Source organism: Streptomyces sp. NBC_01410 (genome assembly GCF_045040195.1).
Lineage (GTDB): Bacteria > Actinomycetota > Actinomycetes > Streptomycetales > Streptomycetaceae > Streptomyces.
In genome coordinates this window covers 7504686-7735371 of record NZ_CP109530.1, presented here as the reverse complement: position 1 = coordinate 7735371, position 230686 = coordinate 7504686, and the positions used below count along the sequence as shown (strand labels likewise).

At 70.6% G+C, this 230686-nt stretch carries 167 protein-coding genes and 4 pseudogenes (1 of these 171 running past the window's edge); 87 read left to right on the top strand and 84 right to left on the bottom strand.

Annotated elements, in window-relative coordinates:
• Nucleotides 1-37: 37 nt before the first annotated feature.
• On the bottom strand, nt 38-1639 hold the full coding sequence (locus OG741_RS35180; protein WP_405604461.1) for a hypothetical protein: 1602 nt from the start codon (nt 1637-1639) through the stop codon (nt 38-40).
• On the opposite strand from OG741_RS35180, the pseudogene OG741_RS35175 reads away from it, so the two are divergent.
• Nucleotides 1626-2033, top strand: a pseudogene (locus OG741_RS35175) (2OG-Fe(II) oxygenase family protein); the annotation flags it as partial. The gene OG741_RS35180 and the pseudogene OG741_RS35175 sit on opposite strands and share 14 nt — an antisense overlap.
• A gap of 93 nt (nt 2034-2126) precedes the next feature.
• On the opposite strand, the gene OG741_RS35170 reads toward OG741_RS35175, so the two are convergent.
• Nucleotides 2127-2945 carry a methyltransferase domain-containing protein gene (locus tag OG741_RS35170; protein ID WP_405604459.1) on the bottom strand — a complete coding sequence of 273 codons (819 nt, stop codon included), beginning with the start codon at nt 2943-2945 and terminating at the stop codon, nt 2127-2129.
• A gap of 181 nt (nt 2946-3126) precedes the next feature.
• On the opposite strand from OG741_RS35170, the gene OG741_RS35165 reads away from it, so the two are divergent.
• The 4 genes from OG741_RS35165 (at nt 3127) to OG741_RS35150 (ending at nt 5474) form a co-directional block, all read left to right on the top strand.
• Nucleotides 3127-3936 (top strand): NPP1 family protein, encoded by an 810-nt coding sequence (locus OG741_RS35165; protein ID WP_405604457.1) that lies wholly within the window; start codon nt 3127-3129, stop codon nt 3934-3936.
• Between the two features lie 114 nt (nt 3937-4050).
• Nucleotides 4051-4371, top strand: coding sequence for an antibiotic biosynthesis monooxygenase family protein (locus tag OG741_RS35160; RefSeq protein ID WP_405604455.1), 321 nt, complete (start codon nt 4051-4053; stop codon nt 4369-4371).
• A 226-nt stretch (nt 4372-4597) separates the two neighbouring features.
• Nucleotides 4598-4939 carry a hypothetical protein gene (locus OG741_RS35155; RefSeq protein WP_405604453.1) on the top strand — a complete coding sequence of 114 codons (342 nt, stop codon included), beginning with the start codon at nt 4598-4600 and terminating at the stop codon, nt 4937-4939.
• 196 nt (nt 4940-5135) lie between these two features.
• Nucleotides 5136-5474: an ArsR/SmtB family transcription factor gene (locus tag OG741_RS35150; RefSeq protein WP_405604451.1), complete on the top strand. Its 339-nt coding sequence runs from the start codon at nt 5136-5138 to the stop codon at nt 5472-5474.
• Nucleotides 5475-5632: 158 nt separating this feature from the next.
• On the opposite strand, the gene OG741_RS35145 is transcribed toward OG741_RS35150, so the two are convergent.
• Nucleotides 5633-5977 carry a hypothetical protein gene (locus tag OG741_RS35145; protein ID WP_405604449.1) on the bottom strand — a complete coding sequence of 115 codons (345 nt, stop codon included), beginning with the start codon at nt 5975-5977 and terminating at the stop codon, nt 5633-5635.
• Nucleotides 5977-6600, bottom strand: a complete 624-nt coding sequence (locus OG741_RS35140) for a hypothetical protein (RefSeq protein WP_405604448.1) — start codon at nt 6598-6600, stop codon at nt 5977-5979. The genes OG741_RS35145 and OG741_RS35140 overlap by 1 nt, the downstream gene beginning before the upstream one ends.
• A gap of 240 nt (nt 6601-6840) precedes the next feature.
• Here OG741_RS35140 and OG741_RS35135 point away from each other — a divergent pair, with 240 nt between their 5' ends.
• The 6 genes from OG741_RS35135 (at nt 6841) to OG741_RS35110 (ending at nt 14123) form a co-directional block, all read left to right on the top strand.
• On the top strand, nt 6841-8451 hold the full coding sequence (locus tag OG741_RS35135; RefSeq protein ID WP_405604446.1) for a serine/threonine-protein kinase: 1611 nt from the start codon (nt 6841-6843) through the stop codon (nt 8449-8451).
• Entirely contained in the window at nt 8448-9272 is an 825-nt protein-coding gene (locus OG741_RS35130; protein WP_405604444.1) for a hypothetical protein, read from the top strand. Before OG741_RS35135 ends, OG741_RS35130 begins: the two co-directional genes overlap by 4 nt.
• Before the next feature lie 116 nt (nt 9273-9388).
• Entirely contained in the window at nt 9389-10123 is a 735-nt protein-coding gene (locus tag OG741_RS35125) for a hypothetical protein (RefSeq protein ID WP_405604442.1), read from the top strand.
• Complete coding sequence (gene cseB, locus OG741_RS35120) at nt 10123-10869, top strand: two-component system response regulator CseB (protein WP_405604440.1); 747 nt, start codon at nt 10123-10125, stop codon at nt 10867-10869. Before OG741_RS35125 ends, cseB begins: the two co-directional genes overlap by 1 nt.
• A gap of 2 nt (nt 10870-10871) precedes the next feature.
• Nucleotides 10872-12107: a sensor histidine kinase gene (locus OG741_RS35115; protein ID WP_405604438.1), complete on the top strand. Its 1236-nt coding sequence runs from the start codon at nt 10872-10874 to the stop codon at nt 12105-12107.
• A gap of 69 nt (nt 12108-12176) precedes the next feature.
• The gene (locus OG741_RS35110; protein ID WP_405604436.1) at nt 12177-14123 is read left to right on the top strand and encodes a transglycosylase domain-containing protein; all 1947 of its coding nucleotides are present in this window, start codon (nt 12177-12179) and stop codon (nt 14121-14123) included.
• Between the two features lie 28 nt (nt 14124-14151).
• On the opposite strand, the gene OG741_RS35105 is transcribed toward OG741_RS35110, so the two are convergent.
• The gene (locus OG741_RS35105; protein ID WP_405604434.1) at nt 14152-15366 is read right to left on the bottom strand and encodes an MFS transporter; all 1215 of its coding nucleotides are present in this window, start codon (nt 15364-15366) and stop codon (nt 14152-14154) included.
• Between the two features lie 244 nt (nt 15367-15610).
• Between OG741_RS35105 and OG741_RS35100 the strand changes: the two genes are divergently transcribed.
• The 5 genes from OG741_RS35100 (at nt 15611) to OG741_RS35080 (ending at nt 22045) form a co-directional block, all read left to right on the top strand.
• Entirely contained in the window at nt 15611-16879 is a 1269-nt protein-coding gene (locus tag OG741_RS35100; RefSeq protein ID WP_405604432.1) for a ricin-type beta-trefoil lectin domain protein, read from the top strand.
• 129 nt (nt 16880-17008) lie between these two features.
• Entirely contained in the window at nt 17009-19204 is a 2196-nt protein-coding gene (locus OG741_RS35095) for an RICIN domain-containing protein (protein ID WP_405605954.1), read from the top strand.
• A 252-nt stretch (nt 19205-19456) separates the two neighbouring features.
• Nucleotides 19457-19876 (top strand): DUF485 domain-containing protein, encoded by a 420-nt coding sequence (locus OG741_RS35090; protein WP_405604430.1) that lies wholly within the window; start codon nt 19457-19459, stop codon nt 19874-19876.
• Nucleotides 19873-21489: a cation acetate symporter gene (locus tag OG741_RS35085; RefSeq protein WP_405604428.1), complete on the top strand. Its 1617-nt coding sequence runs from the start codon at nt 19873-19875 to the stop codon at nt 21487-21489. The genes OG741_RS35090 and OG741_RS35085 overlap by 4 nt, the downstream gene beginning before the upstream one ends.
• Nucleotides 21490-21535: 46 nt before the next feature.
• Nucleotides 21536-22045 carry an SRPBCC family protein gene (locus OG741_RS35080; RefSeq protein ID WP_405604426.1) on the top strand — a complete coding sequence of 170 codons (510 nt, stop codon included), beginning with the start codon at nt 21536-21538 and terminating at the stop codon, nt 22043-22045.
• Nucleotides 22046-22065: 20 nt separating this feature from the next.
• Here the strand turns inward: OG741_RS35080 and OG741_RS35075 are convergent, their stop codons facing one another.
• From OG741_RS35075 to OG741_RS35045, 7 genes are all read right to left on the bottom strand, one after another.
• Nucleotides 22066-22980 carry a LysR family transcriptional regulator gene (locus tag OG741_RS35075; protein WP_405605952.1) on the bottom strand — a complete coding sequence of 305 codons (915 nt, stop codon included), beginning with the start codon at nt 22978-22980 and terminating at the stop codon, nt 22066-22068.
• Nucleotides 22981-23003: 23 nt separating this feature from the next.
• Nucleotides 23004-24185 (bottom strand): glycine C-acetyltransferase, encoded by a 1182-nt coding sequence (locus tag OG741_RS35070; protein WP_405604424.1) that lies wholly within the window; start codon nt 24183-24185, stop codon nt 23004-23006.
• Between the two features lie 83 nt (nt 24186-24268).
• Nucleotides 24269-25297: an L-threonine 3-dehydrogenase gene (gene tdh, locus OG741_RS35065; RefSeq protein WP_405604422.1), complete on the bottom strand. Its 1029-nt coding sequence runs from the start codon at nt 25295-25297 to the stop codon at nt 24269-24271.
• A gap of 325 nt (nt 25298-25622) precedes the next feature.
• Entirely contained in the window at nt 25623-26129 is a 507-nt protein-coding gene (locus tag OG741_RS35060) for a two-component system response regulator (RefSeq protein ID WP_405604420.1), read from the bottom strand.
• Between the two features lie 238 nt (nt 26130-26367).
• A complete protein-coding gene (locus OG741_RS35055; RefSeq protein WP_405604418.1) occupies nt 26368-27321 on the bottom strand; it encodes a DUF6397 family protein in 954 nt (317 codons plus the stop codon).
• Between the two features lie 108 nt (nt 27322-27429).
• A complete protein-coding gene (locus OG741_RS35050) occupies nt 27430-27834 on the bottom strand; it encodes a roadblock/LC7 domain-containing protein (protein WP_142212421.1) in 405 nt (134 codons plus the stop codon).
• 84 nt (nt 27835-27918) lie between these two features.
• Nucleotides 27919-28524, bottom strand: a complete 606-nt coding sequence (locus tag OG741_RS35045; protein ID WP_405604416.1) for a GTP-binding protein — start codon at nt 28522-28524, stop codon at nt 27919-27921.
• Nucleotides 28525-28588: 64 nt separating this feature from the next.
• Between OG741_RS35045 and OG741_RS35040 the strand changes: the two genes are divergently transcribed.
• Nucleotides 28589-29170, top strand: a complete 582-nt coding sequence (locus OG741_RS35040; RefSeq protein ID WP_405604414.1) for a GNAT family N-acetyltransferase — start codon at nt 28589-28591, stop codon at nt 29168-29170.
• On the opposite strand, the gene OG741_RS35035 is transcribed toward OG741_RS35040, so the two are convergent.
• From OG741_RS35035 to OG741_RS35020, 4 genes are read right to left on the bottom strand one after another with little or no spacing between them, the layout of a single operon-like run.
• Nucleotides 29167-29601: a DUF742 domain-containing protein gene (locus tag OG741_RS35035; RefSeq protein WP_405605950.1), complete on the bottom strand. Its 435-nt coding sequence runs from the start codon at nt 29599-29601 to the stop codon at nt 29167-29169. The two genes, OG741_RS35040 and OG741_RS35035, sit on opposite strands and share 4 nt — an antisense overlap.
• A gap of 35 nt (nt 29602-29636) precedes the next feature.
• Nucleotides 29637-30059, bottom strand: coding sequence for a roadblock/LC7 domain-containing protein (locus tag OG741_RS35030; RefSeq protein ID WP_405604412.1), 423 nt, complete (start codon nt 30057-30059; stop codon nt 29637-29639).
• On the bottom strand, nt 30056-32542 hold the full coding sequence (locus tag OG741_RS35025) for a nitrate- and nitrite sensing domain-containing protein (RefSeq protein ID WP_405604410.1): 2487 nt from the start codon (nt 32540-32542) through the stop codon (nt 30056-30058). Before OG741_RS35025 ends, OG741_RS35030 begins: the two co-directional genes overlap by 4 nt.
• Nucleotides 32543-32591: 49 nt before the next feature.
• The gene (locus OG741_RS35020; protein ID WP_405604408.1) at nt 32592-33488 is read right to left on the bottom strand and encodes an MHYT domain-containing protein; all 897 of its coding nucleotides are present in this window, start codon (nt 33486-33488) and stop codon (nt 32592-32594) included.
• Between the two features lie 151 nt (nt 33489-33639).
• Here OG741_RS35020 and OG741_RS35015 point away from each other — a divergent pair, with 151 nt between their 5' ends.
• The 4 genes and pseudogenes from OG741_RS35015 to OG741_RS35000 form a co-directional block, all read left to right on the top strand.
• Nucleotides 33640-34239 carry a class I SAM-dependent methyltransferase gene (locus tag OG741_RS35015; protein ID WP_405604406.1) on the top strand — a complete coding sequence of 200 codons (600 nt, stop codon included), beginning with the start codon at nt 33640-33642 and terminating at the stop codon, nt 34237-34239.
• Nucleotides 34240-34349: 110 nt separating this feature from the next.
• Nucleotides 34350-34646 carry a hypothetical protein gene (locus OG741_RS35010; RefSeq protein WP_405604404.1) on the top strand — a complete coding sequence of 99 codons (297 nt, stop codon included), beginning with the start codon at nt 34350-34352 and terminating at the stop codon, nt 34644-34646.
• A 114-nt stretch (nt 34647-34760) separates the two neighbouring features.
• On the top strand, nt 34761-35561 hold the full coding sequence (locus tag OG741_RS35005) for a hypothetical protein (protein WP_405604402.1): 801 nt from the start codon (nt 34761-34763) through the stop codon (nt 35559-35561).
• Nucleotides 35560-35685 (top strand): annotated as a pseudogene (locus OG741_RS35000) (tRNA (N6-threonylcarbamoyladenosine(37)-N6)-methyltransferase TrmO); the annotation flags it as partial. The gene OG741_RS35005 and the pseudogene OG741_RS35000, both read left to right, overlap by 2 nt.
• Before the next feature lie 63 nt (nt 35686-35748).
• On the opposite strand, the gene OG741_RS34995 reads toward OG741_RS35000, so the two are convergent.
• From OG741_RS34995 to OG741_RS34985, 3 genes are all read right to left on the bottom strand, one after another.
• Nucleotides 35749-36291 carry an MOSC domain-containing protein gene (locus tag OG741_RS34995; protein WP_405604400.1) on the bottom strand — a complete coding sequence of 181 codons (543 nt, stop codon included), beginning with the start codon at nt 36289-36291 and terminating at the stop codon, nt 35749-35751.
• 68 nt (nt 36292-36359) lie between these two features.
• Nucleotides 36360-36542 (bottom strand): hypothetical protein, encoded by a 183-nt coding sequence (locus OG741_RS34990; protein WP_324977797.1) that lies wholly within the window; start codon nt 36540-36542, stop codon nt 36360-36362.
• Between the two features lie 69 nt (nt 36543-36611).
• The gene (locus tag OG741_RS34985) at nt 36612-37694 is read right to left on the bottom strand and encodes a fatty acid desaturase family protein (protein ID WP_405604398.1); all 1083 of its coding nucleotides are present in this window, start codon (nt 37692-37694) and stop codon (nt 36612-36614) included.
• A gap of 263 nt (nt 37695-37957) precedes the next feature.
• Between OG741_RS34985 and OG741_RS34980 the strand changes: the two genes are divergently transcribed.
• Nucleotides 37958-40858: a DEAD/DEAH box helicase gene (locus OG741_RS34980; protein WP_405604396.1), complete on the top strand. Its 2901-nt coding sequence runs from the start codon at nt 37958-37960 to the stop codon at nt 40856-40858.
• Nucleotides 40855-42144, top strand: a complete 1290-nt coding sequence (locus tag OG741_RS34975) for an SWF or SNF family helicase (protein ID WP_405604394.1) — start codon at nt 40855-40857, stop codon at nt 42142-42144. The genes OG741_RS34980 and OG741_RS34975 overlap by 4 nt, the downstream gene beginning before the upstream one ends.
• Before the next feature lie 3 nt (nt 42145-42147).
• Here the strand turns inward: OG741_RS34975 and OG741_RS34970 are convergent, their stop codons facing one another.
• A complete protein-coding gene (locus tag OG741_RS34970) occupies nt 42148-42780 on the bottom strand; it encodes a hypothetical protein (protein WP_405604392.1) in 633 nt (210 codons plus the stop codon).
• Between the two features lie 200 nt (nt 42781-42980).
• Here OG741_RS34970 and OG741_RS34965 point away from each other — a divergent pair, with 200 nt between their 5' ends.
• From OG741_RS34965 to OG741_RS34940, 6 genes are all read left to right on the top strand, one after another.
• Nucleotides 42981-44327: an esterase-like activity of phytase family protein gene (locus tag OG741_RS34965; RefSeq protein WP_405604390.1), complete on the top strand. Its 1347-nt coding sequence runs from the start codon at nt 42981-42983 to the stop codon at nt 44325-44327.
• 162 nt (nt 44328-44489) lie between these two features.
• Nucleotides 44490-45743, top strand: a complete 1254-nt coding sequence (locus OG741_RS34960) for a GAF domain-containing protein (protein WP_405604388.1) — start codon at nt 44490-44492, stop codon at nt 45741-45743.
• A gap of 187 nt (nt 45744-45930) precedes the next feature.
• Entirely contained in the window at nt 45931-47400 is a 1470-nt protein-coding gene (locus OG741_RS34955; RefSeq protein WP_405604386.1) for an aldehyde dehydrogenase family protein, read from the top strand.
• Nucleotides 47397-48986, top strand: a complete 1590-nt coding sequence (locus OG741_RS34950) for an APC family permease (RefSeq protein WP_405604384.1) — start codon at nt 47397-47399, stop codon at nt 48984-48986. Before OG741_RS34955 ends, OG741_RS34950 begins: the two co-directional genes overlap by 4 nt.
• Nucleotides 48987-49034: 48 nt before the next feature.
• Complete coding sequence (locus OG741_RS34945) at nt 49035-50597, top strand: GMC family oxidoreductase (RefSeq protein ID WP_405604382.1); 1563 nt, start codon at nt 49035-49037, stop codon at nt 50595-50597.
• An 88-nt stretch (nt 50598-50685) separates the two neighbouring features.
• A complete protein-coding gene (locus OG741_RS34940; RefSeq protein ID WP_405604380.1) occupies nt 50686-52209 on the top strand; it encodes an aldehyde dehydrogenase family protein in 1524 nt (507 codons plus the stop codon).
• A 534-nt stretch (nt 52210-52743) separates the two neighbouring features.
• Here the strand turns inward: OG741_RS34940 and OG741_RS34935 are convergent.
• From OG741_RS34935 to OG741_RS34925, 3 genes are all read right to left on the bottom strand, one after another.
• Nucleotides 52744-53622 (bottom strand): universal stress protein, encoded by an 879-nt coding sequence (locus OG741_RS34935; protein WP_405604378.1) that lies wholly within the window; start codon nt 53620-53622, stop codon nt 52744-52746.
• Between the two features lie 448 nt (nt 53623-54070).
• Nucleotides 54071-54274 (bottom strand): hypothetical protein, encoded by a 204-nt coding sequence (locus OG741_RS34930; RefSeq protein WP_405604376.1) that lies wholly within the window; start codon nt 54272-54274, stop codon nt 54071-54073.
• Between the two features lie 124 nt (nt 54275-54398).
• On the bottom strand, nt 54399-55268 hold the full coding sequence (locus OG741_RS34925; protein ID WP_405604374.1) for a universal stress protein: 870 nt from the start codon (nt 55266-55268) through the stop codon (nt 54399-54401).
• Nucleotides 55269-55902: 634 nt separating this feature from the next.
• On the opposite strand from OG741_RS34925, the gene OG741_RS34920 reads away from it, so the two are divergent.
• From OG741_RS34920 to OG741_RS34905, 4 genes and pseudogenes are all read left to right on the top strand, one after another.
• Complete coding sequence (locus OG741_RS34920) at nt 55903-56526, top strand: hypothetical protein (RefSeq protein WP_405604372.1); 624 nt, start codon at nt 55903-55905, stop codon at nt 56524-56526.
• An 84-nt stretch (nt 56527-56610) separates the two neighbouring features.
• Nucleotides 56611-56802 (top strand): annotated as a pseudogene (locus OG741_RS34915) (glyceraldehyde 3-phosphate dehydrogenase NAD-binding domain-containing protein); the annotation flags it as partial.
• Nucleotides 56802-57605 (top strand): HAD family hydrolase, encoded by an 804-nt coding sequence (locus tag OG741_RS34910; RefSeq protein ID WP_405604370.1) that lies wholly within the window; start codon nt 56802-56804, stop codon nt 57603-57605. The pseudogene OG741_RS34915 and the gene OG741_RS34910, both read left to right, overlap by 1 nt.
• A 2-nt stretch (nt 57606-57607) precedes the next feature.
• Nucleotides 57608-60013, top strand: a complete 2406-nt coding sequence (locus tag OG741_RS34905; protein ID WP_405604368.1) for a glycoside hydrolase family 65 protein — start codon at nt 57608-57610, stop codon at nt 60011-60013.
• Nucleotides 60014-60025: 12 nt separating this feature from the next.
• Here the strand turns inward: OG741_RS34905 and OG741_RS34900 are convergent, their stop codons facing one another.
• Nucleotides 60026-60439, bottom strand: a complete 414-nt coding sequence (locus OG741_RS34900) for a universal stress protein (protein ID WP_405604366.1) — start codon at nt 60437-60439, stop codon at nt 60026-60028.
• A gap of 488 nt (nt 60440-60927) precedes the next feature.
• On the opposite strand from OG741_RS34900, the pseudogene OG741_RS34895 reads away from it, so the two are divergent.
• The 3 genes and pseudogenes from OG741_RS34895 to OG741_RS34885 form a co-directional block, all read left to right on the top strand.
• Nucleotides 60928-61323: pseudogene (locus OG741_RS34895) on the top strand (universal stress protein); the annotation flags it as partial.
• An 87-nt stretch (nt 61324-61410) separates the two neighbouring features.
• Complete coding sequence (locus tag OG741_RS34890) at nt 61411-61827, top strand: universal stress protein (protein WP_405605948.1); 417 nt, start codon at nt 61411-61413, stop codon at nt 61825-61827.
• Nucleotides 61828-61978: 151 nt separating this feature from the next.
• Nucleotides 61979-62677 (top strand): response regulator, encoded by a 699-nt coding sequence (locus OG741_RS34885; RefSeq protein ID WP_405604364.1) that lies wholly within the window; start codon nt 61979-61981, stop codon nt 62675-62677.
• A gap of 195 nt (nt 62678-62872) precedes the next feature.
• Here the strand turns inward: OG741_RS34885 and OG741_RS34880 are convergent, their stop codons facing one another.
• On the bottom strand, nt 62873-64600 hold the full coding sequence (locus OG741_RS34880) for a GAF domain-containing protein (RefSeq protein WP_405604362.1): 1728 nt from the start codon (nt 64598-64600) through the stop codon (nt 62873-62875).
• Between the two features lie 690 nt (nt 64601-65290).
• Here OG741_RS34880 and mgtA point away from each other — a divergent pair.
• The 5 genes from mgtA to OG741_RS34855 all read left to right on the top strand — a co-directional run bounded on the left by mgtA (nt 65291) and on the right by OG741_RS34855 (nt 75355).
• Nucleotides 65291-67954, top strand: coding sequence for a magnesium-translocating P-type ATPase (mgtA, locus tag OG741_RS34875; protein WP_405604360.1), 2664 nt, complete (start codon nt 65291-65293; stop codon nt 67952-67954).
• Nucleotides 67955-68040: 86 nt separating this feature from the next.
• Nucleotides 68041-70425 carry a phosphoketolase gene (locus tag OG741_RS34870; protein ID WP_405604358.1) on the top strand — a complete coding sequence of 795 codons (2385 nt, stop codon included), beginning with the start codon at nt 68041-68043 and terminating at the stop codon, nt 70423-70425.
• 137 nt (nt 70426-70562) lie between these two features.
• On the top strand, nt 70563-73178 hold the full coding sequence (locus tag OG741_RS34865) for a cation-translocating P-type ATPase (protein WP_405604356.1): 2616 nt from the start codon (nt 70563-70565) through the stop codon (nt 73176-73178).
• A 916-nt stretch (nt 73179-74094) separates the two neighbouring features.
• Nucleotides 74095-74673, top strand: coding sequence for a KUP/HAK/KT family potassium transporter (locus OG741_RS34860; RefSeq protein WP_405604354.1), 579 nt, complete (start codon nt 74095-74097; stop codon nt 74671-74673).
• A gap of 313 nt (nt 74674-74986) precedes the next feature.
• On the top strand, nt 74987-75355 hold the full coding sequence (locus tag OG741_RS34855) for a hypothetical protein (RefSeq protein WP_405604352.1): 369 nt from the start codon (nt 74987-74989) through the stop codon (nt 75353-75355).
• A gap of 348 nt (nt 75356-75703) precedes the next feature.
• On the opposite strand, the gene OG741_RS34850 is transcribed toward OG741_RS34855, so the two are convergent.
• From OG741_RS34850 to eccD, 9 genes are all read right to left on the bottom strand, one after another.
• A complete protein-coding gene (locus OG741_RS34850; RefSeq protein ID WP_405604350.1) occupies nt 75704-97408 on the bottom strand; it encodes a hypothetical protein in 21705 nt (7234 codons plus the stop codon).
• Between the two features lie 81 nt (nt 97409-97489).
• Entirely contained in the window at nt 97490-97861 is a 372-nt protein-coding gene (locus OG741_RS34845; RefSeq protein ID WP_381202754.1) for a hypothetical protein, read from the bottom strand.
• Between the two features lie 2 nt (nt 97862-97863).
• Entirely contained in the window at nt 97864-98319 is a 456-nt protein-coding gene (locus OG741_RS34840) for a YbaB/EbfC family nucleoid-associated protein (RefSeq protein ID WP_405604348.1), read from the bottom strand.
• Between the two features lie 142 nt (nt 98320-98461).
• Nucleotides 98462-101752 carry an AAWKG family protein gene (locus tag OG741_RS34835; RefSeq protein ID WP_405604346.1) on the bottom strand — a complete coding sequence of 1097 codons (3291 nt, stop codon included), beginning with the start codon at nt 101750-101752 and terminating at the stop codon, nt 98462-98464.
• Nucleotides 101753-101880: 128 nt separating this feature from the next.
• The gene (locus tag OG741_RS34830) at nt 101881-102348 is read right to left on the bottom strand and encodes a type VII secretion system-associated protein (RefSeq protein WP_405604344.1); all 468 of its coding nucleotides are present in this window, start codon (nt 102346-102348) and stop codon (nt 101881-101883) included.
• Between the two features lie 328 nt (nt 102349-102676).
• On the bottom strand, nt 102677-102985 hold the full coding sequence (locus OG741_RS34825; protein WP_108153175.1) for a WXG100 family type VII secretion target: 309 nt from the start codon (nt 102983-102985) through the stop codon (nt 102677-102679).
• Between the two features lie 85 nt (nt 102986-103070).
• Complete coding sequence (locus tag OG741_RS34820; RefSeq protein ID WP_215089266.1) at nt 103071-103406, bottom strand: hypothetical protein; 336 nt, start codon at nt 103404-103406, stop codon at nt 103071-103073.
• Between the two features lie 492 nt (nt 103407-103898).
• Complete coding sequence (eccB, locus tag OG741_RS34815) at nt 103899-105479, bottom strand: type VII secretion protein EccB (protein WP_405604342.1); 1581 nt, start codon at nt 105477-105479, stop codon at nt 103899-103901.
• 45 nt (nt 105480-105524) lie between these two features.
• Nucleotides 105525-106931, bottom strand: coding sequence for a type VII secretion integral membrane protein EccD (eccD, locus tag OG741_RS34810; protein ID WP_405604340.1), 1407 nt, complete (start codon nt 106929-106931; stop codon nt 105525-105527).
• A 455-nt stretch (nt 106932-107386) separates the two neighbouring features.
• Between eccD and eccCa the strand changes: the two genes are divergently transcribed.
• A complete protein-coding gene (eccCa, locus tag OG741_RS34805; RefSeq protein ID WP_405604338.1) occupies nt 107387-111424 on the top strand; it encodes a type VII secretion protein EccCa in 4038 nt (1345 codons plus the stop codon).
• A 256-nt stretch (nt 111425-111680) separates the two neighbouring features.
• Here the strand turns inward: eccCa and OG741_RS34800 are convergent, their stop codons facing one another.
• The 4 genes from OG741_RS34800 to OG741_RS34785 all read right to left on the bottom strand — a co-directional run bounded on the left by OG741_RS34800 (nt 111681) and on the right by OG741_RS34785 (nt 118420).
• Nucleotides 111681-112925 carry a S8 family serine peptidase gene (locus OG741_RS34800; protein ID WP_405604336.1) on the bottom strand — a complete coding sequence of 415 codons (1245 nt, stop codon included), beginning with the start codon at nt 112923-112925 and terminating at the stop codon, nt 111681-111683.
• Nucleotides 112922-116239 (bottom strand): right-handed parallel beta-helix repeat-containing protein, encoded by a 3318-nt coding sequence (locus OG741_RS34795; RefSeq protein WP_405604334.1) that lies wholly within the window; start codon nt 116237-116239, stop codon nt 112922-112924. Before OG741_RS34795 ends, OG741_RS34800 begins: the two co-directional genes overlap by 4 nt.
• A 145-nt stretch (nt 116240-116384) precedes the next feature.
• Nucleotides 116385-117602, bottom strand: coding sequence for a ricin-type beta-trefoil lectin domain protein (locus OG741_RS34790; RefSeq protein ID WP_405604332.1), 1218 nt, complete (start codon nt 117600-117602; stop codon nt 116385-116387).
• Entirely contained in the window at nt 117599-118420 is an 822-nt protein-coding gene (locus OG741_RS34785; protein ID WP_405605946.1) for a type VII secretion system-associated protein, read from the bottom strand. Before OG741_RS34785 ends, OG741_RS34790 begins: the two co-directional genes overlap by 4 nt.
• A 559-nt stretch (nt 118421-118979) precedes the next feature.
• Here OG741_RS34785 and OG741_RS34780 point away from each other — a divergent pair.
• The 8 genes from OG741_RS34780 to OG741_RS34745 all read left to right on the top strand — a co-directional run bounded on the left by OG741_RS34780 (nt 118980) and on the right by OG741_RS34745 (nt 133522).
• Nucleotides 118980-119933 carry a mannose-binding protein gene (locus tag OG741_RS34780; RefSeq protein ID WP_405605944.1) on the top strand — a complete coding sequence of 318 codons (954 nt, stop codon included), beginning with the start codon at nt 118980-118982 and terminating at the stop codon, nt 119931-119933.
• A gap of 167 nt (nt 119934-120100) precedes the next feature.
• On the top strand, nt 120101-120325 hold the full coding sequence (locus OG741_RS34775) for a hypothetical protein (RefSeq protein WP_405604330.1): 225 nt from the start codon (nt 120101-120103) through the stop codon (nt 120323-120325).
• Nucleotides 120326-120630: 305 nt separating this feature from the next.
• A complete protein-coding gene (locus OG741_RS34770) occupies nt 120631-121947 on the top strand; it encodes an MFS transporter (protein WP_405604328.1) in 1317 nt (438 codons plus the stop codon).
• A 121-nt stretch (nt 121948-122068) separates the two neighbouring features.
• A complete protein-coding gene (locus OG741_RS34765; protein ID WP_405604326.1) occupies nt 122069-123403 on the top strand; it encodes a non-ribosomal peptide synthetase in 1335 nt (444 codons plus the stop codon).
• Nucleotides 123404-123624: 221 nt separating this feature from the next.
• On the top strand, nt 123625-126831 hold the full coding sequence (locus tag OG741_RS34760; protein ID WP_405604324.1) for a non-ribosomal peptide synthetase: 3207 nt from the start codon (nt 123625-123627) through the stop codon (nt 126829-126831).
• Nucleotides 126831-128804, top strand: coding sequence for a non-ribosomal peptide synthetase (locus OG741_RS34755; RefSeq protein ID WP_405604322.1), 1974 nt, complete (start codon nt 126831-126833; stop codon nt 128802-128804). Before OG741_RS34760 ends, OG741_RS34755 begins: the two co-directional genes overlap by 1 nt.
• 49 nt (nt 128805-128853) lie before the next feature.
• A complete protein-coding gene (locus tag OG741_RS34750) occupies nt 128854-130665 on the top strand; it encodes an amino acid adenylation domain-containing protein (RefSeq protein ID WP_405604320.1) in 1812 nt (603 codons plus the stop codon).
• Nucleotides 130655-133522, top strand: coding sequence for a condensation domain-containing protein (locus OG741_RS34745; protein WP_405604318.1), 2868 nt, complete (start codon nt 130655-130657; stop codon nt 133520-133522). The genes OG741_RS34750 and OG741_RS34745 overlap by 11 nt, the downstream gene beginning before the upstream one ends.
• 60 nt (nt 133523-133582) lie before the next feature.
• Here OG741_RS34745 and OG741_RS34740 read toward each other — a convergent pair whose 3' ends face one another.
• The 3 genes from OG741_RS34740 to OG741_RS34730 all read right to left on the bottom strand — a co-directional run bounded on the left by OG741_RS34740 (nt 133583) and on the right by OG741_RS34730 (nt 139454).
• Entirely contained in the window at nt 133583-136516 is a 2934-nt protein-coding gene (locus OG741_RS34740; protein WP_405604316.1) for a hypothetical protein, read from the bottom strand.
• 2 nt (nt 136517-136518) lie between these two features.
• Nucleotides 136519-138366 carry an HSP90 family protein gene (locus OG741_RS34735; protein WP_405604314.1) on the bottom strand — a complete coding sequence of 616 codons (1848 nt, stop codon included), beginning with the start codon at nt 138364-138366 and terminating at the stop codon, nt 136519-136521.
• Between the two features lie 101 nt (nt 138367-138467).
• The gene (locus tag OG741_RS34730; protein WP_405604312.1) at nt 138468-139454 is read right to left on the bottom strand and encodes a hypothetical protein; all 987 of its coding nucleotides are present in this window, start codon (nt 139452-139454) and stop codon (nt 138468-138470) included.
• Between the two features lie 250 nt (nt 139455-139704).
• Between OG741_RS34730 and OG741_RS34725 the strand changes: the two genes are divergently transcribed.
• Complete coding sequence (locus OG741_RS34725) at nt 139705-141723, top strand: DUF4157 domain-containing protein (RefSeq protein ID WP_405604310.1); 2019 nt, start codon at nt 139705-139707, stop codon at nt 141721-141723.
• A gap of 50 nt (nt 141724-141773) precedes the next feature.
• On the opposite strand, the gene OG741_RS34720 is transcribed toward OG741_RS34725, so the two are convergent.
• From OG741_RS34720 to OG741_RS34680, 9 genes are all read right to left on the bottom strand, one after another.
• Nucleotides 141774-143318, bottom strand: a complete 1545-nt coding sequence (locus OG741_RS34720; protein ID WP_405604308.1) for a hypothetical protein — start codon at nt 143316-143318, stop codon at nt 141774-141776.
• Nucleotides 143319-143603: 285 nt separating this feature from the next.
• Nucleotides 143604-145073: an NADase-type glycan-binding domain-containing protein gene (locus tag OG741_RS34715; protein WP_405604306.1), complete on the bottom strand. Its 1470-nt coding sequence runs from the start codon at nt 145071-145073 to the stop codon at nt 143604-143606.
• On the bottom strand, nt 145070-145627 hold the full coding sequence (locus OG741_RS34710; protein WP_405605942.1) for a phage tail protein: 558 nt from the start codon (nt 145625-145627) through the stop codon (nt 145070-145072). The genes OG741_RS34715 and OG741_RS34710 overlap by 4 nt, the downstream gene beginning before the upstream one ends.
• Nucleotides 145628-145629: 2 nt before the next feature.
• Nucleotides 145630-147588, bottom strand: a complete 1959-nt coding sequence (locus tag OG741_RS34705; protein WP_405604304.1) for a putative baseplate assembly protein — start codon at nt 147586-147588, stop codon at nt 145630-145632.
• Nucleotides 147588-148028 (bottom strand): GPW/gp25 family protein, encoded by a 441-nt coding sequence (locus tag OG741_RS34700; RefSeq protein WP_405604302.1) that lies wholly within the window; start codon nt 148026-148028, stop codon nt 147588-147590. Before OG741_RS34700 ends, OG741_RS34705 begins: the two co-directional genes overlap by 1 nt.
• Nucleotides 148029-148101: 73 nt before the next feature.
• Nucleotides 148102-150006 carry a VgrG-related protein gene (locus tag OG741_RS34695; RefSeq protein WP_405604300.1) on the bottom strand — a complete coding sequence of 635 codons (1905 nt, stop codon included), beginning with the start codon at nt 150004-150006 and terminating at the stop codon, nt 148102-148104.
• The gene (locus tag OG741_RS34690) at nt 150006-150755 is read right to left on the bottom strand and encodes a LysM peptidoglycan-binding domain-containing protein (protein ID WP_405604298.1); all 750 of its coding nucleotides are present in this window, start codon (nt 150753-150755) and stop codon (nt 150006-150008) included. The genes OG741_RS34695 and OG741_RS34690 overlap by 1 nt, the downstream gene beginning before the upstream one ends.
• Before the next feature lie 13 nt (nt 150756-150768).
• Nucleotides 150769-151194, bottom strand: coding sequence for a phage tail protein (locus tag OG741_RS34685; protein WP_405604296.1), 426 nt, complete (start codon nt 151192-151194; stop codon nt 150769-150771).
• A 56-nt stretch (nt 151195-151250) separates the two neighbouring features.
• Nucleotides 151251-151415, bottom strand: a complete 165-nt coding sequence (locus OG741_RS34680) for a hypothetical protein (RefSeq protein WP_405604294.1) — start codon at nt 151413-151415, stop codon at nt 151251-151253.
• Nucleotides 151416-152394: 979 nt separating this feature from the next.
• Between OG741_RS34680 and OG741_RS34675 the strand changes: the two genes are divergently transcribed.
• Nucleotides 152395-152559: a hypothetical protein gene (locus OG741_RS34675; RefSeq protein ID WP_405604292.1), complete on the top strand. Its 165-nt coding sequence runs from the start codon at nt 152395-152397 to the stop codon at nt 152557-152559.
• Nucleotides 152560-154158: 1599 nt separating this feature from the next.
• On the opposite strand, the gene OG741_RS34670 is transcribed toward OG741_RS34675, so the two are convergent.
• From OG741_RS34670 to OG741_RS34655, 4 genes are all read right to left on the bottom strand, one after another.
• The gene (locus OG741_RS34670; RefSeq protein ID WP_405604290.1) at nt 154159-154317 is read right to left on the bottom strand and encodes a DUF6760 family protein; all 159 of its coding nucleotides are present in this window, start codon (nt 154315-154317) and stop codon (nt 154159-154161) included.
• Nucleotides 154314-154808, bottom strand: coding sequence for a hypothetical protein (locus OG741_RS34665; RefSeq protein WP_405604288.1), 495 nt, complete (start codon nt 154806-154808; stop codon nt 154314-154316). Before OG741_RS34665 ends, OG741_RS34670 begins: the two co-directional genes overlap by 4 nt.
• Nucleotides 154808-155251 carry a phage tail protein gene (locus tag OG741_RS34660; RefSeq protein WP_405604286.1) on the bottom strand — a complete coding sequence of 148 codons (444 nt, stop codon included), beginning with the start codon at nt 155249-155251 and terminating at the stop codon, nt 154808-154810. Before OG741_RS34660 ends, OG741_RS34665 begins: the two co-directional genes overlap by 1 nt.
• A gap of 62 nt (nt 155252-155313) precedes the next feature.
• The gene (locus OG741_RS34655; RefSeq protein ID WP_405604284.1) at nt 155314-156897 is read right to left on the bottom strand and encodes a phage tail sheath subtilisin-like domain-containing protein; all 1584 of its coding nucleotides are present in this window, start codon (nt 156895-156897) and stop codon (nt 155314-155316) included.
• Between the two features lie 224 nt (nt 156898-157121).
• On the opposite strand from OG741_RS34655, the gene OG741_RS34650 reads away from it, so the two are divergent.
• Nucleotides 157122-158555, top strand: a complete 1434-nt coding sequence (locus OG741_RS34650; protein ID WP_405604282.1) for an RICIN domain-containing protein — start codon at nt 157122-157124, stop codon at nt 158553-158555.
• Between the two features lie 107 nt (nt 158556-158662).
• Here OG741_RS34650 and OG741_RS34645 read toward each other — a convergent pair whose 3' ends face one another.
• The 3 genes from OG741_RS34645 to OG741_RS34635 form a co-directional block, all read right to left on the bottom strand.
• Entirely contained in the window at nt 158663-160753 is a 2091-nt protein-coding gene (locus OG741_RS34645; protein WP_405604280.1) for an ATP-binding protein, read from the bottom strand.
• A complete protein-coding gene (locus OG741_RS34640) occupies nt 160750-161409 on the bottom strand; it encodes a DUF4255 domain-containing protein (RefSeq protein ID WP_405604278.1) in 660 nt (219 codons plus the stop codon). The genes OG741_RS34645 and OG741_RS34640 overlap by 4 nt, the downstream gene beginning before the upstream one ends.
• 206 nt (nt 161410-161615) lie before the next feature.
• Complete coding sequence (locus OG741_RS34635; RefSeq protein ID WP_405605940.1) at nt 161616-162272, bottom strand: response regulator transcription factor; 657 nt, start codon at nt 162270-162272, stop codon at nt 161616-161618.
• Between the two features lie 392 nt (nt 162273-162664).
• On the opposite strand from OG741_RS34635, the gene OG741_RS34630 reads away from it, so the two are divergent.
• The 4 genes from OG741_RS34630 to OG741_RS34615 all read left to right on the top strand — a co-directional run bounded on the left by OG741_RS34630 (nt 162665) and on the right by OG741_RS34615 (nt 166948).
• A complete protein-coding gene (locus tag OG741_RS34630; RefSeq protein ID WP_405604276.1) occupies nt 162665-163336 on the top strand; it encodes an RNA polymerase sigma factor in 672 nt (223 codons plus the stop codon).
• Entirely contained in the window at nt 163333-163563 is a 231-nt protein-coding gene (locus OG741_RS34625; protein ID WP_266484368.1) for an anti-sigma factor, read from the top strand. Before OG741_RS34630 ends, OG741_RS34625 begins: the two co-directional genes overlap by 4 nt.
• 414 nt (nt 163564-163977) lie before the next feature.
• The gene (locus tag OG741_RS34620) at nt 163978-165612 is read left to right on the top strand and encodes an NAD(P)/FAD-dependent oxidoreductase (RefSeq protein WP_405604274.1); all 1635 of its coding nucleotides are present in this window, start codon (nt 163978-163980) and stop codon (nt 165610-165612) included.
• Nucleotides 165605-166948 (top strand): hypothetical protein, encoded by a 1344-nt coding sequence (locus tag OG741_RS34615; protein WP_405604272.1) that lies wholly within the window; start codon nt 165605-165607, stop codon nt 166946-166948. Before OG741_RS34620 ends, OG741_RS34615 begins: the two co-directional genes overlap by 8 nt.
• Before the next feature lie 82 nt (nt 166949-167030).
• Here OG741_RS34615 and OG741_RS34610 read toward each other — a convergent pair whose 3' ends face one another.
• A complete protein-coding gene (locus OG741_RS34610; RefSeq protein ID WP_405604270.1) occupies nt 167031-167537 on the bottom strand; it encodes a DM13 domain-containing protein in 507 nt (168 codons plus the stop codon).
• Nucleotides 167538-168110: 573 nt separating this feature from the next.
• Here OG741_RS34610 and OG741_RS34605 point away from each other — a divergent pair.
• Nucleotides 168111-168668, top strand: a complete 558-nt coding sequence (locus tag OG741_RS34605) for a hypothetical protein (protein WP_405604268.1) — start codon at nt 168111-168113, stop codon at nt 168666-168668.
• Between the two features lie 177 nt (nt 168669-168845).
• Nucleotides 168846-170342: a PepSY-associated TM helix domain-containing protein gene (locus OG741_RS34600; protein ID WP_405604266.1), complete on the top strand. Its 1497-nt coding sequence runs from the start codon at nt 168846-168848 to the stop codon at nt 170340-170342.
• A gap of 95 nt (nt 170343-170437) precedes the next feature.
• Here the strand turns inward: OG741_RS34600 and OG741_RS34595 are convergent, their stop codons facing one another.
• From OG741_RS34595 to OG741_RS34575, 5 genes are all read right to left on the bottom strand, one after another.
• A complete protein-coding gene (locus OG741_RS34595) occupies nt 170438-171319 on the bottom strand; it encodes a geranyl diphosphate 2-C-methyltransferase (RefSeq protein WP_405604264.1) in 882 nt (293 codons plus the stop codon).
• Between the two features lie 15 nt (nt 171320-171334).
• Nucleotides 171335-172639 carry a family 2 encapsulin nanocompartment cargo protein terpene cyclase gene (locus OG741_RS34590; RefSeq protein ID WP_405604262.1) on the bottom strand — a complete coding sequence of 435 codons (1305 nt, stop codon included), beginning with the start codon at nt 172637-172639 and terminating at the stop codon, nt 171335-171337.
• A 97-nt stretch (nt 172640-172736) separates the two neighbouring features.
• Nucleotides 172737-174149 carry a family 2B encapsulin nanocompartment shell protein gene (locus tag OG741_RS34585; RefSeq protein WP_405604260.1) on the bottom strand — a complete coding sequence of 471 codons (1413 nt, stop codon included), beginning with the start codon at nt 174147-174149 and terminating at the stop codon, nt 172737-172739.
• 490 nt (nt 174150-174639) lie between these two features.
• Nucleotides 174640-175785 (bottom strand): RNA polymerase sigma factor, encoded by a 1146-nt coding sequence (locus tag OG741_RS34580; RefSeq protein WP_405605938.1) that lies wholly within the window; start codon nt 175783-175785, stop codon nt 174640-174642.
• Between the two features lie 8 nt (nt 175786-175793).
• Nucleotides 175794-176201, bottom strand: a complete 408-nt coding sequence (locus tag OG741_RS34575; RefSeq protein WP_405605936.1) for a YciI family protein — start codon at nt 176199-176201, stop codon at nt 175794-175796.
• A gap of 156 nt (nt 176202-176357) precedes the next feature.
• Here OG741_RS34575 and OG741_RS34570 point away from each other — a divergent pair, with 156 nt between their 5' ends.
• On the top strand, nt 176358-176936 hold the full coding sequence (locus OG741_RS34570) for a TetR/AcrR family transcriptional regulator (protein WP_405604258.1): 579 nt from the start codon (nt 176358-176360) through the stop codon (nt 176934-176936).
• A 141-nt stretch (nt 176937-177077) separates the two neighbouring features.
• Nucleotides 177078-177947 carry an SDR family NAD(P)-dependent oxidoreductase gene (locus tag OG741_RS34565; RefSeq protein ID WP_405604256.1) on the top strand — a complete coding sequence of 290 codons (870 nt, stop codon included), beginning with the start codon at nt 177078-177080 and terminating at the stop codon, nt 177945-177947.
• Between the two features lie 23 nt (nt 177948-177970).
• Here OG741_RS34565 and OG741_RS34560 read toward each other — a convergent pair whose 3' ends face one another.
• Entirely contained in the window at nt 177971-178699 is a 729-nt protein-coding gene (locus tag OG741_RS34560) for a GntR family transcriptional regulator (protein WP_405604254.1), read from the bottom strand.
• A gap of 199 nt (nt 178700-178898) precedes the next feature.
• Here OG741_RS34560 and OG741_RS34555 point away from each other — a divergent pair, with 199 nt between their 5' ends.
• The 5 genes from OG741_RS34555 (at nt 178899) to OG741_RS34535 (ending at nt 183933) form a co-directional block, all read left to right on the top strand.
• Nucleotides 178899-179969, top strand: a complete 1071-nt coding sequence (locus OG741_RS34555; RefSeq protein ID WP_405605934.1) for a zinc-binding dehydrogenase — start codon at nt 178899-178901, stop codon at nt 179967-179969.
• Between the two features lie 220 nt (nt 179970-180189).
• Nucleotides 180190-181104, top strand: a complete 915-nt coding sequence (locus OG741_RS34550) for a phosphate/phosphite/phosphonate ABC transporter substrate-binding protein (protein ID WP_405604252.1) — start codon at nt 180190-180192, stop codon at nt 181102-181104.
• Nucleotides 181104-181817: a phosphonate ABC transporter ATP-binding protein gene (locus tag OG741_RS34545; RefSeq protein WP_405604250.1), complete on the top strand. Its 714-nt coding sequence runs from the start codon at nt 181104-181106 to the stop codon at nt 181815-181817. Before OG741_RS34550 ends, OG741_RS34545 begins: the two co-directional genes overlap by 1 nt.
• Entirely contained in the window at nt 181814-182635 is an 822-nt protein-coding gene (phnE, locus tag OG741_RS34540; protein WP_405604248.1) for a phosphonate ABC transporter, permease protein PhnE, read from the top strand. The genes OG741_RS34545 and phnE overlap by 4 nt, the downstream gene beginning before the upstream one ends.
• A 305-nt stretch (nt 182636-182940) precedes the next feature.
• Nucleotides 182941-183933, top strand: coding sequence for a PI-PLC domain-containing protein (locus tag OG741_RS34535; protein ID WP_405604246.1), 993 nt, complete (start codon nt 182941-182943; stop codon nt 183931-183933).
• Nucleotides 183934-183976: 43 nt separating this feature from the next.
• Here OG741_RS34535 and OG741_RS34530 read toward each other — a convergent pair whose 3' ends face one another.
• Nucleotides 183977-185563: an MFS transporter gene (locus OG741_RS34530; RefSeq protein ID WP_405604244.1), complete on the bottom strand. Its 1587-nt coding sequence runs from the start codon at nt 185561-185563 to the stop codon at nt 183977-183979.
• 91 nt (nt 185564-185654) lie between these two features.
• Here OG741_RS34530 and OG741_RS34525 point away from each other — a divergent pair, with 91 nt between their 5' ends.
• Nucleotides 185655-186215: an isochorismatase family protein gene (locus OG741_RS34525; protein WP_405604242.1), complete on the top strand. Its 561-nt coding sequence runs from the start codon at nt 185655-185657 to the stop codon at nt 186213-186215.
• 39 nt (nt 186216-186254) lie between these two features.
• Here the strand turns inward: OG741_RS34525 and OG741_RS34520 are convergent, their stop codons facing one another.
• A complete protein-coding gene (locus OG741_RS34520) occupies nt 186255-186815 on the bottom strand; it encodes a GNAT family N-acetyltransferase (protein ID WP_405604240.1) in 561 nt (186 codons plus the stop codon).
• Between the two features lie 288 nt (nt 186816-187103).
• Here OG741_RS34520 and OG741_RS34515 point away from each other — a divergent pair, with 288 nt between their 5' ends.
• Together OG741_RS34515 and OG741_RS34510 are read left to right on the top strand one after the other, a co-directional pair.
• Nucleotides 187104-189167 carry a discoidin domain-containing protein gene (locus OG741_RS34515; protein WP_405604238.1) on the top strand — a complete coding sequence of 688 codons (2064 nt, stop codon included), beginning with the start codon at nt 187104-187106 and terminating at the stop codon, nt 189165-189167.
• A 106-nt stretch (nt 189168-189273) separates the two neighbouring features.
• A complete protein-coding gene (locus OG741_RS34510) occupies nt 189274-189891 on the top strand; it encodes a TetR/AcrR family transcriptional regulator (protein WP_405604236.1) in 618 nt (205 codons plus the stop codon).
• Between the two features lie 40 nt (nt 189892-189931).
• Here the strand turns inward: OG741_RS34510 and OG741_RS34505 are convergent, their stop codons facing one another.
• The 3 genes from OG741_RS34505 to OG741_RS34495 form a co-directional block, all read right to left on the bottom strand.
• Nucleotides 189932-191437, bottom strand: a complete 1506-nt coding sequence (locus OG741_RS34505) for a nucleobase:cation symporter-2 family protein (protein WP_405604234.1) — start codon at nt 191435-191437, stop codon at nt 189932-189934.
• A 329-nt stretch (nt 191438-191766) separates the two neighbouring features.
• Nucleotides 191767-193152: a sensor histidine kinase gene (locus OG741_RS34500; RefSeq protein WP_405604232.1), complete on the bottom strand. Its 1386-nt coding sequence runs from the start codon at nt 193150-193152 to the stop codon at nt 191767-191769.
• The gene (locus OG741_RS34495; RefSeq protein ID WP_405604230.1) at nt 193149-193820 is read right to left on the bottom strand and encodes a response regulator transcription factor; all 672 of its coding nucleotides are present in this window, start codon (nt 193818-193820) and stop codon (nt 193149-193151) included. Before OG741_RS34495 ends, OG741_RS34500 begins: the two co-directional genes overlap by 4 nt.
• A gap of 397 nt (nt 193821-194217) precedes the next feature.
• Between OG741_RS34495 and OG741_RS34490 the strand changes: the two genes are divergently transcribed.
• The 4 genes from OG741_RS34490 to OG741_RS34475 all read left to right on the top strand — a co-directional run bounded on the left by OG741_RS34490 (nt 194218) and on the right by OG741_RS34475 (nt 199769).
• Nucleotides 194218-196146, top strand: a complete 1929-nt coding sequence (locus OG741_RS34490; protein ID WP_405604228.1) for a glycoside hydrolase — start codon at nt 194218-194220, stop codon at nt 196144-196146.
• 168 nt (nt 196147-196314) lie between these two features.
• Complete coding sequence (locus tag OG741_RS34485) at nt 196315-196992, top strand: response regulator transcription factor (protein WP_324976122.1); 678 nt, start codon at nt 196315-196317, stop codon at nt 196990-196992.
• A 25-nt stretch (nt 196993-197017) separates the two neighbouring features.
• Nucleotides 197018-198340 carry a sensor histidine kinase gene (locus OG741_RS34480; protein WP_405604226.1) on the top strand — a complete coding sequence of 441 codons (1323 nt, stop codon included), beginning with the start codon at nt 197018-197020 and terminating at the stop codon, nt 198338-198340.
• Between the two features lie 76 nt (nt 198341-198416).
• Nucleotides 198417-199769 (top strand): hypothetical protein, encoded by a 1353-nt coding sequence (locus OG741_RS34475; protein ID WP_405604224.1) that lies wholly within the window; start codon nt 198417-198419, stop codon nt 199767-199769.
• A 21-nt stretch (nt 199770-199790) separates the two neighbouring features.
• On the opposite strand, the gene OG741_RS34470 is transcribed toward OG741_RS34475, so the two are convergent.
• Together OG741_RS34470 and OG741_RS34465 are read right to left on the bottom strand one after the other, a co-directional pair.
• A complete protein-coding gene (locus OG741_RS34470; RefSeq protein ID WP_405604222.1) occupies nt 199791-200237 on the bottom strand; it encodes a nitroreductase family deazaflavin-dependent oxidoreductase in 447 nt (148 codons plus the stop codon).
• A 66-nt stretch (nt 200238-200303) separates the two neighbouring features.
• Nucleotides 200304-200870, bottom strand: coding sequence for a dihydrofolate reductase family protein (locus OG741_RS34465; RefSeq protein ID WP_405604220.1), 567 nt, complete (start codon nt 200868-200870; stop codon nt 200304-200306).
• Nucleotides 200871-201017: 147 nt separating this feature from the next.
• On the opposite strand from OG741_RS34465, the gene OG741_RS34460 reads away from it, so the two are divergent.
• Entirely contained in the window at nt 201018-201377 is a 360-nt protein-coding gene (locus tag OG741_RS34460; protein ID WP_405604218.1) for a DUF779 domain-containing protein, read from the top strand.
• Between the two features lie 19 nt (nt 201378-201396).
• Here OG741_RS34460 and OG741_RS34455 read toward each other — a convergent pair whose 3' ends face one another.
• From OG741_RS34455 to OG741_RS34415, 9 genes are all read right to left on the bottom strand, one after another.
• Entirely contained in the window at nt 201397-201591 is a 195-nt protein-coding gene (locus OG741_RS34455) for a hypothetical protein (RefSeq protein ID WP_142212453.1), read from the bottom strand.
• Nucleotides 201592-201710: 119 nt separating this feature from the next.
• Nucleotides 201711-202577, bottom strand: coding sequence for a phosphatidylinositol-specific phospholipase C/glycerophosphodiester phosphodiesterase family protein (locus OG741_RS34450; protein WP_405605932.1), 867 nt, complete (start codon nt 202575-202577; stop codon nt 201711-201713).
• Nucleotides 202578-202791: 214 nt separating this feature from the next.
• Nucleotides 202792-203871, bottom strand: coding sequence for an acyl-CoA dehydrogenase family protein (locus OG741_RS34445; RefSeq protein ID WP_405604216.1), 1080 nt, complete (start codon nt 203869-203871; stop codon nt 202792-202794).
• On the bottom strand, nt 203868-205049 hold the full coding sequence (locus OG741_RS34440; protein ID WP_405604214.1) for an acyl-CoA dehydrogenase family protein: 1182 nt from the start codon (nt 205047-205049) through the stop codon (nt 203868-203870). Before OG741_RS34440 ends, OG741_RS34445 begins: the two co-directional genes overlap by 4 nt.
• On the bottom strand, nt 205046-206014 hold the full coding sequence (locus OG741_RS34435) for an NADPH:quinone oxidoreductase family protein (RefSeq protein ID WP_405604212.1): 969 nt from the start codon (nt 206012-206014) through the stop codon (nt 205046-205048). The genes OG741_RS34440 and OG741_RS34435 overlap by 4 nt, the downstream gene beginning before the upstream one ends.
• A 78-nt stretch (nt 206015-206092) precedes the next feature.
• Nucleotides 206093-206680, bottom strand: coding sequence for a helix-turn-helix domain-containing protein (locus tag OG741_RS34430; RefSeq protein ID WP_405604210.1), 588 nt, complete (start codon nt 206678-206680; stop codon nt 206093-206095).
• A 99-nt stretch (nt 206681-206779) separates the two neighbouring features.
• Nucleotides 206780-207526, bottom strand: coding sequence for a PIG-L deacetylase family protein (locus tag OG741_RS34425; protein WP_405604208.1), 747 nt, complete (start codon nt 207524-207526; stop codon nt 206780-206782).
• 28 nt (nt 207527-207554) lie between these two features.
• Nucleotides 207555-208853 carry an alpha/beta fold hydrolase gene (locus OG741_RS34420; protein WP_405604206.1) on the bottom strand — a complete coding sequence of 433 codons (1299 nt, stop codon included), beginning with the start codon at nt 208851-208853 and terminating at the stop codon, nt 207555-207557.
• Between the two features lie 73 nt (nt 208854-208926).
• A complete protein-coding gene (locus OG741_RS34415) occupies nt 208927-210387 on the bottom strand; it encodes a cellulase family glycosylhydrolase (protein ID WP_405604204.1) in 1461 nt (486 codons plus the stop codon).
• A 157-nt stretch (nt 210388-210544) separates the two neighbouring features.
• On the opposite strand from OG741_RS34415, the gene OG741_RS34410 reads away from it, so the two are divergent.
• Complete coding sequence (locus tag OG741_RS34410) at nt 210545-211678, top strand: hypothetical protein (RefSeq protein ID WP_405605930.1); 1134 nt, start codon at nt 210545-210547, stop codon at nt 211676-211678.
• 19 nt (nt 211679-211697) lie between these two features.
• Here OG741_RS34410 and OG741_RS34405 read toward each other — a convergent pair whose 3' ends face one another.
• On the bottom strand, nt 211698-212654 hold the full coding sequence (locus OG741_RS34405; RefSeq protein WP_405605928.1) for an ABC transporter substrate-binding protein: 957 nt from the start codon (nt 212652-212654) through the stop codon (nt 211698-211700).
• A 210-nt stretch (nt 212655-212864) separates the two neighbouring features.
• Here OG741_RS34405 and OG741_RS34400 point away from each other — a divergent pair, with 210 nt between their 5' ends.
• The 5 genes from OG741_RS34400 (at nt 212865) to OG741_RS34380 (ending at nt 216835) form a co-directional block, all read left to right on the top strand.
• Nucleotides 212865-213164: a hypothetical protein gene (locus tag OG741_RS34400; RefSeq protein WP_266484248.1), complete on the top strand. Its 300-nt coding sequence runs from the start codon at nt 212865-212867 to the stop codon at nt 213162-213164.
• Nucleotides 213165-213253: 89 nt separating this feature from the next.
• A complete protein-coding gene (locus OG741_RS34395; RefSeq protein ID WP_266484246.1) occupies nt 213254-213712 on the top strand; it encodes a CBS domain-containing protein in 459 nt (152 codons plus the stop codon).
• A gap of 249 nt (nt 213713-213961) precedes the next feature.
• On the top strand, nt 213962-214813 hold the full coding sequence (locus OG741_RS34390) for an SAM-dependent methyltransferase (protein ID WP_405604201.1): 852 nt from the start codon (nt 213962-213964) through the stop codon (nt 214811-214813).
• 244 nt (nt 214814-215057) lie between these two features.
• Nucleotides 215058-215972: a RimK family alpha-L-glutamate ligase gene (locus OG741_RS34385; RefSeq protein WP_405604199.1), complete on the top strand. Its 915-nt coding sequence runs from the start codon at nt 215058-215060 to the stop codon at nt 215970-215972.
• A complete protein-coding gene (locus OG741_RS34380; RefSeq protein ID WP_405604197.1) occupies nt 215969-216835 on the top strand; it encodes a RimK family alpha-L-glutamate ligase in 867 nt (288 codons plus the stop codon). The genes OG741_RS34385 and OG741_RS34380 overlap by 4 nt, the downstream gene beginning before the upstream one ends.
• Here the strand turns inward: OG741_RS34380 and OG741_RS34375 are convergent.
• Nucleotides 216770-218122: a M64 family metallopeptidase gene (locus OG741_RS34375; RefSeq protein ID WP_405604195.1), complete on the bottom strand. Its 1353-nt coding sequence runs from the start codon at nt 218120-218122 to the stop codon at nt 216770-216772. The genes OG741_RS34380 and OG741_RS34375 overlap by 66 nt on opposite strands.
• A 138-nt stretch (nt 218123-218260) precedes the next feature.
• On the opposite strand from OG741_RS34375, the gene OG741_RS34370 reads away from it, so the two are divergent.
• Complete coding sequence (locus OG741_RS34370; protein WP_405604193.1) at nt 218261-219592, top strand: helix-turn-helix domain-containing protein; 1332 nt, start codon at nt 218261-218263, stop codon at nt 219590-219592.
• 10 nt (nt 219593-219602) lie between these two features.
• Here OG741_RS34370 and OG741_RS34365 read toward each other — a convergent pair whose 3' ends face one another.
• Nucleotides 219603-220841 carry a PucR family transcriptional regulator gene (locus OG741_RS34365; protein ID WP_405604191.1) on the bottom strand — a complete coding sequence of 413 codons (1239 nt, stop codon included), beginning with the start codon at nt 220839-220841 and terminating at the stop codon, nt 219603-219605.
• 30 nt (nt 220842-220871) lie between these two features.
• On the bottom strand, nt 220872-221036 hold the full coding sequence (locus tag OG741_RS34360) for a hypothetical protein (protein ID WP_324976191.1): 165 nt from the start codon (nt 221034-221036) through the stop codon (nt 220872-220874).
• A 167-nt stretch (nt 221037-221203) separates the two neighbouring features.
• Between OG741_RS34360 and OG741_RS34355 the strand changes: the two genes are divergently transcribed.
• The 6 genes from OG741_RS34355 to OG741_RS34330 form a co-directional block, all read left to right on the top strand.
• Entirely contained in the window at nt 221204-222154 is a 951-nt protein-coding gene (locus OG741_RS34355) for a DUF3068 domain-containing protein (RefSeq protein WP_405604189.1), read from the top strand.
• Between the two features lie 172 nt (nt 222155-222326).
• Nucleotides 222327-223484 (top strand): glycosyltransferase family 4 protein, encoded by a 1158-nt coding sequence (locus OG741_RS34350; RefSeq protein WP_405604187.1) that lies wholly within the window; start codon nt 222327-222329, stop codon nt 223482-223484.
• 7 nt (nt 223485-223491) lie between these two features.
• The gene (locus OG741_RS34345) at nt 223492-224262 is read left to right on the top strand and encodes a class I SAM-dependent methyltransferase (protein WP_405604185.1); all 771 of its coding nucleotides are present in this window, start codon (nt 223492-223494) and stop codon (nt 224260-224262) included.
• Entirely contained in the window at nt 224255-228700 is a 4446-nt protein-coding gene (locus OG741_RS34340; RefSeq protein ID WP_405604183.1) for an alpha-(1->3)-arabinofuranosyltransferase family protein, read from the top strand. The genes OG741_RS34345 and OG741_RS34340 overlap by 8 nt, the downstream gene beginning before the upstream one ends.
• Nucleotides 228697-230043 (top strand): condensation protein, encoded by a 1347-nt coding sequence (locus OG741_RS34335; protein ID WP_405604181.1) that lies wholly within the window; start codon nt 228697-228699, stop codon nt 230041-230043. The genes OG741_RS34340 and OG741_RS34335 overlap by 4 nt, the downstream gene beginning before the upstream one ends.
• Nucleotides 230040-230686 carry the 5' portion of a class I SAM-dependent methyltransferase gene (locus tag OG741_RS34330; RefSeq protein WP_405604179.1) on the top strand. It continues 73 nt past the right edge of the window, so 647 of the gene's 720 nt are visible here — the first part of the coding sequence; it begins with the start codon at nt 230040-230042; its stop codon lies off the right edge, out of view. The genes OG741_RS34335 and OG741_RS34330 overlap by 4 nt, the downstream gene beginning before the upstream one ends.

Genomic DNA, 230686 nt, shown 5'->3' with positions numbered 1-230686 from the left:
TGTATCCCGCCGGGTCGACATCGACGTAACTCAGTGATCACCGGACGCCGCCCGAGCAGACTCGTGCCGTGCCGAGGAGTTTGCGGCGGAGGGCGGTGACTGGAAAGCGCTCGTGCAGGTAGACGTACTCGTTGCGGCACTCGACCGAGGCGAGGAGCTCTCTCAGTGTCGTCCGGGCGTCGTCCTTGCGTCCGGCGTGGTGCTGAGCCTCCGCCAGGAACCCCAGATGCAGGGGAAGCCGGATACGGGTGCGGGAGACGCGGAGTTCGGTGAGCGCCGAACGGATCTGGGTGATCCCGCGCTCCTCGTGGCCGGAGTGCGCGGCGGACCATCCCTGGCAGACTTCGAGCATCGCCCGCCAATAGCGCAGCCCGTAACGGCCCGCCACCTCCACCCCCAGTGTGCTGGAACGCTCCGCGGTGGCCACGTCCCCTTCGAGTGCTGCCAGCACGGCATCCACGTACAGCGCGAACGCCCGGTCCGATGGCCTGCTGTCGTGGTCGGTCAGGGCGAGCAGTTCGGCGCGGCGCTGGGTCGCCTGCTCGACCGAACCCATCAGCCAGTGGGTGAAGGCGTCGTAGGAACGGCACGAGACCCGCGGATCGTGCTGGAAGACCCGGGCGAGCCGGCTGCCTTCGCGATCGGTGAAGTGGTCCGCCAGCGAGACCGCCTTCTCCAGTTCGGCCAGTGCCTGAGGCAGTTGGCCGCGCGTGTGCCGGACGATGCCCCGTCCGTAGTGGGAGCCCAGAAAGGCCACGGGGTCCTGGGTCTCCTCGGCCAGGTCCCCCAACCGGTCGGAGAACTGGAGGGAGCCTTCGTAGCGTCCCGAGACCATATGAGCGGTGCACAGCGCCCACAGCACCGAGGGGCGGTCCGCCGCGCCGGTGAGGGGGTTGAGCGCGCGGCTGCGGGTGAGAGCGGCTTCGGCGTCGGCGTCCCCGTATCCGCGGGTCAGTGCGAGCAACTGGCCGAGCTGGGTCTGCAGATGCTGTTCGCGAGCGGGTGCGGAGGGGTCTCCCGGAGGCAGCGACCGGACCAGGTCCGTCGCGCGGCGCAGCCACAGCTCGGCCTGTTCGTAGGCGAGACGCAGTTCGGCCTTTTCGGCGGCTCGCACCAGTTGGGGCAGCACCTCGTCGTCGGTCAATTCCCGGGCGCCTTCCCAGGCATGGTGGGCGATCCGCTCGATGTCCTGCGGCAGGTCCGCGGCCCGGGTCATCAGGATGCGAGCCACCTGGGCATGGAGCCGCGCGCGCTGAGCCCGGCCCAGCTCGCCGTAGAGGGTCTCCCGCACCAGGGCATGGCTGAAGTGCAGCAGGTAGGGATGGTGCGCGTCCTCGTACAGCAGGGACGCGTGTACGGCCGACTCGAGGAATACCGTGGTGGCTGGGCTCTGTCCGGCAATCTCCTCCAGCAGCCGCACATCGACGGTGGCGCCGAGTACGGCGCAGATCCGCAGGATCTCCTCGGCCCCTTCGGGCAGCGTGGCGAACCGCTGGCGCAGGACCTCGCGCACTCCGGAGGGGATTGCGGTGAGTTTCCGGCGTACCGCCGACGGGTCGTGCAGTTGCTCGGTGTCGCCGAACAGGGAGAGCAACTGGGAGACGAAGTAGGGATTTCCGCCGCTGCACGGGCTGCTCACCCTGCTGCTCCAGGACGAGCACGGCGGACTCCAGGTGTCCGTCAACGACGGCGTATTCGCCGACGTTCCCGTGATCCCTGGAGCCTTCGTCGTGAACCTGGGCGAGCTCCTGGAGGTCGCCACCCGCGGCTACCTGCGAGCCACCACGCACCGGGTCGTCAGCCCGGCCTCCGGTGTGAACCGCTACTCTGCGCCCTTCTTCTTCAACCCGCGTCTCGAGGCGACGATGCAGCCACTCCCCACCCGCTTCGTCCGCGAGGCGGCGGGCGTGGTGCACGACCCCGCCAACCCGCTGTCGTCGAGCTACGGCAACAACACCATGCGCGGCATGCTGCGCGCCTTCCCCGAGGTCATCGCCCGGCACCACCCCGAGCTCCTCCAGCGGCAGGCCTGACCGGCTCCCCCGGTAAGTGGGGCGGCGTGAGACGTGACGTCCGGCTCCCGCCGCCCCGCGCAGGCGGAGTCACCGGCCCTTGACGAGCCGAGGTCAGGCCGGACGGCGCGCGATGACGCCGAACATGGTCACGGACATGTGCAGAGCGCCCTGTTCGGCGGCGGCGCTGAGATCGGCGTACAGCGTGTCGCGCTGTTCCTCGGTGATCAGCTCGCCCCGCAGGGCCGTCTCGGCAAGCAGCTTGACGAGCGGCCAGGTGACCTTCCGCGGGTCCTGGACGAGTGCCTGCGAGCCGAGGTCGTCGATCTCGAGTCCCACCGCGGCCAACTGGCCCGCCAGCTTGCGCCCGGCGTACGGGTTGGCGGCGGCCGCGAGCGCACCGTCGGTCAGTGCCGCCACCACCTCCGGGTCGCCGGGGTGCAGGATCGTGGTGGCCCAGTCGGTGTCCAGCAGCGCCACTCTGCCGCCCGGGCGCAGGATTCGCGCGATCTCGGCGGCCGCCTTGTCCGGCTCGGCAAGGTGCTGGAAGACCCGCTCGCACCAGACCACATCAGCGTCCAGGTCGGCGATCGGCAGCGCCAGCGCGTCGCCGTCGACGAATCGGGCCGGGCTGCCCGCATCGGCCGCGCGCTGCTCGGCCACCGTGCGCAGACCGGGGTTCGGCTCGACTCCGATCGCCTCACCGTCCGGCGCCACCGCCGCGGCCAGCACCCGGGTCACCGCGCCGGTACCGGAGCCGATGTCCACGGCCCGCTCGCCGGGCCGCGCGCCCACACCGAGCTGCGCCCAGTCGCGCAGCCGCCGTACGCCGGCGCTCGCCGCCTGCATGTCCAGCACCCGGACCAGGGTGTCCGTGGCCGAGGCGGTGATGTTGTCCGAGTGAAATGCCGAGGTCGGCCGCGATTCCCGCATGCCGGTCAGCTTAGGGCCGCTTGAGGGGGCCGCGACCGCCAACTCGCCCTGCCCAGGCCGAAAACCGGCAAGGAGGCGTTCCGAAATCCGATCTGGTTCCGCCGCTTCGACCTCCCTACTCTGGTGCGGCACGTCGCTGGAACACCCTGTCTCTCCCCTGTCCTGAGCACGAGGAGAATGAATGTCCCACCGACCCCGCCGCCTTCGGACCGGTTCCGTCGCCGCCGTGTCCCTGATCGCGGGCCTGCTCCTCGTGACCACGCCGGGAGCCTCGGCGAACGAACCGCTTCCCGAGGGGCCTGCCACCCTTCATGACTTCGTCGCCAAGTCCGTACCGCAGTGGAATTTCGCCCGCGCCAATCGCAACGATCCGTGCTGGCCCGAGTCGGCCTTCGACGGCAACGGCAATCCGGCGGACGGCGGCAACGTACAGAACTGGCCCAACAGCGACGGCGATTGCGCGCCGAACGGTGCGCCGTTCCCCACGTACTACACGGTCCAGAAGTGCAACGCCGACGAAATCCGCGTCGCGTTCACCATCTATCAGGCCACCAGCGGCTTCCGGCCCTCGGGCCATCGGCATGACTTCGAACATGTCGAGGTGGTCTGGCGGAAGAACGGGAACGCCTGGACCCGCGACCGGCTGCTGCTCAGCGCGCACGGCGGCCATCGGGTGGTGGCCTGGGCCAACGCGGAGAGCTGGAATCACGACCGCGGACACGCGGCAAAGGGCCTGGAGCACCCGCGGATCTTCGTCGGATACGGCAGCCACTCGATGTACAACAACCAGGGCGGCCTGAAGGACGTCATATCCGCGTACACCAATGAGTACCGCCACGCCGACTACCCGGTGTGGGCGGATCAGGGCGGCGGCCTCGTGGAGGTCGCCAAGGACAGTCCGTTGCAGCAGAAGTTCGAGGCGAACGCGGCCGCGTGGGGAAGCGCCAACGGCAATCCCGGCAAGGTGGCGCGGGAGTCCTGCTCTCACTGATCGTCGGTGCCAGGGAGTCGTACTCACGGCGCTTGGGCTGCGGGCGTAAGTTACTGCTCGCACGATGTCGATGTCAGGGCCTCGGCCAGGGGCCCGTTTGTTGAGAGGTGTCATGTGCCCAGCGTTGTAAAAATCAACGTCCTGACGGTTCCCGCTGAGCAGCGGGAGACCCTGGAGAAGCGGTTCGCGTCCCGCGCGCATGCCGTCGAGAACTCGGACGGCTTCGAATGGTTCGAACTCCTGCGCCCGGTCGAAGGGACAGACAACTACCTCGTCTACACGCGGTGGCGCGACGAGGAGTCCTTCCAGGCTTGGTTGGAAGGTCCCATGAAGGCAGCACACCAGGGGGGCGGCGACCAACCCAAGCCCGCGGCATCCGGTTCCACACTCTGGTCCTTCGAGGTCGTGCAGCAAGCGGCGCCAAAGAGCGATTAGTCGATTGCTGGGCGGCCGTCGGCGCACTCGGTGAGGAAGCGCATCCTAGGGGCTGATCACCGCTTGCGTCGTGGTTCCGGCATGTCCGTCGGCATCCTGCATACGACCAGTAGCGTCATCGTCGCAATCCGTCGGCAGTCGCAGGTACGAGCTGCCGTCCACTTACGGAGTCTGACGAGGAGTGAGCGCTGACGTGGTGAGTTTGGAGACCTCTCTCAAGGAAGCCATGACATCGATCGAGGGCAGTCTCGGAGTCGCCCTCGTGGATTACACCAGCGGGATGGCGCTGGGTACTCTCGGGGGTGGGAAGGACCTCGATCTGGCCGTCGCGGCGGCCGGCAACACCGATGTGATCCGGGCGAAGACGCGCACCATGGAACAACTCGGCCTCAAGGACGAGATCGAGGACGTACTGATCACCCTGGGCGACCAGTACCACCTCATCCGCCTGCTCAAGGGTCGTTCCGGGAACGGTCTCTTCCTCTACCTCGTGCTCGACAAGGCCAAGTCGAACCTGGCCATGGCCCGTCACCGGCTCAAGCGCATCGAGGCAGAGCTCGAGATCTAGGCACCTTCGATCTCCCCGCCTTCGCCTGCCCATGACTTGAAGATTTCTTCAAGTAGCCACATCCCGATGCGTTGAACCCCCTGGGAGTGCGGCACCAGGAGGCGGGAGGATCGGACCCTGCACTGCATCGCCTCGCGGCGGCAGCAGCGGAGGCCTCAGCACACGGCAGGCCGTCGAACACAGCAGGAGCGTTCACATGCAGGTACCGCTGTACCAGGCCAAGGCGGAGTTCTTCCGCATGCTCGGACACCCAGTCCGTATTCGCGTGCTGGAGTTGCTGCAGAACGGCCCTGTGCCCGTGCGAGACCTGCTTGCCGAGATCGAGATCGAGCCGTCGAACCTGTCCCAGCAGCTCGCGGTGCTGCGCCGTTCCGGCATTGTCGTGTCCATCCGCGACGGCTCCAACGTCAGTTACGCCCTGGCCGGTGGCGATGTCGCCGAGCTGCTCCGCGCGGCCCGCCGTATCCTCACCGAACTCATCGTCGGTCAGGGCGAATTGCTGGCCGAGCTGCGACAGGCTGACGTGAGCCGATGAACGGGCATGGCATCGCGAGGGCCGGTGGCGGGCCGACGGCGGAGAAGGCGGCGGCGAGCGTCCCAAGCCCGCCGCCGCCGGGTCCGCGCCGTGGTCGTTGGAGGGGGTCCAGCAAGCCTCGCCGAAGTCCCCGGACTGAGCCCTGGCTCCGGGGGCGTTCAGATGTGCAACAGCCGTTCCGTCACATCGCGGTAGGCCTGCAGGGCGGCACGCAGCTGCTCGGTGTCCGCCTCCACCGTGCGGCCCTCTTTCTCGGCGAGCCAGTTGGCTCGAAGGGAGTGGCGCCGTTCGGTGAGGGCGGCCGCGATGCCGTCGGCGGCCTCTTCGAACACGGCGGCCGCCTCCTCGACTGCGTGTCGCGGAGCGTCGACGAAGCCGCCCAGGGACTGCTGCAGTCGCAGGGCCAGTGTGTCGCGTTCGTCCTGCGGGATCAGCTCGGGCCGCGCGGGCGACTCGACCGGCTCGGGCGACTCGGACTCAGTGCGCTCGGTTTCGTACGTCATCAGGCGCCGCTTCCCTTCGGATGGAGCAGGTGTCGGGGTCCACGCCGGGTGTGCCTGTCCGGGCCCGCGTGGTGCTTCCGGGTGTCCTCGGGACGGGCGGCCAGCAGGACGTCGAAGAGCGCTCGCGCGGCGACCATGGCCTCGCGCAGTTCCTCCGTACTCGCCTGTCCGTTCGCCGCGCCGTGCACCCGGCGGTAGCCGTCGACCTGTTCTCCGTGGTGTACGGACAGCGCGGACAGCTGCTCCTCGTACCGTGTGGCTTCCGGGTAGCCGCGGTCGGCGGCGAGCCGGGCCAGCAACTGGTCCGCCTCTGCGGCAGACCGTCCCGGGGAGTCGACGAAGTGCTTCTGGAGCGCGTCCCACTGGGCGACGTACTGCTCACGCGCCTCGTTGGGCAGCGTCTTCGGCTTCAGACCGCGGTGGCGCTCCACGCGCTCCTTCAGTTCGCGTTCGGCTGCCCGGCGGTCGCCGCCGTGGCGGGCGACGGCCAGATCGTATTCGGGGCCGAAGCGCCGCTCGAGCCCCTGACCTCGAACCCCCCTGCCGCGCCCGGCGTAGAACACAGCGGCTGCGAGGATCGCGACAACCGCGACGAGACCGACAATGATCAGGACTGTGGACATGGCTGCCTTCCCGGTTCGCCTTGGGTCTACTCGTGCAGGGCGGGTTGCCGGGAAGTCGTCGGTCAAACACTCAGGCGGTCGCGCGGCCGTACCCGGGACGCGCCGAGTGGTCGACGCCGTGGGCGGCCCGCCGCGCCCCCGGGAACCGCTCGTGACGAAATTGTGTCTGCCATGGGGAGAGCGGGTGAGCTATCGTGCGGCGGCCGCGCATGAGCGACCGCGGCACATAGGGGGAAGGCAATGAACGCATGGTCGGTCCCCGGGTACACCGAGACCCGGGAACTGGGCTCCGGCGGCAGCGGGCGCGTCGTCCTGGCTGTCCATGACGCCACCGGCGTGCCGGTGGCCGTCAAATACCTGAGCGAGCGGCTGCGTACCGATGCGGCCTTCGTACAGGGCTTCCGGGCGGAGGCACGTCTGCTCGGCGGTCTCGATTCGCCGTACGTCGTGGGGCTGTACGAGTACGTCGAGGCTCCGCAGGGCGCCGCCATCGTGATGGAACTGGTCGACGGCATCGCCCTGCGCGCACTGCTCCAGCGGGAAGGAGCCACCGGTCCCGAGGCGGCGCTGGTGGTCCTGAAGGGATCGCTGCTGGGCCTGGCGGCCGCGCACCGGGCGGGTGTCGTGCACCGCGACTACAAGCCTGAGAACGTCCTGGTCGCGGCCGACGGCTCGTCCAAGCTGGTCGACTTCGGCATCGCCGCGGGGCGCGGCAGCACGCCGGGTGTCGCGGGCACTCCCGCGTACATGGCGCCGGAGCAGTGGAACGGGGAGCCCGCCTCCCCGGCGGCCGACGTCTATGCGGCGACCGCGACCTTCTACGAGTGCCTGACCGGCCGCAAGCCGTTCACGGGCGAGAACTTCGCCGAGCTCGCGCTGCAGCACATCGACGCGCCGGTTCCCGACGAGGACGCGCCGGAGCCGGTACGCCCGCTCATCCGGCGCGGGATGGCGAAGGAGCCCCGGAAGCGGCCCGAGAACGCGGAGGCGTTCGTCACCGAGCTGGAAGAGATCGCCGGCGCGGCGTACGGACCGGACTGGGAGGAGAAGGGCCAGCGCAAGCTCGCCGCTCTCGCCGCACTACTGCCGCTGCTCTTCCCGTCCGCCGCGGGCCAGGCGGCGGGAACCACCGCGTTCGCCACAACCGCTGTGTCCAGCGGCTGGCGCCGCATCTTCAAGCCCAGCCTGCGGGGAGTGCTGACCGGTGCCGCGGCCGTGCTGCTGGCCATCGCGGTCGCCGTCGCAGCTCGTGCGGGCGGGGACGGCCCCACGCGGACGACCGCCGAGGCCGTCGCCACCACGAGCGCGCGGCCGGGCGCGAGCGGCGCTCCGCCCGTCTGGCCTTCCGCCTCCCCGAGCCCGTCCGCGAGTGCCGGCGCCTCGGCCTCCGACTCGCCTTCCGCCAGTGCGAGTACGACGCCCACGACGCCGTCACCCGTGGTGTCATCGCCTCCCACCACCGCGCCGTCACCGTCGGTCTCCGCTCCGACCACGGAGCCCAGCCCGTCCACTCCCAGCACGCCGCCCGTGGCCGTGAAGTCGGTGTCGGTCACGAGCCTGCGGCAGGTTGGTTCCACGAGTGGCACCGCCTCGATCGACGTCACCACGGACGGGACCGGCCCGGTGACCGTCGTTATCTCGTGGTTCACCAGCGACGTGAGTGGCGACCTGGGCACGCCGGACGGCTCGCAGACCTTCGTGCGGAGCGGAGCGACGCAGTACACGATCGCTCTTGACCACACCTTCCAGGGGCAGGGCTGCTACTGGGGTGTGCGGGCGACGACGAACCCGGCTGCCGCGAACGGCAGTTCTTCGCAGCAGATCTGGATCCGGCGGTGCATAATCTCATGAACGATCCTCGCGTCCCCTACGGCCCGCACGACCAGGTACCGGAAGTGGACAAGGCCGTCGAGGCCTCCGAGAGCGACGGGTACAGCGCGACCGCGCTGGGCAGCCACTGGTTCGAACGGCCCGAGACGCAGCCCGCGTCCGACACGGCCACCCTGGTCCAGCCCGCGCCCGACACAGCCACCACGGTCCAGGACGAGCCCGACTCAACAACCACGGTCCAGGACGGGCCCGACACAACCACTCTCATCCAGGACGAGCCTCCGGCGAGCGTGGCCCCCGACCGGGTCGAGGGCGAGGTCCTCCGCTTCGGCCCGGGAGTCACCGCCGCGGTGCTCCACCGCAATGGCGGCGGCAACACCACCGCCGAGATCTGGCACGGCACACTGGCCGGACAACCCGCCGGCCCGGCGCAGCCCCCCGGGCGCCGCCGTTCAGGACTGCGCCGCTACGCCCTGGCGGGCACGGTGCTGCTGGCCGTACTGGCCTTTCTGGCCTGGCAGCGCTACGGGCCCGCCCTGGCCGTGAAGAGCGTGACGGTCCAGACCACGGCACAGGCTCTCGGCTGCGACAGCACGGCCGACATCGTGGGCGTCCTGTCGACCAACGGACGGCCCGGCACCGTGAGGTACCGCTGGGAACGCAGTGACGGCACCACCTCGGGCGTGCTCCGGGAGAAGCTGACACGTGGCCAGAAGCAGGCGCGTCTGCATCTGCTGTGGACCTTCCAGGGGAAGGGCGAGTACCAGGCGGCCGCGGTCCTGCGGATCGTCTCGCCCACCGGGGACACCGCCGCGACGCATTTCACCTACCGCTGCGCCTGAGGGCATCGCCGGGCCGGACAGTCATCGGGCGGCCGGGACCATGACTTCTTCGCGGGCGCGGACTGGCGGGACCCCCGTCCGCCCCCTCCCGGCCCCGCCGGTACGCTGATACGCCTATGCCCCACACCCCCCGCACCGGCCCCCACGACCGCGGACGGCTCCGCGCGGCCGCCGTCGCCGCATCCGTGGCCGCCGTGGGCCTCGCCGGCTGTGCCGCGGAGACGGGCGCGCGGGACGGGGGCGTCGCGCCGCCGCTGTCACCGCCGACCAGTGCCTCGCCGCTGTGGCCGCAGTACTCCCCTCCGGTCACGCCCACCAGCGAGCCCACCGGTCCCGACCGCCGGTACCTGAGCATCGAGGACGTCGAGGTGCCCGCGGCCGGGCTGAAGCGGATCCCGGTCAAAGAACTGCTGGAGAAGGACCCCAATGTGGCCAAGCTCGTACGGGACGAGCTGCAGGCCTGTCCCGGTACGGAGTGCGGTCTGCGCAAACCCGTCTACCGGGACCTCACGGGCGACGGTCAGGACGAACTCGTCGTGGGGCTCGACGCGCCCGCGGCCGGGCTGACGCTGGTCCAGGTCTACCGGGCCTTCGGTACCGCGGTACGGCCCGTGCTGATCAGCTGGGGTCCCCTCGGACTCACCGGTGAGACCTTCGGCCACGATCTCGTACTCGTCTCGACCGGGAACGACGGCCGCTTCACCACCCGCTACCGGTGGGACGGCAATGTCCTCTCGGCAGCCGCCCCGCAGGACCAGACGGGCGACTCGGACCGGAAGAGCGCCGCACCGATCCCACCGCCGACCGAACCGGCCCCGGTCCCGACGCCGGCCCCGACCAGGACAGAGTGATGGCCAGTCCCCCCGCCACGCCCGCCAGTGCCACCGAGGCACATCTGCTGCTCGTCGAGGACGACGAGGTCATCCGCAACACCGTCCGCATGCTCCTCGAACGCTACGGCTTCACCGTCTCCACCGCGGCCGACGGCATGTCCGGTCTCGAGATGTTCCGCGAGCGACGCCCCGACCTGCTGCTGCTCGACGTCATGCTGCCCGAACTGGACGGCATCGGACTGTGCCGCCGGATCCGCGAACTGAGCCTGGCCCCCATCCTCATGATGTCCGCGCGCGGCGACGCTCTCGACGTGGTGTCCGGCCTTGAGGCGGGTGCGGACGACTATGTCGTCAAGCCCGTCGAGAGCGCCGTACTCGTCGCGCGTATCCGCTCGCTGCTGCGCCGCGCGTCCTTCACCCCCGCCCACTCCCGCGCGGGCGCGAGCGGCGCCGGTGCCGGGCCCGGTGCAGGCGACACGACCACGCTGACCTTCGGGGATCTGACCATCGACACCCGGGGCATGGAAGTGCACCGCGCGGGACAGCCGCTCGCTCTCACGCCCACCGAACTGCGGATGCTGCTCGAATTCGCCGCGTCGCCCGGTGTCGTGCTGGAGCGCCGGACCCTGCTCAGCCGTGTGTGGGACCACGCCTGGCACGGCGACACGCGCGTTGTCGATCTGCATGTGCAGCGGCTGCGGGCGAAGATCGGCGCCGAACGGATCGAAACGGTCCGCGGTTTCGGCTACAAGCTGCGGCGCTGACCATGCCACTGAGATGGCGCATCGCCGCCCTCGTCGCCGCGGCCATCTGCGCCGTCGCTGCAGCCGTCGGCGTGATCGTCCACCAGGCCTCGCGCGACCGGGAGTTGAACCAGGCCCGCGAGGCCGCCCGGACCACCCTCGACCGGGCCGCCGCCGCCTACACCCGGAGCGGTACCGTCCAGGGCACCGGCGCCGTCCTCAACGCGCCCGGTCTGCCCGCCGGGCTGCGAAGCCTGGCCGCCAAGGGCCGCCAGGGCACGGAGTACGACGCCGGACCGACCGGCCCCGCGATGTGGGCGGCCCGCCCCGCGGGTGAGCAAGTGCTGTCCGTACGCGTCGACATGACCACCGCCCTGGGTGACATCAGCGCTCTCGACACGAGCATCGCCTGGGCCGGAGTGCTCACCACGGCGGTCGTGCTGCCGCTCGGAGTGCTCAGCGCCGGCCGGATGAGCCGCCGGCTGCGCAGCGCCGCGGGCACTGCGCGGCGTATCGCCGAGGGTGACCTCGACGCCCGTATCGAGGCCGGGCCCAGGCCGCGCGACGAGATCGCCGAGATCTCCACCGCCGTCGACACCATGGCCGCGGCCCTGCAGCAACGGCTGCGCAGCGAACAGCGCTTCACCGCCGACGTGGCGCATGAACTGCGCACTCCGCTCATGGGCCTGGTCACCTCCGCCGAGCTGCTCCCGGACGGAGAGGCGGCCGGATACGTCCGTGACCGGGTGCGCGTCCTGGCCGCGCTCGTCGAGGACCTGCTGGAGATCTCCCGGCTGGACGCCGGCGGGGAACAGGCCGACCTCTCGCCCTGCCCCCTCGGCTTCCTGGTCGAGGACATCACCATGCGTACCGGCCTGTCCGTACGCCTCGTCGTCGAGGACGGAGCGAGCGAGGCGACGGTGTGGACGGATCCCCGGCGCCTGGAACGCATTGTGACCAACCTGATCGTCAACGCCCACCGGCACGGCCGCGCGCCGGTCACCGTCACCGTGGCGGCTGACGGCAGGACCGTGACGGTACGCGATCACGGTGACGGATACCCGGACTCCTTGCTCGAGGACGGACCGCAGCGGTTCCGCACGGGGGCCCGCGAGCGCGGTACCGGTACCGGTCTGGGGCTGACCATCGCCCTCGGACAGGCGGATGTCATCGGCGCGAAGCTGGAGTTCACCAACGCCCCCGGCGGCGGCGCGCGTGCGACGCTCCAACTCCCGCAGTCCGGGCCGATACACGACTGATACACCTCCGAGGCACAGCCGACGTCCCGCTTTGGGTTGACGAAGATCTTCGGCGCCGAGGATGGCGCCATGCGTACCAGGTGGAGTCCGGACCAGAAGGTGAGTTGGCTGGCGCCGAGCGGCATCAGCGGCGAGACCGACGAGGCCGGTGCTCCCGAAGAGACCAGAGGTCCGCAGCGCGAGGGCCGGTTCCGGCGGCGTCGACCGCGCAACTCCGGCAGGCGCAGGGGGAAGAGTGCCGACCGGAGGACCGGGATCCGGCGGTTGATCACCTGGCGCAAGGCACTCGCCTTCGTCATCTCCCTGGTCGCCCTGCTGATCGGCGGCTTCACCGTTCTCTACGTCGCCATCGACATCCCCCAGGCCAATAAACTGGCCCAGGCCCAGAGCAACGTCTATCTCTTCAGCGACGGCACCCGCCTCGCCCGCACGGGCGAGATCAACCGCGAGACCGTTCCGCTCAGCAAGGTGCCCGAGGATGTGCAGCGCGCGTTCGTCGCGGCGGAGAACAAGGACTTCTACAGCGACTCCGGCGTGTCCCTGTCCGGAACCGCCCGCGGCATTCTGAGCACCGTGACGGGCAAGGGCAAACAGGGTGGGTCGACCATCACCCAGCAGTACGTCAAGAACTACTACCTCAGCCAGGAACAGACGGTCACCCGCAAGGTCAAGGAGCTGGTCATCTCCCTCAAGGTCGACCAGCAGAACTCCAAGGACGACATCCTCGCGGGGTATCTGAACAGCAGTTACTACGGCAGGCTCGCCTACGGCGTCCAGGCCGCGTCCCGCATGTACTACCGCACAGAGGTCCAGAACCTGAGCGTCGAACAGGGCGCCTATCTCGCGGCGTTGCTGCAGGCTCCCAGCCAGTACGACTGGGCCATCGCCAGCCCCGAGGGCAAGCAACTGGTCACACAGCGCTGGAACTACGTACTCGACAACATGGTGGAGCAGGGCTGGCTGGACAAGGGGAAGCGGCAGCAGATGAAGTTCCCCGTGCCGGTGGCTCCCCAGCAGGCTTCGGGTCTCTCGGGCCAGACCGGCTACCTCGTGGACGCCGCACGGCGTGAGCTGATGGCCTCGGGCGTGAGCGAGCAGGAACTCGCGGGCGGCGGCTGGCGCATCACCCTCAACATCGACCCGGCCAAACAGCGCTCCCTGGAGCAGGCCGTCACCACGGGCCTCGGCGGCGGGGTGGAAGCGGCGGCGGACAATGCGGTCGCGGACGCCAACCGTCAGGCGGGGGCGGTCTCGGTGGACCCGGAGTCCGGCAGCATCGTGGCCCTTTACGGCGGCCGCGACTCCACCCGCCACTACGTCAGCAATGCCACGCGCGCCGACTACCAGGCAGGGCCCACTTTCGAGCCGATCGCCATGGCGGCATCCATGGAGGCGAAGACCGACGCCGACGATGTGTCCGGCACCGAACACATCAGGAAGACCGCCACCGCTCTGGGAATGGCCGTGGAAACGCGTGACTTCGCCTCGTCCCAGGCGACAACGCTCGGCCTGATGGGAGCCAGCCCGCTGGAACTGGCAGGTGTCTACTCCTCCTTCCGCCACGACGGCCGGAAGGTCACCCCCTCGATCGTGAAGTCCGCGGAGCGGGACGGCGAACAGACGAGTCTGCGAGGGGCGATCGGCGGCCAGGCGATCGATCCCCGGACGGCGGACACGGTCACCTCGTATCTCCGCGGCGACCTGAGCCCGGGTGAGTCTGACGATCTCCGGTACGCGGACGACCGCGAGGGGACGATGACCACGACCCAGGGCCGCACCGACGACAGGAAGGCCGAGTGGTTCATCGGCTCCACCGACGAGCTCGTCACCGTGGTCGGCCTCTTCGGCGAGGACGCCACCACCCAGAAACAGGTCACCCTCAAGAACATCGGCAATGGTGCCCCCGCGATCATCTGGTCCGGCTACGCCAAGCGGGCCGTGTCCGCTCTGCCGCTGCCGGCGACCGAGTCCAAGGCTCCCTACGCCCCCGTGAGTACCGACGCTCCATCGCGCTGACACGAATGCGGCTGCCGGTTGCGGCGGCTCAGTGACGGGCCGCCGGGACAGCGGCCGCCTCTGAGGTGACGCCGGCAACGACCCGGCTGTGGGTGGTGGCCGAGCGGCGTTCGAGCAGCCGGGACAGGACGGCCAGGGCGAGCGCGGAGGCGGCGAGGACCGCGCCGACCCAGTTGGGTGCCGTGTAGCCGAAGCCCGCGGCGATGACCATGCCGCCGAGCCAGGCCGCGAGCGCGTTGCCCAGGTTGAACGCGCCGATGTTGACGGCCGAGGCCAACGTGGGCGCATCCGCGGCCTGGTCGAGGACCCGCTTCTGGAGCGGCGGTACGGTCGCGAAGCCCAGCGCGCCGATCAGGACGATGGTGATCGCCGCCGTCACCGTGTTGTGGGCGGTGAGAGTGAACAGCGCCAGTACGAGGGAGAGGGCGCCCAGCGAGACGTACAGCAGCGGCATCAGTGCGCGGTCCGCGAACCTCCCGCCGATCAGGTTCCCGCCGACCATGCCGAGGCCGAACAGGACCAGCAGCCAGGTGACGGACGAGTCGGCGAAGCCCGCGACTTCGGTCATCATCGGCGTGATGTAGGTGATCGCGGCGAAGACCCCGCCGAAGCCGAGGACCGTCATCGCCATGGCAAGGAGCACCTGGACGTTGCGGAACGCGGCCAGTTCGTCGCGCAGCCTCACTCCCTCGGGCCTGGGCTGCTCGGGCACGAGCTTCGCGACGCCGAGGAGTCCGAGCACGCCGAGTGCGGCGACGATAAAGAAGGTGACACGCCAGCCCGCGCTCTGGCCGACGTATGTGCCGAGCGGGACACCGACGACATTGGCGACGGTCAGGCCGGTGAACATCATGGCGATCGCGCCGGCCTTCTTCTGCGGGGCTACGAGACCGGCGGCGACGACCGAGCCGATGCCGAAGAAGGCGCCGTGGGCGAGGGAGGCGACCACTCGTCCGGCCAGCATCACGCCGAAGACGGGCGCGACGGCGGACAGGACGTTTCCTGCGATGAACAGGCCCATCAGCAGCATCAGCATCCGCTTGCGGGACACCTTCGTGCCGAGGACGGTCATCAGCGGGGCGCCGAGCACCACGCCCAGGGCGTAGCCGGTGACCAGGAATCCGGCCGTCGGGATCGACACACCGAAGTCCGCGGCGACCTCGGGCAGCAACCCCATGATCACGAACTCTGTGGTGCCGATGCCGAACGCCCCGATGGCGAGGGCGAGGAGCGCGAGTGGCATGGGGAGAACCTTCCAGGACGATTGCACCTGCACCTTACGAGCGTCGACAATAATTGCAGACGGCATTACTTGCAAGCGCGCTCCATCTGCCGCCTTCGGGAGTAGTGGTCCATACCAAGACCTTGACAGCCCCTTAGTTCACTTCTTAAATCACGTAGTGAACTAAGCGCCCTCCCCCTACCACCCCCCACTGTGTTCGGATATCTGGTCTGTCATATGCATGCCAGGCCGGGAAGGGAGAGTCATGGACTCCCCGCGCTCACGGCGTTTACTGCTGTCTGTTCTGTCCGTCCTGACGTTCGCGACGGTCACCACCGGACTCGCACAGGGCAACCCCGCACCCGCCTCGATGACCACCACGGCCGCCGCGCCTGCCGCCGTGACCTTCGCCGATGAATTCGACGGTCCCGCGGGCTCCGCCGTCGACGGCGGCAAGTGGCAGATCGAGACGGGCGACAACGTCAACAACCACGAGCGGCAGTACTACACCGCGGGCAACCGCAACGCCGCTCTCGACGGCCAGGGTCATCTCGTCATCACCGCCCGCCGCGAGAACCCGGGCAACTACCAGTGCTGGTACGGACGATGCGAGTACACCTCCGCCCGGCTGAACACCGCGGGCAGGTTCACGCAGACCTACGGGCATGTCGAGGCCAGGCTGAAGGTGCCGCGCGGCCAGGGCATGTGGCCCGCCTTCTGGATGCTGGGCAACGACATCGGGCAGGTCGGCTGGCCGAACTCGGGCGAGATCGACGTCATGGAGAACGTCGGTTTCGAGCCCTCCACCATCCACGGCACGCTGCACGGCCCCGGCTACTCCGGCTCCGGCGGCATCGGCGCCGCGTACACACTGCCCGGCGGCCAGGCGTTCGCGGACGCCTTCCACACCTTCGCCGTCGACTGGGCGCCCGACTCGATCACCTGGTCCGTGGACGGCAACGTGTACCAGCGCCGCACGCCCGCCGATCTCGGCGGCAGGCAATGGGTGTTCAACAAGCCGTTCTTCCTGATCCTCAATCTCGCGGTCGGCGGATACTGGCCGGGCGACCCCGATGGCAGCACCGTGTTTCCCCAGCAGCTCGTCGTCGACCATGTGCGCGTCAGCACGAGCGACAGCGGGCCGGGGACAGGCAGGGCCATCACGGGCCTGGGCGGCAAGTGCGTGGACATCGCCGGAGCGAACAGCGCCAACGGCACACCCGTACAGCTCTACGACTGCAACGGCACCGCCGCCCAGCAGTGGAGCGTCGGCGGCGACGGCACGATCCGGGCCCTTGGCAAGTGCCTTGACGTCACGTCAGGGGGTACCGCCGACGGCTCCCTGGTCCAGTTGTGGGACTGCAACGGAACGGGCGCGCAACGCTGGAGCGTCACCGGCGCCCACGACATCGTCAACCCGCAGGCCGACAAGTGCCTCGACGCCACCGGCAACAGCTCGGCCAACGGCACCCGCCTGCAGATCTGGACGTGCACCGGGGGCGCCAAACAGAAGTGGACGGTGACTGCCGGCTGACCGGGCAGCTCCCCCGCGCACACCCCCCACCAGCTCACCCTCAGCACAGGAGAGAACGTGCTTCGAACGCAGCGCACGCCCGGAGCGGGCCGCCACTCCTTCCGACGCGCCCCTCGCACCACGTCACTTGTGGCCGGCATCGCCGTGCTGGCTTCGGCCGCTTCCGTCCTGGTCGCCGTCTCCACCTCCGAGGCGGCCACGCGCCAGGCGGCCATACCCGAAGCGGTCGCGGGTGCGGCCGCGCTGCCGACGAGTTGGGCCACCGTGGTGAACAGCGGAAGCGGCAAGTGTCTGGACGCGCGCTCGGCCGCGACCGCGAACGGCACCGCCGTCCAGCAGTACAGCTGCAACAACTCCACGGCCCAGCAGTGGAGTTTCACCGCCACCAGCGGCGGCTTCGTACGGATCAACAACCGCAATGACGCCAACCAGGTGGCGGATGTGAGTGATGTGTCCACCGCCGACAACGCCGCCGTGCATCTGTGGACGTACGGCGGCGGCGCCAACCAGCAGTGGCAGGCCGTGGACGAGGGCGGCGGCGCCTATCACTTCGTCAACCGCAACAGCGGCAAGTGCCTGGACGTCCCCTCCGCGTCGACAGCGGACAGCGTTCAGCTGGTCCAGTACAGCTGCAACGGGACAGCGGCCCAGCGCTTCCAGGTCGCGCCCGTGAGCACCGCGCCCGGGGATGTCGATCTCGGTCCGAACGTGGTTGTCTTCGATCCGTCGATGTCGTCCTCGACCATCCAGAACCGGCTCGACTCGATCTTCCAGCAACAGGAGACCAACCAGTTCGGCTCCCAGCGCTACGCGGTCATGTTCAAGCCGGGCACCTACAGCAATGACGTCAATGTCGGCTTCTACACTCAGGTCCTCGGACTCGGCCAGTCCCCGGACTCGGTGACGATCAACGGCGCGGTGCATGTCGAGGCCGACTGGTTCCCGCCGCAGAACGCCACCCAGAACTTCTGGCGCGGCGCCGAGAACCTCTCGGTGAACCCGTCCGGCGGCACGGACCGGTGGGCGGTGTCGCAGGCCGCTCCGTACCGGCGTATGCATGTGCGCGGCAACCTGGCGCTGGACGACGGCGGTTGGGCAAGCGGCGGCTTCATGGCCGACAGCAAGATCGACGGTCAGGTCCGCTCCGGTTCGCAGCAGCAGTGGGTTACGCGTAACTCCCAGCTCGGCAGCTGGACCGGCTCCAACTGGAACATGGTCTTCGTCGGCAGCCAGGGCGTTCCGGCAACCAGCTTCCCCAACCCGCCGTACACGACGGTGAACCAGACGCCCACGGTCCGCGAGAAGCCCTTCCTGTACGTGGACGGCGCGGGCGCCTACAAGGTGTTCGTGCCGTCCCTGCGGGCCAACTCCTCGGCCACGACCTGGGCGGGCGGCAGCGCCGCCGGGACCTCGCTGGGCATGGACCAGTTCTTTGTCGTGAAGGCCGGAGCGACTGCCGCGCAGATCAACGCCGCGCTTGCCGAGGGCAAGAACCTGCTGGTCACCCCCGGGGTCTACCACCTCAACCAGACCCTGCGGGTGACCCGTCCCGACACGGTCGTCCTCGGGCTCGGACTGGCCACGTTCATCCCCGACAACGGTGTCACCGCGATGACGGTCGCGGACGTCGACGGCGTCAAGGTCGCGGGCATCCTCTTCGACGCCGGTACGACCAACTCGCAGACGCTGATGGAGGTCGGCCCGTCCGGCTCGTCCGCCTCCCACGCTGCCGACCCGACGTCCCTGCACGATGTGTACTTCCGCGTCGGCGGCGCCGCCGTGGGCAAGGCGACGACCAGCCTGGTGGTCAACAGCGACAACGTCATCGGTGACCATATGTGGATCTGGCGCGGTGACCACGGCACCGGCATCGGCTGGACCAGCAACACGGCGGACACCGGACTCGTGGTCAACGGTGACGACGTGACGATGTACGGGCTGTTCGTGGAGCACTACCAGAAGCATCAGACGATCTGGAACGGCAACGGCGGGCGGACGTACTTCTACCAGAACGAGATGCCGTACGACCCGCCGAATCAGGCGGCGTGGATGAACGGTTCGACCCAGGGCTATGCCGCCTACAAGGTCGGCAGTCAGGTGACCAGCCATGAGGCGTTCGGGCTCGGCAGCTACTGCTTCTTCAACGCCAATCCGTCCGTGACCGCGGAGCGTGCCATCGAAGCCCCGAACAACCCGAACGTGCGGTTCCGCAGCATGGTGACCGTATCGCTCGGCGGCACAGGGACCATCCGCCATGTCATCAACGACCGGGGCGGTCCGTCGAACTCGTCCACCAACGTGGCCAACCTCGTGAGCCACCCGTGAGGCGGCTCGCGTCACGGCTCCCGATTCCGACGTCCTGAGTCTTCTCCACCGGCCTGGCCCGGGCACCCGCTCCGCGGATGCCCGGGCCTCCTGTGTGTGGTCAAGGGGCCCCGTTCCCAGGTCACGAACAGGCAACTGACCGACTGGACAGTTCATGCAACAATGCACCGGCTGCGCTACCCACGGGTAACGTAGCCGCTCCGCCAGCCTGCCCTGCCCCTGCCCCCGCACAGGCATACGAGGACCAACGCGATGTCGCACTACCCCCCACCGCGCTCCTATCCCGAGTTTCCCGAGTACCCCCAGCAGCCGCGAAACCCGCTCCACTACTGGCAGGAGCCCACTCCCCCGGCCCCGCCCCGGCAGCCGTCCGACCCCCACCGCGACGTGCGCGCCCTGAGCTCCGCCTACCGACGGCTGCGCCGGGTGGCGACCCTGACGGCCCTCGGCTACTTCGTGCTGTTCCTCCTCCTCTCCGCGTACGCGCCGGACCTGATGACGAGCAAGATCACCGGCGGTCTCAACATCGCCCTCCTGCTCGGCCTGATCCAGCTTCCGGTGTCCCTCATAGCCGTGGCCGCGTACGAGAGGTCCGCCCGCCGCCGGGTCGATCCGCTGGCCGATGCCGTACGTCGTCAGGCCGCACCGACCACCCAGGGAGCACGCCGATGAGCGGATTCGGCTCCGAAGCCCAGACCATGTCGTTCGTCGCCTTCATCGCGGTGACCACGGTGACCCTGCTGCTGTGCGTGATGACCGGTCCCGACCGCGACGACCTGGACGAGTTCTACACCGGCTTCCGCTCGCTGTCCCCCATGCAGAGCGGCCTCGCCATCGCGGGCGACTACATCTCCGCCTCCAGCGTGCTCGGCACCATCGGCGTCATCTCGCTGCTCGGCCAGGACGGTCTCGTACTCGCTCTCAGTACGGTGCTCTCGCTGGTGCTGCTGATGTTCCTGCTGGCCGAACCGCTGCGGAACGCGGGCCGGTTCACCATGGGCGACGTCCTCACCCGCCGCGAGCCCAGTTCCGCCGTACGCATCACCGCGTGCATCGTGTCGCTCATCGCCCTGTTCCCGCTGCTGATCTTCCAGCTGGCGGGCGCGGGCGATCTGCTGGCCTTCGTCCTCGGCATCGACGCCGCGGGCTTCAAGACCGGCTCCATCGTGCTGCTCGGCCTGCTGATGATCATCTACGCGGCCATCGGCGGCATGAAGGGCACCGCCTTCATCCAGATCGTGAAGACGGTGGTGCTGCTCGCCGCGTCCCTTGCCATCGCCTCGCTCATCCTGAACCGCTTCGACTTCAGCATCCCCTCGCTGCTGGACGCGGCGGCACGCGGGAGCGGTGCGGGTGACGCGTACCTGGCGCCCGGGCTCCAGTTCGCCGGCGACGGCCTGGACATGATCAGCGCCCAGCTGACCGTCGTCCTGGGTGCGGCCTGCCTTCCGCACATCACGATGCGTATGTTCAGCTCCCGCAGCGCGGCCGCCGCGCGGCGCTCCATGTCCTGGGCCGTGTCGACGGTTGTCGTGATGTGTGTGCTGAGCGCCGTCATCGGCTTCGGCGCCGCGGCGATCGTGGGCCATCAGCAGATCACCCTCGCCGATCCGCAGGGCAAGACCTCGATCCTGCTGGTCAGCCAGGCGATCATGGGCTCGGAGGTGTCCACCTTCGAGACGCTGCTGTTCACGGCCATGGCCACCGCGATCTTCCTGACACTGCTGGCCTCGGTCGCCGGCATCACACTCGCCTGCGCCAACACCCTCGCCCACGACCTCATCACGCACGGTCTGGGCCGCAAGCGGGCCCAGCGCGACAGGACCGAGATGATGGTGGCGCGGGGCACGGCGGCCGCCGTCGGACTCTGCGCGATCTTCCTCGCGGCGGCGTCGCGGCATGTGAACCTGCAGGCGATGGTCACCCTGTCGTTCTGCCTGGGTGCCTCCGCGGTCGCACCCGCGCTGACCTACAGCCTCTTCTGGCGCCAGTACAACCGGACCGGGCTGCTGAGCACGCTGATCGGCGGCACGCTGACCGTCCTGATCCTCATCACCGGGACCAACCTCGTCTCGGGTTCCCCCAGGGCGATCTTCCCCGACGCCGACTTCACCTGGTTCCCGTACACCACCACAGGCCTGGTCTCCGTCCCGGTCGGATTCCTCGCCGGCTGGCTCGGCACCGTCCTCAGCCGCCGCAACGCCGGAGCTCCACTGCGGCACAGCGACGAATACGACGATGTCGACGCTTCCATCCTGGCCGACGCGGTACAGCCACGGGGATGATCACCGACGGCGCTGTCCGCCCGAACTCACGATCGGAGTCGTACCCATGGCACGAACCTTCTCGGTGTCGGACAGCGTCGTCATCGACGCCGACCCCTCGACGATCTACGCCCAGATCAGCAACCCGGCCCTGATGGGGCGCTGGAGTCCGGAGAACCGGGGTGCGACGGTACGCGGCGGCGCTCAACAGGCATGCGTGGGCATGGTCTTCGACGGCCACAACAAGCGCGGGCCGCTGCGCTGGACCACGCGGTGCGCGGTGATCGCGGCGGATCCCGGTGAGCGGTTCGCCTTCCGGGTACGCGCCATAGGCCGGCGCCGCCCCGTGCTGCCCGGCCGGATCGCGACCTGGGAGTACCGCTTCGAGGCCGTCGACGGCGGGACACGGGTGACCGAGACCTGGACCGACGACCGTCGGAGCTGGCCCGATGCCGTGGCCAACGCCTTCGACCGGATGGCGACCCGGGGGCACACGTTCGCCGACTTCCAGCGCCGCAATATCCGCAGCACGCTGGACAACCTGAAGAAGGCGATGGAGGCGACGCCGGCCGGCTGACCGGCCGGTCCGGGGCCCGCTCAGTCGGAGGTGAGTCCGGCCGCCGACTTGGCCAGTGCGTCGAGCACAGGGTGGATCAGCGGGTGGGACTCCGCGCCCCGTCGCACGGCGGCGAAGACCCGGCGGGTCGCGGCGGGGCCCGCCACGGGCCGTACGACAACGTCCGTGAGCTCCATCCCGCGCAGCGCCGAGCGCGGCACCAGTGCCACTCCGGCCGCCGCTCCCGCGAGGGCGACCACGGCGCGGAAGTCGTCCGAGGAGTGCATGAGGCGGGGCTGGAATCCGGCGAGTTCGCAGGCGAGCAGCACCATGTCGTGACAGGGGTTGCCGGGGTAGGGGCCGATCCAGTCGCTGTCGGCGAGCTCGGCCAGCTCGACGCGTTCACCCGCGCCTAGGGGATGACCCGCGTGCAGTACGGCGTCGAACGGCTCGGCGTACAGCGGCACCCGGGACAGCCGGCGGTCGTCCTCGCGGGGCGCCCCCCGGTACTCGACCGCCACCGCCAGATCGGCCTCGCCGTCGAGCACCAGCGGAAGGCTCTCGTCGCCCTCGGCGTCCCGTACGCGCACCCGGATGTCCGGATGGCCGGCGGCGAGGTGCACGATCGCCGGGGCGACGACCTCGGCGATGCCGGTGGCGAAGGCGGCGACCGTGACCTCGCCTGCTGCGCCGCCCGCGTAGGCCGCGAGTTCCGCCTCGGCCCGCTCCAGCTGGGCGAGCACGGTGTGGGTGTGGGCCAGCAGGATCTCCCCCGCGGCCGTCAGCCGCACCCCCTTGCCGCTGCGGATCAGCAAGGCGTGGCCGGTCTCCTGCTCCAGCGCGTTGAGCTGCTGGGAGACGGCCGAGGGGGTGAGGTACAGCGCGGCGGCCGCGGCGGTCACCGTACGGTGGTCCGCCACGGCACGCAGGATGCGCAGCCGCCGGGGGTCGATCACCCGGTCCATCTTGCCAGGTGAAATCAGCCCTTCAGCGCCTCGCGCACGTCGATGAACGCGGCGACGGCCCGCTCCACGTCCTCGGTGGAGTGCGCGGCGGAGAGCTGGACCCGGATCCTCGCCTGGCCCATCGGGACGACCGGGTAGGAGAAGCCGATCACGTAGACGCCGCGCTCCAGCAGGAGTTCGGCCATCCGGCCGGCCTCGGCGGCGTCGCCGATCATGACGGGGGCGATGGCGTGGTCGCCGGGAAGGATCTCGAAGCCCGCCTCGGTCATCTTCGTACGGAAGAGCGCGGTGTTCGCGTTCAGCCGCTCGCGCAGGTCACCGGCGGACTCCAGCAGGTCCAGGACCTTGAGGGAGGCGGCGGCGATCACGGGGGCGAGGGAGTTGGAGAAGAGATACGGGCGCGAGCGCTGGCGCAGCAGGTCGACGATCTCGGCGCGGGCCGCGACATAGCCGCCGGACGCGCCGCCGAGCGCCTTGCCGAGGGTGCCGGTGATGATGTCGACGCGGTCCATGACGCCGTGCAGCTCAGGGGTGCCGCGGCCGCCGGGGCCGACGAAGCCGACGGCGTGCGAGTCGTCGACCATGACCATCGCGTCGTACCGGTCGGCGAGGTCGCAGATCTCGGCGAGGGGGGCGACATAGCCGTCCATGGAGAAGACGCCGTCGGTGACGACGAGACGGCGGCGGGCGTCCTGGGTCTCCTTGAGCTGCTGCTCCAGGTCGGCGAGGTCGCGGTTGGCGTAGCGGTGGCGGCGGGCCTTGGACAGGCGGATGCCGTCGATGATGCTCGCGTGGTTCAGCGCATCGGAGATCACCGCGTCCTCGGGGCCGAGGAGCGTCTCGAAGACGCCGCCGTTGGCGTCGAAGCAGGAGGAGTAGAGGATCGTGTCCTCCTGGCCGAGGAACGCGGAAAGGCGCGCCTCGAGCTCCTTGTGGACGTCCTGGGTGCCGCAGATGAAGCGAACGGAGGCCATTCCGTAGCCCCAGCGGTCCAGCGCCTCCTTGGCGGCGGCTACGACCTCGGGGTGGTCGGCGAGGCCGAGGTAGTTGTTGGCGCAGAAGTTGAGGACCTCGCCCGAGGCGACGGAGACGGAGGCGCTCTGCGGGGTGCCGATGACCCGCTCGGGCTTGTAGAGACCGGCGGCGCGGATCTCGTCGAGGGTGGTACGGAGGTCGTCGCGGACGGACGCGTACATGGTGGGGCTCCTTACGAAGGCTGCGGAGGCTCGGAAGGGACGAGGGGGCCAGGTCGAGCCCGGCAAGATCGGCCGGACAGGACCTAGACGGTCCAGTCGAGGATGATCTTGCCGCTGCGGGCGGTGGCGGCCTCGTCGAAGGCGGCGTCGAAGTCCTGGTACCCGTAGCTGCCGGTGATCACGGGGCTGAGGTCGAGTCCGCCTTCGAGCAGCACGGTCATCGCGTACCAGGTCTCGAACATCTCACGGCCGTAGATGCCCTTAATGGTGATCATCGAGGTGACGATTTTCGACCAGTCGACCGCGAACTCCTGCGCGGGCAGTCCCAGCATGGCGATACGGCCACCGTGGGTCATGTTGTCGACCATGTCGCGCATGGCCTCGGGACGGCCGGACATCTCCAGGCCGATGTCGAAGCCCTCCTTCAGCCCAAGCTGCCGCTGCGCCTCGGCGATGTCGTGCTGGGCGACGTTCAGGGCGAGGGTGGCGCCCGCCTTGCGGGCGATGGCGAGGCGGGACTCGCTGACATCGGTGATCACCACGCTGCGGGCGCCCGCGTGCCGGGCGACGGCCGCGGCCATGATGCCGATCGGGCCCGCGCCGGTGATCAGTACGTCCTCCCCGACCAGCGGGAAGGAGAGCGCGGTGTGCACGGCGTTCCCGAACGGGTCGAAGATCGCGGCGATGTCCAGGTCCACCTCCGTACGGTGCACCCACACGTTGGACGCGGGGAGCGCGACATACTCGGCGAACGCGCCGTCCCTGCCGACGCCGAGTCCGATGGTGCTGCGGCACAAGTGGCGGCGCCCGGCGAGACAGTTGCGGCACTTGCCGCAGACCAGGTGGCCCTCGCCGCTCACCACATCGCCCACCGCGATGTCCTCGACGTCCGCGCCGACCGCCGCGACCTCGCCGACGAACTCGTGCCCCAGTACGCGCGGCGTGCTGACGGCCTGCTGGGCCCAGCCGTCCCAGGATCTGATGTGCAGGTCGGTGCCGCAGATGCCGGTGCGCAGCACCTTGATCAGCACATCGCCCGGGCCCGTCTCCGGCTCCGGCACGTCCATGAGCCACAGGCCGGGCTCGGCATGCTGCTTGACAAGTGCCTTCATCAGGGCGGCTCCAGGCATGGTGACGGGATCGGGGGTGGACCTGGACCAATCTGCCCAGCCGTGACTTCGTAGTCCATCGAGGATTTCTTAAGCGGGCCAACAGCCCAGCTTCACGTTGCACGGCGAACGGGGACCGCGCAATGCGAGGCTTCACCGAACTCCGGCCCGGACCACTCGATCAGGTGCGTGTCCCGGTTACGCCGCATGCGGGACCGATCGCCGATGCCCTCAGGTCCGGTCCTGCCCGGTCCGGTCCCGCGGACCGGTACGGCGGTCCCGGTCCCGTCGGCCATGTCCAGTCCTGCCCGTCGGCAGGGCGCGGCGGTCAGTCGGTTCCCTGGATGCTCCGGGCACGGCCCTTCGCGCCGCCGCTCTGGCGCGGAAGGCGTGACTCCAGGAGGTCGGGCAGGTCGGCCGCGGAGCCGTCGGTCCGCCGGCCGGTCAGGGCGCTGAGCTGGCCGCGCAGGCTCTGGTTCTCCGTGTACAGATCGGCGAGCGCCCTGACTTTCGTACGCACCACCCAGGGGTCCACCGGCTTGACCAGGAAGTCGGAGACTCCGAGGTCATACGCACGGGCTGCCAGGTCGTCGTCCCTGCCCAGGCCGGTCATCAGCACCACGGGCAGATTGCGGGTGTGGTCCAGTCGCTTGAGATAGGCGAGCACCTCCAGGCCGTCCATCTGCGGCATCACCACATCGAGGATCACCACGGCTATGCCGCCGCGCAGCACGGTCTTCAGTGCTTCGTCCCCGCTGCGTGCCCGTACCACCGGACGCCCCACAGGGCGTAACAGGCTCTCTATCGCGAAGAGGTTGTCCTCGCGGTCGTCCACCACCAGGATTTTCAAGGCACAACCCGCGTCTCCATTTGTGCCTCCCTCGACAGTCGGCCACATCAGCGTATGCCGCGCGCTACGGCTAAAGCAGCCCCGTCCCTGTCCTCCGGCTCCCGCGGGGCTTCGGGCGTAGAGGCAGTATGAAGCCTCGCGCGGCTTCGAGCACCAGGCGGTAACGCGCCCCCTTCGTCCGGAAACGCGAACCGATCAGTCCGTAACCCCATCTGCCGCACCATCAGCCCCGCCCGTCCCGCCCCACCTGCCCCGCATCGCGTCGCTTCTTCCGCAGGCGCAGCCGCGCGAGCAGTCCGCGCCCGTGCGGACTGCGGCCACTGTGGTGCGCCACCGGCACCGGCCGCGAGCGCACGAAGACCTCGCGACGCACCGGCCGCGCTTCGTCCCTCGCGCCCGGCCGTGGCGCCGGACGCAGTTCGCGCGCCTCCCGCAAGGCGTGGGCCAGGCTCACCCGGTGCCAGAGGATCTCGTCGGGGTGGTCCGCCAGGAGCAGCCGCTCGACCACCTCCCTCGCCGCCGGTGTATCCGGGCGGCCCGGGACGAGTTCGGGCCGGAGCACGCGCAGATGCGAGCGTTCGTAGGGATCGGTCACCACCTCGGCCACCGTCGCCGCATCGAGCACCGAGGCGATCGCCGCCGCCTGCTGCCAGGGGTCCTCGGTCGCGCGCAGGAGCAGTCCCAGCCGCCTGCCCCGCCAATTGCGTGCGCGCCGGTCCTCACCGGCTGCGAGCAGGGCCCGCAGCGCCGGTGGGGTCCTGCCGCTGAGGAGTGCGTGGTGGGCGAGGGCGAACTCGCGCAGTTCTTCGGCCAGATAGAGCCAGACGACCGCGCGGTAGCGGTTGAGATAGAACCGGACCGGCGTGAAATGGCCCGTGCGGGCGAGCCGGGTGAAACGCGCGGGGCTGATCGAGACGAGCTCCGCCCCCTCCATCGTGCCCACGGTCCGCACCCGCTCCCGCAGGGCGTCCGGGAATCCACCGGCCCCGCGCAGCCGGTCGACCTCCTGCCGGTCGATCCTGGGCGGGCCGCCGCTCGCGCCCGGTGTGGTGCGGACATGGCCCAGCTGAACCGCGAGATCCAGCTCTCCCCGCTTGAGGCCCAGCTCCTGCGCCGCTCGCCCCAGCGCCAGACTGCGCACGGCCCCGCCGGACGTCGCTGCTTCCTTCACCGTCATGTCGGTCTCCCCGTGAGGTGTGAATACTCTCGGTGACGACCGTAGCTGGACACAGTCACATCGCGCCCGGCCTGTGGATAACCCCGCAGCGATCCGAATTCCCCCAGGTCAGAGGGAAGTTCCGCCCGGCTGCCTGGCCTCGACTCCCAGATGCTCGCCGACCCGGTTCACCATCAGCGTCATCTCGTACGCCACCTGACCGACGTCGGCCTCGGCCGCGCTCAGTACGCAGAGGCAGCTTCCCTCGCCGGCGGCCGTGACGAAGAGCAGCGCTTCGTCGAACTCGACCATGGTCTGCCGCGCCTTGCCCGCGCGGAAATGACGTCCGGACCCGCGAGCGAGGGAGTGCAGACCGGAGGAGACCGCGGCGAGATGTTCCGCGTCCTCCCGGGCAAGTCCCGTGCTCGCGCCCGTCACCAGACCGTCATTGGACAGCACCAAAGCGTGCCGTATGTGCTCGATTCTCTTCGTCAGGTCGTCCAGCAGCCAGTCAAGTCCCTTGTCCAGCGCCATGGTCGGTCCTCCCCGCTCATACGTTCCCCGTGGCCCCGCGTTGCCGTAAGCCTTTCGTACACACGACGACTCGGCAAGGTGCGCCTAGCCGACCGAATCGAGCAGCCGGGCGGTGTGCATTCGACCGGCATATTCGACCAGGCGTACGAGCACCTCTTTTCCGGAGTCGCGGTCTCTCGCGTCGCACAGCACCACCGGTGTCCCACGTTCGAGATCGAGGGCGCGCGAGACTTCGTGCGCCCCGTAGGTGCGGGCGCCGGCGAAACAGTTGACGGCGACGACGAAGGGAATCCTGCGGTGCTCGAAGTAGTCGACAGCGGGAAAGCAGTCCACAAGGCGCCGGGTGTCGGCGAGGACCACCGCGCCCAGGGCACCCTGCGACAGCTCGTCCCACAGAAACCAGAAGCGGTCCTGGCCGGGGGTCCCGAAGAGATAGAGGGACAGGCCCGAACGGATCGTGATGCGTCCGAAGTCCATGGCGACGGTCGTCGTGGTCTTCTGGTCGACTCCCCCGGTGTCGTCGACCGTACTGCCCGCCTGACTGAGCTGTTCCTCAGTACGCAGGGGCCGGATTTCACTGACCGCGCCGACCAGCGTGGTCTTGCCGACGCCGAATCCGCCGGCGACGAGGATTTTCAGCGCGAGGGCGGTGGTATCCCCACCGGTGCTGTGAGAGCTCTCGGAGGCCATCGGTAACTTCTCTCGGGAGTGATATTCGCTGGCGGGTGGTGCGGGATGTGTCGAGGATCGGGGCATGCCCTACTTCCTGGAGACCGGCCGTCTGGCGCTTCGCCCTCTCGGCGAGGCCGATGTGGACCGTCTGCTCGACCTCGACAACGACCCCGAGGTCATGCGTTTCATCAACGGAGGCCTGCCGACCACCCGGGAGGCGGTGCTGGCCGAGTCGCTGCCGCGCTTTCTCCATGACTATCCGTGCCTCGGCAATCGGGGCTTCTGGGCGGCAGAAGAGCAGTCCACCCATGAATTTCTGGGCTGGTTCGAACTGAAGCCGCTGGACGACCACAGCGCTGCGGAGGCCGAACTGGGATACCGCCTGAACCGGGCCGCGTGGGGCCGCGGCTATGCGACGGAGGGCGCGATCGCGCTGGTCCGCAAGGGGTTCACGGAGCTCGGCGTGGAGCGGGTGACCGCGAACACCATGACGGTCAACGCCCGTTCGCGGCGGGTGATGGAAAAGGCGGGGCTGAGCTATGTCCGGACCTTCTTCGAGGAATGGCCGGAGCCCATCGAAGGCTCCGAGCTCGGCGATGTCGAATACGCCCTGACCAGGGCCGACTGGGAACGGAGTCCCGGGGGCTGGAGACACCGGGGCTAGAGAGCCCTCAGCCCCTCGATCACCTCCCTGAGGATCCGCTCGTCGGGCAGTTGAGCCGGTGGTACGGGACGACTGACCCGCACGAATCCCGCTTCGAGCAGATCGCCGAGAAGGACCCGTACGACACCGACGGGCAGATCGGCGTCGGCGGCGAGTTCCGCGACGGACTGGGTCTCGCAGCGGCACAGGGTGAGCAGCGCCCGGTGTTCGGGACCGAGGAGGGACTCCTCGGCCGGGCCGGGCGCGTCAGCGGCGATGTCGACGAGCGCGATGAGGTCGAACCGCACATTGCTGGGGCCCGGTTGGGTCCGCCCGCCCGTCATCGCGTACGGACGCACGAGCGGCCCGGCGTCGTCGTCGTACCACTGGCCGACAGCGCTGTCGGCCGTCGCCTGCGCGTCGGCGGGGCACCATGCATCGGCCGCGCCCATCGCGTCGCCTCTGCCTCTCGCCTCTGTCATGGCGCTCACGTCGTGGTGATCCGCGGCGGGGTCCGCAGATGTTCGCCGACACGTTTGACCAGGCGGGCCATCTCGTAGGCGATCAGGCCGATGTCGGCGACGACGAAGGTGAGGACGGCGAGGCAGCTCCCGTCACCCGCGGCCGCCACGAAGAGGAAGCCGTCGTCCATTTCGACCATCGTCTGGCGCACGCCGCCGGCGTGGAAGTGGCGCCCCGCTCCCTTGGCGAGGCTGTGGAATCCGGAGGCGACGGCCGCCAGGTGCTCGGCGTCCTCCCGGGTCAGCGCGGTCGACGCGCCCACCGGCAGGCCGTCGTTGGACAGCACGACCGCGTGGCGGACTTCACGGACGCGCAGGACAAGGTCGTCCAGCAGCCAGTCGAGGTCTCCGGTGGTGGGGCGGGCTACGGCCGACTCGTACTCGGTCATGCTCTGTCTCCTTCGCTGCCGGGGGCTGCCGTGCCTGGTGCGGCACCGCCGCCCCGGGTCCAGCCGTTGCGGTACGCCGTCATGCGGTCCCGTACCTGTTCGGGGGTGCGTTCCGGGGTGTCCTCGGTGCTTGCCCCGAGCTCCTCCGGCTCGTCGGCCTTGAGCTCTTCGCGCAGCTGCGGGACGAGGTGCGCCTGGCGGATCCGGCGCGGGAGTTCGCCGTCGTCGGACTGCTGCGGGGCTGCGCGCAGGCGCAGGGCGGTGACGCCGGGCGGCGGGGTCGGGATCTCGGCCTGGGAGGCGAGCGCGGGACGGGGGGCCGGCGTCGGGACGGGGGCGCTACGCGGTTGCCGCCCGGACCGCGCGGCCGGGGCGTCGTCGTCCCGCTCCGGGGCACGGCGGGAGCCGAGCGGGGCGGACAGCGCACTCTGCAGCAGCACGGTGGGCAGCAGCACGACGGCCGTCGTGCCGCCGTAGGGCGAGGGGCGCAGATGGACCCTGATCTCGCGGCGCGACGCGAGCCGGCTGACGACGAAGTGGCCGAGCCGGTCGCTGTCGAAGAGGTCGAGTGCTTCGGACTCCTCCAGTCTGCGGTTGGCTTCGGCGAGCGCGTCCTTGCCCATGCCCAGGCCGCGGTCCTCGATCTCCAGGACGTAGCCGTTGCCCACGGGTTCGCCGCTGACGCGCACCTTGGTGTGCGGCGGGGAGAACTGGGCCGCGTTCTCGACCAGTTCGGCCAGCAGATGCGTGACGTCCGCGACGGCGGCGCCCACGACGGCGGTCTCTGGGAGCTGGCGCACCTCCACGCGCGCGTAGTCCTCGATTTCCGAGACGGCGGCCCGAACGACGCTGGTCAGCGAGACGGGCATGCGCCAGGCACGTCCGGGCGCCGAACCCGACAGAATGATCAGGCTTTCGGCATGCCGCCGCATACGGGTGGTGAGGTGGTCGAGCCGGAACAGGTCGCCGAGTTCGTTCGGGTCGTCGGCGCGACGCTCCATGGTGTCCAGCAGGGTGAGCTGGCGGTGGACCAGGATCTGGCTGCGGCGGGCGAGGTTGACGAAGACTCCGGAGATGCTTCCGGCGAGTTCGGCACGTTCGACGGCGGCGCTCAGTGCGGCGCGATGGACGGTTCCTAGCGCCTCGCCGACCTGGCCGATCTCGTCCTCGGCGGGCGGTCCCGGCGGTGCCTCGGACTGGATGTCGATCTCCCCGCCGGTCCGCAGCCTGCGCATGGCCTGCGGCAGCCGGTGCCGGGCGATCTTGAGTGCGCTGTTGCGGAGGCTGATCAGTTCGACCACGAGGCCGCGTCCGATACGTACGGAGATGACCAACGAGGCGGCGACGGCGGCGAGTCCGAGGAGCACGGCCGCGCCGGCCGGGGTCAGAAGGCCGCTCGCGACGGGATCGGCCCGGTCGGCGGCGCTGCTGCGGGCGCCGTCCTCGATGGCGCGCATACCGTCGCCGACGGCGGCCCGGGCCTTGTCCCACGCTTCGGCCGGGACGATCTGTGCGGCCTGGCGGCCTGCGGGGGCTACCAGGACCCTGTCCTCGGCCGCTTCCAGCTGCTGGTAGGAACTCTGTGCGGCGAGGTCTCGCCAGGCGGTGCCCTCGGGGCCGCGCAGATCGGCCACGGTCGCTTCGGTGAGGCTTCTACGGGTCGAGACGGCGCCGGTGAACAGCCGCAGGCGCTCCGCGGCAAGGGACTTGCTGAGCTGCGCCGAGCCCAGCAGCGCGTCCTCACGCGCGAGCATTTCGCCCGCCCGGGCGAACTCCAGCAGGACACGGGCATCGGATCCGGGCCTCGCGTCCTGGATGCCGGTGAGTGCTCCGGTGACGCCGAAGGCGGAGCTGACGGCCGCGGTGTACTGCTCGTAGGTGGCGTCCCAGGTGGCTTTGCGGACGAGTACGGCGCTGCGCAGCGTGCGCAGCTTCTCGGCACGCGCGACGAACTGGTCGAGCCGTCCCGCCGCTCTGGCGGGGACACCGCCGCCCGCCGCGACAGTCGTCGTGTCGTCGATACGCAGCCTGCGTACGGCGTCGTCGGTGCGCCGGGCCTCCTGCTGGAGTGCGGCGGCACGCTCGTCGGAGGGGGCTGCGATCTGCCGTACGGCCGCCCGCCGTTCGGCCTGCAGAGCGGCGACGGCGGCGGTGACCGGCTCGCGGACCTGGGTGTCGACGCGCTGCAACTGGCGCAGCCGCGAGACCTCCTGGGCGGTGCTGACCGTGGCGAGTCCCCACAGGGCAAGCAGCGACACGACGGGCACCATCAGCAGGGAGATGATCTTCGCGCGTACGGTTCTGGGGCGCGGCAGCAGTCCTCCGCGCGCGACTCGCGGGGGCACCGGTCTGTCCTGCGGCTCCTGTCCGGTGTGTTCGACTGCGGGCGGCCCTGCGTGCGCCCGTCGTCCGCGGGCGGCCGACGCCAGTGGCAGCGGGGGCGACGGCGGGCCGTCGCCCGGGGTCCTCGGGGGTGTGCGCATGGCCTCCTCGTTCCGGTTTACGGGGCTGGGGGTGCGGCGGGCGGGCCGGCTAGACGGTCGCGGTGGTGGTGTTCGCGGCCCCGGGCACGGCGGAGCCCGAGCCGGACCCGGAACCCGAACCGGACCCGGAGCCCGAGCCGGACCCGGTGGCGGACCGGGCGGCCTCGCCGTCATCGGCCTGCGCGGCTCCGGTCGGCCGCTCGGCCGAGGTGTAGGCGGCGCGCTCGCGTGCCGTCGGTGAGAGGGCGACGAACGCCGAGGTGACGAAGAGGTACGACCCGAGGCCGACGGCGAGGGGGAAGATGAACTGCATCGCCGTGGCCCCGGGCAGTTCGCCGCCGGAAGGCACGACCCGCACGCCGACCGCGAGCATTCCGGTGTAGTGCATGCTGCTGACCGCCGCGCCCATGACGAGCGAGGCGACAGCGACGGCGACCGGGGACTTGATGTTGAGCGCCGCCCACAGTGCCGCGGTCGCGGCGACCACGGCGATGACCACGGAGAGCACGACGAGCAGCGGGTCGTAGTGCACCGAGCCGTGCAGCCGCAGGGCCGCCATGCCGAGATAGTGCATGCTGGCCACGCCGAGCCCGGTGGTGAGCCCGCCGGCCAGCAGCGCGCGGACCCGGTCACGGCCGAAGCCGACGCAGAACACTCCGGCGCCGACGACGAGCATCGCGACGAGCAGGCTGAGGATGGTCAGCGGCACGTTGTAGCGGATGTCGGTGCCGCGCACGGCGAAACCGAGCATCGCGACGAAGTGCATCGTCCAGATGCCGGTGCCGATCGACGACGCGGCGGTGATCAGCCAGTTGCGGCGGGAGCGGCCGCTCGCGTCGAGCGCGCGCACGGTGCAGCGCAGCCCGAGGGCGGCGCCGATGACGGCCATCGCGTACGACAGCACGGGGGTCAGCAGGCCGAAGGCGGCGTGGTCCAGGTGTCCCATGGCTCAGGGACGCTAGACCCGCGGGGGGCGTGCGCTGGGGGCGCGTTTCGAAAGCTGATGGAATATGACAGAGAGACGTTTCAGAACGATCGTGCCGCGCTCGAACGTGCGCACCGAACGGTCGTCCGAGGCTGTGGGGGATCATGTCCTCATGGCCGACGACCACACACATGTGCAGGAATTCTTCGGCGCCCGGGCCGCGGACTGGGACGCTCGCTTCCCCGACGACGGCCCGGCCTACGCCGCCGCCGTCGCCGAGCTCGGTCTGCGCCCCGGCGACGCCGTGCTCGACGCGGGCTGCGGCACGGGGCGCGCCCTGCCGCCCCTGCGCTCCGCCGTGGGACCGCGGGGGACGGTGATCGGTGCGGACCTGACGCCCGCGATGCTGGACGCGGCCCTGCGGGCCGGGCGCGGGAGCAGCGGGCAGCTGCTGCTCGCCGATGTCACCCGGCTGCCGCTGCGCACCGAGTCCCTCGACGCGGTGTTCGCCGCGGGCCTGATCGCCCATCTGCCTCAACCGGAATTGAATCTACGGGAGTTGGCGCGGGTGGTCCGGCCGGGCGGAAAGCTGGCGCTCTTCCATCCGATCGGCCGCGCGGCCCTCGCTGCGCGCCAGGGCAGGCAGATCACCGAGGACGATCTGCGCGCCGAGCCCAATCTCCGCCCCCTGCTGGCCGGTTCGGGCTGGCGGTTGATCTCCTACGTCGACGAGGACGCCCGCTTCCTCGCTCTGGCGGTCCGCCAGGACTGAATGCGGGACATTCGTGCCCCCTGTCGGCCGACGCCCCAGTTCCAACTCCGCACAAGGATGCGAAACTTGGAAGATCGGCGGCAGCCGCCGCCCTGGGGAAGGTGGTCCGGGTGTTCGACAGACTCCGCAGGCTCCGCAAGTTCCTCGCGGCCCGCCCCGAGGAGATGCCGGGAGCCCGGCCCCCGGCGCGGCAGCACAACATCTTCGAGGCCGCGGCCGTCTATGTGTCGGGATGCGCGGAGGACGATCAGGACCAGATGGACGAGGCGGTGACCTGGGTGTCCCCCGAGGCGCTGTCCTTCGGGGTCAGCGAGCTGGCCTGCCGGGCGGTCATCGCCCTGGCCCGCGAGCGGGACGAGTCTCCGCAGACGGTGGCCCGCAGTCTGCTTGGCCTGCCCGCCGCGTGAGGCGGGCCGGGACCGCTCACGAACGGGCCGGGCCACTTTCCGTATGCCAGCCCTCGACGGCCGGGTTACCCACTGGTTAAGGTGCGCCGACGAACGATCGCTGGGGAGGGTGACGTGGCCGGGACGGACGACGCCGTCGACGAGGACGCGCTGTATGTGCTGACCGCGCTGCTTCTGACGCCTGCGCAGTACCCGAGCGTGCTCGGCGACGACTTCCCCGCCGCGTGCGCGGCGCTGGGCCTCGAGCCGTACGCCGAGGGGTACGGGCTGGTGCTGGGCCAGGACTCCGGCGGCGCCCGGTGGACGGTCGTGGTCGACGACGTCTCGCTCGTCGCCGTCGCGATCGCTTCCTGGGACTGCGGCATGGAGTACGACCTGTCCCCCGGCGAGCGCTCGGTGGTCTCGGCGCTGCCCGGCTGGCCGCTGGCCGTCGCGGTCGCCGCGCCCGGCGTGCCCGAGCCGCACGATCCCGAGCCCGAAGAGGGCGATCCGGCGCCGCTGACACCGCCCGACAGCAATGCGTGGGGGCCCGCTCAGCGCCGGCTCGGGGCGGACGAGATCGCGCTCCAGTGGACGGAGTGGCGCCAGCAGATCGACGACGCGGACCTGTCGTCGCCGGACACGCCCAAGGACGCGCCTAAGGAGCGGCACGAGGGCGTGCAGCGGGCGCTGAAAGAGGCCCACGGCTATGTGGAATCCGCCCCGCCGGTCGGGCGGGTCCGCTCCAGCTTCGCGCCCGGCGGGGCGCGCACGCTGCGCGCCGACGGTCCCGGCTGGTCCATGGTCGCCAGAACCGACGACATGGCGTTCGTCCTGCTGGACGAGGAGCCGTGCGAGGTGATTCCGGTGGGGCGCGGGGCCAGGCTGCCCGAGCTGCTGGAGGCGCTCGACAAGATGGCAGTACGCCCGGCCTGAGGGGCTCGACGCGGTGGACGGCACGCCGGTCCTCGATATCAAGCGGTATATGGCGGAGTTCGGTCCGATCGGCGAAACGCTTCAGCCGAGCTGGTCGGTCGAGCGGATGCGTGATTACTGCTGACGTCGCCGTAGGTGACAGCGCACGATCCTCGGACCGTGCGCGCCCCGAGCCCGACGGTCCGTTCTAGACCCGTTCGAGCGGCGTGTGCGGCCCGTCCGGCAGTTCGATGGCTATCGGATCGCCGGGCCTGATGACCCCGCTAGTCCTGACGATGCTCATGATTCCGGCCTTGCGGACGATGTTGCCCTCGTCGTCCCTGCCGACGACCTGCTTGAGCAGTCCGTCCTGGAAGGCGTCGATCTGCAGGCACGGGTTGCGCAGTCCGGTGATCTCCACTTCCGCTTCCTCGCCCAGTCGCAGCACGGTGCCGGTGGGCAGCGCGAGCAGGTCGATTCCGGTCGTGGTGATGTTCTCGCCGAGATCGCCCGGCGCGACATCGAAACCGGCTTCCGCCACCTCCCGGAAGAGCTCCTCATGGATGAGGTGGACCTGGCGGAGATTCGGCTGGGTCGGATCCTGCGCGATCCGGAAGCGGTGCTTCACGGTCACCCCCGCGTGGACGTCGCCCTCCACGCCGAGTCCGGCGAGCAGCGTGATGCTCTCGCGGTTCGGCTTCGTGAAGGAGTACTCCCCATTGCTGCTGACCGTCGTGACTGTTCCGCCCATCGCGCGGAGTCCCCTCTCCCGTGCCGGTGATCGTCTTCGACCCTACCGGCACGGTCGAGAAGCCCGCCTCAGCGGCCGATCTCCTTGCGGGAGACCCGGCGCAGCCTGCGGCGCTGGCTGGGGTCGAGCATGAAATACGCCACCGCGGGGACTCCGATCACCACGAGCAGCGACAGCCAGAATCCGATCAGCGGCATCAGGAGCAGGCCTACGGCCACTCCCCCTATGACGAGCTTTGTACGTGTCGACATCTCGACGCCTCCATTCGCGGCCTCGGCCGCTCCTGCTGTGAGAACGTGCGCGCACGTCCCACGGTTCCACTATGCGTCGGCGCGCAGCGGTTCGCCGACCTCGTGCATATGGGTCAGTGCCTGCCGGTACGACTCGACGAGCCCCGTTTCGGTGTAGCTGACACCGAGCGAGCGGCAGTGGGCGCGCACCAGCGGCTGTGCCAGCCTCAGGGACGGGCGCGGCATGCTCGGGAAGAGATGGTGCTCGATCTGATAGTTGAGCCCGCCCAGGAACCAGTCGGTGACCGGGTTGCCGCGGATGTTCCTGGAGGTCAGGACCTGGCGGCGCAGATGGCCCCAGCGCTCGCCGCTCTCCTCGTCGGGCACCTCCATGCCCTTGTGGTTGGGCGCGAAGGCCAGGCCCAGGTGGAGGCCGAGCAGCATCTGATGGAGGACCGCGAAGACCACCGCGTGGCCGAGCGGCATGGTGGTGAGGAGCAGGGTTGCGTACGCGGTGACGTGGGCGAGGAGCAGCAGGCCCTCGACGGCGCGCTCACGCCCGGACTGGCGGGCGCCCGCCTCCTTGGAGAAGACGGCCCGGAATCCGTAGATCTTCAGGGCGATGCCTTCGAGGGTGGTCAGCGGGAAGAACAGCCAGGCCTGGTGGCGGGTGAGCCAGCCGAGGAACCCGGCGCGGCTCCTGGCCTCCTGCTGCGTGAAGACCAGGACGTCGGCGGCGACGTCCGGGTCCTTGTCCATGTGATTGGGATTGGCGTGGTGGCGGTTGTGCTTGTCGTTCCACCATTCCTGGCTCATGCCGAGCAGCAGATTGGCGTGGACGAGCTGGATGATCCGGCTCCTGCCGCGATCGCCGGTTATCTGTGCGTGTCCCGCGTCGTGGCCGAAGAAGCCGGTACGGGACGACAGGACGGCGAGCGGCGCCGCGAGCTGCAGGACCCACCAGGATCCGCCGATGAGCGCCATGCCGATGATCACGGCGGCGAGGCCGAGCAGATTCAGGGTGATGCCGCGGGCGTACCAACCGGTGCGGCGGTCCAGCAGGCCCGCCTCCTTGACGGTCCTCAGGAGTGGCGCGAATTCGCTCCCGCCACCCCGCCGCGCTCCCTCGACGGGGGCAGGCGGCGGCGCGAGGGTGGCGGTGGCTTGGGGCATGTGCGGTCTCCGGTCTGTAGGCCATGAGCTGATGCGCTTCGTGGCCGGCCTGACCAAACGTACGTTCCCGGGAGACTTCGCGACGATGACGTCACCACCCGGACCGGCCTGGGGCCAGCCCCTGACCTGGGGTGGGGCTGACTACACCCCGACGGGTCGACGTGAGTTGTGTCACGGCCCAACCCCCTCCGTCCGGACGCGGCGTGGAGTACCCTCGGCGGCTCCGGTCCGCAGTAGTCAAATTTGAGGAATGCGTCATAGCTGTGCACAAGCCCGTTGCGGCAACGCCCTCCCCGGTCACCGAACCCCGACGTGCCCCCTCCGATCTCACCGAACTCGTCCGCTGCTCCACGGTCTTCGTGCCCGGGGACCCGGCCCGCACCGGACGCGTCGCTTTCTTCCGCCCCGCCGGCGACACCCCCCTCGACGTCGGCGAACTCCCCGCCACGCCGGGCACTGTCATGCCGCTGACCGTGGTCGGTGACGACGTCCGCCCGGGGCCCGTACGGGCGTTGCTGCTGCCCGTACGAGAAGCACTGCCGGTCCTCACCAGGGCGCGGGCCGACGCGGACGCCTCCGCGGCGGCCGCCTTCTGGGGTGCGGCGACGATCCTCGCGCTGCAACTCGCCGCGCGGGGACTGCTGTTGCCCGGGCTGACCGCCACCGATCACGACGCGTGGCGGGTCGGGCCGCTGAGCCCCCAGGATCTTGACCGGGTGCGTACGCTCGCGGCTTCCATGCCGCCCGCCGCGCACGCCGTGCCGCTCGATGCCGCGGCCGATCCCCTGCTGCTGCCCGAACCCGAGCGCCTGCTGCGCGCGTTCCTCGACGCGGTCGCCGACGGGCTGCCCCGCACCCCCGCGGCCCCGATCGCCGCCGGGGGCCCGGCCTTCGCCGCGCACAAGCCGCGGCGGCTGCCCGACCTGCGCGCCTGGGCGGCGGACGTCGCGGCCGGCCATGACGCCGGTGTACGGCTCTCCCTGCGTATCGAACTGCCGGGCCTGGAAGAGGCCGAGGGCGAAGGACCGGCCTTCCGTGCCGTCCTTCAGATGCACAGCGTCAGCGACCCGTCGCTCGTCGCGGATGCCGCCGAGGTGTGGGCGGGCCGGTCCGGCAGCGCCTTCGGGCAGCGCGCCCGTATGGACGCCCTGCTGGCGCTGCGCCGCGCCGCCCACGCCTGGGCACCGCTCACGCCGCTGCTCCATGCCGCCGTGCCGGACGCGATCGAGCTCGCCGACGAGGAGGTCGCCGAGCTGCTGGGCGAGGCGGCCAGGGCGCTGGCGACGACGGGCGTCCAGGTGCACTGGCCCAAGGAGATGGCGCGCAAGCTGACCGCGCGGGCCGTGATCGGCCCTGCCGACGAGGAGGATTCCGAGGGCTCGGGGAAGGACGAGTCGGGGCTGCCTTCCTTCCTGTCCGCCGACGCCCTGCTCGCTTTCAACTGGCGGTTCGCGCTGGGCGATCAGAGGCTCACGCGCGCCGAGCTCGACCAGCTGGCCGAAGCCGGCCGCCCCCTCGTACGACTTCGTGACCAGTGGGTACTCATCGACCCGGAGGAAGCCAGGCGCGCCCGCGAGAGCCGGGATCGCAAGCTGACTCCCGTCGACGCGCTCGGCGCCGTACTGACCGGATCCACCGAGGTCGACGGCCGCCGCGTCGACGTCCAGGCCTCGGGGTGGCTGGAGCAACTGCGCGACCGGCTCGCCGACCCCGAGGGCGGACCGCAGGAGATCGGCCCGCCCGAGGCACTCGCGGCGACGCTGCGCGACTACCAGCTGCGCGGGCTCAACTGGCTGAACCGGATGACATCACTCGGCCTCGGCGCCTGTCTCGCCGACGACATGGGCCTGGGCAAGACCATCACGCTCATCGCACTCCATCTGCACCGCCAGAGCGACGCATCGGCCGCCGGCCCCACCCTGGTCGTCTGCCCGACATCCCTGATGGGCAACTGGCAGCGCGAGATCGAGAGGTTCGCGCCCGGCACCCCCGTGCGCCGCTTCCACAGCTCCACGCGCGCTCTCGACTCCCTCGCCGACGGCGAGTTCGTCCTCACGACCTACGGCACGATGCGGCTGGACGCGGCGAAGCTGAGCCAGGTCGCCTGGGGCATGGTCGTCGCCGACGAGGCGCAGCACGTCAAGAACCCGTACTCCACAACCGCCGGAGAGCTGCGCACCATCGGCGCGAAGGCGCGGGTCGCGCTCAGCGGCACGCCCGTGGAGAACAACCTCTCCGAGCTGTGGGCGATCCTCGACTGGACCACACCCGGGCTGCTCGGCCGGCTCGGCAACTTCCGCACGCGCTACGCCCGAGCCGTGGAAGGCGGCAACGATCCGGCCGCGGCCCGCCGACTGGCGGCGCTGGTCGGGCCGTTCCTGCTGCGCAGACGCAAGTCCGACCCGGGCATCGCACCCGAGCTGCCACCCAAGACCGAGACCGACCGGGCGGTGTCGCTCACCAAGGAGCAGACCGGCCTGTACGAGGCGGTGGTGCGGGAGACGCTCGCCGCGATTTCGGAGGCGGGCGGCATGGAGCGGCGCGGTCTGGTGATGAAGCTGCTCACCGCGCTCAAGCAGATCTGCAACCATCCGGCGCAGTATCTGAAGGAGGAGCGACCACGTATCCCGGACCGCTCGGGAAAGCTGGAGCTGCTCGACGAGCTGCTCGACACGATCCTGGCCGAGGACGCGAGCGTGCTGGTCTTCACGCAGTACGTGCAGATGGCGCGGCTGCTCGAACAGCATCTGGCGGCACGCGGTGTGCGCACCCAGTTCCTGCACGGCGGCACGCCGATCGCCGAACGTGAGGCAATGGTCAGTCGCTTCCAGGACGGTGAAGTCCCGGTCTTCCTACTGTCGTTGAAGGCGGCGGGCACCGGGCTGAATCTGACGCGGGCCGAGCATGTCGTGCACTACGACCGCTGGTGGAATCCGGCGGTCGAGGCGCAGGCCACCGACCGGGCGTACCGCATCGGCCAGGACCGTCCCGTCCAGGTCCACCGCCTGATCGCCGAGGGAACCATCGAGGACCGGATTGCGGACATGCTGGCGCGCAAACGAGAACTGGCGGACGCGGTACTCGGCTCGGGCGAGGGGGCGCTGACGGAACTGACCGACGCCGAGCTGGCGGATCTGGTGGAGCTGCGAGGGAGCGGACGATGAGCGGGACCGACGAGAGCGAGCGGACCTTCGCGGCGCTGCCGCCCGCGCACGGCCGTGGTTTCGCCACGAGCTGGTGGGGTCAGGCCTGGCTGAAGGCGCTGGAGGACACGGCCCTTGACGGCCAGCAGCTGAAGAAGGGCCGCAGGCATGCGCGCGAGGGTGCGGTCGGGGCGGTGTCAGTGCGTCCCGGGCGGATCACCGCCGTCGTACGGGACGGCGACGGCACCGCGCAGCGCAGCGATGTGCTGCTCCAGGAGCTCACCGGGGCCGAATGGGACGGCTTCCTGGACATGGCGGTCGACCGTGCGGGGCATATCGCGGCGCTGCTGGACCGGGAGATGCCGCCGCATCTGGTGGAGGACGCGGCGGCGGCCGGGGTCGAACTCCTGCCGGGGATCGGCGATCTGGAGCCCGAGTGCACCTGCGGAGCCTGGGACCACTGCCCGCACACGGCGGCCCTGTGCTACCAGATGGCGCGGCTGCTCGACCAGGATCCGTTCGTGCTGCTGCTGATGCGGGGGCGCGGGGAGCGCCGTCTGCTCGACGAGTTGCAGATACGCAGTGCGGCGCGGGCGTCCGCGGCGGCGCCGGAGCGGGAGGCCGAGCGGCGACCGGCGGGGGTGCGAGCCGACGAGGCGTTCGCGGCGCGGGACATCGTGCCTGCGCTGCCCGCTCCCCCGCCGCTGCCGGAGGAGCCCGGGCTGCCGCCCGCCCTGGACACCGAGACCCCTCCGGGGCCTGGCCTCGACGTCGCGGCGCTGGAGTTCCTGGCTGCGGACGCGGCTGTGCGGGCGCTCCGGATGCTCACGGACGCGCTGTCGGCAGGGCACCAGCAGCAGCCTGTCGAGCCCGAGTTGGCTCCGGACCAGGATGCGGTGCGGCTGGCGGCCGGGGCGCCCGGACCGGTGATCGCGGGTCGCCTCGCCGCGGGCACGGACCGTCAGCGCGCCGAGCTGGAACTGGCCGTGCGTGCCTGGCACTTCGGCGGCGCCTCCGCGCTCGCGGTGCTCGAAGAGGAGTGGACACCGCAGCCCGATGTACTCGCCCGGGCGCGGACGGCGCTCGACGAGGCCTGGGAGGGGGCCGACCGGCCGCAGCTGCGGGGAACGGGCCCGGGCCGCTGGACGATGGTGGGCGCCGATGCGCAGCTGCGCCTGGGGCGGGACGGCCGCTGGTGGCCCTACCGCAAGGAGCGCGGCCGCTGGGCCCCGGCCGGATCGGCGGACCACGATCCGGCGGCGGCGCTTGCGGTGCTCACCAACGAGAGCGAGGGCAACGCGGCCTGAAAGTCAGCCGCGTGCCTGGCCCGCGAGCGCCTTCGCGATCTCTCCTGCCCGGTCCGCGCCCAGGCTGTTCCTGCCCTCACCGAAGCTGACGATCAGAGCGATGTCGCCGCCGCCCGCCACCGGGAGCCGGACGGTGGCGACATTGCCGCCCGGCGTCACGACCGGTTCGCCCTCGGCGGCCTTGTCCGCCTTCTCCACGAAGGCGGACAGTGCGCTCACGTCCATCCCCGCGTCGCGCTGGATCTTCGGGGCCATCACACTCACGGCGAAGCCCTTCGCGGAACCGCTGGTGAAGACGTGCACGTCCTCGGAGTTGACGCGGTACGCGCAGTCGAGCACCGCGCCGTCCGCCTTCCCCAGCACCGAATCGGGACCGTCCGCGGTCTCGCCCCATGCGCGGGGCCCGTTGCCGGGCACGCCCGCCCGGCCCGTGAGGCCTGACGCCCTGGCCGCGGCGACGATGTCGTACGACACCGGGCAGGCGTCGGCTCCCGCGCCCGCCTCGGCGGCCTGCTTCTTGACACCTGCGACGCTCAGGGGCTTGGCGTCCTCGCCGCCGAGCCACTGCGAGCAGCCCGTCGGCAGCAGTACGGCCCCGACGGCCGCTGCCAGTACGGCACGGTTCCGGATCTTCATCTCCCCACCCCGCTCCACGAGTTCGACCGCCTACGCGTTCAACTGCGTGATCCTATGCGCGGCCTGCGGAGACAGGACCGCGCCGCCCGCCATTCACCCCACGGATTCCGGGAGTTCGCGGGGATCTCGCAGTCTTACCCGCAGTCGCCGGGGCAGCCGCCCCGGCTGCCGTACGAACGCTCGCCCCCTTGGGAGGACTCATGTCCCGTCGTGCCATCAGGCGCACCACCGTCGTGGCCGCGGTGCCGCTCGCCGCCCTGACCGCGTTCGCGGTGGCCGGCACCGCCACCGGCGCGCAGGACGGGACCCGGCCGGCGACGGTCCGCGTCACCGGGACGGCGGTCCTCGCGGACATCCCGCTGGGCGACTTCAGCAACGCCCTGCTGCCCGGTTCGGTCGCCGACGACCGCGGGGTCGACCTCGGTGGGATCGGCAGCGACATCTTCCCGGCCGGCCGCAAGGGCGAGTTCTGGACGGTGACCGACCGTGGTCCCAACGGGCAGATCAAGGTGGACGGCAAGAAGCGCCGCACCTTCCCCGTCCCCGGCTTCGACCCGGCGATCGTCAAGATCCGCGTGTCCGGCGACCGCGTGCGGATGCTCAGGGCGATCCCGATCACGACCCGCTCCGGCAAGCCGGTCACCGGGCTGCCGAACCAGGCGTCGCGCGACGAGGCCCCGTACACGTACGACGCGAGGACCCCGCTCTCGTACGACCCGAACGGTCTGGACACCGAGGGCATCGTGCGCTCGGCGGACGGCACCTTCTGGCTGGCCGACGAGTACGGCCCCTCGCTCGTCCATGTCTCCGCGCGCGGCAAGGTCCTCGCCCGCCATGTGCCCGAGGGGCTGAAGCTCACAGGCGCCGACTATCCGGTCGTGGAGTCGCTGCCGGGCATTCTGCTCAAGCGCAAGACCAACCGCGGCTTCGAGGGCCTGACCCAGCTGCCGGGCGGCGACCTGGTGCTCGCCGTGCAGAGCCCGCTGTCCCTGCCGGACACGGCCGCCGGCGACAAGTCCCGCAATGCGCGACTGCTGCGCTTCTCACCCAGGAAGTGCGCCGTGACGGCGGAGTACGCCTATCGCTTCGACGCGGTGGACGTCGTCGACCCGGGCGAGGACGACCCTTCGGAGCTCAAGATCTCCTCGGTCGTGGCGATCGGCCGCGACACCCTGCTGGTGCAGGAGCGCACCGACAGGACGTCCCGGCTGCACCGGGTCACCCTGCCGCAGGGCGCGGGCATCCTGGGCGGCGCCTGGGACGACCCCGCCACCTCTCCCTCGTACGAGCAGATCGAGGACCCGTCGGCGGCGGGCGTCCCGGTGCTCCGCAAGAGCCTCGTGGCCGACTTCACCAAGGTCGCGGGCGTGCCCGGCAAGGTCGAAGGCGTCGCGCTGGTGGGCCGGGAGACTCTCGTGCTCGTCAACGACAACGACTTCGGCATGACCGACGGCCCGGAGGCCTTCGACGCACAGGGGCGCCTGGTGGACAGCGACATCGAGACGACGGTGACGTACGTACGGCTGCCGAAGCCCCTGCACGGCTGAGTAACAGGTCGCCCATATCAACTGTCGCTCAGGCAACGGCAGTTGATATGAGTCGCTCGCGCGGGGGAGGCACCGCCGCCGGTGGGCAGCTGCCGGGAGCACACCTGCGGGTACGCTTGTCGGCTCCCGGCGCCTGGGCCACGATGGGCGCGGGAGGCCGAGTTGAGCGACGCATGGGTGGCCCTTGAGTCCGGCGCGGATCCGGCGGAGCGGATCGGCGTCCTGCGGCGGGCCTACGACGCGTATGTGACGGCGGGGCGGGTCGAGCGCCCGGTGCGTTCCGTGGTGGCCGACTCCTGGCACCGCTCGGCGCGAGCCCATGTCAGCCCGGACGGCACGGCGGGCGTCGAGCTGGACGCCGACGCGCTGACCGCGTACCGCGAAGGCCATCCGCTGGCCCGGGTGATGCCCGTGGTCAGGGAGCTGACGGGCGCCTACGCGCAGGACGGCGAGCATCTGGTCGCCGTCTGCGACGCGCACGGACGCCTGCTGTGGGTCGAAGGGCCGCCCGCCACCCGCGGCAAGGCCGGCCTGATGAACTTCGTGCCGGGTGCCCGCTGGGCCGAGGCGGTCGCCGGGACGAACGCCCCCGGCACCGCGATCACCGTCGACCGGCCCGTGCAGATCTTCGCCGCCGAGCACTTCCGGCGGCCCGTCCAGGCCTGGACCTGCGCGGCCGCCCCGATCCACGATCCGGGCACCGGACGGCTGCTCGGCGCCGTGGACATCACCGGCGGGGACCGGCTGGCGCATCCGCACAGCCTCGCCTTCGTGGGCGCCGTGGCGCGGGCCGCCGAGTCACAGCTCGCGCTGCTCGCCCCGGCGCCGACCGCCGAGCGTGTGCAGCTCTCCGCGCTGGGACGGGACGAGGCGCTGCTCGTGGTCGGCGGGCGCAAGCTGCGCCTCAGCCGCCGGCACAGCGAGATCCTGGTGCTGCTGGCCCACCGCCCCGAGGGCATCGGCGGCGACGAGCTGCTGGTGGAGCTGTACGAGGACGAGTCGGTCACCCCGGTCACGCTGCGGGCCGAGCTCTCCCGGCTGCGCGGTCTGCTCGGCCCCGAACTGCTGCGCTCGCGCCCCTACCGGCTCGCGGTCCGCGTCGACGCCGACTTCGGCACGGTGACGCGGCGTCTCGCGTCCGGCGCGGTGACCGGGGCGCTGAGCGCGTACGCGGGTCCGCTGCTGCCCGCCTCGCAGGCGCCCGCGGTGGCGCGGCTGCGCCGGCGTCTGGAGGACCAGCTGCGGGCGGCGCTCGTCGCACGCGGTGATGCGGGGCTGCTGGCGGACTGGGCCTACAGCCCGTGGGGCGAGGAGGATCTCGTGGTGTGGCGGGCCCTCGCCGGCGCGCTCCCCCTGCCGCAGCGCCCCTCCGCGCTCGCGCGCGTGCGTGAACTGGACGCCTGGCAGGGGTCGTGACCGCCGACGTCCGGCGTGCCACAGCCTTCATTCGAACATCTGGACAGCGTTCTTTCGTCACCGGATGACGGTTCCCGCACTGCGAACACGGGCCGATCTCCTTACTGTCAATGGATGGAGCACCACAGGGCATGTCCCGGCCGGGCCCGTGCCGGGTGCCCGCCCTTGCGAACCCGGAGGAGTCCCCATGCCGGAGCTGTTCATCGGCGGTAAGTGGACCGCCGCGGCGGACGGGCGCGTACGTGAGATCCGCTGCCCCGCGGACGGCACCCTGGTCGCGACCGTGGACGAGGCCGGGCCGAAGGATGCCGCCGCGGCGATCGCGGCCGCCCGTGACGCCTTCGACCGCGGCCCGTGGCCGGCCACCCCGGCCGCAGAGCGAGGCAGGCTGCTGCTGCGCGTCGCCGACCTGCTGGAACGCGACAAGGACGCACTCGCCCGCGCCGAATCCCTGGACACCGGGAAGCGGCTGGTGGAGAGCGAGTACGACATGGACGACATCGCGCGCTGCTTCCGCTACTTCGGCAGCCTGACGGCCTCGGGCGGCAGCGACCGGATCGTCGACACGGGCAATCCCGACGCGGACAGCCGGGTGGTGCACGAGCCGGTCGGCGTGTGCGCGCTGATCACTCCGTGGAACTATCCGCTGCTGCAGACCGCGTGGAAGGTCGCCCCGGCGCTCGGCGCCGGCAACACCTTCGTTCTCAAGCCCAGCGAGCTGACCCCGCACACCGCCATCATCCTGATGCGCCTGCTGTCCGAGGCCGGGCTGCCGGACGGGGCAGCCAATCTGGTACTCGGCGCGGGTCCCACCGCGGGCGCGCCGATGACCGAGGATCCGCGGGTCGATCTGGTGTCGTTCACCGGCGGTCTGCTGACGGGACGGCGCATCATGGCGGCCGCCGCGCCGACCGTGAAGAAGGTCGCCCTGGAGCTCGGCGGCAAGAACCCCAACATCGTCTTCGCGGACGCCGACTTCGACGCGGCGGTCGACTACGCCCTGATGGCGGTGTTCCTGCACTCCGGCCAGGTCTGCTCGGCCGGTGCCCGGCTGCTGGTCCAGGAGGAGTTGCACGACATGTTCGTCGACGCGGTGGTGGCGCAGGCGAGGCAGATCCGGCTCGGCGGCCCGTTCGACGAGAACGCCCGCACCGGGCCGCTGATCTCGGCCGCTCACCGGGACAAGGTCGAGGCCTATGTCGCCGCCGGGCTCGCCGAGGGCGCGGTGCTGCGCTGCGGCGGCGCACAGCCCGACGACCCGGCGCTGCGCGACGGCTTCTACTACCTGCCGACCGTGCTGGACGAGTGCACGCCCGGCATGTCGGTGGTGCGTGACGAGTCGTTCGGTCCGGTCCTCACAGTCGAGACGTTCCGCGACGAGGAGGAGGCGGTCGCACTCGCCAACGACACCGTCTACGGGCTGGCCGGGGCAGTCTGGTCGCAGGACGTCGGCCGGGCGCACCGGGTGGCGTCCCGGATCCGCGCCGGAACCGTATGGATCAACGACTTCCATCCGTACGTCCCGCAGGCCGAGTGGGGCGGCATGAAACAGTCCGGCTTCGGCCGTGAACTGGGCCCCGCGGGACTCGCGGAGTACCAGGAGGCCAAACACGTCTGGCGCAATCTCGCACCGCGCCCCCAGAGGTGGTTCGCATGAGTGGCAGCACCGGCGGCGGGCAGGACCCGTCAAGTCCCCATGACGTCCGTCTCGCCCAGGGCAAGCACGACGACGACGCGCTCGGCGAGCTCGGCTACAGGCCCGAACTCAAGCGCACCCTGGGCAACTTCCACACCTTCGCCGCCGGGATCAGCTACATCTCGATCCTGACCGGCACCTTCCAGCTGTTCTATTTCGGCGTCGCCTTCGGCGGCCCCGCCTACTGGTGGTCCTGGCCGATGGTCTTCGTCGGCCAGCTGATGGTGGCGCTCTGCTTCTGCGAGCTCGCCGCCCGCTACCCGGTGGCCGGGTCCGTCTACAACTGGTCCAAGACCATGGGCGGCCCGCACGTCGGCTGGCTCGGCGGCTGGATGATGATGACGGCCACCATGGTGACGCTCTCCGCCGTGGCCCTCGCCTACCAGATCACGCTGCCGCAGATCGACGACTGGTTCCAGTTCGTCGGTGACGGCACGGGCAAGACCGACGCCGCCGCCAACGCCGTACTGCTGGGCACGGTGCTCATCCTCTTCTCCACCGTCGTGAACGCCTTCGGCGTCAAACTCATGGCCACCATCAACTCCACGGGCGTCTTCATCGAGCTGATCGCCGCCGTGGCCCTGATCATCTTTCTCGCGGCGCACATCACCCGCGGCCCCAGCACCGTCCTGACCGACACCTACGGGCTCGGGAGCGGCGACACCCTCGGCTATTTCGGCGCGTTCCTCACCGCGTCACTGGCATCGGCGTATGTGATGTACGGCTTCGACACGGCGTCCTCGCTCGGCGAAGAGTCCCACGACCCGAGCCGCAACGCGCCGCGCGCCATCCTGCGCGCCCTGATCGCGTCCTTCATCATCGGCGGGCTGATCCTACTCTTCGCGCTCATGGCCGTGCCCAATCTCGCCGCGGAGCAGCTGGGTACGGAAGGACTGCAGTACGTGGTCCTGGAGACCCTCGGCTCGACGATCGGCGAGATCTTCCTGTGGTGCGTGGTCGTTGCGATCACCGTATGCGTGCTGGCCGTACAAGCCGCGGGCATCCGGCTGATGTTCGCCATGGCACGCGACAACAATCTGCCGGCGGGTTCGCTGCTCGCACGGGTCAGCCCGCGCTTCAAGACGCCTGTCGTGCCCGCCGTGGTGATCGGCGTGGTCGGGGTGGTCATCCTGGTCATCAACATCAACCAGCCGCAGATCTTCTCGGTGATCACGAGCATCGCGGTCATCATGATCTATCTGGCCTATCTGATGGTCACGCTCCCCATGCTGATGCGGCGGCTGCGGGGCCAGTGGCACCCCGCCGAGGGGAAGTTCTCGCTCGGCCGGTTCGGGCTGCCCGTCAACATCCTGGCCGTGGTCTGGGGCCTGGGGATGTCCATCAACCTCGCCTGGCCGCGCGCCGATGTCTACAACGCCACCGGTCCCCAGCACTGGTATCTGCGCTGGGGCGCGTTCCTGTTCATCGGTGTGGTCGCGCTCGGCGGCTTCGCCTACTACTGGTTCGTGCAGCGCCACCGTACGGGCGTACTCGCCGAGCACCGAGCCGTCGCGGCGGAGGAGCCGCCGGCCACCGCCACCCCCTGACGTCCCGATCGGACGTCCCGACCCTGGCCTGCCGATACTGGAGCTGCGATGTCCGCACAGAGCCCCGCCCACGAGTTCGACTACGTGGTGGTCGGCGGCGGCACGGCCGGAGCCGTGGTCGCCGCGCGGCTGAGCGAAGACCCGGGGTCGAGCGTCTGCGTGATCGAGGCCGGGCCCACCGACGTCGGCGACGACAACATCCTCAGACTCGACCGGTGGATGACCCTGCTGGAGTCGGGATACGACTGGGACTATCCGGTGGAGCCGCAGGAGAACGGCAACAGCTTCCTGCGGCACGCCCGCGCCAGGGTGCTCGGCGGCTGCTCCTCGCACAACTCCTGCATCGCCTTCTGGGCTCCGGCGGAGGACCTGGACGAGTGGGGCGCGATGGGGTGCACGGGCTGGAGCGCCAAGGACTGTTTTCCGCTCTACCAGCGTCTGGAGTCCAATGACGCGCCCGGCGAGCACCACGGCCGGACGGGCCCGGTCGCCATCCGCACCGTACCGCCGAACGACCCGTGCGGGAGAGCGCTGCTCGCGGCCTGCGAGGCGGCGGGCATCCCCACGACGCCGTTCAACACCGGCACCACGGTGGTACGCGGCGCGAACTGGTTCCAGATCAACGCACGCCCCGACGGCACCCGTTCGTCCGCGTCGGTGTCCTATCTCCACCCCGTTCTCGGCAAGCGGCCGAACCTCGAAGTACGCACCGGGCTCCAGGCCAGGCGGCTGCTCTTCGGCGACCAGGGACGCTGCACCGGCGTCGAGTACCTGGAACCCGACACCATCCACAGCGGGTCGGTCACGGCCCGCCGCGAGGTCATCGTCTCCTGCGGGGCCATCGACTCGCCCAAGCTGCTGATGCTGTCGGGCATCGGACCCGCCGGGCATCTGCGCGACTGCGGCGTGGACGTACGGGTCGACTCCCCCGGCGTCGGTTCCCATCTCCAGGACCACCCCGAGGGCGTGATCATGTGGGAGGCGAAGCAGCCCATGGTCACCTCGTCGACGCAGTGGTGGGAGATCGGCATCCTCGCCGACACCGAGCCCGGCCTGGACCGGCCGGACCTGATGCTGCACTACGGCTCGGTGCCGTTCGACATGAACACCTACCGGCGCGGCTATCCGACCTCCGACAACGCCTTCTGCCTCACACCGAATGTCACCCGCGCCCGGTCCACAGGTACGGTCCGGCTGCGCACCCGCGACTTCCGGGACAAGCCGAAGGTCGACCCGCGCTACTTCACGCACGAGCACGACATCCGGGTGATGACCTACGGCCTGCGGCTCGCCCGCGAGATCGCCGCCCAGGCCCCGCTGGCCGAGTGGGCGGGCACGGAACTCGCGCCGGGGCCGTCGCGGGTGAGCGACGACGAGTTGTTCTCGTACATCCGCGAGACCCACAACACGGTCTACCATCCGGCGGGCACCGTGCGGATGGGCGCCGCGGACGACGCGGACTCGCCGCTCGATCCTCAGCTGCGGGTCAAGGGAGTCACCGGGCTGCGCGTGGCCGACGCGTCGGTGATGCCGTTCCTGCCCGCGGTCAATCCGTGCATCACGACCATGATGATCGGCGAGAAATGCGCAGACATGATCAAGTCGGGCTGAGTGCAACGTCGTCGCAACCTCCCGATCCCTAGCCTCGCGGCGAGCGCCGTCCAAAGGCGGGCGGCACCCTCACCGGGAGGCCTTGGAGATGACCCGATACGCAGCGCCGGGCAGCGACGGCGCGATCGTCTCGTACCAGTCCCGCTACGACCACTGGATCGGCGGCGAGTACGTCGCACCGGCCCGCGGCCAGTACTTCGAGAACCCGAGCCCGGTCAACGGCCGCCCCTTCACCGAGATTGCGCGCGGCACCGCCGAGGACATCGAACGCGCCCTGGACGCGGCGCACGCGGCGGCCCCCGCCTGGGGCCGCACATCGGCGGGCGACCGCTCCGCGCTCCTGCTGAAGATCGCCGACCGGATGGAGGCTCATCTGGAGGAACTGGCGGTCGCCGAAAGCTGGGAGAACGGCAAGCCGGTCCGCGAGACCCTGGCCGCCGACATCCCGCTCGCCATCGACCACTTCCGCTATTTCGCGGGCGCGCTCCGAGCCCAGGAAGGCTCGCTCAGCGAGGTCGACGACGACACGATCGCGTACCACTTCCACGAGCCGCTGGGCGTGGTCGGCCAGATCATTCCCTGGAACTTCCCGATCCTGATGGCGGTGTGGAAGCTGGCGCCCGCGCTGGCGGCGGGCAACGCTGTGGTGCTCAAACCCGCCGAACAGACCCCGGCCTCCATCCACTTCTGGCTGAGCCTGGTGGCCGACCTGCTGCCGCCGGGCGTCGTCAACATCGTCAACGGCTTCGGCGTGGAGGCGGGCAAGCCGCTCGCCTCCAGCCCGCGCGTCGCGAAAATCGCGTTCACCGGAGAAACCACGACGGGGCGGCTGATCATGCAGTACGCCTCCGAGAACATCAGGCCGGTCACCCTGGAGCTCGGCGGCAAGTCGCCGAACATCTTCTTCGACGACGTCTGGGCGGCCGACGACGACTTCCGCGACAAGGCACTCGAAGGCTTCACCATGTTCGCCCTCAACCAGGGCGAGGTGTGCACATGCCCCTCGCGGGCGCTGATCCAGCGGGGCCACTACAGCGAATTCCTGGAGGCGGGCATCGCCCGCACCGAGAAGATCGCGCCGGGCCACCCCCTGGACACCGACACGATGATCGGCGCGCAGGCGTCCAACGACCAGCTCCAGAAGATCCTTTCCTATCTGGACATCGGCCAGCAGGAGGGCGCGAAGATCCTGACGGGTGGTCAGCGCATCGAGTACGAAGGCGAGTTGGCCGGGGGCTATTACGTCCAGCCCACGATCTTCGAGGGCGACAACCGTATGCGGGTCTTCCAGGAGGAGATCTTCGGCCCGGTCGTCGCCGTCACCTCCTTCTCGGACTTCGACGACGCGATCAAAACGGCGAACGACACGCTGTACGGACTCGGCGCGGGCGTATGGACGCGTGACATCAACACCGCCTACCGAGCGGGCCGCGCCATCCAGGCGGGCCGGGTCTGGACGAACTGCTACCACGCGTATCCGGCGCATGCGGCGTTCGGCGGCTACAAGCAGTCGGGGATCGGCCGCGAGAACCACAAGATGATGCTGGAGCACTACCAGCAGACGAAGAACCTGCTGGTGTCGTACTCCCCGAAGAAGCTGGGCTTCTTCTAGGGCCAAGAAGAGGGCGCCTGAACTGGGCTGCTGCCCGTCAGGCGCCCTCTGCGCTATCCGATTACAAAGCAGCCCGGATTGCGTCGACTATCCCAACTCCTCCCACCGGCCCCCACCCCTGACCAGCAGGTGCGGACCAGTCGCGGACCAGATCCGGCACTCAGCCCTGGGGAACTTGGCGTGGTGCCGGAAGAGGACTCAATGCTCTGCCCGGCTCGGCGCGCGCATTCGGCCGGGGTCCACGTCAGAGTGCAGCCAGAAGGAGATCCCGGCGTGCCGAAGGTCGTAAGGCCTCGTGGCAGCCGGCCGTCCGGCGCCACGCCGAACCGGTCGAAGTGTGATCTCAGCGTGCTCACGAAGGAGGGCGGGATCGGCACGGGCCGCGTGGCCTTGGCCGTGCGTCGTTTTGGGGAGTGCACTTCATAGACCTCACCGTCGTCGGTCCACTCCTTGCCGGAGGTTACGACCCCGCCCCGTCAGATTGAGCATGCCTCACCCGGCCTCCGGGAGATGCCCCCAGTCGCCGTAGGACGTTCAGTATGCGGCTATGCCTTCCCGCGGCGGTACCACGATCAGAGGGCAGGTCGCTTGATGGAGGAGCACATGGCTCACCGAGCCGAGCAGCATGCCGCGAAAGCCGCCGAGCCCGCGGGACCCGACCACCAGGCACCGCGCATTTGCGGCCGTGTGGGCCAAGGCCCGCGCCGGGTGGCCATACCTCACCCGATAGTCAACCTCAACCTCCGGGTACTTCTCCCGCCAGCCCGCTGTCGCTTCCGACAGCTCGGTCCTGGAGCGATTCTCGACATCGGCCCGCTCGCCGCCTACCGCGCGCTCGCGATGCACGTAGCGCACCATGACCGCCCGCAGTCGAGCCCCGGACACCGCGGCCTCTTCGAAGGCGAACGCCATGGCATCGCGGGAATTGGCGGACCCGTCGACCCCCACGACGACCAGGGGCGGCTCGCCGACGGCGTGCTCGGGTTCGCGGGCCACCACTACCGGGCACCCGGCATGGGCGGTGAGGGTGACCCCAAGGGGGGAGACGGTGAACAGTTGCTCCGCCACGTTCAGCCGCTTCGCACCCACCACCAACAGAGCGGCCTCTGCACCCTGTTCCACCAGCACCCGGGCTCGCGGACCGTCAGCGGAACGCGCCTCGACTTCCAAGCCCGGATGGCGTGCGTAGACGAACTCCACAGCCGCACGCAGCACCGCCTCTCCGCCGGACCGGAAATGGGCGCTCCAGGTGCGCTCCGGGTGGGGGACGTGGGGGTCGGGGTCTGCTCCCGGCGGCCATTCCAGCGCGTGTACCAGCCGCAGCGGCAGTTGCCGCAGCGCGGCTTCGTCCGAGGCCCAGGCAAGGCCTGTTCTGCTTGCGTCGGATTGGCTTACTCCGGCGACTACGGGCATACGCCCGTGGGCATGGGGGGCGGGGGCCGTAGGCATCTTGGCTCTCTCCTTCACTGTGACAGCGCCGGCATACCGGCCCCATCAGCCTCGCCGCACCGCCCGCCACACGCGAGGTCCATCAGGTGCCCGCCGGGGGACCACTGGTCCCGGCTTGAGGCGCACCCCAGATGTCGCGGCCGTGCCCAGCCCCCCCGGACGTGACTTGGTGGGACCGCCATTCCCCCACCAGCCGACAGAACGACAGCCGGACACCCCGGGAGCGGGCCCGGCGAACCGACGGGCCGCCATATCGCCGGGTCTTTCCCCGGCCTCAGCGAGCCAAAGGTGAGCATGCGGACGTGTCGCAGGAAGAGTTCACGTCTCGCTCGTGACGCATCTCCGCCTCGGCCTTCACCTACCTGCCCGTGTTCGATCCCGGACTGCAGGACAACATCAGTGCCCAGGTGGCTCAGGCGCACTGCGACATGCTGCTGCCGTGGCGGCAGAAGTTCCACACGGTGGACGTGGTCGAGGAGCCGGTCCCGGGTTCTGCTACGCGGCAGCTGTCGGCGGCCGCCGAGGGCGCCGATCTGGTGGTGGTCGGCCGGTCGCATCCGGCGCGGTCCGCTGCGGCCCGCACATCGGCCATGTCGCCCATGCCGTCATCGAACACGCCGCGTCGCCCGTCGCCGTGGTGGCCCACGACTGGCCGGCCGCGGCCCAAACCGAACCGCCCTGGACGGACCCGTCCAGGGCGGTTGCGGTGTAGCAGGGCGCGTGGTCCCATGCCCGCGGTGTCAGGGGTGCGGTACGACCGCGACCGCACCGGGCGCGTGGTGGAGAACAGCATGGGTAACTGAGCCAAGACGGCGCAGGCCCGTGTCGTGGGTGCGGCGTCCGACGACCACGAGGCTCGCGCGGCCGCTGTTGGACAGCAGAACCTCCGAGGCTGCGCCGATCTCGACATGCTCGATGACATCCACATCGGGGTACTTCTGGCGCCAGGGCCCCAGGGCGTCGGCCAGGATCTCCTTGTGCAGCGGCTCCAAGCCACCCGCCTGATCGGCCAGCCACATCGATCCCGGACTCCAGGACAGGACCGACGGGATGCTCCAGGCGCGTACAGCTCGAAGCGTCGCTCCGCGTTCGGCGGCGGCCGCGAAGGCGAACTCGAGGACTGGTCCGCCGGCTTCCTCTGCTCCCTGGACGCCGACGACGACCTCGTCGAAGCGCTGTTGCACTGTGGTATGCCTCGGCCCGCGCACCATGACGACCGGCCCGGTCGCCTTGCGCAGCACCTGCAGAGACACAGAACCGACCAGATAGCCGGTCAGCGTGCCGTAGCCGCGAGAGCCCAGCACCAGCATCTCGGCCCGCGCGGCTTCGGCGACGAGCGTCGGTACGGGGTCATCGACCAGCAGCTCGGTAGTGACGTTCAGGTCCGGGTACACCTTGGCCACGCGGGCTTCCGCCTCGTTCAGCACGTTGCGCACCCACCGCTCCTCCATAGCACGGTCCCCGATGTACACCGTGTCGGTGCCGCGCCACACCCAGGCGTGCACCAGGCGCAGGTCCATCCCCCGGCGCGCCGCCTCGTGCGCCGCCCAGTCCGCGGCGGCGAGGGCGTGGTCTGTTCCGTCCAGTCCAACGGTGATGGTGCCAGGCATGGTCGCCTCCCGGTGGTGCCGCCGCGGTCAGTATTCGCAACGGACTTGCTGACTTCGTGAGGTAGACGATTACAGAGGAGAGACCGGCGGTGCCTGGGCCGATCGTCCCTGGCCCGGGTCCTCTCGGCCCTGTTCCACGCTGTACCGACCACCGCCGAGCCGGGAACGATCCCTGCACCGCGCTCGGGCCCCTACGCAGTCGGGGCTACGCCCGGCGTCTCCCCTCGTCGGGCAAACGTCGCCCGCACGTGGGGGGGAGCGCCACCAGCTCGCGGGCGATGGCCTGCGCCCAGGAGCGGATCCGCTCACGGTCACGGAAATCCCCTCGCCCGGTCGGCCGCTTCTCCCGAGTCGCGGTCGCATGCAAGTGATCGCGCAAGTCCGCCCAAACCGGCCGTGACTGGCCCCCGCGCCCGCCGCCCGATACAGATTTCGCGACGCATCTCAGGCGTCCTGCCCGGAGCTGACAGCCGGGACCGCAACGGCCGAGCCGGATCGCCCCAACAGGTCTGCCGCCACGGTGCCGTTCGGCCGTGCGGCAGGGCCGTTCGGCCGCAGCGTACTCACCGGCCCCAGCGGGACATTGAGCACGCACACCGCTCATCGCGCTCACTCGTGAAAGGTACTGCCAGGCATGGTCGTTCACCTTCCTCCGCGTCGGCACACCGGTATCCGTATTCCGTCGTGGCATCGAGCCGGGACGACCCGAGCCGGCGACGGCGCGCAGCCCCGGTCCGTGACCGGCGCCCTTGCCCGCGCTGCCGCCGCCGCCCGCGTTCTGATCGGTTTCGTGTTCCTCTGGGCGTTCTTCGACAAGGCCTTCGGATGGGGCTACGCCACACCCTCCGCCCGAGCCTGGATCAACGGCGGCTCGCCGACGAAGGGATTCCTCGGCGGCGTCGGCGTCGGACCGCTGGAGTCGACCTTCCATTCCTGGGCCGGCGACACCTGGGCCAACTGGCTGTTCATGCTGGGTCTGCTGGGCATCGGGGCCGCTCTCGTGTCCGGCATCGCACTACGGCTCGCCGCTGCCGCAGGCACCGTGATGATGGCGCTGATGTGGGCGGCGGAATGGCCGCCGGCCAAGCGCCTCTCCGACGGAGCCCCCAGCATGTCGTCGAACCCGGTCATCGACTACCACGTCATGTACGCGGTGATCCTTATCGTTCTCGCCGTTGCCGCCGCGGGCCGTACCTGGGGGCTCGGCAAGGTCTGGCAGGAACTCCCGTTCGTACGCCGCAACTGCTGGCTGCTCTGACCGTCGACCGGGGTAGCGCGACGCGCTACCCCGGGTGTCCGCGCCGTCGGGACTCGCTCCACGGCTGAAGAGAGTGGATCGCACATGACCGTACGCATAGGAATCAACGGGTTAGGCCAGGTCGGCCGCACCTATCTGCGCGCCGCGCCGGACAAGGCCGACTCCGACGCCTCACCGATCGAGGTCGTTGCCATCAACGACCTCGCATCACCCGCAACACTGGCTCATCTGCTCGCAAATGACTCCACGCACGGGCGCCTGGGCGCTGAACGACTGTGACCGCGTCCGCCCGGCGCCACGGAACCGCCCGCAGCGGCCTTGTGCTCGAGCTGCGGGCCATCGAGGCCGTGGTCCTCGACACCGACGGGGTGATCACCGACTCAGCCCAGGTCCACGCGGCCGCCTGGAAGACAGCCTTCGACGCCTGTCTGCGTGACCACCCGCCCGAAGACGGTCGACAACGCGTGCCGTTCGACCTCCAGCGGGACTATCTGCGCTATGTCGACGGCAAGTCCCGGCTGGACGGCGCCAAGTCCTTCTTGATGAACCGCGGGGTGCCGGTGCCGACGGGCACCCCCGGGGACCCGCCGGGGACCGGCACGGTCGTCGCAGTGGCGGCCCTGAAAGAACAGCTCTACAGCGAACGGCTGCGCGGCCCTGGCATCGACGCCTACCCGGGGTCCGTGCGTCTGCTGCACGCCCTGCACAACGAGGGCATACCGCTCGCGGCGGCCTCCGCGTCCCACCACGCCCGTGAGGTTCTCACTCGCGCCGGGGTCCTGGGCCTCTTCGCCGAGCTCGTGGACGGCGAAGAGGCCGCTCGCCTGCGCCTGCCCGGCAAACCGGACCCGGCTCTGTTCGTGGAGGCCGCCCGCAGGCTGAACGTCCCGGTCGCCCGCACCGCGGTCGTCGAGGACGCCTTGGCAGGCGTCCAGGCAGGCCGACGTGGCGGATTCGGCCTGGTCATCGGGGTAGACCGCGCCGCCGGACCCGACACCGCGGCTGACCTGCTGCGGCACGGCGCGGACTTGGTGGTGCGCGACCTCGCCGAACTGCTCTCGCCCGGAACCGAGGACTGACCATGCGGGACTGGACCTGGGAGTACGACGGCTACGACCCCGCCGAGGAACGCCTCAGAGAGTCGCTCTGCGCTCTCGGCAACGGCTACTTCGCCACCCGCGGCGCCACTCCGGAATGCCCGGCGGACACCGCGCACTACCCAGGCACCTACGCCGCGGGCTGCTACAACCGGCTGACATCAACGGTGGCCGGACGGCAGATCGAGAACGAGGACATGGTCAACCTGCCCAACTGGCTGCCCCTGCGATTCCGCATCCGCGACGACGGTGACGACAGCGCCGCTACGAATGGCTGGTTCACCCCGGACAGCACCGCGCTGGTGGACCATCATCAAACGCTCGACCTGCGCACCGGCACGCTGGCACGCACCGCGACGTACGAAGATCCGCGGGGGCGTCGGCTCTCCGTACGCCAGCTGCGTTTTGTTCATATGGCAGACCCCCATCTGGCAGCCCTGCGAACGGAGTTCACCGCGCAGGGGTGGACCGGTGAGATCGAGGTCGAGTCCGCTATAGACGGGACGGTCACCAACAACGGTGTCGCCCGCTACCGGCAATTGGACGGCCACCATCTGTCCGGCATCAGCCGGGGCAACTCCGGCGCCGACACCGTGTGGCTGGCCTGCCGAACCAGCACCTCGGACATCCGTATCGCGATGGCGGCCCGCATCACCGTCGAAGGGCCTATGCGCCCCGTGCCCACCGACCACGAGCCGGCGCGTGCCGCACAGATACTCCGCCTGACGCTCACGGCCGATCGCACAGTGACGGCCGACAAGACGGTTGCCCTGCACACGTCGCGGGATCCGGCGATCAGCGACCCGCTGGGGGCCGCAGTCGACCGGGTGAATACCGCGCCCCGTTTCCATGAGCTGCTGCTCTCGCATCAAGCGGCATGGCAGCAGCTGTGGCAGAGGGCCGACATTCAGGTACCCGGTGAGGCCGGCCGCATTCTGCGGCTCCATCTCTTCCACGTGCTGCAGACGCTCTCGCCGCACACTGCAGACCTTGATGTGGGTGTCCCGGCCCGAGGCCTGCACGGCGAGGCCTACCGGGGCCATGTCTTCTGGGACGAACTGTTCGTCCTCCCTTACCTGAACCTGCACTTCCCCGAGGTGTCCCGGGCCCTGCTCACCTACCGCCACCGGCGACTCGACCAGGCCTGCCACGGGGCTCGCGAGGCGGGACGAGCAGGCGCCATGTATCCCTGGCAGAGCGGCAGCGACGGCCGTGAGGAGACCCAGGAACTGCACCTCAACCCCCGCTCCGGGCGCTGGCTGCCCGATCATTCGCGGCTCCAGCACCATGTCGGATCCGCCATCGCATACAACGTGTGGCAGTACTGCAGGGCGAGCGGTGACACCCAGTTCCTGCACACCAAGGGAGCCGAGATGCTGCTGCAGATCTCACGTTTCTGGTCGGATGCCGCCACCTACGATGCGGCCCTTGGCCGCTACCGGATCCGCGCAGTGGTGGGACCCGACGAGTACCACGACGCCTATCCCGGCGCTGCCACACCGGGCCTGGACGACAACGCCTACACCAATGTCACCGCCGCCTGGGTACTCGCCCGCACCCTCGACGTCCTGGAGTCGCTGCCGGAACCGCGCCGTCGCGAGCTGTCCGAGCGCACCGGTCTGGAGGCCCGGGAGCTTGACCGCTGGGAGGACATCTCCCGCCTACTCCACGTGCCCTTCCACGACGGTGTCATCAGCCAGTTCCAGGGGTACGGCAACCTCAAGGAACTCGCCTGGGACGCCTACCGGGTCCGCTACGGGGATATCCGCCGGCTCGACCGGATCCTGGAGGCCGAAGGCGACACGGTCAACGGATACCGGGCATCCAAACAGGCCGACGTGCTCATGCTCGGCTACCTCTTCCCGCCGGGCGAACTCCGCTCCCTCTTCAGCCGGCTGGGACACGACATGGACGACGCCCTGTGGCAGCGCACCGTCGACTACTACTTGCGCCGTACCAGCCACGGCTCCACCCTGAGCGGGCTCGTCCACGGATGGGTCCTGGCCCGGGGCCGACCCGAGCAGGCCTGGGCGTACTGCAAGGAAGCCCTCGAAGGAGACATCGCCGACCTCCAGGGCGGAACCACGGGCGAAGGAATCCACCTCGGAGCCATGGCCGGTACCCTCGACCTGGTGCAACGCGGCCTGTCCGGACTGCAGACACTCGACGACGCGCTTGGGCTGGACCCCGTCCCCCTGCCGGAACTCTCCACCTACGGCTTCACCCTCCGTTACCGAGGGCACCTGGGCGTGCACTTCCGGATGCGCCCCGGCCAGCTCGAGATCACGGTCCCTGACTCGGACCTGTCGCCGATCGACATCGAACTCACCGACCGTTCGATCTCGGTGAAGCCCGGAGAGACGTACCTTCTGCCTCTCCCGGGACACTGACTTTGGACACCGCTATGAGGGCACGACAGCGAAGGGACACCTTCCGTGGCGCACAACATCGACGACCGGGCCGAGTGCCGGGCTCCGCCGACCCACCACGAGCAGTTCCGTCCGCATCGACTCCCGAACCAAGGCAGCAGCCGTGAACCGCAGCACGTCCTTCAGGACCGGTATTTGCGGGTACTTCTCCCGCCACGGGCGCAGGACGTCGGACAGCATCTGCACCTGCTCGTCCTCCCAGGTCGCCCGGTCCGCTTCCGGGACCGCGAACGGCATCCAGCCGTCGGCCGGACAGGGCAGCTCCCAGGCGTGCACCGCACGCACGCGGGCCGACCGGCGCCGAGCCGCTTCGAACGCGAAACAGCCCGCCACATCCGCCGGGTCGCGAGCATCGACGCCCCAGTGCAACCTCGTCGGGGCGGACATCGGCGCCTCGATATTGCCGCGAACCACAGGGACCAGTCTCCGCGGTCAGCTCCGGAACGGAACAGCCTGTCAGCCGTACGGCCTCGACCCGCAGTCGGGGACACCGGCAGGTGATCGCGGCGGCGGGACACCCGGGCAGCGCCTCGGGGCGATACGGCCAGAGGTCCGCAAGGTCGGCCCTGGACCACGGGGAAACATGGACGACCCGCTACGGCAGCCGCGAAGAGTAGCTTCCCGAGCCGTCCAGTCCGCGGCCCAGCGCTGCATGACGATCCGTCAACTCCAACAACCACACTGCGCGCCATGACGGTCCACCTTCCGTCGGCCGGAGAGCAGGGCCTCCACCCGATTCCGCCTTCGGTCGCGAGCGTGCCCCTCGGGAGGGGCCTTTCGGACCGCAGAGGGGGCCTGGCGGCCCCTGCCCCATTTGCTCGGCGCGGGTGAAGCTGCTGTCAGGAACACAACAGACCAAGCAGGAGGTACTACTCATGGCTCGTGCCGTGATTGTCGGGATCGACGGCTCTCCCGAGAGCCTGGCTGCCGCGCGCTGGGCAGCCACAGAGTCCGTGCTCCGCAGCGTTCCGCTCCATCTCGTACACGCCTGGGAATGGTCTCCCGCCCCCTCGGCTTCCGTCCCGACCAGTGAGACTCAGCGTCATTGGGCCGGTCGTATCCTGCGTACGGCCGTGGAACAGCTCCGTAGCAGCCACTCTGGGCTTCGGACGACCCACGAGCAGATATCGGACTCGCCCGTCGCCGCGCTCCTGGCAGCGGCCGAGAACGCCGAGGTACTCGTCCTCGGCTCCCGCGGCCTGAGCGGAATGGCCGGATTCGTGACCGGCTCCGTAGCACTCAGAGTGGTCGCCCATGCTCCGCGGCCGGTCGTACTCGTACGATCCGACAGGCATACCGGGGCACACTCATCTCCCGACGTACTCCGGCCGACCGACGCTCCCCACAGCTCCGACGTTGTGGCCGGCATCGACCTCACCCATTCCTGCGACGAGGTGATCGAATTCGCCTTCGAAGCGGCCCTCGTGCGCGGCGTGGGCCTGCACGTCGTACACGGCTACACCTTGCCGTCGTCGTACGCGATCGCCGCCGGTGGGGGCACGCTCATCGACGATTCCGGGCTGGTCAGGGAACGTGAGTACGCGCTGAGCACGGTCCTGGAGCCGTGGCGCGAAAAGAGCCCTGACGTTGCCGTCCGTGCCAGCAGCGTTTCGGGGCAGGCCGTCGCCCACCTGGTCGAAGCGGCTGCCGATGCGCCGATGCTGGTCATCGGCCGACGCGAGCGAACATCCCCCCTTGGAATGCATCTGGGGTCTGTGGCTCACGGCGTGATTCATCACGCTGCCTGCCCGGTGGCCGTAGTGCCCCACGCCTGAGACCAAGCCCCGGTCCAGGTGACCGCCCGTCGGGTGCGGCTCCCGTGGCGAGATACGCGGGGGCCCATTTCCGGCCCTGGCGCGGCCCATGGCGACGGACTAAGGATGGAACCACAGGGCAAGGTGCTCGTGACAGTGTGGAGGACAAACAATGACCGAGGACCTGGAAACTTCACCGCGGAAGCCGATTCGCGTATTCCTGCTCGACGACCACGAGGTCGTGCGGCGCGGGGTGAGCGACCTGCTCGACGCGGAGCCCGATATCGAAGTCGTCGGTGAGGCGGGGACAACAGAACAGGCTCTTGCCAGAGGTCCGGCGCTGCGTCCTGACGTCGCCGTGCTGGATGTGCGGCTGCCGGACGGCGACGGGATCACGGTCTGCCGAGAACTGCGGTCGAGGATGCCGGACCTGGCATGTCTGATGCTGACCTCTTTCGACGACGACGACGCACTCCTCGACGCGATCATGGCGGGGGCCGCAGGCTATGTGCTGAAGGAGATCAAAGGGTCTGCGCTTGTTGTCGCGGTCCGCACCGTCTCCTCCGGCCAGTCGATGCTCGACCCAGCGACCACGACCCGTCTGATGAGTAGCCTCCGCGGCGACGACTCTCCGCAGAACACCGAAGCAGGCGCACTGTCCGGGCTCTCCGCCCGCGAACGGGAGATCCTCGATCTCATCGGCGAGGGAATGACCAACTCCCAGATCGGCAAACGGCTTTACCTCGCGGAGAAGACCGTCAAGAACAACGTCTCCCGCCTGCTCGCCAAGCTGGGCGTCGAGCGGCGCATCCAGGCTGCGGTCATGGTCACGCAGGCCGTTCCGCAGGCCCCCGTTCGGCGGGACCGTTGAAGCGGAGGAAGGCACTCGTCAGTCCGGGAGAGAGCCTTCACCCAGGGACGCCCGGTATCTGCCACGTCAGGCGCGTGCCGCCGTGCGGGGAGGTGTCGACGGTCCATCGGGCGCCGAGCCCGGCCTACGACGGGCGGAGACTGAGCGCTCACGGGGTACCGTGCACTTCTTCGCGCCGCGCTGTCCGGGGCGGGGTCACTCGTCGGCCGAAAGGGGAACGCTCCAGTCCACGACACTGCCAGTGGGCTGATTGGGCGCAAGGACCAGAGCTCCTCCGAGTTCCTCGGCGCGGGTGTGGAGGTTGGCCAGGCCGCTGCGGTGGGCGCGCGCGGGGGCAGTACCCCGGCCGTTGTCGGTCACCCGCAGCGTAAGGCGCGCCGAGGTTACCAGGGCGGTGATCTCCACCTCGGTGGCATCGGCGTGCCGGGCGGCGTTTGCGAGGGCTTCGCGGAGCACTGCAAGTAGGTGGTCTGCCATGGCTTGTGGGACCAGGGTGTCCAGCAGCCCGGTCATGCGCAGCGCAGGTGCGAATCCCAACGCCTCGGATGCCCGGTTCGATTCGGCCACCAGGCGGGAGCGCAGCCCGGTGTCCTCGGGGCGACCGCGCTGTTGCAATCCGTAAATGGTGGAGCGGATGACCTTGATGGTGTCGTCGAGGTCATCCACGACTCGTGCAATGCGCTCGGCGACCCGCGGCCGGTCGGCAACCTGGGCGAGGGTGGACTGCAGGCTCAGACCGCTGGCGAACAGGCGCTGAATGGCCAGGTCGTGCAGATCGCGGGCGATGCGGTCACGGTCGGTCAGAACGAGGAGGCGTTCGGCGTCGTGCCGATGTCCGGCGATCTCCAGGGCAAGAGCGGCATGGTTGGCGAATCCGGCGATCATGGCCACGGCCGCGTCGGAGAACGCGGGACGGCCGCAGTGGCGGGCGACTTGCAGGACACCGCGCACATGTTCGGGCCTACCGAGGGGGACCAGGAAGACCGGTCCCAGGGTCGTGGAAGCGGTGTCCCGTTCGGCGCGGGGGTCGGCGTTCCAGTCCTGGGTGGTGATCGTCTCGCCTGAGCTGTAGACCTTCCCGGCCAAGGTGGTGTGCGACAACACCAGTCCAAGGGCACGATTCGCGTCCGTTCCGGCGGCGGCCTCGATCACCAGATTGCCGGTGCGAGGAACGGGCACGGCGAGGGTGACCACGTCGGCGTCGGCCATCTCGAGGACGGTGGCGGTGAAGTTCCTCAGTACCTCCGCGGGTTCAACGCCGGACAGCAGGGCACGGGTCAGTTCGCCGCTGGCCATCAGCCAGCGCTCCCGACGCTGGACGGCGTCGTACAACCGAGCATTGTCGATTGCCACCCCGGCTGCCACGGCCAGGGTGACCAGCACCGCTTCGTCATCGGCGCCGAACTCGGCCCCGCCCCGCTTCTCGGTCAGGTACAGGTTGCCGAACACCTTCTCACGCACCCGGACGGGGGCACCGAGGAAGGTCCGCATCGGTGGATGGCCGGCCGGGAAGCCGGATGCATCGGGCTGCTCGCCCAGGTCGACCAGCCGCAGCGAGTGCGGTTCACGGATCAGGAGCCCCAGGATGCCCCGGCCCTGCGGATAGGGCCCGATCTGCTCGATGGTCTCGTCGTCCATGCCGACCGTGATGAACTGGCTGAGCCCATTTTCCTCACCAATCACGCCCAGGGCCCCGTACCGAGCATCAACCAGGTCGGCTGCGGACTGCACTATCTGCTGCAGTACAACACCAAGGTCCAGGTCGCTGCCGACGGCCAGAACCGCCTCCAGCAGCGGATCTACGCGATCCCGGGGCGAGCACGCAAGGACTGCCTGCGACTGCGGGTCGTTCAGCAGCTCGTCCAGCCGCAGCTGCGATGCCGCCGCCCCGGAATCCCCCTCGGCATCCGTGTCCTCGCCCACTTCGGCTCCCTAAGGCCGCCGGCACATTGCCTTTGGCTCCTCCAGCCTGCCCCGGACGGATCGGTCTGCACGCATCCACGCGTACCAAGATGAATCCATGCCGTCAAAGAACCCGCGTTCACGAAGCCGTCCAGCATGCTGCGGGGCACGAACCCATCAGCCCTGCGACGCTCGATGACGCCATCGAGTCGCTCTGACAGGGCCGGTGGGCCCCTTGGAGAGGCCGTTCGGCCCTCGCCCCTGAACTCGAATACGGCACAGGCTGAGATGGCGGGCACCACGCCCGTGAGCCCTCACCCACTGAAGTGATGGCGCATGGCGACTGCCGAGGATCAACACCATAGGGCGGGAGTTCGTGTCCATGATCGTCACGCTGTACGGGCGGCAAGCGGCCCGGTGCGCGCCTTGTCACCGAGTTCTCCACACCGGTCCGTGCGGGCATTGCCCGCACCACACAGGGTCGGTACTCGCCTGTAGGCTGCATAGTGAGGCCCCAGCCCCCGGCAGCAGATCAGTCACTCTGCACCGAGGAGGCGGAGTGATGCGTGAAGGGGCCGGCGGTACAGGCGAAGCTGTCCAACGGGCGGACGCAGCCCGTGCATTCTGCGTCACACGCCGATCGCTTCTCCTCGGCATCAACCCCTTACGCGCCTATTGCGTGACCGGGAAAAATGCCGACAGTGGTCGATTGTGGTGAGCTCCTTCCCCGCAACGACGCAGACTACCGGCGTCCACGACATCAGCTCGTCGGCTTGCCTGCCGGTCCACGAGGTCCTGCGCGAGCTGGTGTCGACCAGGGAAGGCCTCTCGGCGGAAGCAGCTGCTGACCGGTTGCGGCAATGGGGACCGAATGCGGTCGCGTCACACAAGGCCCGGGTACTGCCCGTGCTGTGGCGGCAGATGCGATCACCGCTGCTGGGACTCCTGTTCGCTGCCGCGACCATCTCGTATGTCGTCGGCCGCCACAGCGATGCGGTGATCATCGGTGTGATCTTGACACTGTCGGTCGGGCTCGGCTTCGTGAACGAGTACCGCGCGGAGAAAGCCGCCGAAGCCCTCCACGGACAGATCAGCCATCAGGCCGTGGTGATACGCGGCGGACGCGTTACCGCGGTGGACGTCACGGCCCTGGTGCCTGGCGACGTGGTGGAACTCAGGCTGGGCGACATCGTGCCTGCCGATCTGCGTCTGCTGGAGGTAACCGGTCTGGAATGCGGTGAGTCAGTACTGACCGGCGAGTCACTGCCCGTCCCCAAGGACACCGCTGCCGTCTCTGTCGGCGTGGCATTGGCCGAGCTCTCCTGCTGCGCGCTGATGGGCACGGTGGTGCACGCAGGAAGCGCCCGGGCTGTAGTGGTCGCCACCGGTACGGCGACCGAGTTCGGGAAGATCGCGGCCGGACTGAGCGGTCATCAGTTGGAGACCGAGTTCCAACGGGGGCTGCGCCGGTTCTCCATGCTGCTCGTGTACGTGGCCGGCACGCTGACCACGTCGATCTTCGTGATCAACGTAGTGCTGCACAAGCCGCTCATCGACTCACTGCTGTTCTCGCTGGCCATCGCTGTCGGAATCACTCCCCAGCTACTGCCTGCGGTGGTCTCCTCCAGTCTGGCCGCCGGCTCGCGGCGGATGAGCCGCCAGAAAGTGCTGGTCAAGCGACTGGTGTGCATCGAGGATCTGGGCGATGTCGATGTGCTGTTCACCGACAAGACCGGCACGCTGACGCAGGGCCGCATCGAATTCAAGAGGGCCCTGCCCGCGGGCCGCCAGAGCCCGGGGCAGGTGCTGAAGTGGGGACTGCTGTGCACCGACGTCGATGCTGACGGCAGCCAGATCCTGGGCGGCAATCCGCTGGACACGGCACTGTGGGAGGCCGCCACCGCGCAGCCGGAAGACGCGGACGCGAACGTGTACCAGCGAGTCGGCATGCTGCCGTTCGATCACGAGCGGCGCATGTTCTCCACCGTGGTCCGCGACGCGATGGGTGGGACTGTCCTGGTCACCAAGGGGGCTCCGGAGAGCGTCCTGGAACGGTGCGAGAACGTACCCGAGCAGGCTCGCACGCTGCTGGCTACGGAGTTCGCCGCCGGCAACCGTGTGGTCGCTGTGGCCACCCGATCCGCCCCAGGACTGGTCCGGCCCGCCGCTGCCGACGAACACGGCCTGGAACTGGCCGGGCTGCTGGTCTTCCTCGATCCGCCCAAACCCGACGCCGCAGCGGCGCTGCTCCGGTTGGCCGGGCTCGGTGTCACAGTCAAAATCGTCACCGGAGACAACCCGGCCGTCGCCGTCAGGGTCTGCCATGACCTCGGTCTCACCAGTTCTGGCACGATTACCGGTACCGACCTCGACGCCATGGACGATGCCCGGCTCAGAGCGGCGATCGCACACACCACGGTATTCGCCCGCGTCAGTCCGCAACACAAGGCCCGCATCGTGCGTGTCCAGCGCACCACCGGTCACGACGTCGCTTTCCTCGGCGACGGTGTCAACGACGCGCTCGCACTGCACGCAGCTGACGTGGGTATTTCCGTCGACTCGGCCACCGACGTCGCCAAAGGCGCGGCTGACGTCATCCTGCTCGAAAAGGATCTTGATGTCCTCGCGGACGGAGTCGTCGGCGGCCGTCGGATCTTCGCCAACACCATCAAGTACGTGCTCATGGGAACGTCCAGCAACTTCGGCAACATGTTCAGCGCCGCCGGCGCCTCGCTGTTCCTCGGCTTCCTGCCGATGCTGCCGTCGCAGATCCTGCTCAACAACCTGCTCTATGACACCAGCCAGCTCGCCATTCCCACCGACCGTGTCGACGAGGCGCAATTGCGCCGTCCTTCGCATTGGGACATCAGGTTCATCCGCCGTTTCATGATCTTCTTCGGTCCGCTCAGTTCGGTGTTCGACTTCGCGACATTCGGCGTCATGCTGTGGGTCTTCCATTCCGGACCCGCCCAGTTCCGGACCGGGTGGTTCGTCGAGTCTCTCGCCACCCAGACCCTGGTGATCTTCGCCATCCGCACCCGCCGTATCCCGTTCTGGCGAAGTCACCCCAGCCTCCCGTTGACCCTGGCCGCCCTCGGAGTTGTCAGCGTAGGAGTCCTTCTGCCCGCTACACCGCTGGCCGCCAGGCTCGGGTTCCAACCGCTTCCGCTTGGCTTCTTCGTCGCGCTTGTCGCCATGGTGATCTGCTACCTCGCCCTGATCGAGGTAGGTAAGCGGATCTTCTACCGCTGGCGGCCGACGCCAATTGCCGAGCCGCGGGGCGCGGTAGGCCACAGCCGTCTCCTGCGTCGTCGTGCTGCCCGGTTCAGCACTGCTCTCCGCCCTGACCACCGACCCCGCCACGTTGGGAGATGAGCCGAGCACATCGGGCCCAACGGCCGCCTGCCGGTACCGACGGACCGTGCCGAAATCTCCGCTCGACCCCCGTAGAGGAGCACGAAATGCCCGACATTCACCAGGGATCAGCCAACTACCTCGATGAAGCAGAGCTGGCGGCGTTGGACGCGCATTGGAGGGCCGCAAACTACCTGGCCGTCGGGCAGATCTACCTGATGGCCAATCCTCTGCTCCGTGAGCCATTGAAGCCGGAGCACATCAAGCCTCGGCTGCTGGGCCACTGGGGCACCTCGCCCGGTCTGAATCTCGTGTACACGCACCTCAACCGGGTGGCCAGGGACCATGGGAAGGACACCATCTGTGTCTGGGGCCCCGGCCATGGAGGACCGGCCGTCCTGGCCAACTCCTGGCTGGAGGGCACGTATTCCGAGACCTACCCGGACGTGAGCCGGGACGCGGAGGGTATGGCGCGCCTGTTCCGTCAGTTCTCCTTCCCGGGCGGGGTGCCCAGCCATGTGGCCCCGGAGACTCCGGGATCGATCCACGAGGGGGGTGAATTGGGGTACTCGCTCTCTCATGCCTACGGCGCCGCCCTGGACAACCCCGGTCTGCTGGTCGCCTCTGTTATCGGCGACGGCGAGGCGGAGACCGGTCCGCTGGCCGCGTCCTGGCACTCCAACAAGTTCCTCGACCCGGTCCACGACGGAGCGGTCCTGCCAATCCTGCACTTGAACGGGTACAAGATCGCCAACCCGACCGTGCTTGCGCGACTGCCCAGGGACGAACTCGACGACTTTCTCCGGGGCCTGGGCCATGACCCGCTGCATGTCGAAGGTGATGATGCACTTCAGGTGCACAGCGCCATGGCACGCGCCATGGACACGGCACTCGATCGCATCAGCGCCATCCAGCACGGCGCCCGCGAACAGGGCGTCACCGAACGCATGCGCTGGCCGATGATCCTGCTGCGCACGCCCAAGGGATGGACCGGGCCGGCCGAGGTCGACGGCGTACAGGTGGAAGGCACATGGCGCGCGCATCAGGTGCCGCTGTCCTCCGTACGCGAGAACCCGGACCACCTCAGGCAGTTGGAGGAGTGGCTGCACTCCTACCGGCCGGCGGAACTCTTCGACGATCGCGGCCGCCCGCGCGAGCGGGTGCTGGAGTGTGTGCCCGCCGGCCCTCGCCGTCTCGGGGCCAGCGTGCACGCCAACGGCGGCCTGCTCGTACAGGACCTGCCGATCCCGCCGCTGGAACGGTACGCCGTTCCGGTCGACAAGCCCGGTACGACCCTGCACGAGCCCACCCGGGTCCTGGGCGACCTGTTGGAGGGGGTCATGGAGAACACCGCAGAGCGTCGGGACTTCCGTCTGGTGGGGCCGGACGAGACGGCCTCGAATCGTCTGCAGGCCGTGTACGGAGCGACGGGCAAGGCATGGCAGGCGCGGACCCTGGAGGTCGACGAACACCTGGACCGCCACGGTCGGGTGATGGAGATCCTTTCCGAACACACCTGCCAGGGCTGGCTGGAGGGCTATCTCCTCACCGGCCGCCACGGGCTGTTCTCCTGCTACGAGGCGTTCGTCCACATCGTCGACTCCATGGTCAACCAGCACATCAAGTGGCTGCGCACCTCAAGGCGCTTGCCCTGGCGCCGCCCCATCCCCTCACTGAACTACCTGCTCACCTCGCACGTATGGCGGCAGGACAGCAACGGCTTCTCCCACCAGGACCCCGGCTTCATCGACCACGTCCTCAACAAGTCACCCGAGGTCGTGCGGGTCTACCTGCCACCGGACGCCAACACCCTGCTGTCGGTGGCCGATCATGTGCTGCGCTCCCGCGACTACGTCAATGTCGTCGTCGCCGGAAAGCAGCCCTGCTTCGACTGGCTGACCCTTGAGCAGGCCCGCGGACACTGTGCCCGCGGTGCCGGAATCTGGGACTGGGCAGGCGCAGAGAATGAGAGCGGGGAGCCCGATGTCGTCCTCGGCTGCGCGGGCGACGTCCCCACCCTGGAAATCCTGGCCGCCGCTCAGTTGCTCCGCCGGCACCTGCCCCACCTGGCCGTACGCGTCGTCAACGTCGTGGACCTGGCTCGGCTGCTCCCCAAGGAGGAGCACCCGCACGGCATGCCGGACGCGGAGTTCGACGCGCTGTTCACCTCCGACAAGCCCGTCATCTTCGCGTACCACGGATACCCGTGGCTGATCCACCGCCTGGCCTACCGGCGCACCGGGCACGCCAACCTGCATGTGCGCGGCTACAAGGAGGAAGGCACTACCACCACGCCCTTCGACATGGTCGTGCGCAACGACCTCGACCGGTACCGGCTCGTCATGGATGTCATCGACCGCGTCCCCGGGCTGGCGGTACGCGCCGCCACAGTCCGACAAGAGATGGCGGACATCCGTCTGCGCCACCACGCCTGGATTCGTGAGCACGGCACCGATCTTCCCGAAGTCAGCGAATGGAACTGGAACAGCTGAGCGCCCCGGCGTTGGTCCGTGATGTCGGAGACATGACGCCGATGCACCCCAGCTCCCAACTGACGCGGCCAACGCACCCAGCGCCCACTGAGCCAGGCCCGTAAGACCATGAGCACCTTGAAGCAACCGGAGTCACCATGCCCCTTACGTCCGCACCCCTTTCGGGGGCCGCCCGGGCGACAGGTCTCAGTCAGGAGCAGGCATCCCAGCTGCTGGCGGAGTGCGGTCCCAACGAGCTCAGCGAACAGCGCAGGATATCGCTTCGGTCCCGAATCTTCGCTCAGCTTCGTGACCCGCTGATCATCGTGCTGCTGGCGGCCGTGGCACTGACCGTGGCGACCGGGGACTACGCCGACGCAGTCGTCATCTGTGTGGTCGTGCTCTTCAACACCACCGTCGGGGTGGTGCAGGAGGTGCGCGCCGACAATGCGGTCGCTGCCCTCTCCGCCATGACCGCGCCTGCCGCACGAGTACTGCGCGGCGGGACGGAACAGGAGGTGACCTCGTCAGCCGTCGTCCCGGGCGACGTGCTGGTACTCGGTGAGGGCGACATCGTCCCCGCTGACGCCGTGCTCACGCAGGCCGCTGCCCTTCTGATCGACGAGTCGGCGCTGACCGGCGAATCCGTACCGGTCGACAAGGACGTCCACGGAACGGATCCACACACGGGACAACTACAGGCGGGAACCGTCGTACTGCGTGGCCGCGCTGTCGCCACCGTCACCGCCACCGGGCCGCGCAGCGCCCTCGGCATGATCGCCGCCTCGCTGCACCCCCGACAGCAACAGACCCCGCTCCAAAAGCGCCTGGCCGGACTCGGCCGGGTACTGGCCCTGGTCACTGTAGGGCTGTGCCTCCTCGTGCTCGTCCTGGGACTGGTGCGCGGCCAGTCCTGGGAGACGATGGCGGTAACGGCCATCAGCCTCGTCGTGGCAGCCGTCCCGGAGTCACTACCGGCCGTCGTCACCCTCGGCCTGGCGCTGGGCGCGCGGCGGATGGCCGCTCGCAACGCCGTGGTTCGCCGCCTGTCCGCAGTGGAGACCCTGGGATCGGTCACCGTACTGGCCACGGACAAGACAGGCACCCTCACCGAAGGCCGCATGGTCGTCGAACGAGTATGGACCGCCGCCCACGGCACGGTGACCCTGACGGGCGCGGGATACGAACCCGTTGGTGAAATTCTCACGACCGGCCGACATCCAGAACCCGCCACCAGGGATGCCGTACGAGAAGTGCTCATCGCAGCGGCGTTGTGCAACGACGCGTCGCTGATTCCGCCCGGGGAAGCAGACGCGCAATGGACCCCGCTGGGTGATCCAACCGAGGCCGCCCTGCTGACCGCCGCCGCCAAAGTGGGCTGCACACCCGACGAGTTGGTGCGAACTCATCCCCGCGTCGACGAGGTGCCGTTCGACAGCCTCCGCAAACGTATGACCACCATCCACCGCACGCCCTCGGGAACGATCGAGATCTACCTCAAGGGCGCACCTGAAATGGTGCTGGACGCCGCGCTTGTGAACGAAAGTCCCGCGTCACTGGAGCATGCGCGTATGGAGGCCGCCGCCCTGTCCGCCGAGGGCTACCGCGTCCTGGCCATAGCGTCAGGTTCGTCCGCCCGTATTCCTGTCCCGATCGAGGAGTCGGAAAGCGGCTTGCGACTGCTGGGACTGACAGCCATCAGCGACCCGCCCAAAGAAGCAGCCACGGCGACCGTGCAAGCCTGCCGCCGTGCCGGGATCACTCCGGTTCTCATCACTGGAGACCACCCAGCGACAGCCCGTGCGATCGCGGAAAGGGTCGGTATCCTCACGGGAGCTGACGCCACCATGCCGAGCCGCGTGGCCACCGGCAAAGAGCTGGCCGCAGGACAGATCCCGGACCCCACCCAGGTCAGGGTTTTCGCTCGTACCACGCCTCAACAGAAACTGGACATCGTCCAAGCGTGGCGCGCTCGCGGAGAGGTCACCGCGATGACCGGCGACGGCGTCAACGACGGCCCCGCCCTGCGGCAGGCCGACATCGGCGTGGCGATGGGCCGCCGGGGAACCGAAGTTGCCCGCCAAGCTGCCGATCTGGTCCTCGCCGACGATGAACTGACCTCTGTGATCTCGGCCGTGGAAGAGGGCCGCCGTGTCTACGCCAACATCCGCCGGTTCCTGGTCTATGCGCTGGCCGGCGGTGCCGCGGAAATCCTCGTTATGCTCATTGGCCCGATGCTCGGACTCGCATTGCCTCTGCGAGCAGGTCAGATTCTGTGGATCAACCTGCTCACTCATGGTCTGACAGGGGTCGCCATGGGCGCCGAACCGGTCTCACCCCACGCCATGCGACGCGCGCCGCGCCCGCCGCAGCAGCACGTACTCGGCGACGGGCTCTGGCAGCGGGTACTGCGGCTGTCGGTCCTGGTCACTGCAGCCAGCCTCGCTGCCAGCCTCTGGGTCCGGCACTCCGGCGACCCGTGGCAGACCGTCCTGTTCATCGCCCTGCTGGCCGCCCAGCTCGGCGTCGCTCTGGGGCTGCGGGAGCGACTGTTCACGCGCCAAAATCTGTTTCTGCCCGCAGCTGTGCTGACTGCGGCGGGGCTGGGCGCTGCCGCACTCTACGTACCCTTCCTGGCAGACCTGTTGGACACCTCATCGCCATCGTGGACCGGTATCGCACTCGCCGCGGCTGCCGGCCTCATCAGCTTCGGCGCAGCGCGCACCGAGAGCTGGTTGGCGAGGACTGCCGACCAGACACCTGCCGCACCGTGAGACAGAACGCCGGTGGACGTCCCGGGTCTCGAATACTTCGACCGCTGGACCGACGTGGCCCGCTTCATCACCCTTCTCCTTGGCGGCGTCCGGGTGGCTCCGTCGCAATAGAAGCCGTCTCCACACCCCGGTGGCCTCGGGCCGTACGTAAGGTCCGAGGCCACGGGATCTCGTACGACTGGACGACTATCACCGACAGGACACGCACTGGTACACGAACTCCACGTCCGGGCACTCCACCGCGCAACACACAACAACGTCGCGATCCTCGTTGAGAGCGCCGGGGTCGAGCGGCGCTCGCTGGACCTGCCCGGCCGAGGCCTCATCGACGCACCGGTCAGCCGGGACCTCCGAGTAGACCAAGATCCGGGCCAATTCCGGGCCATCATCCCCTCGTTCGAGACAGATTCGTTTGTTTCTGCTGGTCAGGTGAGGTGTAAGGCATGTACCACCAGGAGACGAAGAACCTGCTGGTGAGCTATTCGCCGAAGAAGCTGGGGTTCTTCTAGACGCACGAGAATGGCGTCTGACCTGGCCTCATGCCCGTCAGACGCCCTTCGTGTAACTCACTCACGCTGCAGGGAGATTTACGTACTCCCTCCCGATATCTCCCACCGGTTTCCCACCTCTGACCAGGCTGTTCCGGGGACGCCACCGAGCGAGCCGTAGCGACGAAGCCGCGTGGGGCCGGCCGCGGTGACGCCGCTCGAACGAATCGGCGCGTACCTACGGACAGTTACGCAGGGGGATCGGTATCGTCCGCCCTAATGCATCTGGCCTGCAGCGCAGCAGCCGTGCCGAGGAGGATCACCATGGCCGATCGCCGGCACGGGACCGCATCGGGCGGTGGAGCCGCATCGCGGCCGCCGGAGGCTCGTGGTCCGAGCGGGCAGGACACGGTGCGCGTCTCGCGCTGGTGATCGGTGCTCTCGGCGTGGTCTTCGGCGACATCGGGACCAGCCCGATCTACACCCTCCAGACCGTGTTCAACCCGAGCGACCCGCACCCCGTCCCGGTCACCACGGAAAACGTCTACGGGGTGGTGTCGCTCGTGTTCTGGTCGGTGGTAATCATCGTCCTGGTCACCTATGTGCTGCTGGCGATGCGCGCCGACAACGACGGCGAGGGCGGCAGCATGGCGCTGATCACGCTGCTGCGGCGGTGGAGCTCACAGCGGGGCCGCCGAGCCGCCGCCGTGCTGGTCGCGTTGGGCATCTTCGGCGCTTCGCTGTTCTTCGGTGACAGCATGATCACCCCGGTGCGGATGATCTCACTGGCCGGCGCGGGCGGGGATCTCGCCGCAACCCTGGGTGCTTCCGCGGTCAACGCGGGCATCGCCTCCGGCGCCGTCGTGGGCGGTTGGGCGGTGGCCGCGTTCGGCCTGGACCAGGTGCCACTGGCTGCCCTGATCATCTGCCTCGCCGCACTCCCTGCCACCTCGGCCACCCGCTGGCTCAAGGCCCCCACCGACGATGGGTGCGGCGACACAAGGTGAACCTCGGCGCGGGCGTCCACGGCGCTGTTGAGGTGGACGGTGCCCGATGTGCCGTGCGAGGCGACCCGAACAGGGCGCGGTCTTGCAGGGTTTGAGGCAGTTGCTGGTAGCGCGTCAGGTCAAGTGCCGCACCCCCAACTCGTCCGGTACTGACCGACGGACCAAGCCGCCTGAATGGTTGAGCGATATAACGCCACAAGAGTTTCTCCGGCTCGCTTGCCACCTACCCCAGGTGTAACGTGGAACACAGGTCAGCAGGCTCGATAGAACGATTTCGTTTGAGCAGACCAACTCAAGTTCGGAGGATGTCGCGATGGATCTCATCAATCCAACAGTGACCGCGTCGCGAGACGCGCAAAACCGCTGGACGTTGACCGTAAAGGCCATTGAGACGTTCACGCCTGAAGAGATCCGCTCGGGCTTCGAGTTCGAGGACTGGGCGCAATGGTGGGAGTGGGACGACTCTGATCACGACCACCTCGCGAATCATGGAGTGATTCGCTGGAGGCCAGCTTCGGTTCGAGAGGCTATGGAATGGACTTGGTCCAACATCCCGGGGGATGACTTGGACACAGAGCTTGGAGGCGAGGAAATTCGCGCCAAATTGTTCATTCGCAATTTCACGACGAGTTCGGCGCCCATTGAGAGACTCTCTCCGATTCTGGAAATAGCTCCCGACTGACGGCGTCTGTTCCGCTCACGGATCCAGTCAACCGCTCCGAGCATCGCCCGTGGCTGGAGGGAACCCTGGCTTCCTGCCGGGTCGAGTCCCTGTTGCACGCGGCGGATCCCGAACTGCCGCTGGTGCACGGCCTGGTGGACGGTCAGCGGCCGTCGCCTACTGAGAGGCCGTGGAACGTGCCGGGGTGACGGCGAGCCCGCTGCACCTGCTGGGCCACAACGTCGGGCCGGATGAGCTGGCGGGAGCGCCGACCGTTTCCTGAGGCGTGGTGGTGCGGGGCGGACTGTGTGTCGGTGCGCCCCGCCCCGAACGTGCGCCAGGAGGCGCGTGCGTCAGGAGGCGCGTGCGTCAGGTCGTACCGGCCTGCTGGATGCTGTCGCCGCTGTTGCCGATGGCGACGTGGTTGGCGATGCGCCGGAAGTCGTTCATCACGCCGAACATGCTCTTGTTGGACGGCAGGAGGGCCTGAAGGACCTGGAGCGCAGTGGCTCCCGCCAACTGGGCCTGGAACAAGTCTTTGTAGGCGTTGTAGACCCGCGCCGTGTAGTTGGGCTCCTTCGCCGCGTTCGTCCGGTGGTCGTTGGTGAGGGCGATTGAGGCCAGGTCCATCAGATAGCAGTCGATCAGGTCGGTGACGTCCTGGGCCTTGGCACCCTCCTCGCCGGTCTGCGCGTCCTCCGCCAGGATCTTGGCCATTCCCATGACGATGTCGCGGTAGATCCGGTGCCTTGTGCTGCTGGGGAAGGCGGCCATGATGTGGTCGGCCTGACCAGCGCCCTCGGTGTTCATGGTGCGCGGTGTGCTGAGGTCGGCCAGCCCCGGCACGGTCAGCGGGACTCCCTGGAACATCTCCTCCTCGTCAGGGATGTTCGTGTTGCGGGAGGCGAGCGGGTGCAGGCCGATCTCGTGGGCCAGCATGCCCATGATGTAGCCGATGTCGTACTTCTCGAAGTAATAGCTGGCGAGGTTGATGTCCACGCCGTCATCGTCACGGTCCCTCACGTCGGCCGGGGGCTCCGTCGTCCGCAGGTGCAGGGTGATGCGGCAGGGGCGGGTGCCGATGTACTCCCTGATGGTGTCGTGCTTCCGCAGCAGATCGATGATGCGGATCGCCTTGTCGCGGTACCTCTCGTTCGTGTGCGCCAGGTTCGTGAACTCGAAGTTCCCCGACGAGAACGGCACGTAGGCCCTTGCTGGCGCGGTGGGGGTCGCGTTCGGGTCCTGCGGCATACGGGCCGGGACCTCGGTGACTTCGGTGACTGCCGCGCCGCTGTCGGACGGTCGGGGCAGGGAGACCGGGTCCACCCACACGGACTCGCGGAGGACCGGGTCGGTGCCGGTGCGTACCGCGTCCCAGGTCTGCTCGGTGTCCTCCTCCGCGCTTCCCTCCGGCTGCGGGGTTACGTCCCCGATCAGCGCACCCAGCAGAGCCAGGTGCCGGCCACGCAGACCTGCGACGGCGAGTGAGGAGTCCTCGGGGTCCGCGTTGAGGTCGCCGAGGAGACTGCCCGGGACGTGGGATCGGTGCGGGGAGTCGGCGTCGCGGTACTCGTCGCGCAGGCCGAGCTGGTGGGTCAGCTCGTGCACCATCTGCACCGGATCGGCGTCCGGCCACCAGGTGTTCTGGTCCATGGTTCGGTCCCGGCCCGCCAGGTCCACGGTCAGGTGTGGGGAGTCCGAGGGATCGACGTGCTCGACGGTCACGTGCAGCAGGTCACCGTTGGGCAGCCGGTAGCCGGGCATGTTAAGGAACTCGCTGACGCCCGCGTTGAGTTGGCCGAACACGCGTGAGGCCTGCCCGTCCGTGCCGCGTATCGCGATGCGGACGGTCAGGTCGGTGACCGGATCGCCGTCGTAGGTGAACCGCCGCGCGTCGAACCCGGAACGCACGACGAACCGGGGCCGGTTGTCACGCGGCCCCCTTGGCTGCGGTGCGCCGGGTGTCTGAGTCTGGGGCGCCGTGTCGGTGCTCCTCTGCGGAAGCCGGGGACGGGCTTCACCGGTGTCGCTGCCGGCCTGTGCCGGCGTACTGGTCTGGATGCTGTCGCCCTGGTTGTTGAACGCGACGCTGCTACCCAGGCCCAGGAAGTTGCTCGTGACGTTGTACCAGCTCTTGTCAGCCGGCAGCAGGCTCCGTACGGGGCTGTCCTGCGCCAACTGCGCTGCGAACTGCGCCTTGTAGGCGTTGTAGACCTTCGCCGTATAACGCGGTTCCCACGCCGCGTCCTTCCGCTTGTCATTGGTCAGCGCGATCGTGGCCAGGTCCATGAGGTAGGTGTCGATCAGGTCCGTGACGTCCTTGGACTTGGCGCCCTCCTCCCCCGTTCGCGCATCCTCCGCCAGGACCTTGGCCATTTCCAGGACGATGTCGCGATAGATCCGATGCCTGGTACTGCTCGGGAACGCGGCCATGATGTGGTCGGCCTGACCCGCACCCTCGGTGCTCATCATCCGCGGCGTCGTCAGATGCGTCAGCCCCGGAACGGTCAACGGCATCCCCGCGATCATGTCCTCCTCGTCGTGAATGCCCGCGTCCCGCGAGGCCAGGGGGTGCAGACCAATCTCGTGGGCCAGCATCCCCATGATGTAGCCCATGTCGTACTTCTCGAAGTAGTAACTGGCAAGGTTGATGTCCACGCCGGCGTCACCGCGGTCGGTCACATCGGCCGGAGTCTCGGTCGTGCGCACGTGCAGGGTGATCCGGACAGGGCGGCCGCCGATGTAGTCACGGATCGTGTCGTGCTTCCGGAGCAGCTCGATGATGCGGACCGCCTTGTCGCGGTACCCCTCGTTCGTGTGCTTCAGGTTGGTGAACTCGAAGTTGTCCATCGTGAAGGGGACGAGGGTGGGTTCGGTGGCCGTGGCTGGTGTCACGTTCAGGTCCTGCAGCATGCGCGCCGGGACTTCGGTGGACGCGGTGTTGTCGGTGGGGCGGGGCAGGGAGACCGGATCCACCCAGATCGCCTCGCGAAGGACCGGCTCGGTAGCGGTGCGGGCGGCGTCCCAGGTCTGCTCGGTGTCCTCCTCCGCGCTTCCCTCCGGCTGCGGGGTTACGTCCCCGATCAGCGCACCCAGCAGAGCCAGGTGCCGACCACGCAGACCGGCGACGGCGACGGCGAGCGAAGAGTCCTCGGGGCCCGCGTTCAGGTCGCCAAGGAGACTGCCCGGGATGTGCGGGCGGTGCGGGGAGTCGGCGTCACGGTATTCGTCCCGCAGACCGAGCTGGTGGGTCAACTCATGGACCATCTGCACCGGATCGGCATCCGCCCACCACGTGCTTTGATCCATCGCGCGGTCCCGGCCCACCAGGTCCACAGTCAGGTGCGGAGAGTCCGAGGGAGCGACGTGCTCGACGGTGACGTGGAGGCGGTCGCCGTTCGGCAACCGGTAAGCAGGGTTGTTGAGGAACTCCCGCACACCTGAGTCGAGTTGATCAGCCACGAGCGTGGTCTGACCCTCCGGGCCCCGTATCGCGAGCCGGACGGTGAGGTCCGTGACCTGCTCGCCCTGGTAGGAGAAGCGCCGCGCGTCGAAGCCCGACCGCACCACGAAGCGGGGTCGGCTGTCGCGCGGACCCCTCAACTGCGGTGTTGCGGGCGGGGCTTGTTGAATGCTCTCCTCGGTCTGCTGACTGTTGTCGGTTCCTTGCGGGAGTCGGGGGCGGGCCTCGTCCGTCGGCATGGGTTGCTGAATGCTGTCGCCGCGGTTGTTGGTGGCGACGCTTGCGGCCAGTGTGGTGAAGTCCCGCACCACGCCGAACATCCCCTTGTCGGCGGGCAGCAGAGCACGGATGGGGCTGTCCTCGGCCATACGCGCAGCAAACAGCGCCTTGTAGGCGTTGTAGACCTTCGCGGTGTTACCAGGCTCCTTGGCCGCGTTCACCCGGTAGTCGCTGGTGATCGCGATAGACGCGAGGTCCATCAGATAGCAGTCGATCAGGTCCGTGACGTCCTGGAGCTTGGCTCCCGGCACATGCGCCTGCGCGAATTCGGCCAGCATCTCCGCCATCTTCAGCACGATGTCGCGGTAGATCCCGTGCCTCGTACTGCTGGGGAATGCGGCCATGATGTGGTCGGCCTGACCCGCGTTGTCGGTGTTCATCGTGCGCGGCGTCTTCAGGTCGGCCAGCCCCGGAACCGGCAGCGGAATACCCTGGAACATCTCCTCCTCGTCGGGGATGTCCCGGTTCCGGGAGGCAAGCGGGTGCAGGCCGATCTCGTGGGCCAGCATCCCCATGATGTAGCCGATGCCGTACTTCTCGAAGTAGTAGCTGGCGAGGTTGATCTGGACCCCGTCTTCGCCCAGGTCACGCACGTCGGCCGGCGTCTCGGTCGTGCGCACATGCAGAGTGATCCGGACAGGGCGGCCGCCCACGTACGCCTTGATCGTCGGGTGATCCATGAGCACGTCGACGATCCGCACCGCCTTCGCGCGGTACCGCTCATTCGAACGCTTCAGATTCGTGAACTCGAAGTTCTCCATCACGAAGGGACCCGAATCGGGCTCCGCAGCGGTGGCAGGTGTCGCGTTCGGACCCTGCGGCATACGGGCCGGGACCTCGGTGACTGCCGTGCCGTCGGTGGACTGTCGGGGCAGGGAGACCGGATCCACCCAGATCGCCTCGCGAAGGACCGGGTCGGTGCCGGTGCGTACCGCGTCCCAGGCCTGCTCGCCGTCCTCCTTCGCGCTTTGCTGCGGCTGAGGAGTCACGTCCCCGATCAGCGCACTGAGCAGCGCCAGGTGCCGGCCACGCAGACCTCCGACGGCGAGCGAAGAGTCTTTGGGTTCCGCGTTCAGGTCACCGAGCAGGCTCCCCGGAATGTGCGGACGGTGCGGGGAGTTGGCATCCCGGTACTCGTCCCGCAACCCGAGCTGGTGTGTCAGCTCATGCACCATCTGCACCGGATCGGCATCCGCCCACCAGGTGTTCTGATCCATGGTCTGATCCCGGTTGGCCAGGTCCACGGTCAGGTGAGGCGAGCCCGAAGGCGTAACCAGCTCGACGGTCACGTGCAGCAGGTCACCGTTCGGCAGCCGGTAACCGGGAACGTTGAGGAATTCGCTGACACCTGCCTTGAGCTGGTCGATCACGCGCGAGGCCTGCCCGTCCGTGCCCCGTATCGCGATGCGGACGGTCAGGTCGGTGACCGGATCGCCGTCGTAGGTGAACCGCCGCGCGTCGAAGCCCGACCGGACCACGAAGCGGGGGCGGCTGTCACGTGGCCCCCTCGGCCGCGATGTGTCGGACGGCCCGCTCTGAAGCCCGGTGTCGGTGCTGCCCTGCGGAAGCCGCGGGCGGGCCTCGCCTGTGTCGCTGCCGCTCGACGCCGGCGTACTGGTCTGGATGCTGTCGCCCTGGTTGTTGAACGCGACGCTGCTGCCCAAACCGAAGAAATTGCTCGTGACGTTGTACCAACTCTTGTCAGCCGGCAGCAGGCTCCGTACGGGGCTGTCCTGCGCCAACTGCGCTGCGAACATTTCCTTGTAGGCGTTGTAGACCTTGGCCGTGTACCGCGGTTCCCACGCCGCGTCCTTACGCCGGTCGTTGGTGAGCGCGATCGTGGCCAGGTCCATGAGGTAGGTGTCGATCAGGTCCGTGACGTCCTTGGACTTGGCGCCCTCCTCCCCCGTTCGCGCATCCTCCGCCAGGACACCGGCCATTTTCAGCACGATGTCGCGGTAGATCCGGTGCCTGGTGCTGCTGGGGAAGGCGGCCATGATGTGGTCGGCCTGACCGGCACCCTCGGTGTTCATCGTGCGCGGGGTCTTCAGGTCCGTCAGCCCCGGAACCGTCAGCGGAACCCCCGCGAACATCCCCTCCTCGTCAGGGATGTTCGTGTCCCGCGAGGCCAAGGGGTGCAGGCCGATCTCATGGGCCAGCATCCCCATGATGTAACCGATGTCGTACTTCTCGAAGTAGTAACTGGCAAGGTTGATGTCCACGCCGGCATCACCACGGTCCGTCACATCGGCCGGAGTCTCCGTCGTACGGAGGTGCAGGGTGATCCGGACAGGGCGGTCGCCGATGTAGTCACGGATCGTGTCGTGCTTCCGGAGCAGCTCGATGATGCGGACCGCCTTGTCGCGGTACCCCTCGTTCGTGTGCTTCAGGTTGGTGAACTCGAAGTTCCCGGACTTGAAGGGGATGAGGACCGGCTCCGGTGCTGCGGGCGTCGTGTTCGGGTTCTGCGGCATACGGGCCGGGACGCCGGTGGTCGGCGTGCGGTCGGTGTCGGTGTGGGTGTCGGTCTGGGGCAGTCTGGGGCGTGCCTCGCCGGTGTTGCCGCCGGTCCGGTCCGGAGCAACGGGTTGCTGGATGCTGTCGCCGCGGTTGTTGGTTCCGACGCTGGTGGCGAGCTGGGCGAAGTCTCCGAGGACGCCGAACCTTCCCTTGTCGGCGGGCAGCAAGGGGCGGACGGGACTGTCCTGGGCGATGTGCTCGGCCAGCTGGGCTTTGTAGGTGTTGTAGACCCTTGCCGTGTAGTTGGGGTCCCTGATCGCCCTCGCCCGGTGGTCGTTGGTGACCGCGATGGAGGCGAGGTCCATCAGGTAGGTGTCGATCAGGTCGGTGACGTCCTTTGCCTTGGCGCTCGTCACGCCGACCCGTGCGTGCTGCGCGAGCACCCCGGCCATTTCCAGGACGATGTCGCGGTAGATTCCGTGCCGGATGGTGTGGGGGAAGGCGGCCATGACGTGGTCTTCCTGGCCCGCGCCTTCGGTGTTCATGAAGCGCGGCGTCTTCAGGGTCTCCAGTCCCGGTACCAGCAGCGGCATGCCCCGGTACAGCTCCTCCTCCTCGGGGATCTTCGTGTTGCGCGAGGCGAGGGGGTGCAGGCCAATCTCGTGGGCCAGCATCCCCATGACGTAGCCGATGTCGTACTTCTCGAAGTAATAGCTGGCGAGGTTGATCTGGACGCCGTCGTCGCCCAGGTCACGCACGTCGGCCGGGGTCTCGGTCGTGCGCACATGCAGGGTGATCCGGACAGGGCGGCCGCCGACGTAGTTCTTGATGGTGCTGTGCTCGTCGAGCAGCTCGACGATCCGGACCGCCTTGTCGACGTACCTCTCCGTCTGGTTCAGGTTGGTGAACTCGAAGTTCCCCAACTTGAAGGGACGGAGGACCGGCTCCGGTACGGCGGTGGCCATGTCCGAGTCCTGCTGCATGTGAGCCGGAACCTCGGCGACTGCCGGGCCGTCGGCGGGTCGGGGCAGGGAGACCGGGTCGACCCAGATGGACTCGCGGGTTTCCGCGGCGGCGGCGCTCCGGGCCGCCGCCCAGCTCTGGTCGGCCTGATCGCCGTTCTGCTGAGGCGCTGGGGTCACGTCGCCGATGAGCGCTCCGAGCAGGGCCATGTGCCGGTCGCGCAGGCCGGCGGGGGCGAGGGAGGCGTCTTCGGTAGCTCCGTCGAGGTCGCCCAGCAGGCTGCCGAGGATGTGCGGGCGGTGCGGCGAGTCGGCGTCCCGGTACTCGTCGCGCAGGCCGAGCTGGTGAGTGAGCTCGTGCACCATCTGCACCGGGGCGGCGTCGGACCACCAGGTGGTCTGGTTCATCGCCTGGTCCCGGCCCGCCAGGTTCACGGTCAGGTGCGGCTCATCGGTGGGATCGACGTGCTCAACGGTCACGTGCAGCCGGTCGCCGTTGGGCAGGCGGTGGTCCGGGTCGTTCAGGAACTCGCTCACGCCCGCGTTGAGCTGGTCGAACACGCGCGAGGCCTGTCCGTCCGTGCCCCGTATCGCAATCCGGACGGTGAGGTCGGTGACCGGCTTGCCCTGGTACGAGAACCGCCGCGCGTCGAAGCCTGAACGCACCACGAACCGGGGACGGCTGTCGCGCGGGCCGCGCGTCGGCGAGGTGGCGGACGGCGCGGTCTGCGGCGCGGGGCCGGTGCCCGCCTCGGGAAGTCTGGGGCGTGCCTCGCCGGTGTTGCCTCCGGCCTGGTCCGGAGCAACGGGCTGTTGGATGCTGTCGCCGCGGTTGTTGGTCGCGATACTGGTGGCGAGCTGGGTGAAGGACCGTGCGACGCCGAACAGGCTCTTGTTCGACGGCAGGAGGTCCCGAAGAGCGGTGTTCTCTGCCAACTGGGCGCGGAGCATCTCCTTGTAGGCGTTGTAGGCCCTTGCCGTGTAGTTGGGCTCCTTGACCGCGTTCATCCGGTAGTCGCTGGTGACCGCGATGGAGGCGAGGTCCATCAGGTAGGTGTCGAAGAGGTCGGTGACGTCCTGGGACTTGGCGCCCGTCACGCCGACCCGCGCGTGCTGCGCGAGCACCTTGGCCATCTCTATGACGATGTCGCGGTAGATGCCGTGCCGGATGGTACGGGGGTAGGCGGCCATGATGTGGTCGGCCTGGCCCGCCCCCTCGGTGTTCATGAAGCGCGGCGTCTTCAGGTCCGTCAGTCCCGGCACCGGCAGGGGCATACCCCGGTACGCCTCCTCCTGCTCCGGAATCTCCGTGTTGCGCGAGGCGAGGGGGTGAAGGCCGATCTCGTGGGCCAGCATCCCCATGACGTAGCCGATGTCGTACTTCTCGAAGTAATAGCTGGCGAGGTTGATCTGGACGCCGTCGTCGCCCAGGTCACGCACGTCGGCCGGGGTCTCGGTCGTGCGCACATGCAGGGTGATCCGGACAGGGCGGCCGCCGACGTAGTTCTTGATGGTGCTGTGCTCGTCGAGCAGCTCGACGATCCGGACCGCCTTGTCGACGTACCTCTCCGTCTGGTTCAGGTTGGTGAACTCGAAGTTCCCCAACTTGAAGGGACGGAGGACCGGCTCCGGTACGGCGGTGGCCATGTCCGAGTCCGTGGGGGCGTCGGAGCCCGCGTCGGTGCCGGACAGCGTGCTCAGCTCGTATGCCTCCTCCTCCAGGAGACCCGGGAGGTCGCTGCCCGTCGGTGACGGGGGCAGCGGAAGGGTGGCCGCGTCCTGAAGGAGCGCGTCCTGCGGGGTCGGGTCTTGCAGGGTCGAGTCCTGCGAGACCGGGTCCTGCAAAGCCGCGTCCTGGAGGACCGCGTTCTGCAGAGCCGGGTCCTGTGAGGCCGGATCCGGCACGGGCGGGACCGGCGTAGCAGTGTCGACGGACGTCGTGACCTGTGCCTCGGGCCCCTTCAGCTCGGGCCCCTTCAGCTCGGAGCCCTCCAGCACCGGGGCCTTCTGCTCCGGCGCCTTCAAGCCTTTCGGTTCCGGTGCCTTCGACTCCGTGTCCTTGGGCGCGGGAGCCTTCGGCGCGGGTGCAGGCGTGTGCAGGCTCAAGGTGACGAAGTCCCCACCCCGGCGGCGGAGCCGAAGGTGCGGACCGCTGTCGCCGGACGGGCCGGGGTAGGTGTGGGCGGTTCCGTTCTCCTCGATCAGGGTGACGGTGGTGCCGGTCGCGGCGGCGGCCCACCGGGCCACCGCACGGTCGGCCCCGGGACCCCACGGTGCCTCGGCGAGGTGGCGGCGCAGATGCCCCTCGCGGGCGTACTGGCTCGGCGCGGGCTCGCCGGGGTGGGTCCGCAGGGGTGGGGGTGTGAAGAGCGAGTCGCGTTCCGCCGAGTCGGCGGGCAGACCGTTCAGACGCATCAGCTGGGCGGGCGACGCCCCGGCGCGCATGCGCAGCCGTGCCGCCTCCTGGCGGTCCAGTCCGGGCTGCTCCGCTGCCTGTCGCAAGGCCGTGGAGAGCGCGCCGAAAAAGCCGTTGCCGCGGCCGGCGGGGGCGACCTGGGTGTAGGTGGCGCCGTCGGGTGCGGTGAGGACGCCGTCGCGGTCGAGGCGGTAGCGCGGGCCGCTGCTGTCGGCGGGCGGCAGCCAGGGCGGGGTGGCGTGGCTGCGGTGCGCGGGCGGCTGCGCGGACCGCTGCTCCGACCCGGGGCTCGTCGTGGTGTCGGTACCCGAGGTCCCCACGGCCGATGTCCCGGTGTTCGCACCGGTACCGGTCGCGGTCGTCGCAGTTGCCGCGGTCGTCGCCGTCGCCGGGGCCGGCAACGGGGTGGCGACCGGCGGCGAGGTCCCGGGCGGAAGCGCGGCGTGGAAGAAGCCGTCGGTGGTGAAGAGGACCGGATCGGTGGCCGGGTCGACGGCGGCCGGATCGGTGCCGTGCGGGAGGAAGAGCTGGTCGCGGCCCTCACCGGTCACCACGGTGAGCGGGGTGCCCAGGACGCGGGCGGCGAGGACGGGCAGCAGGTCGGCTCCGCCGTGATCCCCGGCGCGGCGCTCGGGCCGGGCCGGTTCGCCGTCCGGGCGCTCCGTGCCGCCGTCCTGCAGCGGCTCGCTCGCGAACGGGCGGGACAGGGCCGCGGTGGCCAGCGCCACCCGCTGCGCGGGGGTCGGCCAGTAGGTCTGCGGGAGTCGGCCGAAGGCATCGAACTCGGTCTGCTGCGCCGGGGTCAACTGCACACCCGCGGCGTCGAGTTCGTCCTGCGTGAAGGTGTCCTCGGCGTCCAGGGCGAGGGCGTCGAGCAGGTCCTCGTTGCCGTCCTCGCCCAGCTCCCAGGCGAGGCGGTCGCGGGCGGTGCCGATGGCCTCCGCGGTGACCGCCGGGTCGCCGGAGGCGCCCGTGAACCGGTCGGCGAGGTCGGTGCCGAGCAGGTGGGGCAGGCGGCCTCGGGCCTCGGCGGCAGCGAGCAGCGCGTGGAAGAACGAGGCGCCGTCGTGCGGCATGTCGTGCACCTCGCGCACCGTGGCGCCGTCCGGCGAGGTGAGGGTGCGTGGGGCGGAGTCCGTCCCGTCGGTGACGACGTACGGCTCGGGTGCCTCGGAGCGCCAGCCCGGCTCGGCGTACTCCTGCGGCCGGTCCGGCACCGGGACGGAGGCCGAACCCTGGTGGTGCGCGGTGAGGCGGGAGGCGGCCAGGTGCAGCCGGTGGTGGTCCCGGGCGGCGGCGTCGGTGTGCTGCTCCCACCGGTGGACCTCCTGGCGGGCGGCCTGCCAGGCGACGACGGCTGGGGACCAGACCATGTCCTGCGGCAGATCGGTCGGCGGACCGGAGTTGTCGTCGCCGAGCGCGGCCTGTTCCGCCGGGCCCAGGTCGAGCCACGTCTCCCGGGCCCGCGCCCGTGCGTCGTAGTAACCCTTCTCGGCCGCGGCGAGGTCGCCCGCCGCCTTGGACAGGTCGTCCCAGGCCGCGAGGACCTCGTCGGGGAACGTGGTGTCGTCCAGGAGGCCGTAGTCGCGGGCGATGTCCTCGCGCAGCCAGACCAGGGCGGTGGTCTCGGCCTCGGCGGCGCGCGGCCCGCGCTTGGCCTTGCCGAGCGCGTGCAGCGGGCGGCTGTCGGTGATGCGGTGGTCCGCCTCGGCCACGGACAGCCAGCTCACCGGCAGCGCGAAGAGCATGCTCCGGTCGGTGACAACCTTGAGGTGGGTGCCGAGGGTGGTGTCCGCGGTGCCCTTGAGCACCGTGCCGTCGTTCGAGCCACCGATCGGGACCGTGGCGCCCGGGTTGGTCACACCCGCGTTGCTGTTGCCCGCCATCGGCGCGGTGCCCACGGCGCCCTCGACGTTGTCGGTGATGCCGGCCTCCAGCGCGTCGGAGGTCTTCGCCCGTTGCATGGCCTCCATGCGCGGCTTGTTCTCCACAGCGAGCAGGCGGGCGCCGCGGCGGTGCATCTTCGCGTAGAGGCGGGAGTCCGCGGTGTGGTACTGCCCGAAGAGGCGCGCGGAGGCCTGGGCGGGCAGCGGTGAGCCGTTCGCGCCTAGCGCCTCGCGGAAACCGGCGGTCAGACCGCCCTGCGCGGTGGCCTCCTGCTGGGACTGGGCGGGGGCGGTGCCGAGGCCGGTGAGCGGGGTCCGGCGGGCCATGCGCACGCGTGAGTCGAGGACCTTGCCTGTGTGCCGTTTGCCGAGGTCGCTGTCGCCCAGGCCGTCGGCGCGCGCGGTGGCGAGGGTCAGGGCGTCCTGCACGTTGGCGGCGCCGCGGATGTCCACGGCGAGGATGCCGGTACCGATCCGGTCGTCGAAGGGCAGGATGTCCGGGTCGGCGCCACCGGTGCCGTTCCCGGCGGCGGAGGTGCGCCAGGCGGCGATGCCCTCCGGGCGGGCCTGGGCGGCGGTCAGCATCTTCACCGCGCGTTCGGGTTCCGGCACGTCCTGCTCGGTGAGCGCGCCGTCGGCGCCGTCGCCGTCCGGGGTCAGCAGGTTCGCCGGGAGGATCTCATTGAGGCTTCCGACCGGGGTGTTGACGCCCGGGGTGAGCGGATCACCGGTCGCGTCCGTCATGGTGACGGTCAGGACGTAGCTGGTGACGATCTCGGCGTGCGCCTGGGTGGTGGCGATGTTCGGCATCGCGGTGGTGCCGGCGGTCCGGGTCCGGGTGCTCGACCGCTGCTTGGCCGCGGTTCCCTGGAGCGAGGGGTTGGCGACGAGAATGCCGCTCTCCGCCGCGCGCTGACCGGCGCTGAGCGTCACGTCGGCGCCGCGGTCCTGGGAGGTGCCGTCGGCGTCGTCGCGGGCGATGGTGCGGTAGTCCTCCAGCTCGTAGCCGGTACGCAGCCTGTCCACGGTGGTGGTGACCGGAGTCAGCTTGAATTGGACCTGTCCGGGGCTGCCGCCGACCGGCAGGTGGTGCGGGCTGGACCAGGCGCGGTAGCGGACCGGCAGGTTCATCCCGTCGGTCGTCAGCTCGTGCAGGTGGCCGCGGAGGAAGTCCGGGGAGAGCCGCTGGAGGACCTGCTCCCGGTCGTGCGAGGGCACCCCGATCTTCTCCAGCTGCCCCATCAGCTGCTGTGCCGCAGGGCCGGCGTCGAGTTGGCCGCTGGGGTGGGTGGGGAAGCGGCGGTTGCGCAGGTAGGGGGGCACCCGGTAGCCGCCGCCGAGGTTGTGCGGGGTGGTGTTGCCCAGGCCGTCCCGCGCGAGCCCGGCCTCGATGACGTCCTGCATCGGGAGGTGGAACATCACCGCGTCACGGATGCGCTGGAGCGCGGCGGCGGCCCGGCGTGGGGCGAGACTGTCGCCGAGGCGCTCCGAGAGCCGACCGGCCGCGGAGCTGATACGGGCGCCGGCGCGGGTGCCCACCGTGCCCATCGCGGCCGTCCAGCGGTCCCGTACCGCGACGGTCTCGGCGGCGTCGGCGACCACCAGGTACATGCGCCCGGCGAAGGTGAGGGTGGTGTTGCGTCCCCGGGTGAGGGTCTGCGAGACGCTGCGGCCCTTGCCCCAGGCGTACTGCAGGGCGGTCGAGTAGGAGCCGACCACCGCCGACTGGCCCGGGGCCTGCTGCAGCGGCATGTCGGCACCCTGGAGGCCGACGGTGGTACGGGAGACGGTGCTCGTGCTGCCGGCGACGCGGTGCTCGTTGCCGATGGTGGCCTCGAGGCTGGCCGGCTTCGGGTCGCTCTTGACCCGGAAGTTGCCCAGTTCGCCGCGGACCGCCGCCTTGAGGTAATGGGCACGGAACGGTCCGGCGCCGTTGAGTCCGGCGACGCGGGAACCGAACGGGCCCAGATACTGGCCGAGTTGCCCGGCCACGCTGAGGTTGGCCATCGCCCGGCGCAGCGCGGTGCGCACCGGGGCGCCGGGTGCGCTGACGTGCCAGGTGGTGCCCGAGGCACGGTCGGCGGTGTCCTGCATGAGCTGCTGGCGCTGCGGGCCGCCCTCGGCGCTCAGCACCACGTGCGGAGCTCTCAGCAGTTTCTTGGTGAGCTGCCGGTCGGGCGAGTCCGTCCTGGGCAGCGGGCGGGTGCCGTCGAGGAGTTGGTCCGCCTCGGTGGAGGAGAGCTGCTGCGGTACGGCCGCGGTCGCCGGTGCCGGCCCGGTGGGCGGCGGGTAGGCGGGGGCGTGGCGGTCGGAGCCGTGCGCGGCGGGCACGGCCAGCTCCACCCGGCCCACGGTCTCGTTGCCCCGGGTGAACAGTGGCCGTTCCTCGACCTTGCTGACGAAGACGCCCGCGCCGAGCAGGCCGACCGAGGCGAGCCGGGCCCAGCCGCGCGGGCGGCGGTGGCCCTCGAAGGAGGCACCCAGCTCCACCTGGTAGCTGTAGAGGTCGGCGCCGGTCTGGAACGTCAGCTGGTCGTGGACCACCGCGACCGTGTTCCTGGTGGCCTTCTGGTCGGTCTTGGCGTGACGGACCCCGACTGTCACGTTGCCGGCCTGACGGGGCAGCCCGACGTCGGGCACCTTGTTGTGGTCGCGGGGCGAGACTCCCAGCTCGACACCTCCGGAGAGGGTGAGGGACGCCTGCTGCCCCTGGCCCGAGACCTCGGTGCCGATCACCGCGTTGCGCAGCGAGCGCTCGCTCATAGTGGTCTCGAACTGCCGGTCGGTGAGGCGTGCCCGGAGGATGAGCGTGTGGTGGCCGCGGCGCACCTTACCGTCCTCGGTGAGGGTGACCGGCACCCCGGTGGTGGTCAGGTCGTCCAGGCTCTGCGCCAGGCTGGGCCGGTTCAGCGCCTCACGCACCTGGCGGTCGTTGTGCAGCGCAGTCCGCATCCGCCCGTCGCCGTACCAGAACTTGGCGAGCCGCGGGTGCCGCAGCATCAGCGGCGGGACGAACAGCGACGGGTAGGAGCGGTGCAGCGTGTCCAGGACGGCGTCCGCGAAGGCCCGCATGGGGTCCTGGGGGACGGGCTGCTGAGCCGGCGGCTGCTGCTGACTCTGGCTTTGCCCCTGCGGCCGGCTCTGAGTCTGGGTCTGGGTCTGTACCTGAGATTGGGTCTGGGGCTGGGTCTGCCCCAGGGGCTGCGGCTGTACCTGGACCTGTGTCTGCACCTGGGTCTGCGGGCGGACGGGGCGGAAGCCCTCGGCGCGGATCTGACCGCTCAGGTGGACCGGGTCCTCTCGGGTGAGGTACCACGGCACCGGCGGCTCGGCGTCCGGGTTGGGGCCCGCCTGGCCGGGCGTGCGGCTGTCCCAGCCCGCGAGGCGTCGGGCGTCCTGGGTGGAGATCCAGTCCAGGCTGACCACCCGGACCGGGCGGGCGGCCGACGGCGGTTCGCCGGGCTTGCGCACCATCAGGGTGCGCTCCACCCGGTACAGGGCGATCGGGTGGTTGCGGACCCGGCCGGTGGTCTTCCGGGCCGCGTCGACGCCGAGGTAGTGGCCGCGTCCGGCGCTGAGGTCCGCGCGGACCAACGGGCCGCCCTGGAGCCGCACATCGGTCTCCGCGCCGACGAGGGTGTAGTTCGGCCCGGCGGTGACCTGGATGCCCAGGCGGGTGTCACGGACGTGGCCGCGCTCGTTCTGGTAAGTGGTCTGGGTGAGGTCGCGCAGCTCCGCCTTGACCGACTCGGTGACCAGCGTGGCCCGGTGCGGCACCGAGCGCTCCACGATCAGGTGCCCCAGCGGGTGCTGTCCGCTGCCCCGGGTCAGCTCGGGCCCGGTGACCGGCCCGGAGAACCGGCCGAACAGGGCGAGCAGCCGCCCCGGACGAACGTACGAGACCAGGGTGCTGTGCGCCGAACTCCCTGGCCGCGCCCCGGAGATGGCCAGTGCCATGTCCTCCGGCGGATCCGTCAGGTGCAGCCCGGTGGTGTCGGTGATCCGCGGCTCGACCCCGTCCGGGAAGGTGAGCGTCTTCGGTGCGCGCTGCGGTCCCTTGTAGGGCACGGTGAGGTCGTCCGGCAGCCGCCAGCTCAGCCCGTCGCGCATCGCGAACTCCGCGGAGTGCACTTGCGTACGCTGCCAATGGGGTTTCGGCAGCGGCGAGTTGGGCTGGTTGCCCGGGGTACTGCCCCGGCCGGACGAATTGTCGGGGCCGGTGGTCTTCGGTGCCTCGGTGACGCGGTCCACCCGCACCCGGTAGTGGACGTCGTCCAGGTGCAGGTGCGAGCCCTCGTGGGCGCGCCACTCGGACTGGTTGTACGCCTGGGTGCCCTGGGCGTAGTCGGTCCTGCGGGTCCAGCCCAGCGAAACACCGATCTTCAGCAGCCAGTTGAGCGGCGGGCCCATGCTCAGCCCTCCGGCGATCCGGCGCCCGAAGCCGACGCTGCGCCCGCCGCCCGTACCGGCCTGGCCGCGTCGCATGGTGTCCAGCCGGACGGTGCCGCCGTTCACATCGGAGAAGCGCTCCCAGCGGTGGTACGGGATGGCCTCGACCGTCATCTCGTGGCCGACGCCGGACTTCTCCCGGCCCACGAAGCGCGCGCCGCGCGGGGCGGTGAAGGCGCCGGGCTCCTCGGTCAGCAGGCGCAGCAGCTCCGCCTCGTCGAACTGGGCGCGCAGCTTCTTCGGCAGCTTGCTCAGGATCTCCTCGGCCACCTGCTCGGGCGAGCGCAGGGTCGTCTTGCCGGGGCCGGTGAAGAGTCCGGTGGGGCGACCGCGCGGGGTGCCGTCCGGCCGACCGGCCGGGGTGCCGTCACCCGGGTCGGCGTCCGGATGGATCAGAATCGTGGGCAGCCGGCTGCCGTCCTCGAAGGTGACGGTGGTCGGTACCGGGCCCGGCGGCCGGGCGTCCTGGCCGGTCAGCAGCCGGGCCGGGCGATGCCGTTCGAGCTGGGTCTCCAGCGGTACCGGGTCACCCCGGTCGGGGGCCTCGGTGTCGGGCCCGTCGAGGTCGGTGACCCCGCCCATGCTGCGCAGCCACTCCCCGAAGGGGTCGGAGCCGTCCGGGTCCGGGGCGGCCGGGTCAGGAATGGCCGGGTCCTGAGTGGTGGCCGGACCCTGTGTGGTGATCGTGTTCGGGTCCGGGGTGGTGTTCGGGTCGGGTACGGGGGTGAGCGGCGCCGAGGCCGGGACCAGGGCGTCGTAGTGGTCGGTGCCGTTGTAGGCCAGGTGCAGGGCGCCGCCCTGGCCGCCCGGGTTGAGGGTGTTGACGAAGGTGCTCCCCGGCGACCGCGGGTCGGGCTGGACGAGCCGCAGGTCGAGGTCGAGGGTGTGTGCCAGTGCTTCCGGGAGCTGGTCGGCGAAGGGAGAAGCCCACAGTGCCGGGAGCTCGGCCGCCGCGCCGACGAGTTCCTTGGCGCCGAGCCGCCACGCGTCGGCGGGGGTGGGCGCCACGTCTGCGAGGTGCGGGTAGTCGCTCTCCCTGAGGATCCGCTGCCATTCGTCGGCGTCGCCGTCGGTGACGACATCCTGCGCGATCCGGTTCCAGAGCTGGGTGATCCGGCTCCGCTCGGCCGGGTCCTGCGCCCCGGCGACGGCACGCATCCGCAGGTCGTCCACCACGGAGAACACCGGGTCCGGGATCGCCAGGGCCACGGCGTCGCCCAGTTCGGACTCGGTGATCCGGTCGCTCAGCAGACGGCGCAGGCCGGCGACGTTCCGTGCGGCCCACGCGGGTGGTACGGCCTGGCTGCGCGCACTGTCGAGCGCCGCCCGGAAGAGGCAGTTTCCGCCGCCCGGGGTGTCCAGGCGCCGGAAGGACAGGCCGTCCGCGTTCACGGTGTCCGCCGTGCCGGGCGTGGCCTTGCTGAGGAGGGTCATGTCCTCGGCGAGGCTCTCCGGGCGGCTCGACGCGGGCGCCAGGTCGGGCCTGCGGCGGGCGAGTTCGGCGGTGTCCTCGGAGCTCAGGCCCAGTTCGGACAGTGGCAGCGGGGTGCTGGAGAGCGACCAGGTGATCTGCGCGGAGGGCGCGTAGGAGAGACCGCGCACGTCCTCCGGCGACACGAGGGTGGTGGGCGGGAGCGCGGGCGGCGGCGGGGGCAGCAGGGCGTCGAGCGTGGTGTCGGGCCTTGCGGTGGAACGCAACTCGGCTGCGGCGCGCAGGAATTCGGTGTACTGCTCGAGCGTGGGATCGGCGCCCGGATCGGTGGTGGTGCCGCTCTTCGCACCGCCCCGGTCGACGACCATCCGGCGCAGCAGGTCCGGGGTCATCCGGCCGTCGCCGTAGCGGGCCGCGGTGTCCGGGCTGAGCCAGCGCAGGTTGTCCACGAAGGCGAGTCCGGCGAGCAACTCCCTGTTCTCCGGGCGCTGTTCGGCATCCGGGCCGAGGGCCTCGCGCAGCGTGCGGATCTGCTGGAGGGTACGGGCCCGGGCGAAGGCGTCGGCCGGTTCGGGGCCCGTGTGCAGGCCGGCGTCGCGCGCCAGATCGTCCAGGTCGACACCGCTGGGCTCAGGGGTGAAGAGCCGCCACCCTCCCGGCCCGTCCGAGCCCTCGGTGAGCACCGCGCGTACGGTGCCGTCCCTGTCCCGGGCGGTGCCCACCTCGGTGGTCGGCGCGTACACCTGCCGCCCGGTCCGGTTCGCCACGTGCTGTGCCACCGGCAGGCCCGCCACCTGCGGCTGCCGCCCGGTCTCGCAGGAGAACAGCACCAGTGGCCGGTCCAGATCGCCGTCCTGCGCCCAGGACTTGAGCACCTCGCCTAGCTGTACGCCGCTGACCTTCACGGTGGGTCGCGCCGCGTCCTCGGTACCGAGAGTGACGGTACGGGAGGTGCCGTGCCCCGCGAAGTAGTCGGCGCCGCGCTCGGTGCCCGACCCGGGGAGCGCGGTCGGCGGGCCGGTGAACACGGTGCGGCGGGCGGGCGGGTCCGCGACGGTCCCCGGGGCCGGTGGAGCGGAAGTGGTGCGCACGCCGCGGAAGGTGTCCTGGCCCAGCAGCGCGCGACGCCCCGCGCTGTGCGCCGTACCGTCCTCGGCCGGGCCCTGCGAGATGGTCAACGTCTGTACGGCGCGCCCGGGTTCAGGCTTGGCGGTCGCGTTCGGCACCCAGCGCCGCAGCTGCGCGACGGGCACCGTGTGGCCGTTCAGGGTGGTGACGAGCGGCTCGCCCGAGGGCCGGGCAGGACCGTTTCCGTTGTCGGCGGTAGCGCCGCTGTTCGCGGGCCGCACGACGATCCGCCCCGTGGGCGGGGGCGCCACGGGGAGCGCCACAGAGGGTGGCGCCGGGGAGTTGTCCGACGTGGTGGGCGGCGGCGGGGGCGGGGTGCCGCCGTTCCCGGGCCCGCGACCGCCGCCGGGGCCGTGTCCGCCGACTCCGTTGTTGTTGCTGTCGCCGTTGCTGTTGCTGTTGCCCGACTCCAGGTACAGGTCGGTGGCCGTGTCGGTCCAAGGCCGGGACAGGGTGGCCAGCTTGGCCGCGGCGGGCAGGCTGGTGGCCGTGGAGTCCGGGCCGGCTCCATTGCCATCCACGAAAGACGTCGCGCCCGAGACCACCTTCGGGCGCGTAGCCGGGGCGATGACCGGGTCGCTGTCGGTGGTCGCGGTGCTCTGCGTGGCGGGGCCGGATGTGGTGGCAGGGGCCGGTCCGAGGGCGTCGGCGAGCGGCAGCAGCACGTCCGCGCCGGGGAACGCGGCGTCCGAGGTGTCGGGAGTGCCGTCCGCCATCACGGCAGTCGGGGGGCCGGTGAGCGGGCGGACCCGGACCGGGGCACCCGGGCCCTCGCGGGTCAGCTCGACGGCGGCGCGTACCGGGCGCCCCGCTCCGTCCGGCGTGACCGACGGCCCGAGCACGACGGCCCGGTCGACCCCGGCCCCGTCCAACAGCTCGGCCGCTTCCGGCGTCCCCTCCCCCGGCGGCGGCACCTCCGAGACGACGATCGTCAACGGCGGTGACTGGCTGGGCGAGAGGCCCCCGGCCGGGGCAGGACCGGCCTTCACGTCGCTCAGGCCGCCGACGTCACGTGCATCGCCGACATCGCGTACGTCGCCCGTGTCGGCGTACGAGCCGGTGGTGCCCACCTTCGGCGGGGCGGTGGTGATGTCGGGGGCCGGGGTGGGGTCGCTTTCGGTGGAGCCCGAAGTGCTGTTGCTCTCGCCCGAGTTGACGGCCTCCGGCGAGGATGTGGTCGCCGGTGGCGGGCTGATCTCCGGCAGCGGGCTGATCTCCGAAGGAGAAGAGGTCTCCGAGGAGGAGGTCTCCGAAGAAGTACCAGTCTCCGGCGACGGCGAGATCTGCGAGGCGTCGTCGGGCGTGGTCCGGGAGCCGTCCGCCGGGGCCGTGCCGTCCGGGTCACGGGTGCCCTGCGTGCTTTGGGGCTGCGCGGCGGAGGGGGTCTGGGTGCCTCCGGCGGCCGGTACGCCACCCGGTCGGGCGCCCGTGCCTGAGCCGGTGCTCGTGCCCGTGCCGGTGCTCGTGCCCGTGCCCGTGCCCGGCGCGGCGGAGGTGGTGGGGCTGTTGGAGGCGACGGGACCGCCCCCCTGCCCCGGCACCGGAGCCGTACGGTCGTCCTGCGAGACCACCTCGTCCGGAGAGTTCTGGACGGTGCTCTCCGGGGAACCCACGACCGAGTTGTCCGGCGATGCCTCGGACGCGACACCGTCCCGGTCGCCGGTGACGACGGTGTTGTCGGCGCTGTTGGTGTTGTCGACCTGCACGTCCGTGTCGAGGTCCACCACCGGGTCGGCGTTGTTCCCGGCCGGGCCGGGAGCGGAGTTGCCCGTGGAGCCGTTGCCGAACGTGCCCGTGGTGATCGGGGAGTCCACCGTGACCGGCGTGCCGAAGCTGTCGAGGGCGCGGCGGATCTCGTCAGAGTCGACCTGCGCGGCGGGGCTGTTCCCGGCGGGCACGACCCGGACCTCGGGCACCTGTGACAGGTTGCTGTGCAGGCTGTCGCGGACGCCGATCTCGGTGCTTCCGGGCGGCTGGGAGGCGCGTAGGGCGGCGAGGTCGCGCAGCGCCTGCTCGCGGACCTCGGCGGGACCGTTGTGGACCTGCTGCCACAGCTCGTTCTCGGCGGCGGTCACGGGCAGCGGGCCCGGGGAGTACGGCGGCGGGTCCAGGGTGGTGTACGGCGGCGCGGCCTCGGTGGAGTTGGGCGGAGGCGACTGGCTGCCGGTGAAGTCCCCCTGGCCGGTGTTCTGTTGCGTGACGCGCGGAGGCGAGTTGCGCGTGGAGCCGGCGCCGCCCGAGGAGTCCGTACGCGGGGGACCGTCGGCACCGCCGGTACGGTCGGAGCCGTCGCCGTCGCGAGAACGCGTGGACCCGTCGGAGTCCCGCGTGTCGGAGTCGCTGTTGCCTCCGGAGACGGTGGGCGGCGGCTGCATGCGCAACTTGTCGATGGCGTGGCGCAGTTCGGCGCCGCTATTCAGGGCGGTGTCGGTGAGCGTGGCCTCCACCTGGCTGCTGATGCCCGCGCCGACGAAGGTGGACCAGCTGGTGGACCAGTCGCCGTCGAAGGCACCCTTGATCAGGATTTCGGCGAGCGCCTCGCCGGAGCCGGCGGCGAGGAAGTCGGCCGTCCCCTTGAGCCCATAGTGCCCGGCCAGCGCGCCCGGCCGGTCGGCGTTGTTGCGCAGGATCTGGTTGTTGCGCCACAGGTTGGTGTTGTTCCGGAAGGAGAGCGGGTTGTTCCGGAAGGTGGTCGGCGTGTTGTTCGTGAGGTTGGGGCCGTTCCCGTACGGGCTGGGGTCCGGGCGGTCCTTCGGGGTGTTGTCGCGGGGGTTCGGGGTGGGGTCGGGGTTGGGCTTGGGGTTCGGGCCGTTGTTCTTGAAGTCGAGGTTCGGGGGGTTCTTGAGGTTGGGGTTGTTCTTGAAGTTGAGGTCCGGGCCGTTCTTGAGGAAGTTGTTGTCGTAGCTCTTGACGATGTTCTTCGCGAAGTCGTCGAAAATGCTGGTGAGGAAGCCTGCGGCGGCGCCGAACGCGGCCGACTTGAGGATGTCGTTCCAGTCGAAGCCGTCGGGGCGGCGGCCGTTGGGGGCGAAGTTCATCATCGCCAGCCGCACCGCGAAGGTGGTGAACGCCTCGGCGAACGCCTCGGTCAGCGAGGGCGCGATGTGCAGCCGCTGGAGCAGGTGGCTGAGGGTGGTGAGGATCATGAACCGGCTGCGCAGCTTGGCCATCATGATCTGGCTGGCCGAGGCGCCACCGGTGAAGAAGGACATCGCCAGGTAGATGGCGATCTCGATGAGCAGCCGGATGACCTCGGCGATGACCTGCCACTTGGACTCCATGATGTCCATGGAGGTCTTGCGCCGGCCTTCGGCGATCTTGTCGAGTTGCTCGGCGAAATCGCGCAGGTAGTTCTTGCCGCCGTCGTCGATGAGCATGCCCATCGCCTTGGCGTACGACTTGGAGAGGTCGTCGGGCATGACCTCGGCGATGTCGTGGATGGACTTCTCGATCAGCGACGACATCCTGTCGAGCTTGCGGCCCAGACCGGAGTACGGCCGGCGGCTCTCGTAGGCGAGGTCCTCGTCCGCGTCGATGAGCTTCTCCCCGGTGAGGATGAAGATCATCGCGTTGACCTCGGGCGATGCCATCATGCTCATCGAGGGCCGCCCCGCAGGCGGCTCGGGCAGGACGGAGCGGCCGCTCCCCGCATGGTGCGGGAGCGGCCGACGGCGCGGAGGTCAGCGGCGGCCATGCCCGCCCGGGCCGCCGTCGAGCCCATGGGTGTCGATCTCTCTGTTGTTCTGCTCGATGTCCTCGATGTTGGCGTCACGGGTGTTCTTCATCAGCCGGACCTGGCTGACCGTGGCATCGGTGATCCCCACCAATGCGTCACGGATGGACATCATGGTGTCCTTGGTGGTCTGCCGCTCCTTCTGCTCCTGCGGCTTGGCCTTCTCGGCGAATTCGCCCTCCGTACCGGGCCATCTGACCGTCGGAGCCAGCTCGTCGAGGAACTCCTCGGTCATGCTTCTGGCCAGGGTGCCGATCTCTTCCAGCTGTCCCGCCAGAGCCTCGATGCGCTGCGGGTCGGCGTAGTACCGCTGTCCCATCGTCAGTCCTCCCCGTCCTCGCCGAGCGCGTCCCGCCAGGCGGGGGCGGCCTGGCCGCCGCGCTCCTTGTCCTCGTCGTCGTCGCGCAGGACCTCGGGGCCGAAGATCCGCTCCCAGTCCAGCTCGAAGCCCTTCAGCTCCGGCACGTTGCTGCTGGGCTCGGTGAAGGGCGCCATCGCCTTCATCACATGCCGGTTCATCTTCACGCGTGCCGCGTTCGCCGCCTCCAGGACGCTGGCGGCCAGCTCCTGGGGGGACATGTCGCGGTACTTGTTCTCCAGGAACTCGATCCCGGTCAGCTCACCCTGCGGGCCCACGCTGGCGCGGACCGCGCGGTCGGAGGAGAGCACCGCGAAAGACGCCTGACGCAGCTCGCGCTCGGTGCGCGCGACCGCCTCCTGGGCCGCCTGGAGTTCGGCCATCGCCTTCTCCAGACGCTTCTCCAGCGGTTCCGTCACGCCCGCTCCGCCCTTCTCCGTCGGTCTTTCCGTAGGTCCGTCAACTTCCCCGCTGATCTTGCCTGGTGAGGGCTCGGTTGGGGAAGCCGGGGCCGGGTGGGGTTCGTCTCTCCCCGGTGGTCACGCCGGACCAGCACCCTGGTCACCGCCCGATGACGGCCGGGGTGCCGCCCTCCTCGGTGCCCCACACGTCCTCGTCCTCCTCCAGATAGTCGGCGGAACTGGTGGAGCTGCGGCCCGGCTGCGCCTCCTCCTCGGGGGAGTCGCCGCCACCGGTGGTCGTCACCCGGGCGGCCGGGGTCAGGAAGGTGTCACTGTCCTCCTGACGGTTCCATGGACTGCGCCGACGGCGGTTGCGGCGCTCGCTCTCCTCCGCCGCGTCGACGAGGACGGCACGCACCCGCTCGCCGTTGCCCTTGTCGCCGCCCGCGCCCATGCCGCCCATGCCGCCGCCCATCGGCATGCCGGGGCTGCCGGGCATTCCGGGGGCGCCAGGGGTGCCGGCCGCGGCGGCCGTGGTGGCGGCCGGACTGAGCGGGGTGGCCGTGCTGTCCGAGAGGGGTGCGACTCCCGCCGCGCTGAAACCCTCCGAGGACGACAGGGAGTCCGCCCCGGAGAGTCCGCCGGAGGCCCCGTTACTCACGCCGCCGCTGAGGCCCAGTTCGGAAAGGGGCACGTCGCGGGAGGTGGTGCCGTCGCCGCCGCCGATCCCGTTGAGGTCCCCGAGGCCGTCGAGGGTGTTCGAACTGTCGTTGCCACCCGACGAGTTGAGGTCGTGCAGGTCGACCGTCTCGGTGTTGCCCTGCGCGTCGGTGATGGTGGCGATACCGGTGTCCGGGTCGATGACCTGGGTGCTGCCGTCCGGGAAGGTGGTAGTCAACTGGCCGTTGTCCAGGATGGTGCTGGAGCCGTCCGAGTTGGTCACCTTCGCCCCGTGGGTGAGGTCGGTGGTCGTGGTCGTGCCGTCCGCGTCGGTTGTGGTGAGCAACCCGCTGTCCGGGTCGAACGTGGATTTGCTGCCGTCCGCGAACGTGGTGGTGAAGTCGCCGCTGTCGTCGAGCTCGGTGCTCCCGCCGGTTGGGGTCTCCAGGCCGGAACGGTCGCCGTTGAGGTCGCCCAGGTCGCCGATCGTCTCGGTGGTGATGTCGGAGTTGATGTCGCCCAGATCACCCAGATCGTTCAGGTCGTTCAGGTCACCGAGCCTGTTCTGGCCGTTGAGATTGCCCAGGTCGCCAAGGTTCTCGGTGGTGGTGGTGCCGTCCGGATTGGTAGTGATCGCCTGGCCGGTCGCGGGGTCGACGGTCTGGGTGGTGCCGTCCGGGAAGGTGGTGGTCAGCTTGCCGTCGTCACCGAGGGACGTCACCGAGCCGTCCGGGTTCGTCACCTTGAGGCCGTTGCCCAGGTCCTGCGTGGTGACGGTGCCGTCCGGGGAGGTCGTGGTGAGCAGCCCGCTGTCCGGATCGAAGGACGTGCTGCTGCCGTCCGGGAAGTCGGTGGTGAGCTTGCCGCCGTCGGCCTGGGTTGTCCCGCCGGTCGGGGTCTTGAGCGGGCCGCCGCCCCCGGCGTTCAACCCGCCGAGGCTGCCAAGGGGCGTGGTGATCGGCGTGTCGGTCTGGACCCCCTGGCCGTCACCGAGCCGGCTGTTCACGTCGCCGATGTCGCCCGGGCTCTCGGTGACCGGGTTGTTCTGGTTCAGCAGGTCGTCGAGGCTGCCGAGGTTCTGTGTAGTGACCGCGTTGGGATCGTTGAGGCCGCCGAGGCTCTCCTGCACGGCCTTGGCCTGCTCCTCGGCCTCACGCTTGGCCTCCTCCTGCTCGCGCTTCTGCTCCTCGCGCAGTTCGTCCTGGTACTTCTTGTCCTCGTCGCGCTGCTGGTTCTGCTCGTTCCGCAGGTCGTCCTGGAGGCGCTTGGCCTCCTCCTGCTCCTTCTCCTGCTCCGCGCGCAGTTCGTCCTGGTACTTCTTGTCCTCCTCGCGCTGCCGGTTCTGCTCCTCGCGCAACTCGTCCTGATACTTCTTGTCCTCCTCCCGCTGCCGGTTCTGCTCCTCGCGGAGTTCCTCCTGGTACTTGCGGTCCTCCTCGCGCTGCCGCTCCTGCTCCGCGCGGAGTTCATCCTGGTACTTGCGGTTCTCCTCGTTCTGCCTGTTGATCTCCTCCTGCTCCTCCTTCAGCTTCTTCTCCTCGTACTCCTCCGAGGCCGTGCTGGTGGACTTCGGCTTGGGTACGTTCTCCGAGAAGTCCTTGCCGAGGTCGATGAAGTGGTTGTTCAGGTCCGACTGCAGCTGGGCGGCGGGCTTGCCCAGGTATTCGTCGACGCCCTGGCTCCAGATCTTGGCGGCCTTGTCGCCGACCTTCGCCCAGTTGGCGATGTCGGTCAGGTCGCCGTACTCCGGGTGCACCTGCGAGAAGCCGCCCTGCGGGCTGTGCCTGACGGTCGTGGTGTAGCGGTTGGTGGTCGACGTGATGTCCGTCTTGGCGACGTTGTTCGAGTCCACCCACTGGGCGAGGTCGTCCAGAACGTAGCGCAGCACCTGGTGCGGGTCGTAGTACGAGGACTTCGCCCAGGTCAGCCACGCGTCGAGCAGCTTCGTGGCGGAGTCCTCCAGGTACTTGCGGCCCAGCGAGAGGGCGCGTGAGTACACCGTGTTGCCGGTGCCCGTCTCGTCGCCGGTGCCGACCGAGGAGTCGAAGGTCTCGACGTAGTTGTCGTAGTTCTCGCGGATCTTCTTGATCAGGCTGCGGAAGACCTCCGCCGCTTCGCCCTTCCAGCTCGCGTCGTCCCGGCCGAAACGGTCCTCCCAGTCCTTCAGCACCGTCGCGTGGTCCCTGAAGAACTTGGCGGCGAAGTCGAAGGAGTCCCCGGTGGTGTTGAAGGAGTTCAGGTCCACCGCGTCGCCCCCGGCCACGCCCAGGTTGCTGAACCGGGCGTCCTGGCTGCTGCCTCGCAGCAGGGCGAGGAGCGCCGCCCGCGGCCCGTTCATGTACCGGGCGAGCGGGATGGTGCTCATCTTGTCCTTGTTGTAGTCCGTGAACTCGTTGCCCTCACGGACCTGGGCGTCGTGGACGTTGTCGGAACCCGGGCCGTCGAAGATGATCTCCTCGCCGGCCTTCACGCGGCCCTCGAAGACGATCCGGGCCTGCATGATCGACCGCTTCTTGCCGCTGTCGAAGAACCAGATGTCGTAGTCCTCGCCCTTGTTCGTCAGGAAGCCGGAGTCCTTGACGAGCAGGCTGAGGCTGCGCTCCTTGATGTCCATCCGGAAGAGCTTGCCGCCGTGATCGGATCGGAGCGTGTCGAAGACGGTGTTCCGGTCCGGCACCGGATAGCCGGTGATGTGGGTGACCAGGGTGGCCCAGGTGTCGCTCGACGGGTCGCCGGCGTTGTCGAACTTGTCGAGATTGGCGACGGAGTTGGGATCGTACCGATCGGCCACCGGGCGCCCTTTCTGGTCGGTTGTCGTCCGTGCCGGCGCACCGCGTCTTCGTACGGATGGGCAGGCGTGTGTCTCTCACAGGGGCGCGCCGAGCGGCCGTGGCCTCTGCCGGCGCGCGAGGCTCTGACTCAGTCGTCTTCCGGTTCGCCGGTGGTGCCGGCGGTGAGCGTGTCGACCTCTTCGAAGGTCTGCAGCAGCGTCTGCGCGTCGATCGCCCCGAGGTTCTTGTCCTTGGTCCTGTTCGCCTCCTCGATGGTGTCCGTGAGCGCCTCCTTCAGTTCCTTGAAGAGCTCCATCTGGTCACCGAGCAGCTTGTCGATGGACTCGGCCGCGGCGCGCACGCCCTCGATCAGCTTCGGTCCCGAGACCAGGGGCTCGGTGACCATCTTGCCGATGCGCAGGAGCTGTTTGTCCTGGTCGAGGTTCTCCGCGGTGGTGTGCCCGTCGACGAGCTGGCCGAGCGGGCGGATGGTGGACCCGTCGCCGTCCTCGCGGTGCTTCTTCGCGGCGGTGTAGACCGGCTGTACCTCGTTGTCCCGGAAGTTCTCCATCTGCTTGAGGTCGAAATGCTTGACGTCGGCCTTCTCACCGGCCATGGGACGATCTCCTGCTGCTTGGTTGCCGGACGGGGATACGGGATGACCCGGTGGGCATGTGGCGTACGGACGAGGGACGGATCGGCGGGCCTGCGTGCGGGGTCGGCCCACCGGGTATCTGTCAGGAAACTCTCGCCTGCTCTGCGGCGTCCGGCACGTTCTTCCCGGAGTCCTGGAGCAAAGGCGCGGCCTGTTGCCTCAACTTGCCGCAACCGTCCGCATGGGGCTGCCATGCGGACGGTGCGGCGCCTTCGACCCCACGCACGCGACGCCCGGTCCCGCCCCTAGGCCGTGGGGAAAGCCCCGGCCGGGCCCGGGGGCCCAGGCTCTAACGGGCCCGCACATTGCCCCAGTTGTCGGCGCTCTTGCGCTCGTCACGGGAGTGGTTGTCGTGGATGGTCCGGATCAGCTCGCCGTTGTCGCCGAGCAGTCGCGCCATGTTCTTGGTGGCGTTGTCCCACTCCGCCTGGACCTCACGGTACTTCTCCTGGTCCGCACCCTCCCAGGAGGTGACGAGCGGCTTCAGCTCGTCCTCCAGGTTGTTGAGGGTCGTGATGATCCCCTGGGTCTGTTCCATCAACTCCTCGATGGCCTGCTGAACCTTGGGGTATTGCACGTCGATGATGCCGTCGGCCATGACGTCTCCTCTCGAAGGCCGGGCGCCTGGCCCGGGAAGCTCACGAAGTCCGGCCCTGTCGAAGAGGGCCGGTACCGCGGGTGGTTCAGCGCAGTGCTTCGAAGACGCCCTGGCTGGTCTTGCTGTTGAGGACCTCGGTCAGGTCCTGGTTCTCCTTCGCCAGGCGGTTGGCGGAGGTCACGTTCTCCTGGAGCGCGTCGATCATCGTGCTGATCTGGACGACGACCTTCTGTGCCTCGGTGTTCCAGCTCCGGAAGAGCTTCAGCAGGGCCTGGCCCTCGTCGCCACCGACGCCCGAACGCGCGGCAATCTGGGCAACGTTGTCCTGGATCTTCTCGACCTGGTTCCGGGCCGACTCCAGAGAGGAGACGCCCCCCAAGCCCTTGGCATAATCCGCTTTCCTCGCGGCACTGTCCGCCATGTCACGCTCCCTTCGTTCAGGCGCGTCTCGTCGCACCGTTGCCCGCTGAGGCTAAAGAGAAAACAGGGTTCCGCGCAACGCGTTCAGGGAAGATGTGAGCAACGGCCGGTTCGGAGGAATTCGCCTGTATGGCAACGGAGTTGTGCGAACGTTGCAGCAGGATGAACGGGTACGCCCGAACGACGGGCACGCGGGACATGACCGTCCGCAGGTCGACCCCCGAACGGGCGAGATACGGGCACACGAAGAGACCAAACGGTCATCGGGAAGGACCACACCCGGCAATGCGCGCGTACCCGCGGAGTTCCCCGGGTACCGCCGGGCGGAATTACTTGAGCTTCTCCTGAGGTTTCACCTTCGTATGCGGCACCGCGACAACTCGACAACTCCTCCGACTCGGCGACTTCGCGCCATCTGCGCCGAGTTCGGCCAGACGTTTCCCTCCGCGCGTCCTTTTCTTTTCTTTTCCCTAGCCGGAATCGGTGCGTGGTGTCAGCTCTGTGAAGCGGCGCCCGCTGCGTCCGCCTTGTCCGCTTCTTCGGTCTTCCCGGGCTGCTCCGACCGATCGGCGGCGCCGCACTCGGGAGCCGTCACCTTGGGTTCGGTGGCGCCGGCCGCGGCGGTCGCGTCGAGGTCCGCGCCGGTGGGGAAGGCCGCCAGCAGCGGTGCCGGGACCGAGCCGATGTCCGCGGCCTCGTACCCGAGTGCTGCCAGCGATTCCTTGGCGGAGAGGCGGTACTTCACGCCGTTCTCCGCCACCAGATAGGTGGTTCCGGCGTGCGCGGCACCGCTCGCGTTCAGGGCACGGACCAGAGCGCCGTGCCCCGGCCGTACCACCGTGGCGTCCGTCGGGACACAGGCCGGCTTCAGCGGCTGGGCCGTGCCCTCCGACACCGCGACCGGGGCGAGCTGGGTCAGCGGGACCAGCACCGACCTGATCCGCACGCCGCCGTTGTCGCCGTCCACCTGCGCGCAGAGGGCGGTGCCGCGCTCCGCGGACTGCGGGAGCGGCGGCGAGTCGGGCAGCTCCGCGGATCCGGCGGAGCCCGCATCCTTCGCCCGGTGCTCGCGCAGCGCGTCCGCGCCGACCGTGCGCACCTCGGGCGACTGCCCCTGGTAGGCGTCCTTCTGGGTGGCCGGGTCGCCCAGCACCAGGGCGGCGCCGAGCCGGGTCAGCGGCACCAGGCCGTCCTTGCGCAGCAGGTGGTAGGTACTGCCGCCGCCGGGCACGCTGACCTTGAACAGCTGGCCGATCCGGCTGGCCTCACCACCGAGTTCGGGGCCCTTCTCGCCGCGCCCCGCCACCGCGGGCGGCTTCAGGGCGGGGCCGGGCGCCAGCGCGTCGAGGAAGGCCGCCGAGACCCGCATCGGCTGCTGGGAGCCGTAACCGAGGGCGTTGCGGGCGTCGGAGGCACGGTCCAGCGGCAGCCTACTGCCCCGCCACACCAGGTACTCGGTGTCGTCCGGGCCGCGTACCAGCACACCGCGGTCGCGGCCGATGCCGCGGGAGTCCAGGGGCATCCCGGCCGCCACGGTGGTGGCGCCCGGCTTGTCCACCCCGCTGGTCGTCACGACGCCGGAGGTGTTGAGCAGCGCCCCGTCAGGACCGGTGACGCACATGTGCCAGGCGCCGTCGTCGAGTTGGCCGGCCCCGGGCACGACGTCCGGGGCGCCGGGGATACCGACCGGGGCGCCCACCGGGACGCCCTGCAGCGAGGGCGTACGGACGTCCGCGGTCGCCAGGTCGGCGCCGCCGATCAGCTTCGCCGAGGCGTAGTTGCGCACGGGGTGCAGTACGCCGTCGGTGCCGGTCCACAGATATCGGGCGCCGGTGTCACGGTTGACCACCAGGTGCTTGCCGTCGCGCCAGGCGTCGTTCCCGCCAGGTCGCAGCAGGCCGTAGACGGTGGCGCCCGCGCCGATCAGGACGGTGACCAGTACGCCGAAGACCACACCCCGGGTGGTGCGCCCGAGCGGGCTCTCCGGGGCGTCCGGGTCGGCCATCAGCAGGCTCGAGCTGAGCCTGCCCATCATGAACGTGTGGGCGTGTACCTGGTCTCGTTTGGACTGCACGGCCTCTCCTCAACTCCTTCTCCATGCCGCGGCGTAGGGGTGTGCTCAGCCGAACAGGCCGCGCAGCCAGCCGAAGAGCCCCGCCGCCCAGAGGGCGAGCGGCAGCAGCGCCACCGCGAAGCCGGTGTGCGCCAGTTCCGCCGCGCGGCCCCAGTACGGCAGCACCCGGCGGCCGGGCACCGTCCAGGCGGCGATCACGAGTGCGGCCGCGGCGGCAAGCAGCACCGCGAAGACCAGTACGCGTCCGTCGCCGTGGTCGTCCACCGCCCAGGAGCGGGCGAGCAGCAGCAGCCCCCAGACGCCGGGTAGGGCCAGGGTCAGCCGCTGCCCGATGTGCACCAGGCCGCGGCAGTGCAGGAGCAGCAGCAGGCTCAGCCCGACGGAGGTCAGCACCTCGGGCAGGTTCGGGTGGTCGGTGAGGACGACCAGGGCGGCCGCGGCGATGATGCCGGTGGCGGCGAAGAGCGCGGTGACCCAGCGCCCGGCCAGTTCGGTGCGCTCGGCGACCTCGTCGCCCGCGTAGGGCTCGATGCCCTCCTGGAGCTGGCTTGCGGAGGACGGCAGCGCGGGCAGGCGCATCCCGGCCAGTTTGAAGGCGAACGGTGCCACCGCTCCGGCGGCGAGGGCGACCACGGTCGCCACCAGCGCCACCGAGGCCGGTACGTCCAGGCCGGTGTAGCCCATCAGTGCCCCGGCGATCGCGGTCGCCACCGAGACCAGCGCGGTGGCGAAGAGGGCCGGGGCGCCGACCGCGGTGGCGGCGAGCGCGAGGACCGCGCCGCCCGCTCCGGCAGCGCCTGCCGCGAGGAGCCGTGCGCCCGCGACCTGTGCCGCGTCGGGGCCGGTCAGGTCTCCGCCCGGCAGCAGCCAGCCGGCCAGCGCCAGGCAGGGCGCGACGAGCAGGGCGAGCGCGGTCGCGGACAGGCGGTCGCCGACCGCGCGGCTGGCCGAGCCCGCGCCCGCGAGTAGCAGCAGCCCGGTCACGGCCGCGAAGGCGACCTGGGTGGATTCGGAGCCGGTCGCCCCGGGCCAGAGCACCAGCGCGAGGGCGGCCGCCACGGTCGCCACCGCGGTGCCCACCAGGAGTCCGCGGGCCGCTTCGGGGTGCCAGGTGTGCAGCTTCCGGCCCGCGGTGTCGGCTATCCCGTCCACCAGGTCGTCGAGCCGGGCCTCGGGCAGCGCCTCGGTGTGCGGGCGCAGGTAGAGCACGGCGCCGTCGGCGAACCCGGCGTGGGCGAGGGTGGTCTCCTCGTCGAGCGGGGCGCCGCCGAGTTGCTGGAGCACCCAGCCGGCATGGTCGAGACCGGCCTCCTCGGCTTCCTCGCCCACATAACGGAGCAGCGTCGGCAGGAGATCGGCGACCGGCACGTCGGCGGGCACGGCCAGATCGACGGAGACGCTCGGCGCACGTACGGTCAGGCGGCACAGCTCGGCCACCGCACTGTCGGTCATCAGCTGAACTCTCGTCTTCCGTGGGGGCTTTGACAGGAGGACTTCCCCGGGAGAGGGGACCTGCGAAGAGTACGGAAGGCCTGGCGCGGCCAGGAACGGGGGTACCGGGCTGGGGAATTGTGTCCGCGCGGCCAGCGACCGCCTCTCCCACGTGGACAGGTCGCGTTCCGTGAATGCAGACTACTGCCTACGCCCGCCGGATCGTGCTGCGGACCGGACTCATTGTCCGGTATGGAGTTGTCCTTCACGGGAGTTGACCGTCCCCGCTATCCGCTCGAAACATTCACCCCGGCGTTCACCGCGTCATGCGGCACCCGGAGAATCAGCTCGGTGCGGTCTTTCCCGCTACCGGGCGTGCCGGTATTCGGTGCGGGCAACAAAGGCAGTGAAACCGGAGGTTCTGTTCCTTGAGTGTGGTGCTGTTTCGCCGGCCGGCCCGCAGACGCGGACCGGAGATGCCCGAGGGTCAATTGACCCTTCAGGAGCCACCGGTCCTCGCCGAGACCGTGCCCGACACCTCGGCGATATGGACCTATTTGCCGATGGCGCTGATGTCGGTGTCCATGATGCTGATGTTCCTGCGCCCCGGCGGCGGGAACGGCGTCTTCATGTATCTGGCGATGGGCGTCATGGCGCTCTCCGCCGGTGCCATGCTGCTGGGGCAGCTGATGCGCCGCTCCAGCGAGCGCAAGCAGCGCCTGAAGGGCGAACGCCGCGACTACCTCCGCTATCTGGCGCAGACCCGCAAGCGGGTCCGTGCCACGATCGTGGAGCAGCAGCGTGCGCTCGCCTGGCGCCACCCGGACCCCGCCTCGCTGCGCTCGCTGGCCCGCACCTCGCGGCTGTGGGAGCGCCGTCCGACCGACGAGGACTTCGGCGAGGCCCGACTCGCGGTCGGCGAGCAGCAGCTCGCGCTCACCCTGCAACCGGTCTCCACCCGACCGGTGGAGGACCTCGAACCGCTCTGCGCCCACGCCCTGCGCCGCTTCATCCGCGCCTACTCCACCGTCCCGGAACAGCCCCTCGGCCTCTATCTGCGCTCCTCGGCCCGGATCCTGCTGCGCCCCGAGGAGACTCCGGGCGGGGCGACCGCCGAGCCGGGCGTCCCGCCGGCCGGGGAGACCGGCGGGGCCCGGGCCGAGGGCGGCGCCCCGGTGGAGGACCCGACCGACGCCGTACGCGCTCTCGTGCGCGCCGCGCTCGGCCAGCTCGCGGTGTTCCACGCGCCCGAGGAGCTGTGGATCGCGGTCTGTGTCAGTGACGAGCGCCGGCCCGACTGGGAGTGGGTCAAGTGGCTGCCGCACGCGCTGCACCCGCACGAGGAGGACGGCGCGGGTCAGGTCCGCCGGATCACCGCCGACCTCACCGAGCTGGACGACCTGCTCGGCGCCGAGTTCGCCGAGCGTCCCGGCTTCGACGCGGATGCCCGCCCCAGTCGTGACGAGCCCTACACCGTCGTCGTCCTGGACGGCGTCACCGTCCCCGAGGGCCATCGCTGGGAGGGGCACGGCTACCGCAACGCCGTGGTCCTCGACGTCTCCGGGGCGCTGCGCTGGCGGCCCGGCCGCAACACGCTGCGGCTGACCGTCGGTCCCGACCGGGTGAGCCTGGTGCGCACCGACCGCAGCCGCAAGGAGCGTTCCGTGCCGCTCGGCCGCCCGGACCGGCTCGGCCCGCTCGCCGCGGAGTCGCTGGCCCGGCTGCTCACCTCCCGCCGGATCAGTCTGGGCACCGACATCGCGCAGCCGCTGGACAGCGACGTCGAACTGACCACCCTGCTCGGCATCCCCGACCTGCACCGGCACGACCCGGCCACGCTCTTCGCCCGGCACACCGGCACCGCGCGGCTGCGGGTTCCGGTCGCGGTCGGTGTGGACGGCCGCCCGGTGGAACTCGACATCAAGGAGTCCGCGCAGGGCGGCATGGGCCCCCACGGCATGCTCATCGGCGCCACCGGTTCCGGCAAGAGCGAGCTCCTGCGCACCCTCGTCCTCGGCCTCGCGCTGACCAACTCCTCCGAGACCCTCAACTTCGTCCTGGTCGACTTCAAGGGCGGCGCCACCTTCCTGGGCCTGGAGGAACTCCCGCACACCTCCGCCGTCATCACCAACCTGGCCGACGAAGTGGCGCTGGTGGAGCGCATGCAGGATGCCCTGCACGGCGAGCTCATGCGCCGCCAGGAGCTGTTGCGCTCGGCCGGCAACTACACCTCCGCCCTGGAGTACGAGCGGGCCCGCGCCGCGGGGGCCGACCTCACCCCCCTGCCGAGTCTGTTCGTGGTGGTCGACGAGTTCAGCGAGCTCCTCTCCACGCACCGGGAGTTCATGGACCTGTTCGTGATGATCGGCCGCCTCGGCCGCTCCCTCGGGGTGCACCTGCTGCTCGCCTCGCAGCGCCTGGACGAGGGCCGCATGCACCAGTTGGAGAGCCACCTGTCGTACCGGGTCGGCCTGCGCACCTTCTCCGCCATGGAGAGCCGCGGCGTGCTCGGTGTGCCGGACGCCTATGAGCTTCCGGCCCAGCCCGGCAGCGGCTATCTGAAGTCCGGTGTGGAGTCACTGACCCGCTTCCGGGCGGCCTACTCCTCCGGCACCTACCGTCGTCGCACCGGCGCGGTGGTGCAGGCACGGGTGGCCAGCCAGGTGGTGCCGTGGACCAGCGGCTGGGTGGTGCCGCGCACGCTGGAGGCGGCGCCCGAACCGGAGCCGGAGACCGAGGAGAGCGAGGAGGACGAGGAGACGCTGCTCGCCGTGGCCCTCGACCGGCTGCGTGACTCGGGCCCCGCCGCCCACCAGGTGTGGCTGCCCCCGCTGGACGAGCCGTCCCCGCTGGACGCCCTGCTGCCCGGCATCGCTCCGGACCCCGAGCGCGGCCTCACCGCTACCGTCTGGTCCGGCACCGGCAAGTTGCGGGTTCCGGTCGGCCTGGTGGACAAGCCCTTCGAGCAGCGCCGCGACCCGCTGGTCGTGGACCTGTCCGGGGCAGGCGGCCACGTCGCCATCGCGGGCGGTTCGCAGAGCGGCAAGTCCACGCTCACCCGCACCCTGATCGGCGCCCTCGCCCTCACCCACACCCCCGCCGAGATCCAGTTCTACTGCCTGGACTTCGGCGGCGGCGGCCTCTCGCAGCTCGCCGCGCTGCCGCACGTGGGCGGCGTCGCGGCGCGGCTCAATCCGGAGCGGGTGCACCGGGCGGTCGCCGAGGTGATGACGCTGCTCGCCCGGCGCGAGCAGTTCTTCGTGGACCACACCATCGACTCCATGCAGTCCTACCGCCGCCGCAGGGCAGCCGGGGAGTTCCCCGACGAGCCGTTCGGTGATGTGTTCATGGTGGTCGACGGCTGGTCGACGGTCCGCCAGGACTACGACGACCTGATCCCGAAGTTCAACGAACTGGCCGCCCGCGGCCTCAACTACGGCATCCACCTGCTCATCACCACGACCCGCTGGGTGGAGCTGTCCGCGCAGGTGCGCGACCAGTCCGCCACCCGCCTGGAACTGCGGATGGGTGACCCCATGGACTCCGAGATCGACACCCGCAAGGCCCGCTCGGTGCCGCGCAGCGGCGGTCGCGGCATCACCGCCGACAGCAAGATGCACTTCCTCGCCGGCCTGCCCCGGCTGGACGGCAGCGGTTCCCTCGAGGACCTCGGCGAGGGCGTCGCCCACCTGGTCACCGAGGTCGCCCGGCACTGGTCCGGCGCACCGGCCCCGCAGGTGCGGATGCTGCCGCACCGGCTCCCGCTCGCCGAACTCCCCGCGCCCGAGTCCACCGAGGGCGGCGGCATGCGCCTGCCTCTCGGTATCGACCAGGACGCCCTGGAACCGGTCTGGCACGACTTCAGCCGCACCCCGCACCTGATCGTGGTCGGCGACACCGAGAGCGGCAAGACCAACCTGCTGCGCGGCATCACCGCGGGCATCACCGCCCGCTACTCCCCCGCCGAGGCGAAGATCATCGTGGTGGACTACCGCCGCACCCTGGTGGACACCGTCCCCGAGGAGTACCGCATCGGGCACGTGATCTCCCTGGACAACCTCAAGGAGACCATCGAGGGCGCGGCCAGGGCGATGAAGACCCGCGTCCCCGGCGCCGACATCGCCCCCAGCCGCATGCGCAAGTGCGACTGGTGGACCGGCCCGCGTCTGTTCATCCTGATCGACGACTACGACATGGTCTCCGGCAGCTCGTTCCAGAGCCCCATGGAGCCGCTCTTCGAGTACCTGACGCTCGGCTTCGAGATGGGCCTGCACCTGGTGGTCGCCCGCAGTGCCATGGGCGCCGGCCGCGGCCTCAGCGACGGACTCATCCGCCGCCTCGACGAGGCCAACAACCCCGCCGTCCTCCTCTCCTGCCCGCCCACGGAGGGCCGTCTCTTCGGCAACGCGAAGCCCCGGAACCTCCCTCCGGGCCGAGCGCTGCACATCGCCCGTCGCCGGGCGAAGCTGATGCAGACGGCACTGGTGGAGGAGCCCCAGGGCCAGGCGGACTGAGGAACCACGAGCGCGAAGGGTACGTACGGAACCGGTAGCGGGGGCCACTTGAGGTGGCCCCCGCTGCCGGTTCCGGGCCGGTTGTACGGCGCTGGTGGACGGCCGCGACCGATGGGTGACCGGCGAGTTCTCGAGCCGGCGTTTCGGCGTCGGCACCTGGTCGGGAACAACGTACGGCCGGCACCGGCGAGTTGCCGGGGCCGGCCGTACGGGCCTGCGGGTGGGGCGCCAAGGGGCAGCCCACCCGCAGCTCCGTTCAGTCCTTGTCCGTGCCGCCCGCTCCCGCCGGACGCCAGCCCCGGGCGCGGGCCCTGGGGAGGGCGAAGGCCGCCCACAGGATGGCGAGGACGCCTGCGGTACCGAGGAGGACGAAAAGCGTGGCTCGGTCGGTGGCGCGGTCGGCGGCCGAGGTGTCGCGGACGGCCACGGGGTCCGCGGCGCGCTCGGCGCCGGCAGCCGTACCCGAGTCGCCGAGGACCGTGGTGACGGCGGCGTACGGGTCCAGCTGGGGGATGTCGGCGGGGTAGGCGGTGGCGGTGAGACGGCGCGCGACGGCGTCGGGCGAGTCGTCGGGCCGGACGGCGCGGACTGCCGCGGCGGCCCCTGCGGCGTAGGCGGTGGCCACCGAGGCGCCGGCGCCGAGGTAGTGGCCGTCGCCGCGCGGGCCGCCGGAGACCACCCCGGCGCCGGGGGCGGCCAGGTCGATGCCGCTGGTGGCCAGGGAGTTGTCCGGGCGGACACCGCCGGGAAGCATGTCGGCGACCGAGAGGACCCCGGGTTCACCGGCCGGCCAGTAGGTGCGCGACGGGATTTCGTCGGTGCCGCCCCGGGGCGGGTCCGGGGTGGCCGCGGCGACCACCAGCGCGCCCTCACGGCGGGCGTCGGCGACCGCACGGGTCAGGTCCGCGTCACGACGCGGCAGGGCCGCCGCGACGGCGATGACGTCGGCTCCGGCCTCGGTCGCCTCGCGCAGCGCCTGCGTGACGAGGTCGGCGCTCGCCCGACCGCGCTGGTCGGTACCGCGCAGGGCCAGGATCTTCGCGCCCGGGGCGACACCGGTCAGACGCGAGCCGCCGTCGCCGGTCCCGGCGATCAGCCCGGCCATGAAGGTTCCGTGGCCGACGCAGTCGTCGCCGGCCGTGCCCTCGGCGGTGACCCTGCCGCTGAGCCCGGCGGCGCCCGGGACGACACCGGTGTCGATCAGGGCGACGGTCACGCCCGCGCCGGTGCTGTACTGGTGCAGCCGGTCCAGGTCGAGGCGCTGGCGCGACCAGTCCTGCTTCTTCGCCTTCTCGCGGGACGCGGGGGTGCAGGTGACCGCATCCGCGTCCGGATCGAGCGCGGAGGGCATGCCGGGCAGTTCCTGGCCCTTCTTCCCGTCGGCCGCAGGCAGGCGCGACGGAGGTGCCGCCTGGGCCGGGACGGCCGTGGGCAGCAGCAGCGCGGCGGCGAGTCCGGTGCCGGACAGCAGGCGGGCCACCCCGCGGGCGGGCATCGTCATCGGGGAGCCGCCTTCGGTGCCGCAGACACGACGTCCTCGGGGAGCAGGATACGCAGGTCGTCCAGAGTGGGTGTGGCCAGTGAACTGAGCCGCCCCGCCTGGCGGGTGACCATCGTCTCGACCACCTGACGGGCCAGGCGGGCGTTGCCGAAGGAGCGGTCCCGGGGCAGCGAGTCGAAGTACTCCTTGAGCAGCGGGCCGGTGCCGGCTCCGCACTCGTAGCCCATGCTCGAGGCCTGGGCCCGCACGATGGTGACCAGTTCCTCGGAGGAGTAGTCCGCGAAGGAGATCCGGCGCGGGAAGCGGGAGGACAGGCCCGGGTTGGAGGCGAGGAAGCGCTCCATCTCGTCCGTGTAGCCGGCGACGATGACGACCACCTCGTCGCGGTGGTCCTCCATCAGCTTCAGCAGGGTGTCCACGGCCTCCTGGCCGAAGTCGGCGCCGCCGCCGCGCGGGGTGAGGGTGTACGCCTCGTCGATGAACAGCACGCCGCCGCGGGCCCGTTCGAAGACCTCGCGGGTCAGCTGGGCGGTGTGGCCGATGTAGCGGCCGACCAGGTCGGCGCGGGCCGCCTCGATCAGCTGGCCCCGGTCGAGGATGCCGAGCTGGGTCAGGATCTCCCCGTACAGGCGGGCGACGGTGGTCTTGCCCGTACCGGGCGGGCCGGTGAAGACCAGGTGGTTGCTGAGGGAGGGCACCGGCAGCCCGGCGGCGGCACGGTGGCGGGCGGTGGTGATGAGGTTGACCAGGTCCGCGACCTCGCGCTTCACCTCAGCCAGGCCGATCATGTCGCCGAGGCGGGTCAGCGGGTCGTCGGCCGGGACCGCGGTCTCGGCGGCCTTCGTGGCGGCGGTGGCGGAGACGTCCTCCGGCAGCAGCAGCCGCAGGTCGTGCTCACCGACCTGCTGCAGGGTGGCGAGCCGGACGGCCTGTCTGTCCACCATCTCCTCGAACACCCCGCGTGCGGCACGGCCGTTGCCGAAGCCGCCGTCCCGAGGCATCGCCTCGAAGTGCGCGGCCAGCGCCGCCGCGGTGCCCTCGCCCAGCTCGTACTGGTGCTGGGCGCACATGTTCTCCATGATCGCGACCAGTTCGGGCACCGAGTAGTTCTCGAACTCGACGGTCCGCGAAAAGCGGGAAGCCAAGCCGGGGTTGGAGCCGAGGAAGGACTCCATCTCGCGGGAGTAGCCGGCCGCGACCACCACCACGTCGTCGCGGTGGTCCTCCATCAGCTTCAGCAGGGTGTCCACCGCCTCACGGCCGAAGTCGGCGCCGCCGTTGCCGCTGTCCGAGGCGAGCGTGTACGCCTCGTCGATGAACAGCACACCGCCGAGCGCCCGTTGGAAGGTCTCGGTGGTCTTGATCGCGGTACCGCCGACGACCTGCGCGACCAGGTCGGCTCGGGAGACCTCCACCAGGTGCCCGCTGCGCAGCGAACCCAGTTCGGCGAGGATCGCCCCGTACAGGCGGGCGACGGTGGTCTTACCGGTGCCGGGCGGACCGGCGAAGATCAGGTGCCGGCTCATCGGCGGGGCCGACATGCCGAGTTGTTCGCGGCGCTGGGCGAGCTGCGTCAGGTTGACCAGGGTGCGCACCTGCTGCTTGACGTTCTCCAGGCCGATCAGCGCGTTCAGGGCGCCGAGCGGGCCGTCCGCGCGGTCCGGCGGGGGCGCGTCCGCGGCGCCGGAGCCGGCCGGGTCGGTGTTCTCGGCGCTGCCGCTGCCCCACGCGTCCCGCTTGCCGTTGCCGGTGCTGTTCAGGCCCTCAACGGCCAGCCGGTCGCCGGGCGCGGTCTGCACCAGGCCGCCGCCCTCGTTCTCCCGGGCGAGGCAGTTCACCAGGGACACCGGCGCGGTGGACTCCACCCGGAAGCCGTCCTGGGCGCCGCCGGAGACCTCGCAGCCGCTGAGCGAGGCGAGCGCGCCCTCGCGGAGGAGGAAACCGTGGCCCTTGGGGGCGTGCACCGCGGTGCGGTTGGCGGTCAGCTCGCCGCCCGTGGCGACGACCACACCCTCCTCGCCGGATATCTCGACGCGGAAGTCGCGGACGGTGACGTTGCCGCCGTCCTCCACGACCAGACCGCTGGTGGCCGTGTCGGAGACTCCGCCACCGGCCAGGTAGAGGGTGCTGCCGGAGGCGACGCGTACACCCGCGCCCTTCGGCCGGACGATCTCGCAGTCCTCTACGCGGCCGCGGGCGTCCTTGGCGGTTGAGATGCCGTCACCGGAGGGTTCCACCAGCCGGGCCCGTCGCAGCAGCGGGTTGGCACCGCCGCGCACCGCGATCGCGGGCGAGCCGCCGATCACCTCGAGGTGGTCCAGCTCCGGCGCCGAGTCCTCCTCCAGGAGCAGCCCGGTCTGGTCGCAGTCGCGGACCGTCAGGCCGGTCAGGGCCGGGGAGGCGGCTCCCGCGACCCGCAGCGCCGCGCCCTGCGCGCCGTCCACCCAGCAGTCCTCGAAGGTGCCGCGCGCCCGGTCGGTGACGAGCACGCCGTGGCCGCGCGTACGCGAGACGCGGCAGCGGCGCAGTACCGGGTCGGTGCCCTGGGCCAGTGTGATGCCGTTCCCGGACGCTCCGGTGACGCGGACGTCCTCCAGCGTCGTACGGCCCCCGCTGCTCAGGTGCACGCCGGTGCTGGTGTCGTGCACCACGGTGCGGACCACCGAGAGGGAGCAGTTCTGCTCCAGGGCGATGGAGGGTTTGTCGGTGGAGGAGATGTCGCAGTCCTCGACGGTGCCGCGGGCCTCGCCGTTGGCGAGCAGGCCGTTGCCGCGAGCGTCGCGGACCGTGCAACCGCGGATGCGTGCCTCGCCCTGCTCCGCGATGACCAGGCCGCTGGTGCCCAGGTGTTCGAAGGTGCAGGACTCCACGGTGGTTGGCGTGGTCGAGGTGACCACGATGCCCGCGCCCTGCGGGTTGCTCACCCGGCACTCCCGCAGCGCGAGTGAACCCGTTCCGCCGGCCAGCATCGCGGTCCAGGCGGCGCCGACGACCTCACAGCCGTCGAGGGCGGCCTGCCCGCGCCGCACGTCCACGGCCGGCAGTTCGGCGTCGCCGCCGCGCAGAGTCAGTTCGGAGAGCATCACGGCGTCGGCGCGCAGCGCGATCACGCTGCCCGAGCGCGGGCGGATCTCCACCGTCCCCCGCCCTTCGGCGGCGGTGAGGGTGACCCTGGTGTTGATCACCAGGTTCTCCGCGTATGTCCCGGGCCGGACGCTGATGAGTGCGCCGGTACGGGCGGCCGCGAGTGCCTCACCGATCGTCCGGTAGCGGTCCCGGTCCCCCGGACCGACGGTCAGTACCTGGCGCGACACGCACCAACCTCCTTGCCACGGGGGCGTCTGCAGCGGGCGCCCCCTCGTCCGGGGGCGCGTGTCGGCGAGCCGACGGTGCCATCATGCCTCGCCCTGGGGGCGGGCGAGTGCCGAGAGCGGTGTTCTCGGTCTGCGGGACGTCCTGTCAGACGCTCCACTTCTGGTTGTCGGTCCCCGCGCAGCTCCACAGTTGCAGCCAGGCCCCGCTGCCCCGGTTGTTGTCCTTGATGTCGACGCACTTGCCGACAACGGTGTTGACCAGGTCGTGGCTGGCGTTCAGGACGAACTTCTGGGCGGCGTTGCCACTGCACCAGGCGATCTGGATGGGGCTGCCGTCGTTGTAGTTCGCGTTGGCCACATCCAGGCACTTGCCGTTGATGCGGACGGTGCCGTCGGAGGCGAACTGCCACTTCTGCGTGGGGCCGTTGTTGCAGTCCCACACGAACAGCTGCTTGCCGTCGCTGAAGTCGCCGCCCGGTACGTCGATGCAACGGCCCGAGAGGTGACTGCGCAGGGAGACGGGGGCGCTGAGGGTCACGCCCGAACCGGCCTTCGCGGGCTGGTCCTTGCGGACGTCGGACTTCGTCCCGCCGCTCTGTTTCTCCGGCTGGTCCTTCGTACCGGCGTCCTTCTTCACCGGGGCGGACGCGGAAGCCTCTTTCACCGGCTCCTTCTGCTTGCCCTGCTGGTCGGGGTCCTTCTTGCCGTCGCCGGAGGAACCGGTGTCGGGCGTGGTCGCAGCGAACTCGCCCGGTGCGTCCTGCGCGTTCCCGCCGAGCACTGTTCCCTCCGACGCCGGCCCCCTGCGGTCCTTGTCGTCGCTCCCGCCGAGCATCATGAACGGCACCGACACGAGCAGCGCCCCCGCGACCGCGGCCCCGGCCAGCACCGCTTTACCCGGCCTCCCCACCGGTCCGGCCTGCTGCTGCGGCCGGTCGATCGCGGTCACGGCCATGGTCCGTACGAGCGCCGGCAGCCGGCTCTTGGCGGCCGCGGCGGCACCGGGGTCGCCTTCGGCTTCGGACTGACTGCCGGAGGCCGCCCCGCTCTCGGAGCTGGTGCCGGTCTCGGAGCCGGCCCGGCTCTCGGAGTTGGTGCCGGTCTCAGAGTTGGCGCCGGTCTCGGAGCCGGCGCCGCCTTCGGGCTCTGTGGTGCTGCCCTGTGCGGCCGTCTCCTCGGCCGCGGCAAGTTTCGTACCGGCCTCGGCTCCGCTCTTCGCCTCCGCGGGCTCAGAGTTGGGCTCGGTCTTGGGTGCGGGAGCGGGTGCGGGCTCGGCGACGGCTGCGGTCGCGGCCGTCTCCTCGCCGTCGGAACCGGGCTCGGCACGCGGAGAGGTGGGGGGTTGTGGAGCCGAACGTGTCACGTGGTCCTCCCTGTGGTGTGGGGCCAGGGTTCAGGAGAGCTGTCGGTCCGGGCGGCCGCAGGGCCGGTACGGTCCGCCGAGCCGGAGAGGCCGCCGGAGCTCTCCACCGTCACGGCCTCTGCTGCGGGCGCCCCCTCGGCACCCGGCACACGTACGGGATCGAGAAGACTGTCCGCCGGGACGAGCAAGGGGGCCGCGGCTCCGGCGTTCGCCAGCAACCGGGTGCCCGAATCACTGAGTGAACGGGCCAACTCGCGTGCGGGAAGCGTGTCATGTCGAAGTGCCGCGGACATGAACTCGTGTACCGGCGAGGTGAACAACAGCACCACCGGTGCCCCGTCCAGGCCGGTGGCCGTGAGCGGCCCGCCGTCCGGCCCGCGCACCACTGTGATCTCCGCCTCCGCGAGCGCCGCGAGCGCCTCGTCCACCGACCCGTAACCGGTGGCGGCACGCTGCGCCGCCGCGTCCACCGGGTCGCTGGGCTCCGGCCAGCCGAGCACCCGGGCCGAGGGCCGGTACGCCGGGTTGGCGCGGTAGTCCCCCAGGCCCCCGTCCTGGTCCGACTGCCACTCCCCCAGGACCGCCCACTCCGGCGGCGTCCGCTCCTCGGTCCACTCCGGGTCGACCACGCCGATCCAGTGCCCCGGCGCCCGGCGGGCGGCGGCCCGCACGGCCTCGGGTATCTCGGGCGTGTCCGCGAATTCGGTGGTCTCGGTGACGTCGGCAACGACTGGCTCGGAAGCGGCGGTCGGGCCGGAGCCGTCAGGCACCACGGACAAGGCCTCATGCCTGCCCTCTTGCCGTTCTCCGGGCCGCATTTTCACCTGAACTCTTCGGTCCGTACGAATTCCTGGGTGCCGCCCGCCATGCGCGCACCTCAACGTTGATCAGATCGGGGAGCCAACAGGATGCCACACGCGCCCCGCCCGTGGGCGACCGGGTCATGTCCGTATCAGGGGCCCGCGTGCCCGTTTGCTGCCCGGGTGGTGACCTTTTGGGGAGCAGTGAGGCGTGGGGGGACAAAGCGGTGGGGCGGTTGGGGCTGGGGGGTGCTGCTGTCGCCCCTGTGACGGGCTAAGTTGGGTGTGCCATCGGGCCCGTCGACGTACACATGCCTTCCGCCCGGACGTCCAAGCCAGGGCTGTACGGGAGGACTTCGCGGCTCGGAAGGGTTCGCAGCCCGGAAAGGCTCGGACCGGTCCGCGGCCGCCGCCGCGGAGGGCCAGCGGAACTCGACGACCAGGACCGAGAGCCGAACCGGCTGACTCGACGCGGCACTTGCCCAAAGCCCGCCGCGCCGACCGGCGTTCGTCCGGCCCGGCCGCTGTGCGGCCCGTGCCCACCACCGACAGCTCCGCCACCGAGGAGGAGTACCGCATGTCCCCCCAGCACCACATCCCCGGCGCGAACGCGGAGGCGCCCGCCGCCCGCGCAGAGGAGGCCGGGTCGCCACCCCCGTCCTCGGCACCGGACGAGCAGGCCCCGAGCCCCGCCGCGCCCCCCAAGGCGGAGTCAGGCACTGCCCTGAGCGGGGAGACCGCTGCCGCGACCGCCACCGCCGCCGCCCCGCCCCCGGCCGCCGCCAAGCCCGCCGAGGAGCCCGAGGAGGGCGTCGCCGTCGCGGCGGCCGTCGGAACGGCGCCGCCGGACGTCAAGGCCGCCACCGGTACCGACACAGGACGCCCCCGCAAGCCGATCCTGGCGGGGGCCGCGATCGCCGGCGCCGTCCTGGTCGCCATACCCCTGCTGCTGGCGGGGAGCGCGAACGACGAGCGACCCGACTCCGCCAAAGGGCTGGCCGCGGACTCCGACACCGTCCTGAACGCGAGCTCCGCCCCCGCCGTGCTCGACGACTACGTGGCCGAGAAGCCCAGTTCGTCCCCGAGCAAGGCGAAGCCGAAGAAGAGCGAGGCGCCGAAGGTCGCCGTCGTCCAGCCTGCCGCGCCCTCGCCGAGCCCCAAGCCGAGCAGCTCGCCCGAGAAGAAGGCCAAGGCGACCCCGAAGCCGAACTGGGGCACCAAGACCGTCTACGCGACCAGTGTCCTGCAGGTCGGACAGGCCTGGTCCACCAACCGCATCCGCATGGTCATGCAGAGCGACGGCAACCTCGTCGTCTACAACGAGAAGGGCAAGCCCATCTGGGCGGCCATGACGTTCGGCGCCAACCACCGGGCAATCTTCCAGCAGGACGGCAACCTCGTCATCCACAACGCCGACGACCGCCCCATCTGGGCCTCCAAGAGCCACGGTCACGAGAACGCCCAGCTGGTCCTGCGGGCGGACGGCAAGGTCGTCATTCTTCACAACGGCGGAGTCATCTGGTCCACCTGACACCGCGGCGGGTCGGAAAGGCCCCGACTGTCGGACCTCGCCGCTACGTGACGGGCCGTGATCGCACAACGGCGCCACGGCCCGTCACGCTGCCCATTCCGCCGCTCGCCGCGCGGACCCAGCCGAGGAACGACAACCGAACCCGCCTGTCCGGGCTGTCGCGGTTCGTGTCCACCAAACTCCGTCACGGCGCCAAGCTCCACGTCACCGAGAGCCTGACCGAACTCCGCAAGAAGATCGCCGGTCACCTGGCCAAGGCCATGCCCCGCCCGATCGCCGCCGATGACCTGGCTGTACGCACCGCAGCTGACCCGAGCACGTCCGTGCTGGAGGGCGTCTCGATGTTCCTGCACCGTGAACCGCGGCATCGATGTAGTGCGTCGGCCAGATAGACCTGCCTCGCATGGACGAACCGCCTATAGCGGCTGGAGTCGGCATCTCGGACACCGAGGGTGAGCCGACGACTATTTTCGGCCAGAGGTGCGAGTCTCGGCGCCAGGTACGAGATCAGCCAAGGTCTGCCGGGCGAGCTCTGGGCGGATCCTCTTGCCTGGAAGCCTCAACGCGTGTCATTCATCCGGAAGTCGCCCCTATCTGGCGGAAGATTTACCGATCCGATAGAGATACCGCAAGAGAAACGACCGAAAGTGTTCTTAGTGTTTTGACTGGTGATCGACTGGCCGTGAAGGTCTGGCTCATGTCCCCCTCACACCCTGTCGCATCCAGCGGTCTGCTGCGCATGCGCGACTTCCGACTCCTGCTCGCCGGGGCCGCGGCCGGTCAAGTCGGCGCCCAGGTCACTCTGGTCGCGCTCCCGCTGGTGGCGGTTCTCGTGCTGAAGGCACCCGCGTTTCAGGTGGGACTGCTCACGGCTGCCGAGACCGCCGCCTTCCTCCTGATAGGGCTGCCTGCGGGTGCCTGGGTCGACCGGATGCGGAAGCTCCCGCTGATGATCCGGGCGGATGCGGTGCGCGCCCTGGCCATGGCGAGCATCCCGCTGGCTGCGGTCGCCGACGTACTGACGATGGCGCAGCTGTACGTCGTCGCTCTGGTCACCGGAGCGGCAACCGTCTTCTTCGACGTGGCACACCAGAGCTACCTGCCCGAACTGCTGCCCAGGGAGCAGCTGATGGCCGGAAACGGTGCATTGGAAACGGTCCGCTCATCGGCCCACGTCGCAGGCCCGGGGATCGGCGGCGGGCTCGTACAAGTCCTCGGAGCCCAGCTGGCGATCGTGGCCGACGCGATCGGCTACGCCGTGTCCGCGATTTTCCTGCTGGCCATGAAGCGGCCGCCCGAGAGCCGGCCCGAGCCTGTTCCGGGCGCGTCCCTGCGCAAGGACATCGGGGAAGGCCTCCGGTTCGTCCTCGGCCACCCCCTGCTACGGGTCATCGCCGCAACGACCGGCCTCGGCAACTTCTTCACCGCGATGTTGATGGCCACTCAGACCATCTTCCTGGTAAGGGTGATCGGCCTGCCGCCGTTCGCGATCGGTCTGATGCTCTCCGCGTCCGCCGTGGGCGGGCTCGTCGGTGCACTGAGCGCCGGCACGCTCGCCGGACGCCTGGGACAGGCCCGCATCATCTGGCTCTCCGCCCTGGCAACCGGGCCGTTCGCACTGTTGTGGCCGCTGTCCGGACGGGGAGGCACCGCCGCCCTGTTCGCCATCGGCTCCGGCGTCGTCTCCTTCGGCGCTGTTGTCTACAACGTCGCCCAGGTCAGTTTCCGTCAGGCACTCTGCCCGCCCCGACTGCTCGGCCGGATGAACGCCACACTGCGTTTCCTTGTGTGGGGCACCCTGCCGCTCGGCGCGGTCGTGGGCGGCGCCGTCGCGGGCGCCTTCGGTCCGCGCGCCGCGCTCTGGGTCTGCGCGATCGGTTTCCTCGCCGTACCGCTGCCGTTGCTGCTCTCCTCCCTGCGGCGCATGCGCGATCTGCCGGTCGACGCGCAAGACCCGGAAGACCCGGCCACGCGCGACACCGGCGGCCACGCCGAGCCTGTCACCGCCGGCTGACTCGACGCCCCCGTTCCAGCTCCCGCCTGCCTGCCTGCAGGTCATTCTTGCTGCCTTCCGCCCGAGCGTCATGGCGCGGCGTCCGACGCGCGGCCAAGACAGACACGACAGAGAGGACAATGTGCAACTCAGCATCACGGGCCAGTACCTGGCTCGATACCAACGCATCGCCGCGGACAACGGCGAAATTGATCTGCTGCCCGTCACCGGAGCTCAGCGGCGCTTCGTCCTGGTGCGTTCCCTGGACCCCGCCGGACGGCCGGACATCGTTCCGATGTTCTTCGCCTTCCCCCGCGGCACCGTGGATCCGGTACGGCTGCGAGCGGCCGCGAACCATCTGGCCGCCCGGCACCCGGTACTGCGCGCCCTCCCGGAGGTGCTCCGCGGCACCCCCGCGCTTCGCCTGGCGGAGCCGGACGTGCCGGTGGAACGCCTCGTTCGCGCGCCCGGCGAGGACGCGGCCGGCGCCGTGCGCCGTGCCCTGAGCGCCTGGACCGCGCAGGGCTCGCCGCTGCGGCTCTACCTGGCCGAGGACGGACCGGATGCCGAGGAAGAGGTGCTCGCGGTCGTACTGGACCACACCGCCTGCGACGGCCAGTCGCTGGCGCGCATCGTCGAGGAGCTGAGTAGCGCCTACCGCCACGGGATCGGCCCCGGAGAACTCGCGCCCGCCGACGCGGCCGCGGAACTGGCCGCCTACCGGGAAGCGGTTCAGATGCAGCTCGAGGCCGAGCAGCGCGCGGGGTCGGCCGCGGCTCTGGAGTATTGGGGCGGGCGGCTGCGCGCCGTGCGCGAAAGCCCTGCGCTGCCCGTGCCGCAGGATCTCGCCCCCGGCACACTGCCCACCGGCGCCGCCGAACTGCGGCTGCCCGCTCCGGCCTCCGGCGTACCGTTCCCCGCGCTGCTCGACGCCTGTCGGGCAACGGCCCGTGTCCTGTACGGGGCCGGTCATGTGTCACCGATCGGGTATCCGTGGGGCGGCCGCCCGGCCGCCGCGGCGCCCGTGGTCGGCTGCTTCCTCAACACCGTCGTCTTCCCCGCCGGGACCGATGACCCCCCCAACGGCCCGAGCGGTGACGACCCCTTCGGCGGGGAGGCGACGGCCACCGGCTGGTGGGGCGATCTTGACCGGGCGGACACCCCCTTCGACGAAGTCGTGCACGCCGCCCGGTCGGCCGGCTCCCTGTGGTCGGGCCGACTGGACGGCCTGCTGACCGTCGACGACGCCCGTCGCCGTCCACCGCTGAGCCTGGGCGGAGTGGTGGGCCGCGAGGTCCACATCGACGGCCGGCACGTACGCGCCCCGTTCGCCGTGTCCGTCACCCACGGGCCGGAACTCCACATCCGCATGGTGTGGGACCGCCATGTGCACGACGACCGCACGGCCAAGGACGGGTTCGGCGCCTTCTGCGCGACCCTGCCCGCACCGCAGCGAGCCGACGTCACCGTCGGCTGAACGCCGCAGTCGTACACGGAAAGGACACAGCGCCGAACCGCACACGGCCGGCGCACCGCACAACCCTCAGGCCACACAGCCACAGAACCACCCCGAAGCCACCGAGCACAGCACGGCAGGACCGCGCGATCCGCGGACCGGCCTGCGAACCCCGGGTGGGAGCACAACCGTGCCCCGACCCGCATCCGAAGAACCCGACCCGACAACCTCAGGGATCGCCCATGCTTCCCCTCTCCTCGTCGCAGGAGATCGTCTGGCTGCACGAACAAGTGCAGCCCGGCAGCCGCGCGTACAACTTCACCGCCTCACTCGACCTGTGGGGGACGCTGGACACCGAGGCCCTGCGCCGCGGACTCACCGCCGCCCTCGACCGGCACCCCGGACTCCGCCTGGAACTCGTGGCCGTCCCCGGCGCGATGCCGGCCCAGCGGACCGCTGACACCTGTGCGCCCCGCCTGCGCAGCGTGGATCTGACCGGGGAGGCCGACCCGGAGGCCGCGTTCGCCAAGCTGCTGCGCACCGAGGCCGAGACCCCGCTCGACACGTACGAGGCGCCACTGCTGCGCTGGACGCTGGCGCGGCTCGCCGACGACCAGCACCGGCTCATCCACGTCGAGCACCACCTGATCCACGACGGGCACTCCTTCGCGATCCTGCTGGGCGACGTCTTCACCGTCTACCGCGCCCATGTCCTCGGTGAGCCGGTCACTCTGCCTCCCGCGAGCTCGTACGCGGACCATGTACGTGCCCAGGCCGACGTCCAGGCCGACGACGCACGAGCCGCAGCCCGGCAGACGAGCCTCGAGTACTGGGCCGACGAACTGCGCGGCGCCTCCTACGACATGCCGTTGCCCGGCCTGTCCCGGCCCGGTGCCCGGCGCAGGCACCACGGCGGACAGCTGCGTCAGTCGATCGGCGCGGATCTGACCCAGCGGCTGCGCACCCACAGCCGCGAGCGCGGCCTGACCCCGTTCTCCACACTGCTCGGGCTCTTCGCGGAGCTCCTGCGCCGGCACAGCGGCCGCTCCCAGATGGTCGTCGGCACCGCCGTCGGCAACCGCCCGCGGGGATTCGAGGACGCCGTGGGCATGTTCGTCAACACGATCCCACTGCGGCTTCGCCTGGACCCGAAAGCCCCGGCGGAGGACACCATGGACGAGGTGACCGACACCCTCATCCGCGCTCTGCCGCATCAGGAAGTGCCGGTCCAGGAGTTGACCCGCGCACTGGCCCTGCACACCTCCGGCGCGGACAACCCGCTGTTCAGCGTCATGTTCAGCGCACACGACGCGGCACTGCCCGAGATCGAGGTGCCGGGCATGGACATCACCCTGTTCGAGGGGTTCAACACCGGCACCACCCGATTCGACCTCGATGTCGTCCTGCTGCCCGACGACCGCCGTGGAGTGAGCCCCCGGCACGGGGCGCCCGGCATGACGCTGGTCTGGGACTACGACGCCGATCTCTTCGGCGAGGACGTGGCGAAGCTGCTCGCCGAACGCTTCCTGGATCTGCTGCGCGCCTACCTGGACGCTCCCGCCACCGTGCTCGCCGACCTCGCGCTTCCGGCGACGGCGTGCGACCCCGCGCCCGAACCGCACGCGGCCGCGCAGGGCCTGGACGCGCTCGACCCGGCCGCCGCCCACGACGCCTCCCAGCCCGCGCTGCTGATCGGGGCCCGGCGGCTCACCTACGGCGACCTCGACGAGCAGGTCACCTCGCTCGCGCAGCGGATGCGGGACGCCGGTGTGACGGCCGGTCAGCCGGTCGCCGCCGTACTGCCGCGCGGTGCCGACTCGGTGGTCACGCTGCTGGCCTGTCTGCGGACCGGAGCCGTGTACTGCCCGCTCTCACCGTCCGACCCGGTCTCCCGTCTGGAGCTGCTGCTCGATCGGCTCGGCCCGGCGCTGGTGCTCACCTCCGCCGACGCGGGGGCGACGCTGCCCGCACACCTGCCGACGGCGCGTATCGACGCCGCCTCCTTCCCCGCCGCGCGGCAGGCCGATGTGGTGGCCGGTGCGGCGTACATCATCCACACCTCGGGTTCGACCGGCATACCCAAGCCCGTCGCGGTGGGCCGGGCGGCCCTGGAAAACCATCTGACCGGCGCGGCCGAGCGGTTCGGCCTGGCCGCCGGTGACCGGGTGCTGCTCTTCGCCCAGCCCTCCTTCGATGTGGCGCTGGAAGAGGTCCTGCCCTCGCTGTACGCCGGTGCCTGCCTCGTCGTACCGGAGCGGGAAGTGCCCACCGGAGCAGAACTCGCCGAGCTGCTGGCCGCCGCCCGGGTCACCGTCGCCAACCTCCCGACCAGTTACTTCCTGGCCACCCGCGAGGAGTTGCGGCCGGTGCTGCGCGAGCGCCGCTGGGCGCCGAGGCTGCTGGTGCTCGGCGGCGAGCGGATCCCGGCGGACGCGATGCGCGCGTTCCTCGCCGACACCGACGCCTCCGTGTTCAACGTCTACGGAGTGACCGAAGCGGCGATCAGCTCGACGGTGTACGAGATCACCCGCGAGAACCTCGCGGACGGGGCGGAAATCCCCCTGGGCACCGAACTGCCCGGCGAGCGGATCCACGTCCTGGACGCGGCGCTGCGTCCACTGCCGGCCGGTGCGGTCGGTGAACTGGCCATCGCCGGCGCCGGTCTGGCCGAGGGGTACGTCGGCAACCCGGAGGCCACCGCGGCCCGATTCGTACGGATCGAGGCACTGAACGGCGAGCGGGTCTATCTCACCGGCGACCTCGGCTACCGGGATCGCGACGGGCTGTTGCACTTCCTGGGGCGCCGGGACAACCAGATCAAACTGCGGGGCTACCGCATCGAACTGGAGGAGGTGGAGGCCGCGGCATCGGCCGTGCTCGGCGGACGTTCCTGTGCCGTCGTCTTGGACCGGGAAGCGGCCGGCGGACCGCGCCTGGTCGGCTTCCTGGAGAACTCCGACGGACAGCAGCCGTGGGACGAGCAGGCGATGCACCTCGAACTGAGCCGACGTCTGCCGAGTGCCCTCGTACCCGGTCGATGGGCGCGGCTGGATGCCATGCCGACACTGCCCGGGGGCAAGCCGAACCGAGTGGCGCTGGCCCGTCTGGCCGCCGAACTCGAGCCCACCGCACCGGCCGAGGAGAGCGCCACGGCCGAAACCGACCCCGCGGAATTCACCGATCCGACGCTGGCTCTGCTCGCCGAGGGCTGGCGCGAGGTGCTGGGTCACAGTCGGTTCACCGATGCCTCCCACTTCTTCCGGACCGGCGGGCATTCGCTGCTAGCCGCACAGCTGGCGGCCTGGCTGGAGCCCCGCATCGGCGCACGGCCGCCGATGCAGCTGCTCTTCCGGAACCCGGTCCTGTCCGACCAGGCGCGCGCCCTTGGTGCTTTCGCCACGCCGACCGCTGCTGCCCACACCGCTACGACCACGCCGACGGAGTCGTGATGACCGAGATCCTGAGTGACACGCCGACGGGGGCCGCGCCGATGACCGGGCGGTTCGCCGAGCAGACCCCCGAGCAGACCTCCGAGCTGATGAACGGCCGTCAGGGCGCCCTGCCGAGCGTCGTACACGGCACTCCCCTCCCCGAAGCCGCCGCCGGAGTGCTCTCCCGCTACGAGAAGTGGGTACGTCGCAGTCCCGAGGCTCCCGCCGTGGTCGACGGGACCCGTACCTGGAGCTACCGGCAGCTGGACGAGGCGGCCGACGACGTCCTTCGCGCCCTGAGCGACCGGGTCCGCCCGGGCGACCTGGTCGGCGTCTGCCTCGACCGCTCGGCGGCGCTGGCCGTGACCGCGATCGCCCTCGCCCGGATCGGCGCGGTCTATCTCCCGCTGGGCCCCCGCCCCGGTGAGCGCCGCATCGACGCGGTCACCGAGGACGTCGCCGTGGTCTGTCTGATCGGCGACCCCACCGTGCTGCCCGCCCGCCATCAGGCCGCCGAGCAGATCGCGCTGCCGCTGCCGGGAGAGGGAACGAACGCCGCCCCGAAGGCCGTCGCGGCCTTCGCCCCGCCCGCTGCGAGTGCGCGCCCGGCTCCGCAAGAAGCCTTCTACGCCGTGCTGACCTCCGGCTCCACCGGGCGGCCGAAGGCCGTCGCCGTCGCGGAACCCGCTCTGTCCGCACTGCTGGACTGGTACCGCACCGAGACCGGCCTGGCGCCCGGAGACCGGCAGTCCCTGCTGATCGGCGTCGCGTTCGATCCGCATGTGATGGAACTGTGGGCCGGTCTGACGTCCGGCGCGGCTCTGGTTCCCGCTCCGGACGCTGTTCGCTGGGACCCGGCCGAACTCACCGCATGGTGGCGCGACGCCGCCGTGACGGTGTGCGTCGTGGCCACTCCGATGGCCGAACCGGTGCTGGAACGGACCTGGCCCCAGGACCTGAAGCTGCGTCACCTCGTTGTCGGCGGCGACCGGATGCGCCGGCGCCCGGGTGCGGATGTGACCGCCACAGTGCACAACGCGTACGGGCCCGCCGAGGCCACCGTCGTCACCACCACCCACGCCATGCGCGCCACGGACCACGACGCGGGCGACGAGACCGCGCCGTCGATCGGAACTCCGGTCCCGGGCGCCACGGTCGTCGTCACCGCGGCGGACGGCAGTGTCGCCGCCCGCGGTGAGGCCGGCGAACTGTGCATCGGCGGCACGTGTCTGGCGCTCGGCTATCTGGACCCGGAGCTGACGGCACGCCGGTTCACCGCCCCGCCCCCGGGGATCGACGCGCGGCGCACAGACCGCGTGTACCGCACCGGGGACCGGGTGCGGATGCTGGACGACGGAAGGCTGGAGTTCCTCGGCCGTCTCGACGATCAGGTGAAGATCAGCGGAGTACGGATCGAACCGGCCGAGGTGGAGGCCGCGCTCGAACAGAACCCGTCGGTGCGCAGCGCGGTTGTCACCGCGCCCCGTTCCGCCGACGGCAGCGCCCGCCTGGTGGCGTACGTCCTGGCATCCGGCGGAGCGAGTGCCGACGAGTTGCTGTCCGAGGTACGGGCCTGGCTGCCCGAGCAGGCTGTGCCCTCGGCCGTGCGGATCCTGGACGCCTTCCCACTCGACGCCAACGGCAAGGTCGACCGTGCCCACCTGCTGAAGCTGGCCGCGGCCCCCACGCAGCCGAACGCCGTCGGCAGCGCCACCGCCGGCAACGGCGATGCGCACGACGGCGCGACGGAGAGCGAGCGACTGGTCCTGCGGGTGGTCCGCGACCTGCTGGACAGCCCCCGTGCGGGACTGACGGACAACTTCACCGAGGCCGGCGGAACCTCCCTCGTCGCCTCGCGTCTGCTGACCATGATCGAGCAGGAGACCGGAGTCCGGCTGCGCGCACCGGAGTTGCTCCGTCAGCCCGACCTTCGGGCGGTCGCCGCCGTACTCGACAAGCGCCGCGCCGCCGTCAGACCGGGGGTGGCCTGAGATGGCGACTGTCCTGGCGAACACCCCCGACCACAGGAAGGAAAGCCCCGTGCCGGCTGACCGCACACCGTCCGCGTACGCCGCCGGCCTGCCCGCCCTGGTGGCGCGGCACGCCGAGCAGACCCCGCAGGCCCTGGCCGTGATGGACGGCGACACCACGCTGACGTACGCGCAGCTGGTCGCCTCCGCCCGCGCTCTGGCCGCACACCTGCACGACCACGGCGTCCGCCCCGGCGACCGGGTGGCGCTGCTGGTGCCGCGCTCGGCCCGCACCATCGTCGCGCAGCTCGCGCTGTGGTGGGCGGGCGCGGCGTGCGTGCCGCTCGACCCGGCGCACCCGCGTCCGCGTATCGAGGCGATGCTCGCCACCGCCGGGGCGACACTGACCGTCGGCGACAGCAAGCTCCTCGAATCCGCGGCCCTCACGGGCGCCACCCTGACGCTGCACGACGACCCACTGCTGACCGGCGCGGAGCTGCCCGCGGCTGAGCCCGGCCCGGACGCGACGGCGCTCGTCCTGTTCACCTCGGGGTCCACCGGCCTCCCCAAGGGCGTGACGGTCACCCACGGCGGCATCGCCCAACTGGTCACCGCTCCGCAGTACGCCACCGTCACCGCCCGCGACCGGGTGCTGTTCCACTCGCCGACCACCTTCGACGCCTCGACCTTCGAGGTGTGGTCGGCCCTCGCCAACGGAGCCGCCGTGGTGGTGTGCACCGCCGAGCGGCCCTCCTTCGAGGATCTGGCCCGGCAGGTGGAGCGGCACGGCGCGACCGTGGCGTTCTTCACCACGGCGCTGTTCCACCAGCTGGCTGCCCGCCGCTCCCGGGTGTTCTCGGTACTCCGCACGGTGGTGGTGGGAGGCGAGGCGATGGCCGCTCAGCATGCCCGGGCGGTGCTGCGCGCGTTCCCCTGGCTCGAGTTGGTCAATGGCTACGGGCCGACGGAGACGACGACGTTCGCCACGGCCCACCGGGTCACCGATGCGGACTGCGACGGCCCGGTGCCGATCGGCCGCCCGATCGCCGGCGCCGTCACACACGTCCTGGACGGGACCGGGCAGCCGGTCGCGCCGGGCGAACACGGTGAGCTGTGGATCGGCGGCAGCCGTCTGGCAGGCGGATACGCGGGACGGCCGGAGCTGACCGCCGAACGCTTCGTGGACCATGCGTCGCTGGGCCGCCTGTACCGCTCCGGCGACCTGGTCTCGGTGCGCCCGGACGGAGTTCTGGACTTTCACGGCCGCGTCGACGACCAGGTCAAGGTCCGTGGATTCCGCATCGAGCCGGGCGAGGTCGAGCACATCCTGCGCGAGCAGGCGGAGGTGGACGACGCCGCGGTGACCGTCCGCCGGCCCGCGGCGGACGACGCCCGCCTGGCCGCCTTCGTCGTAGCCGCACCCGGCCCGGTCCCCCGTGCCGAGACGCTGCGGGCGCGCCTCGCCGCACAGCTTCCCGCACATCTGGTCCCCGACGAGCTGACCCTCGTGGAGCGGCTGCCCCTGACGGTCTCCGGCAAGGTGGACCGGCGCGCGCTCACCGCTTTCCACGGCACCGCGACCGCCGAGGACGCCACTGAGGCGCTGACCCCGCTCCAGCAGGCCGTCGCCGAGGTGTGGAGCCGCAGCCTGGGCTGCGAAGTGAACCGGCCGGACGCCGACTTCCTCGCCTACGGCGGTCACTCCCTGCTCGCCCTGGTCGTCACGGACGACCTGCGCGAGGAGCTCGGAGTGGAGCTGTCCCTGCCCGACTTCTTCGCCGCCCCCACGGTGGCCGGACAGGCCGCGCTTGTCGAGCGCGCCCTGCTGGCCGACCACAGCGATCTCCACCTCGACGCGCCGGAGGACACCGATGGCCACTGACATCACCCCCAGCTCCGCCTCGCTGCAGGAGGAACTGCTGCGCAGGGCCCGGGCCCGCGCCGGCACGCGCCGGGCCGCCCCGGTCCCCACAGCCGTCCACGACCAGGGTCCCGCTCCGCTGTCCCACGCCCAGCGCCGGATGTGGCTGATGGACCGCCTCGGCCAGGGAGGCTCCCTCTACAGCGTGCCCTTCGCCACCCGGCTGCACGGGCCGTTCGACGTCGACGCCTTCACTGTCGCACTCACCACGCTCGTACGACGCCACGCCATCTTGCGCACCCGATACGGTCAGCGCGGCGACGAGCCGTACCAGGAGACGCTCCCCGCGCCCGACACGATCGCCGTGCCGGTGGTGGAGGCCGACGGCGACGGCGCGCAGGCGCTCGCCGCGGAGGCGCGCCGTCCGTTCGACCTGGCTGCGGGGCCCCTGCCGCGCGCCCTGGTGCTGCGGCACGGCCCCCAGGACCACACCGTGCTGCTGACCTTCCACCACATCACCATCGACGGCGGGTCGCTGGAGACCGTCGCCGGCGAACTGACGCAGCTGTACGCAGCAGCAGTGGACGGACGCCCTCACGAACAGCCGGAGCCGCCGCAGTACACGGACTTCGCGCGCCGCGAGCACGCGGCGGCCGGCCGCCTCGATGAAGGACTGGGTCACTGGACGCGCCGGCTCGCCGGAGCCGTACCGCTGCGGCTGCCCCGGCCCGCGCACCCTTCCGCCGACCTCGGCACGCGGCCGGCCGTCGCCCGCACCGCGAAGCTCGACGCCTCGGTGCTGCCTGCACTGCGCGAGCTGGGCAGGCAGCACCGGGCCACCCTCTTCACAGTGTCCCTCGCCGCCGCCTTCGCCGCGCTGCAGCGGTTCACCGGCGAGGACGACCTGATCATCGGCTGCGCCGGCACCCACCGCGAGGGGGCGGCCATGCGCGGTCTCGTCGGACTGTGCGTCAACACCCTTCCGGTACGTGTGAACCTGTCCGGCGACCCGGAGTTCGGGATCCTTGTGGACCGGGTGCGGGACGCGCTGCTGGAGGCCCAGGAGCACCGGGACGTTCCCTTCGACCTGATCCTGGAGCGGCTCGGCGCTGCCGCGCGTGACGCCGACGGCACGCCGCTGGTACGGGTCACCGCGGACGTGCTGCGGGCGCCCACGGCGCTCCCGCTGCCCGGAACGATCGCCGAGCCCGTCGAAGTCGGCCTCGGCGAAGCCAAGTTCGACCTGTCGTTCGGCCTCATGGACACCGACGAGCCCGCCTGCCTGGTCCAGTACGGTCAGGCAGCGCTGGCGACGGAGGCGGGAGACCAGCTGGCAGACGCCTTCGCCGACCTGCTGGCCGCGGTCGCCGTCGACCCGGAGCTGACCCTGTCACGGCTGCCCGGCCGCCCGTGGGCGGTCCCGGCCGACGACGACTGCCATCCGGCCGAGACCCGGCTGCGGATGCATCCGCAGGTGAGCGATGCGGCCGTGCCGCAGCCGGCGACCGGACCGCTCATCGCCTACGCCGTCCTGCGGGAGACCGGGGGCCCCTCGCCCGCCGAGTTGCGAGCCCATCTCCGGTCCGTCCTCGCCCGGGAACTCGTCCCGGCCACGGTGACGCTGCTGGACGCGATGCCGCGGAGCGCGGACGGCGCACTGGACGCCGGCCGGCTGCCCGGCGCGGCATCAGCCTCCGCCCTGCGCGGGGACCGTGCGCGGGCGGTTACGGCGGCGTTCGCCGCTTTGCTTGGCCGGACCCCGGCGCCGGACGACGACTTCTTCGTCCTCGGTGGCCACTCCCTGATCGCCGTGCAGCTTGCCGAGCGCTTGCGCACCGGGCTCAAGCTGCCGCTGACCGGTCTCGATGTGATGCAGAACCGGACACCGCGCGCACTCGCCGCGCTGCTCGACGCGCGTGAGACGGAACGCGCGGCGGCGGCCTCGACGGCTCCGCCGGTGTCACCTGGCCGGCGGGCACGCGAGGGCACCGTGCTGGTGACCGGCGGCACGGGCGGCGTCGGCGCGTTCCTCCTGCGTGAACTCGCCGTCCAGGGCAGGCCGGTGCTGGCGCTGGCCCGTCCCGAGTCGGCACATCTGGTGGCCGGGGACGGCGTGGATGTCGTCGAGGGTGATCTGACCGACCTGGACGGCCTGCGCGCCGCGGTGGAGAGTGCGGACGCGGTGATCCACGCCGCTTGCACCTTCACCCGGCCCGAGGTGGACGTGGCGGCGATGCAAGCAATGGTCGACGCCTGGCGCGGCGGCCCGTTCGTCTTCGTCAGCAGCGTGGATGCCTACGGACGCCCGACGGAGGAGTGGGTGGCCGAGGAGTCGGCTTCCCGACAGCCGTTGAGCGCTTATGGACAGGCGAAGCTCGACTGCGAACAGCTGCTGATGCGGGCGGCGGGCACCGGGGGCCGGGGCGGGGCCAGCGTCGTACGCTCGCCCATCGTGTGGGGTCCGCACGACCGCCTGCGCGACCAGCTGCGCTGGGGCGCGACCGGGTTGCTCTATCAGGCTGCCCTCGCCGGAGAGCCGATCACCCTCCCACGCCCCGGCACAGCCGGGCGCGACTGGTACGGCGCCCCGTGGGTCCACGCGGCTGCCCTGGCGCGTGCCGTGACCGCCTGCCTGGACACGCCCGTCCACGGAGTGGCCAACGCCCTGAGCGGTCACGTCGCGTGGCAGGACCTCGCCGCCGAGCTGCGTACGCTCCTCGGCAGCGACAGTGAGATCCAGCTCGCCGAGCGGGCGCATCCGGACCTCGACCACCCCTGGCTCTACCGCGCGGACCGGCTGGCCACCGCACTGCGTGAACAGCCCGGGGAGGACTGGCAGTCCGTACTCGCCGCGATGGTAGACACCTCCCGGGCCTAGGTCCTGTCCGGAGATGTGGGCGGCGGTGCCGGGGCGGGCTGTCGCCCCGGCACCGCCGCGTCACTCCTCGTCGCGCAGCCGGGCCGCCAAGGAGATCAGCGGCTCGGTCTCCTCGGTGTGGCCCAGGGCGGTCAGGCGGGAGACCGCAGCGTCGAGGCGGGTGAGGGCGGGAGCGGGGCGTTCCAGGTAGAGGCCCTCCACGGCGCCCGCCAGGCGGACGCACTCGGCCCACTCGCCGGCGCCTTCGCCCTCCCGTCCCGGCTCACCGAGCAGGGCAAGGGCCTTCTCCAGGGCGGCCAGTGCGTCCTCGTACTCGCCTGCGTAGGCGTTGACTCTCCCGTGTTCGTAGGCCAGTGCCGTGTCCAGGGCACGGCCCTGGGCCTCGTATTCGGCAGCGCGGGCCTCGTCGGCGATCCGGCCCGCGTCGGCGAGGAAGGCGAGGGCGTCGGCCAGGCCGTCGGAGCCCTGCTGCTGGGCCTGGAGACGGGCGAGTTCGCGCAGGCAGTTGCTGAGCTGCTCGTAACGCGGGGCCTGTGCGTGGGCGGCGAGTGCCTGGTCCGCGACTTCGCGGGCCCGACCGAATTCGCCGGACTCGCCGAGGAGTACGGCGGTCTCCGCGGCGATCATGGCGTGGCTCCCCGGGTCGTCGTCCCAGCCGGACGACTCGCCCGCCAGGGTGACGAACTCCGCCGTGGCCGCCTTGAGGTCCTCCCCCGCGTGCAGCGCGCGGGCGCGGGTCAGGCGCAGCTGAGCGACGAGCCGGTCGTCCAACTCTCCGGCGGCGACGTCCGGTTCGGCCAGAAGGGAGTCGATCAGAGCGATGCAGTCCTCGACACGGCCCAGGTCGAGGCTGAGCCGGGCCGCGTTGCTGTAGGTGCAGAACGCATCGGTCCGGCTGCCGCGGCGAAGGTCCGCCTCCGCGGAGCGCGTCAGGTGCCGCAGTGCCTCGTCGGGGCGGCCCAGGTGCATGCAGGCCTCGGCCAGATCACCGTGAAGGCGGGTGGTGTCGGCGGTCTCGGCCGGCCAGTCTGCGGCCAGCCGCAAGCCCTCGGCGAGGTCCGCGTACGCGGCCTGCGCGTCCCGGAGGCCGAACTGGAACCGGCCGCGCAGTCCGAGCGTGCGGGGCAGGTGCCAGGCGGGGCCGTGCGCCTTCAACCGGTCGAGCAGGGCGTCGATCTCGGTGACCGCGGCGGGCAGGTCGCCGGAGAGGGCGTAGGTGCTGGCCCGCAGCAGCAGGGCGCCGGAGATCTGCCCGGCGATGTCGTGCCGGGTGGCGAACACGTGCAACTGGTCCACCTCGGCGAACACCGGCGCGACCTGATCCTCGCTGCCCGAGGTCTGCAGGCGCAGGGCGAGCGCGGTCACCCGCAGCCGCAGCAGGCGGGCCTCCTGGTACGGAGCGAGGCCGGGGGTGTCCTCGTGGAGGCGGACCAGGGACGCGTGTGCGGCAGTCAGCGCGGCGGCCTTCGCCTCGGCTCCGTCGGCGCCCTCCGCCGGAATCTCGGCGATGGCGAGCAGGGCGCAGGCACGGGAGAGCGCTGCGTGACCCGGCTCCCCGGCGTCGTCGTACAGGGCCGCGGCCTCCTCGTGGAGGGCGGCGGCGTCGGTGAACTCGTCCTTCTCGCCCGCCCGGTTCGCCTCTTCGGCCAGCAGGTCCGCGCGCAGCCGCACGAGCGGGCCCACGGCCGGATCGTCAGTGTGGGTGTAGTCGCGGGCGGCCGTGAGCGTGCGCAGCCGCGCCCAGCAGGCGTGTGCGTCCGGGTGCCCCTGCTCGTCCAACGTCCTGGCTTGGAGGATGAGTTCGGACAGCGTGTCGGGGACGGCGGCGCCTGCACGGGCAGCGGGCGCGGCAACCGGTGCCGCCGGGGCCACGTCGTCGAGGCTGCGGGGGCGCAGGGTCAGTTCCAGCGCCTCCAGGAGCGGGGCACTCTCGAGGCGGGCCCTGCGGCGGTCGGTGTGGGCCGTGGTTCCGTTGCGGGCGTCGAAGCGGGCGGCGAGGTCGTCGGCGCGGCCGCGCACCTCGGCGCGCAGGCCGGCCACCGTCCAGGTGCGGCCCGCATACCCGGCGGCGGGCAGTTCGCCGTGGCCGAGGAGCTCGACGCGCTGGAGGAGGACCTCCACGCCGGTGAGGAAGCCGAGCGCGTCCAGCGGCGAGTCGACCTCGTCGAACAGGTTCCGGTTCTCGGCGAGCAGTTCCAGGCCGCGTGCCTCGTTGCCGGTCAGCGCGCAGAACTCCAGGTGCCGGCCGACCTCCTGGGACATCGAGGCCTTGCGGCGGCAGCTGCGGTAGCCGGCGAGGTGCAGTTCGCGGGCCCGGTCGGTGCGGCCGGTGCGCAGCAGGGGCAACAGCGCGTACGAGACGGAGCGAGCCGGCTCCTCCTGGCAGGACTCCTTCCCGGCCAGGACGGGCTCCCAGGCGCTGAGCGCGCGCTCGTCGTCGCCCGCCGTGAGGTGGTACTGGGCGCGCTCGCAGATCTCGCAGGCCTCGCAGTCACTGAGCCTGGTGCGGCTGCGGCCCGCCCACTGCTCGTAGGCGAGGGTGGTGTCCTCGCCGACGTGGGCGGCAAGCTGGTACGCCTGTCCGTAGTAGGGCTGGAGCCCGAGGTCGGCCTTCTCGTACCGGTCGCGCATCTCCTTCGTCCACTGGTGCAGGCTGGCCAGCGGTATCTCGGGCAGCGCGCGCAGCGCGTTGGCCACCCACTTGAACCGCCAGAACAGCATGTGGCGCAGGCGCTCGTCGAAGACGTCGGGCTGCTCGTCGAAGAGGGTGAGCAGACGGGCGAAGACGACGGGCGACTTCCGGGGTTCGGAGCCGTAGGTGTACGCCTCCTGGAGTTCGAAGAGCGCGTGGACGAGCACGACGGGCTCCGCGAACTGCTCGGCGGCGTCGACGAGTTCCTCGGCGGTGACCGTGCGGGTGCGGCCGTAGGGACGCCCGTCGTTCTCCTGGAGCGCCTGGAACAGCTCGTCGGTGGTCTGGGGTGTGGTCGGCATCGTCAGCTGTCCTTGCGCAGGGCGTGGGCGAGAAGGTCGAGGAAGGAGCGGTTGATGAGGCTCGATTCGGAGGGCCTCAGCGGGCGCCGGGACAGCATCGCGGCCTGCCCGTAGAGGGCTTCGGCGCTGGTGCGGGCCAGCTCGGGCTCGTCGATGGCGACGGCGGCGCGGACCAGTGGGTTGAGCTGGTTGAGGATCAACTGGGCCCGCGGTGCCTCTTGCCGCAGGGCGCCGAGGATGTCGCCCCACAGGCCGCCCTCCTGCTCACGGGCGAGCTGGGAGCGGGTGCGCTCGTGCCGGGCCTCGCGGCTGTCCACCAGGAGGGCGGGTGCGGAGGCGGGCTGGAAGGTCCGCAGCGCGACGTCACAGTCGAAGACGGCGAGGGCGTCGCGGGCCAGGGCAAGGTAGGCCGCGGCGGCCAGTTCCGTCTCCCGGTCGACGGGGTCGAGGTGGGCGGTGAGGGTCGCCGGGTCGAGGTCGGCGACGCTGACCTCGGGCCTGATCTCGGGCAGCCGGTGGACCAGCTCGCGGTCGTAGGTGTAGCCGCCGTTGACGACGCCGAGCCCGGCGGCCGAGGCGATCGCCGCGACCTGCCGGAACTCCTCCACGCTGGACGTCACGAGCACGGTGCGGTGGGTGCGCGCGAACTCGTCGAGGGTGCAGTGCCCGTCGGTGGTCTCGAACGGCAGCCAGGGCAGCAGCATCCGCAGGATCTCGTCGTCGTGCACCGCGAGCGACTTCACGGCCAGATGGTGGGCCTGGAGGAAGCGGGCAAGCAGGTCCGGGTCGCTGGCGGCGGCCCGGGCGATCCACGCGCGCAGCCGCTCGGCGAGGGCGTCGCGTACGGCGGCGAGCGTGTCGTCCTCGTAGAGGGACTCACGGGACGCTGTCGGGCGCAGGCTCTCGGCGTCGACGACGCAGCGGACGAAGAAGGCCCACTCGGGCAGGATCTCCTCGGCCTGCTCGGACAACAGCATGCCCTTGACGTGCACGCGGTGGCCGTGACGGCGTCCGGCCGGCACCGTCTCGGGCAGTACGCATGCGATGCCCTTCAGGCCCACGGCCGGCAGGTCCAGCTCGATGGTGTCCAGCGGCGTGAACCCGAAGACCCCCTCGCCGTACGCGGTTAGCGCACGGGATCGGGCTCCCGGCGTGGGGTACGTACGCGCCCAGGGTGCCGGCTCGGGGTTGATGGACGCGCCCGGGCCTCCCGTGCCGTCGTCGAAGGTCAGCGGGTGGCGCAGCAGGGAGCCGAAGTGCCGGGCCAGCACGTGAACCTGCTCCGGGCGGGTCCACTCGCCCGCGTCGGCTCGCGGCGTCAGCGTGACGGTGGTGCCGGGCCGGGGGCGGGCGGAGGCGGGCAGGGTGCGGACGGTGTAACTGCCGTCGCCGCGTCCCCGCCACTCCACGGCGGGGGCGTCGGGAATGCCGGCGGAGCGGCTCAGCACGTGGATCTCGTCCGCGACCAGGAAGCAGGAGAGCAGGCCGATTCCGAACTGGCCGATGAAGTCCCCGCGTTGCTCGGCGACCATCTCGGCGCGCTTGCTGCTGCGGCCGATCGTGGCGAGGAAGGTGTGCACGTCGGCCTCGGTGAGACCGACGCCGTCGTCCTCGACGCGTACCACCGAACCGTCGGCGTACAGGCGGATGCCGAAGGCGTCGACGGGCGCGGCAGGTTCGAGGCCGCGCCGGGCGGTCAGCGCGTCCACCGCGTTCTGCATCAGTTCGCGCAGGTAGACACGAGGGCTGGAGTAGAGGTGGTGGGAGAGGAGGTCGACGAGGCCGCGCAGATCCACCTGGAAGGTGCGGTCGGCGCCGGCCGGGTCGACGGCGGTGTCGGGCAGAGTCATCGGGCAGTCCGGGGTGGGAGGGGCGACGGGTGGCGGGCCGGCAGGTGCTCGGCGCGACGGTGCTGGCCGGGCGGGTGGGTGGGATCGGGGCCGGCGGGTGCTCAGGCGCGGCGGTGGTGGCGGGCAAATTGCTTCTCGGGCTCCGCGCAGTAGGTCCAGGGCCACTTGGTGTAGGCGCCGTCCAGCGTTCGGAAGACGCGCTTGACCGTGTGGCACTCACCGGCCAGCGACAGGGCCATGGCGAAGATGTTGAAGTCGTGCTGCCAGCCCGGGCGCCACTCGTAGGCGGGATGGAGGATGCTGTGGTCGGCGGCGTCCCGCAACTCCTGCTGGATCTCGGGGGTCACGAGGCAGTCGCCGCTGTCCGACTCCACCCAGTCCTCGATGTGCGCCATGGCGATCACGCAGCCGAGCCGGTGCCCCTGCGGGGCGCGAGCGAACGCCTCGCGGGAGAACGCCAGGGCCTGGCCGGGCTCGCCGCCCCAACGGGGCTGCGACTGCGACACCCACTCGATGTGGGTCTCCAGGTCGAGTGGGTCACGGCGCAGGGCGGCGTCGAGCCGGGATTCCTTGATGGCGGGGCTCAGCGACATGCCACGACCGGAGGTGAGGAGGCGGCGCCACGGCGTGACCCATTCCGGCCGCAACGCGGCGGCCTTGAGCAGCTGCTCCTCGGCGATGTGGAGCCGCTCGTGGAAGACCCGCCACTGCTCCTGCGTGACGTTCACGGCACGCGCGGCGGTGCGGGCTTCCCAGCCCCAGCTGATGTGGCGCGTCCCGGATATCAGCAGGGCGGTCGCCCGGTGCTTCTCGTCCTCCTCGACGGCCCGGCCGATCCAGTCCTGCACACCGTCCAAGTCGGCGAGCTCGCCCAGGACCTGGTGGTCGCGGCCGAGATCGAAGGGGGCCAGCGCCGCCTTGACCGCCTCCCAGTCACCCGCGTCGGCCGCCTCCACCAGCGCGACCACCCGCGTGTCCCCGAGCGCGCGCAGCGTGTACATCCCGTTCTTCTGCCTGGGCGGGACGGGAAGGGCGTGCGGAACCGCCGCCGGTCTCTCCGGCCCCCTTCTGAACAGCTTGCCCAACATGCCGCGCCCTCCCCTGATCCCGCGTGATCGTCCGGTGCAGCATAAACGCCTCCACTGACACTGCCTCCACAGGTTTTTCACCGGTGCTTCACGGTGCCGGGCCCGCTCCCCCTCTCGCTGCTGGGCCTCGTACCGCCAAGCACCGGTCGCCGCTTCGCGTTTGCCCGAATTCCTGGCCGAAGGGCCCTCCACCCGGCGGGCACCAGCCCCGACCATGGACTCTTCTTGTCCGGACAGGCCGGGAGGGCTGATGACGGCACAGCGTCCCTCGCACGAGCGTGAGCAGGACCACGGCGGTGTCCCCCCGGCGCGGCGCGCGCTCCCCTCCTCCGACGGTCGACTGCCGGCTCCGGGTCGGCTGGGATCCTCGGATCCGGCGGGCCTGCTCGGCCTGCAGCGGCTCGCCGGGAACGCCGCCGTGGGGCAGGCCGTCCAGCGGGAGCGTACGGCGGACGACGGGGCGGCGGACACGGCCGTTCAGCGGTCGGTGCACAACGTGCTGCGCGGTCCTGGCCGGCCGCTCGACACCTCGACCCGCACCGACATGGAGGCCCGCTTCGGGGCGGACTTCTCCGACGTACGTCTGCACACCGACGGTGCGGCGCGGGAGTCCGCGGCCGAACTCGGCGCCCGCGCATACACCTCCGGCAGCCATGTGGTCATCGGCGAGGGCGGCGCCGACCGGCACACGCTCGCCCACGAGTTGACCCATGTCATCCAGCAGCGCTCGGGCCCGGTCGCGGGCACCGACCGGGGGGATGGGTTGCGCGTCTCCGACCCGGGCGACCGCTTCGAGCGCGAGGCCGAGGAACAGGCCATGCGCGTCCTGGGCAGTGCCCCGTCCGCACCCGCGGGGCACGCACACGCGGAGCACGCGGGACACACGCACGCGGGAGGGCCGGGAGCCGCGGTGCAGCGCATGCCCCGGCGCGCCGCGCCGCTCCCCGCGACCGCGGAGGAGCAGCTGGAACAGCGCGACCAGATCATGGACCTCGTCGCGATGTGGGTCCCTAACGAGGAGTTCGACGAAGACGGGAAGCTCGTACAGGTACCGGAATTCGCCTACGCCGGCCCTCACCAGGGCTATCGGATGGACGCGCTGCGTGTCGACCGCACCGCCTCGCTGCCCAGGGCGTCGGCGACCCGAAGAGGCGGGACCCTTCAGCAGAGCTGGCAGGTCGAGTACCAGACCTCGTTCTTCATCTACCGCGTGGAGCTCGTCAACAGCCCGCGCAGTTCCACACTGATCGACGCCGGGCAGCCCTTCAGCATCGTCAGCATGGCCCCCAAGGGGTCGGGCGGCCGGTCGATGGGACGGACCTTCCGGTTCGGGGACTACTGGGCTGTCAACCCGGCGTACAACGGCGGCATGGACGTCGACGCCCTCGCCGACCTGGCCGTGGAGCGGGAACTGACGGAGGACACCCACATCAGCGCCGCCGACGACGATGTGGTGCTGCTGCCCAGCCACCCCAGTCAGCCGTTCCTCTTCTACACGCGCAACATCGTCGACGAGAACTTCACCCACCAAGACGGAACGGCCAAGTACGACCGCCGCTTCCTGAGCGGGCGCGACTTCGACCTCCTGGCCGCGAGCGCGGCGCGGCGAGGGATGACGCGCTCGCAGGTCAGGGTCTCCAAGCCGCCGACGGTGGACCGGGCGACCGCCGGGCGCGACACCGCACGGGCGATGGGCGGTTTCGCCGCGCACGCGACGATGCCGCAGACCGGCCGCCGCGGCCGCAGCGGGCGGCGGCTTGCCTCGCACGAGTGGTGTCACCTCATAGGCGACGGCGACAACGGACCCACCGAATTCCAGAACCTGGTGGTCGGCACCAACGCGGTCAACACGGAACAGCTGGCCATGGAGACCGCGTTGCGGGACTTCCGGCCGAGCCTGCTCGGGCTCGGCTACGCGATCCGGCTGACGGTCAACGCGATCGTCGAGCCGACGGAGGTCGACTCGCTCGACATACCGGGCGGGCCGTACAACAAGGCGGACTGGATCAGCTTCGAAATCGACGTCGTCGAAACCCCGCGCAGAGGCACCCGCAGCTCCGAAGTGAACAGTGCACGCTCGGTGACCGGAACCGTACACCGGCAGATCATGGATGCGGACCGCGGCACCATCACCGAGTCGGAGTTCACCAGCCTCCACAACCAGGTGCGCGGGAAGTTGGGAACGGCCTACGAACGACTCAAGGCGCAACGGCGGGCGGAGGAGGCGGAGCTGACGCACGCCTCCCCCATGCTCGTCGATTACTACTGAGCCCACCTGCCGGGGCCGGGAAGCCTTCCAAACGACGTGCGGTGCACGCCTTAGGTGGCGGGCGGAGGTGTGGCCAGGCCCAAGTGGTTGCCGTCGTCCTTGAGCCGGTCGCCCTGCGCGGCCAGCATGCGGCGGACGACGGGCTCCGGCATCCGGATCACCACCGGCTGCGCCGGCGTCGTCTCCTTCACCGCCGTGGCGGTCGTGCGGCTCCGGCCCGGGACCTTGACCCTGCTGCTCACAGTGGCCACCACCCTGACGTCCAGCGTGAACTGGACCAGGACCGACTTCATCTTCGGCTTGTGCACCGGCATCGAGCCGGCGGCGTTCGCCGCGGCGTCGGTCATGCCGCCGGAGCCGCCCGTGTTGCCCATCAGCTGGTTGAGGCGGAACTCGTCGGCGTTGAGCACCCCCGCGCCGAACAGCGGGCGGGCGGACCTGCCCCGGTCGGCGGAGCTCTGGCCGTCCTGCTGGGTGGGACGGGCCGCGTCCAGATGGCTCTGGCCGATGGTCTCGAAGGTCATCTTGTCTCCGAGGCCCAGCACCCGCCCGTTGCGCAGCCGCGCGTGCACGGAGGCCTGCATGTCCTGGCCGAAATCCCCGGTGGCGTGCACCGGCGGCAGGTCGGCCCCGGCGGTGGTGAGCAGCGGCAGCGCGGCGATCAACCACTCGGTGGACACCGCCTCGTTCAGGGCATACGCGGCGGACTGGCCCTGGGTGAAGAACCGGTCTTTGCCGCCCGCCTGCTTGACCGCGGAGTCCACCAACCACCTGACCTGCTGGACCCCTTGGAACCCGTTGACCTGCGCCTCCATCGGCAGCCGCACACCGGCCTCCCGCCAGGAGCCGAGCGGGACCCCGTCGCCTTCGCGACGGCCCTGCGTGGCGAGCCGCAGGTCGTCCGCCGGGAGCTGCACCCGGGAGAGCGCCTCCAGATCCTTGCGCAGGATGCGGTGGGTCAGCGTCAGACTGCTCATCTGGACGAGCTCCAACCGGGTGTTGCCCTTGTACAGTTCGAGGCTCGCCCTGAGCGGCATGTGCACCTTGGTCGACTTCGCGGAGCTGTCCGCCACGGTCTTCATGCCGAGTTGGCGGCGGCTCACGGTGCCGTTGCGGCGCGAGCTGCCGGACGCGTAGGTGAGGCCGGCGGCGCCGCCGGCACCTCTGAACTGACCGGACCCGCTCAGAGGTTGGCCCGATCCGGCGAGGATGCCCTCGGCGCCGGTCGCGGAGCCCTTGTCGTGGGAGCCGGCCTGCTGCGCGACGGCCGAGGTGATGTACTCCATGTCCCGCCCGTCGTTCGCGTCGCTCGCGGCCACGCCGTCGGCCACGCGGCTCACCTTGAACAGCGCCCAGTACGGGGTGTTGCGGCCGTCGAACAGCTCAACGGTGACTCCGCCGTCCATGGCGCTGGACAGCAGTCCGGTGGAGCCGTCCCGGTCCAGGATGGTCAGCAGCCGCTGCACGTTGTCATTGCGGTCCTCGAGCTGCTGCCGGGGCAGCAGCTTGTCAGCCAGGGCCCGGTTCCGGCCCTGGCCGAGGCGGGTGCGCAGCTGCTCCAGCAGTGGGACGAAGTTCGGCGGGTTCTCGATCATGCCGAAGCCGAGGGCGCGTTCGCCGGCGAGCTTGGGCGCGGGAGCGGGGCGCGGCGCGGGAGCGGGCGCGGGCTCGGATGCAGTGACTTCTTGCGGGCGGCCTGGTGACGAGGGGCGCCTGGGCCTGCTGAGAGTCGCCGGTCCGGTCGTTCCCCGGCTGTCGCTGAGTCCGCACGGGATCAAGGTAACCAGTGGCGGGACGGACAAGGGTTCACTTTTCAACTCCCGCTATTTCCGCCGCTGTTGATCCATTGGAAAGCCAACTCCGGTACATCGGAGGGCCATCTAGGACCGGCTGGCGTTCGAGGGGCCGAAGAACTCGATCTCGGCGATGGCGACTTGTTTCTCGGAGGAGGCGCCGTAGGCCGAGCGCAGGATGAAGCGCACCGCGGTGACCTCGCCGACCTTGAAGGTACGGCGCTGGCCTCCGGCGCCCTGGTCGAGCGTGAGGTGGCGGGTGGCCTTCTTGCCGTCGGAGGTGGTGATCACCGCCTCGATACGGTGCGGGAGGGCCGACTGGGACAGCTTGTCGGCGCGGGTGGAGACGCCTGGGGTGATGATGACGTCGAGCAGCCGGGTGGGCTGGTTGAAGCGGGCTTCGACCCATTCCCCCGCGCCGGACTGGGTGATCCCCGGGCCCCACCACGTGTTGTTCAGCTTGTCGAACGTGAGTTGAGGCTCGTGCGCCGGGTAGGACCGCGAGGCCGCGACGGTGTCCGGTCCGACCGGGGTGCGTTTGGCGAAGTGATCGCGGACGGCGTTGTAGGCGTTGTCGGCGTAGACGATGCCGGTGATCAGCAGGGCCAGCACCAATGCCCAGAGCACCCAGGTCATGAGGTACCCGAACCCTCGCCGCAGGCGCGGCCGGTCGCCTGCCCAAGGAGCCTCCCGGTTACGGAAGTCCAGCATGCGGCGCCACCAGGGACGGCGCCCCCCGGGGACCGCGACACCGCCGGACAGCGGCATGGCGCACAGGACGCAGAAATGCCGGTCCGGCCGGTTGGGTGTGGCGCACCAGCGGCAGGGCGCACCACCCTCGGAGCCGGGCTCCCGGCCCGGGGTGCGGACCTGCGGGCGGTCCGCGACCGGGCGACCCGGCAGTACGGCCGCCACGGACGGGGCCGCCGGCTCCCGGGGTTCGGGATCGGCGACCGGCACGAGCAGGGACCGGGCCCGTGCGGCCGTGTCGTCCGGGGCGGCAGCGGGGGCCGCACGGGACGCGGAGGGCAGTGGCGCTGTGGCGGTCTCGTCCACGTCGGTCGTGCCCGGCTCGGGCGTGCCCGGCTCGGGCGCACCTTGCCCGACGGACCCGGAGTCGGACCCGGACCCGGACGGGCTCGCGCCATCGGAGTCGCCGCGCGGCCCGGGGGCCTGCCCCGGGACCGGCGAGCGGGCGGCATCCGCTGTGTGGGGCGGGGTTTGCGGCCCGGGCCGAGCCCCGCCCCGGCCTGCGGAAGTCGCACCGCCGTCGACGTGACCGGCAGACGTCGCGCCCGCCGGGTCGCCACCGGCCGGGGAAGCGGGCTGCCCGGACGCCGGCCCGGCCTCCCCGGCTCCCGTACCGGGCCGGTCGCCCGTCCCGCGGGCCGGGGTGGTGCCGGTCGCCCTGCCACGTGCGCCTGCGCGACGGGCCCAGCTCAGCACCGCGCCGCAGGAGTCGCAGAAAAACTGTCCGGGTGCCGCCCGGGTGCCGCACTCGGCGCAGCTCGGGGTCCCGTCCCTCCGGGAACCGCTTGCGGGGGTCTGGCTGGTCATCTCTCGGGGTTCCTTTCCGCGGCGGTCACCTGGACCGTGTAGGGCATATGGGCAGGGCGGGCCGCCGCCACGAGGCTGTCGAGCCGGTGTTCGTCCGCAGGGGTCGGGGCGGGCAGCCGCAGCGCCACGTGCAGCCGCGGGCGGCGTTCGCCGGGGACCGGGCCGAGCGGCCGGGAGTTCCACTCGGCGGCCCCGCTCTCGCTGATCTCCGGTTCCACGCCGAAGGTCAGCCGGATCGCCTCCGCCAGGCCGCGCCGGGTGCCTCGTACCCGGTGCAGATACGCGGCGGCGGAGACGGCCGCGCGCAGCCGGTCCTCCGGTTCCGTGCCGTCGGTCTCGGCGCCGACCCAGCCGCCGAGCCAGCGGGTGAAATCCACCGGGGCCAGCGCCGGAGTGAAGTAGGAGTCCAGGCAGTCCAGGACGTTCAGGATCGGAGCGACAACTTCGTCAAGACCGGCGACGAAGTGCTGCGCCAGATAGTCGTCGGCGAAGACCGCGGGCAGCATCTCGCCGAGGGGCGCGGAGGACTTCAGCCCGTCGATGGATCCCCTCATGCTCATGCGTCGTCTCCGATCACACGCACCCGGTGGTCGAAGGAGAACACCAGCGCGGGCGGTTCGAGGTCGATACGGTCCGTGGCCTCGCCGCGTTTGCCGGTCAGCGGGTCCGCCGGGTGCAGCCGGACCTCGTCGACCAGCTCCACGCCGGCCACGCGCTGCAGCACCGCGAAGATCTCGCCCGCCTGGACCCGGCGGCCGAAGGGCCAGCCCGTACCGTCGGCGCCGCCGGTCAGCGGGTCGAGGTGGCGATAGAGGGCGTCGTGCGCCTGCTGCCGCACCCGGTCGGCATCCACACCGCGGAAGGCGTGCACGGTGGCGACGACGGTTACGCCCTGGTAGAAGGGCGGGCCCACCGCCAGCCGCGTCCCGATGAGTCTCCGGTCGTCGAGATGGCGGGTGATGCGCCGCAACAGGGCGTCACCGGGGACCAGTTGCTCGAAACGCAGTCGCCCGCCGGGGTCGGGTACCGCCTGTGGGACCACCAGCACCCGTACCGCGTACGCCCCGTGTTCGCTCTCCTCGCCCTCCAGGCAGGCGATCCGGGCCGTCTCCGGGGCGGCGCGGCGCGCCAGCTCTTCGTAGTCGCGCAGGGTCACCGCACGCTCCTGGGCTCGTAGCGTGATCGGCGCCCGCGCCTTCGCCTCCTCGACCGTCTCGCCGTCGACCCCGCCGCGGGCCGCCTCCCGGTTGACGACCTCGGAGACGTACGGGACAGAGTTGCGCAGCACCTGCACCGCACCGCGGGCCACGTTCCCGGCGCGGCCGCCGCCGATGCGGTAGCCGCGTGCCCGGATGACCGCGCCCTGCCCGGGTACCACCCCGTACTGCCGCAGGGTGCCGTCCGGCTCCCGCACCGCCGGGCCGAAGGCGATCTCCCCGGTCGTGGCGTCGAGCGTGACATGCCTGTCGCGCGGGCCGGAGGCGGCGAAGTGGGGCACGACGTCCCAGTCCCGCCAGCCGTCGTCGTCGGCGGTCTGGAGCAGCACCGGCGGGTTGTCGCCCACCACGGGCGCGTGTGCCAGCCGCAGCCGCTGGCCGGGCAGGCCGGTGGACTCGCCGAGGGTCTCGTCGTACACGGTCTCGGCGTGCACGACCCCGGTGGTGCCGCCGATGGTGAATGCCTCGGCGGACCGCACGGTCGGCGACGTGGTGTAGAAGGGCTGGCCGGGCAGTGGTTCGGTGACCCGGCAGCGCAGCCAGCCGGCCTCCCGCCCGCCGGTGCGGGACAGCGCATGCCCGCCGGGGACGTGCAACACGGCCTCGCCCGGCCGGTTGAGGCCGCCGGTGCCGTCCCGGTCGACCTCGCAGGCGGCCCAGCCGTCCTCGGTCCACGCCTCCCACACCAGCGGCGGCTGCCGCGGATCCACACCGACACCGTCGACCCGGCTGTCCAGACCCAGCGCCACCGCGCAGTGCGGCACGGCGGCGCTCAGCCCGAGCAGCATGCAGTCGCCGGGCCGCGGGGCCTCGGCGAAGCACATCACGTCCTTTGCCTCGCCGAGGTCGGCGGTCATGTCGGCGACGGCTTCGCCCTGGCGCTGCACCATCACATGGAACAACTCGCTGGGTACGACGGTCAGTTCGCGCTCGGTGGCGAAGACGACCGCCTCCTCGCTCTCCGTACGCGGGGTGGCGACCTCGGTGCCGACAGGCAGCAGCACCGGCTCCTCCTGCGGCGCGGAGAGCCAGAACGTGACATCGGTACGGGCGGCCGACGGCGGGAACAGCTTGATGCCGACCAGGTCGAGAAAGGCCAGGTGGTTCTTCTCCGGCACCCGGTTCAGCCGGTAGACGATCTGGTCGGCCATGTGCGCGACCGTCTCCACGAGGGTGACGCCCGGGTCGGAGACGTTGTGGTCGGTCCACTCGGGGGCGCGCTGCTGGATATAGCGCTTGGCGTCGTCGACGAACTGCTGGAAGCGGCGGTCGTCGAGGTTCGGGGAGGGCAGTGCCATCAGCGTTCGCTTTCCAGAGAGGTGCCCGAGTCGCCGTCGCCGGGCTCGTCGTGGGACGGGATGACGTAGAAGGGGAAGACCAGGCTGCGCGGGTTGTTGGTGCCGCGGATCCCATAGCGGACGTCGATGAAGAGGACGCCCTGGTCCCCGCCCGCGGTCACCTCGACGTCATTCACCTCGATCCGGGGCTCCCAGCGGTCGAGACTGACGTAGACCTCGTGCTGGATGCGGCCCGCGGTGGCCTCGTTGACCGGTGCGAACACCAAATCGTGGATGGCGCAGCCGAATTCGGGCCGCATCGGCCGCTCGCCCGGCGCGGTGGCCAGCACCAGCCGGATGGCCTCCTCGATCTCCCGCTCCCCGCTGACCAGGGCGATGCCTCCGGTCGGTCCGATGCGCAGGGGGAACGCCCAGCCGGACCCGACGAACTGCTCGGCCATCAGCAGACCACCCGCCTTCTCCTTCTCCTGACGAACTTCAAGGACTTCAAGGACTTCAAGGACTTCCCGGCCATCACGGGATCGGGTACGGCTTGCTGTTGACCAGCACCGCGCCCTGCAGCATGAGGGTGGCGGCCCGAATGCCCACGTTCGCCGCGGCGTTGACCTGGACGGTCCCGGCCGCGGTGATCGTCGCCGCGCCCGCGGCCTTCAGGCTGAGGGCGCCCAGCGCGTCCACGTTGACCGCCCCGCCGAGGGACTTGAGGTTGACCAGTCCCCTGCCCTGGATGTCGAGGGGCCCGCCACTCTTGATGGTCAGGGACCGGCGCGCGCTCAGCGTGAGGTCCAGGCCCGCTTCCACCGACACCGACCGGCTGCCCTTGATGGTGACGGACCCCTTGCTGTCCACCGTGATCTCGGTCATGGTGCGGTCGAGGTTGATGGTGAGCCGGTCGTCACCGGTGGCGATGCGCACGCCTTGTCTGCGGGCTCCGGTCGTCTGGCTGAGCAGGTCCATCCGGTTGCCGTCCCGGTCGGACAGCGTGTGCCGGATCGCCTTCTTCCGCAGCCCGTCGTGCAGCGGCACATCCCTGACCGGGGTCGGAACGTCCCGGCCGTTGTAGAGGCCGCCGATGACGAACGGATGGTCCAGGGCTCCGCGGTCGAAGGCCACCAGCACCTCGTCGCCGACGTCCAGGGGGAAGATCCCGCCCCCTGCCCTGCCGCCCATCTGCACGGTACGGGTCCAGTCGCTGACGTACACGTCGTCCAGCCACGGGAACCGCAGCTTCACCCGGCCCTGTTTCAGCGGGTCCTGTACGTCGGTGACCAGGGCGTTGGCCACACTCGGCAGCCTCGGCGCGGCTGCGCCGCCGGCACTGGAGGCGAGCCCGTAGAGGGAACGCCACTGCCGGCCGCTGACGGTCACCCAGGTCTGGTAGTGGCTGTCGTCGCCGAAGACGTGCCGTACGGAGGTGACCGTGTACTTGCCCTCGAACGGGGTGCCCACATCCCGGAGCGTGACCGGCACACCGGGGCGCAGCTTCGGATTGCCGCGCACCGTGACCTCCAGCTCTGCGAAGGAGGAGGTGATGTCGTCGGCGAGCGACTCGGCGGCGTGCTTGACCTCGGACTGACGGTCGTACGGAGTCTCGGTCTCCACCAGCTTCCCGGCCTTGAACGCCGAGGCCGCCTCCCGGGGGGTGGTGCCGATGGCGACGCCCGGAGTGCTGGTCGCGGTCGCCGTCGCCGCGAGCGCCTTCTTCGTCGTGACGTCCCAGCCGCGCGCCTCGACCTTGCCGATCTGGTCCGCGGAGGTGACCGCGGCCCGGCAGCGCAGCACGTCCTGGCCGGCGTGCAGCACGAACGGACTCTTCTCGCCGTCGGTGCTCGTCGGCGGCGCGCCGGACGCGGGGACCGGCCGGACGAACTGGAACTTGCCCTTGGAGTCCAGCGACATCACCATCGCGTTCTCGTCGGCGAGCCGCGAGAGAAAGTCCCAGTCGGTGACGTTCGACTGGCTGATGAACTCGTAGACAGTCTTGGTGGCCTGGACCTTGCCGATCGGAATGCCGCTCTGCCCGGCCAGCTTGCGGGCGATGTCGGCGGCGGTCTGGTTGCGGTACGCGGCGACCCTGCGCTGCCGCATCAGCCGGTGCCCCAGGTCGTATCCGCGTATCACGGTGAACGTGCCGGTGCCGTCATAGTCGGTCTCCATGCCGGTCACCTCGCCGGTGAGCAGCGGCGACTCCGCGCCCTTGCTGCCCGAGACGGGCGCCACAACCACCTTGACGCCGAACTTCACCTTCAGCAGGCCGAGAAGCAGTCCGTGCGGGTCGCGGAAGGTGAGCCGGAACGCGCCGGGCACTCCGGCCCCGAGGTCGACCCAGGCGCCGACGAGATCGTCGGCGACGTGGTCCGGGAGCTTGCCGCCGCCGATCGTCACATGAACGACGTTGGAGAAGGACGCCTGCACCATCAGTGAACACTCACTTCTTCGGCCGCCGGAAGCACCACTTCCGTGCCGGTCCGCAGCCGGGACGGGTCGTCAATGCCGTTGGCCTCGGCGATCGCCCGCCAGACGTTCGCGTCGCCGTACTCCCGCCATGCCAGCGACTGCAGCGTGTCGCCCGCGACGACGCGGTGCACGCGCTGCGCGGTGAGCGCGCCGGAGGTCGGGTTCTGTCCCTTGGTCTTGCTGGGGATCTCGTGCAGCCGCACCTGGCAGGTGGCCCGGACCGGGATGCCTGTCGTGCTGAACAGTGAGTAGGTGGCGTCCACGGAGGAGACGTACGCCGTGAAGCGCGCCGTCGAGAAGGACCCCCACTGGAAGACCACCCAGGGGGTGGAGGGCTGCTTGGCGGCGATGCTCTTCGTGGTCACCTCACAGCAGGAGAAGAGGGCCTCCACCTGCTTCAGTACCGAGTTGCTGCCCGGCTCGCCGGAGGCATCCAGGAAGATCTCCACCGTCAGCTCCCGGGGCTCGGGCCCCATGAACTCCGGGACGGCCCCGTCGCGCACCGCGGCAGTCGGGGTCGTCTTCCACTGCGCGCGCCGGCTGAGCGCGAGTTGGGACGGATTGAACTCGAAGGTGAAGTTCTTGATCAGCCCGCCCGGCGTGGTGCTCTGGCCGATCGGCGGCTCATGAATGGCCAACGAGGCGCGCACCAGGCTCTTGCCCGCGCCGCCCTTGCCACCGCCACTCCCCCGTCCTGACTTGCCTGCCATGTGCTGCCGCCCCTCAGTCCGTGAACCCGTGGTGCGTGATCTCCAGGACCTCCGTCGCCACTCCCGGGCTGGCCGGGTCGAGGGAGGGCCCCTTCCAACTGACCGGCAGTACGTCGATCAGCCCCCAGCGGGCCACCTCGGAGCCGTCCGCGCGCAGCGCGGCGATCTGGGCGGTGGGCCGGGTGACGCCCGTGGTCACGGAGGAGATCCAGGCCGCGACGTTGGCGGTGTCCGGGGTCAGGGGCCGGGTCAGCCGGATGGTGGAGAAGGTCACCCGGGACGGGAGCTGCCAGACGAACCCGTTGTTGCCGCCCTCGTGGCGCTGCTCGATTTCCACCGTGGAGGAGAGTCCCTCACACCCGTTGAAGTAGCCGAGGCTTTCGCCGTCGATGGTGAGGGTGAAGAAGACGGTGGATCCCGGGTCGAGATCGCGGGGCATCGGGTGAGCCTTTCTGGGACGGTGCCGGGTCGGTCGAGCTGCGGCGCGCGTGGGGGTCAGCGGCGTGGGTCGCGGAGCTTTCCGATGCGCTCACGGTCGAGCCGGAGTTCGGTACGGAGCTGCCGTGTGATCCGGCTGATGAGCCGGTGTGTCAGCTCGTCGAGCTGGAATTCGGTCAGGGAGCGGGGGTTGAACGCAGCGTCGGGGACGGGGGTGTGCATGGGTGCGGGCGGTTGGGCGTGCGCTCTGTGTGCCGTGTGCGCCGTGGTTGTCGTAGGTGTCTTGTGTGTCGTGGGTTCCGGAGCGCGCTGGATCGTGCGGGGAGCTGGGGGCGGTGCCGGGGGTGTGTGAGGAACGGGCGGAAGGAGAGGGGTTGCCGGGAATCGCTGCACCGGCATGGCTGGTGCGGCGACAGGCTGCGCCGTCTGCGTTGTGGTGGGCAGCGGGGAGCGCTGTACGGCGGCGACGACGTGGCCACCAGTGCCGGTCGTCCTGGCGTGCGGCGGCACCACGAGCTGTGCCACGGGAGTGCCCCCGGCAGGGATGGCCGGGGCGCCGGGTACCGCCTGGGGCCGGACGGCGGCGACTCCCCGCGGCCGGGGCGTGCCGAGCCCAGGCGGCCGCGCCGGGGTGGCGCCGCTCCCCGATGACGGGTTCGGGCCGGCGAGACGCTGGACGGCGAGCGGCGGTGAGGGCGGAACGGCGCCGCCGGGAGTGCCTGTGCGGGGCGGGCGGGGAACCGCAAGGGAGCTTCTGGCGGTCATCCGCTGGACGGCAGGAGCAGCAGGAGCGGTAGGAGCAGGGTCACCACGGCCCGGCACCGCGGCGGACCCTCCCGCCGGTGCCGGGGCACGATGCAGGGGCGGTACGGGCGGCGCTGTAGACGGCGAGGAAGAAGTCAGCGCACGTGCGGGAGCAAGCGCGCGCACGGGAAGAGACGCGGCGTGGGGTACCCGGGCTCGGGCCGCGCTCGCACCGGCACTCCTCGTCCGGTCGCCCGGACCCGGTGCGTCCGAAGCGCGCGGGGCGGGAAGCACGGCGGCACGCTGAACGGCCTGACCCGGCACGGGGAGCGGCCCCGGTGTCGGAGCCGGCGTTCCAGCGCCGCCACCGCTGTCCGCGCCGGCCTCTGACGTTCGCTTCGACGTCCTCACCGCACGTTGTACGGCACCGGTTCCACCACCATGAACGGTGCCGCCCGTGAGCGGCCTGGCGTTCGCCGGTGTCGCCGACAGGGGCGCGCCAAGCAGCGGCCGCCTGCGCGTCCGGGCCCCGGAGGCGGCCGAGGCCTGGGCGGGGGCCGGGCCGGCGGACACCGGCGTGCCCGGGTACGTCTGCCGTGCGCTGTCGAGAGTGCTCCGCTGAACGGGAGCCGCCTCACCGGCTGACGGTGTGCTCCGGGGCACGGATGCGTCGGCAGACCGGACAGGGGGCGATGCCGGAGCTGCGGGCGCGGCCGTGGCCGGGCCGGCTATCGGTGTGCCGAGTCCCGTACGCCGTGCCCTGTCGGGAGTGCTCCGCTGAACGGAAGTCGCCCTACCGGTCGATGACGTGTTCCGGGCCGGGGATACGTCGCCGGTCGGCGCCGGGCTCTGTCCACCGGACGGCTCCCGGCCCGGACCGGAGGTCGGCCCGGGTGTCGGGGCCGGGCCGGTGGACACGGGCATGCCCGGTCCCGGCTGCCGCGCCCCGGCGGCTGCACTCCGCTGAATCGGGGCCGGTTGACCGGCCGTTGGCGTACTCGGGGACGCGGATACGCCGCCAGCCGGTGCCGGGCGCGGGCCACCGGAAGAGGGCGCCGGGGCTACGGGCACACCCGAACCCGACCGCCGCACACCATCGGCAGCACTCCGCTGAACCGGCGCCGCCTGACCGGCCGTTGGCGTACTCGGAGACGCGGACACGTCGCCAGCCGCAGCCGAGCTCGGGCCACCGGAAGACTCCCCGTCCGGACGCGAGGTCGGCTTGGGCGTCGGGGCTACGGGCACACCCGAACCCGACCGCCGCACACCATCGGCAGCACTCCGCTGAAGCGGGGCCGCCTGACCGGCCGTTGGCGTACTCGGAGACGCGGACACGTCGCCAGCCGCAGCCGAGCTCCGGCCACCGGAAGACTCCCCGTCCGGACGCGAGGTCGGCTTGGGCGCGGGAGCTACGGGCACACCCGAACCCGACCGCCGCACACCGTCAGCAGCACTCCGCTGAACCGGCGCCACCCCACCAGCCGACGACGCACCCGAAGACACGGACACGCCGCCAGCTGCAGCCGCGCCCGGACCCGGGCCCGGGCGCGGGCCGCCGGAAGACTCCCCGCCCGGACCCGAGGCCGGAGAACCGAGATCGCCGGAAGCCGGAGCCGAACCGGCGGAAGCTGCCGCCGCACCGCCCGGAGCCACCTCTCGCGCCACCGGCAGCGCCCGCCGCTGCACCGCGGGCGCGCGCTGGGATCTGGTCAGTGAGGTCGGCCGAGGGGGCGATGGCCTCACCGGCCTCACTCCGACCCCCGCCGAGCGGGATGCCGAGTCCGGAAGGGACGCCCGCTGCACCGGCAGAGCGTCGGCGGCCCCGTCGCCGGTCGCGCCGTAACCCACGACGGGCAGGGTGAGTGACGGCAGTTCAAGTCCGGAGCTGGGTTCCGCCGACGCGGTCAGCACCCCCTTGACCAGGCCGCCCGGCGCAGTGTTGAGCACGGCGTGGGACAAGGTCTCGCGGAAGGACGGGTCCTGCCATGTGGTCAGGCGACCACCGAACCCCGCGTCCGCGACCGGCCCGGCCGCGCCGGCGGTCACGCGCTGAATCGGCGGCAGCGCGGACCACCCGGCCGACCGGACCGAACCGGACGCCGGTAGGACCGCCCCGGCACCCGGTTCGGCAGCCGGCTCCGCATCCGGCTCCGCGGCAGCCGCCCGCTGCCGCCGGCCACCCGTCGAACCACCCATCAGCCTGCCAAGAAGTCCCACGCCGTCACCCCTCCGCCGAGGCACGGGTGACGAGGCCGGCGATCTGCTCCGTGTACCGGCGGCGGTCACGGTGTTCGATGTCCAGGATCTCCTCCAGGCTCCAGTGGAAGTGGTAGGCGATGTACGCGATCTCCTCGTGCAGGCGGTCGGTCGCGTACGTCACGATTCCCCCAGGCGGCTCCCGCCGAGTTCGACCTCGAACGGCTGCTCGCAGTGGGGGCAGGTGACGCCCGCCCGGGTGTGCCCCTCGGCGTTGATCTGCCGGTAGAAGTCCTGCAGGAACGCGACGTCGGAGGCGAACATGTTCTCCACCACCCCGTCGTGCACCATCGGCAGCGTGCCCAGCCGGGTGATCACCCGGCCGAGCAGCACCACCGACAGATAGGCCGGGTTCTCCTGCACTCGCATGTCCCGCAGCGGAATCAGCTCGTCCCGGCCGGTCGCGAGCCGCATGGTTCCGTCCCGGTGCACGGCTCCGGATTCGTCGACGTATCCGCGCGGCAGCTCGAAGTTGAACTCCGTACGCAGCGCCTGGGCCGCCGGGGCGGCAGCCGGAGCACCGAGCTGCTGCCCCGGCGGCGCCACGGCCTCCGCCGAGGCGTTGGCGACGGGGCCCGCGGCCACCGCGCCCGCTCTGGGACCCGCACGCCGCATTATTCGATGACCAGTTCTTCGAACGTGATGGTCACGGTCTCGGTGAGCGCGGCCGCCTCGCCGGCCTTCACCGTGCTGGTGTCGATCTTGCTGCACCAGGCATTGCGCATGTTGTAACGCTTGACCGGGTTGTCCTGATAGTCCATCACCATGATGGTGGCGTTCTTCCGGGCCGTGCCCATGTTGCCGGCGACCGACTCGCTGATCCACTGATTGAAGGCAGCCGACTGCGTCATACCGCGGACGACGGTGCACGTGCCGGCCTTCTTCACGCCGGGGAGCTTCTTCGTCACCGACTTGCCCTGCGAGGAGACCTGCTGGTACTCGATGACGTCCTGTTCGAGGCTGAGGCCGCTGACCTCGGCGAGGTACTCGACCATCACGCCGTCGATCTGGAGCCCGAAATTATGTGAGGTGAGGGCGTCACCCGGCTGGAGACTCATCTGTGCTCTGTCCTTCTATGAGGTCTTGACTGTGTACGGGGGAGAGGACTGGGGGCTCGGGACTACTCCTCCAGCTCCCCGCTGCCACTGGAGAACTGGGCCAGCCGGAAGATCACGAACTCGGCGGGCTTGACCGGCGCGATGCCGATCTCGCACACGACCCGCCCGAGGTCGACCGACTCCGGCGGGTTGGTCTCCTCGTCACACTTGACGTAGTACGCCTCTTCGGGCCGGGCACCGAAGAGGGCGCCGTTGCGCCACTCGTTGACCAGGAAGGCGGAGACATTGCGCCGGATCCGGGCCCACAGGTTGTGGTCGTTCGGCTCGAACACCACCCACTGGGTGCCGATCAGGATCGACTCCTCCAGGTAGTTGAAGTAGCGGCGCACGTTCAGGTAGCGCCAGGCCGGGTCGGATGACAGGGTGCGGGCGCCCCAGACGCGGATGCCGCGGCCCGGGAAGGCGCGGATGCAGTTGACGCCGACGGGGTTGAGCAGGTCCTGCTCGCCGCGGGTGATCTGGATCTCCAGGTCCACAGCGCCGCGTACGACCTCGTTGGCGGGCGCCTTGTGCACGCCGCGCTCAGCATCGTTGCGGGCCCAGACGCCGGCAATGTGGCCGCTCGGCGGGATCATCCGGGACTGGCCGGTGGCCGGGTCGAATGCCTTGATCCAGGGGTAGTACAGGGCCGAGTACTTGGAGTCGTAGCCCGCGGTCTCCTGCCGCCAGACACGGATCTGGCGGGCGTTCAGGCTGGGCGGCGGGTCGATCACGGCGACGCGGTCGCCCATCAGCTCGCAGTGCGCGATCAGCCCCAGCTGCACCGCCTTCACTGCCTCCAGGTCGATCGCGCCACGCTGGTAGGCGGCCATCAGGTCGGGAACCGCGACCATCGAGACCTCGTCCACCGCCTCCAGGCCGCCGAAGCCGGTGCGGTCGGCGGAGTCGCCGAGGTACTCGGCGGGGCCGGGGTGAGACACGTCCGCGCCGGAGGGGACTGCCGAGGCGGGCGCCGGGACCGGGGCCGCCAGCGCCACCGTCTGGTTGTCGGGCCGCGTCAGCTGCCCGACGGGAACCGCCTCCTGCACGGTGATGAGCTTGGACTGCTCCTTGACCTGCGTGACGACGTAGTTGCGGCCGCCCTTCTTGGCGGTCACGTCGAACGTCTCGGCGACCTTGTCGCCGTCCTTGACGATCAGCTTGAACCGCTCGGCGGGGCCTTCGCCCTGCGGGTCGGCGACCTCGACACTCAGTGAGCCGGGCGCCGCGGCCGTCACCGTGAAGGTGCCGAGCTGCCGCGGCTCACCGGGCGGCAGGGCGACGGGGGCCGCGGAGCCCTTCCCCACACCGGCGGTGGCGGTTTCGCCGGACGCGCCCGCGGGGGTGCCGCCGACCCGGACGACATAGGCGGCCGTACCGCCGTTGTTGAAGAAGCCGTAGACGCTGTGCGCCAGGTAGTACCCGTCGGTGAAGTCACCGAAGGACGCTACGTACTGGGTCCAGTTGGTCACCAGAGTCGGCTCGTTCAGCGGGCCGGTCGGCGCAAGACCCACGAAGGCAGCCACCGAGGTGCCGACCCCCTCTATGGGACGCGAACCGCCGGCCACCTCCTCGACATATACGCCCGGCGACAAGTAGGACGGCATGCTCTGCTCTCCTCGGGGTACGAGACGGGATGCCATCCACTCTCAACTGCGAGCCGGTCCACCGGAACGTCCTGCGGTACCTGCTCGAGGGCAGGACAGTTGCCCGCAAGTGCAGCCCGTCGAGCCCGGATGCCCGGGACCTTGCCCCCTCCGCCCACGAGGCTGCCCGGAAGGCTGCCCCGGGGACTCTGACCGGCGTCAGGGCCCCGTCGTAGCGTCGTGGCGTGAGCCTTTGGACTTCTTTGGAGCCTGCCTCCGCGACCGTGGATCCGGGCGGCAGTACCACCGTTCGGCTGCGGATGCGCAACACCGGTGATGTCGTCGACGAATACCGCTTCGAGCCGTTCGGCGACATCGCACCGTGGACCACCGTGGAACCGGCCACTCTCCGGCTGTATCCAGGGACCACGGGGACGGTGGAGCTGACGTTCGCGCCACCGCGTACGCCCGACGCGACGGCCGGTCCGAACCCGTACGCCGTACGCATCACGCCGACCGAGCACCCCGACGCGGTCACCGTCCCCGAGGGCAACCTCACCATCACGCCGTTCAGCGAGATACGCGCGGAGCTGGTGCCGCCCACCGTCAAGGGCCGCTTCCGCGGGCGCCCCAGGCTCGCCATCGACAACATCGGCAACACCGCGCTCACGGCGTCGATCAGCGGCAGCGACAACGGCGATGAGCTGTCGTACGACATCCACCCGAGCAATGTCCAGATCGAGCCGGGCCGCGCCGCGTTCGTGAAGACGACGCTCAAGCCTCGCGACATCATCTGGTTCGGCTCGAAGCAACAGCGGCCGTACACGCTGGCCGTGCAACGGTCGGGCGTGGCCCCGCTGGACATCGACGGCAAGTACGTCCAGCGCGGGTTCCTGCCCGGCTGGCTCGCCACTTTCCTCGGCATCTTCCTGGCCCTCGGCATCACGTTCCTGTTGCTCTGGATCGCGTACAAGCCCCAGGTCCGCAGCTCCGCCGTGGAGCAGTTGCAGGAAGCCGGCGCGAGCGCGCTCCCGCCGTCCGCTCCGAGCGCGCCCCCGCTCGCGGAGCCCAGCGCGACCCCTGCTGCCGAACCGGCGCCGTCCAAGGCTCCGAAGGGCTCGGGCGGCGGAGGAGCCGCGAAGCCCCCGACGGCCCAGAAGAAGCCCCCGCCGCGGTCCGTGACCAACATCCTGCTGAGGCTCAAGTTCATCAAGGCGTGCGCCGACATCCCGGGCCGCGACCAGGCTCAGCGGGGCGGTCCGGCCAACCTGGGTACCTGCAACCCTGACCCCGAGGACAACCAGCGCATGAACCTGCAGTTGGTGCACCCGAGCATGGGACCCGGGGGCTCTGCCCTGTACCAGATCCGTATGGTCAAGGGCGGACTCTGCATGGACCTGCCAGGGGTGGGTGCCAAGCCCGACGGAACCGCGGTGTCCACCTACATCTGCAACGGCAGCACCGCCGACAACCAGTTGTGGTGGCTCGAGAAGGAGGACAGCGAGACCTACTGGATCCGCAACTTCTCCAGTAACAACAGGTGCCTGGACTGGACCGGCCCCACCACGAGCAGCGACCCCGCCAGGCTCAGGCTCAGGATCCACGACTGCCGCAAGGGTGAGGACCAGTGGCAGCTCATCAACCCCACCGAGCCGGACTGGAAGATCGTCCACCCCTGAGCGACTGCCCAGTTGAAAGGCTCTGCTGACAGGCTCCGCCGAGAGCTCCTGCGCCTCCGCCCCGGGACCCCCGCCCGGGGCGGAACTCTTTCCGCGGTCGAAGACCGCTACCAGCTGCCCTCGCCCGGCACCAGGCGGCCCGCCTTGCGGTACTCGCGGCGGGCTCCCTCCAGCAGGTCGGCGGTGGTGACCGGTTCACCGCGGCCGGCCGCGGCGTAGGCGGCGGTGACGACGGCGCTGCGGATCGACCCGCCGGCCAGCTCGAAGTCGCGGGCGCACGCGCCGGGGTCGGTCCCCTCCGCGCACGGGACGCGGACGAGGCTGTGCTGCCACAGCGCGAGCCGCTGCTGCGCGTCGGGGAAGGGGAAGTCGATCACCAGGTCGAGGCGCCGGGTGAACGCCTCGTCGATGTTGGCCCGCAGATTGGTGGTGAGCACGGCGATGCCGTCGAAGGACTCCAGCCGCTGGAGCAGGTAGGCGCTCTCCATGTTGGCGTAGCGGTCGTGCGAGTCCTTGACCTCGGAGCGCCTGCCGAAAACGGCGTCGGCTTCATCGAAGAGGAGCACGGCGTCGGTCTGGTCGGCCTCGGTGAAGATCCGCTCCAGGTTCTTCTCGGTCTCGCCCACGTACTTGTCGACGATCGAGGAGAGCTGGACGACATAGAGATCGAGGCCGAGTTCGGCGGCGACGACCTCGGCCGACAGCGTCTTTCCGGTACCGGACTCGCCGGCGAAGAGTCCCAGGACGCCACGGCCCCGGCCACCGCCGGCACTGAGCCGCCAGTCGCCGAGGACCCGGTCGCGGTGGCGGGCGCGCAGGGCGAGTTCATGCAGCTGAGCCAGGGGCCTGTCCGGCAGGACGAGGTCCGCCCAGCCAACGTCGGGCCGGATCCGGCGGGCGTGCCGCTCCAGACCGGACGCGGACTGCTGACGCGCGGCCAGCCGTAGATGAGCGGCCTTCATCGGGGTGCCGTCGAACACGGCGAGCTCGCGTGCGGCGCGCGCGGCCCGGACGATCCGGTCGCCACCGAGGTGGTACGGAGCCACGGTCGCCGCCAGGTCGAACGCCGGCTCCTCGCCGAGCGCGGCCGACCATGCCGCCTCGGCTCCGGCCGGCAGCCGGGGCGCCTCCAGGATCAGCGGGTCACGGTCGCACCACCGGGGGTCGTAGGGCCGCCCGCCGATGAACAGCACCGGGACATCAGCCTTCGTCAGCACCTGCATCAGCGCGCCCGGCTCGTCCGGCAGCTGGGACACGACGAGCGCGCAGCCGCGCAGCCGGGCCTCGCGGACGAGCTCCGGGCACGGTACGTCGCCGCCGGGGGCCGTCACGTGCAGGGCGTCGAGACCGGCTGCCCGCAGGGCCGCCGCGGCGACGGCCAGCCCGTCGCCCTCGCGGTGTTCGCGCACGTAGGTGGTGAGGGGGGCGGCGGTCAGCCGCTCGGCGAGCTTGCGGCTGAACTCCTCGTCGTACGGTCCCGAGGGCGCCGCGAGCGGGCGTATGTGCCCGGCGAGCGCGGCGTCCGGGCCGTCGTCGCCGAGCAGATGGGCGATCAGCCGGTCGGGGACGCGCAACGTGCGGCTGAGGAAGGGGCGTTCGGGTTCCCCGACCTCGACCAGACCGAGCGCGGACAGCGGCGCCGACGGATGGAACCTGGCCCGCGCCCACGCCAGGTGTACGGGAAGTCCGCACAGGTCGAGGGCGAGCCCGGTGGTGGCCCGGCGCCGGCTGACGTCGTCGTTCAGGTAGCCGTACAGCGGCTCGAAGGTACGGTCGACGTCGGGCGCGAGGGCGACCAGGAGCAGGCCGACGTCCAACTCGGTGAGTCCGTGCCGGTCCGCGAGCCGCGCCAGCCGGTCGCCGCCCGCCGTGGTCGTGGCCTCGCGCATCGCCCGGTCCACTGCCTCTGGCTCTGCCTCTGCTTCGCCGGGCGTGGGGGACGGATCCGGTACGGCGGAGCCCAGCAGGTGCCGTACGGCGTCGCCGGAGAGATACAGGCCGCGCAGCGGGTCGGTGGCGGTGGGATCGGTGGCGCTGCGTTCCTCGACCAGCAGGGCAGCCCGGTCGCGGACCCGGGCCAGCCGCGGGAGGAGCGTGTGGGCCGCGTCCGGCACGGAGCAGGAATCGGCCGTTCCCGGCAGGGGTCCGGGGCCGGACGACACCGTGCCTTCCTGGTGGGCGGAGGCGTACGAAGTCATCGCTGCCGTGACCCCGGGCTCCGGGCGCCCGCCGCGACATGCCACGGCCGGTGCTGCCGCATCGGCGAGTCCTCCAGGCTGCCGTCGATTGCGCGTACGCGCACCGCGGCGCCCTCCGTGACCGGCGGCCCGACGTCGTACTCGGGGAATGCCGGGAACGGCGCGGTCACCACCAAGTCCACGGACGGCTTGAGTTCACCGCCGAGTGCGGACCAGATCTCGGCAAGGGACCGTGACTCGGTCTGGATACCGGCGACCGTGAGAGGCACCGAGAGTCCCAGCGCGCCCAGCGAACCCGGAAGTTCATCGGCGGCAAGCATCTCGCGGGGCAGCAGGGTGGCCAGCACCGCGGAGAGCAGCCGGTGTTCGTCCTTGGGCTGCTTCGTCCAGGCCGTGACGAGATAGGACAGCCGGAACCAGCGGGGTGGCTGACGGCGCTTCAGCACCGCTCCCCCGTCGTCCTTGACCGGGAGCGTGCCGCGTTGGCGCCGACCCACGTCCTCACGGATGTCGTACAAGTAGGCGTTGACGGCAGTGGCGTTGCGCCTGGCGGCCCAGTCGCGAGTCGGAGCCTCGAAGGAGACCTCGATACCGGAACCGGCCAGCGAGCCACCGTTCAGCAACCGTTCGAGGACTTCGTCCACCTCGTGGATCATCGTCGTGCTCCCGCCTTGCCTGAGGTGCCGCTGAGCCGCTGAGCTGCTGAGCCGCTGGCCGCTGAGGTGCCGAAGTGCCGCCTGCCGCGATCATCGGACGGGCGCTGTCGATTTTTCTCGTCGCCGCAGTCCGCCCGCAAGCACTCGGGGGACGGCGCGGGGGCGGACCCCTATGTCCGAACGGCCCTGCGCCGTTGCCCTCGAGGTCAGATGTAGCCTTCCCGCAGGGCATAGGCCACGGCATGCGCCCGGTTGCGCAGATACAGACGGGTGGTCAGCCCGTGCAGGACGTTCTTGACGGTGCGTTCGGAGTACGAGAGTTTGCGGGCGATCTCGGCGGTGTCCAGTCCCTCCGCGACCAGCCGCAGGACATCCGCCTCGCGTGCCGCCAGCCCCGTCGCGGGCGATCCGGTACCTCCGGCGGCGGATCGCTGGAGCGTGCCCACCTGGCTCATCAGGCGGCCGAGCAGGTCGGCCGGGAGGTCGCCGTCGCCCCGCGAGGCCGCGAGCACGGCCTGCAGCAGACGGTGCGCGGTGGCCTCGTGGCGCCAGACGACGGCACCGACTCCGCACTCGATGACATCGAGAAGTTGGGCCTCCCGTACGGCGCTCACCACGAGGACGGCGCGGGCCCCTTCGCCGCGCACCAGCCGGCGCAGCCGCGTGAACGTGGTCTCGTCCAGCGTCTCGCCGATCAGCACCGCCACGCTCCCGGGCGCGGTCTCCACCTCGTCACGAAGGTCGATCACCGGATGCGTCCGCAGCTGACTGACCACCCCCGCGCGGGAGATCGGATCCGCCGCGTGGACCACGACCGGTATCCGCTGGTCCGGATCCGCCGCTGCCGTGTCCGCGGCCCCGATCGAACCCGTGTCCCTGCTCCGGAATGAAGTGTGCAAGTGATTCCCCCATGTCTGCTTGCTGCGCCGGGCCGAGCTCGGCGTCCGCGTCTCGGGTGTCGGAGTGAAGATCAAGCTGCCCAGGTCACGCGGCGACCCTGCTCCACTCCTGTGTCAGGAGCCGAGCCCCCTGACCTGGGCCGTCTGGTTCATGGTTGACCATCAGGGCTCCGGCTCGGTAGGCATCCACCGCTTACGGAAGGCTTACGTGGGCCGGCCTGGTCACGCGCCATGGCGGTCCCCAGGACATCCAGGACGCGGCCCTCATGCCCGTCCCGTCAGACACCCTTCGCGTCACTCACTCACTGAGCTGCCCTAAGCTGACCTCCAGTTGAGGGCCGACAAGGGGGAGACGAATGGCGGGGGCACGCGAACTGCCGCCGGACGAGATCCTGGTCGAGCGGCTGCGTGACGGTGACGAGGGAACCTTCGCCCTGGTGCTGGACGCCTGGTCGGGTGGCATGCTCCGGCTGGCCATGTCGTTCGTGTCGACCAAGGCCACCGCTGAGGAGGCCGTCCAGGACACCTGGCTGGCGGTCATCAGGGGGATCAGCGCCTTCGAGGGCCGTTCATCCCTGAAGACATGGGTCTACCGGATCCTGGTCAACACGGCCAAGGCACGCGGCGCAAAGGAGAGCAGGACCGTGCCCTTCGCCAGCCTGCTGCCGGAGGAGGAAGGGCCGACGGTGGACGCCTCGCGGTTCCGCGCCCCCGGCGAGCGATACGCCGGACACTGGGCCGTCGGGCAGGAACCGCTTCCCTGGCACATTCCCGAGGACCACGTGCTGCGCGGCGAAGTCCGCGAGGTGATCGCGGAGGCGCTCGACGAACTCCCGCCCCGGCTCCGCACGGTGATCACGCTTCGCGATGTCGCAGGATATGGCTCCCAGGAAGTGTGTTCCCTGCTGGAGATCTCGCCCGGAAACCAACGCGTCCTCCTCCATCGGGCCAGGGCCTTCATGCGCCGTAAGCTGGAGGACTACCTGTCCGGTGCCCACGACGTCGCAGGCGGGAGGGGACGACCGTGAACTGCATCGACTTCGTCGAGTTGGTGACCGAGTTCCTCGAGGGCGCCCTGTCCAACGAGGACGAGCGGCGCTTCATCGAGCACCTGGCGGAATGCCCCGGGTGCGAGAGCTACCTCGACCACTTCCGTCAGACGATCGCCACGACGGGCGAGCTGACCCCGGACAACATCTCACCGGACGCCAGGCAACAGCTGCTCACCGCTTTCAGGGACTGGCAGCAGCGGTGATCCTCGCCATCAAGTAGGGCCTTTCCGGCGGCCCGAGCGGGAGCCGATCGCGCTCAGGCGGGGACCGGTGTCCGTTCCCGCGCTGATTGCGAACGACCGGTCGGCACCACACGCAGGACTCCAAGGGCTCAACTCGCCACGCCCGTAGGGGTTCTCTGCTGCGCTACCACCTCGCCTTCACCACGCCTGCCATCTCCGGGCTGAGGGCCCGCCGGCGCATGCCCGCCGTCGGCATCTACGCCCTCCGTGGGTGCCTCTCATCCTCGCCGCCGCGTTTCCGCCCGGGGGACTTGTAACGCTCCTGGGGCGCGCCCGCACTGAGCGTCTGAAGCGGGCGCTGGAGCCCCCCATGAATCTCGCATGGCCTTCGCCCCCTTCCCCTGGGCGGGGGCCATGCGACTACCGGAGACATCCATGACTCTGCTCAGAAGACTCTTGTTCGGCATCATCGCCGGACTGCCCGGTGGCGTGATCGTGGCTGTCGTGACGAACCCGCCGTGGATCCCGTGGGCGGCGCACACGGTGGTGCTCGGAGCCGTGCTCGGCCTTCTGTTCGGCGAGCACAGGCAGAGCAACGGCTCGGCCTTTTCCGTCGGTCTGCTCATCGGCCTGCTGGACTGGGTGACCTGGACACTCACCCTGGCTCCCGCGCTGGAGGGGAGGACGCCGTCGTGGTCGATCGCGGTGGCCGTGTCGCGCTTCCCCGAGCTCGTCGGCGCCGCCCTGTTCGGCGCGACCGCCGGACTCGCCTTCCACGCCCTTTCGGTCTGGCGCCCGCCTCGGCCGGCGCCCCCGCGGGCCAAACCCCACGTGGTGATCGTCGGTGGTGGTTTCGGCGGGGTGGGGGCCGCGCGCGAACTGGACCGGCGCGTCGCCCGCGGGCTCGACGCCCAGGTGACGCTGATAAGCGACTCGAACTTCCTGCTGTTCACCCCGCTGCTGGTCGGCGTCGCCTCGAGCACAGTGGAGGCCAGGCACGTGAGCGCCCCGGTGCGTGCCGGGCTCAACCATGCCTCCTTCCTGCACGGGCGGGTGGTCTCGATCGACACGCAGACGCGCAACGCGTACATCTCCGCCGGCAAGGAAGGGATGCTCCGCGTCCCGTACGACGAACTGGTCCTGGCGGTTGGCGCGGTGCCGCACTTCTTCGACCTTCCGGGAGTGGGTGAGCACGCCTTCCCGATGAAGTCCGTCGAGGACGCCACCAGGCTGCGCGACCAGGTGCTGAGCGCGCTGGAGCGGGCCGACCTCGAGGCGGATCCGGCCGAGCAGGCCAGGCTGCTGACGTTCGTGGTGGCAGGCGGCGGATTCGCCGGGACGGAACTGGTGGCCGAACTGTTCGACCTGGTGCATGACGTGCTCCACTTCTATCCGCGTCTGCACGGGCTGCGGCCCAGATTCGTGATCGTGCACGCGGGTGAGCGGGTGCTGCCGGAGCTGTCGCCGAGCCTCGGCCTCTACGCGCAGCGCAAACTCCGCAGTCGCGGCATCGAGTTCCGCCTCGGCGCGCGCGTGAGCAAGGCCACCGCCGAGGACATCACGCTCGACTCCGGCGAGACCATCCCCACCCGCACCCTGGCCTGGACGGCGGGCAACCGGCCGAACCCGCTGGTGCAGCAGGTCACTCAGGCGCCTCTCGTCGTGGATCCCACCATGCAGGTACCGGGCATGCCCGGTCTGTGGGCGCTGGGCGACTGCGCGAGGATCCCCGACCCGGCGGGCGGGGTCTTCCCTCCGACCGCTCAGCACGCGATCCGCGAAGGCAAGGCAGCGGCGAGGAACATCGCCGCGGTCCTCGGCGGACGCCGTCCCGTCCCCTTCCGCTTCGGCGGGCTCGGCGTGCTGGTCTCGCTCGGGCACCGCACGGCGGCCGGCGAGATCGGCGGGCGGCGGGTCTCCGGCTTCCTCGCCTGGGTCCTGTGGCGCTCGGTCTACCTGAGCAAACTGCCCAGTGTGGAAAAGCGGTTGCGCGTGCTCGCCGACTGGACTCTCGACCTGGTCTTCCCCAGGGACATCGCCCTCTCGACCAAGGATGACCGTCATGCGTAACGCTGGATTCGGAGCCCTCGCCGGCCTCGCAGGAGGGCTGGTCTTCGGCCAGGTGATGGCAGTGATCGGGTTCCTGCCGACCGTCGCGGCGATCGTCAGAACAGACTCGCCCGTCGTGGGATTCGCCGTCCACCTGCTGATCGCGGCGATCATCGGGAGCGTCTTCGGCGTGCTCGTGGCGCGGCAGCGCGAGCTGCTGTTCTGGGGACTCGCGTACGGCGTGCTGTGGTGGTTCCTCGGGCCGTTGACGCTGCTGCCGATCCTGCTGGGCAGGCGGGTGGCCTGGGACGTGACGACGGCGCAAGCGCTGATCCCCAGTCTGCTCGGCCACCTGGCCTACGGAGCGATCACGGCCGCCGTCCTCGCCCTCCTGTCGGGCGGGGAGCGGCAGTTCAGGCCCGGTCTCCTGGTGCGCGCGCCGGCCGCCGGGCTGCTCGCCGCCGCGGTGCTCGGGCTCGGCTGGAACGGGCTGATCGTCGGGGCGCTGGTCGGCGCCTCCTACGCGGTGATCTTCGGCGACCCCCACGAGGGCAGCGGCCCTGCCCTGATCCGCGGCGCCGCCTTCGGCTTCGCCTGGTGGGTGCTCGCGGCGGTGACGATCTCGCCTGCGCTGGACGGCCGCGGGCTGGAGTGGGCGCCGGCCGCGGTGCGCACCGCCGTGGCGTCGCTGCCCGGCTATCTGTTGCTCGGTGCCGGTACGGCCCTGCTCACCTGCTGGCTGGGCGCCATGTCCCGGGCGGTGTTCTCCGATGATGTACGGCACGCCCTGGAGGGCCGCCTCGTTGGTGGTCGGGTGATCTCGATCTGGCACGGCGTCATCGCCGGGCTGGCCGGCGGCGTGATCTTCACCGGGGTCATGGTCGCCGTGGGATTCCTGCCGGTCGTCGCCGCCCTGATCGGCTCGGAGTCCGCGGTCGTGGGCGTCGTCATCCACCTGCTGATCTCCCAGGCAGTCGGCGTCACCTACGCGGTCTTCTTCCGCCGTCGCAGCTTCGACCCGGCCTCGGGGATCGGTTGGGGTGTGTCCTACGGCTTCCTCTGGTGGGTCCTGGGCAACCTGACGCTCCTCCCCCTGCTGCTCGGCACAACACGCCAGTGGAGCGCAGCCGCGCTGGCCGTTTCCTTCCCCTCCCTCGTTGGCCACCTCGCGTACGGCGCCGTGCTCGGCCTGGTGTACCAGCGGCTGGAGGAGCGGGTCAGCCCCTGGCACCTGACCCGCAATGAGGCGACCGCGGCCCGGGCGGCCGCGCGCCACGAGCAGACGCTGAGCGCGGCCCCCGCGCTGTGGAGCCTGATCACTTGCGTGGCCCTGCTCATCCCCATCCTGGTGTCCTAGAAAGTCGGGCGGACAGGACCTGGAAAGCCGTGGAGCGGGTGGCGACGCCACCCGCTCCAGTTTTCCCGCGTCGGCCTGGCCGTCAGGCGCGCTGCTTCAGCTCGGCCGCGCCGAACGACACGCTGAAGCGCTCACACCAGATCGTCACCGTGGAGAACTTGTTCAGGTCGGTGCCTGCCGGGATCGCGTAATTCTGGTTGCCCTCGTTGCCCTTGAGGCTGCCGAGGTCGACGTGCTTGCCGTCGTCGAGGTTGCCGCCGCCGTCCTGCTTGACCGTCTGGTCGCTGAGCCACACATGCAGGGCCGGGCCGTCGGACGTACGCAGGTCGGTCAGGCGCAGCGTCGTCTTCCCGTCTCCGAGCTGCTGGATCTCCACCGAGCCGCTGGTCTCGTGCTCGTGGGAGATGAACGTACCGATCGCCAACTGCTTGGCCGCGGCCCCCGGCTGGTTGGCGGCCACGGGAGCCGCCTCATCCACGCGGACCGTGGTGAACAGCCGCCAGGGCTGAAAGAGGTAGAGCCCGACGGCCGCCGCAAGTGCGACCACCACGGTGGTGATCCAGAGGACGGGGCGCTTGGTTCGGCTCATGAGGATTTCCGTTTCTGTTGGTGTTCACGCCGGACCGGTGGCCGGACGTGGCGCCGAGGCACATGTCGGCGATGGCCTCGACGTCTTGGCCACATCGCACTCAGAGACGGAGAGAGCGGCGAACGTTACATGTGACGTCCGGCGCCCTTCATCGCACTGATCCGCATGAACAAGAGAGACGTTCTCTTCCCGGGCTCCAGTGGGGAACCGCTGTCCGGGCGCCTGGAGTTGCCGCCGGGCCGGTGGTGGCGACGGCCCTGTTCGCCCATTGCTTCTCCTGCGGCACGGCGATGTTCGGGTCCGTGTGATTCACCTCACGCGAGGGGATGGCACTCACCTCCGTACGCGAACGTGCGCGCTCATTCATAGTGCTCAACAGCCGTCCCCAGTCGCAGTAGTGACTGTCCGTCAGGAAGACAGCGGCCCTTCCCGCAACCCCGGGGAGCCCTCGCTGCCACCTGCTCACCCCGCATGATCGCTGGATAGGTTGTGCCGGTGCGCAGACCGGGAGGGTGGGTGGGGCGGGCCGGGAGGGGTCTGCTCGGTGCTTCCGCATGTCTGCTCCTGGGTGCTTTGAGCCATGTCTCAGCGGGTGGCAAGCTGCCGGGCGCGGGCGCGTTGGGTCTTCTCTTCGCCGCTCTGGCCGTCCAGGGCACGCTGCTCTTCGGTGGCGGTCGGCGCCGCTTCGACGTGACGGCGCTGGTGCTGGGCGGGACTCAGTTCTCCCTCCACCTGGCGCTCCACCACCTCTCGATGCCGGACGGCGGCTCACGCTCGATGCCCGCGGGCCACGCGGCACACCACATGCCCGGGCACATGACCGGCCGGCACATGGGCATGGCCGAGGCGGACATGGCGGGCACCGGCGCCGGGCTTCCCATGACCCCCGCCATGACAGTGGCGCACGCGGTCGCCACGCTCGGTACGGCTATCTGTGTCATCTACGGAGAGCGTGTCCTGCGGCGGCTGGCCGCCCTGGTCGTGCCGGACATCTGCTTCCGCTCTCCCCTGTCCCTTCCTGTCACGCCGCGTCTTCGACCACTGCCCACGGCGGTTGGGCATCCCCGGTTCGGCGTGCTGCTCGCCCGTTCGCTGCCCAGACGGGGCCCACCCCCAGCGGCCCCGGCCTGACGGGCCGCTCTCGCCGTTCTCTCGCGCCGGCTGTGCACAGGCGCCCATGAGGCATGCGTACGGGCGGAGCCGGGCCGGGGCTGTCATCACGTCACACCGCCACCCCGGCGGAATCTCTTCACCGACTTCGCCTGCATCCCGGCCCGTCCGGCCGATGCTGCCCCTTGAGGAATGCGCATGTCTTCCATAGCCGAAGAATCACCACACAACGACCGCGAACCATCCGACGCTTCACCCGCTGAGGCGGCGACCGCAGTCGCCGTGGCCGACCCCGCCACCCCCGCGCCGGAACGCGGACCGGGTCGGTCCTGGCAGGGCGTACGGGCCCTGCTGGTCCGGCTGCACTTCTACGCCGGCGTGTTCGTCGCCCCCTTCCTGCTGGTGGCCGCCCTGACCGGGCTGGCCTACACCTTCACACCGCAGCTCGACCAGCTGGTCTACGGCGACCAGCTGCGCGTCGAGCAGGTGGGCGACAAGCCGCGTCCGCTGACGGAGCAGATAGCAGCGGCCCGGGCCGCCCACCCGGAGGGCAGCCTGGCCTCCGTCATCACCCCGCCCGGGCCGGAGGACACCACGCGGGTGGTGCTGTCCGTGCCGGAACTCGGCGAGAAGCAGCGCACGGTGTTCGTCGACCCGTACACCGCCGAGGTGCGGGGCGAACTGACCACATCGTGGGGCTCGACACCGCTCACCACCTGGCTCGACGATCTCCACCGCAATCTGCACCTGGGCGAGACCGGCCGCCTCTACTCGGAGGTCGCCGCGAGCTGGCTCTGGGTGATCGTCGCGGGCGGTCTTGTGCTCTGGCTCGGACGCAGCCGGGGGCAGCGGGCCAAGTCGGCACGCGGCGTTCTGCTGCCCGACCGTTCCGCGCGGGGCGTGCGCCGCACCCGCAGCTGGCACGCGGCCACGGGTGTCTGGCTGGCCCTCGGTCTGCTCTTCCTGAGCGCCACCGGCCTGACCTGGTCCCACTATGCGGGTGAGCGGTTCGGGCAGTTGCTGGACGCGGCCAAGGGCCACGCGCCGGAGCTGGACACCACTCTTCCCGGCGCTGAGCCGCCCGCCGGGGAAGAGGGCGGGGAGCACGCCGGGCACGGCGCCGCCGGGGAGTCCGCCGCGGCGGATCCGGCCGACTTCGACGCGGCCCTGGCCGTGGCTCGGGACGCCGGACTGGGCGGCAGGGTGGAGGTCACGCCTCCCGCCGACAGCTCCGGCGCATGGGTCGTGGCGCAGAAGGACAACGTGTGGCCGGTGCACTACGACCAGGTCGCCGTGGATTCCGAGAAGGCCGAGGTCACGTCGCACAGCCGGTGGGCGGACTATCCGCTCCTGGCCAAGCTCAGCAAGCTCGGTGTGCAGGGGCACATGGGTGTGCTCTTCGGGATCGTCAACCAGATCGTGCTTGCTGTCGTCGCGCTGGGTCTGACCGCCATGAGCATCTGGGGCTACGGGATGTGGTGGCAGCGCCGTCCGACCCGCGACGACCGGAGCGCCGTACTCGGCAAGGCCCCGGCCCGCGGTGTCTGGCGCCGGCTGCCGCTTCCCGTACTGATCCTCGGCATACCGGCCGTCGCCGCTCTGGGCTGGGCGCTGCCGGTCCTCGGGGTCACCCTGGCCGGGTTCCTCGTCCTGGATGTGGTGGCCGGTCTCGTCCGGCGGGCCAGAACCGCGTAGCCGGGGGCGGGAGGGCACGCACCATACGTTCCCTCCCGCTGCTCGACAGGCAGAGGGGCCGGCTGACGAGCCCTGCCCCTTCAGCCGGCGGTCGGTCAGATGCGGTCGGCCGCAATCAGGAGGTACTGGAAGGAGCCGTCCTTATAGGAGTTGATGAACGCCTCTTCGATGCCGGTGACCAGAGTAGAAGTGGCCCGCAGCTCCCAGTACGGGAGGGTCGCAGCGGTCAGGTCGATGACGGTCTGCGGTACGAGACGGTTGTCGGCCATGGCGCGCAGGTATTCCCGGCGGGAGTGGATGTTGCACTCGAAGTGCGCGTTGATCTGGGAGACCCACTTCGAGGGCTGTCCGTAGCGCGGGTTCCAGCAGCCGGTGATGGTCACATAGCGGCCGCCGACCGCGAGGATGCGGGAGTGCTCGGCAAAGAGGTCGTGCAGGTCGACGTACATACTCGACTCGTTGTTCCACGAGGCCGCTGCCTGCCCCGTCTTGAAGGGCATGTCGAGCATGTTGCATACGCGGGCGTGAACATGGTCCTCGATGCCGAGTTCATGGGCGCGGTGGTTCGCGAAATCGGCCTGCTTGGCCGAGAGGGTGACGCCCTCGACCTTGCACCCGAACCGCTGGTGTGCCATGACCATCGAACCGCCCCGGCCGCAGCCGGCGTCCACGAGAGTGTCGTCGCGCCCGATGGAGCCGAGGTGGTCCAGGAGGACTTCGGCCTGCGCCGACTCAAGGCGGTGGAGTTCGGCGATCAGCTTCTTCTCGTACTCGCTGTCACATGCGTCCCCGAGGGCGGCGTGGTCGACGTCGCCGATGCCGTAGTGGTGGTGGTAAAGCCCGTCGACGTCTCCGAGACGCAGGTTCACGGGCCTGGCCTCGTGATCCCAGTAACGGGCGATGTCACCCTGGTAGGGCGACGCCGGGGCGGGAATGAACGCGGAGGTGCCGTTGACGGTGAGCTCGGTGCTGGTCACAGATGAGTCCATTTCTTACCAGAAATCGGGCAGGCTGTATCGATAGGTGTTGGTCTGGTGCCAGTAGTGGTTGCCGTCGACCCACACAGCCACTCCCCGCAGGAAGCGCAGCACGCTCGGGACGGGACAGGCGGCGGCCAGAGCGGCGGCTTCGGCTTCGAAGTCGTGCATGAGGTCGTTGTGGACCTCGACCGCCTTCAGATAGGCCTCCCGGTCGGCGATGCCCTCACGTTCGGCGATCACCACGGGCAGGTTCAGGTGCCGGCCGGGGGCGGCGAGTTCCTTGGTGTACGAGTACAGGTCGTTGACGATGGTGCTGGCGTTCCCGGCGAGCGCGAGAACACGCTGCATGGCGAGCTGGGCATGCAGGTCCGTCGGCAGTTCGTAGCCGCCGACTGTGTCGGTGATGGTGGGGCAGGGCCGGAAGTTGTTGAACTGCCGCATCACCAGGTACTCCCACACCTCGGGCGTGTGGTCCGTCTGTGCCCAGGCGGCCTCCGCGAGGTACCCGAGGTGCAGACGGGCCATGTCGTGCCGGAACCGGTCGGCCTGGGAAGGGGTGGAGTGTTGGACGAAGTACTCCATGGCTGAGCGGTAGGCGCGCCGCGGGGCGTCGGCGTGGAGCGACTCCGCCCACTGCGGCTGGTATTCCTTCGTCGCGTGCAGGGGATCGAGAGCGGTGTGCGCCAGAAGAAGGCGTCCACCGAGGCCGATGGGCGAACCCCCGTGGTCCTCGCAGTAGTAGTCGTCGACCGCGTTCTCGGCGACCATCAGTCGCGTAGCGATCATCAGGTGGTCGACGGTCGGAGCGTCCGGATGGCAGGCAACCATGTAGCGCCCGACGGAGAAGCCGTCGAACTGGCCCTCCCACTCCTCGGGGTACAGCTCGACCTCGTCCACCGCCCAGTCCTTGATCCTGCGACAGACCTCCTCCACCCGCGCCGGATCGGGCTCCGGCACCGGGTGGTAGTAGAGGCCCGGGATCGGTGTGCCCTCCGCCGGTGCCTCGGAGGCCGGAAGCGCCGGCGCCTCCTCGCGCAGGCCCAGGTACAGACCCGACGTGCCGAGACCGGTGGGGCCGCGCAGGATCCGGTCCAGGGCCGGGCTCGGTTGCCTCGCCTCGGCAGCGCCGTCGCCGCCCGGGCCGTCGTCGGGTACGGACTCGTCTTCGGGCACGGCCCCTGCGGCAGGGAGGGGAACGGAGGGCAGAGCGGGCAGGGCGGCCAGGGCGCCGGTGGCATTCGTGAGGAGTTGCGTCCCGAAGCGGGCCGCAGCGTCAGGCAGGCTCGACTGCAGAGGGGAAAGCCCAGGATCGGGCATCCGTAGCTCCTTGGTGAGGTGGGTGGGCCGTCCCGAACGCGGGCGTGCTCGCCCGGCCCGGGAACGTGCGGGCTGTCATGGCCGTGGGAAGGGGCCGCTAGTCGCGCCTGCGGGCGATCTGTACGTTTTCCAGCACGCCGAGCGCGTTGGGCACCAGGATGGCGGCGGAGTAGTAGGTGGTGACCAGGTACGAGATGATCGCCTGCTCGCTGACGCCCATGAAGCGCACCGACAGGCCCGGCTCGTACTCCTCCGGCAGGCCGGTCTGACGCAGACCGATGACGCCCTGGTTGTCCTCGCCGGTTCGCATGGCGAGGATCGAGCTGGTGCCCTCCTTACTGATGGGGATCTTGTTGCAGGGCAGGATCGGGACCCCGCGCCAGGCCGGGACCTGCTGCCCGCCGAGGTCGACGTGGCCCGGACAGAGCCCGCGGGCGTTGAACTCACGCCCGATCGCGGCGATCGTCCTGGGGTGAGCGAGGAAGAGCCTGGTGCCGCGGCGGCGGCAGAGCAGCCCGTCGAGGTCGTCCGGGGTGGGCGGGCCGGAGTGGGTCTGGATCCGCTGCTTGAAGTCGGCGTTGTGGAGCAGGCCGAACTCCCGGTTGTTGATCAGCTCGTGCTCCTGGCGCTCGCGCAGCGCCTCGACGGTGAGCCTGAGTTGCTCCTCGGTCTGGTTCATCGGCCCGTTGTAGAGATCGGTGACCCTCGTGTGGACCCGCAGAACGGTCTGGGCGACGGAGAGTTCGTACTCGCGCGGCTTGAGCTCGTAGTCGACGAAGGCGCCCGGCAGCTCGACTTCGCCGGTGTGGCCGGCCGACATCGCGATCTCGGCCTCGCCGTGACGGTTCTGCCGCTGCAGGGGAAGCGAGCTGAACTGCCGGATGTGGGCTTGGAGGCTCGGCGCCGAGGACAGCACGGCTGCGAAGTCGGCGCGGGACAGGGTGAGCAGGGTGCCCGAGGTCTCGGCGGTGGCGGTGTAGTCCCAACTGGCGTCGGCGTCCAGAAGGGCGTTCTCACCGAACCGGTCGCCGTCGGCGAGTACGGCGACCGCCGCCTCGTCGCCGTACTTGCCGACGGAGGTCTGGTTGATCCGGCCGTGGGCGATCAGATGGATCTGCTCGGCGGGGGTACCGCGCTCGGCCAACACCTCGCCGGCGCGAAAGTCCCGCTGGACGCACCGGCCGGCGATCGCGGTCAGCACCTCCACGTCTTCGAAACCGCGCAGCAGGGCCAGTTCGCCCAGCTCGCGGGGGATCACCCGGACCTCGGCACCGTCCTGGACGAACTCGATGCGCCCGTCGCCGACGGTGTAGCTCAGCCGGCGGTTCACCCGGTAGACACCGCCCTTGGTCTCCACCCAGGGGAGCATCCGCAGCAGCCAGCGAGAGGTGATCTCCTGCATCTGCGGAGCGGACTTGGTCGTGGTGGCAAGGTTGCGGGCAGCCGCGGTGCTCAGGCTGGACTGCCGGGGCGGCTCCAGCTGTGCTTCCGGGCCGGTCTCAACGGTCATCGGGCGAACTCTCCTTCGCAAGGCGGGCGATCGGCGTACGCGCACGCCAACCGGTGAAGAGGAAAAGGAGGGTCAAGCTCTGGGCATCCGTCCAGATCCCGGTGAACAGTAACGGCCGATATGCCCTGGTCACCCCATGAGAGCGTGGGCATTACCTCGATGAAGTGACCTTGCTCCGTACGGGGTTTATCTGGACGAACGACGACATCCGAGCCATCCCCTCTTCGGTATCCACCACCTGATCTGACGGATCATCAGGGGGTGATCAGGGGGTACCGGGAGGCGAACGCGCGGGCCGCTGCAAGGGAAGACCGCCGTCGACTCCGAGGTTGGCCTCGTCGTCCGCCACCGCGGGAACGCCGACCTCGCTCCCCGGCACAGGCAAATCCAGCCAAGTTCGCCGCCGGCATGGCCCGCTATGGCCGCCACACCGCCTACCAGCTCACCGCCACCTCCGACGAGGCCGAGCGCGAGGCCCCAGGGCGACCCGTCAGTGAGACCGGCGGGCGTTGAGCCGGGCGGCCTGGCGCGTCAGGTGGTCGCGCTCGGCGAGATTGGGTGCCTGTTGGGCCGCCTCGGCGTACAGCCGTGCCGCCGTCGTCAGGTCGCCATCGCGCTCATGGAGGTACGCCGCCACCGCGGCGTGGCGGGGCAGGGAGTCGTCCAGCGCCGCGAGCGCCGCCAGGCCGGCGCGCGGTCCGTCGGCCTGGCCGACGGCCACCGCGCGGTTGAGCCGGACGACCGGGCTGTCGGTCAGGCGCGCGAGCTCGTCGTACCACTCGACGATCTGCACCCAGTCGGTCTCCTCGGCGGTGGGCGCGTCGGCGTGGAGTGCCGCGATGGCGGCCTGCGCCTGGAATTCGCCCAGCCGGTCGCGGGCGAGGGCCGCCTGCAGGATCTCGATACCCTCGGCGATCAACTCCGTGTCCCAACGGCCGCGGTCCTGCTCGGCGAGCGGCACCAGGCTGCCGTCGGGCGCGGTCCGAGCGGCGCGCCGGGCGTGGTGGAGCAGCATGAGGGCGAGCAGCCCCGCCACCTCGGGGTGGTCGATCGCGGCCGCGAGCTGCCGGGTGAGCCGGATGGCCTCGGCGGCGAGGTCGACGTCGCCGGAGTAGCCCTCGTTGAAGACCAGGTAGAGGACGCGCAGCACGGTGGCGACGTCGCCGGGCTGGTCGAACCGCACGCCGGAGACGGTGCGCTTGGCCCGGCTGATGCGCTGCGCCATGGTCGCCTCGGGCACCAGGTAGGCCTGGGCGATCTGGCGGGTGGTCAGCCCGCCGACGGCGCGCAGAGTGAGCGCGACCGCGGACGACGGCGTCAGCGACGGGTGGGCGCACAGGAAGTAGAGCTGGAGTGTGTCGTCCACCGCGGGCGCGGGCCCGGGCGCCGGCTCCTCGTCGACGAGGTCCTCACGCCGGCGGCGGGCGGTGTCCGCGCGGGTCGCGTCGAGGAACTTGCGCCAGGCCACGGTGACCAGCCAGCCCTTCGGGTCCCGCGGCTGGTCGGCCGGCCAGCCGCGGACCGCCTCGACCAGCGCGTCCTGCACGGCGTCCTCGGCCGCCGCGAAGTCGGCTCCGCGGCGGACGAGGATCCCGAGCACGCTCGGCGTGAGGTTCCGGAGCAGGACATCGTCCACTTCAGAGGTCACTCCGTGATGGTGGGCGGCGCGGCCAGGAACGGGCGCAGCTCGAGCCACTCGTGGATCGGCTTCCCGCCCGCCCCAGGGGCGGCCGACAGGTCCCCGGCCAGCTCGACGGCGCGCTCGTAGCTGTCGACGTCGATCACCATCCAGCCGGCGATGAGGTCCTTGGTCTCGGCGAACGGACCGTCGGTGACCGGCGGGCGGCCCTCGCCGTCGTACCGTACGAACGTCCCCTCGGGGGCGAGCGCCTGACCGTCGACGAACTCACCGGTCTTCTCGAGCCGGGCCGCGAAGTCGTTCATGTACTGGATATGGGCCGAGATCTCCTCCGGCGTCCACTGGTCCATGGGCACGTCGTTGACCGAAGCCGGGGCGCCGCGGTAGTGCTTGAGCAGCAGGTACTTGGCCATGGTGTTCTCCTCGGTGCTGGTGCGACCCATTGTGGTCGCGTTCACTGCGGGGACGGAGCCGGCCACGGGTTCTCGACATCACCGCCCGAAATTTTTGGCTCTCGATTCCAAGATCTTCTCATCGGGCCGCGGTCAGCGGCCCTCTATGCTGGGCCCGTGACACTGAAGGGCGAGCAGGGGCCGACGCTGCGGACGGATGCCGCACGCAACCGCGCCCGGGTGTTGCAGGTCGCCCGCGAGCAGTTGGCCGCCGGTGACGACTCGCTTCAGCTGAACGCCATCGCCCGGCTCGCCGGCGTGGGCGTGGGAACCGTCTACCGGCACTTCCCCAACCGCCACGCGCTGCGGGAGGCGCTGTCGGCCGAGCGCTTCCGAGAGCTGGTGGCCGAGGCCCAGGCCGCTGCCGCCGACGAGGACGCCCTTGGTGGGCTGCACCGCCTGCTGCGGTTCACCCTCGCGCGCGCGCTGGACGACAGCGGATTCGCCGCCGTGCTCGAATCCGCCAGCGATACCGAGGAGCAGACCTCGGCACTCAAGGCCGAGCTCGACCTGGCTGTCGCGCACCTGCTTGACCGCGCCCGCGGGATCGGCGCCATCCGGCGCGACATCGAGGCCGACGACGTGCGCCGTCTGCTCTGCGGTATCGAGCACGCCCTGCGCTCCGGCGCCGTTGACTCGGCCCGCACCGAGGTCTACCTCGGTGTCCTCCTTGAGGGCCTGCGCCCCCCGCGCTGACCTCGGCCGGCAACCGGGCCCCAAGGCACCGGTCGCCCTCACCTTCACCCTAACCGGATGACTATCCGGTTGTGCTAGCGTGCCCTCACAGAAACGGATACCTATCCGATTCTGTCAAGCGGAGCGACGGAGGGCAGAGCCGTGGAACAGCGGGCAGTGGTAACGGCGGGAACCGGGGGAATCGGCCTGGAGACCGCGATGGGACTGGCGGCGCACGGGCTCGCCGTCACCGTGGTCGGCCGCAACGCCGCGCGCGGCGAGCGCGCGGTCGAGCGCATCGCGACGGTCGCGACCGGAGGCGATCCGCGGTTCGTGGCGGCCGACCTCGCGTCGCTCGGCGACGTACGAGCACTTGGCGCCCGACTGGCGGCCGAGGGGCCGCTCAAGGTCCTGGTCAACAACGTGGGCGCGATGTTCGCGGACCGGCAGCAGACCGTCGACGGCATCGAGGCGACGTTCGCCGTCAACCACCTCTCGCCGTACCTGCTGACCGAGTTGCTGCTCGATCAGCTCCGGGCCGGCGGGCCGAGCCGGATCGTGAACGTCAGCTCCGGCGCGATCAGGGTCGCCAAGCGCACCTTCGACGCCGTCGAACCACCGGGCGGCTACTACGGCTTCCACTGGTACGGCCGCGCCAAGCTCGCCAACCTCGCCTACTCCCTGGATCTGGCGCAGCGCCTGCGCGGCAGCGGCGTCGCCGTCTTCGCGGCCGACCCCGGCGGTGCGGCGACCGACATGACCAACGGCACCATGACTTCACCGAGGATCGTCTCGCCCGGGCTGCGGTTGTTGTGGCCGCTGGTCCGGCGGACCTTCGAACGCTCCACCGCCGGCCCCGCGTCGGTGGCCGCCCGGCCGTCCGTCTTCGCCGCCACCGATGCCTCGCTCGACGGGCAGACCGGCTTGCTCATCGGACCCCAGGTTCGCCCCGTCCCCGCCTTCCGCGGGAGCACCGACCCTCGGACGGTCCACCACGTGCTCAGCCTCAGCCAGCGCCTGGCGCCTCTCTGAGGCGGCCGGTGATCGTCTGAGCGTCAGAGCATGGCGGTGCGGGAGCTTCGCGTATTGGTCACGGTCACCGTCGCGACGTCCGAGCGGTAGCGGTCGTCGGACCACTCGATGGGCGTGCCGTGGGAGTCGGTCGTCAGGCGCCGCTCCCGCAACAGCGGTGTGCCCTCGGGAACTTCGAGGAGCTTGGCGTCGAGCGGATCGGCAGGGATGGCGTCGAAGGTATGCCGGGCCGAGTGCAGGTCTACGCCCTGCTCGGTGAGCAGGGCGTAGATCGAGCCGGAGTCCAGGTCCGCGGAGATCAGCGGGCGGCCCACGGCTTCGACGTACGTCATCCGCTCCAGCATCGCCGGCCGCCCGTCGAGCAGCCTCAGCCGGATGAGCTGAACGGCGAGGTCGTCGGGGTCGACCTGAAGGGCCGCGCCGATCTCCGGCTCCGGGCGGCGCAGCGCGATCTCCTGGAGCCTCTGGCCCGGTGTGTAGCCGGTCAGTTCCGCGCGCCGGGTGAAGGACAGGAAGGACTCGAACGGCTGGCTCGGCACGGCGTCCAGCACCGCGGCCCGCTTGCCCTGCCCACCGCCGATGAGCCCCTCGTCCCGTAGTGCGGCGAGTGCTTGGCGGACCGGGCCACGTGATGCAGAGAACTCTTCGCACAGCTGAGCCTCGGACGGCAGGAACTCGCCGACCGGGAGGGCTCCGGAGCGAATGCGATGGCGGAGCTCGCCCGCGATGGAGCGGTGCAGTGGGGTGGCCATGGACTTGACCTTACAGGTCTGGACTGCGGCCACTAGGCCGCTCGGCACGGCCGACGGGGCATTCCCGGTTGCGTGCACGCCAGTTGTTCACCCAATGTTCCGCACCCCCACGACACCTCTCGCTCCCTCACCCGGATCTTGTATATATATGTTGGTGATCCATTGACTGCAACAGTGACAGGTTAGGCGTGTGGTGCCGATGCCCCTGGAAGACTTCATTGACGTCCGCTATGCCCGGTGGGACGGCGTCGGCCTGCCGTTCTCGCTGGTCCGCGCCACCACACCGGGACGACCCGGCGCCGGAGAGGTACTGGTACGCATCGATCTGGCCACCGTGTGCGGGAGCGATCTGCACACGGTGAGCGGACGCAGGCCCTCGCCGACCCCCTCGGTGCTGGGACACGAACAGGTGGGCACCGTCGTTGCCGTCGGCTCCGACGCCCCGGCGTGCGTGGACGGCACCCCGCTGGTGCCCGGCCTGCGTGTGGTCTGGTCGGTCACGGCCTCTTGCGGAAGCTGCGACCGCTGCCGACGCGGCGCGCCCCAGAAGTGCCGGCACCTGCGCAAGTACGGTCATGAGCCCCTCGACGAACGCGCCCCGCTGACCGGTGGGTTCGCCACCCATTGCGTGTTGTTGCCGGGCACGGCCGTCGTCGCCGTACCCGACGGCCTGCCGGACGCGGTGGCCGGCCCTGCCTCCTGCGCCACGGCCACCGTCGCCGCCGCCGTCCAGGCCGTCGGCCCCCTCGACGGGCGCCGGGTCCTGGTCACCGGGGCGGGCATGCTGGGCCTCACCGCGGTGGCCATGGCCGCCCGGGCCGGCGCGCACGTGACCGCGGTCGACCCGTCCCCCGCCCGGCGGACGCAGGCCGAACAGTTCGGCGCCGCACACGTCCAGGACGTCCACGAACCACCGGACACCGTCGACGCCGCCCTGGAACTCTCCGGCCGCACGGAGGCGGTGCGGACCTGCCTCGCCGCCCTCGACACCGGCGGCACCGCCGTGCTGGCGGGCTCCGTCTCTCCGGCGGGTTCCGTCCCCATCGACCCCGAATGGATGGTGCGCGGGCTGCGCACGGTCACAGGGGTGCACAACTACCGGCCCGCCGACCTACAGGCAGCCGTAACGTTCCTGTCCGGGCACCATCGCAGCCATCCGTTCGCCGACCTGGTCACGGGCGCCTACCCGCTTGACGCGATCGACGCCGCGGTCGAGGCCGCCCGCCGCTCGGCGGCTCCCCGCCAGGCCGTCCTGCCGACGGTGCGATGACGGTGAGAGCGCCGGCGCCACGCGGCGCCGGGTCGACGCTCCCGCGCCCCCGACAACCTGTTCGCGACGTCCAGATGAACACTTAGCAACCTGTAGATACAAGTGTTGCTCCAGGGTGGCTACGCCTGACACCTTGTGCTCGTAGCCGCCCCGGCGAGCGACTCCCCCCACGTCACCAGCATTCTCACCCTCCCTGTTCTTCCTCTCTTCGGAGTCCACTGTGCCTGTCCGCCGTCTCGCCCTCGCCACCTCACTCGCCGTTTCCGCAGCCCTCGGTCTGACCGCCTGCGGGGGTGCCTCGGACGCCTCCACGTCCGACTCGGCCACCTGCCCCGGCGGCAAGATCCGCTTCGGGGTCGAGCCCTTCGAGGATCCGGCCAAGCTGACACCCGCCGCCAAGGTCCTCGCCGACGCTCTGGGCGAAAGCCTGGACTGCGAGGTGGAGCTGACCGTCACCGAGGACTACTCCGCGGAGGTCCTCGCCATGGAGAACGGCAAGCTCGACATCGCCATCTTCGGCCCGCTCGGCTATGTGTTCGCCAGCAAGCGCGCCGAGGCGGAGGCCGTCGCCTCCTTCAGCGACGGCAAGGGCAAGGTGTCCAGTTACACCGCCGGCATCTGGGTGCCGAAGGACTCGCCGATCAAGACGGTCGAGAACCTCAAGGGCCACTCCCTCGCCCTGGCGTCGATCGGTTCGACCTCCGGCGACGCCCTCCCCCGCAAGGCCATGCTCGACGCCGGCCTGAACACGTCCGACGTCAAGGTCAACTACGCCGGCGGCCACCCCGAGGCCCTGCTCGCCCTGGCGAAGGGCAAGGTGGACGCCGCCGAGATCAACTCCCAGCAGCTGGCGAGCGCCACCGGCGCCGGCACCTTCGACCCGGCGAAGTTCCGCAAGGTCTGGGCCTCGGCTCCCATCCCCAACGACCCGATCACCGTCCGCGGCGAGCTCGACGCCGCGTTCAAGAAGGCTGTGACCGACGCGCTCCTGAAGCTCCCGGCCGACAAGGTCGGAAAGCTCGGCGCGCTGCTCGACGTCGACCCGCCGGCGCCCCTGATAGCCGTCGACAAGTCGACGTACCAGCCGCTCTTCGATCTGGCCACGTCGCTCAACCTCACCGAGAAGGACGTCTGATGCTCGCGCTGTCCCAGATCACGGTGCGGTACGGCGAGCGGCAGGTCTTGCACGGGGTCGATGTCACCGTCGCCGGCGGCGAGCTGCTGGCCGTGCTCGGGGCCAACGGCTCCGGGAAGTCGACCCTGCTGCGTGCCGCCGCCGGACTGGAACCGATGGCTGCGGGCAGCGTGACCGTCGACGGAAGGCCCTGCGGTCCGCTCGACATGGCCATGGTCTTCCAGCACATCCACCTGGTCCGCCGGCGCAGCGTCCTCGACAACGTCTGCGCCGGCGCCCTGGGCCGGCTCCGTCTGCGTCATTCGCTGACGCCGGCCCTGTTCCCGCGGCACCTGCGCGAGGAGGCCATGGCCTGTCTGGACCGGGTCGGTCTCGCCGACCGGGCGCACGACCGCGCCGGCAGCCTCTCGGGCGGCCAGCAACAGCGCGTGGCGGTGGCCCGCGCCCTGTGCCAGCACCCGCGGGTCGTTCTCGCCGACGAACCGGTGTCCGCGCTGGACCCCGCCGCATCGGAGCAGGTGCTCAGCCTGCTCGCCGAACTCGCCCACGACGACGGTCTCGCCGTACTCGCCGTCCTGCACCAGCCGTCCCTCGCCGCCCGCCACGCCGACCGCGTCGTGGGCCTGCGCGACGGCCGGGTGCTGCTGGACGGACCGCCGGAGCAGAACCTCGACATCCTGTACCAGCCCGCGGTTGTGGAGGCCGTTTCATGACCACCAGCATCGACGACGTCCGGCGCCTCACCGTGCCACCCAAGCCGCCGCGCCCCCGCGCGCTCGTCGCAGGCTGGGGCATCGCCGCAGTGGTGCTCACCGCGCACGTGATCGCCTGGAACGCCACGGACATGTCCTTCGCGGCGCTGGCCGAGGGCTGGCGCGGCATGGTCGACTTCATAGGCGAGGCGTTCCCGCCCGCTCTGGGGTGGGACGTGCTGGGGCCGAGCCTCGACGGCGCCCTGGCGACGCTGTGGATCGGTCTGCTCGGCACCACTCTGTCGGTGCCGTTCTCCCTCGCCCTTGCCCTGCTCGCGGCGCGCGGCACCGCCCCGTCCACCTGGGTCTACCAGGCGGCCCGCTCCCTGCTGTCGTTCCTGCGCGCGGTGCCCGACGTGGTTTTCGCGCTGATCTTCGTCACGGCCGTCGGGCTGGGCCCCTTCCCCGGCGTGCTCGCTCTGCTCTGTCACAACGTGGGCGTGATGGGCAAGCTGTGGGCCGAGGCCCTGGAGGACGCCGATCCCGGACCCGCCCAGGTTCTGCGGTCGGCGGGCGCCGGCCGTATCCAGATCGCCGCGCACGCCTTGCTGCCCGCGGTGACCCCGCAGTTGGCGGGGCTGCTCCTGTACCGGCTCGACGTCAATGTGCGTTCGTCGCTGGTGCTCGGCCTGGTGGGGGCGGGCGGCATCGGTTTCCTCATCAACCAGTCCATCAAGCTGTTCCAGTTCGACGAGATGCTGACCCACATCATGGTGGTCCTCGTCCTGATCGTGGCGGTGGACCGGGTGTCGGCCGCCGTACGGCGTCGCCTCACCTGACCCAAGCACACCGCCCGCACTCAACGGGTCCGCTGTCGCCCCCCGTCGGCCTGAGCCACGGAGCAGGTCCGGGTGGCGCAGTGGCGCCGCGCGCCGTCGGATACCGGCCGAACTCGTCCGCGGAGAAGCGGATCGACGGCCCGCGCGCTACTCTCCGCCGCATGATTGGCATGAACATGTTGCGACCGCGGTCGTGTGACCGCATGCGCGGCGGCCTGGCGTCGCCCGGCCCGCGGACCGCTCGCGCCGCGGTCCTGCGAAGAGCCCGCCGGCACTCCTTCGTATGCCTCCTTCTCCTGGCCCTCATGGGCGCGGCGACCGCCTCGACGGCCTCGGCCGCGGGCGGCACCACCTCCACCGTCTCCGTCTCCGTCTCCGCGGGCACGGGCGCGGGCGCGTCCGACGCCGCAACCGCGCGCTGGGGCGATCGCCGACTCGACGAGGTCGCCTTCCTGACCACCCACAACGCCTTCACCAACTACGAGGACTCCCGCTGGAGTTCCGCCAACCAGGCCGAGTCGGTGCGCGCCCAACTCGACAACGGCGTTCGCGGCCTGAGCCTGGACACGCACTGGTACGAGCGCAGCACCTGGCTGTGCATCATCAGCTTCGGGAGCGACTGCTATCCCAGCGACGTGTACCTGTGCCACGGCGACTGCAAGACCTTCGCCGGTGCCACGTACGCCCTGCCACGGCAGTCCTTCCACGGCACGATGCAGACCGTCGTGGACTTCCTCGCCACCCATCCCCAGGAGGTCGTGACCGTCTTCCTGGAGGACTACGTCAGCGCGGAGCAGCTGCGTCAGTCCCTCGGCAGGGTCAACGGGCTGTCCGAGCTGCTGCTCCAGCCCGACGCGTGGGGCGTACGACAGCACGGATGGCCGAAGGTCGCCGACCTCGTCACCGCCGGAAAGCGCCTGCTGATCTTCTCCGACCGGTCCGACCGCGAGCACCTGGGGGTCATGTACGACAAGTCCTGGACGGTGAGCAACTACTGGAGCCTGGGGGACCTCGGCAACGACCTGGCGTGCGTCAGCCGCTGGTCCGATGTGCCCCTGGACCGCCAAGAGCCCGGATTCCGGCGACTGTTCACCATGAGCCACCACCGCAACGTACCCACCGTCCTCACGGCGGCCCTGGACAACGGCACCAAGCTGAGAAACCGCATCGCCGACCAGTGCCGCACCGCGGCCGGGGGCCGCAACCCGAACTTCGTCTCCGTCGACTTCCACCGTCTGTCGGACGGCAGTGGCCACACCCCCGCCTCGATCGTCGCGGAGCTCAACGCGAGCCCCTGAGGCGCACACCGGACAAGGGATCCGCCCGCCGGGTTCCGTGGGTTCACGTCACCAAGGACCGGCGGGCGAGAACACGGCCTCCAGCCGCGATGGCGAGCGCGATCACGATCAGCATCGCCGCGACCGCGAAGGTGATCCGCATACCGGTGGCAACGGCCCCCGGGTGCGCCGTTGTGATGTCGGTCGTCGCCGAGGCGAGCGCGAACACGGCGCCCATGACGGATGCACCGGTGATGAGCCCGAGATTGCGCGACAGGTTCAGCATGCCTGAGATGACGCCCCGCTGGTCCGGGCGGACATCTGACATGACGGCAGTGTTGTTGGCCGTCTGGAACATCGCATAGCCGGCGGTGATGACGACGATGGGGGCGATGTAGCCGGGGATGCCGATCGTGCTCGGCATCGCGGACAGAATGAACGAGCCGGCCGCCATCCCGATGAGCCCGAGGAAGGTCATGCGTTGTGCGCCGAGACGGTCCACGATGCGACCGGCCGGCACGCCGCTCAGCGCGGCGACCAGCGGACCGACGGACATGACAAGTCCTACGAGAGCCGCGTCGAGCCCGAGCGCACGCGAGAGATGGAACGGCCCGACCACCAGCGTCGCCATCATCACCGTCGAGACGAGCGCGCTCATGGCGAGGCCCGCGCTCAGCGCCGGATCGCGGAACATCGCCAATCGGATCAAGGGTGATTCTGTCTTCGACTCGGCGAGGACGAAGACGCCGACTCCGAAGGCGGCAGCCAACAGCAGAGCCATGTTGAGCGGACCAAAACTGCCGTGCCCGATCGTCATGGCGAGTGCGTAGGCCGCGAGCGTCAGAGCGAGCAGCAGTGTGCCCACATTGTCGAAACCGGTCCGACCAGCCTTCGGCTCCCGGCGGTCGGCGGGCAGGCAGCGATGCGCGAGAACGAAAGTCAGGATGCCCAGCGGTACGTTGACGAGGAAGACGGCCCGCCAACCGAGTCCGGAGATCAGAACGCCGCCGAGCGATGGACCGAGAGCGGTGCCGATCGCGGACATCGTTCCGAGCAGCCCCATGGCGCTACCGGTCTGTGCCTTCGGAACCGTCTCACCGACAAACGCCATGGTGAGGGCCATCATGATGGCCGCTCCGAGCCCCTGCGCCGCCCGGGCGGCAATCAGCATCCAGAGCGTGGGTGCGACGCCGCACAGGACCGAGGCCACCGTGAACAGGACGATTCCGGCCAGCAGGAGCCGCCGGCGGCCGATGATGTCGCCGAGCCGTCCGACACTGACGATCAGGGTGGTGATGGCGAGGAGATAGGCGAGGACGATCCACTGGACTTCCTGGAACGAGGCGGTGAATGCCTGTGCCAACGTCGGCAGGGCAACATTGGCGATGCTGGTGCCGAGCGAGGACAGCAGCATGGACAGCGAAAGGCCGGCGAGCGCCCACCGGACTGAGGCCGTCCGTTCCGGGTTTCCAGCTACTGGTTCATCTCGTCCAGCGACAATTGGCTTCAACATGAGCTCCGTTGAGTGGCGGCTTGAGCCGCGCGGTGTTGTGGGGGCCGTGGTCTCACGGTCGGCCGGCCCTGCGCCCACAGTGCGCCCGACTGCCGTGGCGGCAAAGTCGGTTTGCCGATACGGCAAACGACGCAACATCGCGCTCTTTCACGCCTCGAGCGGTTGCCGGCGGATCGGCCTAGCGTGATCCCCGTGGCATGAGCCCGTCCGAGCAGCAGAGGAGATCGTCATGACCACGCTGGCAGATCGACCCCACACCGCCTTGATGGTGATCGACGTCCAGAACGGTGTGGTGGCCGATGCGCACCGGCGCGACGCGGTCATCGCCAACATCCGCACGCTCGTCGACAGGGCTCGCACCGAGGGTGTCCCGATCGTCTGGGTCCAGCACTCCGACGATCACCTGGAGAAGGGCAGTGAGGCCTGGGAGTACGTCCCGGAACTGGCACGCCAGGAGTCGGAGCCGTTGGTGCACAAGATGTTCGGGGACTCCTTCGAGGACACCGACTTGGAGGAGGTGCTGGCCGAGGCGGGAGTCGGACGTCTGGTCGTGACCGGCGCGGAGACGGATGCCTGCGTCCGGTCCACGATCCATGGCGCTTTTGTGCGTGGCTACGACGTGACGCTCGTCGGTGACGCGCACACGTCGCAGGACCAGAGCGCGTGGGGCGCTCCGCCGCCGGACAAGGTCATCGCGCACACGAACCTGTACTGGCAGTACGAGACTGCGCCCGGCCGCACCGCCGGCGTCACGGAGACGAAGGACGTGACGTTCGGACGAAGCGCGTGACGTTCAGCGGCTGAGCCGACGGGCCGACAACCTGAGCTGTCAAAACGCCCGCTTGCCCGCCCGCCACTCCGGTGCAAGCACCGACCAGACCTCCTCGTCGTGCCGTTGCCCCCGGTACAGGTAGCTCTCCCTCAGCACGCCGTCCTTCGTCATTCCGAGCCGCCGGGCCACGGCGATGCTGGGTTCGTTCGCCGCCGAGACCCACCACTCCACGCGGTGGATGCCCCGCTCCTCGACGGCCCAATCGATGATCACGCGCGCGGCCCGGGTCACCAGCCCCTTGCCCACCGCCGACGGCTCCAGCCAGCAGCCCGCCTCGGCGGTGCCCTGCTCCGTGTCCATCCTCCGGAAGAGGACCGCGCCGACCAGCTTGCCGTCCGTCCAGATGCCGTAGAGCCGCCCGGCGTCGGCCGCCGCCTTCTCCGCGTACGCCTGGAGGAACGTCCGGCTCGACTCCAGGTCCGTTACGACATCGGGCAGCGCGTTGTACTGCCCGATGAACTCCCGTCCCCGGTCCACGTGAGTCAGGAACTCCTCGGCCTGCCACGGTTCGAGCGGTCGCAGTTCGGCGCCGTCGTCGCCCAGGGATATCGCGTACATCGTCACCTTCCGCGGCAGGAAACCAGCGCACACGGCGCGAAGGGATCTTCTCACGGGCGGCCATCGCAGGCGGCATCACGGGCAGCGCCACCGGCGGCATCACAGGCAGCGTTACGGGCGTCCGCGACGGAGCCGACGACCCATCAGGTCATCCGTCCCGGACTATTGACTCCGAGTCTCACAGCCGCGATTCTCGTCGCATCGTTCGCGTGGGACATGACAATCACGTCAGGTCTCCGGACGGTCTTGCTCCCCCACCCCGCAATCCTCCGACCGAAGGCGTGAGTGATGACCACGACTCGACGCTCGCACCGCCGACGCAGGCCCCTCGCGGTTCTGTCGTTGCTCCTCACCGTCGTGGCCATGGTCCTCGGCACAGCACCCAACTCCTCGGCCGAGTCGGGCTGGTGGACACCGGCCGCGCGGCCCGCGCCCGACTCCCAGATCAATGTCACCGGCGAGCCCTTCAAGGGAACCGACGCCCAGGGGCGGGTACGGGGCTTCGTCGACGCACACAACCACCTGATGTCCAACGAGGCCTTCGGCGGCCGGCTCATCTGCGGCAAGACGTTCTCCGAACTGGGCATCGCCGACGCACTCAAGGACTGCCCCGAGCACTACCCGGACGGCTCGCTCGCGATCTTCGACTTCATCACCAAGGGCGGCGACGGCAAGCACGATCCCAACGGATGGCCGACGTTCAAGGACTGGCCCGCCCATGACTCGTTGACCCACCAGCAGAACTACTACGCCTGGGTCGAACGGGCCTGGCGCGGCGGTCAGCGGGTGCTCGTCAACGACCTCGTCACCAACGGCGTGATCTGCTCGGTCTACTTCTTCAAGGACCGCAGCTGCGACGAGATGACCTCCATCCGCCTGCAGGCGCAGAAGACGTACGACCTGCAGGCCTACGTCGACAAGATGTACGGCGGCCCCGGCAAGGGCTGGTTCAGGATCGTCACCGACTCCGCTCAGGCCCGCGAGGTCATCCAGCAGGGCAAGCTCGCCGTCGTTCTGGGCGTCGAGACCTCCGAGCCGTTCGGCTGCAAGCAGATCCTCGACGTCGCGCAGTGCAGCAGGGCCGACATCGACCGCGGTCTCGACGAGCTGTACAAGCTGGGCGTACGCAGCATGTTCCTGTGCCACAAGTTCGACAACGCCCTGTGCGGCGTCCGATTCGACTCGGGCACCCTCGGCACGGCGATCAACGTCGGCCAGTTCCTGTCGACCGGCACCTTCTGGAAGACGGAGAAGTGCGCAGGCCCGCAGCACGACAACCCCATCGGCCTCGCAGCGGCGCCCAACGCGGAGAAGGAGCTGCCGGCAGGCGTGCACGTCCCGTCGTACGCCGCGGACGCGCAGTGCAACACCCGCGGTCTCACCGAGCTCGGCGAGTACGCCGTGCGCGGCATGATGAAACGCAAGATGATGCTGGAGATCGACCATATGGGCGTCAAGGCCGCGGGCCAGGCCTTCGACATCTTCGAGTCCGAGTCCTACCCGGGCGTGATCTCCTCGCACAGCTGGATGGACCTCAGCTGGACCGAGCGCGTCTACCGTCTCGGCGGCTTCGTCGCCCAGTACATGAACGGCGCCGAGGCCTTCAGCGCCGAGGCGAAGCGCACGGACGCGCTGCGCGACAAGTACAACGTCGGCTACGGATACGGCACCGACATGAACGGCGTGGGCGGCTGGCCCGGCCCCCGCGGCGCGGACACCCCGAACCCGGTGAAGTACCCCTTCCGCAGCACCGACGGCAGCGCCGTCCTCGACAGGCAGACCACCGGCGAGCGCACCTGGGACATCAACACCGACGGCGCCGCGCACTACGGCCTGGTCCCTGACTGGATCGAGGACATACGACTCGTCGGCGGCCAGGGTGTCGTGGACGACCTCTTCCGGGGCGCCGAGTCCTACCTCGGCACCTGGAAGGCGTCCGAGAACCACAAGGCCGGGGTGAACCTTGCCGCGGGCTCGTCCACCTCGGCCAGTTCGTCGGAGTGGAGCCTGTTCACGAGTTATGCACCCGACCGGGCCGTGGACGGCAACGCGGACACCCGCTGGGCGAGCGACTGGAGCGACGACCAGTGGCTACGGATCGACCTCGGCACCCAGAGCCTGATCAAGCGCGTCACCCTCAACTGGGAGCGCGCCTACGGGAAGGCGTACCGCATCGAGGTCTCCAGCGACGGCACGAACTGGCAGTCCGTATGGTCCACGACCGCCGGTGACGGCGGCCTGGACACGGCGCAGTTCACCGGTACGCCGGCCCGCTACGTCCGCGTCCACGGCCTGGAGCGCGGCACCAAGTGGGGCTACTCCCTCCGCGAAGTCGGCGTCTACAGCAGCTGACACCACCCATGGAGTCCCCAACGGCCGGGGCCGGCCGGATCAGTTCTCCTGATCCGGCCGGCCCCGGCCGGTTGCTTCCGCGCGGCACAAGAACGAAGGAAACGACATGGCACGCATGCCGTCGGCCGAGCGGCGCCGACAGCTGATCGAGGCAGCGATCCGCGCGATGACCCGCGACGGCGTCTCCAGGACGACGACCCGGTCCATCGCGGCCGAGGCGGGCGTGTCACTCAGCGTCTTCCACTACTGCTTCGACTCCAAGCAGGCCCTGATCGAGTCCGTCATGGCGACGATCACCGATCACTCCGTCACGCTGGTGAAGGAAGCGATCCGCCCGAAGGCCACCCTCAGGGAGACCATCCGGGCCGGTTTCCAGGCCTACTGGGACCATGTGACCGCCAACCCCGGCGAGCACATGCTCACGTACGAACTCACGCAGTACGCCCTGCGCCGCCCGGGGTTCGAGCATCTGGCACGGCGGCAGTACGCGCTCTACTGCGACACCTACGGCGAACTCATCGAGCAACTGCGTCACAGCATGGGGTTCGAACTCAGCGTGCCCGGCCCCGTGCTGGCCCGCTATCTGGCCGCCATGACCGACGGACTGACCCTGAACTTCCTCGTCCTCGGCAATGACACCGCCTCGGCGGACATCCTCGACATGATCACCGACCACGTCACCGGCCTCGTACGCGGCCAGGTCCAACCGGCGGCAATGGACTGAAGCGGTCCGCCGGGCCCGCGAGCGAGCCCGGCGGGAGATCCTAGGCGCCGTCCGGCTCGTCCGCCGACGCACCGGCGGGGGCGACCTGGGCCGGCACCCCGGCGGGTGCAGGAGCGGGATGAGCCGGGGCGGCGTCCGCCTGGTCCACGCCCGTCACCACACCGTCCGCCACCTCCGGCTCGCTCTGCGGCTCCTTCGGGCCCAGGCGATTGAGGACCAGGTTCAGCAGGATCGCGGTGCTCGCGCCGAGCGTGACGCCGCTGTTCAGCAGCGAGGCGAGGTCCGCGTTCATGTGCTCCTTGAACAGCACGGGGACGGTGGACGGCAGCAGGGCCATCGCCAGCGAGACGCCCACCACCAGGGCGTTCTTCTCCTCCTTGAGATCCACCTTGGCCAGGGTCTGGATACCGGCCAGGGCGACCATCGCGAACATCACGGTCGCGGCGCCACCGAGCACTGGGTGCGGCACCGAGGCGACCGCGGCGGCGGCCTTCGGCAGCATTCCCAGCACGATCATGAAAACACCGGCCGCGACGACCACGAAGCGGCTCTTGACCTTCGTCATCCGCACCAGGCCGACGTTCTCGGCGAAGGCGACGTACGGGAAGGAATTGAGCACACCTCCGAGGGCGGTCGCGGCGCCGTCGGCGCGCAGGGCGCGAGCCACGGTCTCGCCGTCGATCTTCTTGCCCACGATGTCGCCGATGGCGTACGTGTCACCGGTGGTCTCCACCATGGTGATCAGCATGACGATCAGCATCAGCAGGATCGGGAACCACTGGAACTGCGGGACGCCGAAGTGGAACGGGGTGGTGACGCCCACCCAGTCCGCCTTGCCGACGTCGGTGAAGCTCGCGTCACCCAGCAGGAAGGCGGCCGCGGTGCCGCCCACCAGCCCGAGCAGGATGGCGATGCTGGACAGGAACGGCCGGCCGATCTTCATCAGCACCAGAATGAAGGCCATGGTGCCGCCGGCGTAGGCGAAGTTCTTGGGATCGCCGAAGTGCGGGCTGCCCACCCCGCCCGCCGCGTCGTTAAGCCCCACCGGGATGAGGACCAGACCCAGGACGGTGATCACCGTGCCGGTGACCACCGGCGGGAAGAGTCCCAGCACCGCCTTGAAGGCCCGGGCGGGGAGCCAGGCGAAGGCGAAGGTGGCGAAGCCCGCGGTGATCACCGCGCCGTAGATCACCAGCAGGGCGGCAGTGCCACCGCCGGCGCCGAGGCCGATCGCGATCATAGGGGACACCGCGGTGAAGGTGACCCCTTGGATCAGCGGCAGCCGCGCGCCTATCCGGCCGATGCCGAGAGCCTGGATGATCGAGGCGATACCGCAGGTGAACAAGTCTGCGTTGATCAGATAGACGAGCTCTTCGCGGCTGAGCCCGAGGGCCCCGCCCACGATGATCGGGACGATCACGGCACCGGCGTAGAACGCCAGGACGTGCTGAAACCCGTAGAGAGCCAGTTTCGGGAGGGGGAGCACCTCGTCGACCGGGTGCTCACTTTGCTTTCCGGCAGCGGAAAGCGGGGCGACTCGTGCCATCTCCGCCTTGCCCTTCAAGAGGTAGGTAGTGAGAGGTCCTCTGGTTATCCCTGGCGCGACGACGATGGCGCACCCTGGTTTCAGCCAGTCGCAGGGGGCTCGAAGGCTCGCGGTGTCTCCGTCGGCTCTTCGTCCTGTGTGACGCATATCCAACGCCAGAGAGGAACTCGGCGAACATCGTAGACTTCTCCAAAGAAAGAGCCGCCCTCGGGGCCTCTACCTGGGCAAACCTCCAAAGCCAGGGCCGCGCGCCCCGGCCCCCGATACGGCAAGTCCCCCTGAGGCGGGGCCATTTCGAGCCACGATTCACACAATCACGAGTGCGATGATCACGAGGGGTGTGACGAGCCTTCCCGGCCCCCGGCCGCCCGGAAGGACAGGCGCATGACCGTCCCGCCGTCCTCCGCGGGCTCGGCTGTGGCTGTGGCACCGTGCAGGGCCGCGGCCTGGGCGACGATGGACAGGCCAAGGCCCGAGCCGGGGCGGGCGCGGCCGGCCGGGGCGCGGTAGAAGCGGTCGAAGATGTGCGGCAGGTCGCCAGGGTCGATGCCCGGACCGTGATCACGTATGGTGAGCTCACCGTCACGCAGCCGGACTTCCACCACGGAGCCTTCGGGGCTGAACTTGGCCGCGTTGTCGAGCAGGTTCGCCGTCGCGCGAGCCAGCCGGGCACGTACGCCGAAGATCAGTGTGGGCTCGGTCTCGACCGTGAACACCGTGGCGGGCCGATGCGCGCGAGCCCGGTCCACGCACTGGGTCACGACCGCGTCGAGGCGGAGGTCGTCGGCCGGTTCGTCCGCCCCTTCGTCGCCCCGCGCCAGCTCCGCCAGATCCTCCACCAGGTCCACCAGCTCGCTGATCTGCCGGTCCAGAGCCTTCGTGGCGCGTTCGCGGCGGCGGACGTCGTCGGGGGCGATCCTGGCCAGGAGTTCGGCGTTGGTGCGCAGGCTGGTCAGCGGAGTGCGCAGCTCGTGGGAGGCGTCCGCGACCAGGCGGCGCTGGGCGGTGAGCGAGTCGTGCAGAGCCGTCAGCATCGTGTTGAAGCTGCCCGTCAGCCGGGCCGCTTCGTCGTGGCCGGTGACAGCGATGCGGTGCCGGGTGTCACGGGTCGCGGCGATCCGCTCGACGACGGCTGTCAGCCGGGCCAGCGGGGCGAGGCTGGTGCGGGCGACGAGGTACCCGAGAAGGCAGGCGAGGAGCACGCCTGCGGCTCCGGCTTCGATCAGTACCGTACGGACGCGTGCCACACCGCGCTCCACCCCGTCGGAGCGCACCCAGACCTGCACCGCCCGGCCCTGGGCGACCGGCGCGGTGTAGACGCGGACCGGGTGGCCCTGAAGCCGGGCGGTGCTGAAGAACGCGGTCTTCCTGCCGCCTGCGACGGCCCGCGCGTCACGGGTGTCGAGCGCGCCCCGCTCGGTCGCGCCCTCGGCGCTGACCTCTCCGTCGGAGCCCACGAGTTGCACGCAGGCAGGGGCGGACAGCCAGGCACAGGGGCCGGCCGCCGACCAAGTACCGCTCTGGACCTGCCGTTTGATCCCGTTGGCCTCGCGGACCAGCCCGAGATCCAGCTCGCGATGGGCCTGGCGGTCGGCTGCGACGTAGCCGACCACGGCCATCGCTGCGACGGCGAGGGCGACCGCGAGCGCCGCGGTGCCGGCCATCCGGCTGCGGATCGACAGCCGCCGCCAGAAAGTCAGGAGTTCCGGTTTCATTCCAGCGCCAGCCGGTAGCCGAGCCCGCGCACGGTGTGCACCAGGCGCCGTTCGCCGTCCGCTTCGAGCTTGCGGCGCACGTAACGGATGTAGACCTCCACGGAGTTGGAACCGGGCCCGAAGTCGTAACCCCAGACGCGGTCCATGATGACTTCACGGGTCAGCACATGGCCCGCGTTGCGGACCAGCAATTCCAGGAGAGCGAACTCGGTTTGGCTGAACTGGATCAGCCGGCCTCCGCGCCGCCCCCGTCGCGCCTGCGGGTCAAGCGTGAGGTCCGCGAAAGCCGGCGCGTCGCCGTCCTCGGGATAGGCGCGACGAAGCAGGGCCCGCAGCCGCGCGAGGAGTTCCTGAAGTGCGAACGGCTTGGCGAGATAGTCGTCGGCCCCGGCGTCGAGCCCGCCCACCCGGTCCTCCACGGTGCCGCGCGCGGTGAGCACCAGGATCGGCGTGCGGTCGCCGAGCGACCGCAGCCGTCGGCAGAACGCGAGCCCGTCCATCCGGGGCATGAGGACGTCAAGCACGATGGCGTCCGGCGGGCGCGCCGCCACGCTGTGCAGTGCCTCGGCGCCGTCGGCTGCCAGCGCCACGGCATAGCCTTCGATCTCCAGGGCCTCGGCGACGGCCTCGCGCGTGGCCGGCTCGTCATCCACGACCAGCACCGACACGGCTCCCAAACGTACCTCCCGGGGACTGTTCCGACGCGCGTCCTCTGCGATCTCTCACGTCACGCCGCGCCCAGGGCGTGTTTTAGAAGTTTCTCCCCCAGAGCTTCGCCTGGGAGGTACCCCCACCCCGCGACGCCTGGCACGCGCACTCGCGGTGTTGTCGGAGTCGCCCAAGTACGTCCAGTACGAGGGCAATCCTCCGCCTTGCGATTGCACGCACCAGACGCCGCGGGGCCCGCCCTCCGGGCGGACGGCGCTACTTCTGAAACACGCCCTGGTGGTTCTCATCTGCCTCTCACCTTTGAGAAAGACGGTGACTGCCATGTTGCCGTTCACCAAGAAAACAAAGCATCGTCGGCAGGGCTCGCGACGAGTCCGGGCCGTGACCGCGGCCGTCGTGTCCGCAACACTCCTCGCCGGCGCCGCCTCCCTCATGCCGCACGGCTCGGCAGCGCCACCCGACAACCGTGCCCGGCTGGACCGCGGCACGGTCGTGGTACCGGTCGAGGGCGGCCAGGCGCGCGTGGATCCGGCCTCGCTCGGGGTCACCGCCCGTGCGGCCGACGGGACTTCGCTGGTCCTCTCCGCCGAAGCCGCGCAAGATCTCGGCCCGGTCGGAGACGTTTCCCTGCGGGACTCGGCGGCGACCTGGCACTACCCGAAACGGGGCCTGACTGTTACGGCTCGTGAGCGCGCCGGCCGGCTGGTGGTCGAGATGCGCAGTTCACGCGACTCGGAGCTGACCTGGCCGGTCAGCGGGGTGGACCCCCAGGCGTCGGCCGTACAGGTGCCGCGCGGCGAGGGACTGTCGATCCCGGCGGCGGACGCGTGGTGGAACTCGGACCGGGCGAAGCTGGCGGGCGGCGGGGGAATCGCGCTCACCGACGGGCTGACCATGCCGTTCTGGGGCTGGACGATGGGGCGCCACGGCGTCAGCTATGTGGTACCGACCGATATCGGGACCACGCTCGAGTTCGCCTCGCGGGCCGGGCGCCTGCGCACCGCCACCACCCACGCCTTCAGCGAGAAGGAGGAGACCCGCCGCTACACGGTCGCCTTCGCCCTGACCGACGCGTCGCCGGTCGCGGCGGCGAAGGACTACCGGCGGTGGCTGGTCGAGCATGGGCAACTCGGCAGCCTGGAGCGCAAGATCGAGGAGAACCCGCAGGCGGGCAGGCTCATCGGCGCCTTCCATGCGTACCTGTGGGGCGACGGGCGGAGCAAGGAGTCCGTCGAGCGGATGCGAGCACTGGGCCTGGACCGGATGTGGCTGGGCTACGACGCCGACGCCCGGCCCATGACGCGGGAGGCCGTGAATGCGGCCAGGAAGGCCGGGTACCTGGTCGGTCCCTACGACTCGTGGTCCAACGCCCAGGATCCGGCGACGGCTGACGCCCCGTCCTCCACGTGGCCCGCGCCGGTCTGGCCGGACGCGTGTGTGCGCGGAGCGGACGGCAAGGTGAGGACCGGCTTCGGCGGCCGGGGCTGCTACGTCAGCTCACAGGCCCTGGCGCAGGCCGAGCCCACGCACCACTATCTGGCCGACCGGACGAGGTCGATGACCGCCAACGGCGCGAACAGCTACTTCCTCGATGTCGACGCGGCGGGCGAGCTCTTCCGCGACCACTCCCCCGCGCACCCGGCCACACAGTCGCGCGACCGGGCCAATCGGCTGGCTCGTATGGAGATGCTGTCGCGCGAGCGGAAACTGGTGCTGGGCTCGGAGTCGGCGGGCAGTTGGGCGGGCGGCGTCCTGGCCTACAGCCACGGGTCGAGCACGCCCGTGTCGGACCACCTGTGGGCACTGGAGCGCGACCGCGAGACCTGGGGCGGCTACGCCCCCCAGAACGCACCGGATCTCTTCTTCAGGCCCGCGAAGCTCACCTCCGACGCCGCCCGCGCGATGTACGACCCGCGCTACAGGGTGCCGTTGTACGAGACCGTGCTCCATGACTCCGTGGTGAGCGTGGAGCGGTGGGAGCTGGGGTACTACAAGCTGCCCGAGCAGCAGACCGTCCGCGCGCTGCTGGCGATGCTCTACAACACGCCGCTCAACTTCGCGCTGGACGGCGCGAGCCTGAAGAAGCACGGCCCCGAGATCGCAAAGCTCCAGCGTTTCTTCGCTCATCTCCAGAAGGCGGCGGGTACCAAGGCGATGACCGGCTTCACCCGGCTCACCGCCGACCACCGGGTGCAGCGCACCACCTTCGGCGACGCGGCGCTGACCGTGACCGCCAACTTCGGATCCTCGCCGTACCGGGGGCTGCCGGGCGGCTGCGTACGAGCCGAGGTGCCGGGCGGCCCGGACCGCACCCTCTGTCCGTAACGTCCGAAGCGGTGTCGTCCTACGACGCCCGGCAGTGCCGCCGTGGCCACAGCCGCGGCGGCACGCCCGCGTCGCAGCTTCTCGCGGTGGCGCCGCTGCTGCCCGCTCCCGGGCCGACACTCGTGCGTGTTCAGCCCCGCTTCAGGTGCCGGGGGCCACAATCGGGGCATGCGGGTGCTGGTCGTCGAGGACGAGGAGCGCTTCGCCGAAGGGCTGCGCATCGGTCTGGAGGCGGAGGGCTTCGCCGTCGATGTCGCCTTCGACGGTACGGACGGCCTGTGGCGGGCCCGCGAGAACCCCTATGACGCCATCGTCCTCGACATCATGCTGCCGGGACTCAACGGCTACCGCGTCTGCGCGGCCCTGCGCGCCGAGGGCAACTGGACGCCGATCCTGATGCTCACCGCCAAGGAGGGCGAGTGGGACGAGGTCGAGGGGCTGGACACCGGTGCCGACGACTATCTGACCAAGCCCTTCTCGTATGCCGTGCTCCTGGCCCGGCTGCGGGCACTGCTGCGCCGTGACCCGCGCGAGCGGCCCGCCGCGCTCACGGCCGGTGATCTGCGGCTCGATCCCGCGGCCAAGGAGGTCTCGCGCGGCGGGGAGCGGGTCCAACTGACCGCCCGGGAGCTGGCGTTGCTGGAGTTCCTGCTGCGCAGGCGCGGGGAGACCGTGTCCAAGCGGGAGATCCTCGCGCACGTCTGGGACGACGACTTCGACGGCGATCCCAACATTGTCGAGGTCTACGTCCGTCATCTGCGCAATAAGCTCGACCGGCCTTTCGGGCGGGCCGCGATCGAGACCGTGCGTGGCTGCGGCTACCGGCTGGCCTCCGATGGCGGTTAGGCACGGGGTCAGGTTCCGGTCGACGGTGGCGGCCGTCGTGGTCGTCGCGGTGGGGCTGGTCGCGGGAGCGGTGGCGCTGGTCGCGCTGCTCAGGGCCGAGCTGACGGACGACGTACGCCAGGCGGCGCGTGCCCGTGCCGAGCAGGTGGCCGCCGTCATCGAGTCGGGGCGCGGGGTGCCGTCGCTGGCGGTGGCCGATCGCGACGAGCAGTTCATCCAGGTCCTGGACGCCGACGGCGATGTGGTGGCCGCCAGCGCGAATGTCGATGAGCTGCCCGCGCTGGCCCGCCCGGGCGGGGACGGCGAGAGCCGCATCACGACCCCGCTGGACGAGGACGAGTTCCTGGTGGTGGCAACGGTCGCCGACGCGCCCGACGGGCAGAAGACGGTGCTGGTCGGGCGGGCGCTGATCGCGGTTGCTGAGGCGACGCAGATCGTCACCAGGCTGCTGCTCGTGGGGTTGCCGCTGCTGCTTCTGCTGGTCGGGGCGGCCACCTGGATGGCGGTCGGGCGTGCGCTGGCCCCGGTCGCCGCCATCCGCGCGGAGGTGGAGGCGATCTCCTCCGCCCAGCTGCACCGCCGGGTGCCGCTGCCCCGCGGACAGGACGAGATCGCGGGGCTCGCCGCCACCATGAACCGCATGCTGGACCGCCTGGAGCGGGCCCAGAAGGCGCAGCGGCGCTTCATCTCCGACGCCTCGCACGAGCTGCGCTCCCCCGTGGCGTCCATCCGCCAGCATGCCGAGGTCGCGCTCGCCCATCCCGGCCGGGCGACGCAGGAAGGGCTGGCGGCGACCGTGCTGGCGGAGAATCTGCGCATCCAGCATCTGGTCGACGATCTGCTGCTGCTGGCCCGGGCCGACGAGCACGCGCTGCGCCCGGATCGCCGGCCGGTCGACGTCGACGACCTCGTGCTGGACGAGGCGCGGCGGCTGCGGACGGCGGCGGCGGAGCTGGGAATCAGCACGGCCGGGGTGTCGCCGGCACGGCTCGCGGCGGATCCGCAGGGCCTGCGGCGCGTGCTGCGCAACCTGGGCGACAACGCGGCACGGCACGCCCGGCACCGGGTGGCCTTCGACCTCACGGAGGAGGACGGGCGGATCGTGCTGGGGGTCGAGGACGACGGGCCCGGGGTGCCCGCGGCCGAGCGTGAGCGGATCTTCGAGCGGTTCGTACGGCTCGACGACGCGCGCTCGCGTTCCGTGGAGGACGGCGGCGGCAGCGGGCTTGGGCTTGCGATCGTCGCGGAGCTGGTCGCGGCGCACGGCGGTGCGGTGACGGTGTCCGGGGGCGCGCTGGGCGGTGCCCGTTTCGAGGTGTCGCTCCCGGCTCGCGAGGACCTTGTCTGAAGGCTGGTTCAGTTTGGTTCAGCGTCCCTTCAGCGCCCTGCTGCCACGGTCTGCGTACGAGACGAGGAGGCGCGTCATGAACAGCGGGAAACTCGCGGGAGCGGTGGCGGTGGTGCTGGGCGCGACGCTCGCGACCGGCGGCTGCGGCAGCGGTTCGGGGAACGCCCAGGCGCGTTCGGACTGCGTGCAGATCATCGACGAGGCCACCGGAGAGAAGACCGGAAAGTGCCTGCCGCTGGCACCCGCGAAGGACCGGGTGGACCGGGTCAAGCCGGTCTTCTCCCATTCGACGACCATCAACAATCCACTGCATCCCAGCTCACAGGTCCAGCAGGTGATCTACGGAGGCCAGGTCGGCGGCAAGCCGTTCCGGACCGAGTTCAGCCTGCTGCCCGGCACCACGTCCATCGCCATCAACGGCGAGCAGGTGAAGGTGCGCACCCTGCAGTACATGGCTCTGTCCGACGGGCGGATCGAGGAGGTCGCGCTCGACTGGTTCGCGCAGGCCGACGACGGTTCCGTCTGGTATCTCGGCGAGGATGTCTTCAACTATCAGAACGGCGTGGTGGCCGACACCGACGGCACCTGGAAGGCCGGGAAGACCGGACCGGCGGCGATGATCATGCCCGCTCACCCGAAGGCCGGGGACGTGTACCGGCCGGAGAATGTGCCGGGCGTCGTCTTCGAGGAGGTCAGCGTCAAGGCCGTGGGCCAGACGATCGACGGCCCGTACGGGCCCGTCAAGGGTGCGATGACGGTTCGCGAGCTGCACATGGACGGCAGCCGCGAGGACAAGGTCTTCGCCCCCGGATACGGGGAGTTCTCGACCGGGAGCCCGGACGGCGACCTCGAAGCGGTGTCCCTCGCCGTGCCCACCGACGCGAAGCCCGGACCCGTGCCTGCCGCCCTGAGCGCCCTGTCGGACTCCGTCCGCGCGGCACAGAGCGGTACGGCGGACCCGGTGGAAGTGCGGAAGGTGCGGACCGCATGGGACGCCTACCGGACCGGGGACAGGGTGCCCCCGCTGCTCGCCCAACAGATGAACCGCGATGTCGACACGCTCACCGCGGCGGTCAAGTCCGGCGATACGAAGCAGGTGCACAGCGCGGCGCTCAGGGTCGCGCAGAACGACCTCGATCTGCATCTGCGCTATGAACCGCTCGTAGCCGTCGAGGCGGCCCGGATGTCCTTGTGGGCACGGCAGTTGGCGACCGATGCCGCCGCCGGCGACCCGGGTGCGGTCGCCGGGGACGTCACCGGTCTCGAACTCACCTGGGCACGAGCCCGCCACCACACCGTGGCCGGGAAAGCGGCGCAGATCGACGGCCTGTTGCGCGAACTGCGGGACGCGGCCGACCACAAGGACACTGCCGCAGCGGCGAAGTCGGCGCCCGGGCTGCAGGCCGCACTCGCGAACGCTCAGCCCTGACCCACACCCTCACCCCACCCGTCAGTGCTCCTTGTCCACCGGCTCGAGGACGAACACCGGGATCACGCGCTCCGTCTTCCTCTGGTAGGCGGCGTAGTCGGGGTAGGCCGCGACCGCGCGCTCCCACCACAGCGCCTTCTCCTCACCCGTCACCTCACGCGCCGTCATGTCCTGGCGCACCGGTCCGTCCTGGAGCTCGACCCGCGGGTCGGCCACGACGTTGTAGTACCAGACCGGGTTCTTGGCCGCGCCGCCCAGCGATGCCACCGCGGCGTACGTGCCCTCGTGCTCCACCCGCATCAACGGGGATTTACGGATCTTGCCGCTCCTGGCGCCGCGTGTGGTCAGGACGATGACGGGCAGGCCCCGCAGCGTGATCCCCTTCGTGCCGCCGGAGCTTTCGTACAGGTCGACCTGGTCGCGTACCCACTTCTGGGTGCTCGGCTCGTACTCGCCCTCAAGAGGCATGGCATCCGTCCCGTCGTCGAAGAGTCGAAGACTTGCTTCTCGCTTCAACACCCGGGATCCGGGCATTCATCCCGCCGGACGCTCGTAGCGGAGCAGCACGGTCCGTGCATCGAAGGACCGCGATTCGACGAACTGGAGGTTGAGCCGGTCCTTGCCCTGGAGGAACAGCGGCTTGCCGCCGCCGAGGACCACCGGGTGCACGACGATGTGGTACTCGTCGATCAGACCGAGGTCCGTGAGGGCGGCCGGCAGCGTCGAACCGCCCATCAGCAGCAGGTCCTTGCCCGGGCTCAGCTTCAGGGTGGTGACCTCTTCGGCGAGATCCCCGCCGATCACTCGGACGTTGCCTTCGGGCTGTTCCAGCGTCCGGGAGAAGACGATTTTCGGAGTCCGGCGCCAGACGGGCGCGAAGGCGAGGTCGTGCGGGTCGTCTGAGATCGACTCGGCGTGGGGCCAGTAGCCCGCCATCATCTCCCAGACCACGCGCCCGTAGAGGAAGGTGTCGGCGCGTTCCTGCAGGCTGTCGCTGTACGCGGCGAGTTCCGGTCCGAGCAGCGTCCAGTCGAAGGCCCCGCCGGGCCCGTCGATGTGTCCGTCGAGCGACGAGTGGACGTAGTAAATGATCTTCCTCATGGCCGTTCCTCCTGCTTCCGTGGCGCACCCCTCTCGCGCGCTCATCCGTATGTCGAACGGGACCTCGCCCGATCGACACCCCAGGGAAAGATCTTCCGGGAAGGCGCTGCAACGGCGTTGCAACCTCGCCGGTGCTCTGCTGGCGGGATGAGTGATGCCCCGCGCGTGGAGCTGACCCCCGCAGCCGCCGATCTGCTGAGGCGGCTGCGCACCGCCCACGGTCCGCTGATGTTCCACCAGTCCGGCGGCTGCTGCGACGGCAGCGCGCCGATGTGCTACCTGGACGGAGAGTTCCGTACGGGCGAGTCCGACGTCCTGCTGGAGGATCTCCGGGTGGAGGGCGTCGAGGAGCCGGTCTCGTTCTGGATCTCCAAGAGCCAGTACGCGGTGTGGAGCCACACCCGGCTCGTCGTCGATGTCGTCGAGGGCCGGGGCAGCGGCTTCTCGCTGGAGGCGCCGGAGGGCGTGCGATTCCTCATCCGCTCGCATGTGGTGGACGGCGGCTGACGACGCCGCCCGGGCGACGTCACGGCCTGAGGCTGCCGACCACGTTGGCCGTGGCCGCGATGCCCTCCTGGATGGTCGGCGCCATGCTGGTGCTCGCGAGGTAGAACCCGAGCAGGGCGCAGACAACCGCGTGGGACATCTTCAGTCCGCCGTTGCGCAGAAAGATCACTGCGAGAACGAGCAGAAGCAGCACGATCGAGATCGAAATGGCCATCGCCAACCTCCTGCGCCGCGCGGGGATCGCGGCGTACGGCGGTCAGTCTGGCGCAGTGAGGGGCCCGTACGGCCGACTGGCGTGTCCGCCGTACGGGTGTTGTCTGCGGGTCAGTTCGATTACTCGCCGCGGGCGCGCAGGAAGCTCTCCAGGCCCGCCAGGTCGTCCGTGTTGATGTGGTCGACCCGGGCGGCGAGCAGCTCGCTCCACATAGCGTCGCGGGCGGCCCCCGCCACGTCGGGGGTGGCCCAGAAGCGCACCCGCTGACCGTGACCGTGGGCCTCGGCGACGATCGCGTGCAGCTTCTGCCGCTCGGCGGCCGGGAACGGGCCCGTACCCAGCCAGGTGAAGCTCTGCGTCCAGTTGCTGGAGATCAGCGGGACGAAGGAGGCGGGGGCGGCGGTGCCGAGGTCGTCGAGGCGGCCGTCGTAGAAGGCGTACCGCTGCCGCTGGGCCTCCATGGGCACGCGGGCCGCGCGGTCGCCGGAGATGACGGGGGTGACGGCGCCGAGGTGGACCCGGCCGTGGGAGTAGCTGCTCAGCATCCGCCGGTAGTGCCGCAGCTGGCGGTCGAGTTCGAGGTAGGCGTTGACGCCGTCCGTCTTGATGTCGATCAGGAGTTGTACGGGTCGCCGGTAACCGCGGTACACCGAGCCGTGGTTGGTCTTCACGCGGGCGAGAAGCGGGTCGAGGTAGAGCGAGCGCAGGGTGCGGGCCGGGTCGAGGTCCGCCGGCTCATGGGCGACGAGCAGCTCGCCGTCCACGAGGAAGATGTCCGCCTCCACGCTGGTGAAGCCGTGCGACAGGGCGTCGTGCAGGGGCCGTTGGTGCAGATAGTCGTTGTGGGCGTGGGCCCGGCGCAGCGGCCTCGGGCGGGTCTGTCCGCCGTGCTGCTGCGCGGCCTGCGCATAGGCGGGCGCGGCGACGGTGGCGGCCAGTGCGGCGGCGATGGTGGTGACGGCTCTGCGACGGGTGGTCAGCACGATGGTGCCTCCGGGCTCTACGGGTCGGGAGGGACATCGGCGAGTATCCGTCGCGGGCGGCCCAATGGGCAGGGCAGCGCGAAGAGTTCGGCCATCCGTCACCGGGTCGTCAGCGGTGACGGGCCGTCAGTGCGGGTGGCATACGACGGCCGCCGCGCTGATGGTTCAGCGCGGCGGCCGGGGGTGGGTCGGGGTCGGGGTCGGGGTCGGGGTCGGGCTACGGAGCCCGGAGGTCGACCAGTTCGGCCAGTTTCTCCTTGTGGCGGCCCGGCGTGCCGAGCGCGATCTCGTCGGACTTGGCGCGCTTGAGGTACAGATGCGCCGGGTGCTCCCAGGTCATGCCGATGCCCGCGTGCAACTGCACGCACTCCTCGGCGGCGTGGACGGCGACCCGCGAGCCGTACGCCTGGGCGACGGCGACCGCGAGGGCGGCCTCCGGGCTGTCGGTGGCCAGCGCGTCGGCGGCGTTGCGGGCCGCCGCGCGGGCCGAGACGACTTCGAGCCACAGCTGCGCCATACGGTGCTTGAGCGCCTGGAACGAGCCGATGGGGCGGTTGAACTGGTGGCGTTCGCGGGTGTGGCGGACGGTCTCCTCGAGGCACCACTCCGCGAGACCCAGCTGCTCGGAGGCGAGCAGCCCGGCCCCGGCGAGCAGCCCGCGCCGTACGGCCCGCTCGCCGGTCGCCGCATCGGCGAGACGTGTGCCGCCCGCCGTGTCGCCGATCGTGACGGTGCAGAGCGGGCGGGTGAGATCGAGCGGGGTCAGCGCCTCGACCGTGACGCTCGCCGTCTCGACCGCGTACAGCCCGTCGGACCTCGGAACGACCAGCAGATCGGCGACGGCTGCGTCCGCGACCCCCGTGATCGTGGAGGCACCGGCGGGGAGCGGACCGTGCGGCGCGGCGGACAGCGGTACGGCGAGCACGGCGGTCTTCCTGCCTGCCGCCAACTCGCCGATGAGCTGCGCCACTTCGGCAGAATCCACGTCGAGCCCCAGCAGCGTCTCGGTCGCGATGACCGAGCTCGTGAGATACGGCGCGGGGGCGACGGCGCGGCCCAGCTCCTCCAGGACGACGGCCGCCTCGCGGTGGCTCGCGCCCTGGCCGCCGAGCTTCTCGGGCACGAGCAGCCCGGCCGCGCCCATGTCCCCGGCGAGCGCCTTCCACAGTCCGGGGTCGTACGGCGCACCGGCTTCGGCGCGCGCAAGGACGGACGGAGTGTCATTGCGGTCGGTGAGCAGGGAGCGTACGGCGGCGCGCAGGTCGTCCTCGGCCTCGGAGTACAGCAGGTCAGTCATCGCGCGAGATCCTTCCAGGCGACGTCCTTGTCGTTGCGCGGCTCGGAAGGCAGTCCGAGTACCCGTTCCGCGACGATGTTCAGCAGCACTTCGCTGGTGCCGCCCTCGATGGAGTTGCCCTTGGAGCGCAGATAGCGGTAGCCCGCGTCACGCCCGGTGAAGTCGACGAGTTCGGGGCGGCGCATGGTCCAGTCGTCGTACAACAGGCCTTCCTCACCGCGGAGTTCGACCTCCAGGCCGCTGATCTCCTGGTTGAGGCGGGCGAAGGCGAGCTTCATTCCGCTGCCCTCGGGTCCGGGCTGTCCCGCGGCGAGCTGCTGGCGCAGCCGTTCGCCGGCCAGCCGGGCCACCTCGGCGTCCACCCACAGGGTCAGCAGCCGCTGGTGCAGATCGTGCGTGCGCAGTTCGGGACGTTCGCGCCAGGTCTGCGCGATGGGGCCGATCATGCCGCCCTCGCGCGGGATGCGGCTGCCGCCGATGGAGACGCGCTCATTCATGAGGGTGGTCTGGGCGACCTTCCAGCCCTCGCCGATCTCGCCGAGGCGGTGCGCGTCGGGGATGCGCACATCGGTCAGGAAGACCTCGTTGAACTCCGCCTCGCCGGTGATCTGGCGCAGCGGGCGCACCTCGACACCGGGGTCGCTCATGTCGCAGATGAAGTAGGTGATGCCGCGGTGCTTGGGAAGGTCGGGGTCGGTGCGGGCGATGAGGATCGCCCAGCGGGCCACATGAGCGCTGGAGGTCCACACCTTCTGCCCGTTGACGATCCAGTCGTCGCCGTCCCGGACGGCGCGGGTGCCGAGCGCGGCGAGGTCGGAGCCCGCGCCGGGCTCGCTGAAGAGCTGGCACCACACTTCCTCGCCGACCCACAGCGGCCGCAGAAAACGCTGCTTCAGCTCGTCGGAGCCGTACTTGAGGATGGTCGGCGCGGCCATGCCGAGGCCGATGCCGATCCGGCGCGGGTCGTTGTCGGGTGCGCCCGCGGCGGTCAGTTCGGCGTCCACGACGGCCTGGAGTGTGCGGGGCGCACCGAGGCCGCCGAGCCCCTTCGGGTAGTGCACCCAGGCGAGGCCCGCGTCGAAGCGCGCCTTCAGAAAGTCCGTACGGTCCGTGCTCGCCGGCGAATGCGCGGCCAGCAACTCCTTGGTACGGGCGAGCAGTTCGGCGGCGTCCGTCATCGGGCATCTCCTTCCGGGATGACGACCAATCGGCCGGTGGTCGTGCCGTCGGCGACGCGCTGGACGGCGTCCGCCGCATCCTTCATGGCGACGCGTGCGCTGATCAGTGGCTTGATCACGCCCTGCACGGCGAGCTTGGTGAGCTCGTCGTGACAGGCGCGGATCGCGACGGGATCCATCTGGTTGTACAGGCCCCAGTGCAGGCCGACGATCGAGTAGTTCTTCACCAAGGCGTGGTTGAGGGCCGGGCTCGGGATCGTGCCGCTCGCGAAGCCGACGATCACGATCCGGCCCTCGAAGGCGACGCACTTGGCCGACTTGGCGTAGGCGTCGCCGCCGACAGGGTCGTAGACGACGTTCGCGCCTCGGCCGCCGGTGGCCTCCTTGACCGCGGCGACGATGTCGTCCTCGCGGCGGTCGATGACGACGTCGCAGCCGAGCTCCCGCGCGATGCGGGCCTTGTCCGCGCCGCCGACGACTCCGATGACGCGGGCGCCGGCCGCCTTGCCGAGCTGGACGGCCGCGCTGCCGACGCCGCCGGCCGCCGCATGGACGAGCAGTGTCTCGCCCGCCCGGAGCTGCGCGCGGCGGTGCAGTCCGAACCAGCCGGTCTGGTAGCCGATGTGCAGGGCGGCCGCCTCGGCGTCGTCGAGCGCGTCGGGGGCGGGCAGCACGGCCGCGGCGTCGGCGACGACATAGTCGGCGAATCCGCCGTTGGGCAGTGCGGGGTTGGCGATCAGGCGGCGGCCGTCCTCACTCTCGCCGCAGATCTCCACGCCCGGTGTGAAGGGCAGCGGGGGCCGCACCTGGTACTGGCCGCGGCAGAGCAGGGCGTCGGGGAAGTTGATGTTCGCCGCGCGGACCTTCAGCAGCAGCTGCCCCTCACCGGGCGTCGGCCGGTCCACCTCTTCGAGCCGCATCACCTCGCTCGGCTCGCCGTTCCGGTGTACTCGCCATGCCTGCATCTCGGGGCCTCCACAAACCGTCGGCAGTACCATGCTCGTCGCATACTAAGCGGTCGCTTGCCGCTCCGGAAGACCCCGTCAACCGCGCTTGGGCCTCGCCCGCACATGCATCCGCTCGCCCTGCGGACCGAACAGACTCAGGAACTCCACGGGCGCGTCCCCCGCCGGGCCGAAGCCGTGCGGCACACGGGTGTCGAACTCCGCCGCCTCCCCCGCGGTCAGCACCACGTCGTGGTCACCGAGCGCCAGCCGGAGCCGGCCGGACAGTACATACAGCCATTCGTACCCCTCGTGCGTCCGAGGCTCGGGCACCGGGGCACCCGCCTCCTGGACCACCTTGTACGCCTGGAGACCACCCGGCTGCCGGGTCAGCGGCAGCATCGTGCGGCCGTGCCGGACGATGGGCTTGGCCCGCACCCGCGGATCGCCGACCGGCGGCGCGCCGACCAGCTCGTCGAGCGGAACCTGGTGCGCCCGGGCGATGGGCAGCAGCAGCTCGAGACTGGGCCTGCGGCGCCCGGACTCCAGCCGGGACAGGGTGCTCACGGAGATCCCGGTCACCTCGGAAAGCGCCCCGAGCGTGGCCCCTCGCTCCCGCCTGATCCTGCGGAGCCGGGGGCCCACCTCGCTGAGTACGGCATCGAGCTGTGTGTCGTCGTCGTCCATGCCGTCCATTGCAGAAACGGCAAGCGCGTTTGTCAATCGGGCGAGGCCGGGCCGATCGTGCACGCCTCTGTCGGTCAGAGCCGGAAGCGGCCGCCGGTGTCAGCGGCCGAACAGCTCGAAGGTCACGGCGGGCCTGCCGCCGAAGAGTGCCGCCGCCTGCTGGGCGTACCCGGTCAGAAAGGCCCTGCAGTACTCCTCGGGATCCTGGTCCGTCAGCACCTCGATATAGGTGCGGTGCTCCAGCAGGGAGAGGACGGAGCGCTCAAGACCCGGCGTCGCGTCGACGGCGTGGGTGGGCGTCGTGGTGCCCGCGACCGCCACCCAGCGCACCCCGTTCCAGGGCTGAAGACCCTGTTCGGCGATGAGTTCGGGGAAGATCCAGCGGTTTCCGGCGTCCGCGGCGGCGTCCAGCGTGGCCCGGCCGACCGCGCGGTGGTCGGGGGTGTTCCAGGCGGTGCCGCCCCAGGTGTCCCGGTGGTTGAGGGTGATCACCAGCTCCGGCCGGTGGCGGCGGATGGCGGCCGCGATGTCCCGGCGCAGCTGGGTCCCGTACTCGATGACACCGTCCCTGTGGTCCAGGAACTCCACGGAGGTGACCCCGACGACGGCCGCGCTCGCCCGCTGCTCCTGCTCGCGCAGCGGGGCGCACGTGGCCGGATCCATCGTGTCGATGCCCGCCTCGCCACGGGAGGCGAGCAGGTACGAGACCTCACGTCCGCCGTCGGTCCAGCCGGCGACGGCCGCGGCGCAGCCGTACTCGAGGTCGTCCGGGTGCGCGACGACGGCCAGCGCGCGCTGCCAGTCGTCGGGCATGGGTTCCAGCTGCTCGGGCGCAGGCTCGTTCATGCGGGCAGGATACGACGCTGACCGGGCGTCATACCTCTCCGCGGGCCAGCGAGAGCAGCCGGTCGAGCACCCGCTGCCCGCTCGCCCGCACCCCGTCGTGCTCGTACTCGTCGGTGACCCAGGTGCGCAGTCCGCGGATGGTACGGGCGGTGCGCAGCGAGTGCTCGGTATCGACGTACATGTCGTCGTGATAGACGGCGGCGGCGACGGGCACCCGGTTGGCGGCGAGCCGTGCCGGGTCGTACAGCGGGGTCCAGTCGGTGCGGGCGGCCAGCAGTCCGGCGCTCTCGCGCAGCGGTCGCAGGGCAGGGTCCACCTCGAAGTGCCAGGGGTGGACGCTCTCCCCGGTGAACAGCAGCGGGGCGTCCCCGTCCAGGGCGGTCGCGACGTCGAACTGCGGGAATTCTGCCCTGACCCGCTCGGCGGCCCAGGCGGTCGGCCCCGCGCCCTGGGCGTAGATCGCCTCGTGCAGCACGGCGTACAGCGGATGTCCCGCGTACGAGAGGGTCCCGAGCACGGCTTCCTGGAACGCGTCGGACAGTTCGTACCCCGCGCCCGTACGGACGAAGGCGTCCTCCAGCAGATAGTGCAGCTGGTGGCTGCCGTCCCCGCCGCCGAGCAGAATGCCCAGCGACTGGAAGGCCTCGGGGGTGAGCAGATAGCCGCCGGGCAGCTCGGTCTTGTGCTCGGCGAGGTACTCGGCGATCCGTCGCGCCCGGCGCACGTCCTGCGGATAGCGGGCGTAGTGCGCCTCGACCTTGCGCTGGATGCGGGGATACGCGGCGCGGTAGACGTCATCGGCACCGGCGTCCAGGGCGGGCAGACCGCCCGTGACGAGTACGGTCCGCAGCCCTTCCGGAGCGGTGGAGAGATAGTGCGTGGCACAGAATCCGCCGAAGCTCTGGCCGAGCACGGTCCACGGCGCGCCGCCGGTGAGCAGCGGCCGGATGGTCTCGCAGTCGCGCACGATGCTGTCGGCCCGGAAGAGGGCGAGGTGGTCGGCCTGGGCCCGGGGCCCGCCGCGCAGGGGCAGGGTCTGCCGGTTCAAGGGGGAGGACCGGCCGGTGCCGCGCTGGTCCAGGAGGAGGACCCGGTACTCCTGCACCGCCCACCCGAGCCATGCCTGCTTGCCGACGAAGCGGCGGGCTCCGAAGCCGGGGCCGCCCTCCAGATAGACCAGCCAGGGCAGATCCGCACCGGACCGTCCGCTCGCGACGACCTCGCGGCCGAACAGGTCGAGCTGCTCGCCCGCCGGGTCGGCATGGTCGAGCGGAACGGTGAAGTGCCGGTCGGTCAGGACGATTCCCGGCTGGCGATAGCTGGTCACTGGTGCTCCTGTTCTGTGTCCCTGCCCGCCCATGGGACCACATGAGCGGGCAGGGAGACACGGGGAGTCCTGGTCAGCCCGTCGGGAAGTCGTCCGGGGTCCTGGCGCGGTCACGGACCCAGACGCCGGCGGGCTTGAGCGGCCCGGTGCCGGTCCAGGGACCGTTGTTGTCGCAGGTGCCGCCCTTGAAGACGGCGCCGGAGCGTTCGTCGTCGGAGTAGTTCCAGTTGGACCAGCTGATCTTCTTGCTCGCCATCAGGTCGATGTACTGCTGGGACCTGGTGAAGTTGTTCCCGCCGTCGCCGGATGCGGTCTGGGTGCCGAACTCGGTGACGAACATGGGGAGTTTGTCGGCGGCACGGGAGAGGGTGCTCAGGTACTCGGTGCCGTGCGATGCCGCGTAGAAGTGGAAGGTGTACATGATGTTGGACGCCTTGACCGGGTTGTTCACGATTTCGGTCTCGTCCGAGTCCTCGGAGACACCGAGGGAGGACCAGGCGCGGGTGCCGACGAGGACCGGGGTGTCCGGGTCGTGCTGCCGGATCACCGGGATGAGCTGCTCGGCATAGCTCTTGATCTTCGACCAGCTCACGCCGCTGGGCTCGTTGGCGATCTCGTACAGCAGGTTGTTCTTGCCGACGTGGCGCTGAGCGATCTCAGTGAAGAAGGTCTTGGCGCGGGAGAGGTTGTGGTTCGGGTCGCCGGGGCTGAGCATGTGCCAGTCGACGATGGCGTACATACCGCGCGCGGTGGCTTGTTCGATGATCGAGTGGACCAGGTCGGTGAACTTGCGCGGATTGGTCTCGTAGCCGCCCTCCTGGATGTACATGGAGATGCGCAGGACGTCGGCGTTCCAGTCGGTGGCCAGGGCGTCGAGCGAGCCGGAGGTCACGCACTGGCTGTACCACTGCAGGCCGTGGGTGCTCATGCCGCGCAGCTGGATGGGCTTGCCGTACTGGTTGCAGAGCTTGGTGCCGCAGACCTTGAGCTGTCCGTTGATCTCGACGGGCGTCCTGCCGCCGGGGGCGGGGCCGCCCGCGTCCGTGGTGAGGCTGTCCACGTTGGGACCGCCGTTGGCGGTGGTGGCAGTGGCCCGGACGGTGTTCGCACCCGCCTTGAGAGTGACGTTGACAGTGGTCGTCGACCAGGAGGTCCAGGCGCCGGTGCCGGGGAAGGCGCGGGCCGCGGCGGCGACGGCGCCGTTGACGGTGATGTCCATCGGACGGCTGGTCGTGGTGCCGTTGGCGAAGCGGATGGTCAGCGAGGCGGCGCCGGCCTGGGCGGCGTCGACCGTCCACTCGACATAACTGCCGGAGAGGTTGTTGTAGTTGACGAATCCGCTGCCGGTGAATCCGGCGTGGTTGGACTCCACGGCGCCCTGCGAGACGACCGCGTTCTCGGCTTCGTGGATGACGGCGGCGGCCGGTGGTTCGGCGGCGGGGGCCGACGGCGCGCCGGTGAGGCCGAGGAGCAGAGCGGTGACGGCTGTGCCGACGCCGCCGAGCGAGCGTAACCAGAACTGTGCCCGTCTCATGGGGGTCTCCATTGCCTGTCCAGAGAACTGAAAGGAAACTTTCCTAACCGATGGAATAGCAGCGCCGACCCCTCCCTGCAAGGGTCATGACAAGAATGCCGACGGCGGGCCGCACGACGCCGGGCGCCGTCGGCCGCAGCTGCCGTCGGCTACGGTGCTGCGTGTGGTGATCAACGAAGGGGACACGGCAGAACCGGGAACAGCGCTGCTCATCGCGGCCGCCCCGGTCGGCAAGGGCCGTCTCGTGGACGCGAGTTCCGTACTGCCCACGCTCGCCGCCGTCCCGCCCAGCGCGCTCACCGGAACCCCGGCGGCGACGGTCGTCGAGCTCGCCGATCCCCTCGATCCGCAGACCGTCCTCACCCGGATCCGGGCGGCGGCGACCGCGGCGGGACCGCTGTTCCTCTACATCGCGGGCCAGCTCCAACTGGACCGCAAACAGCGGCTGCTGCATCTCGCCCTCGCCCGGACCACGCCGACGACCATGCGCTACACGGCGCTTCCGTGGCACTGGCTGGCCGCCGAGATGGCGATCCGGCGGCCCGGCACCACCACCGTCGTCGTCGACCTCGTCGCCGACGCCGATGCCTGGCAGCACCTCGCTTCGCACGGCCTCGGTCTCGGACCGGGCATCCGTCTCTACGGGCGCGTCTGCCCGGCTCCCCGGCGCAGCCGGGAAGCAGCAACTCCCGCCTATCTGAAGGCGTGCGCGGCGATCTGGCGCAGCGGGGCACGGCCGGACCCGGCCACCCTGCACGAGCAGGCCGCGGCCCGAGCGGGTGATGAGGAGGCCCTGCTGCTGGCGATCGGCACTCCCCCGCCCGTACAGGCAACAGGGCCGGCCGGTGCTCCGGAGCCTCGCGAGGATCCGCACCCGGCGATTCTCGCCGCCGCCGGGGCCGGGCGGCACACAGAGGCCGCCGCCGCTGCCGCCGCCTGGGAGCAGCGGGAGCTGCGCACCCACGGCCCCGGTTCGGTGCAGGCGATCCACTGGCTGGAAGTCCGGGCCGATCTCGCGCGGCTCGCTCAGGATCCGGCCCTCAGCTGCGAGTTGTGGATGGCTGCGGCGGAGGCACGGCTGACACGCCGGCAGGCCACCGACGACCCCGATGTCGAGGGTGCGGTCGACCGCGCTCATCACCAGTGGGAACAGATCCGGGACCTGCCCCGGGCGCGGGCGCTCGCGCCCGCGCTGGTCCGGCTGCGCCGCAGTGTTCCGGGCCGTCAGCGCGGGGCGCTGCAGGTGCTGCAACGGCGCCTGGAGAGCCTGCACACCGGTCCGGTGGCCTAGGTCCCTCGGGCGCCCGCGTTCAGCCACCGGACTCGGGGAGCAGCTTTTTCGACTCCAGATACTTCCTGGCCACGTCCCTCGGCGGCCGACCCTGGCTGTCCACCTGCTCGTTGAGCCGGGCCAGATCGGCCGTTGTCAGTACGGTGTTGAGCCTGGCCAGTGCGCGCGTGACCCCTTCGCCGCCCGCTCTGGCCCGGTTGACGACGGGCACGATGTAGTCGGCGTTCTGCAGGTGTTTGTCGTCAGCGAGCGGGACGAGACCGAAGTCGTCGAGCGTCGCGTCGGTGGTCGTGGTGAGCAGCATCTGGTCCCGGCCGCTCTGGACGGCCTGTCTGGCAGGGGTGGTGCCGACGCCCAGGGGGTCGACCGCCGTGATGTCGATTCCGTACGTCTTCTTCAGTCCGGGTGCGCAGTCAGGACGTTGGACGCACTCCTCGTCCGCCGCGAGCCGTACGGGCAGCTTGGTCTTCCCCAGGTCGCTGAGCGTTGTGAGCCCGAGCTCCCGGGCGAAGGAGGCACTGACGGCGAAGGCGTACTGGTCGGCGGCCTTGCCCGCGTCGAGGACGGTCAGACCGCGCGGTGTCGCCAGCTTCCGCAGGGCCGCCATCGTCCTTGCGAGATCGGGCGAACCGGCCGTGCCCGCGTCGGGACCGTTGACCTTGGCGTTCAGCCAGTCGGCGAAGGCGGCGGCGTACTCGGGCACCACATCGATCCGGCCGCTCTCCAGCGCCGGCTCGTAGATCTCCCGGCTGGGGACGGACTGGATCCGGGTGCGGTATCCGGCCTCGCCGAGGAGCAGCGCGTACATCTGGGCGAGCAGCTCGCTCTCGGTGAAGCCCGCGGAACCGATCGTCAGGTGCCTGGTGGCGCCGGGCGAGGTGACAGCGCCCAGGTTCGCGGGGGACGGCCCGGTCGAACAGGCGACGACGGTCACCAGCACGGCGGACGCGAGAGCGTGCCGCGCCCTCGTCCAGATCTGCCTCGCCCTGGTCACCCGTCCATTGCAGCCCGGACGCGGGGCGGGCGCGCGTTGTCCGATGTGCAGAGGCCCGCCGGTACCCGACCGGCGGGCCGTACACGCTGGGTCGCGGCCGCTCGTCGTGCGGTGTGCGGCGTGCCGGAGCACCCTGGTCCTGGAGAGCTGCCTGCCCCCCGGCCGGCAGCCGGCCAGGAAGGGTTGGCAGCCATGTTCGTGAGGCTCAGCACGTACCAGGGTTCACCGGTCCCGGCGCAGGGGGACCTGACCGCGAACTGGGAAGCGGTTCTCAAAGATGTGCGGGAGGCCCCCGGCTTCCGGGGCGTGTACTACCTCGTCGACCGGGCCTCCGGTAAAGCCAAATCGCTGACCTTGTGGGACGACGAGAAGACCATGTACGCCAGCGAGGACCAGGCGAACCGGCTCCGCGACCAGGTCGCCCAGCGGGAGGGCCAACGGGTTGTCTCGGTCGAACGCTTCGAGGTGGGATTCAGCCATCTGGAGCCTTGACAGCCCGGCGCATCCAGGGAGCGGTGTTGCGCCATTCGTGTTGTGATCGATGGCAGAGGACACAACGCTCTCGAGGACGGGAGGAAATCATGGCTGAGAAGCTGCGAGCCCGGGACATCATGTCCGGCGGCGTGCAGTGCGTCGGGGCGCACCAGTCGCTCTTCGACGCGGCGAAGATGATGCGCGACCTGAACGTCGGTTGCCTGCCCATCTGCGGCGACAACAACAAGCTCACAGGCTTGATCACCGACCGTGACATCGTCGTCAGGTGCTGCGCCGAAGGCGTCGACCCGGCGACCGTGCAGGCCGGATCCCTCAATGCCAAGGTGCACTGGATCGACGCCGAGGCGGAGGCGACCGAAGTCCTGACGACCATGGAGGAGCACCAGATCAGGCGGCTCCCGGTGATCGACGTCAAGGGCGGTCACCGTCTGGTCGGAATGATCACGGAAGCCAACCTCGCGAAGAACCTGAGCGACGAGCAGATCGCCGAGTTCGCGACCCGTGTCTACGCGGCGGCCCCGATGTCGGGTCAGTCCCAGGGCTGACCGGACAAACCCGGGCCGAGTCGTCTCGTCGGGCTTTCACGAGCGGCCTGATGGCCCCGTCCCGTGCCCCGGGGCGGGGTCTTCGCCGCGCCCCGCAGGGCGGGAATACCCGAGTTGTACGATCCGGACGCCAATCTCCCTTGTCAGCGGGCGAGTTGACCCTCGCGAACCGGCCATGACAAACACTGGCAGAGGGTAGTCTCGCCACGGCGGAGCGGGGCTCCGCGGACGGAGAGGCGGAGAACACGCATGGCCGATGACAGGCAGTCCGGCACGACCTCGATACCCTTCGACGTGCCCACCTCGGCACGAGCCTATGGGTGGATGCTGGGAGGCAAGGACAACTACGACGTCGACCGGGCCTTTCTCCTCTCCACGCTGCCGTCCTTCCCCGAGTGCGTGGACATCGCGCGGCAGAACCGCCAGTTCCTCTTCCGGGCCGTGCGCTACCTGACGCAGGAGGCGGGCATCCGCCAGATCCTCGACATGGGGTGCGGCCTGCCGACCGACAACAATGTCCACCAGGTCGCCCGGCGCTTCGCACCGGACGCCCGCGTCGTCTATGTCGACATCGACCCCATCGTGCTGGCACACGGCCGGGCGCTGCTCGCCGACGACGACTCCACCACCGTCATCACGGCCGACATGCGGGACCAGCAGTCGGTACTCGACCACCCCGAGGTCCGGCGGCTGATCGACTTCCGCGAGCCGGTTGCGGTGCTGTTCCTGTCCGTGGGCCACCACCTCACCGACGCCGACGATCCGCGCCGGGTACTGCGGACCGTCATCGACGAGGCGGCACCGGGCAGCTATCTGGGTCTGTCCCAGGTCGTCTCCGACGATCCGGCCAGGGGCGCCCAGATGACCGAGCACATCTCGGAAAGCGGCATCCCGTGGCAGACCCGCACCCCTGCCGAACTCGACGTCTTCCTGGACGGGCTGGACCCGGTGGAGCCGGGACTGGTCAACCTCGCCGACTGGCGCCCGGACCCCGACCAGCCGGCCCTCGCCCCGGTGCACGAGGCGCTTGCCCCGTACCTGGGCGCCACCGAGAAGAACAAGGGCATCTACGAGTACGGCGGGCTGCTCCGCAAGTCGTAGCGGGCCGCCGCACCGGCAACTCCCGCTTCAGCGGATACGTGAGTCTCGTACTGGCATTCTCGCGACCGCCGCGGTTCTCTCCGCCCTCCAGGTCAACGCACCCGCGCCCGAGCGCGAGGACGCCGTCGAGGCGTGAAGCACCGGCGGACGCCGGGGAGATCACCTCACGACGTCCATGACATCCTGTGATGTCACAACTCGCCGGACGGGATCGGCGGACGTCCGGGGGTTACGGGGAAGGTCGATGAGGCTCTGCTTCCTGGTGGAGGAGCACTACCGGCACGACGGCATGCCGATCGAGGTGATCCGCAGGCTGACCTCCTGGGGACACCGGGTGGACGTGCTGCGGCCCGGCGGTTCCCTGCTGCGCATGACCGAGGTGGTGCAGGCCGGTACTCACGACGCGTGGGTTCTCAAGACGGTCTCCGGAGGCCCGGGGCTGACCCTGCTCGAAGCCGCGGCCTCGGCGGGGATGACGACCGTCAACGACGCCCGGGCGATACGGGGCGTACGGGACAAGGCGCTGGCCGCGGCGATCGGCCGCAGCCATGGGCTTCCGCTGCCGCCGACCTACGCGGCGGCGCGGCCCCAACTGCTGGCGGAGATACCGGCGTCGCAGTACCCGCTGGTGGTCAAGCCCGCCGACGGCAGCTCGGGACGGGCCGTGTACCTGGTCCCGTCGCCGGACCGGCTCGCCGCGATGGTCCCCGAACTGGCGGGGGAGGGCATGCTCATCGCCCAGCCGTATGTGACCAACTCGGGCATCGACGTCAAGGTGTACTGCGTCGGCGGCGAGCTGTACGCGACCGAGCGCCGCTCCCCGCTCCACCCGGACCGCTCGGTGCCGGAACGCCGTGTGCCGCTGTCGGCCGAGGTGGCCGCGATAGCCGCCAGGGTCGGGGCGGTCTACGGCCTCGATCTGTACGGCGTGGACGTGGTGCTGGGACCGGACGGCCCCGTGATCGTCGACGTCAACGACTTTCCGAGCTTCCGTCAGGTCCCCGACGCCGCGGCCCGGGTGGCACGAGCGGTGCTCGGGCTGGCCCGCACGGGCGGGTCCTCCGGGACGGCCGTGCTGCACTCGGCCCTTCCGCATCCCGTGCAACTCCCGGCTCAGGCTCAGGTGCAGGTTCCCGCGGCGGCGGGCGAGAGCGCATGAGGATCGGCCTGATCACGCCCGACCCCGGGCATCCGCTGCTGGCCGCCGCCACCGCCCTGCTCACGCCCCTGCATCAGGTGGAGACGCTGGATCCGAGAACGGTGGAGGAAGTCCCCGGGCCACTCGCCGACGTCTACCTGCTCAAGTCACGTACGCCACGCGCCCTGGCCCTCGCCCGCGATCTGGAGCGGCGCGGCGCCCCGGTGGTGAACTCGGCTGCGGCGACCGCGCTGTGCCAGGACCGTACGGCAATGGCGCACAAGGCCCTTCGGGCGGGACTCCCGTTCGCGGCCACCCGCACCTTCGCCACGCTCGCCCAACTGGCTTCCGGACCAGGGCTCCCCGGCCCGGTGGTGGTCAAGAGCCGCCACAGCCGACGGCACGACGTGGTGGCCCGTCTCGACAGCGACGTACAACTGCGGGAGCTGGCCGCCGCGCACCCCCTGGAGCCGGTCGTGGTCCAGGAGTTCGCACCGAACAGCGGCTGGGACCACAAACTGTGGGCGGTCGGAGACGGGCTCTTCGCCGCACTGCGCCGTTCCGAACTCCTCCCCGGGGGCCGGGGTCCCTCACTGCCGCTCGCTTGCGAAGACCTGCCGCCCGGCTGGCCGGCTTTGGTGCGCCGGGTCGGCGAGGTCTTGGAACTCGACGTCTACGGCGTGGACATCATCGAGACGGGGGACGGCGCCCCGCTGATCGTGGACATCAACGCCTTCCCCGGAGTCCGGGGCCAGTCCGGCGCTCCGGAAGCCCTGGTGGCACTGGCCCTGGACCGTCCAGAGGCGAGCCGCTCGACGTCAGAGGCGGATCGTCCAGCCGGTGGTGGACTTCAGCGTCCCGGCGATTTCCGGGTCGCGCACTGAAGCCGTACGGTCCTCGGCGGTGACCGACAGCGAGTGCGGGCGCCGGTCGATCAGCCGCGGGGCCAGCTCCGACACCCGTATCTGCTTACGGCCCTCGAAGAACCTCAACTCCCTGCCGTCCAGGTACCAGCGGATCCTGAGCTGATGCCCGTCCGCGCCTGCCAGCCGGGGTACGGCGATCTTCGCGGTGTTTCCCGCCCGGAGGGTGGCGGCGGTGGGAGTGACGGCGGTGACGACCCTGGCATGGCGGTAGAAGCCGGCGATCATCGCCTCGACACCGGGCAGGTTGAACGGCTTGCCGAGAGAACGCATCAAGGAGTTGTCGGTGGGCCGGTTCAGCCCCTTGACGTAGTAGCCCCCGCCTTCGTACGTGCCGACCGTACCGCCGTCGGGCGACTGTTCGCCGAGCCAGCGGTGCCACTTGGCGCCCTGCCCCGTCATGTCGTCGGCGGCCAGGGTGGAGATGTTGGGTTCGGTGGGCTCGGCCCCCGTGTACTCCTCGTAGCCCGGGTAACCGGGGTAGTAGTACTCGTCGGCGAGCTTGCCCAGCGAGTGGCCTGTCTCGTGGATGGCGACCTGTCCGGACTTGTCGTTGCCCGCCGATGCGGTCGAGATGCCCTCGTAGCCGAGGCTCGCGCTCGGCTCGTTGTAGCCTGCGCCGCCGTACTTGGCGCTGTTGGCGAGGACCAGCACCAGGTCGGCCTCCGGGGCCTTCGCCACATAGCCGTCGACCTTGTCCTGGTCGATGCAGAGCAGCCGCTCGATGTCGTCGCACCAGAAGTACGAGCCGAGGGCGGTGTCGCGGACCGTGTCAGCACCGGGGTCGCCGGAGACTCCGGACTGGTTCGACACGGCGTCGACCGCCCAGACGTTGAAGAGGCCCTGGTACGTCGTGTACGGCTCGACGGCCGCCACCTCGGCCCACTTCTCCTTGGCGTCAATGTGGAACTGCGCGATCTCGGCGGCGGTATAGCCGTCCCCGACGACGACGATGTCCAGCCGGTCGGCGGTGGAGCCGTTGTCCACCAGCTTGGTGACCTCGCCGTCGGCGGCCTCCTCGGCCGCCGAGAGCCGGGAGTCCGGCCGGCCTTGGCCCTCCTTCGGTACGTGCGTGTGGCCGGATCCGGCGGCTGCGCCGTGCTCCGGCCCGGGTATCTCGACCTCGACACCGCTCCTGCCCGGCGTCGGCGCATCGGCGGCCGCGCTGCCGGGTGCGGCCGCCAGAACGGCCGCGAGGACAGCGGCCGCGCCGGCCGCCGCCAGGGCACTGCCCCGTGCTGAACGCATGAAATCCTCCCCCTGTCAAGGAAGTTAAGTCGTCGATTAAGTACGGTGAACTGGCTGCTTAAATTAGGGGGCGCACAGGAGATGCGCAATGCCTACGACCCCTGAATACTGGGGAGTTCGGAAACCAGAGGGGGTCCCATGGACAAACCGGACGAGATCGGTCGCCGGGTGCAGCGGCTGCGTAACCAACGCGGGCTGACGCAACGGCAGTTGGCCGAACCCTCGTACACGCCCGCGTATGTCTCGACCTTGGAGTCCGGCAAGGTCCGGCCCTCCGAGACGGCGCTGCGTTTCCTCGCCGAACGGCTCGGCACGACGTACGAGGAACTGGCCACCGGACGGCCCGCCCATGTGGCCACCGAGCTGCGGCTCGCCCTCACCGACGCCCAGCAGCACCTCGCCACCGGCGCAGCCGACGAGGCCGCCGTCCTCTACCGCCGTCTGCTGACCGACGCGGAGCACCTCGACCTCGCTCCTGAGCAGGCCGAGGCGCTGCTCGGGCTCGGCGAATGCGCTCTGGAGACCGGCGAACTGGCTCATGCGGGACGGCACTTCGAGGCGGCGGAACGGCTCCTGGCCGGTGAGCCGCTGCCCCGCCGCGCCCGCGCGATCCGGGGCCGCGCCGTCGCGCACCTGCTCGCCGGGGAGCTGCGCTACGCCTGCTATCTCCTCGAGTCCACCATCGACGAGCTCGGCACCAGCGGCCTCGCCGACCCCGAGGCGCTGGTGCTCCTGTACGCCGCCGTCATCGGCCCGTACATGGACATGGGCGCCCACGCCCGCGCCGCACATGCCGCCGAACTCGCCCTGGCCCTGGCACCGCAGGTCAGCGATCCGGCGCTGGTGGCGGGCATGCACCGGCAGGTGGCCCGTACGTTCCTGGCCGAAGGACGCACCGCGGACGCCGACGCCTCGCTCGCCAAGGCCCAGACGATCTACCGCCAGCTGAGACTGCGGACCGACCTCGCGCACTGCCACTGGATGCGCGGTTACGTCCAGGCACAGAACGGCGAACTCGCCCTCGCCGAAAAGGAGCTGCGGACGGCCAGGGACATGCTGACCGCCAAGCGCGCCGTGCTCTACACCGCCCAGGTGGAGGTGGAACTCGCCGACGTACTGCGGCGGCTGGGGCGGCACGATGAGGCGGCCGGTCTGCTCTCGGCCCTCCTGGAACTCGGCGACCGGCACGGCGCGGTGCACGCCGGCGGCGCGCACCGGCTGCTCGGGCTGATCGCCGAGGAGCGGGGCGAGACCGAGGCCGCCGAGGAGCACTACGTCGTGGCGCTCGCCATGCTGGAGCGGAGCGGAGCCAGCGGTGACCTCGCCGATCTCTGCCGTCTGCTGGGCGACCTGCTGCGCCGCGCCGGCCGCACCGAGGCCGCTCTGGACGCGTACCGGACGGGGCTGGGACACCGGGCAGCCCCCGGCACCACGACCCTGGGACCGGCGCCGGCGGCTCCCTCGTTGTAGATCATCTGGTTCAACGGCGCCCGCGCAGGGGCTCACCGGCGTCCTGCGCCGTCCCCGCATCGCGCAGGCGTCGGGCCCGTAACACCAGCTCCAGCTTGAAACGCCGGTCCGGATCGTCCACCTCGTCGCCCAGCAGCGCACGGATCTGGCGTAGTCGGTAGCGCACGGTCTGCGGATGGACGCCGAGCCGATCCGCCACCTCGGGGGCGCCGCCGCGTGTCTCCAGCCAGGCCAGCAGCGTCTCGACGAGTCGCCTGCTGTGCGCCGGGCCGCACTGGTCGAGCGGTGCCAGGCAGCGCCGGGCCAGGTCCTCGATCAGCTCCTCCGGCGGGAGCAGGACCAGCGCCTCGGTGTGCTCCGTGCACTGGAGCACCTGGCCGGCCGGGAGCAGCCCGCGCTCCATCAGGCGTACGGCGGCGAAGGCCCAGTGCAGCGACTTGGCGGCCTCGGCGAGCGGAACCGGCGGCCCCATCGCGCCGGACCAGCCGGTCATCGCGCGCTCCAGGAGTTCGGGCCGCCCGGCTGCGTGCGGCTCGGGGACGACCATGCGCGGCTGTTCGTACTCCATGTCCAGCAGCACGTCCTGGCCCACGGCCGGGGCGACGGACTCCGGGGCGGGCCGCAGCAGTACTCCGACGGCGACCTGTTCGGGCAGCGGCCAGCCGATGCGCCCGGCGTGCTCGGCGAGGGCATCGGTGGGATCGGTGCGGTGCTCGCTGAGCAGCAGGCTGATCAGCCGCCGCTGCAGCCGCAGTCGTTCGCCCGCCTGGCGGGCCGCTGCTTCGACGTAGCCGCGTACGGACTGTGCGACGAGCCCGTCGAGATACTCGAAGCCCGACTCCACCAGCTCGTACATGGCCGGTGGCGGAATCTCGACCTGCTGCCCGATCTCGGCGAGGCGCCGCCACGCGAGCCGCACGCCGAGCCGGTAGATGGCCTGGAGCGAGTCCAGGCTGCGGCCCTGCAGCACCTCGCCGCGGCCGAACTCCTGGAAGACCTCCAACTGGCGTCCGTGCGACCGGTGTTCCTCCACCACGAGGTGACCCACGAAGTCCTCCAGCGCCTCGCGGATGCCGATCAGGGCCATGGGCTCGCCCGATTCGTCGACCACGAGCGGCAGGCCGGGGTACTCCTGGCGGATCTCGCCCAGGATGGCCTGGGCGAGCGCGGGCACCTCGGCCATGGCCAGGGCGGCGAATCTGCGTGCCCGCACGCGGGGGACGTCCCGCCAGGCCGTGCGCACGGGCATGGGTTCCCTCCCTCGCGCTGATGGACACCCCTACGGCTGCGGGGACGCTGTCGGCCGGCCCGTCTCGAAGGAGACGAGAGGCACATTGGGCTGCTCTGGTGTGGCGTTCAGGGCGGCGACGATGCCGAAGGCAGCCCCCACGGCGAGGGCGGCTGCGGCCATGGTGGTCAGCACGGCGGCGGTCAGTCTGTGCATGGTTCAGCGAGCCTCTCGGTCGGAAGGCACCCCGCCCCCGCGGCCACCGGCTCGGCGACTGCCCAGTCTGTGAGCGGCATTGACACTTCGTCAAGAGGGCGCCTACGGTCCCGGCCCGTACAGACGCGCACCGTTCCTGATTTCCCCCACCGTCCGGGAGTGCCCGAATGCGTCGTACCGCTTCGCCGTTGTCGCTGGTCCTGCTGGGCACCGGCGTCTTTCTGCTCGTACTGGCCCCGCTGCTTGCCTGGTACGTCGAGCCGCGCGCCGAACGCACCCCGACCGATGTCGATGTCACTACGGTGTTCACCGGCACCGGCGCCTATTTCGACACCGGGAGCCTCAGCCCCGTACAGGGGAAACCGATCACCATCACCCGGCGGGTGCTGGGCGATGTCGCGGCGAGCGAGCGCAGCGGGCGGGCGGTGTGGGACGTGTCCACAGCCATCGACACCCCGGACACGCTGGCATTCCGCGATCCGCGCAGGTCCTACCAGTGGACGCTGGAGCGCTGGGTGACCGACCGCCGGACCAACGCTCCGGTGCACTGCTGCGGGGAGACGCCGCAGTATCAGGGCGAGGCCTACCTCAAGTTCCCCTTCGACGTGCAGAGACGCGGATACCTCTGGTGGGACAACACGCTGGGAGCCACGGTCCGGCTGGAGTTCAAAGGCACCAAGAAGGTCGCGGGCTACGAGGGTTACCGCTTCACCGGCTCCGTGAAGGACACCCGGACGGGCACCCGCCAGGTACCGGGGCGGCTGGTCGGCCTGCCGAAGCAGGGCCAGGTGCATGCCGAGGAGTGGTACGCCAACCACGGCATCGAGCTGGTCGTCGACCGGCGGACCGGCCGCATCATGAACGCCAGGATCGCTCCGCGCAAGACGCTGCGGGCACCCGGTGGTGACGAGGCGAAGGTGGTTCTGCTGGACAGCGCCGGGCTGGAGTTCACGCCGGACACCCAGCGCGAGCAGGTGGCGCTGGCGAAGACCGACAGCGGCAGACTGCGGGCGGTGGGAGAACTCGTGCCGATCGGTGCGGGAGCGGCCGGGCTCGTCCTGGCGGCCGTGGGTGTCGTACTCGTCGTGCGCGGCCGGGAACGCCCGAATCCGCAGTAATGCGCACAATGTGATGGAGCGTCAGGCCCACAGCGGGCCAAATTTGTCACCACCGTGAGTAGCGGCGTCGAACAGGCGGGCGGACACTACCAACCCACCCCGCCCCGCCGACCGCTCTCGCGCACCCGACATTTCCCCACCGTCCCGCACCCCGAGGCGAGTTGGAGCTCGAATGCCCCAGCACGTACCCCCCACGTTGCGCGCGCCACTCCCCCACCGTCCGCGACTGTCCCCGCGGCACGACCCCGAGTCCGGCCCTGACCCGCATCCCCGCCGGATCGTCTTCCTCGCCCGACGCGACCTCGGCAACCCGGCCGCGGGCGGTTCCGAACTGCTCATCGACCGCATTGCCGACGGGCTCACCGCTCACGGCCACCAGGTCACGCTCCTGTGCGGCGGTCCCGCCGCCTACCGCGACTACCGCGTGGTCTCGGCGGGCGGCGACGCCGGGCACTTCCTGCGGGCCCGCCGCGCCTTCGAACGGCAGGTCGGTGACTGCGACCTGTTCGTCGAGGTGTGCAACGGCATGCCCTACCTCGCCCCGCTGTGGCACAGCGGACCGACGCTCTGCCTGGTCAACCATGTCCACACCGACATCTGGGGAGAGCGTTTCCCCGGCCCGGCCGCCAGGCTGGGCAGAAGGCTCGAACGCTGGGCACTGACCCGTGCCCACAGCGGCAACCTGCTGGTCGCCGTCTCCCCCTCGACCGCCGACGCGCTCCACGGCCTCGGTGTCCCGCGCGAGCGGATCCGGCTCGTCCACAACGGTGTCGAGGAGCCGGGACCGCTCGCCCCGACCTCCGCCGAGCCGCTGTTCCTCGCCGTGGGGCGCCTGGTCGAGTACAAGCGGATCGAGCTGCTGCTGCGCCTGTGGGAGAGGGTCAGACCGGTCACCGGCGGCCGGCTCGTCATCGTGGGTGACGGACCGGAACGGACCAGGCTGGAAGCTCTCGCCGGGCCCGGTGTGACCTTCGCGGGCCGGGTCACGGAGGCGGAGAAACACCGGCTGCTGTGCGCGGCCTGGGTGTTGCTGCACCCCTCGCTCGTCGAGGGCTGGGGGCTCGTGGTGACCGAGGCGGCGGCCCGGTACACCCCGGCCATCGGCTTCGACGTGCCAGGGCTCAGAGACTCGATCGAGGACGGCGTCACCGGTGTGCTCGCCCGCGGCGAGAGCTCGTTCGCCGCGGCCTGGTGCACGCTGGCGCTCAGCCCCGAGCGGCGTGAAGCGCTCGGCCGCGCGGCCGGGCAGCGGGCGGCGCAGTTCCGCTGGGGCGCCACGGTCCGTCAGTTCCGGGCGGCGGCCGCGGAGGCCGCGCTGCAGCGGAGGTGAGGCGGCCGTGAAGGACCCCTCCATCCGCAGGTCCCTGACGCTCTTCCGGGCTTTCATGGGCGAGCAGACCGACCCGGACCGGTGTTACAGCCTGCTCGCCCAGGACGCGGCCGACCAGCTGGAGCGGCAGATGCCGCTCAACGGCAGGATGGTCGTGGACGTGGGCGGCGGACGCGGCCACTTCACCGAGGAGTTCCGGCGACGCGGTGCGCAGAGCTACCTGTTCGAACCCGATCTGCGCGAACTGGGCGCGCGGGGAACCGTCCCCGCGGGCTCGGTGGTCGCCGACGGCTATCTGCTGCCCCTGGCCGACGGCGTCGCCGACATCTGCTTCTCCTCCAACGTCCTGGAACACGTCGCCGACCCGCAGACCTTCCTCAGCGAGCTGATCCGCGTCACCCGGCCGGGCGGGCTGATCTACGTCTCGTTCACCAACTGGCTCTCCCCCTGGGGCGGTCACGAGTGGGCGCCCTGGCACTACCTGGGCGCGGACCGCGCCCGCGCCCGCTATCTGCGGCGGACCGGGCGCCAGGCCAAGCACACCCTGGGCGAGAACCTCTTCGCGATCCACATCGGTCCGACCCTGCGCCAGGTGCGCGCCCGCGAGGACGTCTCGCTCGTCACGGCCCGCTCGCGGTACTGGCCGTTCCTCGCGCAGGCCGTCACCCGCGTCCCGGGCCTGCGCGAGATCGCCACCTGGAACCTGCTCCTCGTCCTTAGGCGCCGAACAGAAACGGCAGCAGCGATGACCAGCCCCCTGCGAGTCACCCGTGGCTGAGACGACGTTGACCCTCCCCCCGGGCAGGCCGGGCCGTCCCCGGCCCACCGCTCCCCCGCCGTCCCCGCCGCCCGCCGGCCGGCCGCGCCGCAGATCGTGGCTGCTCGCCTTCTGGGCGGCGGTCCTCGTCGCCTTCCTGTCCGTGTCACCGGGCAGGATGACCTTCGAGACCAAGCTCGGCGTGGTCGCCGACCCCTGGAAGTTCATCGGCGACCTCGGGGAGCTGTGGCAGAGCCGCGCCGGATTCGGCGGGCTCTCCAACCAGTACGCCGGATACGCCTTCCCGACCCTGCCGTACTACGCGCTCACCGACCTCGCGCACATCCCGGTGTGGCTGGCCGAACGGCTGTGGCTCTCGCTCATCGTGACCACCGCGTTCTGGGGTGCGCTGCGACTCGCAGAGCGCCTGGAGATCGGCAGCGCACGGTCCCGGCTGCTCGGCGCCGTCTGCTATGCGCTGTGGCCGACCTTCACGATCGTCGTCGGCTCCACCTCGGCGGCCGCGCTCCCCGGGGCGCTGCTTCCGTGGGTGCTGCTGCCGCTCACCGGCACCCGGACCACACCGCGGGTGGCCGCGGCCACGTCCGCGGTGCTGATCCCCTTCATGGGCGGCGTCAATGCGGCGTCGACGCTCGCCTCGCTGCTGCCCGTCGGGCTCTATCTGCTCAGCCGCCCCGCGGGTCCGCGCAAGCGGGCCCTGATCGCCTGGTGGACGCCCGGCGTCGTGCTCGCCACCGCCTGGTGGGTTGTCCCCCTGCTGCTTCTCGGCGTCTACGGCGAGGACTTCATGCCGTACGTCGAGCAGGCCGACACCACCACCGGGACGATGTCCGCGACCGAACTGCTGCGCGGAGCCGGCAACTGGGTCGCCTACCTCCACTTCGGCGAAGCCTGGCTGCCCGCGGGCTGGACCGTGGCGACCGCGACGGTCACCATCCTCTGCACGGCGTTCGCGGCCGCGCTCGGGCTCGCGGGTCTGGCCCGGCGCGATCTGCCCGAGCGCCGCTGGCTGCTGCTCACCGTGCTGGCCGTCGCACTGATCGCCCTGACCGGATACGCCGGGTCCTTCGGCGCCCCCTTCCACGAGGCGGTCAGGGACTGGCTGAACGGGCCGCTCAAGCCCTTCCGCAGCGTCTACAAGTTCCAGCCGGGGCTCGCCCTCGCGCTCGCCTTCGGACTGACGCACCTGGTGGCGACGGCGGGCGAGAGCCACGGGGCCCGGCCCTTCCCCGCGCGCCGCCATGCGCCGTTGATCGCCGCGCTGCTGGTCCTGCCCGGTCTGGCCTGGCCGTATGTGAACGGGACGATCCTGCAGCCCGGCGCCTTCAAGAAGCTGCCCAGCCAGTGGACGCAGGCCGCCGACTGGCTGGAGAAGAACTCCCCCGACAGCCGTGCCCTCGTCGTTCCCGCCACCGCCCACGGCCTCTACACCTGGGGCTCTCCCATCGACGAGCCCCTCGACGTACTGGCCGACTCCCCCTGGGCGCAGCGTGACTTCGTGCCCCTCGGTACGCCCGGCTCACGGCGGGCGATGGACGCGGTGGACCAGGCGCTCATGAGTGGCGGCGAAGTGCCGGGCCTGCGCGACTACTTGTCACGCGCCGGCCTCCACTTCGTCGTCGTACGCAACGACCTCGACCCGGACCAGCTCGGATACGTCCCGCCGGTCACCGTGAAGCGCACCCTGGAGGCCTCCGGTTATCGGCGGGTCACCGGTTTCGGCCCGCTGCTCACCGGCGGCCGCATCCCCCGCGACACACCCGTACAGGTCCAGGGCATCTTCCCGCGCATGCAGGCCGTCGAGGTCTACGAGCCGGCCGGCAATACCCTTCGGCCCGGACAGGTCGGCCTGCGGGCGGTCGCCGGCACCGCGGTGGTCAGCGGCGGCCCCGAAGCGCTGCTGCAACTGTCCGCCGATCCGAGTCTGCGGGGCAGGCCCACCGTGCTCACCGGCGACAATCACCCGGGCCTCGGTACGCCCGCGGCGCAGTACGTCGCGGACGGGCTGCGCCGCGCGGACACCCGCTTCGGACTGGTCAACAGCAACACCTCGTACACGTACACCGCGGACGAACGGAACCCCACCGGGAGCCTGCAGGATCCGGGCGAACGGCCGCGGCAGATCCTGCCGAACAGGGGCGCCGGGCACCAGACGACGGCCGTCCTGCGCGGCGCCGCCTCGGTGACCGCGTCCAGCAGCGGCAACTGGCTGTTCCACCTGCCGCAGTACGACCCGGTGAACGCCTTCGACGGCAACCCGGAGACGGCGTGGGCCGAGGGCAGCGCCGGGAACGCCGTGGGTCAGTGGCTGCGTATCGGCTTCTCCTCGCCCACCGACGTCCCCGCATCGCTTCAGCTCACTCCCCTGCCGGGCGACGGCATGCGGGCCGCCCCCACACTCGTACGGGTCGAGACCGACCAGGGCTCCGAGGACAGCCCGCTGGCTCCGAACGGCAACCCGCAGCCGGTCAAGGCGCCCGCGGGGCAGACCAATTGGCTGAAGATCACGGTCCTGGCGGCCCAGTCGCCCAAGGCCGGACTGGGCGGCGCGGGCTTCAGCGAGGTCGCGGTCCCCGGTGTCCAGGTGACCAGGCTGCTGCGGCTCCCCACCGACGCGGGCGGCACCGAGGCGGGCGCCGAGGTGTTCTCGCTGCATCGTGGCAGCGACCCGGGCGGCCTCTCGCCGGTCTCCGCCGAGGAGGGGCTGCACCGCCGGTTCGGCGTAGGCCGGGGCGGAGACTTCGCCGTCACGGCCAAGGCGCTGCCGGTGCCCGGCGAGGCGCTCGACCGGCTCATCACGGCCGCCGATCCGCGGCAGGGGCGACGGATCACGGCGACCGCGGACTCGACCAGCCGGCTCGACAACGGCCTCAGCCCGCGCAATCTCGTCGACGAGGATCTGACCACCGCATGGATCGCGGGCGACAGGCCGGTCATCCATCTGCGCTGGCCCGGCCGGAAGACCATCGACGCGATCGTCCTCGCCGCCGCGGGCGGGCTGTCCACCCGGCCCGAGCAGATACTGATCAGCACACCGAACGGCGGTGTGACGGCCGCGGTCGACGAGAACGGCCTGGCCCGCTTCGAGCCGATCACCACGGACCGGCTCGACATCACCGTCAGCCGGGCGGCACCGCTGACCGTGCACAACCCCGTTGCCGACAGCCGGATGCAGTTGCCGGTCGGCCTCAGCGAGGTCTACGTACCGGCACTCGCCGACCTGCGTACACCGCCGCCCGCCGCGGAGCTGAGGTTCTCGGTGCCGTGCGGCCAGGGTCCGCCCGTCGCCGTCGACGGCACGCTGCACGCGACGAGCGCGTCGGGAACGGTGCGCGATCTGACCGAGCGCAGGCCCGTCGATGTGAAGCTCTGCCGGACTGAGCAGGGCACTCTTCCGCTGGGCCGCGGGCTGCACCAGGTGGAGGCGGGCGACGAGGGTCCCCTCGCGCTCACCGACATCACACTGGCCCGCGGCGAGCTGCGGCCACCCGCCGTCAGCGACCAGCGGGAGGCGTCCGCGGTCGACTGGCGCGGCGACCGGCGGTCCGTGACCGTCGGCGCGGGCGAGGCCGCATACCTCCAGATGTACGAGAACGCCAACGACGGGTGGAAAGCCACCCTGAACGGCAAGACACTGATCCCGTTGCGTATCGACGGCTGGCAGCAGGCCTGGCTGATCCCCGCGGGCGCGGGCGGCACGGTCGAGCTGGAGTACGAGCCCGTGCTGCTCTACGACATCGGGATGATCGGCGGCGCGGTGGCGGTGGCGCTGCTGGCGGCTCTCGCACTCGTACGCCGCCGGAGCGCCACCCCGGCCGCCGCGGCGATGACCCCGCCGGAGCCCGGGTGGGTGCTGGGCTTCGTCGCGCTGACCCTTGTGGTCGCGGTCGTCGCGGGTCCCTTCGCGCTGATCGTCCCCGCGCTGGCGGTGGTTGCCCGTCTGCGGCACTCCCTGCTGGTGCCGATCGCCCTGGTGGCGATGGCGGGCGCCGGGATCGCGGCGGCGACGCAGGCGGGCGATCCGGTCTCGGCCGGGCGGGGCGCGTTCGGTCCGGCGGCCCAACTCCTGGCGCTCATCGCGCTGTGCGCGGCGGTGGTCACCGTGGACCGGCGCACGCGCGACAGCACATCGGGCGCGGTGGATCCGGATCCGCCGCCCCTGCCGCAGCGGGTGCGCACGGCGAACGGCCCTGCCCACCTCTATCCGGGCCCCGTGCCCCGCCCCGATCCGCCCGGCAGCGCACCGATCGACCTAGGTCCTGTCCGGTCGATCAGGCCGGATCAGGGAGCGGGGTCTGGCGTGGTGCATCGCAAGGCGGAGGAAGGAGCCGACGCGGAGCGTCGGCGACTGACGACAACGCAGCGAGGTGCCGTGCCAGGGCACGCGAGCCCGGCAAGACCGGCCGGACAGGACCTAAGGGAGGCTCCGCCGCGATGACCGCTCTGCAACCCGCGCGCCCGGGGCCGCCTGCCGAGCCCGCTGCTTCGGGCCGGATTCCGTTTCCGGTCGTCGACGAGATCTCCCGGCACTGTGTGCGCGAGGACGAGCCCGAGACCGTACACATCGAGGTGCACCTGCCCCGGCAGCCGGATCCGGAGCGGCTTCGGGCCGCGTTCGGCGAGGCCTTGCGCAGGCACCCGCGGATTCTGGTCCGCGAGGCACCCCGCCGCTGGTACCGGCGTCGCTACGAATGGGAGCTGACCGGCACTCCGGACGTGGATCCGACCCGCTTCCCGGAGCCGGGGCCCGGCGCGCTGGAGCGGGCCAGGGCCAGAGCGCTGGCCGAGGCTCCGCCGCTGTCCGTTTCCCCGCCCGTCCGGCTGGAGGTGGTCGGACCGTCGCCGGCGGGTGGCTCATATGTCCTGCTGCTGACGCTCAATCACACCGCCCTGGACGGGCCGGCGTGTCTGCGGGTGCTGGCCACCGCCGCCGAGTTGTACGGCGGCGCCCTCGCTCCCGTACGCACTACCGTCGCAGCGCCCGGGCGGCCCGGGCCGCCGCCCGCCCGCACCGGCGGCGGCGCTGCACGGCCCGCTCGTGTCGCACCAGCGGCCGACGTCCGGGGACGCTGCGGCAACGGACTTCTGCTGGCCGATCTGCCGGTGCCGCGCCGGCCGGCCGGAGCCGGCTACACCGTCAACGATCAACTCCTCGTCGCCACCTGCCTGATGATCGCCCGCTGGAACCGGCTGCACGATGTCCCGCCGCGCCCCATGCGTATCACCATGCCCATCGACGAACGGCCCCGCGGCGCCGAGATGCCCATCGGCAACGGCACGCGTCTCGTCGAGGTCGGATTCGCGGCGCGGGAGTACGCGCGCGAGCCCGGCCCCGAGGCTCTTGCCGCGCTGCTGCACCGCACCGCGGAACGCACCCGCGCCCTCAAGTCGGCGCCCCGCCCTCAACTCGGCCATGCCGCCGCCCTCCTCACCGCACCCGCAGTGCCCGTCGGGATTCGGGCCGCGCTGACCCGTGGCGCGCGGCGGGCTGCCGCACCCTGGACCTCGACGACTCTGCTCAGCAACATCGGGCGCATCCCGTATCCACTGGACTTCGCGGAGGCGGGCCGCGCCGAAGCCGTCTGGTTCTCGGCTCCCGCCTCGATGCCGCGCGGACTGACCGTGACCACCGCCAGCACCGGCGGACGGCTGCATCTGGCACTGCGCTGGTCGCGCGCGCTCCTCGACGACGCGGCGGGCAGGCGACTGTGCGACTTCTTCACGGAGTATCTGGCGGCCATGACGGACCTGCCGGCCGATTCAGGAGGTGACGGGCCGTGACGGGAACTCTCCCGGCGGGACTGCGCGAGTTCTACGAGAACCCGGCCGTCCCCGTCGCCTCCGGGGACGAGCGCAGCCGCCGGCAGGCGGTGATGCTGGCCCGGGTGCTGCCCGCCGAGCCCTGCGTCGTCGTGGACGTCGGCTGCGGTGACGGCTCCGCGGCCGCCATCGCGGGTCCGCTGCTCGGCGATCACAGGATCGTCGGTATCGACTGGTCCCAGGACGCGCTGCGCCGGGCCGCCACCCGGATGAACGATGTCGTGCGGGGTGAACTGACGGCGGGCGGACTGCCGTTGGGCGACGCGACCGCCGACGCCGTGCTCTTCAGCGAGGTCATCGAGCATCTGGTGGATCCCGACAGCGCCCTGGACGAACTGCGCCGCATCCTCAAACCGGGCGGCCATCTGATGCTCTCCACCCCGAACCTGGCCGCCTGGTACAACCGGGTGCTGCTGGCCCTCGGGGTGCAGCCCGTGTTCTCCGAGGTCAGCCTGCGCGGCATCCACGGCCGCCCGGGTTCCCAAGTGGTGGGCCATCTACGCCTGTTCACGGCCCGTGCGCTGCGGGAATTCCTGAGCGCCGCGGGCTTCGAGGTGGTCACCCTGGCCGGCGCGCCCTTCCACGGTGTGCCGCGCCCCCTGCG

Excerpts from the sequence above, each read along its gene's own strand:
- OG741_RS34830 (WP_405604344.1), bottom strand. The coding sequence starts at position 102,348 with ATGGCCGGTGAGAAGGCCGACGTCAAGCATTTCGACCTCAAGCAGATG.
- OG741_RS35020 (WP_405604408.1), bottom strand. The coding sequence starts at position 33,488 with ATGGGACACCTGGACCACGCCGCCTTCGGCCTGCTGACCCCCGTGCTG.
- OG741_RS34385 (WP_405604199.1), top strand. The coding sequence starts at position 215,058 with ATGAGGCTCTGCTTCCTGGTGGAGGAGCACTACCGGCACGACGGCATG.
- OG741_RS34720 (WP_405604308.1), bottom strand. The coding sequence starts at position 143,318 with ATGATCGAGAACCCGCCGAACTTCGTCCCACTGCTGGAGCAGCTGCGC.
- OG741_RS34685 (WP_405604296.1), bottom strand. The coding sequence starts at position 151,194 with ATGCCCCGCGATCTCGACCCGGGATCCACCGTCTTCTTCACCCTCACC.
- OG741_RS34920 (WP_405604372.1), top strand. The coding sequence starts at position 55,903 with ATGGTCGTTCACCTTCCTCCGCGTCGGCACACCGGTATCCGTATTCCG.
- OG741_RS35035 (WP_405605950.1), bottom strand. The coding sequence starts at position 29,601 with ATGGGCGCGGCCGATGCATGGTGCCCCGCCGACGCGCAGGCGACGGCC.
- OG741_RS34770 (WP_405604328.1), top strand. The coding sequence starts at position 120,631 with ATGTCCCCCTCACACCCTGTCGCATCCAGCGGTCTGCTGCGCATGCGC.
- OG741_RS34645 (WP_405604280.1), bottom strand. The coding sequence starts at position 160,753 with ATGACTTCGTACGCCTCCGCCCACCAGGAAGGCACGGTGTCGTCCGGC.
- OG741_RS34380 (WP_405604197.1), top strand. The coding sequence starts at position 215,969 with ATGAGGATCGGCCTGATCACGCCCGACCCCGGGCATCCGCTGCTGGCC.
- OG741_RS34935 (WP_405604378.1), bottom strand. The coding sequence starts at position 53,622 with ATGCCCGTAGTCGCCGGAGTAAGCCAATCCGACGCAAGCAGAACAGGC.
- OG741_RS34555 (WP_405605934.1), top strand. The coding sequence starts at position 178,899 with ATGCCCCTGGAAGACTTCATTGACGTCCGCTATGCCCGGTGGGACGGC.
- OG741_RS35150 (WP_405604451.1), top strand. The coding sequence starts at position 5,136 with ATGCAGGTACCGCTGTACCAGGCCAAGGCGGAGTTCTTCCGCATGCTC.
- OG741_RS35140 (WP_405604448.1), bottom strand. The coding sequence starts at position 6,600 with ATGTCCACAGTCCTGATCATTGTCGGTCTCGTCGCGGTTGTCGCGATC.
- phnE (WP_405604248.1), top strand. The coding sequence starts at position 181,814 with ATGACCACCAGCATCGACGACGTCCGGCGCCTCACCGTGCCACCCAAG.
- OG741_RS35085 (WP_405604428.1), top strand. The coding sequence starts at position 19,873 with ATGAGCGGATTCGGCTCCGAAGCCCAGACCATGTCGTTCGTCGCCTTC.
- OG741_RS34575 (WP_405605936.1), bottom strand. The coding sequence starts at position 176,201 with ATGGCCAAGTACCTGCTGCTCAAGCACTACCGCGGCGCCCCGGCTTCG.
- OG741_RS35130 (WP_405604444.1), top strand. The coding sequence starts at position 8,448 with ATGAACGATCCTCGCGTCCCCTACGGCCCGCACGACCAGGTACCGGAA.
- OG741_RS34620 (WP_405604274.1), top strand. The coding sequence starts at position 163,978 with ATGACTCTGCTCAGAAGACTCTTGTTCGGCATCATCGCCGGACTGCCC.
- OG741_RS35100 (WP_405604432.1), top strand. The coding sequence starts at position 15,611 with ATGGACTCCCCGCGCTCACGGCGTTTACTGCTGTCTGTTCTGTCCGTC.
- OG741_RS34705 (WP_405604304.1), bottom strand. The coding sequence starts at position 147,588 with ATGGCACTGCCCTCCCCGAACCTCGACGACCGCCGCTTCCAGCAGTTC.
- OG741_RS34700 (WP_405604302.1), bottom strand. The coding sequence starts at position 148,028 with ATGGCCGAGCAGTTCGTCGGGTCCGGCTGGGCGTTCCCCCTGCGCATC.
- OG741_RS35040 (WP_405604414.1), top strand. The coding sequence starts at position 28,589 with ATGCCCTACTTCCTGGAGACCGGCCGTCTGGCGCTTCGCCCTCTCGGC.
- eccCa (WP_405604338.1), top strand. The coding sequence starts at position 107,387 with ATGCCCGAGGGTCAATTGACCCTTCAGGAGCCACCGGTCCTCGCCGAG.
- OG741_RS34905 (WP_405604368.1), top strand. The coding sequence starts at position 57,608 with ATGCGGGACTGGACCTGGGAGTACGACGGCTACGACCCCGCCGAGGAA.
- OG741_RS34925 (WP_405604374.1), bottom strand. The coding sequence starts at position 55,268 with ATGCCTGGCACCATCACCGTTGGACTGGACGGAACAGACCACGCCCTC.
- OG741_RS35015 (WP_405604406.1), top strand. The coding sequence starts at position 33,640 with ATGGCCGACGACCACACACATGTGCAGGAATTCTTCGGCGCCCGGGCC.
- OG741_RS34945 (WP_405604382.1), top strand. The coding sequence starts at position 49,035 with ATGTCCGCACAGAGCCCCGCCCACGAGTTCGACTACGTGGTGGTCGGC.
- OG741_RS34510 (WP_405604236.1), top strand. The coding sequence starts at position 189,274 with ATGGCACGCATGCCGTCGGCCGAGCGGCGCCGACAGCTGATCGAGGCA.
- OG741_RS34800 (WP_405604336.1), bottom strand. The coding sequence starts at position 112,925 with ATGACGATGCCCGCCCGCGGGGTGGCCCGCCTGCTGTCCGGCACCGGA.
- OG741_RS35055 (WP_405604418.1), bottom strand. The coding sequence starts at position 27,321 with ATGACGGTGAAGGAAGCAGCGACGTCCGGCGGGGCCGTGCGCAGTCTG.
- OG741_RS35135 (WP_405604446.1), top strand. The coding sequence starts at position 6,841 with ATGAACGCATGGTCGGTCCCCGGGTACACCGAGACCCGGGAACTGGGC.
- OG741_RS34445 (WP_405604216.1), bottom strand. The coding sequence starts at position 203,871 with ATGACTGACCTGCTGTACTCCGAGGCCGAGGACGACCTGCGCGCCGCC.
- OG741_RS35125 (WP_405604442.1), top strand. The coding sequence starts at position 9,389 with ATGCCCCACACCCCCCGCACCGGCCCCCACGACCGCGGACGGCTCCGC.
- OG741_RS34400 (WP_266484248.1), top strand. The coding sequence starts at position 212,865 with ATGTTCGTGAGGCTCAGCACGTACCAGGGTTCACCGGTCCCGGCGCAG.
- OG741_RS34735 (WP_405604314.1), bottom strand. The coding sequence starts at position 138,366 with ATGACTCTGCCCGACACCGCCGTCGACCCGGCCGGCGCCGACCGCACC.
- OG741_RS34560 (WP_405604254.1), bottom strand. The coding sequence starts at position 178,699 with ATGGCCACCCCACTGCACCGCTCCATCGCGGGCGAGCTCCGCCATCGC.
- OG741_RS34360 (WP_324976191.1), bottom strand. The coding sequence starts at position 221,036 with ATGCACAGACTGACCGCCGCCGTGCTGACCACCATGGCCGCAGCCGCC.
- OG741_RS34485 (WP_324976122.1), top strand. The coding sequence starts at position 196,315 with ATGCGGGTGCTGGTCGTCGAGGACGAGGAGCGCTTCGCCGAAGGGCTG.
- OG741_RS35170 (WP_405604459.1), bottom strand. The coding sequence starts at position 2,945 with ATGCGGGAATCGCGGCCGACCTCGGCATTTCACTCGGACAACATCACC.
- OG741_RS35110 (WP_405604436.1), top strand. The coding sequence starts at position 12,177 with ATGCGTACCAGGTGGAGTCCGGACCAGAAGGTGAGTTGGCTGGCGCCG.
- OG741_RS34530 (WP_405604244.1), bottom strand. The coding sequence starts at position 185,563 with ATGTTGCGTCGTTTGCCGTATCGGCAAACCGACTTTGCCGCCACGGCA.
- OG741_RS34865 (WP_405604356.1), top strand. The coding sequence starts at position 70,563 with ATGCCCCTTACGTCCGCACCCCTTTCGGGGGCCGCCCGGGCGACAGGT.
- OG741_RS34710 (WP_405605942.1), bottom strand. The coding sequence starts at position 145,627 with ATGAGGGGATCCATCGACGGGCTGAAGTCCTCCGCGCCCCTCGGCGAG.
- OG741_RS34350 (WP_405604187.1), top strand. The coding sequence starts at position 222,327 with ATGCCCCAGCACGTACCCCCCACGTTGCGCGCGCCACTCCCCCACCGT.
- OG741_RS34335 (WP_405604181.1), top strand. The coding sequence starts at position 228,697 with ATGACCGCTCTGCAACCCGCGCGCCCGGGGCCGCCTGCCGAGCCCGCT.
- OG741_RS35155 (WP_405604453.1), top strand. The coding sequence starts at position 4,598 with ATGACATCGATCGAGGGCAGTCTCGGAGTCGCCCTCGTGGATTACACC.
- OG741_RS34475 (WP_405604224.1), top strand. The coding sequence starts at position 198,417 with ATGAACAGCGGGAAACTCGCGGGAGCGGTGGCGGTGGTGCTGGGCGCG.
- OG741_RS34630 (WP_405604276.1), top strand. The coding sequence starts at position 162,665 with ATGGCGGGGGCACGCGAACTGCCGCCGGACGAGATCCTGGTCGAGCGG.
- OG741_RS35050 (WP_142212421.1), bottom strand. The coding sequence starts at position 27,834 with ATGGCGCTGGACAAGGGACTTGACTGGCTGCTGGACGACCTGACGAAG.
- OG741_RS34600 (WP_405604266.1), top strand. The coding sequence starts at position 168,846 with ATGTCTTCCATAGCCGAAGAATCACCACACAACGACCGCGAACCATCC.
- OG741_RS35115 (WP_405604438.1), top strand. The coding sequence starts at position 10,872 with ATGCCACTGAGATGGCGCATCGCCGCCCTCGTCGCCGCGGCCATCTGC.
- OG741_RS34435 (WP_405604212.1), bottom strand. The coding sequence starts at position 206,014 with ATGCAGGCATGGCGAGTACACCGGAACGGCGAGCCGAGCGAGGTGATG.
- OG741_RS34500 (WP_405604232.1), bottom strand. The coding sequence starts at position 193,152 with ATGAAACCGGAACTCCTGACTTTCTGGCGGCGGCTGTCGATCCGCAGC.
- OG741_RS34715 (WP_405604306.1), bottom strand. The coding sequence starts at position 145,073 with ATGACCAGCCAGACCCCCGCAAGCGGTTCCCGGAGGGACGGGACCCCG.
- OG741_RS34695 (WP_405604300.1), bottom strand. The coding sequence starts at position 150,006 with ATGGTGCAGGCGTCCTTCTCCAACGTCGTTCATGTGACGATCGGCGGC.
- OG741_RS34955 (WP_405604386.1), top strand. The coding sequence starts at position 45,931 with ATGCCGGAGCTGTTCATCGGCGGTAAGTGGACCGCCGCGGCGGACGGG.
- OG741_RS34355 (WP_405604189.1), top strand. The coding sequence starts at position 221,204 with ATGCGTCGTACCGCTTCGCCGTTGTCGCTGGTCCTGCTGGGCACCGGC.
- OG741_RS34970 (WP_405604392.1), bottom strand. The coding sequence starts at position 42,780 with ATGAAGATCCGGAACCGTGCCGTACTGGCAGCGGCCGTCGGGGCCGTA.
- OG741_RS34855 (WP_405604352.1), top strand. The coding sequence starts at position 74,987 with ATGGATCTCATCAATCCAACAGTGACCGCGTCGCGAGACGCGCAAAAC.
- OG741_RS34740 (WP_405604316.1), bottom strand. The coding sequence starts at position 136,516 with ATGCCGACCACACCCCAGACCACCGACGAGCTGTTCCAGGCGCTCCAG.
- OG741_RS34585 (WP_405604260.1), bottom strand. The coding sequence starts at position 174,149 with ATGACCGTTGAGACCGGCCCGGAAGCACAGCTGGAGCCGCCCCGGCAG.
- OG741_RS34640 (WP_405604278.1), bottom strand. The coding sequence starts at position 161,409 with ATGATCCACGAGGTGGACGAAGTCCTCGAACGGTTGCTGAACGGTGGC.
- OG741_RS34515 (WP_405604238.1), top strand. The coding sequence starts at position 187,104 with ATGACCACGACTCGACGCTCGCACCGCCGACGCAGGCCCCTCGCGGTT.
- OG741_RS34785 (WP_405605946.1), bottom strand. The coding sequence starts at position 118,420 with ATGCGGCCCGGAGAACGGCAAGAGGGCAGGCATGAGGCCTTGTCCGTG.
- OG741_RS34365 (WP_405604191.1), bottom strand. The coding sequence starts at position 220,841 with ATGCCCGTGCGCACGGCCTGGCGGGACGTCCCCCGCGTGCGGGCACGC.
- OG741_RS34370 (WP_405604193.1), top strand. The coding sequence starts at position 218,261 with ATGGACAAACCGGACGAGATCGGTCGCCGGGTGCAGCGGCTGCGTAAC.
- OG741_RS34375 (WP_405604195.1), bottom strand. The coding sequence starts at position 218,122 with ATGCGTTCAGCACGGGGCAGTGCCCTGGCGGCGGCCGGCGCGGCCGCT.
- OG741_RS34460 (WP_405604218.1), top strand. The coding sequence starts at position 201,018 with ATGAGTGATGCCCCGCGCGTGGAGCTGACCCCCGCAGCCGCCGATCTG.
- OG741_RS34665 (WP_405604288.1), bottom strand. The coding sequence starts at position 154,808 with ATGCGGCGTGCGGGTCCCAGAGCGGGCGCGGTGGCCGCGGGCCCCGTC.
- OG741_RS34940 (WP_405604380.1), top strand. The coding sequence starts at position 50,686 with ATGACCCGATACGCAGCGCCGGGCAGCGACGGCGCGATCGTCTCGTAC.
- OG741_RS35145 (WP_405604449.1), bottom strand. The coding sequence starts at position 5,977 with ATGACGTACGAAACCGAGCGCACTGAGTCCGAGTCGCCCGAGCCGGTC.
- OG741_RS34885 (WP_405604364.1), top strand. The coding sequence starts at position 61,979 with ATGACCGAGGACCTGGAAACTTCACCGCGGAAGCCGATTCGCGTATTC.
- OG741_RS34440 (WP_405604214.1), bottom strand. The coding sequence starts at position 205,049 with ATGACGGACGCCGCCGAACTGCTCGCCCGTACCAAGGAGTTGCTGGCC.
- OG741_RS34985 (WP_405604398.1), bottom strand. The coding sequence starts at position 37,694 with ATGCCCCAAGCCACCGCCACCCTCGCGCCGCCGCCTGCCCCCGTCGAG.
- OG741_RS34455 (WP_142212453.1), bottom strand. The coding sequence starts at position 201,591 with ATGGCCATTTCGATCTCGATCGTGCTGCTTCTGCTCGTTCTCGCAGTG.
- OG741_RS34975 (WP_405604394.1), top strand. The coding sequence starts at position 40,855 with ATGAGCGGGACCGACGAGAGCGAGCGGACCTTCGCGGCGCTGCCGCCC.
- OG741_RS34525 (WP_405604242.1), top strand. The coding sequence starts at position 185,655 with ATGACCACGCTGGCAGATCGACCCCACACCGCCTTGATGGTGATCGAC.
- OG741_RS34430 (WP_405604210.1), bottom strand. The coding sequence starts at position 206,680 with ATGGACGACGACGACACACAGCTCGATGCCGTACTCAGCGAGGTGGGC.
- OG741_RS34965 (WP_405604390.1), top strand. The coding sequence starts at position 42,981 with ATGTCCCGTCGTGCCATCAGGCGCACCACCGTCGTGGCCGCGGTGCCG.
- OG741_RS34730 (WP_405604312.1), bottom strand. The coding sequence starts at position 139,454 with ATGTTGGGCAAGCTGTTCAGAAGGGGGCCGGAGAGACCGGCGGCGGTT.
- cseB (WP_405604440.1), top strand. The coding sequence starts at position 10,123 with ATGGCCAGTCCCCCCGCCACGCCCGCCAGTGCCACCGAGGCACATCTG.
- OG741_RS34505 (WP_405604234.1), bottom strand. The coding sequence starts at position 191,437 with ATGGCACGAGTCGCCCCGCTTTCCGCTGCCGGAAAGCAAAGTGAGCAC.
- OG741_RS35045 (WP_405604416.1), bottom strand. The coding sequence starts at position 28,524 with ATGGCCTCCGAGAGCTCTCACAGCACCGGTGGGGATACCACCGCCCTC.
- OG741_RS34660 (WP_405604286.1), bottom strand. The coding sequence starts at position 155,251 with ATGAGTCTCCAGCCGGGTGACGCCCTCACCTCACATAATTTCGGGCTC.
- OG741_RS35165 (WP_405604457.1), top strand. The coding sequence starts at position 3,127 with ATGTCCCACCGACCCCGCCGCCTTCGGACCGGTTCCGTCGCCGCCGTG.
- OG741_RS35090 (WP_405604430.1), top strand. The coding sequence starts at position 19,457 with ATGTCGCACTACCCCCCACCGCGCTCCTATCCCGAGTTTCCCGAGTAC.
- OG741_RS34415 (WP_405604204.1), bottom strand. The coding sequence starts at position 210,387 with ATGAGACGGGCACAGTTCTGGTTACGCTCGCTCGGCGGCGTCGGCACA.
- OG741_RS34680 (WP_405604294.1), bottom strand. The coding sequence starts at position 151,415 with ATGCACACCCCCGTCCCCGACGCTGCGTTCAACCCCCGCTCCCTGACC.
- OG741_RS34535 (WP_405604246.1), top strand. The coding sequence starts at position 182,941 with ATGGGCGCGGCGACCGCCTCGACGGCCTCGGCCGCGGGCGGCACCACC.
- OG741_RS34615 (WP_405604272.1), top strand. The coding sequence starts at position 165,605 with ATGCGTAACGCTGGATTCGGAGCCCTCGCCGGCCTCGCAGGAGGGCTG.
- OG741_RS34745 (WP_405604318.1), top strand. The coding sequence starts at position 130,655 with ATGGCCACTGACATCACCCCCAGCTCCGCCTCGCTGCAGGAGGAACTG.
- OG741_RS34950 (WP_405604384.1), top strand. The coding sequence starts at position 47,397 with ATGAGTGGCAGCACCGGCGGCGGGCAGGACCCGTCAAGTCCCCATGAC.
- OG741_RS34465 (WP_405604220.1), bottom strand. The coding sequence starts at position 200,870 with ATGAGGAAGATCATTTACTACGTCCACTCGTCGCTCGACGGACACATC.
- OG741_RS34390 (WP_405604201.1), top strand. The coding sequence starts at position 213,962 with ATGGCCGATGACAGGCAGTCCGGCACGACCTCGATACCCTTCGACGTG.
- OG741_RS34820 (WP_215089266.1), bottom strand. The coding sequence starts at position 103,406 with ATGGCGGACAGTGCCGCGAGGAAAGCGGATTATGCCAAGGGCTTGGGG.
- OG741_RS34845 (WP_381202754.1), bottom strand. The coding sequence starts at position 97,861 with ATGGGACAGCGGTACTACGCCGACCCGCAGCGCATCGAGGCTCTGGCG.
- OG741_RS34655 (WP_405604284.1), bottom strand. The coding sequence starts at position 156,897 with ATGCCGTCCTACTTGTCGCCGGGCGTATATGTCGAGGAGGTGGCCGGC.
- OG741_RS34690 (WP_405604298.1), bottom strand. The coding sequence starts at position 150,755 with ATGGCAGGCAAGTCAGGACGGGGGAGTGGCGGTGGCAAGGGCGGCGCG.
- OG741_RS34825 (WP_108153175.1), bottom strand. The coding sequence starts at position 102,985 with ATGGCCGACGGCATCATCGACGTGCAATACCCCAAGGTTCAGCAGGCC.
- OG741_RS34780 (WP_405605944.1), top strand. The coding sequence starts at position 118,980 with ATGTCCCCCCAGCACCACATCCCCGGCGCGAACGCGGAGGCGCCCGCC.
- OG741_RS34520 (WP_405604240.1), bottom strand. The coding sequence starts at position 186,815 with ATGTACGCGATATCCCTGGGCGACGACGGCGCCGAACTGCGACCGCTC.
- OG741_RS34755 (WP_405604322.1), top strand. The coding sequence starts at position 126,831 with ATGACCGAGATCCTGAGTGACACGCCGACGGGGGCCGCGCCGATGACC.
- OG741_RS35025 (WP_405604410.1), bottom strand. The coding sequence starts at position 32,542 with ATGCGCACACCCCCGAGGACCCCGGGCGACGGCCCGCCGTCGCCCCCG.
- OG741_RS34590 (WP_405604262.1), bottom strand. The coding sequence starts at position 172,639 with ATGCCCGATCCTGGGCTTTCCCCTCTGCAGTCGAGCCTGCCTGACGCT.
- OG741_RS34760 (WP_405604324.1), top strand. The coding sequence starts at position 123,625 with ATGCTTCCCCTCTCCTCGTCGCAGGAGATCGTCTGGCTGCACGAACAA.
- tdh (WP_405604422.1), bottom strand. The coding sequence starts at position 25,297 with ATGAAGGCACTTGTCAAGCAGCATGCCGAGCCCGGCCTGTGGCTCATG.
- OG741_RS34995 (WP_405604400.1), bottom strand. The coding sequence starts at position 36,291 with ATGGGCGGAACAGTCACGACGGTCAGCAGCAATGGGGAGTACTCCTTC.
- OG741_RS34610 (WP_405604270.1), bottom strand. The coding sequence starts at position 167,537 with ATGAGCCGAACCAAGCGCCCCGTCCTCTGGATCACCACCGTGGTGGTC.
- OG741_RS34725 (WP_405604310.1), top strand. The coding sequence starts at position 139,705 with ATGACGGCACAGCGTCCCTCGCACGAGCGTGAGCAGGACCACGGCGGT.
- OG741_RS35080 (WP_405604426.1), top strand. The coding sequence starts at position 21,536 with ATGGCACGAACCTTCTCGGTGTCGGACAGCGTCGTCATCGACGCCGAC.
- OG741_RS34470 (WP_405604222.1), bottom strand. The coding sequence starts at position 200,237 with ATGCCTCTTGAGGGCGAGTACGAGCCGAGCACCCAGAAGTGGGTACGC.
- OG741_RS34850 (WP_405604350.1), bottom strand. The coding sequence starts at position 97,408 with ATGAGCATGATGGCATCGCCCGAGGTCAACGCGATGATCTTCATCCTC.
- OG741_RS34395 (WP_266484246.1), top strand. The coding sequence starts at position 213,254 with ATGGCTGAGAAGCTGCGAGCCCGGGACATCATGTCCGGCGGCGTGCAG.
- OG741_RS35070 (WP_405604424.1), bottom strand. The coding sequence starts at position 24,185 with ATGTACGCGTCCGTCCGCGACGACCTCCGTACCACCCTCGACGAGATC.
- OG741_RS35030 (WP_405604412.1), bottom strand. The coding sequence starts at position 30,059 with ATGACCGAGTACGAGTCGGCCGTAGCCCGCCCCACCACCGGAGACCTC.
- eccD (WP_405604340.1), bottom strand. The coding sequence starts at position 106,931 with ATGACCGACAGTGCGGTGGCCGAGCTGTGCCGCCTGACCGTACGTGCG.
- OG741_RS34870 (WP_405604358.1), top strand. The coding sequence starts at position 68,041 with ATGCCCGACATTCACCAGGGATCAGCCAACTACCTCGATGAAGCAGAG.
- OG741_RS34425 (WP_405604208.1), bottom strand. The coding sequence starts at position 207,526 with ATGAACGAGCCTGCGCCCGAGCAGCTGGAACCCATGCCCGACGACTGG.
- OG741_RS34545 (WP_405604250.1), top strand. The coding sequence starts at position 181,104 with ATGCTCGCGCTGTCCCAGATCACGGTGCGGTACGGCGAGCGGCAGGTC.
- OG741_RS34990 (WP_324977797.1), bottom strand. The coding sequence starts at position 36,542 with ATGTCGACACGTACAAAGCTCGTCATAGGGGGAGTGGCCGTAGGCCTG.
- OG741_RS35105 (WP_405604434.1), bottom strand. The coding sequence starts at position 15,366 with ATGCCACTCGCGCTCCTCGCCCTCGCCATCGGGGCGTTCGGCATCGGC.
- OG741_RS34900 (WP_405604366.1), bottom strand. The coding sequence starts at position 60,439 with ATGTCCGCCCCGACGAGGTTGCACTGGGGCGTCGATGCTCGCGACCCG.